Source organism: Providencia sp. JUb39, from assembly GCF_012272845.1.
In the GTDB taxonomy this organism is placed as follows: Bacteria; Pseudomonadota; Gammaproteobacteria; order Enterobacterales; family Enterobacteriaceae; genus Providencia; species Providencia lanzhouensis.
The window spans coordinates 3,340,399-3,571,084 of sequence record NZ_JAAWXD020000001.1; the positions used below are offsets into that span (position 1 = coordinate 3,340,399).

At 43.6% G+C, this 230,686-nt stretch carries 205 protein-coding genes, 4 tRNA genes, 1 other RNA gene, 2 pseudogenes and 2 riboswitches (1 of these 214 cut by a window edge); of the genes and pseudogenes, 91 read left to right on the forward strand and 121 right to left on the reverse strand.

The window, feature by feature from the left end:
- Both truC and HFU86_RS15545 read right to left on the reverse strand, forming a co-directional pair.
- Positions 1 to 600, reverse strand: partial view of a tRNA pseudouridine(65) synthase TruC gene (gene truC, locus HFU86_RS15540; RefSeq protein WP_187129618.1) — the 5' portion only. Its footprint begins 159 nt before the window's first position; 600 of the gene's 759 nt are visible here — the first part of the coding sequence; its start codon is at positions 598 to 600; the stop codon falls past the left edge of the window.
- Between the two features lie 3 nt (positions 601 to 603).
- Positions 604 to 942, reverse strand: a complete 339-nt coding sequence (locus HFU86_RS15545) for a YqcC family protein (RefSeq protein ID WP_108478496.1) — start codon at positions 940 to 942, stop codon at positions 604 to 606.
- Positions 943 to 1,190: 248 nt separating this feature from the next.
- Here HFU86_RS15545 and HFU86_RS15550 point away from each other — a divergent pair, with 248 nt between their 5' ends.
- A complete protein-coding gene (locus HFU86_RS15550; RefSeq protein WP_187129619.1) occupies positions 1,191 to 2,087 on the forward strand; it encodes a VirK/YbjX family protein in 897 nt (298 codons plus the stop codon).
- A 384-nt stretch (positions 2,088 to 2,471) separates the two neighbouring features.
- On the opposite strand, the gene syd is transcribed toward HFU86_RS15550, so the two are convergent.
- Complete coding sequence (syd, locus tag HFU86_RS15555; RefSeq protein WP_187129620.1) at positions 2,472 to 3,032, reverse strand: SecY-interacting protein; 561 nt, start codon at positions 3,030 to 3,032, stop codon at positions 2,472 to 2,474.
- Positions 3,033 to 3,190: 158 nt separating this feature from the next.
- Between syd and queF the strand changes: the two genes are divergently transcribed.
- The 3 genes from queF (at position 3,191) to xni (ending at position 6,307) form a co-directional block, all read left to right on the forward strand.
- Positions 3,191 to 4,036 carry an NADPH-dependent 7-cyano-7-deazaguanine reductase QueF gene (gene queF / locus HFU86_RS15560; RefSeq protein ID WP_132496510.1) on the forward strand — a complete coding sequence of 282 codons (846 nt, stop codon included), beginning with the start codon at positions 3,191 to 3,193 and terminating at the stop codon, positions 4,034 to 4,036.
- A gap of 103 nt (positions 4,037 to 4,139) precedes the next feature.
- On the forward strand, positions 4,140 to 5,507 hold the full coding sequence (ppnN, locus tag HFU86_RS15565; RefSeq protein ID WP_036956334.1) for a nucleotide 5'-monophosphate nucleosidase PpnN: 1,368 nt from the start codon (positions 4,140 to 4,142) through the stop codon (positions 5,505 to 5,507).
- A gap of 44 nt (positions 5,508 to 5,551) precedes the next feature.
- The gene (gene xni / locus HFU86_RS15570) at positions 5,552 to 6,307 is read left to right on the forward strand and encodes a flap endonuclease Xni (RefSeq protein WP_187129621.1); all 756 of its coding nucleotides are present in this window, start codon (positions 5,552 to 5,554) and stop codon (positions 6,305 to 6,307) included.
- A gap of 61 nt (positions 6,308 to 6,368) precedes the next feature.
- On the opposite strand, the gene rlmM is transcribed toward xni, so the two are convergent.
- From rlmM to HFU86_RS15585, 3 genes are read right to left on the reverse strand one after another with little or no spacing between them, the layout of a single operon-like run.
- Positions 6,369 to 7,472 carry a 23S rRNA (cytidine(2498)-2'-O)-methyltransferase RlmM gene (gene rlmM / locus HFU86_RS15575; RefSeq protein WP_132496512.1) on the reverse strand — a complete coding sequence of 368 codons (1,104 nt, stop codon included), beginning with the start codon at positions 7,470 to 7,472 and terminating at the stop codon, positions 6,369 to 6,371.
- Positions 7,465 to 7,860 (reverse strand): DUF423 domain-containing protein, encoded by a 396-nt coding sequence (locus HFU86_RS15580; protein ID WP_036956331.1) that lies wholly within the window; start codon positions 7,858 to 7,860, stop codon positions 7,465 to 7,467. Before HFU86_RS15580 ends, rlmM begins: the two co-directional genes overlap by 8 nt.
- A gap of 27 nt (positions 7,861 to 7,887) precedes the next feature.
- The gene (locus HFU86_RS15585; RefSeq protein WP_187129622.1) at positions 7,888 to 8,829 is read right to left on the reverse strand and encodes a transcriptional regulator GcvA; all 942 of its coding nucleotides are present in this window, start codon (positions 8,827 to 8,829) and stop codon (positions 7,888 to 7,890) included.
- 173 nt (positions 8,830 to 9,002) lie between these two features.
- On the opposite strand from HFU86_RS15585, the gene HFU86_RS15590 reads away from it, so the two are divergent.
- The 3 genes from HFU86_RS15590 to csdE all read left to right on the forward strand — a co-directional run bounded on the left by HFU86_RS15590 (position 9,003) and on the right by csdE (position 11,166).
- Entirely contained in the window at positions 9,003 to 9,275 is a 273-nt protein-coding gene (locus HFU86_RS15590) for a hypothetical protein (RefSeq protein ID WP_187129623.1), read from the forward strand.
- A gap of 212 nt (positions 9,276 to 9,487) precedes the next feature.
- The gene (gene csdA, locus HFU86_RS15595) at positions 9,488 to 10,693 is read left to right on the forward strand and encodes a cysteine desulfurase CsdA (RefSeq protein WP_187129624.1); all 1,206 of its coding nucleotides are present in this window, start codon (positions 9,488 to 9,490) and stop codon (positions 10,691 to 10,693) included.
- Positions 10,694 to 10,704: 11 nt separating this feature from the next.
- A complete protein-coding gene (csdE, locus tag HFU86_RS15600; protein ID WP_036956328.1) occupies positions 10,705 to 11,166 on the forward strand; it encodes a cysteine desulfurase sulfur acceptor subunit CsdE in 462 nt (153 codons plus the stop codon).
- A 33-nt stretch (positions 11,167 to 11,199) separates the two neighbouring features.
- On the opposite strand, the gene tcdA is transcribed toward csdE, so the two are convergent.
- Entirely contained in the window at positions 11,200 to 12,012 is an 813-nt protein-coding gene (gene tcdA, locus HFU86_RS15605; protein WP_132496514.1) for a tRNA cyclic N6-threonylcarbamoyladenosine(37) synthase TcdA, read from the reverse strand.
- Positions 12,013 to 12,064: 52 nt separating this feature from the next.
- Positions 12,065 to 13,156 (reverse strand): murein transglycosylase A, encoded by a 1,092-nt coding sequence (mltA, locus tag HFU86_RS15610; RefSeq protein WP_036956326.1) that lies wholly within the window; start codon positions 13,154 to 13,156, stop codon positions 12,065 to 12,067.
- Between the two features lie 227 nt (positions 13,157 to 13,383).
- Here mltA and HFU86_RS15615 point away from each other — a divergent pair.
- The 3 genes from HFU86_RS15615 (at position 13,384) to HFU86_RS15625 (ending at position 13,728) form a co-directional block, all read left to right on the forward strand.
- Positions 13,384 to 13,460: transfer RNA gene (locus HFU86_RS15615), tRNA-Met, on the forward strand.
- An 87-nt stretch (positions 13,461 to 13,547) separates the two neighbouring features.
- Positions 13,548 to 13,624 (forward strand) — tRNA-Met (locus HFU86_RS15620).
- A 27-nt stretch (positions 13,625 to 13,651) separates the two neighbouring features.
- A tRNA-Met gene (locus HFU86_RS15625) sits at positions 13,652 to 13,728 on the forward strand.
- A gap of 157 nt (positions 13,729 to 13,885) precedes the next feature.
- Here HFU86_RS15625 and amiC read toward each other — a convergent pair.
- Positions 13,886 to 15,136 (reverse strand): N-acetylmuramoyl-L-alanine amidase AmiC, encoded by a 1,251-nt coding sequence (amiC, locus tag HFU86_RS15630; protein ID WP_132496515.1) that lies wholly within the window; start codon positions 15,134 to 15,136, stop codon positions 13,886 to 13,888.
- Between the two features lie 393 nt (positions 15,137 to 15,529).
- On the opposite strand from amiC, the gene argA reads away from it, so the two are divergent.
- Entirely contained in the window at positions 15,530 to 16,870 is a 1,341-nt protein-coding gene (gene argA, locus HFU86_RS15635) for an amino-acid N-acetyltransferase (protein WP_187129625.1), read from the forward strand.
- A gap of 115 nt (positions 16,871 to 16,985) precedes the next feature.
- On the opposite strand, the gene HFU86_RS15640 is transcribed toward argA, so the two are convergent.
- From HFU86_RS15640 to rppH, 13 genes are all read right to left on the reverse strand, one after another.
- On the reverse strand, positions 16,986 to 17,561 hold the full coding sequence (locus HFU86_RS15640) for a hypothetical protein (RefSeq protein WP_036956323.1): 576 nt from the start codon (positions 17,559 to 17,561) through the stop codon (positions 16,986 to 16,988).
- Between the two features lie 24 nt (positions 17,562 to 17,585).
- Positions 17,586 to 19,496 carry an exodeoxyribonuclease V subunit alpha gene (gene recD, locus HFU86_RS15645; protein WP_187129874.1) on the reverse strand — a complete coding sequence of 637 codons (1,911 nt, stop codon included), beginning with the start codon at positions 19,494 to 19,496 and terminating at the stop codon, positions 17,586 to 17,588.
- The gene (recB, locus tag HFU86_RS15650; protein ID WP_187129626.1) at positions 19,496 to 23,107 is read right to left on the reverse strand and encodes an exodeoxyribonuclease V subunit beta; all 3,612 of its coding nucleotides are present in this window, start codon (positions 23,105 to 23,107) and stop codon (positions 19,496 to 19,498) included. The genes recD and recB overlap by 1 nt, the downstream gene beginning before the upstream one ends.
- Positions 23,104 to 25,998 (reverse strand): pitrilysin, encoded by a 2,895-nt coding sequence (ptrA, locus tag HFU86_RS15655; RefSeq protein WP_187129627.1) that lies wholly within the window; start codon positions 25,996 to 25,998, stop codon positions 23,104 to 23,106. Before ptrA ends, recB begins: the two co-directional genes overlap by 4 nt.
- A 16-nt stretch (positions 25,999 to 26,014) precedes the next feature.
- Positions 26,015 to 29,389: an exodeoxyribonuclease V subunit gamma gene (recC, locus tag HFU86_RS15660; protein ID WP_187129628.1), complete on the reverse strand. Its 3,375-nt coding sequence runs from the start codon at positions 29,387 to 29,389 to the stop codon at positions 26,015 to 26,017.
- The gene (locus HFU86_RS15665) at positions 29,367 to 29,765 is read right to left on the reverse strand and encodes a type IV pilus modification PilV family protein (RefSeq protein ID WP_187129629.1); all 399 of its coding nucleotides are present in this window, start codon (positions 29,763 to 29,765) and stop codon (positions 29,367 to 29,369) included. The genes recC and HFU86_RS15665 overlap by 23 nt, the downstream gene beginning before the upstream one ends.
- Positions 29,762 to 30,205, reverse strand: a complete 444-nt coding sequence (locus HFU86_RS15670) for a DUF2509 family protein (protein WP_187129630.1) — start codon at positions 30,203 to 30,205, stop codon at positions 29,762 to 29,764. Before HFU86_RS15670 ends, HFU86_RS15665 begins: the two co-directional genes overlap by 4 nt.
- The gene (locus HFU86_RS15675) at positions 30,202 to 30,816 is read right to left on the reverse strand and encodes a prepilin peptidase-dependent protein (protein WP_187129631.1); all 615 of its coding nucleotides are present in this window, start codon (positions 30,814 to 30,816) and stop codon (positions 30,202 to 30,204) included. Before HFU86_RS15675 ends, HFU86_RS15670 begins: the two co-directional genes overlap by 4 nt.
- The gene (locus HFU86_RS15680) at positions 30,810 to 31,331 is read right to left on the reverse strand and encodes a GspH/FimT family pseudopilin (RefSeq protein WP_132496524.1); all 522 of its coding nucleotides are present in this window, start codon (positions 31,329 to 31,331) and stop codon (positions 30,810 to 30,812) included. Before HFU86_RS15680 ends, HFU86_RS15675 begins: the two co-directional genes overlap by 7 nt.
- Before the next feature lie 400 nt (positions 31,332 to 31,731).
- Complete coding sequence (locus tag HFU86_RS15685) at positions 31,732 to 32,583, reverse strand: thymidylate synthase (RefSeq protein ID WP_132496525.1); 852 nt, start codon at positions 32,581 to 32,583, stop codon at positions 31,732 to 31,734.
- A 191-nt stretch (positions 32,584 to 32,774) separates the two neighbouring features.
- Positions 32,775 to 33,671: a prolipoprotein diacylglyceryl transferase gene (lgt, locus tag HFU86_RS15690; RefSeq protein WP_132496526.1), complete on the reverse strand. Its 897-nt coding sequence runs from the start codon at positions 33,669 to 33,671 to the stop codon at positions 32,775 to 32,777.
- Between the two features lie 100 nt (positions 33,672 to 33,771).
- Positions 33,772 to 36,018, reverse strand: a complete 2,247-nt coding sequence (gene ptsP, locus HFU86_RS15695; protein WP_187129632.1) for a phosphoenolpyruvate--protein phosphotransferase — start codon at positions 36,016 to 36,018, stop codon at positions 33,772 to 33,774.
- A gap of 4 nt (positions 36,019 to 36,022) precedes the next feature.
- Positions 36,023 to 36,556 carry an RNA pyrophosphohydrolase gene (gene rppH, locus HFU86_RS15700; protein ID WP_006659219.1) on the reverse strand — a complete coding sequence of 178 codons (534 nt, stop codon included), beginning with the start codon at positions 36,554 to 36,556 and terminating at the stop codon, positions 36,023 to 36,025.
- Positions 36,557 to 36,669: 113 nt separating this feature from the next.
- A riboswitch (TPP riboswitch) is annotated at positions 36,670 to 36,762 on the forward strand.
- 60 nt (positions 36,763 to 36,822) lie between these two features.
- Between rppH and thiB the strand changes: the two genes are divergently transcribed.
- The 6 genes from thiB to rluA all read left to right on the forward strand — a co-directional run bounded on the left by thiB (position 36,823) and on the right by rluA (position 46,686).
- Positions 36,823 to 37,827, forward strand: a complete 1,005-nt coding sequence (gene thiB / locus HFU86_RS15705; RefSeq protein WP_187129633.1) for a thiamine ABC transporter substrate binding subunit — start codon at positions 36,823 to 36,825, stop codon at positions 37,825 to 37,827.
- Entirely contained in the window at positions 37,803 to 39,407 is a 1,605-nt protein-coding gene (thiP, locus tag HFU86_RS15710; protein ID WP_187129634.1) for a thiamine/thiamine pyrophosphate ABC transporter permease ThiP, read from the forward strand. Before thiB ends, thiP begins: the two co-directional genes overlap by 25 nt.
- Positions 39,400 to 40,098 (forward strand): thiamine ABC transporter ATP-binding protein ThiQ, encoded by a 699-nt coding sequence (gene thiQ, locus HFU86_RS15715; RefSeq protein ID WP_187129635.1) that lies wholly within the window; start codon positions 39,400 to 39,402, stop codon positions 40,096 to 40,098. The genes thiP and thiQ overlap by 8 nt, the downstream gene beginning before the upstream one ends.
- A gap of 75 nt (positions 40,099 to 40,173) precedes the next feature.
- Entirely contained in the window at positions 40,174 to 42,525 is a 2,352-nt protein-coding gene (locus HFU86_RS15720) for a DNA polymerase II (protein WP_187129636.1), read from the forward strand.
- 333 nt (positions 42,526 to 42,858) lie between these two features.
- A complete protein-coding gene (gene rapA, locus HFU86_RS15725; RefSeq protein ID WP_187129637.1) occupies positions 42,859 to 45,765 on the forward strand; it encodes an RNA polymerase-associated protein RapA in 2,907 nt (968 codons plus the stop codon).
- Between the two features lie 270 nt (positions 45,766 to 46,035).
- Positions 46,036 to 46,686 carry a bifunctional tRNA pseudouridine(32) synthase/23S rRNA pseudouridine(746) synthase RluA gene (rluA, locus tag HFU86_RS15730; protein WP_132496533.1) on the forward strand — a complete coding sequence of 217 codons (651 nt, stop codon included), beginning with the start codon at positions 46,036 to 46,038 and terminating at the stop codon, positions 46,684 to 46,686.
- Between the two features lie 86 nt (positions 46,687 to 46,772).
- On the opposite strand, the gene djlA is transcribed toward rluA, so the two are convergent.
- Positions 46,773 to 47,588, reverse strand: a complete 816-nt coding sequence (gene djlA, locus HFU86_RS15735; RefSeq protein ID WP_132496534.1) for a co-chaperone DjlA — start codon at positions 47,586 to 47,588, stop codon at positions 46,773 to 46,775.
- Between the two features lie 204 nt (positions 47,589 to 47,792).
- On the opposite strand from djlA, the gene lptD reads away from it, so the two are divergent.
- The 6 genes from lptD (at position 47,793) to apaH (ending at position 54,549) form a co-directional block, all read left to right on the forward strand.
- Entirely contained in the window at positions 47,793 to 50,153 is a 2,361-nt protein-coding gene (gene lptD, locus HFU86_RS15740; protein WP_187129875.1) for an LPS assembly protein LptD, read from the forward strand.
- Between the two features lie 68 nt (positions 50,154 to 50,221).
- A complete protein-coding gene (surA, locus tag HFU86_RS15745) occupies positions 50,222 to 51,544 on the forward strand; it encodes a peptidylprolyl isomerase SurA (protein WP_036956295.1) in 1,323 nt (440 codons plus the stop codon).
- The gene (gene pdxA, locus HFU86_RS15750) at positions 51,525 to 52,517 is read left to right on the forward strand and encodes a 4-hydroxythreonine-4-phosphate dehydrogenase PdxA (RefSeq protein WP_132496536.1); all 993 of its coding nucleotides are present in this window, start codon (positions 51,525 to 51,527) and stop codon (positions 52,515 to 52,517) included. Before surA ends, pdxA begins: the two co-directional genes overlap by 20 nt.
- The gene (gene rsmA, locus HFU86_RS15755; RefSeq protein WP_036956293.1) at positions 52,514 to 53,323 is read left to right on the forward strand and encodes a 16S rRNA (adenine(1518)-N(6)/adenine(1519)-N(6))-dimethyltransferase RsmA; all 810 of its coding nucleotides are present in this window, start codon (positions 52,514 to 52,516) and stop codon (positions 53,321 to 53,323) included. The genes pdxA and rsmA overlap by 4 nt, the downstream gene beginning before the upstream one ends.
- A gap of 18 nt (positions 53,324 to 53,341) precedes the next feature.
- The gene (apaG, locus tag HFU86_RS15760; RefSeq protein ID WP_036956291.1) at positions 53,342 to 53,719 is read left to right on the forward strand and encodes a Co2+/Mg2+ efflux protein ApaG; all 378 of its coding nucleotides are present in this window, start codon (positions 53,342 to 53,344) and stop codon (positions 53,717 to 53,719) included.
- A gap of 2 nt (positions 53,720 to 53,721) precedes the next feature.
- A complete protein-coding gene (gene apaH / locus HFU86_RS15765; protein WP_036956289.1) occupies positions 53,722 to 54,549 on the forward strand; it encodes a bis(5'-nucleosyl)-tetraphosphatase (symmetrical) ApaH in 828 nt (275 codons plus the stop codon).
- 79 nt (positions 54,550 to 54,628) lie between these two features.
- On the opposite strand, the gene folA is transcribed toward apaH, so the two are convergent.
- Positions 54,629 to 55,123: a type 3 dihydrofolate reductase gene (gene folA / locus HFU86_RS15770; protein WP_036956287.1), complete on the reverse strand. Its 495-nt coding sequence runs from the start codon at positions 55,121 to 55,123 to the stop codon at positions 54,629 to 54,631.
- A gap of 202 nt (positions 55,124 to 55,325) precedes the next feature.
- On the opposite strand from folA, the gene HFU86_RS15775 reads away from it, so the two are divergent.
- On the forward strand, positions 55,326 to 55,940 hold the full coding sequence (locus HFU86_RS15775) for a LysE family translocator (protein ID WP_187129638.1): 615 nt from the start codon (positions 55,326 to 55,328) through the stop codon (positions 55,938 to 55,940).
- A gap of 50 nt (positions 55,941 to 55,990) precedes the next feature.
- On the opposite strand, the gene ftsP is transcribed toward HFU86_RS15775, so the two are convergent.
- From ftsP to nudF, 7 genes are all read right to left on the reverse strand, one after another.
- Positions 55,991 to 57,406: a cell division protein FtsP gene (gene ftsP / locus HFU86_RS15780; protein WP_187129639.1), complete on the reverse strand. Its 1,416-nt coding sequence runs from the start codon at positions 57,404 to 57,406 to the stop codon at positions 55,991 to 55,993.
- Between the two features lie 378 nt (positions 57,407 to 57,784).
- On the reverse strand, positions 57,785 to 58,513 hold the full coding sequence (locus HFU86_RS15785; RefSeq protein WP_036956280.1) for a 1-acylglycerol-3-phosphate O-acyltransferase: 729 nt from the start codon (positions 58,511 to 58,513) through the stop codon (positions 57,785 to 57,787).
- A gap of 56 nt (positions 58,514 to 58,569) precedes the next feature.
- A complete protein-coding gene (parC, locus tag HFU86_RS15790) occupies positions 58,570 to 60,825 on the reverse strand; it encodes a DNA topoisomerase IV subunit A (RefSeq protein ID WP_108478476.1) in 2,256 nt (751 codons plus the stop codon).
- A gap of 36 nt (positions 60,826 to 60,861) precedes the next feature.
- Positions 60,862 to 62,757, reverse strand: coding sequence for a DNA topoisomerase IV subunit B (parE, locus tag HFU86_RS15795; RefSeq protein WP_036956276.1), 1,896 nt, complete (start codon positions 62,755 to 62,757; stop codon positions 60,862 to 60,864).
- A gap of 118 nt (positions 62,758 to 62,875) precedes the next feature.
- Positions 62,876 to 63,466, reverse strand: coding sequence for an esterase YqiA (gene yqiA, locus HFU86_RS15800; protein WP_132496539.1), 591 nt, complete (start codon positions 63,464 to 63,466; stop codon positions 62,876 to 62,878).
- Positions 63,466 to 64,305 carry a 3',5'-cyclic-AMP phosphodiesterase gene (cpdA, locus tag HFU86_RS15805; protein WP_132496540.1) on the reverse strand — a complete coding sequence of 280 codons (840 nt, stop codon included), beginning with the start codon at positions 64,303 to 64,305 and terminating at the stop codon, positions 63,466 to 63,468. Before cpdA ends, yqiA begins: the two co-directional genes overlap by 1 nt.
- A gap of 133 nt (positions 64,306 to 64,438) precedes the next feature.
- Positions 64,439 to 65,077, reverse strand: a complete 639-nt coding sequence (gene nudF / locus HFU86_RS15810; protein ID WP_132496541.1) for an ADP-ribose diphosphatase — start codon at positions 65,075 to 65,077, stop codon at positions 64,439 to 64,441.
- Positions 65,078 to 65,385: 308 nt separating this feature from the next.
- Here nudF and tolC point away from each other — a divergent pair, with 308 nt between their 5' ends.
- From tolC to HFU86_RS15825, 3 genes are all read left to right on the forward strand, one after another.
- A complete protein-coding gene (gene tolC, locus HFU86_RS15815; protein ID WP_132496542.1) occupies positions 65,386 to 66,768 on the forward strand; it encodes an outer membrane channel protein TolC in 1,383 nt (460 codons plus the stop codon).
- A gap of 408 nt (positions 66,769 to 67,176) precedes the next feature.
- Entirely contained in the window at positions 67,177 to 67,884 is a 708-nt protein-coding gene (locus HFU86_RS15820) for a DUF1190 family protein (protein WP_108478472.1), read from the forward strand.
- A gap of 6 nt (positions 67,885 to 67,890) precedes the next feature.
- The gene (locus HFU86_RS15825) at positions 67,891 to 69,051 is read left to right on the forward strand and encodes a glutathionylspermidine synthase family protein (RefSeq protein WP_036956269.1); all 1,161 of its coding nucleotides are present in this window, start codon (positions 67,891 to 67,893) and stop codon (positions 69,049 to 69,051) included.
- Positions 69,052 to 69,178: 127 nt separating this feature from the next.
- Here HFU86_RS15825 and ygiD read toward each other — a convergent pair whose 3' ends face one another.
- Together ygiD and ribB are read right to left on the reverse strand one after the other, a co-directional pair.
- On the reverse strand, positions 69,179 to 69,982 hold the full coding sequence (gene ygiD, locus HFU86_RS15830) for a 4,5-DOPA dioxygenase extradiol (RefSeq protein WP_108478471.1): 804 nt from the start codon (positions 69,980 to 69,982) through the stop codon (positions 69,179 to 69,181).
- Between the two features lie 170 nt (positions 69,983 to 70,152).
- Positions 70,153 to 70,806: a 3,4-dihydroxy-2-butanone-4-phosphate synthase gene (ribB, locus tag HFU86_RS15835; RefSeq protein ID WP_036956267.1), complete on the reverse strand. Its 654-nt coding sequence runs from the start codon at positions 70,804 to 70,806 to the stop codon at positions 70,153 to 70,155.
- Between the two features lie 154 nt (positions 70,807 to 70,960).
- A riboswitch (FMN riboswitch) is annotated at positions 70,961 to 71,128 on the reverse strand.
- A gap of 225 nt (positions 71,129 to 71,353) precedes the next feature.
- Here ribB and ubiK point away from each other — a divergent pair.
- Complete coding sequence (gene ubiK / locus HFU86_RS15840; protein ID WP_006662951.1) at positions 71,354 to 71,632, forward strand: ubiquinone biosynthesis accessory factor UbiK; 279 nt, start codon at positions 71,354 to 71,356, stop codon at positions 71,630 to 71,632.
- A gap of 68 nt (positions 71,633 to 71,700) precedes the next feature.
- On the opposite strand, the gene HFU86_RS15845 is transcribed toward ubiK, so the two are convergent.
- The 5 genes from HFU86_RS15845 to HFU86_RS15865 form a co-directional block, all read right to left on the reverse strand.
- On the reverse strand, positions 71,701 to 72,054 hold the full coding sequence (locus tag HFU86_RS15845) for a type II toxin-antitoxin system HicB family antitoxin (RefSeq protein WP_132496544.1): 354 nt from the start codon (positions 72,052 to 72,054) through the stop codon (positions 71,701 to 71,703).
- A complete protein-coding gene (locus tag HFU86_RS15850; RefSeq protein ID WP_132496545.1) occupies positions 72,047 to 72,325 on the reverse strand; it encodes a type II toxin-antitoxin system HicA family toxin in 279 nt (92 codons plus the stop codon). The genes HFU86_RS15845 and HFU86_RS15850 overlap by 8 nt, the downstream gene beginning before the upstream one ends.
- Positions 72,326 to 72,508: 183 nt before the next feature.
- Positions 72,509 to 73,936: a bifunctional D-glycero-beta-D-manno-heptose-7-phosphate kinase/D-glycero-beta-D-manno-heptose 1-phosphate adenylyltransferase HldE gene (gene hldE, locus HFU86_RS15855; RefSeq protein ID WP_036956264.1), complete on the reverse strand. Its 1,428-nt coding sequence runs from the start codon at positions 73,934 to 73,936 to the stop codon at positions 72,509 to 72,511.
- A 95-nt stretch (positions 73,937 to 74,031) separates the two neighbouring features.
- Positions 74,032 to 76,875, reverse strand: a complete 2,844-nt coding sequence (glnE, locus tag HFU86_RS15860) for a bifunctional [glutamate--ammonia ligase]-adenylyl-L-tyrosine phosphorylase/[glutamate--ammonia-ligase] adenylyltransferase (protein WP_187129640.1) — start codon at positions 76,873 to 76,875, stop codon at positions 74,032 to 74,034.
- A gap of 11 nt (positions 76,876 to 76,886) precedes the next feature.
- Entirely contained in the window at positions 76,887 to 77,849 is a 963-nt protein-coding gene (locus tag HFU86_RS15865; protein ID WP_036956262.1) for a CYTH domain-containing protein, read from the reverse strand.
- 280 nt (positions 77,850 to 78,129) lie between these two features.
- Between HFU86_RS15865 and HFU86_RS15870 the strand changes: the two genes are divergently transcribed.
- Both HFU86_RS15870 and HFU86_RS15875 read left to right on the forward strand, forming a co-directional pair.
- Positions 78,130 to 78,741 carry a TIGR04211 family SH3 domain-containing protein gene (locus HFU86_RS15870; RefSeq protein WP_036956260.1) on the forward strand — a complete coding sequence of 204 codons (612 nt, stop codon included), beginning with the start codon at positions 78,130 to 78,132 and terminating at the stop codon, positions 78,739 to 78,741.
- Between the two features lie 10 nt (positions 78,742 to 78,751).
- On the forward strand, positions 78,752 to 79,987 hold the full coding sequence (locus HFU86_RS15875; RefSeq protein WP_132496547.1) for a multifunctional CCA addition/repair protein: 1,236 nt from the start codon (positions 78,752 to 78,754) through the stop codon (positions 79,985 to 79,987).
- 56 nt (positions 79,988 to 80,043) lie between these two features.
- Here HFU86_RS15875 and folB read toward each other — a convergent pair whose 3' ends face one another.
- Complete coding sequence (gene folB / locus HFU86_RS15880; protein ID WP_132496656.1) at positions 80,044 to 80,403, reverse strand: bifunctional dihydroneopterin aldolase/7,8-dihydroneopterin epimerase; 360 nt, start codon at positions 80,401 to 80,403, stop codon at positions 80,044 to 80,046.
- 115 nt (positions 80,404 to 80,518) lie between these two features.
- Between folB and plsY the strand changes: the two genes are divergently transcribed.
- Positions 80,519 to 81,172, forward strand: a complete 654-nt coding sequence (plsY, locus tag HFU86_RS15885; protein WP_187129641.1) for a glycerol-3-phosphate 1-O-acyltransferase PlsY — start codon at positions 80,519 to 80,521, stop codon at positions 81,170 to 81,172.
- 300 nt (positions 81,173 to 81,472) lie between these two features.
- Entirely contained in the window at positions 81,473 to 83,005 is a 1,533-nt protein-coding gene (locus HFU86_RS15890; RefSeq protein ID WP_036956255.1) for a methyl-accepting chemotaxis protein, read from the forward strand.
- 92 nt (positions 83,006 to 83,097) lie between these two features.
- On the opposite strand, the gene tsaD is transcribed toward HFU86_RS15890, so the two are convergent.
- On the reverse strand, positions 83,098 to 84,129 hold the full coding sequence (gene tsaD, locus HFU86_RS15895) for a tRNA (adenosine(37)-N6)-threonylcarbamoyltransferase complex transferase subunit TsaD (RefSeq protein ID WP_132496550.1): 1,032 nt from the start codon (positions 84,127 to 84,129) through the stop codon (positions 83,098 to 83,100).
- Between the two features lie 373 nt (positions 84,130 to 84,502).
- Between tsaD and rpsU the strand changes: the two genes are divergently transcribed.
- The 3 genes and pseudogenes from rpsU to rpoD form a co-directional block, all read left to right on the forward strand.
- A complete protein-coding gene (gene rpsU, locus HFU86_RS15900; protein WP_001144069.1) occupies positions 84,503 to 84,718 on the forward strand; it encodes a 30S ribosomal protein S21 in 216 nt (71 codons plus the stop codon).
- A gap of 118 nt (positions 84,719 to 84,836) precedes the next feature.
- Entirely contained in the window at positions 84,837 to 86,582 is a 1,746-nt protein-coding gene (dnaG, locus tag HFU86_RS15905; protein ID WP_036956253.1) for a DNA primase, read from the forward strand.
- A gap of 164 nt (positions 86,583 to 86,746) precedes the next feature.
- Positions 86,747 to 88,615: pseudogene (gene rpoD / locus HFU86_RS15910) on the forward strand (RNA polymerase sigma factor RpoD); the annotation flags it as partial.
- A gap of 221 nt (positions 88,616 to 88,836) precedes the next feature.
- Here rpoD and HFU86_RS15915 read toward each other — a convergent pair.
- The 3 genes and pseudogenes from HFU86_RS15915 to HFU86_RS15925 form a co-directional block, all read right to left on the reverse strand.
- Positions 88,837 to 90,306 carry an MFS transporter gene (locus HFU86_RS15915; RefSeq protein WP_187129642.1) on the reverse strand — a complete coding sequence of 490 codons (1,470 nt, stop codon included), beginning with the start codon at positions 90,304 to 90,306 and terminating at the stop codon, positions 88,837 to 88,839.
- Positions 90,307 to 90,487: 181 nt separating this feature from the next.
- Positions 90,488 to 90,880 (reverse strand): hypothetical protein, encoded by a 393-nt coding sequence (locus HFU86_RS15920; protein WP_132496554.1) that lies wholly within the window; start codon positions 90,878 to 90,880, stop codon positions 90,488 to 90,490.
- Positions 90,881 to 92,212: pseudogene (locus HFU86_RS15925) on the reverse strand (MFS transporter). It lies immediately after the preceding gene.
- Between the two features lie 98 nt (positions 92,213 to 92,310).
- Here HFU86_RS15925 and HFU86_RS15930 point away from each other — a divergent pair.
- Positions 92,311 to 93,204 (forward strand): LysR family transcriptional regulator, encoded by an 894-nt coding sequence (locus HFU86_RS15930; protein WP_132496556.1) that lies wholly within the window; start codon positions 92,311 to 92,313, stop codon positions 93,202 to 93,204.
- Here HFU86_RS15930 and HFU86_RS15935 read toward each other — a convergent pair whose 3' ends face one another.
- The 17 genes from HFU86_RS15935 to hypF all read right to left on the reverse strand — a co-directional run bounded on the left by HFU86_RS15935 (position 93,205) and on the right by hypF (position 110,892).
- The gene (locus tag HFU86_RS15935; protein ID WP_187129643.1) at positions 93,205 to 93,801 is read right to left on the reverse strand and encodes an ATP-binding cassette domain-containing protein; all 597 of its coding nucleotides are present in this window, start codon (positions 93,799 to 93,801) and stop codon (positions 93,205 to 93,207) included.
- Between the two features lie 4 nt (positions 93,802 to 93,805).
- The gene (locus HFU86_RS15940) at positions 93,806 to 94,591 is read right to left on the reverse strand and encodes an ATP-binding cassette domain-containing protein (RefSeq protein WP_187129644.1); all 786 of its coding nucleotides are present in this window, start codon (positions 94,589 to 94,591) and stop codon (positions 93,806 to 93,808) included.
- Positions 94,585 to 95,397, reverse strand: coding sequence for an ABC transporter permease (locus HFU86_RS15945; RefSeq protein ID WP_108478459.1), 813 nt, complete (start codon positions 95,395 to 95,397; stop codon positions 94,585 to 94,587). Before HFU86_RS15945 ends, HFU86_RS15940 begins: the two co-directional genes overlap by 7 nt.
- Positions 95,394 to 96,362 (reverse strand): ABC transporter permease, encoded by a 969-nt coding sequence (locus HFU86_RS15950; protein WP_132496559.1) that lies wholly within the window; start codon positions 96,360 to 96,362, stop codon positions 95,394 to 95,396. Before HFU86_RS15950 ends, HFU86_RS15945 begins: the two co-directional genes overlap by 4 nt.
- On the reverse strand, positions 96,362 to 97,942 hold the full coding sequence (locus HFU86_RS15955; RefSeq protein WP_132496560.1) for an ABC transporter substrate-binding protein: 1,581 nt from the start codon (positions 97,940 to 97,942) through the stop codon (positions 96,362 to 96,364). Before HFU86_RS15955 ends, HFU86_RS15950 begins: the two co-directional genes overlap by 1 nt.
- A 69-nt stretch (positions 97,943 to 98,011) precedes the next feature.
- Complete coding sequence (gene hypE, locus HFU86_RS15960; RefSeq protein WP_187129645.1) at positions 98,012 to 99,037, reverse strand: hydrogenase expression/formation protein HypE; 1,026 nt, start codon at positions 99,035 to 99,037, stop codon at positions 98,012 to 98,014.
- 1 nt (position 99,038) lies between these two features.
- Positions 99,039 to 100,151, reverse strand: coding sequence for a hydrogenase formation protein HypD (hypD, locus tag HFU86_RS15965; RefSeq protein WP_108478456.1), 1,113 nt, complete (start codon positions 100,149 to 100,151; stop codon positions 99,039 to 99,041).
- Entirely contained in the window at positions 100,135 to 100,431 is a 297-nt protein-coding gene (hybG, locus tag HFU86_RS15970; protein WP_036956233.1) for a hydrogenase maturation factor HybG, read from the reverse strand. The genes hypD and hybG overlap by 17 nt, the downstream gene beginning before the upstream one ends.
- Positions 100,422 to 101,501 (reverse strand): hydrogenase nickel incorporation protein HypB, encoded by a 1,080-nt coding sequence (hypB, locus tag HFU86_RS15975; protein WP_187129646.1) that lies wholly within the window; start codon positions 101,499 to 101,501, stop codon positions 100,422 to 100,424. The genes hybG and hypB overlap by 10 nt, the downstream gene beginning before the upstream one ends.
- A 126-nt stretch (positions 101,502 to 101,627) precedes the next feature.
- A complete protein-coding gene (gene hypA, locus HFU86_RS15980) occupies positions 101,628 to 101,969 on the reverse strand; it encodes a hydrogenase maturation nickel metallochaperone HypA (RefSeq protein WP_006659165.1) in 342 nt (113 codons plus the stop codon).
- Positions 101,969 to 102,454: a hydrogenase-2 assembly chaperone gene (gene hybE / locus HFU86_RS15985; RefSeq protein ID WP_108478511.1), complete on the reverse strand. Its 486-nt coding sequence runs from the start codon at positions 102,452 to 102,454 to the stop codon at positions 101,969 to 101,971. The genes hypA and hybE overlap by 1 nt, the downstream gene beginning before the upstream one ends.
- Positions 102,455 to 102,461: 7 nt before the next feature.
- Positions 102,462 to 102,956 (reverse strand): HyaD/HybD family hydrogenase maturation endopeptidase, encoded by a 495-nt coding sequence (locus HFU86_RS15990; protein WP_132496563.1) that lies wholly within the window; start codon positions 102,954 to 102,956, stop codon positions 102,462 to 102,464.
- Positions 102,956 to 104,659 carry a hydrogenase 2 large subunit gene (hybC, locus tag HFU86_RS15995; protein ID WP_108478454.1) on the reverse strand — a complete coding sequence of 568 codons (1,704 nt, stop codon included), beginning with the start codon at positions 104,657 to 104,659 and terminating at the stop codon, positions 102,956 to 102,958. Before hybC ends, HFU86_RS15990 begins: the two co-directional genes overlap by 1 nt.
- Positions 104,656 to 105,843, reverse strand: a complete 1,188-nt coding sequence (hybB, locus tag HFU86_RS16000; RefSeq protein ID WP_187129647.1) for a Ni/Fe-hydrogenase cytochrome b subunit — start codon at positions 105,841 to 105,843, stop codon at positions 104,656 to 104,658. Before hybB ends, hybC begins: the two co-directional genes overlap by 4 nt.
- Positions 105,830 to 106,870: a hydrogenase 2 operon protein HybA gene (gene hybA, locus HFU86_RS16005; RefSeq protein WP_132496564.1), complete on the reverse strand. Its 1,041-nt coding sequence runs from the start codon at positions 106,868 to 106,870 to the stop codon at positions 105,830 to 105,832. Before hybA ends, hybB begins: the two co-directional genes overlap by 14 nt.
- A gap of 2 nt (positions 106,871 to 106,872) precedes the next feature.
- Positions 106,873 to 107,991 (reverse strand): hydrogenase 2 small subunit, encoded by a 1,119-nt coding sequence (gene hybO / locus HFU86_RS16010; protein WP_036956217.1) that lies wholly within the window; start codon positions 107,989 to 107,991, stop codon positions 106,873 to 106,875.
- Positions 107,992 to 108,609: 618 nt separating this feature from the next.
- Complete coding sequence (gene hypF / locus HFU86_RS16015; protein WP_187129648.1) at positions 108,610 to 110,892, reverse strand: carbamoyltransferase HypF; 2,283 nt, start codon at positions 110,890 to 110,892, stop codon at positions 108,610 to 108,612.
- Positions 110,893 to 111,416: 524 nt separating this feature from the next.
- Here hypF and HFU86_RS16020 point away from each other — a divergent pair.
- Positions 111,417 to 115,094, forward strand: coding sequence for an Ig-like domain-containing protein (locus tag HFU86_RS16020; RefSeq protein WP_336431777.1), 3,678 nt, complete (start codon positions 111,417 to 111,419; stop codon positions 115,092 to 115,094).
- A 64-nt stretch (positions 115,095 to 115,158) separates the two neighbouring features.
- On the opposite strand, the gene HFU86_RS16025 is transcribed toward HFU86_RS16020, so the two are convergent.
- The 7 genes from HFU86_RS16025 to HFU86_RS16055 form a co-directional block, all read right to left on the reverse strand.
- Positions 115,159 to 116,013: an MrpH family fimbial adhesin gene (locus HFU86_RS16025; protein ID WP_132496567.1), complete on the reverse strand. Its 855-nt coding sequence runs from the start codon at positions 116,011 to 116,013 to the stop codon at positions 115,159 to 115,161.
- 19 nt (positions 116,014 to 116,032) lie between these two features.
- Positions 116,033 to 116,545 carry a fimbrial protein gene (locus HFU86_RS16030; protein ID WP_132496568.1) on the reverse strand — a complete coding sequence of 171 codons (513 nt, stop codon included), beginning with the start codon at positions 116,543 to 116,545 and terminating at the stop codon, positions 116,033 to 116,035.
- Positions 116,542 to 117,045 (reverse strand): fimbrial protein, encoded by a 504-nt coding sequence (locus HFU86_RS16035; RefSeq protein ID WP_187129650.1) that lies wholly within the window; start codon positions 117,043 to 117,045, stop codon positions 116,542 to 116,544. The genes HFU86_RS16030 and HFU86_RS16035 overlap by 4 nt, the downstream gene beginning before the upstream one ends.
- Before the next feature lie 11 nt (positions 117,046 to 117,056).
- Positions 117,057 to 117,539, reverse strand: a complete 483-nt coding sequence (locus tag HFU86_RS16040) for a fimbrial protein (RefSeq protein WP_036956202.1) — start codon at positions 117,537 to 117,539, stop codon at positions 117,057 to 117,059.
- Positions 117,540 to 117,573: 34 nt separating this feature from the next.
- The gene (locus HFU86_RS16045) at positions 117,574 to 118,314 is read right to left on the reverse strand and encodes a fimbria/pilus periplasmic chaperone (RefSeq protein ID WP_132496570.1); all 741 of its coding nucleotides are present in this window, start codon (positions 118,312 to 118,314) and stop codon (positions 117,574 to 117,576) included.
- A gap of 22 nt (positions 118,315 to 118,336) precedes the next feature.
- Positions 118,337 to 120,808, reverse strand: coding sequence for a fimbria/pilus outer membrane usher protein (locus tag HFU86_RS16050; protein WP_132496571.1), 2,472 nt, complete (start codon positions 120,806 to 120,808; stop codon positions 118,337 to 118,339).
- Positions 120,809 to 120,963: 155 nt separating this feature from the next.
- On the reverse strand, positions 120,964 to 121,530 hold the full coding sequence (locus HFU86_RS16055) for a fimbrial protein (RefSeq protein WP_036956196.1): 567 nt from the start codon (positions 121,528 to 121,530) through the stop codon (positions 120,964 to 120,966).
- A gap of 1,167 nt (positions 121,531 to 122,697) precedes the next feature.
- Here HFU86_RS16055 and HFU86_RS16060 point away from each other — a divergent pair.
- A complete protein-coding gene (locus HFU86_RS16060; RefSeq protein ID WP_187129651.1) occupies positions 122,698 to 123,246 on the forward strand; it encodes an RBBP9/YdeN family alpha/beta hydrolase in 549 nt (182 codons plus the stop codon).
- Positions 123,247 to 123,323: 77 nt separating this feature from the next.
- On the opposite strand, the gene HFU86_RS16065 is transcribed toward HFU86_RS16060, so the two are convergent.
- Positions 123,324 to 123,400 (reverse strand) — tRNA-Ile (locus HFU86_RS16065).
- Between the two features lie 355 nt (positions 123,401 to 123,755).
- On the opposite strand from HFU86_RS16065, the gene HFU86_RS16070 reads away from it, so the two are divergent.
- The gene (locus HFU86_RS16070; RefSeq protein ID WP_187129652.1) at positions 123,756 to 124,829 is read left to right on the forward strand and encodes an NAD(P)H-dependent amine dehydrogenase family protein; all 1,074 of its coding nucleotides are present in this window, start codon (positions 123,756 to 123,758) and stop codon (positions 124,827 to 124,829) included.
- 60 nt (positions 124,830 to 124,889) lie between these two features.
- On the opposite strand, the gene HFU86_RS16075 is transcribed toward HFU86_RS16070, so the two are convergent.
- A complete protein-coding gene (locus tag HFU86_RS16075; protein WP_187129653.1) occupies positions 124,890 to 125,486 on the reverse strand; it encodes a GNAT family N-acetyltransferase in 597 nt (198 codons plus the stop codon).
- A gap of 257 nt (positions 125,487 to 125,743) precedes the next feature.
- Here HFU86_RS16075 and HFU86_RS16080 point away from each other — a divergent pair, with 257 nt between their 5' ends.
- Positions 125,744 to 127,765, forward strand: a complete 2,022-nt coding sequence (locus HFU86_RS16080; RefSeq protein WP_187129654.1) for an NADPH-dependent 2,4-dienoyl-CoA reductase — start codon at positions 125,744 to 125,746, stop codon at positions 127,763 to 127,765.
- Between the two features lie 65 nt (positions 127,766 to 127,830).
- On the opposite strand, the gene sstT is transcribed toward HFU86_RS16080, so the two are convergent.
- The 3 genes from sstT to HFU86_RS16095 all read right to left on the reverse strand — a co-directional run bounded on the left by sstT (position 127,831) and on the right by HFU86_RS16095 (position 131,306).
- On the reverse strand, positions 127,831 to 129,087 hold the full coding sequence (sstT, locus tag HFU86_RS16085; protein ID WP_036956183.1) for a serine/threonine transporter SstT: 1,257 nt from the start codon (positions 129,085 to 129,087) through the stop codon (positions 127,831 to 127,833).
- A 281-nt stretch (positions 129,088 to 129,368) separates the two neighbouring features.
- Complete coding sequence (locus tag HFU86_RS16090; protein ID WP_234413545.1) at positions 129,369 to 130,238, reverse strand: hypothetical protein; 870 nt, start codon at positions 130,236 to 130,238, stop codon at positions 129,369 to 129,371.
- Between the two features lie 96 nt (positions 130,239 to 130,334).
- Entirely contained in the window at positions 130,335 to 131,306 is a 972-nt protein-coding gene (locus tag HFU86_RS16095; protein ID WP_036956180.1) for a TerC family protein, read from the reverse strand.
- A 610-nt stretch (positions 131,307 to 131,916) separates the two neighbouring features.
- On the opposite strand from HFU86_RS16095, the gene HFU86_RS16100 reads away from it, so the two are divergent.
- The 5 genes from HFU86_RS16100 (at position 131,917) to HFU86_RS16120 (ending at position 134,427) form a co-directional block, all read left to right on the forward strand.
- A complete protein-coding gene (locus HFU86_RS16100; RefSeq protein WP_108478444.1) occupies positions 131,917 to 132,576 on the forward strand; it encodes a DedA family protein in 660 nt (219 codons plus the stop codon).
- Positions 132,577 to 132,759: 183 nt separating this feature from the next.
- The gene (locus tag HFU86_RS16105) at positions 132,760 to 133,065 is read left to right on the forward strand and encodes a DUF883 family protein (RefSeq protein WP_036956175.1); all 306 of its coding nucleotides are present in this window, start codon (positions 132,760 to 132,762) and stop codon (positions 133,063 to 133,065) included.
- Between the two features lie 9 nt (positions 133,066 to 133,074).
- The gene (locus HFU86_RS16110) at positions 133,075 to 133,479 is read left to right on the forward strand and encodes a phage holin family protein (protein ID WP_187129655.1); all 405 of its coding nucleotides are present in this window, start codon (positions 133,075 to 133,077) and stop codon (positions 133,477 to 133,479) included.
- The gene (locus tag HFU86_RS16115) at positions 133,466 to 133,768 is read left to right on the forward strand and encodes a YqjK-like family protein (protein WP_255425996.1); all 303 of its coding nucleotides are present in this window, start codon (positions 133,466 to 133,468) and stop codon (positions 133,766 to 133,768) included. Before HFU86_RS16110 ends, HFU86_RS16115 begins: the two co-directional genes overlap by 14 nt.
- Before the next feature lie 263 nt (positions 133,769 to 134,031).
- Positions 134,032 to 134,427, forward strand: a complete 396-nt coding sequence (locus HFU86_RS16120; RefSeq protein ID WP_132496578.1) for a DoxX family protein — start codon at positions 134,032 to 134,034, stop codon at positions 134,425 to 134,427.
- 304 nt (positions 134,428 to 134,731) lie between these two features.
- On the opposite strand, the gene HFU86_RS16125 is transcribed toward HFU86_RS16120, so the two are convergent.
- Positions 134,732 to 135,625, reverse strand: a complete 894-nt coding sequence (locus HFU86_RS16125) for a LysR family transcriptional regulator (RefSeq protein ID WP_036956167.1) — start codon at positions 135,623 to 135,625, stop codon at positions 134,732 to 134,734.
- A 122-nt stretch (positions 135,626 to 135,747) separates the two neighbouring features.
- Here HFU86_RS16125 and HFU86_RS16130 point away from each other — a divergent pair, with 122 nt between their 5' ends.
- From HFU86_RS16130 to dagF, 10 genes are all read left to right on the forward strand, one after another.
- The gene (locus HFU86_RS16130) at positions 135,748 to 136,455 is read left to right on the forward strand and encodes a pirin family protein (protein WP_132496579.1); all 708 of its coding nucleotides are present in this window, start codon (positions 135,748 to 135,750) and stop codon (positions 136,453 to 136,455) included.
- Between the two features lie 189 nt (positions 136,456 to 136,644).
- Positions 136,645 to 138,582 (forward strand): BglG family transcription antiterminator, encoded by a 1,938-nt coding sequence (locus HFU86_RS16135; protein ID WP_132496580.1) that lies wholly within the window; start codon positions 136,645 to 136,647, stop codon positions 138,580 to 138,582.
- Between the two features lie 512 nt (positions 138,583 to 139,094).
- Complete coding sequence (locus tag HFU86_RS16140; RefSeq protein WP_036956160.1) at positions 139,095 to 139,433, forward strand: transcriptional antiterminator; 339 nt, start codon at positions 139,095 to 139,097, stop codon at positions 139,431 to 139,433.
- Positions 139,434 to 139,477: 44 nt separating this feature from the next.
- Entirely contained in the window at positions 139,478 to 139,843 is a 366-nt protein-coding gene (locus tag HFU86_RS16145) for an SFCGS family glycine-rich protein (protein ID WP_006659133.1), read from the forward strand.
- Positions 139,843 to 140,139, forward strand: coding sequence for a DUF4312 family protein (locus tag HFU86_RS16150; protein ID WP_006659132.1), 297 nt, complete (start codon positions 139,843 to 139,845; stop codon positions 140,137 to 140,139). Before HFU86_RS16145 ends, HFU86_RS16150 begins: the two co-directional genes overlap by 1 nt.
- Positions 140,140 to 140,165: 26 nt before the next feature.
- On the forward strand, positions 140,166 to 140,957 hold the full coding sequence (locus tag HFU86_RS16155) for a DUF4311 domain-containing protein (protein ID WP_036956155.1): 792 nt from the start codon (positions 140,166 to 140,168) through the stop codon (positions 140,955 to 140,957).
- A gap of 56 nt (positions 140,958 to 141,013) precedes the next feature.
- Positions 141,014 to 141,610 carry a DUF4310 family protein gene (locus HFU86_RS16160; RefSeq protein WP_336431778.1) on the forward strand — a complete coding sequence of 199 codons (597 nt, stop codon included), beginning with the start codon at positions 141,014 to 141,016 and terminating at the stop codon, positions 141,608 to 141,610.
- 90 nt (positions 141,611 to 141,700) lie between these two features.
- Entirely contained in the window at positions 141,701 to 142,840 is a 1,140-nt protein-coding gene (locus HFU86_RS16165) for an amidohydrolase/deacetylase family metallohydrolase (protein WP_187129657.1), read from the forward strand.
- Complete coding sequence (locus HFU86_RS16170) at positions 142,824 to 143,936, forward strand: DgaE family pyridoxal phosphate-dependent ammonia lyase (RefSeq protein ID WP_187129658.1); 1,113 nt, start codon at positions 142,824 to 142,826, stop codon at positions 143,934 to 143,936. Before HFU86_RS16165 ends, HFU86_RS16170 begins: the two co-directional genes overlap by 17 nt.
- A gap of 1 nt (position 143,937) precedes the next feature.
- The gene (gene dagF, locus HFU86_RS16175; RefSeq protein WP_132496583.1) at positions 143,938 to 144,678 is read left to right on the forward strand and encodes a 2-dehydro-3-deoxy-phosphogluconate aldolase; all 741 of its coding nucleotides are present in this window, start codon (positions 143,938 to 143,940) and stop codon (positions 144,676 to 144,678) included.
- Positions 144,679 to 144,819: 141 nt separating this feature from the next.
- On the opposite strand, the gene HFU86_RS16180 is transcribed toward dagF, so the two are convergent.
- The 3 genes from HFU86_RS16180 to rsmI form a co-directional block, all read right to left on the reverse strand.
- On the reverse strand, positions 144,820 to 145,890 hold the full coding sequence (locus HFU86_RS16180; protein WP_132496584.1) for a 4Fe-4S binding protein: 1,071 nt from the start codon (positions 145,888 to 145,890) through the stop codon (positions 144,820 to 144,822).
- 329 nt (positions 145,891 to 146,219) lie between these two features.
- Positions 146,220 to 146,593, reverse strand: an RNA gene (gene rnpB / locus HFU86_RS16185) — RNase P RNA component class A.
- Between the two features lie 83 nt (positions 146,594 to 146,676).
- A complete protein-coding gene (rsmI, locus tag HFU86_RS16190) occupies positions 146,677 to 147,549 on the reverse strand; it encodes a 16S rRNA (cytidine(1402)-2'-O)-methyltransferase (RefSeq protein WP_187129659.1) in 873 nt (290 codons plus the stop codon).
- Between the two features lie 61 nt (positions 147,550 to 147,610).
- Here rsmI and HFU86_RS16195 point away from each other — a divergent pair, with 61 nt between their 5' ends.
- From HFU86_RS16195 to dolP, 4 genes are read left to right on the forward strand one after another with little or no spacing between them, the layout of a single operon-like run.
- On the forward strand, positions 147,611 to 149,290 hold the full coding sequence (locus HFU86_RS16195) for a penicillin-binding protein activator (RefSeq protein WP_187129660.1): 1,680 nt from the start codon (positions 147,611 to 147,613) through the stop codon (positions 149,288 to 149,290).
- Between the two features lie 48 nt (positions 149,291 to 149,338).
- The gene (locus HFU86_RS16200) at positions 149,339 to 149,725 is read left to right on the forward strand and encodes a YraN family protein (protein WP_036956136.1); all 387 of its coding nucleotides are present in this window, start codon (positions 149,339 to 149,341) and stop codon (positions 149,723 to 149,725) included.
- Positions 149,726 to 150,316: a DnaA initiator-associating protein DiaA gene (diaA, locus tag HFU86_RS16205; protein WP_006659121.1), complete on the forward strand. Its 591-nt coding sequence runs from the start codon at positions 149,726 to 149,728 to the stop codon at positions 150,314 to 150,316. It abuts the gene before it with no gap.
- A 9-nt stretch (positions 150,317 to 150,325) separates the two neighbouring features.
- Entirely contained in the window at positions 150,326 to 150,901 is a 576-nt protein-coding gene (gene dolP, locus HFU86_RS16210; RefSeq protein ID WP_036956134.1) for a division/outer membrane stress-associated lipid-binding lipoprotein, read from the forward strand.
- A 63-nt stretch (positions 150,902 to 150,964) separates the two neighbouring features.
- Here the strand turns inward: dolP and mtgA are convergent, their stop codons facing one another.
- From mtgA to arcB, 3 genes are all read right to left on the reverse strand, one after another.
- The gene (gene mtgA, locus HFU86_RS16215; protein WP_187129661.1) at positions 150,965 to 151,687 is read right to left on the reverse strand and encodes a monofunctional biosynthetic peptidoglycan transglycosylase; all 723 of its coding nucleotides are present in this window, start codon (positions 151,685 to 151,687) and stop codon (positions 150,965 to 150,967) included.
- A gap of 8 nt (positions 151,688 to 151,695) precedes the next feature.
- Positions 151,696 to 152,346: an isoprenoid biosynthesis glyoxalase ElbB gene (gene elbB / locus HFU86_RS16220; protein ID WP_132496587.1), complete on the reverse strand. Its 651-nt coding sequence runs from the start codon at positions 152,344 to 152,346 to the stop codon at positions 151,696 to 151,698.
- A 230-nt stretch (positions 152,347 to 152,576) separates the two neighbouring features.
- Entirely contained in the window at positions 152,577 to 154,922 is a 2,346-nt protein-coding gene (gene arcB, locus HFU86_RS16225) for an aerobic respiration two-component sensor histidine kinase ArcB (protein WP_036956128.1), read from the reverse strand.
- Positions 154,923 to 155,147: 225 nt separating this feature from the next.
- Between arcB and HFU86_RS16230 the strand changes: the two genes are divergently transcribed.
- Positions 155,148 to 156,524: an FAD-dependent oxidoreductase gene (locus HFU86_RS16230; protein ID WP_187129662.1), complete on the forward strand. Its 1,377-nt coding sequence runs from the start codon at positions 155,148 to 155,150 to the stop codon at positions 156,522 to 156,524.
- A gap of 65 nt (positions 156,525 to 156,589) precedes the next feature.
- On the opposite strand, the gene sspB is transcribed toward HFU86_RS16230, so the two are convergent.
- From sspB to zapE, 5 genes are all read right to left on the reverse strand, one after another.
- Positions 156,590 to 157,084: a ClpXP protease specificity-enhancing factor gene (gene sspB, locus HFU86_RS16235; protein ID WP_132496590.1), complete on the reverse strand. Its 495-nt coding sequence runs from the start codon at positions 157,082 to 157,084 to the stop codon at positions 156,590 to 156,592.
- 5 nt (positions 157,085 to 157,089) lie between these two features.
- Positions 157,090 to 157,731 (reverse strand): stringent starvation protein SspA, encoded by a 642-nt coding sequence (gene sspA, locus HFU86_RS16240; protein WP_036956125.1) that lies wholly within the window; start codon positions 157,729 to 157,731, stop codon positions 157,090 to 157,092.
- Positions 157,732 to 158,232: 501 nt separating this feature from the next.
- Positions 158,233 to 158,625: a 30S ribosomal protein S9 gene (gene rpsI / locus HFU86_RS16245; protein ID WP_004258235.1), complete on the reverse strand. Its 393-nt coding sequence runs from the start codon at positions 158,623 to 158,625 to the stop codon at positions 158,233 to 158,235.
- A 14-nt stretch (positions 158,626 to 158,639) separates the two neighbouring features.
- On the reverse strand, positions 158,640 to 159,068 hold the full coding sequence (gene rplM, locus HFU86_RS16250; protein WP_006659112.1) for a 50S ribosomal protein L13: 429 nt from the start codon (positions 159,066 to 159,068) through the stop codon (positions 158,640 to 158,642).
- Positions 159,069 to 159,383: 315 nt separating this feature from the next.
- The gene (gene zapE, locus HFU86_RS16255; protein ID WP_132496591.1) at positions 159,384 to 160,514 is read right to left on the reverse strand and encodes a cell division protein ZapE; all 1,131 of its coding nucleotides are present in this window, start codon (positions 160,512 to 160,514) and stop codon (positions 159,384 to 159,386) included.
- A 249-nt stretch (positions 160,515 to 160,763) separates the two neighbouring features.
- Between zapE and zapG the strand changes: the two genes are divergently transcribed.
- The 3 genes from zapG to degS all read left to right on the forward strand — a co-directional run bounded on the left by zapG (position 160,764) and on the right by degS (position 164,074).
- Entirely contained in the window at positions 160,764 to 161,162 is a 399-nt protein-coding gene (gene zapG / locus HFU86_RS16260) for a Z-ring associated protein ZapG (RefSeq protein ID WP_036956122.1), read from the forward strand.
- A 321-nt stretch (positions 161,163 to 161,483) separates the two neighbouring features.
- Complete coding sequence (locus HFU86_RS16265) at positions 161,484 to 162,878, forward strand: Do family serine endopeptidase (RefSeq protein ID WP_036956406.1); 1,395 nt, start codon at positions 161,484 to 161,486, stop codon at positions 162,876 to 162,878.
- Between the two features lie 131 nt (positions 162,879 to 163,009).
- The gene (degS, locus tag HFU86_RS16270; protein ID WP_187129663.1) at positions 163,010 to 164,074 is read left to right on the forward strand and encodes an outer membrane-stress sensor serine endopeptidase DegS; all 1,065 of its coding nucleotides are present in this window, start codon (positions 163,010 to 163,012) and stop codon (positions 164,072 to 164,074) included.
- Positions 164,075 to 164,200: 126 nt separating this feature from the next.
- On the opposite strand, the gene murA is transcribed toward degS, so the two are convergent.
- The 7 genes from murA to mlaF form a co-directional block, all read right to left on the reverse strand.
- On the reverse strand, positions 164,201 to 165,463 hold the full coding sequence (gene murA, locus HFU86_RS16275; RefSeq protein WP_036956120.1) for a UDP-N-acetylglucosamine 1-carboxyvinyltransferase: 1,263 nt from the start codon (positions 165,461 to 165,463) through the stop codon (positions 164,201 to 164,203).
- Positions 165,464 to 165,517: 54 nt separating this feature from the next.
- Positions 165,518 to 165,772, reverse strand: a complete 255-nt coding sequence (gene ibaG, locus HFU86_RS16280; protein WP_036956119.1) for a BolA family iron metabolism protein IbaG — start codon at positions 165,770 to 165,772, stop codon at positions 165,518 to 165,520.
- Positions 165,773 to 165,909: 137 nt separating this feature from the next.
- Positions 165,910 to 166,200 carry a lipid asymmetry maintenance protein MlaB gene (gene mlaB, locus HFU86_RS16285; RefSeq protein ID WP_132496592.1) on the reverse strand — a complete coding sequence of 97 codons (291 nt, stop codon included), beginning with the start codon at positions 166,198 to 166,200 and terminating at the stop codon, positions 165,910 to 165,912.
- A 1-nt stretch (position 166,201) separates the two neighbouring features.
- Positions 166,202 to 166,831: a phospholipid-binding protein MlaC gene (gene mlaC / locus HFU86_RS16290; RefSeq protein ID WP_036956117.1), complete on the reverse strand. Its 630-nt coding sequence runs from the start codon at positions 166,829 to 166,831 to the stop codon at positions 166,202 to 166,204.
- A gap of 35 nt (positions 166,832 to 166,866) precedes the next feature.
- Positions 166,867 to 167,400, reverse strand: coding sequence for an outer membrane lipid asymmetry maintenance protein MlaD (mlaD, locus tag HFU86_RS16295; RefSeq protein ID WP_108478434.1), 534 nt, complete (start codon positions 167,398 to 167,400; stop codon positions 166,867 to 166,869).
- Positions 167,401 to 167,403: 3 nt separating this feature from the next.
- Positions 167,404 to 168,186: a lipid asymmetry maintenance ABC transporter permease subunit MlaE gene (mlaE, locus tag HFU86_RS16300; RefSeq protein WP_036956115.1), complete on the reverse strand. Its 783-nt coding sequence runs from the start codon at positions 168,184 to 168,186 to the stop codon at positions 167,404 to 167,406.
- A gap of 6 nt (positions 168,187 to 168,192) precedes the next feature.
- A complete protein-coding gene (mlaF, locus tag HFU86_RS16305; RefSeq protein ID WP_006659099.1) occupies positions 168,193 to 168,996 on the reverse strand; it encodes a phospholipid ABC transporter ATP-binding protein MlaF in 804 nt (267 codons plus the stop codon).
- A 383-nt stretch (positions 168,997 to 169,379) separates the two neighbouring features.
- On the opposite strand from mlaF, the gene kdsD reads away from it, so the two are divergent.
- The 11 genes from kdsD to rnk all read left to right on the forward strand — a co-directional run bounded on the left by kdsD (position 169,380) and on the right by rnk (position 177,129).
- Positions 169,380 to 170,348 carry an arabinose-5-phosphate isomerase KdsD gene (gene kdsD / locus HFU86_RS16310; RefSeq protein WP_036956114.1) on the forward strand — a complete coding sequence of 323 codons (969 nt, stop codon included), beginning with the start codon at positions 169,380 to 169,382 and terminating at the stop codon, positions 170,346 to 170,348.
- Positions 170,349 to 170,375: 27 nt separating this feature from the next.
- Entirely contained in the window at positions 170,376 to 170,936 is a 561-nt protein-coding gene (gene kdsC / locus HFU86_RS16315) for a 3-deoxy-manno-octulosonate-8-phosphatase KdsC (protein WP_036956113.1), read from the forward strand.
- Between the two features lie 16 nt (positions 170,937 to 170,952).
- Positions 170,953 to 171,546 (forward strand): LPS export ABC transporter periplasmic protein LptC, encoded by a 594-nt coding sequence (gene lptC / locus HFU86_RS16320; protein ID WP_036956112.1) that lies wholly within the window; start codon positions 170,953 to 170,955, stop codon positions 171,544 to 171,546.
- Complete coding sequence (gene lptA, locus HFU86_RS16325) at positions 171,530 to 172,087, forward strand: lipopolysaccharide ABC transporter substrate-binding protein LptA (protein WP_036956111.1); 558 nt, start codon at positions 171,530 to 171,532, stop codon at positions 172,085 to 172,087. Before lptC ends, lptA begins: the two co-directional genes overlap by 17 nt.
- 5 nt (positions 172,088 to 172,092) lie before the next feature.
- On the forward strand, positions 172,093 to 172,818 hold the full coding sequence (lptB, locus tag HFU86_RS16330) for an LPS export ABC transporter ATP-binding protein (RefSeq protein ID WP_036956110.1): 726 nt from the start codon (positions 172,093 to 172,095) through the stop codon (positions 172,816 to 172,818).
- A gap of 83 nt (positions 172,819 to 172,901) precedes the next feature.
- Complete coding sequence (gene rpoN / locus HFU86_RS16335; RefSeq protein WP_187129664.1) at positions 172,902 to 174,347, forward strand: RNA polymerase factor sigma-54; 1,446 nt, start codon at positions 172,902 to 172,904, stop codon at positions 174,345 to 174,347.
- A 23-nt stretch (positions 174,348 to 174,370) separates the two neighbouring features.
- The gene (gene hpf / locus HFU86_RS16340) at positions 174,371 to 174,658 is read left to right on the forward strand and encodes a ribosome hibernation promoting factor (RefSeq protein ID WP_036956108.1); all 288 of its coding nucleotides are present in this window, start codon (positions 174,371 to 174,373) and stop codon (positions 174,656 to 174,658) included.
- Between the two features lie 88 nt (positions 174,659 to 174,746).
- Positions 174,747 to 175,214, forward strand: a complete 468-nt coding sequence (gene ptsN / locus HFU86_RS16345; protein ID WP_132496594.1) for a PTS IIA-like nitrogen regulatory protein PtsN — start codon at positions 174,747 to 174,749, stop codon at positions 175,212 to 175,214.
- A 180-nt stretch (positions 175,215 to 175,394) separates the two neighbouring features.
- Positions 175,395 to 176,249: an RNase adapter RapZ gene (gene rapZ, locus HFU86_RS16350; protein ID WP_036956106.1), complete on the forward strand. Its 855-nt coding sequence runs from the start codon at positions 175,395 to 175,397 to the stop codon at positions 176,247 to 176,249.
- Positions 176,246 to 176,518 (forward strand): PTS phosphocarrier protein NPr, encoded by a 273-nt coding sequence (gene npr, locus HFU86_RS16355; RefSeq protein WP_036956105.1) that lies wholly within the window; start codon positions 176,246 to 176,248, stop codon positions 176,516 to 176,518. The genes rapZ and npr overlap by 4 nt, the downstream gene beginning before the upstream one ends.
- A 200-nt stretch (positions 176,519 to 176,718) precedes the next feature.
- A complete protein-coding gene (rnk, locus tag HFU86_RS16360; protein WP_036956104.1) occupies positions 176,719 to 177,129 on the forward strand; it encodes a nucleoside diphosphate kinase regulator in 411 nt (136 codons plus the stop codon).
- A 134-nt stretch (positions 177,130 to 177,263) separates the two neighbouring features.
- Here rnk and pmbA read toward each other — a convergent pair whose 3' ends face one another.
- Positions 177,264 to 178,604: a metalloprotease PmbA gene (pmbA, locus tag HFU86_RS16365; protein ID WP_187129665.1), complete on the reverse strand. Its 1,341-nt coding sequence runs from the start codon at positions 178,602 to 178,604 to the stop codon at positions 177,264 to 177,266.
- A gap of 183 nt (positions 178,605 to 178,787) precedes the next feature.
- Between pmbA and yjgA the strand changes: the two genes are divergently transcribed.
- On the forward strand, positions 178,788 to 179,333 hold the full coding sequence (yjgA, locus tag HFU86_RS16370; protein ID WP_036956102.1) for a ribosome biogenesis factor YjgA: 546 nt from the start codon (positions 178,788 to 178,790) through the stop codon (positions 179,331 to 179,333).
- Positions 179,334 to 179,390: 57 nt separating this feature from the next.
- Here the strand turns inward: yjgA and HFU86_RS16375 are convergent, their stop codons facing one another.
- From HFU86_RS16375 to HFU86_RS16425, 11 genes are all read right to left on the reverse strand, one after another.
- A complete protein-coding gene (locus HFU86_RS16375) occupies positions 179,391 to 179,954 on the reverse strand; it encodes an RBBP9/YdeN family alpha/beta hydrolase (protein WP_132496596.1) in 564 nt (187 codons plus the stop codon).
- A 61-nt stretch (positions 179,955 to 180,015) separates the two neighbouring features.
- Entirely contained in the window at positions 180,016 to 180,324 is a 309-nt protein-coding gene (locus tag HFU86_RS16380; RefSeq protein WP_187129666.1) for a barstar family protein, read from the reverse strand.
- Between the two features lie 13 nt (positions 180,325 to 180,337).
- Entirely contained in the window at positions 180,338 to 180,859 is a 522-nt protein-coding gene (locus HFU86_RS16385; protein ID WP_187129667.1) for a ribonuclease domain-containing protein, read from the reverse strand.
- A 92-nt stretch (positions 180,860 to 180,951) separates the two neighbouring features.
- Positions 180,952 to 182,397: a metalloprotease TldD gene (gene tldD, locus HFU86_RS16390; RefSeq protein ID WP_132496599.1), complete on the reverse strand. Its 1,446-nt coding sequence runs from the start codon at positions 182,395 to 182,397 to the stop codon at positions 180,952 to 180,954.
- Positions 182,398 to 182,417: 20 nt separating this feature from the next.
- Positions 182,418 to 183,257 carry a deaminated glutathione amidase gene (gene nit1 / locus HFU86_RS16395; RefSeq protein ID WP_108478432.1) on the reverse strand — a complete coding sequence of 280 codons (840 nt, stop codon included), beginning with the start codon at positions 183,255 to 183,257 and terminating at the stop codon, positions 182,418 to 182,420.
- Positions 183,257 to 187,054 carry an AsmA2 domain-containing protein YhdP gene (yhdP, locus tag HFU86_RS16400; RefSeq protein WP_132496600.1) on the reverse strand — a complete coding sequence of 1,266 codons (3,798 nt, stop codon included), beginning with the start codon at positions 187,052 to 187,054 and terminating at the stop codon, positions 183,257 to 183,259. Before yhdP ends, nit1 begins: the two co-directional genes overlap by 1 nt.
- Positions 187,055 to 187,077: 23 nt before the next feature.
- Positions 187,078 to 188,547: a ribonuclease G gene (rng, locus tag HFU86_RS16405; RefSeq protein ID WP_036956090.1), complete on the reverse strand. Its 1,470-nt coding sequence runs from the start codon at positions 188,545 to 188,547 to the stop codon at positions 187,078 to 187,080.
- On the reverse strand, positions 188,544 to 189,131 hold the full coding sequence (locus HFU86_RS16410) for a Maf family protein (RefSeq protein WP_132496601.1): 588 nt from the start codon (positions 189,129 to 189,131) through the stop codon (positions 188,544 to 188,546). The genes rng and HFU86_RS16410 overlap by 4 nt, the downstream gene beginning before the upstream one ends.
- Before the next feature lie 36 nt (positions 189,132 to 189,167).
- Complete coding sequence (gene mreD / locus HFU86_RS16415; protein WP_036956087.1) at positions 189,168 to 189,656, reverse strand: rod shape-determining protein MreD; 489 nt, start codon at positions 189,654 to 189,656, stop codon at positions 189,168 to 189,170.
- Positions 189,657 to 189,704: 48 nt separating this feature from the next.
- Positions 189,705 to 190,682 carry a rod shape-determining protein MreC gene (mreC, locus tag HFU86_RS16420; protein ID WP_132496602.1) on the reverse strand — a complete coding sequence of 326 codons (978 nt, stop codon included), beginning with the start codon at positions 190,680 to 190,682 and terminating at the stop codon, positions 189,705 to 189,707.
- Positions 190,683 to 190,769: 87 nt separating this feature from the next.
- Complete coding sequence (locus HFU86_RS16425) at positions 190,770 to 191,813, reverse strand: rod shape-determining protein (protein ID WP_006662897.1); 1,044 nt, start codon at positions 191,811 to 191,813, stop codon at positions 190,770 to 190,772.
- A 615-nt stretch (positions 191,814 to 192,428) separates the two neighbouring features.
- Between HFU86_RS16425 and acuI the strand changes: the two genes are divergently transcribed.
- From acuI to HFU86_RS16485, 13 genes are all read left to right on the forward strand, one after another.
- Positions 192,429 to 193,409 (forward strand): acrylyl-CoA reductase (NADPH), encoded by a 981-nt coding sequence (gene acuI / locus HFU86_RS16430; RefSeq protein ID WP_132496603.1) that lies wholly within the window; start codon positions 192,429 to 192,431, stop codon positions 193,407 to 193,409.
- A 234-nt stretch (positions 193,410 to 193,643) separates the two neighbouring features.
- Positions 193,644 to 194,108, forward strand: coding sequence for a type II 3-dehydroquinate dehydratase (aroQ, locus tag HFU86_RS16435; protein WP_036956081.1), 465 nt, complete (start codon positions 193,644 to 193,646; stop codon positions 194,106 to 194,108).
- 18 nt (positions 194,109 to 194,126) lie between these two features.
- Positions 194,127 to 194,597 (forward strand): acetyl-CoA carboxylase biotin carboxyl carrier protein, encoded by a 471-nt coding sequence (gene accB / locus HFU86_RS16440; RefSeq protein ID WP_006659070.1) that lies wholly within the window; start codon positions 194,127 to 194,129, stop codon positions 194,595 to 194,597.
- Between the two features lie 12 nt (positions 194,598 to 194,609).
- Positions 194,610 to 195,956 (forward strand): acetyl-CoA carboxylase biotin carboxylase subunit, encoded by a 1,347-nt coding sequence (accC, locus tag HFU86_RS16445; protein WP_036956076.1) that lies wholly within the window; start codon positions 194,610 to 194,612, stop codon positions 195,954 to 195,956.
- Between the two features lie 176 nt (positions 195,957 to 196,132).
- On the forward strand, positions 196,133 to 196,375 hold the full coding sequence (locus HFU86_RS16450) for a DUF997 family protein (RefSeq protein ID WP_108478429.1): 243 nt from the start codon (positions 196,133 to 196,135) through the stop codon (positions 196,373 to 196,375).
- Positions 196,365 to 197,825, forward strand: coding sequence for a sodium/pantothenate symporter (gene panF, locus HFU86_RS16455; protein ID WP_132496604.1), 1,461 nt, complete (start codon positions 196,365 to 196,367; stop codon positions 197,823 to 197,825). Before HFU86_RS16450 ends, panF begins: the two co-directional genes overlap by 11 nt.
- Positions 197,826 to 198,054: 229 nt before the next feature.
- Complete coding sequence (gene prmA / locus HFU86_RS16460; RefSeq protein WP_187129668.1) at positions 198,055 to 198,939, forward strand: 50S ribosomal protein L11 methyltransferase; 885 nt, start codon at positions 198,055 to 198,057, stop codon at positions 198,937 to 198,939.
- Between the two features lie 329 nt (positions 198,940 to 199,268).
- Positions 199,269 to 200,246, forward strand: a complete 978-nt coding sequence (gene dusB / locus HFU86_RS16465) for a tRNA dihydrouridine synthase DusB (protein WP_036956067.1) — start codon at positions 199,269 to 199,271, stop codon at positions 200,244 to 200,246.
- Positions 200,247 to 200,260: 14 nt separating this feature from the next.
- A complete protein-coding gene (fis, locus tag HFU86_RS16470; RefSeq protein ID WP_004258438.1) occupies positions 200,261 to 200,557 on the forward strand; it encodes a DNA-binding transcriptional regulator Fis in 297 nt (98 codons plus the stop codon).
- Positions 200,558 to 200,848: 291 nt separating this feature from the next.
- On the forward strand, positions 200,849 to 201,883 hold the full coding sequence (locus HFU86_RS16475) for a threonine aldolase family protein (RefSeq protein ID WP_187129669.1): 1,035 nt from the start codon (positions 200,849 to 200,851) through the stop codon (positions 201,881 to 201,883).
- On the forward strand, positions 201,873 to 202,631 hold the full coding sequence (locus tag HFU86_RS19810) for an MFS transporter (protein ID WP_255425997.1): 759 nt from the start codon (positions 201,873 to 201,875) through the stop codon (positions 202,629 to 202,631). Before HFU86_RS16475 ends, HFU86_RS19810 begins: the two co-directional genes overlap by 11 nt.
- On the forward strand, positions 202,628 to 203,038 hold the full coding sequence (locus HFU86_RS20210) for a hypothetical protein (RefSeq protein WP_255425998.1): 411 nt from the start codon (positions 202,628 to 202,630) through the stop codon (positions 203,036 to 203,038). Before HFU86_RS19810 ends, HFU86_RS20210 begins: the two co-directional genes overlap by 4 nt.
- Complete coding sequence (locus tag HFU86_RS16485; RefSeq protein WP_132496609.1) at positions 203,010 to 204,218, forward strand: ATP-grasp domain-containing protein; 1,209 nt, start codon at positions 203,010 to 203,012, stop codon at positions 204,216 to 204,218. The genes HFU86_RS20210 and HFU86_RS16485 overlap by 29 nt, the downstream gene beginning before the upstream one ends.
- Positions 204,219 to 204,287: 69 nt before the next feature.
- Here the strand turns inward: HFU86_RS16485 and HFU86_RS16490 are convergent, their stop codons facing one another.
- A complete protein-coding gene (locus HFU86_RS16490) occupies positions 204,288 to 205,868 on the reverse strand; it encodes a methyl-accepting chemotaxis protein (protein ID WP_132496610.1) in 1,581 nt (526 codons plus the stop codon).
- A gap of 448 nt (positions 205,869 to 206,316) precedes the next feature.
- Here HFU86_RS16490 and HFU86_RS16495 point away from each other — a divergent pair, with 448 nt between their 5' ends.
- Positions 206,317 to 206,754, forward strand: coding sequence for a DUF411 domain-containing protein (locus HFU86_RS16495; protein WP_132496611.1), 438 nt, complete (start codon positions 206,317 to 206,319; stop codon positions 206,752 to 206,754).
- 72 nt (positions 206,755 to 206,826) lie between these two features.
- On the opposite strand, the gene HFU86_RS16500 is transcribed toward HFU86_RS16495, so the two are convergent.
- From HFU86_RS16500 to HFU86_RS16510, 3 genes are all read right to left on the reverse strand, one after another.
- Complete coding sequence (locus HFU86_RS16500; protein WP_036956056.1) at positions 206,827 to 208,074, reverse strand: aromatic amino acid transporter; 1,248 nt, start codon at positions 208,072 to 208,074, stop codon at positions 206,827 to 206,829.
- A gap of 79 nt (positions 208,075 to 208,153) precedes the next feature.
- A complete protein-coding gene (locus HFU86_RS16505) occupies positions 208,154 to 209,557 on the reverse strand; it encodes a tryptophanase (protein ID WP_036956054.1) in 1,404 nt (467 codons plus the stop codon).
- A 534-nt stretch (positions 209,558 to 210,091) separates the two neighbouring features.
- Positions 210,092 to 210,451, reverse strand: a complete 360-nt coding sequence (locus HFU86_RS16510) for a YcgJ family protein (protein WP_187129670.1) — start codon at positions 210,449 to 210,451, stop codon at positions 210,092 to 210,094.
- Positions 210,452 to 210,709: 258 nt separating this feature from the next.
- On the opposite strand from HFU86_RS16510, the gene HFU86_RS16515 reads away from it, so the two are divergent.
- The gene (locus tag HFU86_RS16515) at positions 210,710 to 212,002 is read left to right on the forward strand and encodes an MFS transporter (RefSeq protein WP_187129671.1); all 1,293 of its coding nucleotides are present in this window, start codon (positions 210,710 to 210,712) and stop codon (positions 212,000 to 212,002) included.
- A 104-nt stretch (positions 212,003 to 212,106) separates the two neighbouring features.
- On the opposite strand, the gene HFU86_RS16520 is transcribed toward HFU86_RS16515, so the two are convergent.
- Both HFU86_RS16520 and HFU86_RS16525 read right to left on the reverse strand, forming a co-directional pair.
- Positions 212,107 to 213,237 (reverse strand): hypothetical protein, encoded by a 1,131-nt coding sequence (locus tag HFU86_RS16520; RefSeq protein WP_187129672.1) that lies wholly within the window; start codon positions 213,235 to 213,237, stop codon positions 212,107 to 212,109.
- The gene (locus tag HFU86_RS16525; protein ID WP_243699002.1) at positions 213,237 to 214,340 is read right to left on the reverse strand and encodes a hypothetical protein; all 1,104 of its coding nucleotides are present in this window, start codon (positions 214,338 to 214,340) and stop codon (positions 213,237 to 213,239) included. Before HFU86_RS16525 ends, HFU86_RS16520 begins: the two co-directional genes overlap by 1 nt.
- 433 nt (positions 214,341 to 214,773) lie before the next feature.
- Here HFU86_RS16525 and HFU86_RS16530 point away from each other — a divergent pair, with 433 nt between their 5' ends.
- Entirely contained in the window at positions 214,774 to 215,487 is a 714-nt protein-coding gene (locus HFU86_RS16530; RefSeq protein ID WP_132496616.1) for a UTRA domain-containing protein, read from the forward strand.
- Positions 215,488 to 215,673: 186 nt separating this feature from the next.
- Here the strand turns inward: HFU86_RS16530 and HFU86_RS16535 are convergent, their stop codons facing one another.
- The 12 genes from HFU86_RS16535 to HFU86_RS16590 all read right to left on the reverse strand — a co-directional run bounded on the left by HFU86_RS16535 (position 215,674) and on the right by HFU86_RS16590 (position 230,451).
- Complete coding sequence (locus HFU86_RS16535; RefSeq protein WP_187129673.1) at positions 215,674 to 217,356, reverse strand: electron transfer flavoprotein-ubiquinone oxidoreductase; 1,683 nt, start codon at positions 217,354 to 217,356, stop codon at positions 215,674 to 215,676.
- A gap of 11 nt (positions 217,357 to 217,367) precedes the next feature.
- Complete coding sequence (locus HFU86_RS16540; RefSeq protein WP_187129674.1) at positions 217,368 to 218,318, reverse strand: electron transfer flavoprotein subunit alpha/FixB family protein; 951 nt, start codon at positions 218,316 to 218,318, stop codon at positions 217,368 to 217,370.
- 14 nt (positions 218,319 to 218,332) lie between these two features.
- Positions 218,333 to 219,088 carry an electron transfer flavoprotein subunit beta/FixA family protein gene (locus HFU86_RS16545; protein ID WP_132496619.1) on the reverse strand — a complete coding sequence of 252 codons (756 nt, stop codon included), beginning with the start codon at positions 219,086 to 219,088 and terminating at the stop codon, positions 218,333 to 218,335.
- 138 nt (positions 219,089 to 219,226) lie between these two features.
- Positions 219,227 to 220,666, reverse strand: coding sequence for a purine-cytosine permease family protein (locus tag HFU86_RS16550; RefSeq protein ID WP_132496620.1), 1,440 nt, complete (start codon positions 220,664 to 220,666; stop codon positions 219,227 to 219,229).
- Between the two features lie 283 nt (positions 220,667 to 220,949).
- Positions 220,950 to 222,086: an acyl-CoA dehydrogenase family protein gene (locus HFU86_RS16555; RefSeq protein WP_187129675.1), complete on the reverse strand. Its 1,137-nt coding sequence runs from the start codon at positions 222,084 to 222,086 to the stop codon at positions 220,950 to 220,952.
- Positions 222,083 to 223,279 carry a CaiB/BaiF CoA transferase family protein gene (locus tag HFU86_RS16560; protein WP_132496622.1) on the reverse strand — a complete coding sequence of 399 codons (1,197 nt, stop codon included), beginning with the start codon at positions 223,277 to 223,279 and terminating at the stop codon, positions 222,083 to 222,085. The genes HFU86_RS16555 and HFU86_RS16560 overlap by 4 nt, the downstream gene beginning before the upstream one ends.
- Before the next feature lie 57 nt (positions 223,280 to 223,336).
- Positions 223,337 to 225,004 carry a urocanate hydratase gene (gene hutU / locus HFU86_RS16565; protein WP_154599763.1) on the reverse strand — a complete coding sequence of 556 codons (1,668 nt, stop codon included), beginning with the start codon at positions 225,002 to 225,004 and terminating at the stop codon, positions 223,337 to 223,339.
- A gap of 549 nt (positions 225,005 to 225,553) precedes the next feature.
- Entirely contained in the window at positions 225,554 to 226,255 is a 702-nt protein-coding gene (gene livF, locus HFU86_RS16570; RefSeq protein WP_187129676.1) for a high-affinity branched-chain amino acid ABC transporter ATP-binding protein LivF, read from the reverse strand.
- Complete coding sequence (livG, locus tag HFU86_RS16575; protein ID WP_187129677.1) at positions 226,255 to 227,046, reverse strand: high-affinity branched-chain amino acid ABC transporter ATP-binding protein LivG; 792 nt, start codon at positions 227,044 to 227,046, stop codon at positions 226,255 to 226,257. The genes livF and livG overlap by 1 nt, the downstream gene beginning before the upstream one ends.
- Positions 227,043 to 228,311 carry a high-affinity branched-chain amino acid ABC transporter permease LivM gene (locus HFU86_RS16580; RefSeq protein WP_187129678.1) on the reverse strand — a complete coding sequence of 423 codons (1,269 nt, stop codon included), beginning with the start codon at positions 228,309 to 228,311 and terminating at the stop codon, positions 227,043 to 227,045. The genes livG and HFU86_RS16580 overlap by 4 nt, the downstream gene beginning before the upstream one ends.
- Complete coding sequence (gene livH, locus HFU86_RS16585; protein WP_036956017.1) at positions 228,308 to 229,234, reverse strand: high-affinity branched-chain amino acid ABC transporter permease LivH; 927 nt, start codon at positions 229,232 to 229,234, stop codon at positions 228,308 to 228,310. Before livH ends, HFU86_RS16580 begins: the two co-directional genes overlap by 4 nt.
- A gap of 107 nt (positions 229,235 to 229,341) precedes the next feature.
- Complete coding sequence (locus tag HFU86_RS16590) at positions 229,342 to 230,451, reverse strand: branched-chain amino acid ABC transporter substrate-binding protein (protein ID WP_132496626.1); 1,110 nt, start codon at positions 230,449 to 230,451, stop codon at positions 229,342 to 229,344.
- Positions 230,452 to 230,686 lie beyond the last annotated feature (235 nt).

Sequence of the window (230,686 nt, forward strand, 5' to 3'; positions counted from 1 at the left end):
CATCAAGCGAGAGACTGAAAAATGCTCACTCACACCGCGGTTTTGACGTAAATCTCCATGTTTACTATCCCCAATAATGGGATGACGTAAATGGGACATATGACGTCTTAATTGGTGTTTGCGTCCAGTTTCAGGCTTAAGCTCAACAAGGCTAAAACGCGCTGTATCATAACGCCCAATTGCCACTGGACACTCGACTGTCGCCAAGGGTTTATAATGGGTGACACACTCTTGTAACCGAGGCTCTTTAGTGGCGTGTTTATCCGCAATTTTGTCGAGTTCCTCAAGTAACGGATAATCTAATCTATCCCCTTCTGTAACGTAGCCCCGCACAATCGCATGGTACACTTTTTCCATGGTATGCTGCTCAAACTGCTCGGCGAGTGACCTTGCTACTTCACTGGATAATGCAAACAACAACGCACCCGATGTTGGTCTATCAAGACGGTGGATTGGGAAAACATGCTGCCCAATTTGGTCACGCAGTGTTTGCATCACAAACACCGTCTCTTTGCTGTCGAGCCAACTGCGATGCACCAACATGCCTGCTGGTTTATTAACAGCAACCACATACTCATCTTGATAGATAATATCCAGCATCCGTTATTCGCCTATCACGGTGAATTGAAAGTAGCTATCTAACTCACGCAAATGATCGAGGAATGCAATAAAGCGCCCTTCTTCGTCGTCTTTGTAGATCTCTTCAAAATACGGTGCGATAGCAAAATTGCTCGGCAACATGGCACCTTGATCAATCATTGCTGTCAGTCGAGGGATTAAAATCCACTGCAGCCATTGGGCGGCTTCCATCGTATCGATGGCAAAAGGTTCCACACTCTCAAACGCGTCTGGACTTGGCGGAACCTCTTCCCATAAGGATTTGGCTCTCATCTCTATTTCAAGATGACTGAGTTTCTCAAGGATGCGCTGCTCAATATTCATACTAAAACCTATTCAAAGATAATAATTCAAAATATACCGTATTTTTGGACACAGTGTTGTCGCAAACATGGGGATGAGACAAGCAAAAAACAATCATGCGTCGCCAAATTATGTATCTACGTCCATTTATTCACACTGACTAAAACAATTAATAATTGTTTATCATTCGTTGTATATTCTGCCTTTATTATTGAATGTTTTTCTACACAGTTTGCTTTTTTCATTATTAACATAAAGATGGTTTATCTATGGGACTATTAAAACAGTGGCGTCAACAAAACAAGACATGGAAATCTTTCACGAACAAATACGTACAGCTAAAAAGAAAGATCCGCATTGCTAAGTTGCCTTCACAACAATATCAGCAATATCAATCGATGTGCGATACATACCAAAGCGCCCTGCTATCAGCGACCATCGATGGCGTACCTCAATTTATTGAGCGACCGATTAACAAATACCTGCATAAAACGTGGAGTGGTAAACAGAAATTATCCACTGCAAGCTATACGTTAGATTTAATTGAAAAAACCTTTACGCCTGAAGCTATCACCGCCATGTTTTCGGATAAACGAGACGGCTTAACGGTCGCGAATATTGAGCTAAAATCCGGTGATTTTGCCCAATTAAAAATGATCTATTCTCAATATCCACGTGAAGGAGATCTCTCCATCCATTTACTCAATGAAACGGGTGATGAAATCTATTTGATGAGCTTTTCATTTGGTGAACAAGGTCAGCTTTATGTCTGTTCCCTACAAGGGCCATCGACAGAGCAGAGCGTAGAGCAAGTGAAATCCATCACGAAACAGATGCATGCAATGAGACCTAAAAACCTTTTAATGTCTGCTATTTATGCAGTGGCCGCTTATTTCCAAATCAAATCTATTCTCGGGATTTCAAATAACAGCCATATCAAAAGCCAGCATTTAAAATCCAGCTACGATACCTTTTGGGAAGAGTGTGGTGGCGTGTTAAATGCCGAAGGTTGGTATCAATTACCACTTCAAGAGCCAATGCGTGATATCGAATCAGTGAAAAGCCAGAGACGTTCCGAGTTCCGTAAGCGCGAAGCACTGAGAGAAGCCATGTCGCAAAGTATTATTGAGTCCCTCACCCAATACTCAAACTCAGCGCAGAAATAAAAAAAGTAGCCAGTTAAAACTAACTGGCTACTTATCTATCAATTGACTTGCATCCTGCAATGCGACTTCCTGCCGCCTAACATCCTGTTAGATAAAAATTTAGCAGACCAACCGCTCTGCTAGGTTATCCATTTCCTTGTTTTTTATATGTAAAAAGCTAAACAACTACCCTGTCCAGCCCGATAAGAATGTATTAAATCCATTAAGCAAACAACCTAGTGTTCTACATTCAGGTTATTCAAAAAATAATAAAAAACTTAAAATGGATAGTAACGCTATGAAATTAAAAGTTAAATAGTTCTCATTTCGATAATGTGAAAAATTATTAAGATATGGCTTAACCAAATTGTAGGCGATAGCCTACAGCACCATGCTATAAATCACTTACCCCTGAGATGATATAACGGGCTTCAGTTGTTGAATAAAGCTCGCAAGATTTTCTGCAATAACTTGTCGTTGCTTGCTTCCAAACGTTTCAACAATAATTTCCCCTGTTAAATTACACATAGAAATCATTTCTAATTCAGAGTCTAACGTGGCAATAAACAGCGTTGGTGGTAACTTTAAGCGCTTTTGAGTCACTAAATGCCCAATCAAGTTTTCCTGTAAGCGGATAAAATCCTCTTCGCTCCACACTTGCACCAAATTCAATGATAAGTCACCAAACGTCGCGCTCATATCTCCTGCTAACTGAGAGGTATAAAAAGCGTGAATATCGCCCTGTAATTGGAGATCTAGCGCATTAGCGACATTATTTAAACTTTTCTCTTCTAATGGAAACGGTTGAGGCTCCCAATAAACCACATCATCACCAGTACGAACGATGCAAGGAGAAGGCACTCCATACAGCTCAGCAGACACTGGTGGAAGCCCCGTTGCTTCTTGCCACTTCGCCACATACTGGCTGGTAAAATTTTTAATTAAATCAGAGATTATTGTATTCATCGTTTTTCAATTGTGAGAACTAACATTATTAAAACCAATTTAAATTGGCAGGCTCAATATTACGGATAAGTGGTATTATGACAGAAGTTAACAAACGAATAAAATGCACTCAGTTTGCCAATGTTCAGCACTGACACGCCGAAAAGATAAGGATCACTATGCCTCACTATCAAAATAACCCCGCTCTCGATAATTTAACTCTCGGGAAAAAGACGGCTTATCATGACCAATATGATGCCGCTTTATTGCAAGCGGTGCCGCGTAGCCTTAATCGCGATCCTTTGGATATTCATGCTAATACACTGCCATTCCACGGCGCTGATATTTGGACACTGTATGAACTCTCTTGGCTAAATGCCCGTGGCGTTCCTCAAGTCGCGATAGGCTCCGTTAGTGTAAATGCCACAAGTGAAAACTTGGTGGAATCAAAAAGCTTCAAGCTTTATCTCAATAGTTTCAATCAGACTCGCTTCGAAACGTGGGAAAATGTGCGAAGCGTTTTGCAAAATGACCTAAGCCGCTGTGCTAATGGCGAGGTTAAGGTTACACTTTATAAACTTGATGACTTTACTCAGCAAGCCATTCACCAATTCCAAGGTGTCTGTATTGATGAGCAAGAGATTGACATCGATAACTATGAATTTAATCGCGACTATTTGGTCAATTGCACCCAACCAGAGGTTGTCGAAGAAACCCTCGTCAGCCACCTGTTGAAATCAAATTGTTTGATAACCAACCAACCTGATTGGGGCTCAGTACAAATTCATTATCGTGGTCCGAAAATTGACCGTGAAGCGTTATTACGTTACCTCGTCTCATTTCGTCATCATAATGAATTCCACGAACAGTGTGTGGAACGCATTTTCAACGACATAACAATACTGTGCAAACCAGAGAAATTATCGGTGTATGCACGCTATACTCGCCGAGGTGGGCTTGATATCAACCCATGGCGCAGTAATGAACAATTCGAGCCTGACACGGGCCGTTTGGCACGGCAATAAGTACCTACTAAATTGAAAATCAGTGTAATTTAAGAGAATGCTATTTAAATCATTTTCAATGTAATTCACGCGTCAAGAGCCCAATTGGGCAAAGGAGTGTTACTTGATTACTCATATCAGTCCATTAGGATCTATGGATCTATTGTCTCAGCTTGAAGTCGATATGCTGAAACGTACGGCGAGCAGCCATTTGTATCAGCTATATCGAAACTGCTCCTTAGCGGTATTACATTCAGGAAGCTTAACTGACAGCAGTAAAGAGCTTTTAGAAAAAAGTGCAGGTTTTGATATCAACATTTTACGTCGTGAACGTGGTATCAAATTAGAGCTTATTAACCCGCCAGAAAAAGCGTTCGTTGACGGTAAAATCATTCGCTCATTACAAGCGAACTTGTTTGCCGTACTGCGCGATATTCTGTTTGTTCACGCTCAAATCACCAACGCCAAACAGCAGTTTCATCTCGATTTAGAAAACAGCACTCACCTCACTAATATGATCTTTTCCATCTTACGTAACGCCCGTGCGCTACATATTGGTGAAGATCCGAATATGATCGTGTGCTGGGGTGGTCACTCCATTAATGAAAATGAATACCTGTATGGTCGTAAAGTCGGTAATGAACTAGGCTTGCGTGAATTAAACATCTGTACGGGCTGCGGACCGGGAGCCATGGAGGCGCCAATGAAAGGTGCCGCGGTAGGCCATGCTCAACAGCGTTATAAAGACAGCCGTTTTATCGGGTTAACTGAGCCGTCCATCATCGCGGCTGAGCCACCTAACCCATTAGTTAATGAACTGATCATCATGCCAGACATTGAAAAACGTCTTGAGGCATTTGTCCGTTTAGCCCACGGGATCATTATTTTCCCTGGTGGTGTGGGAACCGCAGAAGAGCTGCTGTATCTGCTGGGTATTATGATGGATCCTGAAAATACAGAACAAGTGCTGCCATTAGTCCTGACTGGACCAAAAGAAAGCGCTGAATACTTCTCTGTTCTGGATGATTTCATTCGCCATACTCTGGGAGATGAAGCGAGCAAACATTACCAAATCATTATCGACAACCCGCAAGAAGTGGCGCGCGTGATGAAAAAAGGCATGTCTGCAGTGAAAGAGAGCCGTCGTAATACGGGTGACGCATACAGCTTCAACTGGTCGATTAAAATCGCCCCTGAGCTACAGCATCCGTTTGAGCCGACTCACGAAAATATGGCGTCACTGAATCTGCATCCGGGTCAATCCCCAGAAAAACTGGCTTCTGATTTACGCCGTGCTTTCTCTGGAATTGTCGCGGGTAACGTCAAAGAAGTTGGTATGAAAGCGATTGAAAAACATGGTCCTTTCAAAATTCATGGGGATAGCGATATCATGAAACGCATGGACATTTTACTCCAAGGTTTCGTGAAACAGCATCGTATGAAGTTACCGGGTGGCACCGCTTACGAACCTTGCTATGAAATTGTGAAATAATCACCTACGCGCCAAGGACGGCGCGTTTAACCACCAAACGGCTTATGATCCATTTATTAATTATTGATGCTTTAAATTTAATTCGACGTATCCACGCGGTTCAGGGTAGCCCATGTGGAGAGACCTGTTTGTCCGCTATTTCTCAATTGATTAACCATACTAACGCCACCCATATCGTGGCAGTATTTGATGAAGAAGGTCGCCACCATAGTTGGCGTCATGAGAAACTACCTGACTATAAAGCAGGGCGTCAGCCTATGCCTGAAAACTTACAAGCTGAGTTACCCCAGCTCGTTGCTCAGTTTGAAGAAAATGGTATTCATTGCTGGCAATCTGAAGGTGATGAAGCCGATGATTTAGCCGCCACTCTCGCTAAACGCATTGCCGATTCTGGGCATACCGTCACCATCGTCTCTACCGATAAAGGATACTGCCAGCTACTCTCTCCAAACCTGCGTATCCGTGACTATTTTCAAAAACGTTGGTTGGACGTACCTTTCATCGAGAATGAATTTGGAGTCAAGCCTGAACAACTACCTGATTACTGGGGTTTAGCGGGGATCAGTAGCAGTAAAGTTCCGGGAGTTGCAGGGATTGGCGCCAAAAGTGCCACTGAGTTACTTCAGCGATTCCAAACTATTGAAAATTTGTACGCCAACTTTGACGCTCTTGAAGAGAAATGGCAGAAAAAACTAATTAACCGACAAGAAATTGCGCTTATCTGCCGCGATATTGCCATATTAAAAACAGACATTGCCTTGAAAGGTAATTTGAATCAGTTGCGCTATCAAGCTAAATAGCAGACACAAAAAAGGTCACTTCACAGTGACCTTTTGCTATTCAAACCAATCTAGCTTTAACTTAATAATATTCACGCGCCATTGGGTTTGCAGACCAAACACGTTGTACATGCACAGTAACTTCTTCACGGTCATGGTAAAGCTGTTTCGCTTGGATCAGAACATTGATACCATTCTCTTTCAGCTGAGCTTTCATTTTTTCCAGAATATGCGCCACTTCTTCATAGCGTTTTTTCATCGGCAGCTTCAAGTTAAAAATGGTCTCGCGGCACCAGCCTTCTTGCAGCCACTGAGTCATTAATGCGGCAACCTTGGCTGGTTTTTCCACCATATCACACACTAGCCACGTGATATTTTGAGAGGTTGGCTTAAATTTAAAACCATCTTCACGGTGATGGCGAACTTGCCCTGTATTCATCAGGCTTTCCGCCATTGGACCATTATCTACCGCTTCCACCATCATGCTGCGTTTGACGAGCTGGTAAGTCCATCCTCCCGGGCATGCACCTAAATCCACTGCTTTCATACCACTCGCTAAACGCTCATCCCACTCTTCATAAGGAATAAACACATGGAAAGCCTCTTCCAGCTTTAACGTCGAACGGCTTGGTGCATCCGATGGGAACTTCAAGCGCGGAATACCCATATAGAAATTCGAACTATTATTCGAATATGAATAACCGGTATAGCAGCATCCCGGTGCAATAAAGAACACATGGACGACTGGGCGCTTAAAGTTCTCCTGCGCCAATAAAACTTTCTCTTGGCGTAACGCATTACGCAGAGGTACCGTAAATTTACGGCAGAATTTCATTAATTCTTTTGATTCATTGGTATCCGCAACTTCAACACGCAGATCCCCCGCTCTCTCAACCTGCTGGCTAAGCGCGTTCACAATCGGTGTGACTCTATCTTCTGGCGGTAAATCTTTTAATAAGTCACCCACCACAAACATTTGGCGAGCAAAAATCAATTCACGAAATGGAAGTGTACGCGCAAGGATGTCTGCATCCTCAGATTGATAACATTCGAAAATAACATAACCGCTATTTTCTTTAACGCGGGCAAAACCGTAAATTTCGCGTTGCCCTGCTTTATCTGTAATTTCTGCTGCGCACTCTTTTTCAAAGCCCGGGCGGCAATATAATGCAATTTTATTACTCATTGCGTGACGCCGATTTCCTTAGACGCATAGCGCCAATAACAACTAAAAGCCAGCCAACGAGGAAGCAAACGCCACCTATTGGCGTAAAATAAGAGAAGTATTTTACCTGCAATAAGGCCATACAATAAAGGCTACCGCTAAAAAGAAGTATGCCTACGGAGAAAAACACGCCCGCCCAATAGAACCACAAAATGACTTTACGCAGTAATACCGCACCCAGCACCATTAATGCAACGGTATGAAACATTTGATAACGTAGCCCTGTTTCAATCCAAGCCATTTGATGAGCGCTCATAATTGGAGAAAGTGCATGAGAGCCAATGGCGCCAAATGCAACAATAAAAAATCCACTAATCCCTGCAAAAATTAACATCAAACGACTATTCACAATAGCACCTTCGTTTTAACTGTTTGATTATTGTATATGCGTCAAATCTTGGTCATTGGTAATAAAGCCAAGCTTTTCTTGCTCACTGGCTGCTTGAGCAAGGATCCATTGACGAAATGCCGCTATTTTCCCTAAATCGGCCTGACTCTCTTGGCAGACCAGATAGAATGCATTTTTACTGACTAATACTTCGCTAAACGGACACACCAATCTGCCAGCATCAATCTCATTCTTTGCCATCACATTATTGGTTAATGCCACCCCTTGCCCATGAACTGCTGCTTGGATCACCATAGCGCTATGGCTAAAAATAGGCCCTTGCTGCACATTCACAATATTTTGCAAATCTAATTGCTTAACATAAGCTTGCCAATCACGGCGAGAAGAGTCATGAAGCAACGTATGCTTCGCTAAATCTTCAGGGTTCTTCAGTTGATTCGCCCCGGTCATCAACGAAGGTGAACACACTGGCATTAAATATTCGGCATAAAGCCTGTCTGTTCTCAAGCCCGTCCAGTTCCCTCTGCCATAAAAAATGGCAACATCAACATCATCCGCTAGCTTATCTTCTTCCCGATCAACGGCTTGAATACGCACATCAATGCCAGGGAAAGCTTGGTTAAATCCAGAAAGCCGAGGAACCAACCATTGTATCGCGAAACTTGGCGATAAGCTTACAGTTAGTGCGCCTTTTGCACTTCTGGCTTGAAGCTTTCTCGTCGCTTCATTTAAAGACGAGAAAATTTCTTTAATATCAAGGTAATAACTTTGCCCCTCTTCCGTCAGCAGCAATGAACGATTTCGACGGCGAAATAGCTTTAATCCGAGGAAATCTTCTAAGCTTTTTATTTGATGACTGACAGCTGCCTGTGTCACAAATAATTCATCTGCCGCTTTAGTAAAACTTAAATGACGGGCGGCGGCATCAAACACTCTCAGAGCATTTAAAGGCGGTAATCTTTTAGACATAATCTCTTCGACTCAGCTTCGTTATACGCATTAGTTTTTCTCATCCGAAGCATTATAAATTGTCCCTTGAGGATACGCCAGTAAATACCTATAGTATGCGCACTTCCTAAGCCGGAACGAAAAGTTGCAGAGTTTAGTTACTTTGAAACTTTTGGCTTTGTGGTTGTGATGTTGTGTTTGCAAGTTGTCTGGTTAATCCAGGCTTTGTAGCGATTGCTACTGTTTTTTTCACTTCCTGTACATTTACCCTGTCTGTCCATAGTGATTTTTATAGTGCACCGCCTAAGCGCGGTGCTTTTTTTATTTTGGGCGCCATAAAATCCATTATGAAAGATAAAAAAACATTATCCCATCGGATTTCGAGTAAAAAAGCAAAAAAAACACATCTTAAATTAAATTTAACCATTAGATTAAAAAGCAAACCCTTCATCGATTTAGTACGTTAACTTTTTTCAGGCGCGCAATTATTCAAAAATTTGCGCAAAAATCTTCCTGTTAAGTGTAACAAATTATTTCTAATAATCGATAACTGAATAACATTTTTTATCTCCATCTACTTATTCGCTGTTTTCCGTTATTATCATAATCAACGCATATTCATAACCACAACTACAGCCACATTCACCCGTTGGATAGCTAACATCAAAGAATCAGCATAATGGATAACTTTAACGCCCCTAACTTTCGTCAGCAATTTCCAGCCATCGGCTCTGATATTGTTTTCCTTGATAGCGCCGCCACCGCCCTAAAACCGTTGGATATGATCAACGCCTCTGATGATTACTATCGCTTTTCTGGCAGTTCGGTCTATCGAGGGCAATCTCCTGAAGCATTAAAAATTACTCGCTTGTACGAACAAGGTCGCGTATTCACGGCAAAATTGATCCAAACACCGGACGAAAAATCCATTATCTGGACACGTGGCACTACTGAATCTATTAACTTGATTGCACAGAGTTATTTCCGTGAAAAACTCCAAGCAGGTGATGAAATTATTGTCAGTGAGACTGAGCATCACTCAAACTTGCTACCTTGGCTGATGTTGGCACAACAGACAGGCGCAAAGATTGTTAAATGGGAGGTGACTCCTGACTTAACCTTAGATCTCAATATGCTGCAATCACTCTTGAACACCAAAAGCAAAATTGTTGCAGTAACACAAATGTCTAACGTAACGGGCTACCAACCAGACATTAACGCGATAACCACACTTGCCCATCAATTTGGTGCAAAAGTCGTTGTTGATGGCGCTCAGGGCGTTGTACACCATCCCCTTAACGTCATGGAAACCAATGTAGATTTCTACGCTTTTTCAGCGCACAAATTATATGGGCCTACAGGTTTAGGTATCTGCTATGGAAAACCCGAGCATTTAGCCAATATGAGCCCATGGCATGGCGGCGGTAAAATGTTAAATCACGTTGATTTTTCAGGTTTCACCCTCGCCCCAATCCCTCAGCGATTTGAAGCTGGAACCCCGAATATCGCGGGTGTAATAGCCTTTTCAGCTGTGCTTGAGTGGCTTTCAACGCAAAACTTAACGCAAGCAGAAGCCTATACTTGTGCGCTGATAGACTATGCTTATGAGCAGCTTTCTCAGCTCGAAGGCGCGATTTTCTATCGAACTCAAAATTCACCGCTTTTATCTTTCAATTTCCACAATATTCACCATAGTGATTTAGGGCTTTTCTTGACCGAACAGAAAATTGCATTACGCTATGGACAACATTGTGCTCAACCATTGATGGATTCACTCAATATTAGCGGCTGTTTACGCATCTCAGCCATGCCATATAACAACAAGCAAGATATTGATAAATTTATTGATTCAGTGAAATTTGCACTTTCGATTTTAAATGATTAAAAGGTAATCTAATGACTTTGTCTCGACATGAACTGGCTTCTCATCCATTTGGCACAGAAATTGTCATTCACGAAATCGTTGAACAGTTTTCCAAACAAAAAGCGTGGGAAGATAAATATCGCTTACTCATTCAGTTCGCGAAAAAACTGCCCTCTCTTACAGAAGAAGAAAAGCAGCAGACTCAGGAAGTTCAAGGGTGTGAAAACCGTGTATGGATTGGCGCTATTCTCAATGATGATGATACATTCCATTTTTATGGGGATAGCGAAGGTCGTGTAGTGAAAGGGTTATTTGCTATTTTGCTCGCCTGCGTTGAACAGAAAAATGCACAGCAAATTTTAGAGACTGATTTTGAAGATATTTTTAGTCAAACTGGTCTAACAGGGCAACTCAGTGAATCCCGCCAAAATGGGATCCACGCATTAATTACAGCAATCAAAAATATTGCGGGTGAAATGACCCCAGCAGAATGATTACCCCGTTGAGGCTACATCGTAGCCTCAATTCTACTGTTTAGCTTCTCTTTGTGCTTTTGCGACCATCTTTTTCAACACATGGGACACCGCAATAAAGCCAAAACTGGCTGTTACCATAGTGACCGCACCAAATCCTGATGCACAATCCATACGTTTTGAACCATCGGCCGTGCTTTTTGCCGCGCATACCGTTCCATCACTTTGTGGATAGACCAACTGCTCCGTCGAAAACACACAATCGATTCCCAATTTACCTTTGCCATTTTTCACGACATTAAAGTCTGATTTCAAACGTTCGCGTAATTTCGCTGCCAAAGGATCTTGAACTGTCTTTGCTAAATCCGCGACTTGAATTTGGGTCGGATCGATTTGACCACCTGCGCCCCCCGTCGTCACGACAGGAATTTTAAAACGTCGGCAATACGCCAGCAACGCCGCTTTTGGCCTCACACTATCAATGGCATCAATAACGTAATCAAATCCCAAAGAGAGGTATTCAGCTACATTATCCACCGTAATGAAATCATCGATAACATTCACGGTACACTCAGGGTTGATTGCCAAAATACGCTCTTTCATCACATCAACTTTAGGTAGCCCCACCGTTGATTTCAATGCATGAAGTTGGCGATTCGTATTTGTCACGCAGATATCATCCATATCTATCAAGGTGATAGCGCCAATACCTGAACGCGCTAATGCTTCAGCAGCCCACACGCCAACACCACCAACGCCAATAACACACACATGTGAACGTGCAAAAAGATGAAGGGCTTGTTGCCCATATAAACGCCCGATTCCAGCGAATCGCTGCATCCACGCATCAGAAAGCTGAGCTTGCATAATCACAAACAACCTTAGTTAAAACGAAAACTTAATAAACAGTAAATAGGGGCTACATCGCACTAAAAACAGGTTGGCTTTTTTTCAGAACCCACACTCGACCATAGTGGTTATAAAAACCGGCCATTTTCCCTGCATCGTGCCCTGTTCCATGATAAATATCGAAATGGTGCCCTTTAATTGCGCCGCCCACATCGAGGGCTACCATCATACGCATTTCGTATCTACCCGTAAATTTCCCATTTCCATCTAACACAGGAACTTCGGCTAGCAATGCGGTTCCCGGTGGGATCAAGGTTTTATCCGATGCTACTGATGCTTTTGCCACTAATGGCACTGCACTTGCACCCCTTACAGGGACGAAAGATTGCGGTTTAAAGAAAACAAACGATGGATTACTTTCAAGTAATTCACGCACTTCTTGTTCACTGTGCGTGTTTGTCCAGTCGTGAATAGCCTGTAGGGACATTTTCTCTAAAGGCACTTCGCCTCTATCAACCAGCACCTTACCAATACTTTTATATGCATGACCATTTTTGCCTGCATAAGCGAAGAAATTCAGTGGGCTACCATCGCCAAAGTCCACGTAACCACTGCCTTGCACTTCCATCATAAAATTGTCGACAGGAGAATCGCTGTAAGCCAGGATCAGATTGTTACTGAGCGCGCCATTATATATTTGCGCACGGCTAGGTAAGCGCCCCTTGCTTTTTGATGGCATACCATACAATGGATGGCGGTAATTACCTTGCGGCGAGCGTCGAGCCTCAATCACAGGCGTGTAGTACCCCGTGAATTGGACGTTTCCGTAATTATCCATCCCTTCCATTTGGAAAGCCGACAAATTGAAACGCGATAATTGAGCAGGATCGCCCCCTGCCATTAACCAGTTTTCTATTGCGTGGTAAGTTTCATTATTGTTGTTGAATAAGCGTGGTGATGCATTTTGAATTTCCGTCACTTGGCGATTAAAATCCGGCGCATTTATTGGTCGTCCTTGCACATTAACTTGATTAACTTGTTGCAAGTCACTGTGCAATTTACCGTCTTTATATTGTTGCCCTTTATCTGTTGGATGAGATTGACACCCTGCCAATAAAGAAAAGAAGACGCCCGCAATTAACCCTTTCTGCCATGAATTCATCTTTATACCACCTAACACATATCCAATATGAAGCGCACAATAGCAAACCCAAATTGAGAATGAAACGGGTATAAATATTTAGTGGAGTTATTTTTGGGTTAGAAACCTTTAAAGAACAAAAAAACTACATTTTGTGCGATTTTTAAACGCCACTTGATGAAAAATGAAAAAAAAACACGAAAAAACTTGCATCAGATCTCATCCCGAGTATAGTGCCCGCTATCGGACGCGGGGTGGAGCAGCATGGTAGCTCGTCGGGCTCATAACCCGAAGGTCGTTGGTTCAAATCCAGCCCCCGCAACCAATTTCTTGATTTAGTCAAACTTGATTCAGTCAAAGTAAATTCAGAAGTAAAATCAAAGTAGTATCCCAAAGTAGTGAAATATTCAGGCGCGGGATGGAGCAGCATGGTAGCTCGTCGGGCTCATAACCCGAAGGTCGTTGGTTCAAATCCAGCTCCCGCAACCAATTCCTGATATATTTAATCTCTTCAGTCGCGGGGTGGAGCAGCTTGGTAGCTCGTCGGGCTCATAACCCGAAGGTCGTTGGTTCAAATCCAGCCCCCGCAACCAATTCTTTTTTCTCTTCTGATTTATTCTTTTCTTTGTCTTTCTTAGTCATATCAAAACCCAAACAGATTTTTAATCACTTAATTTCTCTTTTTCAGCCAATAAAAAAGGCGACTCACATTACTGTTTGCCACCTTCTTCGACACGAAAAATATCACGATTAATTACGGATAGCTAACTCGCCGCCATTACGGAAATAAGCCTTGATTCCTTCAAAAATCGACTCAGCCATCTGCTGCTGAAATTTAGCGGTTTTGAGTTTACGCTCTTCTTCTAAGTTACTGATAAAGGCTGTTTCCACCAAAATAGATGGAATTTCAGGGGCTTTTAATACCGCGAAGCCAGCTTGGTCCACTTTGTTTTTGTGTAGCCGGTTAACGCGACCCATGCGTTTTAAAACTTCATCCCCAAACTTCAAACTGTCATTGATCGTTGCAGTTTGCACCAGATCTAACATGGTATGGTCGAGATACACATCGCCGCTTTTACTCACCCCACCAATTAAGTCAGCTTCGTTCTGCGTTTGAGCGAGGTAACGCGCCGTGTTACTGGTTGCCCCTTTCGTGGAGAGTGCGAAGACCGATGAACCATTCGCTGAACGGTTGGTAAAGGCATCCGCATGAATAGAAACAAACAAATCAGCCTGCATTTTTCTCGCTTTCGCCACGCGGACTTTTAATGGAATAAAGACATCCTCATTACGCGTCATATATGCCCGCATTTTCGGATCTTTATCAATCAGCGTTTTCAAGCGACGGGCGATTTGTAAAACCACATCTTTTTCACGGGTCTTATACTTACCAATCGCACCGGGGTCTTCCCCACCGTGCCCTGGGTCAATCATAATAACAATCGGCCTATCGGTACCCGCTTTCCCTGGTTTTTTCGCCTGTACCGGCATGCTCTCTTCTAAATCACCTTTGTTGTAATCTTCAAGGAGCGCCAATAATGGGTCGTCGTTGGTTTCAACACCTTTACCCGGATAGAAATCCATAACTAAACGGTGTTTAAATTCAGCGACTGGCGGTAGGGTAAAGAATCGAGGAGATACTTTGTTTTTAACTTCAAAAACCAAACGTACCGTTTTAGGATCAAACTGCCCGACTCTCACTAATTTTAAGTAAGGGTCTCGAGACTGAATTTGGCTTCCCATATTCTTAAGAACGTTATTTAATTGAACGCCCTCTAAATCAACAACAATACGCTCAGGATTGTTTAAAACAAACTGGCGATACTTTAAAGGAATGCTGGATTCTAGAGTAATACGGGTATAACTCGAGGCTGGCCAAATACGAACAGCAACAACGCTACTACTGGCAGCAAAACCGAATGGGCTGACACTTAATAGCATAACTGCCGCCGCACCTTGCAATAGGCGACGTTTTGATGGGCTGTGATCTTGATGACTCATCAATAATTCCGAATCTATATCCTGAAAAGTTTAATAATATCTAAGACAAGAGATAATATATTAGCGACTAATTCGCACTCTATCTAGTTCTTCATCCTTTGTCATTACCAATCTATTCTATTTATATCCCAGCACGCATCTATTCAATGCAATATAAACGCCATACTTGCGTAATTAAAGTAGTTAATGATGCTCAATTGCCGAATAACATTTATTGGCAATAATCTGATATGCAGATTGCATTGTTGTGATTATATCCATTTATATTTAGAGATATGTAAACCTTAAAAATAAATTTGTTACTTTTATTGTCCTAACTTTTACTTGATATTTCTCGCCAAAAAGAATAAAAATACAGTTATTGCGAATAAAAATTCAGTTAAGAGGGTAATTATGAAAGAGCGCAGCACCGAGTTGGTTGATGAATTTCGCCATTCGGTACCTTATATAAATGCCCACCGTGGCAAGACATTTATCATCATGCTTGGCGGTGAAGCAATTGCGCATGAAAATTTTCCTAGTATTGTCAATGATATAGGGCTACTTCATAGCCTTGGCATTCGTATTGTCGTTGTTTATGGCGCTCGACCTCAAATCGAAGAGATCCTTACTGAGCATAATTATGACGCCATTTATCATAAACATACCCGTGTCACTGATGCGAATACCCTTGAATATGTTAAGCAAGCTTCTGGTGCATTGCAGCTCGATATTACGGCTCGTTTATCAATGAGTTTAGGCAATACGCCATTACAAGGAGCACACATTAACGTTGTGAGTGGTAATTTTGTGATTGCACAGCCTTTAGGTGTCGATGATGGGATTGATTATTGCCATAGCGGTCGTATTCGTCGCATCAACGAAGATGCTATCAATGCTCAACTTGATAATGGATCTATTGTGTTAATTGGCCCAGTGGCAGTTTCTGTAACCGGTGAAAGCTTTAACCTCACTTCGGAAGAGATTGCAACTCAGCTTGCCGTTAAAATCAAAGCCGAAAAACTGATTGGTTTCTGCTCATCTCAAGGGGTGGCTGATAAGGACGGTAATATTCTGTCTGAGCTATTCCCAAATGAGGCAGAAACACGGATCCAAGAATTAGAATCTGAAGGAGATTATTACTCTGGAACAGTTCGCTTCTTGCGTGGCGCAGCTTCTGCCTGCCGCCGAGGTGTACGCCGTAGCCACCTACTTAGCTATCAAGAAAATGGTTCGTTGATCCAAGAACTCTTCTCCCGTGATGGTATCGGTACGCAGATAGTCATGGAAAGCTCAGAAAAGACTCGCCGTGCGAATATCAATGACATTGGTGGGATTTTAGAGCTAATCAGACCTCTTGAGCAGCAAGGTATTCTGGTTAGACGCTCACGGGAACAACTCGAAATGGAAATCGATAAGTTCACGATTATTGAGCGCGATAATTTGGTGATCGCCTGCGCTGCACTTTACCCATATCCCGAAGAAAAACTTGGGGAGATGGCTTGCGTGGCAGTACACCCTGATTATCGTAGCTCTTCTCGGGGCGAAGAGCTGCTACAACGCGTTATGACGCAAGCTAAGCAACTAGAGCTGGATAAACTGTTTGTCTTAACCACAAGGAGCATTCATTGGTTCCAAGAACGTGGTTTTATTCCTGCAGAAATTGAGATGCTTCCAGTCAAAAAGCAGGCACTTTATAACTATCAGCGTAAATCAAAAATTTTAATGCTGGATATTAAAAGCCAAGCCGCTTGAAATCTCACAGAAAGTTGGCAAACAAAGTAGTTCGCCATACTCTCTAACTCGCGTCCATAAACCCAGATATTCAAGTAATACTCTGGGTTTTTCTTTAATGTGACCTAATATTAAGTTAAGCGATTTGCACGACTCGGCATTTTTCGCACAATGGATTTTGCTCTAACAGTGGACGTAAAATCGCCTCCATCTCAGCAAAAGAGGTACCGTAAAAATAGAATGCGGTTTCTGTTGGACCATCCCAAACACCATGGATCCCACCGATATCTTCGACCGCTTCATCAAGCTGATCAAAAAGATCGTTAATATCATTATTTTCATAGACTTCATCAGCTAAATCTGTGCCATTGAAATAAATCGCCAGCCCTTCATCCGCACCAAAGTCGATTTGAACGTCTTCACCATGAATAGTTAAGCGAGAGCCTTTAGGGGCTAACATCGCCGAAAACATTTGAATAATCAGGCTGATGTTTTCATCACTTGCATCACTTAGTGCCAATTCAATATCACACTCAGCAACTTCGCCATTTTCACCTAATTGGGTGCCACCACCACTGACTTGGATTTGCCCCTCTTTGCCTAATTTCTCCATGGCTTGATCAAATGCATCTTCCAAATCTGCACGGCGAGCAGGATCAATTTTGGCATTCAATGTTACTGTCACGGCGGTCATTTGTTGCTGATTTTCCATATTGGTACCTTAAATGTCTGGGAATTAATTTAACTGCTCAAACTGTAGCGCTAAGCCACTACGGCGTTTAGTGGGAGTTTCTATCGCACGACGTAACACTTTTTTACTGCCATACAATGAAAGTTCGTTCTTAGCTCGTGTCATCGCGGTATAGACGAGCTCTCGGGTAATCACCGGCGAATATACATAAGGTAATACCAAGGCGGTATGAGCAAACTCCGAACCTTGAGATTTATGTACTGTCATCACGTAAGCCGTTTCATGTGCTGGCAGTCGATTTGGTTGGATCCCACGAATAGTGCCATCAGGAAATTGGAAGTAGGCTCTCATCTGGCGCTCTTCATCTAACAGGATAATACCAATATCACCATTAAAGAGACCTAGTGCACTATCATTGCGGCTGATCATAATCGGTCTTCCAACATAGTGCTTATGCTTCAAGTTATATGGTTTTGTAATTAACCCTTGGCGATGAAGTAACTTTTCAAGTTTGTCATTTAGACCTGAAACCCCGTAAGCACCTTCCCTTAATGCGGTAAGTAGACGGTATTGATTAAATTTATGTAAGACATCGGCAGGTTTTTCCCTCGCTTTAACAGCTAATAAATAGTGCTGATAAAACCTGATCGCATCTAGTAACATATTGGCGTAACCTTCGCTCATTTTGGCTTCGGCATCGCTTTCATTATCTGGCATTGCACTAGGGATATAGTTATGAATATCCGTGAAATTCTGCGCAAGAATATCATCCACCCGCTTCACATTTCCGGTATTGACGGCGAAAGCTAGCTGACCAATTCCTGAATCGGCAGAGAAACGATAACTGTGTCTTAATAGACATAAGCTATCACGGATAGCAGGCCCTTTATTTGAGGTGAATTCACTTAATGAGCATCCAGCCAATCGCTCCAGCTGAGCAGCTCGTTCAGGGCTATAGCCTTTATTCGCGAAACGGCAGATATCCCCTAAAACAGCCCCCGCTTCAACAGAAGCGAGCTGATCTTTATCGCCTAAAAATATCAGTTTGGCAGAGTCAGGCAGTGCTTCAATAAGCTTGCCCATCATCGGCAAATCCACCATTGAAGCTTCATCAACAATTAAGATATCAAGTGCAAGCGGGTTATCTCGATGATAACGAAATTGCTGGCTTTCAGGTTGAGCACCCAATAGTCGATGTAATGTTTTGGCTTGAGAGGGGAGTAATTCACGCTCATCGTCATTTAACGGTAGCTGTTTCATCGCATACCCTAATGACTCGGTTAAACGGGCGGCGGCTTTACCTGTTGGAGCGGCTAATTCAATACGTAAGCGATGTTGCTGCTGATGACCTAACTTAATCAGCGCCGCTAAAATTTTCGCTACCGTTGTTGTTTTACCTGTTCCTGGTCCCCCTGAAATGACTGAAACTCGACTCGTTAACGCAACGGCGGCGGCAATTTTCTGCCAATCTATCTGCGTTGATTCAGGGAATAGTGCCGTTAAAATTGGCTGAATTTTAGCATTATTAACAATATTATCATTACTAACATTGGCTAATTCAGTCTCTGAAAAGAAGTGAGCTACGCACTGCTCGTATTGCCACATACGCTGGAAATAAAGAAAATCACCTGATAGCAGCAATGGAGCAACAGACTCTTCCCCGACTTCACTCACGGATTCGCTCGATAATAACGCCGCTCTGATAGTGGCTTGATTTGGTTCCCCAATCATGTGCCACAATTGAGTTGTAAATTCAGGATGTCTGCCCATAAATAACACGCCAGGACGAATATCATCCAGCACTAGACAGACATGCCCAGACATGGTTTCTGCACTAAGCAGCGCAGCCACTAACAATAAAATCGGGTTATCTTCATTTGCAACGTTATAAGCGAATTGCACATCAAGAGGCGTGAATATACGCGCTTCAATAGCTTGATTAAACAACGCTTTCATCATTGTAGCTCCTTAGATTGAGCATCATGAAATAGCGCATCAAACTCACTGATAAATTCAATTGTTGGTCGATAGAAAAAGATGCCATTTTGAGAATCTATGCGTTCTGTACCCCGTAAAAAGAGATAATAAACACCACCAAAATGAGTTTCATAATCGTAATTTGGCATCCTCTGTTGTAAAAAACGGTGTAATGCTAGTGAATAGAGCTGATATTGCAGATCATATCGATGGTCAATCATCGCTTCTGCCATCGCCTCTTGAGTGTAATAAGAGGCATCTTTGCCTAAATAGTTAGACTTATAATCCAATAAGTAAAACTTCCCTTTCCAACAAAAGGTTAAGTCAATAAAGCCTTTTAAAATACCTTGTACATGCTCAAAATTAAGCGGCGGACAATGTTTTGATAGAGGATCATACATGTGAGTAACGCGATCAACATCTTTTGCATTGAGCAAACTATCAATCGGTAAATAGAACTGCATTTCATCCAGTCTATCTTGAGCTGGAATAGCCGACAAACAGAGCCCATCATCGGCTAACGGTACATTAAGAATGGTATTCAGCCAGCCTTGTAACATAGGAACCCATTGAGTATCAAAGCCCGCTACTTGCAGTTTTTCTTCTAGCCATTCAGATGAAATGTCACCTGAAAAATCAATTTCTTCCATTAAGCTATGTAAAAATGTACCGGGTGCAGCGCCTTTAGGAAACTGGTGGGGGGTCAGCTGATTTTCTTGTATTTCTTGTGCCTCAACATCATGACTGACTTCAATATCCATCTTAGGGGCTAATGAGTTAGCAAATTGCTCAGCCGATAAGATCTGATCTTCTTCTCCATGGGATACGTTATAACTCAGACCCGAATAGCTTGTTACACGCCAGCTATCATCAAAGTGTCGAGAAACCACTCTCGCAGATAACTCATCGCTGGTCTCTTTGGTTAAATTCAGCCTTACCATTTCAGGGGAGTTTATCAGTTGCACATCAATCACATCATTACTGAGTGCATCGAGCATGCTGCTGAGTAAAACACTGTCACCTTCTTGCCCTTTTTGCAGTAAATATCCCAACGCGGATAGGTGCAAATCCGTATTACCTGCTTTTTTACGGTTACCTTTGATAAGCGGCGCGACTCCGACACTACAGTGATAAATTGCGCGAGTGAGTGCCACATACAATAAACGTAGATCCTCGGCTAAGCGCTCTTCGTCCGCTAATTCAACATACTCTTCGGTATCATCAAGGTCGAGTTTCGCTATGTAATCATCACGGTCATGAAACAGACCTTTTGATTGAGGCAAAAAGTTACTCGCAAACGGTAACCAAACAATTTTATATTCCAACCCTTTGGACTTATGTATGGTGCTGATTTGTACTAAATGCCTATCACTTTCAAGACGCATCTGTTGTGCATCTGATTGATGGTCAGGGTGAGCAATTTGCTGCGCTAACCAACGGGTTAGTGTGTGCTCACCTTCAAGCTGGAGAGACATCTCTTGCAGTAGTTCCCCAATATGCATGAGATCCATCAAACGGCGTTCACCTTCAGAACCCGATAGCAAGGTTTCAGCAATATGTCTTTGAGACATAATCCCACGTAACATGGGCAGAATACCGCGTTTACGCCAAATTACAGCATAGTGAGCAAACTCATCAACGACGTTTTCCCAGGCTTTTTCATCGTAATTTAGGTTATCAATATCTTCTGCCGTTAAGCCCAATAACCCCGTAGCTAAAGCACTGCGCAACATCCGTTCTTTTTCTGGTGTTAATACTGCCAATAATAACCAGAGAATTTCTTTGGCTTCTTGAGTCGCGAATACACTTTCTCGATTTGATTGGAACACCGATGGGATATTAAGTTGATTTAGTGCATCACGGATCAATATCGCCTCACGACGACTCCGAACTAATACGGTGATGTCCGAGGCCTCTACAGGCGTTTGCTGCTGCTTGTTTTCAAAGTAGGTCGTACCTTGCAGACCACCAGCAAGATATTGTCCTATTTGCGCCGCACATTGCTGTGCTAGGGCTTGTTCATATTCAGAAACGGAAACAGCCTCAGCTTGCTGCTGCCAGAAAGTAAGCGCTTTCACTTCTTTCCCATCATGGATCAGTTTTTTGTGGCTATTATGAGCTGCAAAATTAACGCTTTGAAATGGAATTTGTTCAAAAATAAATGGGTTTTCAGCATGATGGAAAACCTGATTTACAGCTTCAACCATACGCTGGGATGAGCGATAGTTTGTTTCCAACGTATAGTGAGCACTAACTTGCTTTTTCGCCGCAATATACGTGAAGATATCCGCACCACGGAATGCGTAAATGGCTTGTTTCGGGTCTCCGATGAACAGCAATGCTGTATCGTCAGTTTCCCGATAAATACGCTGAAAAATACGATATTGCTGCGGGTCAGTATCTTGAAACTCATCAATCATCGCAACTGGGAAACGCCTAGCAATTGCTTCGGCAAGTAATGCCCCGCCATCTTGATGCAGCGCTCTATCTAGACGAGTCAGTAGATCATCAAAACCTAACTCACCGCGTGTTTGCTTCTCATGAGCAATAGTCTGGCGTACTTCACTAATCGCTTGAGGAATAATCAAATCTTTAATCGTCAGCGCTTGGGCAAGCAACTCATCAACTAACCTAAAGACTACATGAGAAGGCCCTGAACCGCTTTTGGATTTTTCATCTAATCGAGATTGCGCAAAACGCTCTAAGATATCTTTTGGCAGCTGATAATCATCAGTGCTTTGCTCTGCCCATTCGGTTATTTTTTCTAACCATGTAGGTAAATAACGTATGCTGTAGCTGCGTTTGTCTACATCAGAATCAGAAATTAGCTTTTCAAAATCAGCAGAATTTTTTGTCCATAAATCTTTTAAATTCTGAATTAAACCAATCAAACGTTGATGACGTTCTTCAAGAGTTTCAGGTAATTCCGGCTGATTGATAATAACGGGAATATCCCCTTGCAAGAACGGCTTAATCTCGTTCAAAAGTGCTTCAGGTCCATTCCACTCGGCATGAACCACTTTGGTCATCGAATAATCCAGAGGATAAAAATGACGACGCCAAAAATCCGCACATGCTTGTTTCTGGATAGGAAATTCATCTTGGATCATGGTTTGTTCAAACAAAATGCCTGATTCAAACGCATTATGCGCTAACATTCGTTGGCAAAAACCATGAATGGTGTAAATAGCAGCTTCATCCATTTGGCGCTCAGCGGCTAATAGCCAATTCGCCGCAAAAGCGCGTTGTTCTTCACTCGGTAATTCCGTTAATAGTGTGAGATATTCTGGTTCCGATTCGAATCCCAAACCATTACGTAAACACGCCAAACGCATCTTATGGATACGCTCACGAATACGCCCACGTAATTCATTGGTCGCCGCCTCAGTAAAGGTTACAACCAGAATCTCTTCAACACTTAAAGGTCGAGGGAATGCATTTTCATTCCCTAAGCCTAATAATAGACGCAGATAGAGGATCCCTATCGTATAGGTTTTACCTGTACCAGCCGATGCCTCAATTAACCGCTGTCCACGTAACGGGAGTTTATAAGCATCTAACAATTGGGAACTCATCTGCACCTTATTCACTCAACATTTTCCTTGATAGGTAACATTTTCTGAAGATCTGACGCTTGTGGGTACAATACCCAGTTTTTCAGTTTTGCATACCCTGATTTCTCATCAACACCCTGACCAATCACTTGAGATGCCATCGCTAAACCTTGGTGTTTTAAAACCGCATTTTCATAATATGCAATCACTTCAGCTTGAGTGGCAGTCTCTAATCTCGATAACACTTTATCTCGGGAGTCAAAACTGAAAATATTACGAGAAAAATCGGAACCATAGCGCCCAACCTCTTCATAGAATGTTTGTGGCGGCTGTTTCATTTCCGTAATAATCGATTGTTTATATTGTTCAAATTCAGCAGAAGGTAGCTTTTTCAGCTTATCCAGAGTGACTTTATAGAAATCTTGATAGCGAGTATTGAGATAATCTGGTGTTTTGGCATTACTTTGCAGCAAGAAGCCAATACCCCACTGATCACCAAGCCCCACCTTGAAAGCAAATACGACATAACCTAGTTGTTCATTGGTTCGTAATTGGTCGTAAAACCACGGCTGAACAATTTTAGATAAAATACCAGACAGAACCGCACCATCGATACGGTCATAACCATCAGGAATAAATAACTCGGCCAATGCGTTATCGCTGCTATTACCTTGCTTATGGAAATCGGCTAGATAGGTTTTATTCACCACAACGATGTCACCACTCCACCAATTTTTACCTTTGCTCTTTAACAGCTTACTGACATCTTGGATAGTTTGAATACTTTGCTGCTGAGTAATGTTACCCACAACTAATGCTTGTAAGGCGGCACCTTCAACGACGGAACTACGGTAGTCCGTAATATCTTTCAAAGTGATCGTGTCTAAAGCGGCTAACCGTTGCTCCTGTTCAAAATACGGAACACTGTTAAGGCGCTGCAATGGCTGCATGGCTAGCTCATATGCTTTCGCATTGTTTGCCACTTCAATTTGTTCTTTGTACCAAGATTTTGCCTGAATCAACTCTCTTTCTGTTGGCTCAAAACTTAAATACTCCTTGGTCATGGATAAAAACAGCTCCGATAAATGCTGAGTATAACCGCTCGCATTTAACTGTAACCCAACCCCTTGAGAAACAGAGACGGACATCCCAGCCACGGAAGCTTGATATTGTAATTCATCCATTTTTAACGATGAAATATATTGCAGTAAAGAACCTACCACTTGAGATTTTGCTGTTTCATCTTGATCGTTATAGCGCAGATCTAACGTAATACTCGCCTTCGGTTCATCAGCAAAATACTGACTTGGCATATACAGCACACGTGTATTCCCTTCCTGATAAACCATTTCAGGATGTTTATACGCTTTATCCGTTTTAATCAGGGATAAGTTATCGGGAATATAAGGGTTTAATTTTGGCAATTTAAAGGTCATTTTTGACTCTAAATCAGCCCATTCAGTGAACTGCTTTTCACTGATTTTATCGACTTGGTAAGGCGCATCGACAAAGTAAGCTTTTTTATTACTCGGTTCATTCGGGCTAATAAACCAAATACGTGCATTTTTCGCTGTCAGTTCAGAAAGTCTCTGTTTTATCGCCGTAGGATTATATTTGTCCGCAACATAATCAGAATCTAGAACGTGATTAACAGGCATAGTGATCATTTGGTCAGAAAGCCATTCGATATAGTTCATGTCTCTGACAATGGAGCCATAACGAAACGATAAATTAAGCACTTTCGCTATTTCATCAAAATAATCTTGGCTAACCCCTTGGTTTTTAATCAAATCAATATAAGCAAAAATAGCCGCGATAACTTGATCTCGTTCCGCTAACCCTTTATCCGTTAATGTGACATAGATAGAGAATGAACCATAATTACGATCTGCATTTGGCGAGGCAGATGCGCTGATGCCTTCTGCTAATCCTTGGGAAAGAAGCCAATCAGATAACGTTCCCGGACTACGATTTCCAATTAAGTAGCCGATGTATTCATCACTCTTGCTACGAAAATCGGCCATATTGTTTTTGATACTAAATTCGATTTGCAATGCTTTTTGTGGCTGAGAGGGAACATAGTGGATCACAATCCCCTTTTCTTTATCCGTCACTGCGGGGATCGTAACCTCTGGTACTGAAGCATTAAAATTAGGAATACGGCCAAAGGTTTCATTGGCAATTTTCGCTAATTGTTCAATAGATTGGTCGCCATACAACACGCCATTCATCAAGTTTGCTGAGTAATAACGCTTGTAGAAGCTCACTAACTCATCTTGAAGTTTGCTATTGGGTTTGTCTTTCAGCGTTTCCAGATTTCCACCTGCAAAGCGAGAGTTTGGATGCGCAGGATTTAGCGTTTCGGAACGAATTTGCCAAATACGCATACCATCACGCGCACGAGCCATGGTGAGTTCAGCATTGACAGCATTACGTTCTTTATCTGCATTCACGGGGTCAAGTAACGGCTCAGCGAGTGCATCCGCTAGTCTATCCGTAGCAGCCTCAAGAGCTCCATTTTCAACTTCAAAATAGTAGGCGGTACGATGTGGTGCAGTGCTAGCATTATGGCTTCCGCCGTGTTTTTGTAAAAACTCAGAGAAGCTACTTGGCTCAGGGTATTTTTTAGAACCCATTAACACCATGTGCTCTAAGTAGTGAGCGAGCCCTAACTGACTGTTCGGGTTTTCAATACTCCCGACGGGTAATGAAACTGCCGCTAACGATTTAGTCGCTTTAGGGTCTGAAACCAGTAAAACCGTCATATCGTTGTTGAGTTTGATTGCTTTATATTCTCGCGGATCACTGACGCTTTTATTGATAGTCTCTGGCATAACTTGCCAAAGCGGCTGCGCGGCAATAGCACTACCTATAAATAGTAGTGATAACAAGAATAAATGAGCGATATGTTTCGATAATCGTAACATTCTTAGATGCTCTCCCTTATTTTAAGTACTCTGCCATCGGCAGTAAGAAGCGCCGAGTATTACTCAGCAGCGATTCAATCAACGAACTATTTATGCTTCTGCAAGCTCTCAATACATAATCATCTTCCATTTCACCCACTTTCATTTGGCTTCCTTGTAGGCTTTGCAGTAGCGCCGATAACGCCTTTTGCTGCACATCTTCTGACGTAAAGTCATATTCCTTTGTTTTTTTATCAAAACACGCCGAAATCCAATTCCAACCACTCTGATTTAACAAAATTAGCGGCGTATTCATTCCTTCACAATATCCTTCAATAAGCGTCTTCAAGTGTACTTTTGCGCGCTCTGAGGATATGGCAGAAAAATGCCAAACACTGTTTTCTCGCCCTAATGAGATGCTTTCTCCTTCACGAATAAAAGCATTAAAAAACAAATGTTCTATCCATAATTGCACACCATCGTTAGCGGTAAGATAAGCGGGTCGATAGCGCAATATTCCTGACTCGTGAACATTTCGCAATAAACCTGTAATTTTGATCTCATGTATTTCACACTCAATCGGGTAGTCAACACGCCGATCACCATACTCTTTCACTTTTTCAGCTAATGGAGCAATATCATTTAATTGCTTCTCCCAAAATAGCTGACCAAATTGTTTTGCAGGTAATTGCCCCGAGGCTCTTAGTGCATGATAAAGAGGATTTGGATCTTCATCTTTGACTAACAAATCTAACACTTGGTCATTAATTTTGTAGCGTTGCAATCCACCTAATACAAAAGGCTCTTCTTCTGGAAGTTCAGTCTCTTCAATCGAGAAATGAACTTTCAAACGCTGCTGGAAAAATCCACGGATAGGGTGGCGGTAAAAACGTAAAATTTGTTCTAACGATAACTCTGTAATAGGTTCACGTTGTTTTAATACTGACGTAAACGACTTAGCCGCTTGCTCCGCGCTTTTTGCTGCGGGTAACCATTCTTGAGCGAAGCTTTGATAAAGGGAGCCAGAGGCAAAGTTCTCTTTTGCAAATGGCACTCGATTATGCTCAATGACCAAATACTGTTTTAGCCGCTGTGCACTTTCATCGATATTCAACGATTGGTCGCCATCTAGGCAGAAACTCTGACAGATATACTCCAATAATTCAGTGACTAATACCGATGGATTGCACTCTTGGTTATCTCGAATAGAACGTCCGATATAGCTAATATAAAGCCTTTTTGTTGCTGAATTTAATGCTTCTAAGAATAGGTATCGGTCATCATCACGACGCTTTCTATCGCCTCGCTGGACTTTTTCTGCCATTAAATCGAAACCGAGTGGTGGCACATTACGTGGGTATGCACCATCGTTCATACCCAGTAAACAAACCACTTTAAACGATACAGAACGCATTGGCATTAACGTACAAAAATTGACTGCACCGGCGAGGAAACGCTGGCTAATTTTTTCATCATCAAAACAAACCGATAACTCGTCGCGAATTAAACGTAATGGGATAGTTTCTTGGTAGTTGGCGGTCAACGCATTTTCAATAATTTTATGCCACTGTGTCGTGAGTAATGCTAAGACAACTTCAGTTTCACTATCGACTTTGAAGCAGCTATCGATTAACTGCTGGCAGATATCTTTCCATTCATCGAGCGTGCGTTCTTGCTCTAAGCGTGTTCGCCATTCTCTAAGTGTATCGACGAGTAATGCTAATTTCCCAGCCAGCTGAGCTGCGAGACCACTACATTCATCGTATGGCAGCACACCATTCCATGGGCCATTACGGCTATCCATCGCATAGCCAAGCAACATTCGGCTTAAACCAAATTGCCATGTATTTTGCCCAATAACCGGTAGCGATAGCGCTCTGACATTATCATCATCCAGCCCCCAGCGAATTCCGGATTCATTGACCCATCGCCTTAACAAACTCAGTTCACTCTCATCAATATCGAAACGAGCAGCAAACGCTGAAACCTCTAATAGCGTCAGTACTTGCTCCGTTGAAAATCGGCTTTGAGGTAAATCCAATAACATAATAAATGCTTGTAAGATTGGGTGTGCTTGTAGCGCTTTTCTGTCCGAAATGGAGAATGGAATATAGTGTGATGAGCCGGTGTTACCGAACACAGCCTGAATATATGGCGCATAACTGTCGATGTCAGCAACCATGACAATCACATCGCGGGGGGTTAATGTAGGCTCTTCTTCAAATAGCGCTAATAAACGATCCTGTAAAACTTCAACTTCACGCTGAGCACTATGACATGAATGAAATGTCACGGATTGATCGCTCGGATGAAGTGAGCGCTTCTGTGAGCTACTTTCATACTCATCTAAAGTCACGCCTAACTGAGCATGATTTTCAAGGTCGAGAATATCTTGCTGCAAATTTTCCAGAAGGTTATTTCGCCCATTATCAACAAAGGCAGACACTTCATTGGCGGCTTCAATTTGAGAAATAAAATATAAGTTATCCCGACCAAGCTTGCCCCACGATGCTAACAGTGGGTTTGCTAAATTTTGTTCACCTTCAGCGTTAAACAAGTTGGCAGCATGCTCATTAATTTTAAAGCGAGAAATTTCATGCTTATCCAAATAGTGGCGCAATTTTCGTTGCTGTAATCGCGCTAAAAAGGCACTGCTTTGAATGTCTCCCCAGTAATAGCGACACGGGTTGGTAAACATTAAATGGATATCTGAGTGTTCGGCAATTGCATTAAGCGCTTGTAAATACACAGGCGGCAAGGAGGAAATACCACAAATAAATAAGCGTGATGGTAAATTTTTAGCTAACTCTGGTGATGCTTTTAGCTTATCAATAAAGCTCTGATACAAGTTTGCTCGATGCCAAGGCGATTGACCAAGCTGCTCTGTATATTCCACCAAACATAACCATAATCTTTTTTGCCACAATTGATTTTCACTGAGCCCGTCAATCAATTCATTACGTTGCCACAGCGCAATCCATTCAGGTCTATAGACCAAATATTGGTCAAATAAATCGGCAATACGTCCTGATAGTTGATGTAATTTACGCTTGTCTGAATCATCTTGTAGATAGTGACGTAGAGGCTCAAATTCAGTTTCATTAATAACATTTGGCAAAATCGTCATTAACTTCCACGTCATCGCCTGTTTAGTATAGGCGCTCTCTTTGGGGATATCGGGAAGCACTCGACGGAACATATCCCAGATAAACGTAGCGGGTAATGGGTAGTTAATATTGGCGGCTATTCCGAAACGCTTAGCAAGCTCTATCTGTAGCCATTGGGACATACCAGGGCTTTGTACTAATACAATTTCTTGCTCAAAAGGATGAGTGAGAGGGTCATTCTCCATTAAGTGTGCAATTAGCTCTTTGAGCAGATCTAATTGGTTAGAATGATAAACCTGAAACATGACTCTCTCCTTTTGCGCACTGCCAGCGACTTATCGAATACAGTTTCCCGCCCACGAACAAGGACACCTTAGATTCACTACAGCCCCCAAGGCTTACATAATGCACGATTTTCATCTGCTTTCTTTGAGGATGGCCTTCTTGATACTGTTCTTCTTGAGACTGTGACTCCAGTTTCCATGGAAACTTATCATCAAAAGAGCGTTTGCCTTCTAGTGTTCCATGTAGAGCTCGAATTGCCTGTGAACCTTGATATATTTGATTAAAATTCAAAGCGATATATTGGCTGTAGTTTAGCAGAGCTATCAGCAAGATAGCAAAAATAACCACCGCAATCATCGACTCTACCAGTGCAAATCCTTGCTGTGAATTCCTCATTGGCAAAATCCTTTAATTGCCACTGGGCAGTAATCTATCCAGCCATTTTCACGGGCTTGTAGACGCCCTTCATTCCATATTGGTACAACCCATCGATATATCGTTAGCGATTGATTTTTCGAAAATTCTCCCCTACCCGATAAAATGAATTGATTATTTTTATAATGCTTAAGACAGCTAACCCACCCATGATTTGTTTCTCTCTGACACACCCAAGGACTCACCTTTTCAGCATTCAATTTCCAATGTTGAGCGAGCCCCCATGACAATGCTGATTCTGCTAAATTAAATGATTGGTAATATTTTTCTTCGCGGATTAATTCATGGCTAGCTCGAGCTTGGTAGTAATGTAATGCTTTTAAGAGTATGAGCCCGACACTCATTAAAACCATTACCATGATTAAGGCAATGTTGCCTTGCTGCGCATTTTTTGCCCTCATGGAATATTCCTTAGCAGTACAGAGGAATGATAATCAAACGTTTTATTAGGCAATAACATGCTTTCCACCGTCATAGATATCCCTAAAATTTTTGTGCTTGGCTGCCAATCAAAAGTCAGCTGATTCACTTTTACCATATTAGGATCAAACAACGACTGCCAGCGGGTACCATCGCAGTTTGTCACATTACGGTTAGACTCGAGCTTATTGTTGTTGAGTCTAAATCCAAAAAAATCGGAATGTAATGAACGGCCTTGTCCTATAATCCATTGCCCAGATAAATCCTGATCATAGGCAAAAATAATGCAAGAATTGGCCTGACGACTTAAGAACTTAGTGCTGATGGTTATTGCCTTTCCTTCACAATGAGGCTTGGAAGGTGACTGGCTGCAATGACCTATTCGACGAAAATCTTTTTCCATATTAATCAACACCTGCCGGATCTCCCTATCCAGTTGATATTGAAAAAAAGCCTGAAATAGTTGCTTAAATAACACAGGGATCGTATTCATCGCTGCAATGCAGACCAAACAGCCAATTAGCATTGCAATTAGTGTTTCTAGCAGAGAAAACCCCTTTTCTGCTTTATGCTCTTTAATGTCATTCAACATTTAGGAACACCTGCCAACGTTTGCTGGCTGCAACTGCGTACCCGACCCGCAGATGAAATAATCACGGATATTTGGTCACTTTCGTTACTGAGTTCAATTCGAAAAGGGCTACTGGTTCCTTGCCTACCGTAAAAGTGAATTGATTGTCTAGACGCGTGTTTGAGCTCAATTCGCTCAAATTTGTCACCCTTAAATTGGCTAATTTGTTGCGCTGCATCTGCATCCGTAACCACTAATTGCCACTCTTTTGATGTGGAACTTACTGTCATAATACGGTGCTGATTTAAATAGATGCCTTCCATTAGGTTACTGTAGATAAATTCGGCAGTTTGCCTCGCAGCATCAATAAGCTGTAGCCGCTTCACTTGCTGTTGCCATTGATAAAATGCCGGTAAAGCCACTATTGAACAAAGAAACAGAACAACCATAATTTCAATTAAAGTGAATCCCAGCTCATCAACATTGCTTTTTAGCCACTTTACTTTTCCCTGTATCAAACTCGCCTGCTCTGCCATTTCTTTATCCCTGTCACTCGCTCTTTATAAATAAGTTTGGAAGAAAATTTCACATGGCTACAGCCTACATTTTCTCTTCTTCAAAACGCTTCCCAAAAAAATGTCACTTTTGCATTTTTCTTAAATGCTTTTGGAAACGGCTTCGCAAAGTTAAGTGCCAAGATAAAAAAGTGTTCCCGAAAAATAAGGGAGACAGGTCAGAATAGTTTTCGGGGATAAGGCAAAAATTGGAAATAGCGGAAGTAATAAGGGTGAAAGAGAGTAAGCGTTAATCGAGGTGTAAAGGTATGGAGCAGCTTAAAAAATCGAATGAGCCGTAAAGATAATAAAAAATAAAGGCATAAACCGTATTATTTACAGGGTCTATGCGTGTCTATGCCTTTATATCAATCTACCCGCATTAGACCGTAAATGGATATTTTATTGCTTCGTGGCACTGATAACCTTCTAAGGTGAAATCATCAGTTGTTACCCACGTTTCAAGATCTTCCAAGGTTTTAATTTCAGGGTTAATCATCAAGCTTGGAGATGGATATGGTTCACGTTTTAATTGAACATCACGCATTAAAGGCAATTGGTTTTCATAAATATGTGCGTTCACAATTTTATGATAAGCCTTACCGGCTTTGTGGCCCGTAATACGCGCCATTAGCGCCAGCAGTACAAAACATTGAACCTGATTAAAATTAAGCCCAAGAGGCACGTCGCAGCTACGTTGGTATGACGTCAAATGCAGCGTATCGCCAAGTAGTGAAAACGTGTGTGTGTGCATGCAAGGACGTAAGCAGCCCATTTCGAACTCACCAGGATTATAGAAAGTCACGATTTCCGCGCGGTCATCAATACCGTTTTTCAGGTTATTAACCACTTTCTTTAATTGGTCAAGATGAGAGCCATCAGGGCGCTGCCATGAGCGACCTTGGACGCCATAAACGCGCCCCATATCATCTTCACCTTTACGATGCGGGTTATCTAACCATGCTTGGTTTTCATTAGCATTGGCATTCCAAGTGTTACAACCAATTTCACGGAACTGCGCTGCATTATCATAGCCACGCAAGTACCCTAATAACTCGGCAATAGCGGCTTTATAAAAGCTTTTACGCGTCGTAATTAAAGGGAATTGATTGTTGCCCACATCATATTCGAGGTCGGCATTAATCACGGTTAAACAGCGAACACCAGTACGCTTGTTTTCAACCCATTGACCTTCATCGATAATACGTTGGCATAACTCAAGATACGGCTTCATAGTGGCTCTCTTACTCCGAAATACAGGCGGTTTGTGTTATCGAATATCCCTCAATAACACAAACCGAAAATGACTTAATTTACTGCTTATTAGCGCGATTTGCTGTCTACGTTATTTATTGCCTACGCGACTCGCTATCTGCACCACTTGCTATCGACACTACTGGTTATCGACGCTACTTGTTATCTACGCTACTTACTATCAACGTTTTTAGCGGGCTTATGGGCAGGGATATTTTTACCGTATTTGTAAGCCCAGATAATCATCAATACACCGATAATAATCATCGGAATCGAGAGAATTTGCCCCATACTGATGCCACCGAATAAACCTAATTGTGCATCTGGTTGTCTGAAGAATTCAACGATGATACGGAATGCACCATAACCGATAAGGAACAGACCCGATACGCTCCCCATTGGGCGAGGTTTACGTACAAATAAATTCAATATCAGGAATAAAACGATGCCTTCTAAAACCATTTCATACAGCTGGGATGGGTGTCTTGGCAATACACCGTATTGCTCAAGGATAGGCAATAGAGACGGGTCTTGTGCCGCAAGCTGGATATCTTCACTTCTTGAGTGAGGGAATAAAAACGCCCATGGTGTATCTAGGGTAACCCGTCCCCATAGCTCGCCATTAATAAAGTTACCGATACGCCCCATTCCAAGACCAAAAGGAATCAACGGTGCAACAAAATCAGAAACTTGTAAGAAACGGCGTTTCGTACGATAGGCAAACCACATCATGGCACAGATAACCCCAATCAAACCGCCGTGGAAGGACATGCCTCCATCCCACACTTTGAACAGATACAGAGGGTCATCTAAGAAAACAGGCAAATTATAGAAGAAAACATAGCCAAGTCGTCCACCTACAAATACACCGACAAAGCCAATATACAATAAGTTCTCGACTTCATTTTTTGTCCAGCCGCTGTTTGGCTTAGAAGCGCGACGTCCCGCTAACCATAGCGCAAAAACGAATCCGACAAGGTACATAAAACCATACCAGTGCAAAGAGACTGGGCCAATCGAGAACATTACGGGATCAATTTCCGGAAATGCTAAGTAGCTGTTACTCATCGTTCCCCACTTTAAAATAATTGAGTCAAAAATTATGCCGCATAATAACACGAGGTTATTGCCAGCATATAATTACATATTAATAACATAGAAGATCAAACTAGATCCCGCCACGCACAAAACCACCAAGTCCATTTCTTTCCATAAACTCGCTGATCTTATGGCGGACATTTTCGCTGGTTTCTGCGCCGAGCAAATCAGGCACTAACTCAGCCATCAATTGAGGATCAAGCTGACGAATTAAATATTTCATGCGAGGAACACTGCGCCCACTCATACTCAAACTACGATAACCTAATGCAATCAGCACCATAGCACTTAATGGCTGTCCTGCCATTTCGCCGCATACACTAATCGGCAGGCCTATACGCTGACATTCCATATGTACCATGGATAGAAAACGCACCACCGCAGGGTGCAGGTTATCATAGAGCGCCGCCACATGAGTGTTATTACGGTCGACGGCGAGTAAATATTGTGTAAAGTCGTTGGTACCGATCGAAATAAAATCAACTCGCTGCTTTAACTCTGGCAGCAAAAACAGGAGCGAAGGTACTTCCAACATCACGCCAATTGGAGGTAAATCAATCGATTTTCCGAGTTGTTGGCTCACTTCATTTCTGGCGCGATTAATCAGCCCGATCGCCTCATCCACCTCATTAATGCTAGTGATCATCGGCAATAAAATATGTAAATTGCCCGTATCTTGGTTAGCTCTCAGCATAGAACGCAGCTGAATCAAAAAGATTTCAGGCTGATCCAGCATAATTCGGATCCCGCGCCACCCCAAGCAAGGATTTTCCTCGCTGATCGGCATGTAAGGCAGTTGTTTGTCTGCACCGATATCTAAGGTTCTTAATACCACCGGTTTCGTTGCAAAAAGTTGCAGTACATCCCGATATAACTGCTTCTGTTCATCCTCAGATGGAAAGCCATTGTGCAGCATAAATGGCAGTTCGGTTCGATATAATCCAACACCATCCACCCCATCATGAATTTGCTGTTCATAGCGAGGGCTCAATCCGGCGTTGAGGCAAATATCCACATGCTCACCGTTTTTGAGTACTGCATCTTGAGAAAGTGTGCCTTCCGCTAATCGGCTAAGCACATTTTCTTCTTCAATAATTTGCTGGTATTCCTGAGCAATAAAATTTTCAGGCTCAATAAACACTTCGCCACGATAGCCATCCAAAATCAGATGGCGATTATGTAATAAGGAAGGCTCAATATCCGCCCCCATAATCGCGGGGATCCCCATCGCTCGGATCAAAATCGCAGAGTGGGAGTGCGTTGCACCATCGCGCACAATCACCCCCGCTAATTGTTCAAGTGGTAATTCTGCAAGAACGCTCGCACTTAGCTCATCAGCCACCAAAATAAAACGGTCTGGCCATTGGCTAGTTTGTGTCAGTGAATCATCGAGATGAAATAATAAGCGCTGCCCTAAGGTGCGAAGGTCGGAGCCGCGCTCTCTTAAATAGAGGTCACGTAAACGTGAGAACTGCAAAGCGTAATCTTCGATGACGGTTTTCACTGCCCATTCAGCCACCGCCCCTTGATTAATCGCCATAAATAACCGTTTTTTCAGTTGGGGGTCATTAAGCAAGTGATTATACAGGTCGAAAATAGCTGCGCTTTCTTTCGATGAGCTCGCCATAAATCGCTTACTAATACGACGAAATTCTGCCGCCGCACTTTCCAGCGCTATCACCAAGCGTTGACGCTCTTCATCAATATTCAATGTGGTCGCTTGATACACATTGTCTAAAGAAGGTTGGGAGGTATCTTGCCAGCCATAAGCCATCGAAATTCCTTGAGAAACCGGGATAGCTTTGAGGCGATTTTGTCGATATTGCCCGAAAATACCTTTTGTTTGCGCTTGGGATAAAATCACCGCTAACTGCATCGATAGCGTGACCATAAAGGACTCTTCCGTCTCGCTGAATAACCGTTTTTCTCGCTGCTGAACCACCAGCACGCCCAGTAATTGGCGTCGATAAACAACAGGCACACCTAGAAAGGCTTTGAGCTGTTCTTCTTTGAGTTGAGGGAGGTATTTGAATTGCGGGTGTTCGCGAATATCGGCGAGGTTCAGCATTTCCGATTGTCGACCGACTGCACCAACAACCCCTTCGTCGAATCCTAAACGAATAGCAATCCCGCTAGGCTTTTTCAGCCCACGGGTTGCCATTAGGTAATAACATTGGCGAGGATGATCGGCTAAGTAAATCGAGCACACATCGGTGCGCATCGCTTTGCACGTCTCATTGACCAAAACTTCAAGAGCTTGAGTCAGGCTGGTCGCCATCGCGACCTTTTCGACAATGTCACGTAAACGCGTCAACATAGGCTTACTTAACTCCGCGCCTACGATTATTAAAAACAGGTCGTTGTGGTAATTTCTGTTCCTGCAAAGGCATAACTACGGGAGCGAATTCCTTCATCACGCGGCGATAAACTTCGCGCTTAAAAGAGACCACTTGCCTAACAGGATACCAATAACTGACCCACCGCCAGCCGTCAAATTCTGGCGATTTACTGCGCTGCACGTTTATATCGGCGTCATTACATTGGAGTTGAAGTAAAAACCAACGTTGTTTCTGTCCAATACAAACAGGTTTTGTATCCCAACGCACCAAACGCTTAGGTAATTTGTAGCGTAACCAATTACGGGTAGATGCAAGTAACCTTACATCTTTACGCTGTAGTCCGACTTCCTCGTATAACTCACGATACATCGCTTGTTCTGGCGATTCCCCCGGGTTAATTCCACCTTGAGGAAATTGCCAAGAATGCTGACCATAACGGCGAGCCCATAAGACTTGACCTTGCCGATTACAAATTACAATTCCTACATTCGGGCGGTAGCCATCATCATCGATCACTAGACTACCTCAATAACCAAATTTGAAAGATGCCTAATTGTTTCACACATACCCAAACTGGTAAACCTATATCAATACAGTTTGCAGATATGTCTGAAGTAATTACAATAGTCTGCGTCTCAACGGGGTGCCAATTTGGGCTGAGAAATAACCCGTAGAACCTGATCCGGCTAATACCGGCGTAGGGATTTGAGCTACCGCCTACAAATTATTGTATCGGTCCCTCCTCAAATCCTGTGTTTTTTATGATTTACGCAGGAATTACAATGACTAAAAATAAACTCTTTACCTCACTCATTGCCTTAACCACCTTAAGTTTTGCTGCATTCGCCTCTGCCGAAAAACCAACGTTGACGGTATATACCTATGATTCCTTTGCTGCAGAATGGGGACCAGGTCCTCAAATCAAAAAGAATTTCGAAGCTCAATGTGAATGCGAGTTAAAACTGGTTTCTCTAGGGGATGGTGTTGCGCTACTGAATCGTCTACGTATGGAAGGAGCTAAAAGCAAAGCCGACATTATCTTAGGGTTAGATAACAACTTGCTCGATTCCGCAGAAAAAACTGGCTTATTTGCCCCAGCAGATATCAAAACGGATGCGCTTAAATTACCTATCGAATGGACAAGCAAAACATTCATTCCTTATGATTATGGTTATTTCGCCTTTATCTATGACACCAATAAAATCAAGCAACCGCCAAAAAGCATGGATGAACTGCTTGATAGCAAAAATAAGTGGAAAATCATTTACCAAGATCCACGTACCAGCACCCCAGGATTAGGATTAATGCTGTGGATTGAGAAAATCTACGGTGATAAATCGGCTAATGCATGGAAGAAAATGGCAGCGAAAACACTGACCGTGACCAAAGGTTGGAGTGAGTCTTATGGCTTGTTCTTAAAAGGTGAAGGAGATTTTGTCCTGAGCTACACCTCTTCGCCGGGTTATCAAATTTTAAATGATAAGAAAGACAACTACGCGGCAGCATTGTTCGATGAAGGGCATTATATGCAAGTCGAAGTGGCGGCAAGATTAAAACACAGCCCGCAGCCTGAACTGGCAAAACAGTTCTTACAGTTTATGTTAACCCCTGAATTCCAAGGCACATTACCAACCACTAACTGGATGTATCCGGTTATCGATATGCCGTTGCCTGAAGTGTATAACGTGCTACCACTGCCTGCTAAATCCCTGCAATTTAGCGCGGAAGAAGTGGCTAAAGAACGTCAAACGTGGACACGTTTATGGCAAACCGCCGTCAGTCGTTAATCAATTTAACCTTATTACCGGGGGCAATAGCCTCCGGTCTTTTAATCGTCGTTGCCCTGCTCGCTTTTGGGGCGCTGTGGTTTTTCGCACCTGAAGTTTCCCTCCGCGAGATAATCGACGACGATTATTTATGGCATGTCATCGGTTTTACGTTTTGGCAGGCATTGCTTTCCGCTATTTTTTCCATTATTCCCGCTATTTTTCTTGCAAGAGCCCTGTATCGCCGGCGATTTTGGGGAAGAATACTCTTGCTCCGCTTGTGTGCAATGACCCTTGTTTTACCCGTTTTAGTCGCCGTTTTCGGTATTTTGTCGGTATATGGACAAACCGGATGGCTAGCAAAACTGTGCCTATGGCTTGGTGTTGACTATCAGTTTTCCCCTTATGGTCTGCGTGGCATTTTATTGGCGCATATCTTTTTCAATATGCCACTCGCCACCCGGATGTTGCTGCAATCCCTTGAAAATATTGCCATTGAGCAGCGTCAAAGTGCCGCTCAACTTGGGTTTAATGAGTGGCAGCAATTTACCATTCTAGAGTGGCCTTATTTACGCCGTCAGATATTGCCAACAGGCGCGCTGATTTTCATGCTCTGCTTTGCCAGCTTTGCGACGGTACTGGCTCTGGGTGGTGGTCCTGCGGCGACCACTATCGAACTCGCGATTTACCAAGCACTGAGCTATGACTTTGATTTAGGCCGAGCCACACTGCTTGCGTTAATTCAGTTGGGATGTTGCGTAGGGTTAATGCTTATTTGCCAACGTATTAACCATGCCTTTTCCGTTGGATTTAGCCACCAAACATCATGGTTTGATCCTGCCGATAACCTATTTCGCCGTTTACGTGACTGGCTGGTGATCGCAGCAGCTATTTTGCTATTAATTCCGCCGTTATTAGCGGTCATTGTTGATGGGCTCAATGGTCAATTACTGGATGTTTTACAGCAATCTGCGTTATGGCAAGCCACATTGACCTCACTGTTTATTGCTCTCTGTGCTGGAATTTTGTGCGTGATCCTCACGCTAATGCTGCTATGGAGTAGCCGTGAACTGCGTTTAAGAAATGCATTAAAACTTGGACAAGCTATTGAGCTAAGCGGGCTGATTATTCTGGCGATGCCGGGTATTGTGCTGGCGACTGGCTTTTTTATCTTTTTCAATGAAACCATTGGAATACCCGAAACTCCTTATCCGTTGGTGATCATGACTAACGCCTTACTCGCTATCCCTTACGCGCTAAAGGTACTGGATAACCCAATGCGAGATCTGGCTCAACGCTATAATCCGTTATGCCAATCACTCGAAATTACTGGTTTTAATCGATTTAAAATCATTGAATTACGAGCATTACGCAAACCTATCGCACAAGCATTGGCATTCGCTTGCGTGATTTCGATTGGGGATTTTGGCGTGGTCGCCTTGTTTGGTAATGAAGAGTTCCGCACCTTGCCTTACTATCTTTATCAACAGATTGGCGCGTATCGAACCAATGATGGAGCGGTTACCGCGATGTTATTGTTGTTACTCTGTTTCTGCCTGTTTAGCCTACTCGAACGCCTATCGGGGAAAACTCATGATTGAATTACAAAATCTAGATTATCAATACGATAACCTAAATATGCATTTTGATATTGCGGTAGCTTCGGGGGAACGAGTTGCCGTAATGGGTCCTAGTGGCGCAGGCAAAAGCACGCTGCTCAGCCTAATTAGTGGGTTTCAATTTCCTCGCAGTGGCACTATCACCTTAAATGGTGAAAATCATACATTTACGCCCCCAGCTAAACGCCCTGTTTCCATGTTATTTCAAGAAAATAACCTGTTTGCTCACCTAACTGTGAGGCAAAATATTGGGCTAGGTTTACAACCGAGCTTACGTTTGAGTGCATCGCAAATGGCTGAAGTTGAACAAATGGCGCAGCAGGTCAGTTTAACCGACTGTTTAGATCGAACACCAGCGCAGTTATCCGGTGGGCAGCGTCAACGAGCCGCACTCGCCCGCTGTTTAATTCGCAATCAACCGATTTTATTGCTGGATGAGCCGTTTTCCGCCCTTGACCCTGCGCTGCGCAGTGAAATGCTGCAACTACTCAATGACGTTTGCGTGAATAAATCCATCACATTATTAATGGTATCTCACAGTATTGAAGACTCGCTACAAATCGCCCCTCGTAGCTTAGTGGTCGCCGATGGTGCAATTGTGTATGACGGCGATACCGAAACACTGTTACAAGGCAAAACTAACGCTTCTGCATTATTGGGCATTTCTAATTAGCTCGATAAATAACACTGTATAAATTCCCACTACTCGCGTATATTAATTTGCAGATTATTTACGCGAGTTTCCTTTATGCCTCAGTCAAATACCCCCGCGGAAAAAGGCTTTATTCTTAGCCGCCATTGGCGAGATACCCGCTACGGTGTCGAGGTAAGCTATTGGTTACTCACGGATAATAAACCACAAAAAGTCATTGTTCCCTATCAACAAGCCGTGGGTTTTTTACCTGAATCCAAGTTTTCCCTAGTACGTCATTTAATTGAAGGACAAGCTGATATCAGCTATCGCTCCGTGGAACTGCGAGATTTTAAACGCGAAAAAGTCTATGCCATCTATTGCCAGCAATATCGTCAATTACAAAACCTAGATAAAAACTGCCAAGCATTAGGCGTTGAACTGCTGGAAACCGATATTCGCCCTTGTGAGCGTTATTTAATGGAGCGCTTTATTACCGCTCCCGTGTGGTTTTCTCGCAATCGTCAGGGGAAATATCAACTCAAACCCTGTGAAGGTTATCGCCCGACACTGCACGCCGTTTCCCTCGATATTGAAACTAGCCAACATGGGGAGCTTTATTCGATTGGATTATCTGGCTGCGGTGACAATGTGGTGTTTATGTTGGGACCCGATCAAGGCCCTGCTCTGAATGACCAACATCGACTCGTGTATACCACCAGCCGCCCTCAATTACTTGAAAAATTGAACGAATGGCTGCAACAGTACGATCCCGATGCCATCATCGGCTGGAATCTGATCCAGTTTGATTTGCAAGTTTTACAAAAGCATGCAGAGCGCTATGGCATCTCTCTGTTGCTCGGTCGGCAAGGGAAAAAACTCGAATGGCGAGAACACGGTTTTAAGCAAGGTGTCTTTTTTGCCTCTGCTGAAGGTCGCCTAATTATCGATGGTATTGATGCGTTAAAATCGGCGACATGGAGTTTTAGCTCATTCAGTTTGGAATCCGTTGCCCAGCAGCTCCTTGGGGAAGGGAAAGCGATTGATACTCCCTATGATCGTATGGATGAAATTAACCGCCGCTTCGCTCACGATAAACCCGCCCTCGCCCATTACAATATTCAAGACTGTATATTGGTGCATCGCATCTTTGAGAAAACCGATTTAATGGCGTTCTTGCAAGAGCGCTCGACGGTCACGGGGTTAGCAGCCGATCGCATGGGGGGCTCGGTAGCCGCCTTTTCCCATTTATATATTCCTCGGCTACACCGCTTAGGGTTTGTTGCCCCAACGCTCTGTGAGCAGAAGTTTCAGCTCAATCCCGGTGGATTTGTCATGGATTCTCAGCCGGGTTTGTATGACTCCGTTTTAGTGCTTGATTATAAAAGCCTGTATCCCTCTATTATTCGTACCTTTTTAATTGACCCAGCAGGCATGATTGAAGGGCTTGCACACCCAGACCCTGAACACTCTGTTGAAGGGTTTCGCGGTGCTTGGTTTTCCCGTACAACCCATTGCTTGCCAGATATTGTCAGCCATATTTGGCAAGGTCGTGATAAAGCCAAACAGCAAAAAAATGCCCCGCTTTCTCAAGCCCTCAAAATTATTATGAATGCTTTTGCTGGGGTTTTGGGTGCCGATGGATGCCGCTTTTTTGATCCGCGATTAACCGCGTCAATCACCATGCGTGGTCATGAAATCATGCGAATTACCAAACAATTGATTGAATCCCAAGGATATCAGGTAATTTATGGGGACACCGATTCCACCTTTGTTTGGCTACGAGATCCCCATACTGATGAACAAGCTCAAAAAGTGGGCTATCAACTGCGTGACCATGTAAATAATTGGTGGAAACAGCATCTTAAAGAAGAGTGGCAACTTGATGGTGTGCTCGAGCTTGAGTATGAAACCCATTATCGGCGCTTTTTGATGCCAACAATTAGAAGCACAGACCAAGGCAGTAAAAAACGCTATGCGGGTTTAAGCCAAGATACGATGGTTTTTAAAGGCTTAGAAACCATTCGTTCAGACTGGACACCTCTCGCTCAAAATTTCCAAAAAGAGCTGTATACGCGCATTTTTTATCGCCAGCCTTATCGGGAATTTATTCGCGACTATATTCATGCCATTCGTTCAGGAGAATATGACGATCGCTTGATTTACCGCAAGCGCCTACGGCGTAAATTGTCAGATTATCAACGTAATGTGCCACCTCATGTACGAGCCGCACGCCAAGCCGATGAGTACAATTTGCAATTACAGCGCCCATTGCAATATCAAAATGGGGGGTGGATTAGTTATATCATCACTCAAGCGGGTCCTGAGCCATTAGAGACCGTGACTGCGAAGCCTGACTATGAGCATTATATTCTTAAGCAAATCAAACCTATCGCCGATGGAATTCTGCCATTTCTGCAAGATGATTTTGACGCCATTTTGACAGGGCAAATTAATCTTTTGTTTTAAAGCCTAACGAACAGCGAGAATTGTACAATTCTTATTACAATTGCCGCATTTTTAACAGGTGACGATAAGCGAATGTTGAATTAATATAACGCCCCTTTGATATCTCGACCTGTTATACGCACAGCTTGGCGAGAAAATCGGCTATACTCATCATAATTCGAGCAACGCGACTCGAAAGAGAAAAGAGCTATAATTGCCAAACGGCAAAACGATTAAAAAATTTCGCATCACCCTTGGTATATAACCGTTATATCAACACTGGGCAAAGACACCGGTTAGTTGTCTTAAACATCTAAAAATAAACAATCAAAATTATGGAATTAAATTAAACCTATGCCATTTACTCTTGGTCAACGCTGGATCAGCGACACAGAAAGCGAACTTGGGTTAGGCGCCGTCGTGGCTATTGATGCCCGTATGGTGACGTTGCTTTTCCCTGCCACTGGGGAAAACCGACTGTACTCACGTAGTGATGCCCCAATTACCCGAGTGATGTTCAACGAAGGTGATACCATCACTAGTCACGAAGGTTGGCAGCTACAAGTTGAAAGTATTCAAGAAGATAAAGGGTTATTGACCTACACAGGAACGCGTTTAGACACCCAAGAAGTGGATGTCAGCCTGAGAGAAGTGTTCCTTGATAGCAAGCTAACGTTTAATAAGCCACAAGATAGACTGTTCGCCGGTCAAATCGATCGTATGGATCGTTTTGCTCTGCGTTTTCGCGCACGTAAATTTCAAAGCGAACAAGTTAAACACCAATCTACGGGCCTGCGTGGGATCCGCGCGAGTTTGATCCCGCATCAGTTGCATATTGCTAACGAAGTCGGTAAGCGCCACAATCCACGAGTTTTACTGGCGGATGAAGTGGGCTTAGGGAAAACCATCGAAGCGGGTATGATAATCCATCAACAATTGATGGCAGGTCGTGCTGAGCGTGTATTGATCATTGTCCCAGATAGCTTACAGCATCAATGGCTGGTGGAAATGCTACGCCGTTTTAACCTGCGTTTTTCCCTGTTTGATGATAGCCGCTACAGCGAAGCCCAACACGACAGCGATAACCCATTTGAAACTGAGCAATTAGTCCTGTGTTCTCTGGATTTTGTTCGTCGTAATAAACAGCGTTTTGACCAACTCGTCGAAGCGGGCTGGGACATGATGGTCGTCGATGAAGCTCACCATCTGCAATGGAGCGAAACTGCCCCAAGCCGTGAATATCAAGTGATTGAAACCTTAGCAGAACATGTTCCTTCTGTTTTACTGCTAACGGCAACACCGGAGCAATTAGGCCAAGAGAGCCACTTTGCGCGTTTGCGCCTCCTCGACCCTAACCGCTTCCATGACTATCAAGAGTTCTTAGCCGAGCAAGAAAATTATCGCCCTGTCGCCGATGCGGTTTCACTGCTACTTTCAGGCGATAAACTGACGAATGACCAGCAAAACCTGCTCAACGAGCTTATCAAAGAACAAGATATTGAGCCGTTATTAAAAGCCGCTAATCTTGAAGGCGATGACAGCCAAGTCGCTCGCCAAGAACTGATCCATATGCTGATGGACAGACACGGTACTAGCCGCCTGTTATTTAGAAACACCCGTAATGGTGTCAAAGGCTTTCCACGCCGTGAATTGCATTCTTTAAAAATGCCACTGCCAACTCAATACCAAACGGCAATCAAAGTCGCTGGCATTATGGGCACGAAAAAGGATGTGGAAACTCGCGCAAAAGAGATGCTGTATCCGGAACAAATCTACCAAGAATTTGAAGGTGAAAACGCCACTTGGTGGAACTTCGACCCGCGTGTTGAATGGCTGATGGGCTTCTTAACCGCAAATCGCCATGAAAAAGTACTGGTTATCTGTGCCAAAGCCGCTACAGCACTGCAACTTGAGCAAGTTCTGCGTGAGCGTGAAGGGATCCGTGCGGCGGTATTCCACGAAGGTTTATCCCTGTTAGAGCGTGACCGTGCTGCTGCATACTTTGCTTCACAAGAAGAAGGCGCGCAGGTATTGCTGTGTTCTGAAATTGGTTCAGAAGGTCGTAACTTCCAGTTTGCTAACCAATTAGTGATGTTTGACCTGCCATTCAACCCTGACTTGCTTGAGCAGCGTATTGGTCGTTTGGATCGTATTGGTCAAAGCCGCGATATCGTAATCAACGTGCCTTACTTGGAAAATACCGCACAAGCCGTATTAATTCGTTGGTACCATGAAGGTTTAGATGCTTTTGAGCATACTTGCCCTACCGGTCGTACTATTTACGATAAATATTACCAACAATTGCTGCAATTTATGGCTGAGCCAACCATCACTGACGGGTTTGATGAATTTATTAAAACCAGCCGTGAAGAGCACGATGCACTCAAAGCACAGTTAGAGCAAGGTCGTGACCGTTTGCTGGAAATGCACTCAAATGGCGGTGAAGCCGGTAATAAATTAGCCGAAGAGATTGGTGAAGGCGATAACGAGACTGAGCTGGTTAACTTTGCACTGAACCTGTTTGATATTGTTGGGATCAACCAAGAAGATAAGAGTGATAACTTAATTATCCTCACACCGTCCGACCATATGTTAGTGCCTGATTTTCCAGGATTACCGCAAGATGGCTGCACGATCACTTTTGACCGCGAACAAGCACTTTCCCGCGAAGATACGCAGTTTATTAGCTGGGAACATCCGATTATTCGCAACGGTTTGGATTTAGTATTATCCAGCGATACGGGTAGCTGTGCAGTTTCCGTGTTGAAAAACAAAGCGTTGCCAGTAGGCACCTTGCTGACCGAACTGATTTATGTGGTAGAAGCTCAAGCGCCGAAACAGCTGCAAATCAGCCGTTTTTTACCGGCGACTCCAGTTCGTTTATTGATTGATTTAAAAGGTAATAATCTATCTTCACAAGTGGAGTTTGAGAGCTTTAACCGCCAATTAAATGCCATCAACCGTCATATGGCGAGCAAGTTGGTTAATGCGGTTCAAAACGAAGTGCATTCTGTATTACGCCTCTCTGAACCGATGGTCGAGAAAGAAGCAAAATCCATTATTGAGAATGCCAAAGAAGCTGCTGATAAAGCCCTGACTCTGGAACTGTCTCGCTTGGAAGCGCTGAAAGCGGTTAACCCAAATATCCGTGATGAAGAACTCGATATTATCGAGGAAGAGCGTCGCCAATTGATGATCAACATCGACCAAGCTTCATGGCGCCTCGACGCTATCCGCTTAGTAGTTGTCACGCATCAGTAGAGAATATAGCACGACACTCCCCGAGATTATGCGAGTTACAGCGGTGCTGGCTGATAGCAGCCAGCACCGCTACAGCATGAAGAATGAAGGATAAAAAGTAGATATTTATAGTTTGGCTTTTGACTTTATATCTCTATTATTAGCCAAAATTATTCGCGTTGTAGCTAGGCGGCAAACGAAGATATCCTTGGGAGCATACACAAGTATGTGACTAGGGTAGCTAAGAGCAGCCAACACCGCTACAGCGTGAAGAATGAAGGATAAAAGAAAATGTTACCCTACAACCCGCCAACTGAACCCTGGCTACATATACTCTACCAAGACGAGCATATTATTGTAGTCAATAAACCTAGCGGCTTGCTTTCTGTACCAGGGAAAGCCCCTGAGCACCATGACAGCATCATGAGCCGTATTCAGCGGGATTATCCTGCGGCAGAGTCCGTTCACCGTTTAGATATGGCAACCAGTGGCGTTATGGTCGTCGCTCTGCATAAAGCGGCTGAGCGTGAACTCAAGCGTCAGTTTAGGGAGCGGGAGCCGAAAAAGCACTATGTGGCTCGCGTGTGGGGGCATTTGGAAAAACCTGAGGGTTTGGTGGATTTGCCGCTGATTTGTGACTGGCCAAATCGCCCTAAGCAAAAAGTCTGTTTTGAAACAGGGAAATCGGCCCAAACCGAATACCAAGTTTTAGAATATGAAGAGCAGGCAACGCGAGTCAAACTTTCGCCAATTACGGGACGCTCTCATCAGCTACGTGTGCATATGCTTGCGTTAGGGCACCCTATTCTTGGTGACAGATTTTATGCCCATGAAGAAGCATTGGCATTAGCACCACGTTTGCAGTTACATGCTCAGGAGCTGTATATCACTCATCCTGAGTATGGCACACCAATGCATTTTACTTGCCCGCCAGATTTCTAATCTAATTGAAGCGCTTAGGCTACCCAAGCGCTTCAATTATTTAAAAGCTTAAGTTATTTAAAACTGAAGTTATTTAAAAACTGAAGTTATTTGAAACCCTTCTCTTTTTTAACAAGATCATAAGCTGCCTGAATTGACTGCGCTTTTTGCTTAGCAATTTCCATCATCTCTGGCGGTAACCCTTTTGCAACGAGCTTATCAGGGTGATGCTCACTCATCAGCTTACGGTACGCTCGCTTAATTTTCGTTGGATCATCATCGACGGAAACTCCAAGTACCTTACAGGCATCTTCCAGCGTAGGACCATTATTTTGTTGATAATAGCCTCCAGACTGCTGCTGAGAATAACCATGACCAAACTGGCGACCGCTTTGGATCATATCTAAGAATTGCTCAAACTGAATTTTGGAGATACCCAGCTCTTCCGCGATGATAAATAGCACTTTTCTTTCGTTAGGATGTAGGGTTCCATCCGCGAAAGCAGCTTGCAATTGAATTTCCAGAAACATCTGAACAAGGTCAAAACGACCATAGCAAGCCATACGTAATTGTTTAAGAACATCACGCAGTGGAAAGTCTGGGGATTTTCCCTCTCTAAAGGCTTGTTGAGCGGCTTTGCGAGTTTCTCCATGCAGTTGCATTCTGTCCATCAGGTTCGATGCTAACTGGATATCAGTCTCGGTGACACGCCCTTTTGACTTGGTTAAATGCCCTAATATTTGAAAGGTACTTGCGAAGAAAATAATTTGTCTGTCGCGCTTATTGAAGGCGCCAGCGAACTTACGTTGAGCCGAAGCCTTATCAAAACCGTGCCCAATCAGTAAGCCAGCTAATGCTCCCCAAAACCCTAAACCGGAGACAATAGCGAGTATCACCCCAATAATTTTACCCCAATAGTGCATATATCCCTCAATTCTTCAATGCTCAGAATGCAATTTTGCATTATCATACTATCCATTCTGCTTTTGTGCATAACGATAAAGAGCCTAACAAGTTGCTAACTACGTTTATTCCAGTTTTGATATTATACTGGCGAAAACGGGTTGGCTAAGATAGTCTTTGAGCGTTTGCCGACTGTGCCCATTTGACGGACTCCCTATTTAATGATGAAGAAAAGTTATCCCACAATAATCGCCACCATGGTATGGGCGGCTATTTATAGCCAGCAAGCACATGCTGATCTTGCAGCACAATGTATGCTTGGGGTGCCTGTTTATGACAAACCTATTATCTCTGGTGATCAAAATAGCTTACCGATTGAGATTCAAGCTGACGACGTCACAGGGGAATACCCTAATTTTGTCGAATATACTGGTAACGTTGATATTCAGCAGGGCAACCAGACTCTCACAGCAGATAACGTTAAACTGACACAAACCCAAAAAGAGGGTGAAGAACCGGTTCGTGAAGTGACGGCGACAGGGAATGTCCATTACGATGACCCTCAAATTATCCTGAAGGGTCCTTCAGCGTGGTCAAACTTAGATAATAAAAACACTGACGTTGATGACGGTAACTACATGATGGTAGGTCGTCAAGGTCGCGGTGATGCGAAAAAAATGAAAATGCGAGGTGAAAACCGCTATTCCATTATGGAAAACGGGACTTTCACCAGTTGCTTACCGGGCAGTAATACATGGAGCGTTGCAGGCTCTGAAGTGATTATTGACCGCGAGGAGGAAGTCGCAGAAATTTGGCATGCTCGTTTCCGTATCGCAGATGTGCCTGTGTTCTATAGCCCATATATGCAGTTACCGATTGGTAGCAAACGCCGTTCTGGTTTCTTAATCCCAATGGGAAGCTATTCAAACAACGACGGGTTAGAGTTCACGCTGCCGTATTATTGGAACATCGCACCAAATTACGATGCGACGATTACGCCACAATTTATGACCCACCGAGGCGTTAAATTAAATAACGAATTCCGTTATTTAATCACACCAGGTACGGGTACGATAGCATTTGACTTCATTAACCACGACCGCGCTTATATTAAAGATAAAGAGAATAAGAAACGTGATGCCCGTGACAGCGATGACCGTTGGTTATTCTACTGGCGCCACTCAGGGACCTTTGCTCAGCACTGGAGCTTTGGTGCCGACTACACTAAAGTAAGTGATCCCCAATACTTTACTGATTTTAGCTCTCAGTACGGTAGCACCACTGATGGTTATGCCACACAGAAATTTAACGTCGGCTATTCTGATACCAACTGGAACATGAAAGTGTCTCACAAACAGTTCCAAATCTTTGTGGATAACCCAAATAAGCGTGCTTATAAAGCTGAACCGCAAATCGATTTTAACTATTACCAAAATGACGTCGGTATGTTGGATTTCCATACTTACGCACAAGCTGCTCGTTTTACTAGTGTGGGTGAAAATAACCCAGACGCAACCCGTTTGCATATCGAACCTGAAGTCAGCATGCCGCTGTCTAACGGTTGGGCGCAAATGAATAACAGCGTAAGACTATTCGCAACTCACTATGATCAAGATATCCCTAAAGCCCAAGAAAATAGTAGCCTAGAAAAAAATGTCACCCGTGTGCTGCCAATGTTTAAGAGTGATGCGAAGGTGGTATTTGAGCGCGACTTATTCCAAGGCAGTGATTTTGTTCAAACTTTAGAACCACGAGTTCAGTATTTATATATTCCGTATAAAGATCAGGACAATATCAATAACTACGACTCATCATTATTACAATCTGATTATTCGGGCTTATTCCGTGACCGTATATACAGTGGTTTAGACCGTATCGCTTCAGCAAACCAGTTCACAACCGGTTTAACCACCCGTATTTATGATGAAAATTTAGCTGAGCGCTTCAATTTCTCCGTTGGACAAATTTACTATTTAGAGCGCCCTCGCGCGGGGAATTCAACGCGAAAAATTGATGATAAGAGTGATACGGGATCATTGCTGTGGGCAACCGATGCCATGTGGCACATTGATGAAAACTGGGGCATTAGAGGGAACTTACAGTATGACCGCCGCCTTGGTAACATCACCATGGGGAACGCAGTTACTGAATATCGCTTTGATGCAGATAGACTAATTCAGCTGAATTACCGCTTTGTTGACCGTGACTATATTCAAGCGACATACCAAAAAGATAATGAGAATGTATATAAACTACCTGAATACCAACAAGGTATTTCCCAGATTGGTACTGTTGTCAGCTGGCCATTAAGTGAAAATTGGGGCTTTGTTGGTTCTTACTATTACGATACTAAGCAGCAACAATCGGCGAGCCAGCTTGTCGGATTACAGTACAATGCCTGCTGTTGGGCGGTGAATTTAGGATACGAACGTAAGATTGTGGGTTGGCAAAATGAGAAGTTCAGCAGTGAATATGACAATAAATGGTCTATCAACGTGGAACTTAGAGGCCTAAATAACAATCATAGTTTAGGTAGTCAGGAGATGTTGAAACAAGGTATTATTCCTTATCAACGTGCTTTCTGATAACAAACAACATAACGATCACGATTAGCCCGCATATGCGGAATAAAAGTCAATTTTATAGGACCATTATGAAGAATTGGAGAACACTTATTCTGGGACTGATGTTCGCAAGCTCTGCAAGTTTAGCTGCGCCACAGCAAATGGATAAAGTGGCTGCGGTTGTCAACAACGGAGTTGTACTTGAAAGCGACGTCCAGAATATGATCAATACAGTGAAGTTGAATGCACGTAATGCAAATCAACAAGTTCCTGATGATCAAACCCTGCGCCAACAAATCATCGACCGTTTGGTTATGGATAACATCATGTTGCAGATGGCTAACCAAATGCAGATTAATATCCCTGAAGAAGCTGTGAATGCGACTATCGCGGATATTGCTCGCCAAAACAATTTAACCTTACCGCAGATGGAAAAACGCCTGACCGCGGATGGTATCAATATGGGCAAATACCGCAGCGAAATCCGTAAGGAAATGCTGTTAGCGGAAGTGCGTAATAACGAAGTTCGCCGCCGTATCACCATTTTGCCTCAAGAAGTTGATGCATTAGCTGAGCAAATGGATTCTCAAATGAATGCTCAGAAAGGCGTAAATTTAAGCCACATTCTGATCCCACTGCCAGAGAACCCAACGCCAGAACAGTTATCAAAAGCAGAATCGTTAGTTGATAAAATCTTAACTGACCTGAAAAAAGGCTCTGATTTCGGTAAATTAGCAATTGCTTACTCTGCTGACCCTCAAGCACTGAAAGGTGGAAACATGGGTTGGTCACGTCTGCAAGAGCTGCCAGTGGTCTTTTCTGATCAACTGAAAAACTCGAAGAAAGGCGACATCGTTGGTCCAATTCGTTCAGGTGTAGGCTTCCATATTTTACGTGTCAATGACGTTACTGGTGATACTCACCAGCCAATTTCTGTCACCGAAGTGAAAGCGCGTCATATCTTACTGAAATCATCACCAATTATGGATGATGCAACAGCAAGACAAAAACTGACTCAACTGGCTCAAGAGATCCGTAACGGCAGAATTTCATTTGAAGAAGCGGCTAAAGAGAACTCCGAAGACCCAGGTAGTGCATTAAAAGGTGGGGAATTAGGTTGGAATATGCCTGATGTTTACGACCCTGCATTCCGTGACGCACTGATGAAACTGAAAAAAGGTGAAATCAGCCAACCTGTACCTTCAAGTTTCGGCTGGCACTTAATTCAGTTAGAAGATACTCGCAGTGTCGATAAAACTGATGCCGCGAAGAAAGATCAAGCGTACCGTTTACTGTTCAATCGTAAGTTTAACGAAGAAGCGCAGACTTGGATGCAAGAACAACGCGCTGCGGCTTATGTGAATATCGTGGATGGTCGCCAAAGCCAATCTAATGATGAACAAGCAAAATAAGCCAATCGTCATCACCCCCGGTGAACCTGCCGGGGTAGGTCCAGATCTTCTGATCCAATTAGCTCAGCAGGCATGGCCTGTCGAGCTTGTGGCTTGCGCAGATCCAGACCTGCTTCTTCAACGCGCTAAAACTCTCAATTTACCGCTAACATTACGCGAATATGATGCAAAACAGCCACAGACTTCTGTCGCTGGACAATTGTCGATTGTTCCCGTTTCACTGAATGCACCGGCAGAAGCTGGAAAACTCGATGTTCGTAATGGTGAATATGTTACTGAAACTTTAGCGCGTGCTTGTGATGGCTGTTTGAGTGATGAATTTTCTGCCATTGTGACGGGGCCTGTTCACAAAGGCATTATTAATGACGCTGGTATTCCATTTAGTGGACATACCGAATTTTTCGCAGATAGAAGTCACTGCGACCGCGTTGTGATGATGCTCGCAACACAAGAATTACGTGTCGCTTTAGCGACCACGCACCTGCCGCTAAAAGATGTCTCCGACGCAATTACCCAACAAAGCTTGCATGAAGTGATCACCATTTTGCATCATGACCTGCAAACCAAGTTTGGTATTGAAAACCCGCACATCTATGTTTGTGGGCTTAACCCTCATGCCGGAGAAGGCGGACATATGGGAATGGAAGAGATTGAAACCATCATTCCAGCCCTAGAAACCTTGCGTAAACAAGGCATTACCTTAATCGGTCCTTTACCCGCAGACACGCTTTTCCAACCGAAGTATTTAACCGATGCAGATGCAGTATTAGCGATGTATCACGATCAGGGACTACCTGTGTTAAAATACCAAGGTTTCGGCAGAGCGGTAAATATTACCCTTGGTCTGCCATTTATCCGTACTTCCGTCGATCACGGCACAGCGCTTGAATTAGCAGGTACGGGTCAAGCCGATGCGGGCAGTTTCATCACCGCATTGAAATTAGCTATCCAAATGACACAAAAGAATTCATGAATAATCGAGTCCATCAGGGGCACCTTGCCCGCAAACGTTTCGGGCAGAACTTTTTAACTGACCAATTTATTATCGACAGTATTGTAGATGCAATGCACCCACAACCAGGACAAGCCATTGTAGAAATTGGTCCGGGTCTTGGTGCATTAACTGAACCTGTTGGTAGCCGCATGGATAAAATGACGGTTGTCGAACTTGACCGCGACCTTGCCGCTCGTCTGCATGTCCATCCACAGCTGAAAGACAAGCTAACCATCATCCAGCAAGATGCGATGACTGTCGATTTTGGTGAACTGGCGAAACAAGCTGGACAGCCAATACGCGTATTTGGTAATTTGCCTTATAACATCTCAACACCGTTGATGTTCCACCTGTTTACATTCACCAACCAAATTTCCGACATGAATTTCATGTTGCAAAAAGAAGTGGTTAATCGATTAGTAGCAGGACCTGGAAGCAAAGCTTTCGGTCGTTTAAGCGTAATGGCGCAATATTACTGCAATGTTGTTCCTGTGCTTGAAGTTCCGCCTACTGCCTTTGCACCACCACCAAAAGTGGACTCTGCGGTAGTAAGATTGATCCCTCACAAGGAAAATCCATACCCAGTGAAGGATATTAAAGTATTGAGCCGTATTACGACTCAAGCATTTAACCAACGTCGTAAAACTATCCGCAATAGTCTTGGGGATTTATTCAGCGTTGAGCAGTTAACCGAACTGGGCATCGACCCAGGAACGCGCGCTGAAAATATCTCCGTTGAGCACTATTGTAAGATGGCAAACTATCTGTGTAATTTATCGGAATAGAGAATCTGAGGAGGCACTATGCTGAATGATCCCAATGTGAGCATCCAAGTTCAAAGTGTCTACATAGAAAGCCAATCCCAGCCCGACATTGCCCGTTTTGTCTTTGCGTATACTATTTGTATCCGCAATTTAGGGCGAATTCCTATACAGCTAATGAGCCGTTACTGGCTCATTACCAATAGTGATGGTCGTAAAACTGAAGTGCAAGGTGAAGGCGTGGTGGGTGAACAACCCGTTATCCTACCGGGCAAAGAATATCGCTATACCAGCGGTGCTATCTTAGAAACACCAATGGGTACGATGGAAGGCTATTACGTTATGCTGAGCGATCAAGGAAATCACTTTCATGTTGATATTCCTGCATTTCGCCTCGCTATCCCAACACTGATTAATTAATTATGTCCACATACATTGTAGGTGATATACACGGTTGTTATCGTGAGCTGCGGGAACTTCTCGATAGCGTGAATTTCGATCCACAGCAAGATACATTATGGCTAACGGGTGACCTTGTTGCTCGTGGACCCGAGTCATTGCAAGTCTTACGCTATGTGAAAAGTTTAGGCTCATCAGCACGATTAGTGTTAGGCAACCATGACCTACATTTGATTGGCATCTACTGCAAAATCAGTCGCAATAAGCCTAAAGACCATCTTGATGAGTTACTCAATGCACCCGATATCGATGAGCTCATCAATTGGTTACGCCGTCAGCCACTTTTACAAGTCGATGAAGAGCAAAAAATGGTCATGACCCACGCCGGTATTACGCCACAGTGGGATCTCGAAACCGCAAAAATGTGCGCTCGCGAAGTGGAAGCTGTGCTTTCAAGCGATGCATATCCGCTATTTATTGACTCTATGTATGGCGACATGCCAAACAATTGGTCTGAAAGTTTGATGGGGCTAGCGCGTTTACGCTACAGCACCAATGCCCTCACCCGCCTGCGTTATTGTTTTCCAAATGGGCAACTGGATATGATCTGCAAAGAGAGCCCAGCTAAAGCTCCTGCTCCACTGAAGCCATGGTTTTCTCTACCAAGTCAATTCCCTGAAGATTACGCCATTTTCTTTGGTCATTGGGCATCATTGGAAGGTAAGTTTACACCGGAACATGTGTATGCGATGGATACTGGCTGTTGCTGGGGAGGGGATTTAACGCTGCTTCACTGGGAAACTAAAACATTCCATAGACAGAAATCTCACCAGAAACGTCGCAAAGAGTGAGTGTTTACTCTAGATACCAAATGATAGATAGCAAAATGGCACCTAACAGTGCCATTTTTGTTGACTAGAGCAGCGACGGTTAAACGCGACGAGTCAGAACTTCAATGCAGAAACCGTGGCTATTCGCTTCGTCTGCCTCATGATATTCAGTGAAAATAGAGTCCCATTCATCAGGCTCGTAAGCAGGGAAATGTGTATCCCCAATCACTTCAGCATCCACGTGAGTCAAATAGAGTTTATTCGCCATTGGAAGGAATTGTTGATAAACCTTACCACCACCAATCACCATAATCTCATCAGCACCTTCAACTGCCTTCGCGGCTTCTAATGCTTCTTCAACTGATTTAACCCAGATAACACCAGTTTCTGTGCCTGCTTGGCTACTTAAAACAATATTGACACGCTGCGGTAAAGGACGACCTAGGGCTTCATAAGTCACGCGTCCCATAATCACAGGTTTATTCAATGTTTGACGCTTAAACCACGCCAAATCACCTGGTAAATTCCAAGGCATCGCATTTTCCATGCCGATAACCTGATCGAACGCCATTGCTGCGATTAAGCTAATATTCATCTAACCACCTTAGAAACGAAATATAAAAATTGTGCACACTATACGGAAACAGACATACTTCGTCGACTAAATTTAATCTTCCTTAAATACCACTCAATCCCTTATACTCGAACGACTCAAGTCAATGCACTAAACGATGTTTACAACGCTTTTAGTCCCTTATTACTCAGTTTAGTTCAACCTAAAATAAAGAGATTACATTATGTATCAGACCAGTATCATGGTCGCGACGATTGCCGCCCTTGGCATGATCTCACCAGGTCCAGATTTCTTTTTAATTATCAAGAATGCAGCGCGTTACCAACGTTCAGCAGCCATGATGACTGCCCTCGGTATTATCGTTGCTATTGCACTTCATATGTCTTATTGCGTGGCAGGGCTCGCCGTGTTGATCACCACCACGCCATGGTTATTTAATATTCTTAAATATGCTGGCGCGGCGTATTTAATCTGGATTGGGATTAAAAGCCTGATGCCACAGAAGGCTCAGAGTGTTGATTTAATGAGCAATCAACATGAGCATGTCACATTCAAAAAAGCGTTCATGCAAGGTTTCTTATGTAACGTCTTAAATCCTAAGGCAACTTTATTCTTCTTAGCGATTTTTACTCAAGTGCTTAGTGTGGATTCGACATTCTCAGAAAAGCTCTGGTTCGCCTTTATTATTTGGGGTCTTGCTGTGATTTACTGGCCAATTTTGGTGTGCTTAATTCAAAGTGCCCCCGTTAGAAAAGGGCTAGCGAAAGTACAAAAATATGTGGATAAAGTCCTTGGCGTGGTGCTAGTAGCATTTGGTATACGCGTAGCATTAAGCTAATCTTTAACGTAAAAAAGCCCGCTAATTGCGGGCTTTTTCTAATGTTTCAATTAGTTACTACCATCTTCAGGTGTAATAACCAGTTGTCCCACTGAGCCTAAATCTGCTTTTTCGAGGTTTTGGCTATAAAACAGGAATGGGAAATGGTTGTAAGACGGTTGCAGCATCTGCACCAGTAGCTCACAGCGCCCATCAATCCAAACGGTATCTTTCCATCCAAAGTTATCTGGCTTAGCTGGCTGCCCATTACAGTTGATCACTTTAAAGCGAACACCTTCAATGTGGAAAGATTGAGGCTGTTGACTGCTGACATTCCAACGCTCCCAACTGCCTTGGCGAGAAGTAATATCCACACGCCCCGTATCCAATTTTACGCCATTGATGCCTACTGGATCATTTAGTTGGATATCACGGTTAGTAATCGAGGAGGTAATCTGTGTCGTATCCAAAACTAATTGTTTTGGAACATCATCCGTCACCAATGACATTAATCCCGTCGCTTTGATGGTTAGCACATTGGTGGAAATTAAATTATTCGACGGTTCAAATAGCCCTTTTACGCGATCCATCAACGAGGCAGATTCCCCTGCTGTAATCGTCAGTTCAGCAGTTTTCGCCATATCAATCAGCACTTCACGACGTTCTCCCGGTGCAAGTGAAAGTTCTTGTACGCTGGCAGGCACCGTTAGCAATCCTTGATCTGACGCTATCATCACGAAAGGACGGCCATCGCTGATTTTCATCACATAGCGTCTGGAGTTAGACGCGTTTAATAATCTTAAACGTACCCAACCACGAGAAACTTCGACATAGGGATCTTGCACACCGTTAACCACTAATGTATCCCCGAGGAATCCATTCTCATCAGTGTAATATTCAGGAACGCCAAAGTTATCCAAACGTTTGTCTTGAATAATAATCGGGAAATCATCTACGCCGTAATGTTTTGGTAAACGTAACTCTTTTGTGGAATCATCATCAATGATCCACATTCCCAGTAAACCATTGTAGATTTGCTGTCCCATTTTACCTTGGGTATTCGCGTGATACCAAAGCGTTGCCGCATTTTGGCGAATAGGGATCACCGGCGACCAATCTGCATTTGGCGAAATTTGTCTCGCTGCACCGCCAATTTGCGTGCCGGGGATCTGCAACCCGCTAATCGTCATTGAAACGGCATCCGGTAGTCTATTGCTATAGATTAGTTTGAGGTCATCGCCGTTTTTTACGCGAATAGTGGGTCCTGGATAAGAACCATTAATCCCTAAAACTTCCGCTGAATATTTACCATCGAAAGACCAATGGATTTTTTGTAATGTTAAAAAGAGTGGCTGTCCCGAACGGGATTCTAGCAAGGGTGGAACAGGGAGTGCGGTCGTTCCTTCTGCACTCGCATAAGTTGATACCTGCAATAAGCACACAGCCAACCCGCTAATCAGCAATGATCGGCAACGACTGAATAACATAGATTCTCCGCTAAATAAAAAACCAGCAAATTATTTTAATAAATCATTATAAATTAGTGATTTATACGAGTATTTTTAGGTATGTGCTGGTGATACCACTATTTGGAATTCAATAATTTATCTTGCGACAAATTTGCGAGCCATCATATCGCGAAAGGGCATGGAATTCTAAAAATATATGTATCAATAATTAAAATATAATAAATTTGAGTGGTAATAATTACGAGTGGGATTATATGACGGAGAAAATAGTGGAGCAAAAGTCTCGCAGTGAAAATAACATCGCCAGAATAACATAGTGGGAAGTTCTGAATGACCTTCCCACTATCGATATCAATTAACTTAGTAAAATCATAGAACTTAGTAAAAGTATGGAGATTAGCGTTTATTCAGCTCTTCAACTTCTTTATCTAACTCTTTAATTTTAGCTTCCATCAAGTCATGACAATATTCCGATAGCTCACGAACCTGATCTTTAGAGTATTTCGAGGTATCTATCGGATCCAACATTTCAATAATCACATGACCATTATTCCAACGGTTCAAGCTAATTTTGTTTTGTGTTGTAGACACACACACAGGCACAATTGGCACACCAGCAGCAATCGCAGCATGGAATGCGCCCGTTTTAAATGGCAGTAAACCACGACCACGGCTACGAGTTCCTTCAGGGAACATCCAGACTGAAATCTTACGAGATTTAATCTGCTCGGCAACTTGGGAAATAGTGTTATGGGCTTTCGAACGGTTACCACGGTCAATCAAAATATTTCCCGTGATCCAGTACAAGAAGCCAAAGAATGGGATCAGAACAAGGCTCTTTTTACCCACAGTAACGGTTCTTGGTTGAACACCATTCGACATAGTGACCATGTCATAGTTATTTTGGTGGTTACCGATATAAATACTTGGACCGTAATCCTTTGCCTTAGCCGGAACACGGTCAATCATTTTAATACCGAACACATGGGACAAACGCCCAAACATACGACCAAACGTCATCACATGTCTTGGATTTCGTGGGCTAAATAGGCAGTAGATACTGCCACCTACACACACACAAATCGTAAATATGATCACAATGATAGCTCTAATTAGCGCTAGCATAATATTCCTTAACTTATGAAAAGGGCTTTAACCAAGCCCTTGAATTATTGTTATTTTTACTCTGTATCCACAGAATCAACATCAATACGTTCAATGTTATGTAAACCACGCGGTAACGATGTTCCTTTACGTCCACGCTCTGCACGGTATTTCTGTAAGTCTTCTGATTTAAATTTCAGTTTACGCTTACCAAAATAGAGTGTGATCGAGGCTTGAGGTGGGATCACCATTAACCAAACCAGTAAGTCTTCACCACTTGCGGCTTGCGCCCCTGTGATGTTAATAATTTTATTCCCCTTCCCTTTGGATAATTGTGGGAGGTCAGACACAGGGAATAATAACATGCGACCGGCTTTCGTGATGGCTAATAACAAATCTTCTTTTTCGTTATTTAGCTCAATCGGCGCCATGACTTTTGCATTTTCAGGTAATGACATCAACGCTTTACCGGTTTTATTCTTCGTCACCAAATCATTAAAGGTGCAAATAAAACCATAACCCGCATCAGACGCCATTAAGTATTTCTGCTCTTCAGGCGCCATCAGGACATGCTCAATCGTTGCGCCCGGTGGAAGTGTTAATTTCCCTGTTAACGGCTCGCCTTGGCTACGTGCAGAAGGTAATTCCAGCGGGTCGACAGAATAACTACGCCCTGTGGTATCAAGGAATACCGCCGCTTGATTAGACTTACCACGGGCGGCGCCTTTAAAGCTATCCCCCGCTTTGTAGCTCAGATTACTTGGCTCGATATCATGCCCTTTCGCACTACGCACCCAGCCCATGTCAGACAAGACGACAGTAATCGGCTCCGAAGGCAGAATTTCATGCTCACTAAGTGCTTTGGCTTCTTCGCGCTCTTGCAGCGGCGAACGACGATCATCACCATAGGCTTTAGCATCTGCCTGAATCTCTTTCTTAATCAAGGTATTCAAACGAGCTTCTGAGCCTAAAATAGCTTGTAACTCATCGCGCTCTTTGGCTAATTCATCCTGTTCACCGCGAATTTTCATCTCTTCAAGTTTCGCTAAGTGACGCAGTTTTAATTCTAAAATCGCTTCGGCTTGGGTATCGCTAATATTAAAGCGCGACATTAAGACGGCTTTTGGCTCATCTTCATTACGAATGATTTCAATGACTTCATCGATATTCAAATAAGCGATGAGTAAACCATCCAAAATATGTAGGCGTCTTAATACTTTTTCTAAACGGTGGTTTAAGCGATTGCGTACTGTTTGACGACGATACGTGATCCACTCGGTGAGGATCTCAACCAATCCTTTCACTGCCGGACGGTTATCTAAGCCAATCATGTTTAAGTTAACACGGTAGCTTCTTTCAAGATCTGTCGTTGCAAACAAGTGGGTCATCACTTGATCAAGATCCACGCGGTTGCTGCGCGGAACGATCACTAAACGCGTTGGGTTTTCATGATCTGATTCATCACGCAGATCTTCGACCATTGGCAGCTTTTTCGCGCGCATCTGGTTTGCAATCTGCTCAAGGATTTTAGCGCCGGAAACTTGATGAGGCAGCGCTGTGATTACCGCATTACCATCTTCTTTTTCCCATACCGCACGCATACGCACTGAGCCACGACCGTTTTGGTAAACCTTACGGATATCTTCCGGTGAAGAGATAATTTCAGCTTCCGTTGGGTAATCAGGACCCGGAATAAACTGCATAATCTCATCAAGATTTAACTTTGGTTTTTCCAGTAGTGCCACCAGCGCACTTGCCACTTCGCGCGCATTGTGTGGTGGAATATCGGTCGCCATACCCACGGCGATCCCCGTGGTACCATTTAATAAAATATTTGGCAGACGGGCAGGCAACATTTTCGGCTCATTTAATGTACCGTCAAAGTTAGGTACCCAATCAACGGTACCGTGACCTAATTCGCTGAGCAGAACTTCTGCATATTTTGATAAGCGAGACTCGGTATAACGCATCGCAGCGAAGGATTTCGGATCATCTGGAGCCCCCCAGTTTCCTTGACCGTCAACCAAAGGATAACGGTAGGAGAATGGCTGCGCCATCAACACCATCGCTTCATAACAGGCGCTATCACCGTGCGGATGATATTTACCTAATACATCACCGACGGTTCTGGCTGATTTCTTATATTTTGCCGTGTTGCTCAGCCCCAATTCGGACATGGCATACACAATTCGGCGCTGAACAGGTTTAAGTCCATCGCCGATAAATGGCAACGCTCTATCCATGATGACGTACATCGAGTAGTTCAGATAGGCGTTTTCAGTAAAGGCATGAAGCGGTAAACGCTCCACACCGTCATGAGTAATTTCACTCATTCAATACGTTCCTTACTCTTATTCATCCGATTATGATCAGACCTCAATTTCTGCCGTATCGCCTTTTTCTTGCAGCCAGTTACGACGATCTTCCGAGCGTTTTTTAGCCAGAAGCATGTCCATCTTCGACATAGTTTCTGTGTAATTATCATCATCGATAGTTAACTGAACGAGGCGGCGAGTATTTGGATCTAACGTCGTTTCACGCAATTGTGGCGGGTTCATTTCACCCAGTCCTTTAAAGCGCTGGACGTTTGGTTTGCCTTTTTTACGGCTTAATCTTTCCAATACCGCATTTTTTTCACTTTCGTCTAATGCGTAGTAAGTCTCTTTGCCTAAATCGATACGATACAGTGGCGGCATTGCCATATAGACATGCCCCTCTTTGACCAATTTAGGGAAATGGCGCACAAACAAGGCGCACAGCAATGTGGCAATGTGCAGTCCATCGGAGTCCGCATCCGCGAGGATACAGACTTTCCCATATCGTAGCTGAGAAATATCTTCGCTATCAGGATCCATACCAATCGCGACAGAAATATCGTGAACTTCTTGAGAGGCTAAAACCTCATCAGAAGAGACTTCCCACGTATTGAGGATCTTACCGCGCAGCGGCATGATGGCTTGATATTCACGATCACGAGCTTGTTTCGCCGATCCACCTGCCGAGTCCCCTTCCACTAAGAACAGTTCTGTCATGGAGAGATCTTGAGAGCTACAATCCGCTAATTTACCCGGCAATGCTGGGCCACTCGTGAGTTTCTTACGCACCACTTTTTTCGCCGCACGTAGGCGACGCTGGGCGCTAGAAATCGCCATTTCAGCCAATTGCTCAGCAACTTGAACATTCTGGTTTAGCCATAAGCTAAAGGCATCTTTCACCACACCAGAAACAAAAGCTGCACATTGACGGGAAGAAAGACGCTCTTTCGTCTGCCCTGCAAATTGCGGATCTTGCATTTTCACAGATAAAACATAGGCGCAGCGATCCCAAATATCATCCGCAGATAGCTTCACTCCGCGCGGCAAAATATTACGAAATTCACAGAATTCACGCATCGCATCGAGTAAGCCTTGGCGTAACCCATTAACGTGAGTACCGCCCTGCGCTGTTGGGATCAAGTTAACGTAGCTTTCCGTCAGTAGCTCACCACCTTCGGGCAACCATAATAGCGCCCATTGAGCGGCTTCAACTTCAGCAGAGAATTCACCCGTAAATGGCTTGGCAGGCAGCGCTTCAAAACCATCTACCGATTCCATTAAGTAGTCGGTTAACCCATCGCTATAGCACCAGCTTTGCTCAGTTTCATTGAGCAGATCCTTAAACGTAATTTGTACGCCAGGGCATAAAACAGCTTTTGCTTTTAAGTTATGAGTTAAGCGCGAAACGGAGAAACGCGGGCTATCAAAATAGCTTTCATCTGGCCAAAAATGGACACTGGTTCCTGTGTTGCGTTTGCCACAAGTACCAATGACTTGTAAATCTTCGACTTTTTCGCCATTTTCAAACGCAATTTGATAAACCTGGCCATCACGGCGCACGGTGACTTCAATACGCTTTGATAACGCATTGACCACGGAGATACCAACACCGTGCAAACCACCCGAAAATTGATAGTTTTTATTGGAGAATTTTCCCCCAGCATGCAGTTGCCCTAAAATCAGCTCAACCGCGGAGACTTTCATTTCTGGGTGGATATCAACAGGCATACCACGCCCATCATCAATCACTTCAAGGGATTGATCGGGGTATAAAATCACTTGGATGTGTCCGGCATGTCCAGCTAAGGCTTCATCGACACTGTTATCAATTACTTCTTGAGCCAAATGGTTCGGTCGGCTGGTGTCGGTATACATGCCAGGACGACGGCGAACAGGCTCCAAACCACTGAGAACTTCAATGTCCTCTGCGTTATAACTAGATTGAGTCATGTTGTCATTCTGCGGTAATAGATGATTAATTGAACTATACCCTAAATAATTCAAGAAGATTGGGTATATTCAATCAGTGAATTACTGTTGATAATAACAGTGTATTGGCGTTTTCGCACTATTTCTCTGCGTTATCAACCAGAGACAAAAAGCGAATGATCTGCGGGAAATAGCGTTCAAACCCAACAAATGCATGATCCCCATCCGGTTCCACCGTTTGCTTACACTCTGAAAGATAGGCAACGGCTTGACGATAATCAAGTACCTCATCCCCCATTTGCTGCAATAACCAAAGTAAGTTTGGTGAACGTATCTTTTCGAGATGCAAAGCCTTCAATTCATGCATATGTTTGGGTTCTAACACATACGTTTCATGGGTATATGGATTGGTATTTTCCCCAAGATAATCGCTGAGCAAATCAAACGGACGTACCGCTGGGTTCACTAATACTGCGGGAATTTGGTAGCGCTCAGAAAAATAAATGGAAAAATAACCACCCAATGAAGAACCCACTAAACCGATTTTTTCATGCTGATGTTCAGCAAGAATATCATCGAGTAATTTTGTCGCTTGCTGCGGAAAATTAGGCAATTGCGGAACAATCATATTGATCTGAGGATAATGCACTGCCAACCACTGTTTAAGATTATTTGCTTTCTCAGACAGTGGAGAGCTATTGAATCCATGAATATACAGTAATGTTGCCATTAGTAACCATCTGAATCAAAATCAGGACTAAATTCCTGAGTATTTAAACGATAAACTTGGGTTTCAATTACTTTTTCCCCTTGCTCATTCACCGTTAATTCTAGATAGCGCCAGCCTGGAGCAACCGTATCTAAAGCAAAGTTGGTACAGTGTGGCTTGAACTGTACACAGGTCGATGGCGTTGCTAACAGGCGGATGCCGTGCCAGTTTTCATCCATCTCTTGGTGAATATGCCCGCATAGCATCGCTTTCACATTGGGGTAGCTTTTAAGATAGTCCGCCAAAATATGTGAATTTCGTAAACTGTGCTGATCTAGCCAAGTACAGCCAGAAGGTAATGGATGATGATGCAGCATAATCAGTGTCGTGCGTGTCGGCTGCTCGTCTAAACACTGCTTCATCCATTCCAGTTGCTGCTCAGAAAGCTCGCCATGAGCAACATCTTGTAATTGGCTATCTAGCATTAAAATTTGCCAGTCATCACCAATAAAGACCTGCTTCGCACTCGAAATACCGGCAATTTTTAAGGTACCTACCATCGCAGGAGGATAATCGTGATTTCCAGGTAGCCAAACACAAGGTGCAGGAATGCGTTCAATCCCAGCCGCAAAATGTTGATAGGCTTTAGGTGATTGGTCTTGAACGAGATCCCCTGTGGCGACGATTAAATCGACAGGTAAGTTTTGTTCTGCAATCGCATCAAGTACCGCCTGATAGCTTCGGTAAGTATTGATCCCTAAAAGGGTGTTTTCCGTATCAGCAAAAAGATGCGTATCAGTAACTTGTAAGATTCTAATAACTTTAGGGTTATTAGCAGTCACTTTAAGCTGGCTGTCCAAAGTATTCCTTTATCCTTAAAAATAGCGCTAAGTATTATCACCTAAACCATCAAGTACATAGGTCACTGATTTTAACCTAACTATCCATTCAATATCTGCTAATCAGCACACACTTCACTAGATTAATGGTTATTTAAATCAGTTTCACCCATTTTTCTTGCAGCTTTTGGTGATTCAGTTGTAGCCATTGAATGGCTATCACGGTTGCCGCATTATCAATTTTGCCCTCTTCAACCCATTGATAAGCTTGCTCTCGGCTCACGACATGCACTCGGATATCTTCATTTTCTGAGGCTAAGCCATGAATGCCTTTTGCCAACGAGCTATCGACCTCTCCAACAAAAACATGAATCCGCTCGCTGGTGCCACCAGGGCTTGATAAATAGCTAATCGATTTTTCTATGCGTCCAATAGTGAGACCCGCTTCTTCCGTTGATTCGCGACGAACCACCTCTTCAGGGGATTCGTTGTCTTCAATCATTCCCGCCACTATCTCTAACAACCATGGCGTTTCGCTTGATTCAAAAGCAGGGAATCGAATTTGCTCGATTAATACGACATTATCGGTTTGTGGATCATAAGGCAGTATTGCCCCCGCATGCCCCCTTTCAAACACTTCGCGAACAATTTCTTTGCTCCAGCCCCCCTCAAATAATCGATGTTTAAATCGATATTCAATCATTTGAAAAAAACCGTTAAATAATTTACGCTTAGATATAATTTCAATATCATTTTTACTGTATTTAATCGGATTTTCGATTTTATTATTCATTGATAGTCTCCTAATCCTTTCATTTTTATACTAACAAAGATGAAAGGATTAAATCAGTTTTTAAGGTTTTTTAACCTTAGATGAGGTAATGTTTAAACAAATTGAGACTAAATGGCACAAAAGGCTACCGTTTTCCGTGCCACACCTCTGTTACAATGTGCGCCATTATTCAAATTTATGAGCAACAATAGGGTCTGTTTTGAGAACGGTCTCTCTTTTCAGAGTTCCAACAGCCTATCATCGTCCTTAACATGATAAGTTTTAGACAACAGGCTCCATATAATTTGCTGTTTAATCAAGGAATCAAAATGAAGAAACTGCTTCCCCTTTTTATTGCGATGAGTTTTGTGGGTCTCAGTGCTAATAGTTACGCAGAAGATTTACTTCAGGTTTACCAAAAATCCAAAGAGAGTAACCCGGAACTCAGAAAATCATTTGCTGAGCGTAATCAAGCTTTTGAGAAAATCAATGAAGCACGTAGCCCGCTGTTACCGCAATTAGGCTTAGGCGCTGGAGCAACCTATGGCAGCGGTTACCGTGATGCTAGCAACACAGAAAGCACAGGTCTTAATGCATCATTGAAATTGACCCAGATTGTATTTGATATGTCAAAATGGCGTCAGTTGGATCTTCAAGAAAAAACCGCAGGAATTTCTGATGTTACCTATCAGACAAGCCAGCAACAGCTTATTTTAGATACCGCAACGGCTTATTTTAACGTATTGAAAGCCATTGATGCGTTATCTTACATCCAAGCCAACAAAGAAGCGGTTTACCGCCAGTTAGACCAAACAACGCAACGTTTTAACGTCGGTTTAGTCGCAATCACTGACGTGCAAAACGCCCGTGCAAATTACGATAGCGTGATTGCACAAGAAGTCGCGGGTCGCAATGATTTAGTTAACGCGGTTGAAAAACTTCGCCAAGTCAGCGGTGTATACTACAGCCAGTTAGCGTCTTTAAATATCGACCGCTTCAAAACTGCTAATCCAGACGATGTTGAATCTATCTTAAAAGAAGCCGAACAACGTAACCTGAGCTTACTGAGCGCCCGCTTAGCGCAAGACGTTTCTCGTGAAAACATCCGTTTAGCAGAAACTGGTCATATGCCAACTGTAGGCTTAGATGCATCAACTAGCGTAGCAAATACTTATAACCACGGTAGCGGTTACGATCGTACCGGTGGCGCAAATAACAGCTACAATGGTCAAAACAGTATTGGTTTAACATTAAGCCTGCCACTATATTCAGGTGGAATGGTTAGTTCACAAGTTGAACAAGCACAATATGGTTTCCAAAGTGCGAGTGAACAGCTGGAAAGCGTTTACCGTAACGTCATCCAATTGGTCCGTTCATCGTATAACAACGTGACATCATCAATCAGTAGCATCAACGCTTATAAACAAGTTGTTGTTTCAGCACAGAGCTCATTAGATGCAATGGAAGCTGGCTACCAAGTGGGAACTCGTACTATCGTTGACGTGTTAACAGCAACAACTGCGCTGTATCAAGCGAAGCAAAACCTGTCTAACGCCCGTTACGATTATATGATCAACCAACTGAATATCGAATTTGCGCGTGGTACGTTAAACGAAGATGATATTGCTCGTTTAAATGCTAGCTTAGGTAAAGAGATCCAAACTTCACCTGACAGCATTATTCGCAACTCAACTGCACCAAAAATTAAATAATCATTTAATTTAGTCGATGAAAATAGCTCGTCCAAATGGCGGGCTATTTTTTTAGCTCTATCATCTAAGTGCTTATTTTAAAATAACGCGAATTTGTCTGTTTCCTAAATAATGAATAACTTACCGTATTATTTATTCATCTAACTCTTAAAATTCAGTCAATTCTGACTGAGGTTAATTGCAACCATAGTCAAAAAATAGTCATAATTAATTTATTGATATCAAAGAAAAATAGGAATTACTTGGCATTAGATTTCACCAACAATATGCAAAAATGGAATCAATTTCGCTAAATCCATCATTTCCCATTATTTGTGCAGCATTTGTACTTTAATTTTTATCCTATATCCCCTATTCTAAGAGCAACATCTCGAACCTCTTACTTATTATTTATTCAAGGTAATTACCATGACCATGAAGCGTACCAAAAATATTAATCAGAACGCCTTCCGTAAGTCTTGGCGCTCATATCGTTTAGCTCCTGTCGCTGTAGCGGTCAGTGCTGTATTTATGCTGTCTGCGTGTGAAGAGAGCGATGAAACTGTGTCTCTGTACACTAACGCGCAAGACTGTAGCCAAGCCAACCCATCTCAAGCAGACCAATGCACCCTTGCGTATAACAACGCATTGAATGAAGCTGCTAAAACAGCGCCAAAATACGCAACTCAAGAAGATTGCGTAGCGGAATTTGGTGAAGCAATGTGTACTCAGGCTCCAGCTCAAGCAGGTATCGCAGGTACAAGCACACCAGCAGCCGGCGAGCCAGCTGCTCAATCACAAAGCAGTGGCAGCATGTGGATGCCATTAATGATGGGCTACATGATGGGTCGTATGATGGGCGGTAGCGCACCATCTCAACCGCTATTTAGCTCTAAAAACCCAGCAAGCCCAGCAAATGGTAAATTTGTTGATGCAACGGGTAAAAGTTATGGTCCAGCCGTTGCTGGCGGTCGTTCAATGAGCGTACCAAAAACTGCGATGGCACCAAAACCTGCCACCACCTCCACCATTACTCGTGGCGGCTTCGGTGACACAGTCAACAAACAAGCGACTGCGCAGCGTTCATCTTCGTCCGCGAAATCCAGCTCATCCTCTTCCCGTTCAATGGGTGGTTGATAAGTAATGAAACGTGTTCCTATTGTAGAGCGTCCTAACTGGCGCGAAAAAGCGGATGAGTTTGGTTTTCACTTTCACACCATGTACGGCGAGCCATACTGGTCTGAAGATGCCTATTACCAATTCACGCTAGCGCAAGTTGAAGAAATTGAAGAAGCCACCGCTGAAATTCACCAAATGTGTTTAAAAGTGGTTGAGCGCGTTGTTGAAAGCGATGAATTACTCGCTCGCTTCCAAATTCCTAAACACTGTTGGGAATTTGTCCGTAGTTCGTGGAAAAGTGAGCAACCTTCATTATATTCCCGCCTAGACTTAGCTTACGATGGCGTAAATCCACCTAAGCTACTGGAAAATAATGCGGATACACCAACATCACTGTATGAGTCAGCGTTCTTCCAATGGATTTGGTTAGAAGACCAAATCGAAGCTGGAAAACTGCCAGAAAATGCTGACCAGTTTAACAGCATCCAAGAACAGCTGATTGAGCGTTTTGGTGAGCTGAAAGATCAATATGGTTTCCGCTTGCTACATATGGCTTGCTGCCAAGATACCGAAGAAGATCGTGGCACAGTCCAATATCTGCAAGACTGTGCGAATGAAGCTGGCGTAGCGACCGAATTCCTGTATATAGATGAAATCGGGCTGGGTGAAAAAGGTGAATTCACCGATACACAAGATCAGGTCATTAGTAACCTGTTCAAACTGTATCCATGGGAATTTATGCTCAGAGAAATCTTCTCAACCAAGCTGCAAGATGCGGGTGTACGTTGGTTAGAGCCAGCATGGAAAAGTATTATTTCCAACAAAGCGTTGCTGCCAATGTTATGGGAAATGTTCCCTGATCATCCAAACTTGTTACCAGCCTACTTTGCGGATGGTAACAAACCAGAGCTTGAAAGCTATGTGATTAAACCGCTATTTTCTCGTGAAGGTGCGAATATTCGCGTCATCGAAAATGGTAAAGAAATCGCTTCTGCAGATGGTCCTTATGGTGAAGAAGGGATGATTATCCAGCAATTCCACTCACTGCCAAAATTTGAAGGCAGCTATACATTAGTGGGCAGCTGGTTAGTTAACGACCAACCTGCGGGTATCTGTATTCGTGAAGATAAAGAACTGATTACTCAGGATTTATCTCGTTTCTACCCACATATTATTATCGACTAATATTTCGTAGTTTGATAAAAATAGGGTATCTGATAAAAAGAAAGCGGCAACGAGCTATTTCGTGCCGCTTTCTTATTTTTTATACTCAGTATTAACCAACTTTAAAGCATTAATCGATTCGAAAATATTAGCCAATTTGCACTGACAACATACTCAGCGATGCAGAAACAATGCCTTCCACAGGCGTAGTTATCCCTTCTTCACCATCCCAAGTTCCTAAAATAGGTAAAATAGGTAAAAAGTGTTCCGGAGATGGATTCGATAATTTACCATCTTCACGATCTAACCCTTTTGTAAGTGGATGCGGCTGCTCGTGACTGCGTAAATTGTCATACACGAACTGCTCAAAAGAGGTTGCCCAAGGATAAGGTGCTGCATTAGCATTTTGCCAATCCATCGCTCTTAAATTATGAACCACGTTACCGCTGCCCATAATCAATACCCCTTCATTTCGTAATGTCGCCAGCTTTTTCCCCAGCTCATAATGCCAAGCCGCCGGTTTCGACCCATCAATACTGAGCTGAATAACAGGGATATCCGCTTGAGGATACATACGGACTAAAATTTCCCATGTACCGTGATCAAGCCCCCACTCCTCTTTATCTTGATAAATTGGTTCTGGAGACAGTAATTCAGCCACCTGTTTAGCCAGTTCTGGAGAGCCCGGTGCTGGATACTCTATTTGGTATAAAGCTTCAGGGAAACCACCAAAATCATGGATAGTTTTCGGTTTAACCATCGCGGTGATCGCCGTTCCACGGGTATACCAGTGTGCTGAGATCACCAAAATCGCACGCGGTCTAGGCAAGGTTTTGCCCAGTTTTTCCCATGCTTCAGTGTATGAATTATGGTTAATCGCGTTCATCGGACTACCATGACCGATAAATACCGCAGGCATTCGATGGGTTAAGTGTTGGTTATTTGTCGACATGATGACCTCAATTCCACAAAAAGGATAATGAGTATCAGCATACCCTTTTTTAGAAAAAACACAGTGGGGGAATTATGAGAATGATCATCAAAAAATTTGAAGAGGCCACAAAGGTGTGCAACTTTGTGGCCGATGACTCTATAAGCAAAACGTTTTAAAAACCTAGCAAATTAGCTGGCTTTTTTTTCCAACTGAAGGCGGTAGTTCACTAAGTCTTCGATAGTCACAACGGTCATGTTGTGCTCACGAGCAAACTTCACCACATCTGGCGCACGCGCCATGCTGCCATCATCGTTGGTTAACTCACACAGTACTCCAGCGGGTTTGAAACCTGCCAGTACAGCTAAGTCGATTGTCGCTTCCGTATGACCACGGCGAGTTAATACCCCACCCTCACGAGCGCGCAGAGGGAATACGTGACCTGGACGGTTAATGTCCGCAGGTACCGCGTTATCCGCAATTGCGGTTTTAATCGTTGTGATACGGTCAGCCGCAGAAACGCCTGTTGTTACGCCTTTTGCCGCTTCGATAGTGACAGTAAAACCAGTTTGGTTTTGGCTGGTATTTTTCTCCACCATCATCGGAATATCAAGCTGCTTACGGCGTTCTTCCGTAATACACAGGCACACAATGCCGCTGCTATAGCGAATGGTCATTGCCATTTGCTCGGTGGTCATGGTTTCTGCTGCAAACACTAAGTCACCTTCATTCTCACGATCTTCATCATCGAGAACTAAGATACCTTTGCCTTGGCGCAGGGCTTCAATTGCATTTTCAACACGCTCGGTTGGATTACCGAATTCGGAAAGTAGCGTCTGATTCATGGTAAAAACCTTCTTAAATTAACAATATTTGAGTTACCAGAACCAGGGCAGTCTTAGGAGTACGAGAAATGAATAAACACAACGACTTAACAGCCGTTTTGCCATTCAATATGTAGAACAATGTTGCACCCAATAGGTACAAACATGCAGATACAGTGATTCTCTCCCATCCGGACTATAACCGTCGGCTCCAGATTCACACTGGATCTGCTGACCTTTCCTATCCATGACAATAATGCCAAAGATAACAAAGCGCTCGCGGGCTTCATGCGCGATGCATGTTACCGCCGGTGGGGACTTTCACCCCGCCCTGAGATTACGCAATCAATATAACTCCAATAATTCAATGGTGCAACGAACAAACGATAAACTGGAAACTTACTCACACTTTTCGCCAATAAAAACAAGATGAAGCAGTGTGTTTCCATAATAATAGAAGAAGGTGGTTTATTCATAACGCCGCAGGTATTACACTACCCCACATTATTTATTGTGAAACTGACGCTATCTTAAAGCTGACGTTATATTGAAACTGAAGGACCCGCGAATGCTCGATCCGAAAAAAATTGAACAAGTTGCCCGCCAAATTCAAGGTGCATTACCAAAAGGCGTGCGTGACTTAGGTGAAGACTTTGATAAAAAGCTTCGTTCACTGCTGCAATCTCAGCTTGGTAAATTAGATTTAGTCAGCCGTGAAGAGTTTGATATTCAAACACAAGTTTTGCTGCGCACTCGCGAAAAACTGATGAAAATGGAGCAGCGTGTCAGCGCACTTGAAGCTCGTTTTTCAGATGAAAAAGTGATTGAAGAAAAACAAGAAGATTGATTCAAAAATTACAGTGCTCTGAATGTTTTAATTAAATTTCAGGGCACGTTTACCTTGCAAATATCTTTTTACTTCAAAATAAGCTCACGTTCTAATAATTGAACAATATATTGATTTTTAGATAAATTATTAGCGGTTGCTATTGCATCTAGACGTGGCTCCAAATGGCTGGGATAGCGCAAAGTAAAAGACCTAATCGTCTCTTGGTCTTTAAAGGGTTTAATTCCCTCTTCCTGACAAGTCAATACATATTCCCCCAGTGAAATTTTCGCTTCTTGTATTAGTCCCTCGATACTATCTGAGACAAAATCACAATAGCCCGTTACATCTAAAAACTTACCTCTAAATGCTTTAATTTCAGATTCATAAGCGACAGACGCAGGATGCCCGTCGATTATCATGACATTGCTTCCTTTAATCATATTTCACTCCAATTACATTCTCAAACCACTCACGTAAGCCACTAATAGCACCTTTATCCATTACATTACCTGGATGGGGTTCATGCGTCTGAAACAAAGAGTAGAACAAAATAAATTTTCGCCGTGAACCATTACCATTTTTAACTTTTCCACCTAAATTACAAATTAGGCTTAAGACATCATCCCATTTAATTCCAGATTTGGGCGGTATAGTGAGTATATCCACCATTGTCTTACGGTGCTTAGAAGACAGTTCCATCATTTTTATCATCATCTATCCTATGACATCCAATCTAGTGGTTATAGAATAAATGATGATAGAGTGACGTCAATCATTGACGTCACAATAAGCTAACATTTAAGACAAACTATCACAAACAAAAAAGCCTAACTTCTGTACGCATTTAAATGCAGACAAAAAGCTAGGCTTTTACTGAAACCAAATAATGTTTAATTATTTGGTTTTCATAATATTTTTGATGATATTAGTGGTTGAAATGCCATCTTCGAAATTCAGAACCATCACTTGCCCACCAGCAGCCCACACTTCCTTACTACCGGCAATCTCATCTGGCTGATAATCACCACCTTTTACTAAAATGTCAGGCAGAATTTCGGAGATCAAACGCTGAGGTGTATCTTCCTCGAATGGCACAACCCAATCCACGGCACCTAATGCGCCCAACACAATCATACGCTGGTCTAATGGATTAACTGGGCGAGTTTCGCCTTTCAAGCGACGAGTCGATGCATCACTGTTTACCGCAACAATCAGGCGATCACCCAATTTACGTGCATTTGCCAAATAGGAAACATGTCCTGCATGCAGAATATCGAAACAGCCATTGGTCATCACCACACGCTCACCGCGAGCACGCGCATCGGCGACAGCTTGCTTAAGCTGGCTTTCGGTCATTACGCCGAAACCATTTTCTGCGCGACCACGGATCGCATTTTCTAATTCAATAGGGGAAACCGTTGAAGTCCCTAATTTACCAACTACAACACCCGCCGCTGCATTCGCTAATGCACAAGCTTCATGCAATGGACGACCTGATGCAATTGATGCCGCCAATACGCCAATGACCGTATCGCCAGCCCCTGTCACATCAAAGACTTCCTGTGCTTCAGTCGGTAAATGTAGAGGTGCCTCATTGCGGCGGATCAAGCTCATCCCTTGCTCTGAGCGAGTAATCAACAGTGCTGATAACTCTAAAGACTCAAGAAGCTGCATCCCTTTTTCTTCAACATCTTTATTATCTTTGCAGCGACCCACTATCGCTTCAAATTCAGACATATTTGGCGTTAACAGGGTCGCTCCGCGATAACGTTCGAAGTTGTTGCCTTTCGGGTCGATAAGAACAGGTACGCCTGCTTTATTCGCCAGCGCAATCATCTTCTCAACTTCGGTTAATGCACCTTTCGCATAGTCAGACAGCACTAACGCGCCAATGTGTGGCAGAGCTTGCTCGATGCGCTCTAACATTGGCTGTGCATCCACATTCTCGAACCCTTCTTCGAAATCGAGGCGGATCAACTGCTGATTACGGGATAAAACACGTAACTTAGTAATGGTTGGGTGGGTTGGAATGGCCACAAAATCACAGCGGACATTTACGCCATTCAGGTTCTCAGTCAGCGCTTTTGCTGCATCATCAATCCCTGTTAAACCCACTAAGCGAGAATTTGCACCGAGTGACGCAATGTTCATTGCCACGTTTGCAGCGCCACCTGGGCGCTCTTCCACCATGGTCACTTTAACAACCGGAACCGGCGCTTCAGGTGAAATACGATTCGTAGGTCCATGCCAGTAGCGATCTAACATGACATCACCAACAACCAATACACCTGCTTGCTTATAATCAGGAAGGGTTACTTTCATCCCGCACTCCAGTTATGAAAAGAAAATCTGAAATTAATTGCCGCTAATACTAGCATACTGCGCGATATCGCCTAAATAATTTGCTAGCTAATCAATTACTCAAGCCATTTTTTCCAGCTAGATAGCACCAAGGCTCGTTGAGTCGCAAATTGCTGGCTATCCACCCGGCTTGGTAAAGATTGTAGCGCTAAATGATGTAGCTCGTTACGCATCGTGACATACGCTTGTGTTAAGCCATACGCCTCTTCTTCTGGCATAAAATCATACTGTGCCATTAACTCAAAAATACGCACATTATCAGACCAGCGAGTCAGCACTGGGTTATCAATAGCAAAACGCAGCACTAAGTATTGAGCAATAAATTCAATGTCAGTGATCCCGCCCGGATCAGCTTTTAAATCAAACTCGTTTTCCTGATGGCTTCCCAAATGCCGATGCATTTTCAGACGCATATCTCGTACCTGCTCACGCAGCACATCTGGCTCTCTCGGCAAACATAAGGTTTCATGACGAATTTGCGTGAATTTTTGTTGCAACGAACTGTCACCAAACACCATGCGAGCACGGATCAGAGCTTGATGCTCCCATGTCCACGCATCATTTTTTTGGTAGTCATCGAAAGATTGAATTGTGCTGACCAACATGCCCGATTCACCAGAAGGTCTTAGGCGCGCATCCACTTCGTACAATACCCCTGAAGCCGTGCGGGTGCTAAAAAGATGAATAATACGCTGCGCAACACGCAGGTAAAATTGGCGAGCCTCGATGGAACGCTCCCCTGTTGTCACCGCATTCATCGGGCAGTCAAACAGAAAAACCAAATCCAAATCTGAGCTATAACCCAACTCCCAGCCGCCTAATTTTCCATAACCCAGTACCGCAAATCCGTACTGTTTTTCATCAAACGGCGCTAAGTGATCCGGCTCACCATAGCGCTTGACCATCATTTGCCATGCTTGGCGTACCACCGCATCAATAATCGCTTCAGCCAAATACGTTAAGTGGTCACTCACTTTCATCACAGGGAGTACCCCAGAGATATCCTCCGCGGCAATGCGTAATAATTGTGCCTGTTTAAATTGGCGGAGTGCTTCTAATAGCTGCTCTTCGTCATCTTCAGGTACACGCATTAAATATTGGCGTAATTCATCACGGTAAGCGGTGAGCGGTAATGGCTGATACAAGGATTGCGGGTCGAGTAATTCATCCAACAAAAGTGGATGGCGGGCTAACTGCTCGGCAATCATTGGTGAAGCCGCACACAAACGAATAACGTGGGTCAGCACTTCATCAAATTCGAGCATAAGCTCTAAATAAGTTGTTCGGCTAACAATGCTCAGCAGTAATGGCGTGATGCGCTCAATCACTCGCCCTGCATCTTCGCGCTCACCCACTTTTGCCAACAATTTTGGCATTAATTCATCAAGAACATCACGACCACGCGGGCCAATAGTGCGCTTATTAAGATCATGGCGGAACAGGTTAATTCCGTGGATCATTTTTTCTGCGACGAGTTCATCTTTTGACGGTAAATAACTTGCCAGCTCCTCTTTGGAAAGCTCGCTTTGCCAGAGCGTAATATACGCTTCATGGCACTCTTCTACTTGGTCTTCCTCGTCATCGCTACCAATTTGTTCTGCGAAGATTTGGTGTACCGTTGCCATTTTCGTACTCAGTTGCTGATAAAAATCAGCCCAGTTTGCAAACCCCATCCCCCACGCTAAACGCGCCTGGTTTAAAGCATCATCGGGTAATGTTTGGGTTTGTTGGTCATCGATACTTTGCAGTAAATTCTCTAACCGACGCAGGAAGATATAGCTGTCTTGCAGTTGAGTGACTTGCTGCGCAGGCAATAATGCAAGTTCTTCAATGCCTTGTAATGCGGTAAATAAAGATTGTGACTGTAACGCAGGTTCTCGCCCACCTCGGATCAGCTGAAAAACTTGGGAGATAAACTCAATTTCACGAATGCCTCCCGCGCCTAATTTGATGTTGTTGACCAATCCACGACGGCGAACTTCCCGCTCAATCATGTTTTTCATATTACGTAGGGATTGGATGACGCTGAAATCAATATATCGACGGTAGACAAACGGGCGCAATAATTTACGCAACGTATCCGCATAATGAACGCTGTCAGGTCCCATGATACGGGCTTTGACCATAGCATAGCGTTCCCAGTCACGCCCCTGTTCTTGGTAGTAATCTTCCAAAGCAGAAAAACTGAAGACCAATGGACCGCTATCGCCAAATGGACGTAAACGCATATCAACGCGATACACGAAACCGTGAATGGTGACTTGGTCAAGAACGCGGATAAGCTTCTGCCCTAAGCGCGTAAAAAACTGCGCGTTATCCAGCTCTTTACGCCCACCTTGAGTAATCCCATTTTCGGGATAAGCAAAAATCAGGTCGATATCAGAAGAAAAATTTAATTCCCTGCCTCCCAGTTTCCCCATCCCAAGTACTAATAGTGGCTGCGGATTTCCCGCACGATCACACGGCGTTCCCCACAAGAGGCAATAGGTTTTGTATAGCCAGTCTCGCGCTGCAACAATCAATACCTCAGCCAGTTCGCTCAGTTGCACAATGGTATCGCGCTGAGTACATAATTCTAAGGTTTGCATCCAAGCGATACGCACTAACATATGATGACGAAAAGTGCGTAAAACTTGCATCAAATGGTCTTCATCCGTCACCGATGCTAGCGCTTCTTCCAGCCATTCCCCATAGCGAGTCCATTCATCGCCTACCGGCGGTAGTGTTCGAATATGCTGTAAAAATCGGGAATGGGCGAGAACCTGTTTCAACGCAAAATCACTGAATGCGAGAAAATTCAGTTCAGATTCATTTAACGGAAGCAACTCAGAAGATTGCTCCGTAAACTGCTGAATAATACGCTGGTGTTGGTTCTGCAAAAGCTTGGAAGAAAGCGGCATAGATTCAGTACCTATTCGACATCGGTATATGTTAAGGCGGTTAACCACTGAATAAAGGCTAATTTGCATTTTAGCCATTGGCTACTGTAACAAAAACCTTCTGCGCTGACCGTCTCGTCAGTCACATCCAAACGTAATTGTTCCAGAGGGAGATCATGAACAAAATGCGGTGCAGAGTTTTGGTAATGCACTAAGAAAGCCTGAACAAAGCGTAAGAATTCACTGAGCCCATGACGCGCGTGTTCACCATCCGCTAGCCAATACTGTTCATGCTGCTGGCAAAGTTGCTGCATGTGCAATAGTGATTTTTCAATCGGTTGTTCTTCATAATCAAACACAGACTCAGGACGGACTAAAGGTACTGGCTCATTCGCCAGTAATGAGTAGCCTCGCGCCGCTTTACTCAGGGAGGATAGATTCAAGCCATCGATATCTGCGAATTTCTTCGCTAAATTCAGTACATCCGCCACAAAGCCTTGTTTTAGTTCCAGTTCAAATTCTTGAATCGGTAAATCTTTCGCACCTGCAGAGACTTCCCCTTGATCGAAAACAATTTCAATTTCACTATCTTCGAATTTCACCAACCATGTTTCACGAGTGAAATTGGTGCTAAACAAAACTTCCAACTCATCCTCGAGTTGCGCAATATCCGTTCCTTCTGGCCAGATTTCTGCTGGAAATGCCGCGAGATTGATTTCAGGGGAATCAATTTCCACGTTGAACTCTGGACGCTGGTGTAATCCGCTAATCACTTGCCCAGCCGTTTTCATCGTCATCTCATAACGACCATCACAGCCCCGAATGCGCAATCCCATATCCCATTGACGTAGCTGTCTTTGTGCCGTATCAAAATAGATATTAGTCAGCTTGCGAGGAGCAGAATGTTGCGGCGAAAGCGTCGAAATACACTGGCGAACAGCATCAATAGCAGAACTCTGAGCCGCTAACTTGAGTTCAACTTCTATGTGGTTCATACATTTCCTTATTTAATAATTTTACTGCATCCATATTACCCCAATCCCTGAGAGCAGAGAAAAGAAACCGCACGGAAACCAAAAATTCTACAAACATAAATTCTCTTAGAGGGTTGTTTCAATAAAATGCTTAAAAATTGTATTATCCAGTGACTTAGGAAGGTTCTCATTCTCATTCAACATTTACACAACTCTATGCTTTAACGTTTGCACCAATAGGCTTTACTTATTAGTATTTAATTAATAAGACACTCATTCACCGTGAAAAGATAAAAACACTATGCGAAAAATTCCACTTTTACTTGTTTCAATCATGGGGTTAGGCCTTTCAATCACAGCAAACGCTGAAACGCGCTACGTTTCTGAAGATTTATCGACTTATGTCCGTAGTGGTCCGGGCACCAACTACCGCATTGTTGGCTCGCTAAACGCAGGTGAATCCGTTGAACTAATTTCAGTGGATAATAAATTTGCTCAGATTAAAGATGGCAAAGGTCGCACCGTTTGGTTACCAACGGATCAGCTCAGCGACATCCCAAGTATGAAAAGCCGAATTCCACAGTTAGAAGCTGAAAATCAAAAGCTTCGTCAACAGTTAGATAACATTGATAATACTTGGAATACCCGCACCGCGGACATGCAGCAAAAAGTGGCTGATAATGATAGCGAAGTGCGTCAACTTAAAGCAGAAAATGAAAAACTGAAAAACGAGCTTATCAAAGCGGGTAAAAAGTTAGACATTGCTGAAGTGAATCTGGATGATCGCCGTCGTGAGTTAATTTTACAGTGGTTTATGTATGGTGGTGGTGTGGCGGGTGCTGGATTAATTTTAGGGTTACTTCTACCTCACATTATTCCACGCCGTAAAAAACGTAATGATGGTTGGATGTAAGAGAGCCTAAATGAAAGTTTATCTCGTCGGTGGAGCGGTACGTGACAAATTACTTGGATTACCCATCTCGGATAGAGATTATGTGGTGGTGGGTACCACGCCAGAGGCGATGCTAGCCCAAGGCTTTCAACAGGTAGGCAAAGATTTTCCTGTCTTTTTACATCCGAAGACTCACGAAGAGTACGCCCTTGCCAGAACTGAACGAAAAATCGGTTCTGGCTATACCGGATTTAGCTGTTATAGTGCGCCAGACGTCACCATCGAGGATGACTTACTGCGCCGAGATTTGACCATCAACGCCATCGCGCAAAGCGATACAGGAGAGCTGGTCGACCCTCATCATGGTGTGCGTGATCTCAAAAATCGCGTTCTGCGCCATGTCTCTGATGCTTTTTTGGAAGACCCATTGCGCGTATTGCGTGTGGCACGTTTTGCCGCTCGCTATTATGAACAAGGCTTTCGAATTGCCCCAGAAACTATGGCGTTGATGCAATCCATGTCGGAATCGGGAGAGCTATCCCATCTCACCCCTGAGCGTGTCTGGACAGAAACGCACAAAGCATTGATGTCCAATTCACCGCAAGTTTACTTTGAGGCTTTACGCGAATGCGGCGCACTTGCCGTCCTATTCCCTGAAATTGATAATCTATTCGGCGTACCAGCCCCGGAGAAATGGCATCCAGAAGTGGACACTGGGATCCATATTTTGATGGTAATGCGCGTGGTGGCAACATTATCGAAAGATATTGATGTGCGTTTTGCTGCGTTATGTCATGACTTAGGTAAAGGTCTTACGCCAAAAGCGGTCTGGCCGAGTCATCCTCAACATGGGGAAGCAGGGATCCCCCTGATCATCGATTTATGCGAGCGATACAGGATCCCAACCAGCACCAAAGATCTCGCCTGCCTTGCTGCAAAATATCACGATATGATTCATGTGATTAACAAGCTCAGCGCTGCCGATATTGTTGGGATCTTTGATGGATTAGATAGCTGGCGTAAACCTGAGCGTATTTTTCAGCTTAGTTTAGTGAGTGAAGCTGATGCCAGAGGTCGCGGCGGGTTAGAAAACCAAGCCTATCCTCAAGGAATATTTTTACGCCAATCCTATGAGATAGCCAAAGCGGTTGCCGTAAAATCGATTATTGAACAAGGCTTCCAAGGCGCACGAATCCGAGAAGAGCTGACTAAGCAGCGTGTTCAAGCTGTTGAAGAGTGGCTAAAAATACAAAAAGTGATGATTTAAAATAGCTGAAAATATTGGCGGCACATAGACCGCCAACATTCACGAGACAATCCCCATTAGCTGGTTTTTGTACCGCGTTCAATCAACACGCCCATATTGGTCGCTCGGGCTACTGCCCCCGGCTTAGATACTCGGATACGCACCCAAGGCGTTAAAAATTCATTCAGTAGAAGTTGAGCAACCTCTTCCGCAACTCGCTCAACTAATCCAAACTTGTTCTGTTCTAAATAGCTAACAACGCGTTCGCTGACATCGGCATAATTCAAACATAATTCAACATTATCGCTCATCGCGGCCTGTTTATTGTCCCATCCCATTTCGATATCGAGCAAAAGTTTTTGTTCAATACCTTGTTCCCAGTCATATACACCAATGGTGGTGATGACTGATAATTGTTCAATAAATACGATATCCATCACGTCATTTTCTCGTTTATGTGCTGAATTGATACCACTTCAGGAAAAATGTGCGTATTATCCAAGACTGAAGTGAATTACATATAAATAGCCTAAACCGTTTTTGGAGTTAGTTATGAGTGCTATCGCGCTTGGCATGATAATCTTCGCCTATCTTTGCGGATCAATATCGAGTGCTATTTTGATCTGCCGTCTGGCAAGATTACCCGACCCACGTCAACACGGCTCTGGTAACCCCGGTGCAACTAACGTCTTACGCGTCGGTGGTAAAGCCGCCGCTGCCTCAGTACTGATCTGTGACGTACTGAAAGGGATGATCCCTGTATGGCTTGCTTATTATTTAAATGTGCAACCATTCTATCTTGGCTTGGTCGCGATTGCAGCCTGCCTTGGGCATATTTATCCGGTTTTCTTCCACTTTAAAGGTGGAAAAGGCGTTGCTACCGCATTTGGATCCATCGCAGCAATCGGCTGGGATCTTTCAGGACTCGTGGCAGGCACTTGGCTGCTCACCGTATTGCTCAGTGGCTATTCGTCCCTTGGGGCGATTGTCAGCGCACTAATGGCACCATTTTATGTGTGGTGGTTTAAGCCTGAATTCACCTTCCCGGTTGCTATGCTGTCGTGCTTAGTGCTTGTTCGCCATCATGGCAATATTCAGCGTCTATGGCGCGGGCAAGAAAGCCGAATTTGGCAAAAATTGAAGAATAAAAAGAAAAAAACCACTAAAGAAATAGCTCAAGAGCAACGTGACGATAACGACGATTAACGCTCTTCACGAAATAAGTTATTACTTTGATAAGCAATAAGGGCTGAATTTCAGCCTTTTTTTATGTCTATAATCTTCAATTTTTCTTCAATCGCATCCTTCTATACCATCAAAAACTTTCCCTATTTTTTACTGCATTGACTCACACTCATCTCACTCATTTTGGTACGTATTTACACTTATTCGCAACACAGTGCACACTTTTAAAAAATAGTTAAAATATTGCAAATTTATTACTAATGAATAATTAAAAGCTGTCGACTATATAAAGGAAAACTTAACTATAAAAGTGAATATAAAATGAGCAGAACTCCATATGTAACTCAAAATGAACATATCTTAGATGAAGATATCACCTTGATGACCACAAGCGACCTTCAAGGGAATATTATTCACGCTAATGATTTCTTTGTGCAGGTCAGTGGGTATGATCTCGATGAATTAATGGGACAGCCTCACAGTATTATTCGTCATCCTGATATGCCAAAAGCCGCCTTTGCGGATATGTGGCGTACCTTAAAAATGGGAGAGCCGTGGACTGGGATCGTCAAGAACCGTCGTAAAAATGGTGACCATTACTGGGTTCGTGCCAATATCATCCCTATGCAGCGAAAAGGTGTCATCACCGGTTATATGTCCATTCGCCTACGCGCCACCCGAGAAGAAATCGCCGCAGTTGAGCCGCTGTATAAAGCCCTAGTCGAAAATCGCAGTAATCGCCGAATTTATAAGGGGATCGTACTGCCAAAACGCCGTCGATTCTCACTTTCAACACTGTCTGTTCGCTGGCGTTGCCGTTTAATTTCCAGCAGCTTATTTGTTTTGTGGATGGCGATGGCAGGTTTATCGGGTCTCTCCGGTAATGCACTACTACTAACCAGCTTATTCACTTTAATAACCCTGCTACTCGGCAATGTAATGCTAGAGCGTAGTTTTGCGAAGCCGCTCGAAAATATTATGTCTCAGGCATTAAGCGTAGCGCGAGGTAACCGTAATAGCATTGACCACATGAGCCGCGTTGATGAAATTGGGCAGATCCTGCGCTCTATTGGTCAGCTAGGCTTAGTGTGTCGTTGGCTGATTAACGATGTCTCTGAACAAGTGGATAACGTCCGTAAAGGCAGCCAATCGTTAGTGAGTGATTGTGGTGAGCTAGATAGCCATACACAGCGTACTGTAGGCTATATGCAGCAAACCGCCGCTACCATGAATCAAATGGCAGTCTCCGTTAAGATGAATGCAGACAACACCCATAAAGCCGATGTGCTATCGAACGAAACCAGTGAAACAGCGGTAAATGGTGGTGCGATGATGGATGCAGTGGTCATCACTATGGACGAAATCGTACATAGCACCAGTAAAATCAATTCGATCACCGATGTGATTAAAGACATCGCATTCCAAACCAATATTTTGGCGCTAAATGCCGCCGTGGAAGCCGCTAGAGCCGGTGAACAAGGCAAGGGTTTTGCCGTCGTTGCCAATGAAGTTCGTAGCTTAGCCAGCCGCAGTGCCAGTGCAGTGAACGATATTCGCGAACTTATCAATAACTGTGAGAAGAAAGTCAGCTCCGGTAAAGACCAAGTCTACGCGGCGGGGAACACGATGAAAGAAATCGTGGATCAAGTGCAAAACGTAACGCAGCTGATTACCCATATTAGCCATGCTACAACGGAGCAAGCTTCTGGGATCTCGGATATCACACAAGCCGTCAGTGAATTGGAGTCCATCACTCAGCAAAGCAGCTTACTCGTTGAGCAGAGTACCGAGACTGCGAATCACGTTAAAGATCGTTCCATTCGCTTAGAAGATGCTGTGACTATCTTGCACTAAAAACGTCTTACACTAAGCGTGTTTTACCATAAAACAGGGGGCTAACGTAATACGCTAGCCCCCTGTTTTCATTATGTTTTGAACATAATAATTTATTTAACAGTACCTTCATCTAACGGTGGCAACTCTGCAAGCGGCCAGCGAGGACGAACGGTCACACCTAAATCTGCATTTGCTCCGCCTTTTAAGCGGATTAAGCCCGCGAGAGCAATCATTGCGCCATTGTCTGTACAAAATTCAGGACGTGCATAAAATGCTTCACCGCCACGCTGCTTCAAAACTTCTTCCATTTTGGCACGTAAAGTACGGTTGGCACTCACGCCACCGGCCATCACTAAACGTTTAAAGCCAGTTAGCTCAAGCGCGCGCTTACATTTTATGGCGAGTGTATCCACAACCGCATCTTCGAAAGCACGGGCGATATCAGCGCGGGTTTGAGGATCATCTGGGTTATCACGAATCGTATTTGCCGCAAAAGTTTTCAAGCCAGAAAAACTAAAATCTAACCCCGGACGGTCAGTCATCGGGCGAGGGAAAACAAAACGCCCTGCTACACCTTGCTGCGCCATACGAGACAAGACGGGACCACCCGGATAATCTAAACCAAGTAACTTCGCCGTTTTATCAAATGCTTCGCCTGCCGCATCATCGATGGATTCGCCAAGAAGTTCGTATTCACCAATACCCGTCACGCTAATTAGCTGAGTATGACCACCAGACACTAACAGCGCCACAAATGGGAATTCAGGGCTTTTTTCTTCCAGCATTGGGGCGAGCAAATGCCCTTCCATATGATGCACAGCAACCGCAGGTACATCCCACGCAAATGCCAGTGCACGACCCACTGTCGCTCCCACCATCAATGCACCCACTAAACCGGGGCCTGCGGTGTACGCAACAGCATCGATGTCTTCACGGGTTAAATTGGCTTCTTTGAGCGCCGCTTGAATTAGCGGTACTGTTTTGCGGATATGATCACGAGAGGCTAATTCGGGTACGACGCCGCCGTAATCAGCATGAACTTTAATTTGGCTGTATAACTGGTTCGCGAGTAAACCCAGTTTATCATCATAGATTGCGATTCCGGTTTCATCGCAAGATGTTTCGATACCTAAAACACGCATTGCACTACCCTTGTTTGTTGCATGGGGGAAAGTCTACCACTAAATTTGCGTGATCGCGCCTAAATTTACGTCATTGCGCAATAAAATGTCATGAAACCCCACAATTAATCCCAGCAAAAGGCTGACTTTCCAAGTTGTATAGTCTATAATCAGACCCCTGTAATAAAAATTTCGTGTGGCAAATTCTCATTATTATCTGGTTTTTCTCACTTTATTGAATAAAGTTGAGGTGAAACAGGTGATCTTGCGTGATTCAATTTTATACGGCACTTTACAAACCCGTACTCATTGAAGTAAAATTCCGCACCATTTTAAATGACGGCTGGTGAACAAAAACCAGCAACAAACCGATTTCTATTGAGGTGAGAGGCACATGCCGGTAATTAAAGTACGTGAAAACGAGCCATTCGACGTAGCACTGCGTCGTTTCAAACGTTCTTGTGAAAAAGCAGGAGTTTTAGCAGAAGTTCGTCGTCGTGAATTCTATGAAAAACCAACGACTGAACGTAAACGCGCTAAAGCATCAGCTGTAAAGCGTCACGCTAAAAAACTGGCTCGCGAAAACGCACGCCGTACTCGTCTGTACTAATTGATTGCGATTTTAATCGCAGCCAATACAGACAAGTAAGTAGTTAGCAGTTAAAGGCCGTGCTTTCCTAACGGAAGCGCGGCTTATTATCGTTCATCAACAGGCGAAAAAGAGGCTTATGGCTGGACGAATTCCGCGTTCATTTATCAATGACTTACTCGCTCGTACCGATATCATTGATTTAGTCGATGCAAAAGTCCCGTTAAAAAAACAGGGTAAGAACCACCACGCTTGCTGTCCTTTTCATAACGAAAAAACACCATCATTTACTGTCAATGGTGAGAGACAGTTTTACTATTGTTTTGGTTGTGGTGCCCATGGTAACGCCATCGATTTTCTGATGAATTACGACAAATTAGATTTTGTCGAAGCAATAGAAGAGTTATCAGCATTACATGGTCTGGATGTTCCTTACGAAAAAGGAACCGGAACCAGCCAAATTGAACTCCATCAGCGTCAAAATTTGTACCAATTGATGGAAAAAATAAATCAGTTTTACTGCGCTGCCTTAAATCATCCATCGGCCAATAAAGCCAAAGATTATTTAAGCCAACGTGGTTTAAGTGCAGATATTATCTCGCATTTTTCGATTGGTTTTGCGCCCGCAGGCTGGGACAACCTTCTCAAGAAATTTGCCGTGAATCCAGAAAGCCGTCAGCAACTTGATGAAGCGGGCATGCTGGTCACTAATGATAATGGTCGCGTTTATGATCGCTTTAGAGAGCGAGTCATGTTCCCGATTCGGGATCGTCGCGGTCGCGTAATTGCATTTGGTGGACGGGTGTTAGGCGATGCATTGCCGAAATATTTAAACTCTCCAGAAACCGATATATTCCATAAAGGTCGCCAACTTTTCGGTCTTTATGAAGCCACACAAAATAGTAGTGAGCTTGCAAAATTACTTGTTGTTGAAGGCTATATGGACGTTGTAGCACTCGCACAGTATGACATCCGCTATGCGGTTGCATCACTTGGCACCTCTACAACCTCTGAGCATATTCAATTGCTCTATCGCTCAACAGACACGGTAATTTGCTGTTATGACGGAGATAGAGCAGGAAGAGAAGCCGCTTGGCGCGCACTTGAAAACGCCCTTCCCTATCTGACCGATGGTCGCCAACTCCGTTTTATGTTTTTGCCTGATGGCGAAGACCCAGATTCATTGGTACGCAAAGAAGGAAAAGACGCCTTTGAGCAACGTATGGAAAATGCGCAAAGTCTTTCCACCTTTTTGTTTGACTCTTTAGTTCCCCAAGTGGATTTAAAAACCCAAGAGGGTCGAGCAAAAATTAGTAAACTTGCTATCCCATTGATAAAACAGATTCCGGGTGAAACTCTACGTCTTTATATGGCACAAGAGCTAGGAAATTTCATTGGTATACCGGATATTTCCCAAGTTCTTGCTATGATTGATAGAGAGAGTACTGAGCCAGTTAACTATCAGGCACCCAAACTGAAACCAACAACAATGCGCATACTTATCGCGTTGTTGGTACAAAATCCGAACTTTTCGGAGCTTGTTCCCTCGCTAGAGGGAATTGCCCATATCCAAATGCCGGGGCTTTCTCTATTTCAGGAATTGGTTGAAGTTTGCCGTTCCACCCCCGGAATGACCACTGGGCAGTTGCTAGAACGTTATCGCGATAATAATTTCGCGAAACAACTTGAAAAACTCGCAACATGGAACGATATAGAAATAGAGGAAATAGCGGAAAATACCTTTATAGATGCTCTAAATCATCTATTTAATAGCGCCCTCGATGAGCGTTTCGACTATCTGATAGCGAAAGAACGAACACAAAGGCTGACACCTGAAGAGCGCGAAGAAGTCCGTCTAATCACTCTTTCACGAGTGAAAACTTAAAGCATCCAAAAAATAGTATACAAAACGGCTTAAGTGCCGCAAATAACAAGGCAAATGCCTGTAAATGCTACGAAATATAAAGGGCGTAGCGCGTAGTCAAATGTCCCTTTAAATGTTCTTGTTGGCCGTTAGTTTCGCCGACCGACACCAATTTAAATACTCAGAAGTGTGGATACCGTCTTATGGAGCAAAACCCGCAGTCACAGCTTAAGCTACTCGTCACCAAGGGTAAAGAGCAAGGTTATTTAACCTATGCTGAGGTAAACGACCATCTGCCGGAAGATATCGTCGATTCGGATCAGATTGAAGATATCATCCAGATGATTAATGACATGGGCATCCAAGTCATGGAAGAAGCACCTGATGCCGATGATTTAATTTTGGCTGAAAATACTTCCGACACGGATGAAGATGCGGCTGAAGCTGCAGCTCAAGTATTGTCCAGTGTTGAAAGTGAAATCGGCCGTACCACTGACCCAGTGCGCATGTATATGCGTGAAATGGGAACTGTCGAACTTCTTACCCGTGAAGGTGAGATCGACATCGCAAAACGTATCGAAGATGGTATCAATCAGGTTCAGTGCTCTGTTGCTGAATACCCTGAGGCTATCACCTACTTACTTGAACAGTATGACCGCGTCGAAGCTGGCGAAAGCCGCTTATCTGACCTCATCACTGGGTTCGTTGACCCAAATGCGGAAGAAGATTTAGCCCCTACAGCAACCCACGTAGGTTCTGAACTTCCACAAGAAGAGTTAGATAAAGACGACGAAGACGAAGAAGATGAAGACGGCGATGACAGCGATAGCGATGACGATAACAGCATCGATCCTGAGTTAGCACGTCAGAAATTCGCTGATCTTCGCGAACAATATGAAAAAACTCGCACCCATATTAAACAATATGGTCGTAGCGATGCGAAAACTGCGGCTGCTATCGAGCAATTGTCCGAAGTTTTCAAAGAGTTCCGTTTAGTACCTAAGCAGTTTGACTATCTGGTCAACAACATGCGTGAAATGATGGACCGCGTTCGTATGCAAGAACGTACCATCATGAAACTGTGTGTTGAACAGTGCAAAATGCCTAAGAAGAACTTCATCACCTTATTCAGTGGCAATGAAACCAGCGAAACTTGGTTAACCGCAGCAAAAGCGATGAACAAGCCGTGGTCTGAAAAACTGCTGGAAGTGGAAGAAGAAGTTCTGCGTTGTCTGCAAAGACTGCGTCAAATCGAAGAAGAAACTGGTCTGACAATCGAACAGGTTAAAGACATCAACCGTCGCATGTCTATCGGTGAAGCTAAGGCTCGTCGTGCGAAGAAAGAGATGGTTGAAGCAAACTTACGTCTGGTTATTTCTATCGCGAAGAAATACACCAACCGTGGGCTGCAGTTCCTTGATTTGATTCAAGAAGGTAACATCGGTCTGATGAAAGCGGTTGATAAGTTTGAATACCGCCGTGGTTATAAGTTCTCAACTTATGCAACATGGTGGATCCGTCAGGCTATTACCCGTTCTATCGCTGACCAAGCACGTACAATCCGTATTCCGGTTCACATGATTGAGACCATCAACAAACTGAACCGTATCTCTCGTCAAATGCTGCAAGAGATGGGCCGTGAGCCATCGCCAGAAGAACTGGCAGAACGCATGCTAATGCCGGAAGATAAAATCCGTAAAGTACTGAAGATTGCGAAAGAGCCAATCTCCATGGAAACGCCAATCGGTGATGATGAAGATTCACATTTAGGCGATTTCATTGAAGATACCACATTAGAGTTACCGTTAGATTCTGCAACGTCAGAAAGCTTACGTTCGGCAACTCATGAGGTTCTGGCTGGCTTAACTGCACGTGAAGCGAAAGTACTGCGCATGCGTTTCGGTATCGACATGAACACTGACCACACCTTAGAGGAAGTGGGCAAACAGTTCGATGTTACCCGTGAGCGTATCCGTCAGATTGAAGCGAAAGCGCTGCGTAAATTACGTCACCCTAGCCGCTCAGAAGTTCTGCGCAGCTTCTTAGACGAATAAGCTACAACGTCTTCAAGTCTACAAAACCAAACACCTGCTTCGGCAGGTGTTTGGTTGATGACAAAGAGGGATAAAAGCGTGGTTTTTCCCTCTTTGTGTTATCAGGCGAAAATCAATAAATTGATTTTCCTTGTTAGTTTTACAACCTAAAAGAGCCATTTCCAAACCTGATGGGTTTGTCAATGGTCTGACACCTGCTTCGGCAGGTGTTTTTTTATCTGTCACTCACACTTAATTTTTTGCTGACATTTAAACATTAACGCTAATGAAAGCAAAATGGCCAACGCTCCACCAAACATCGCTAAATTAAATCCCGAAACAAAGGCTGAGCGCGTTGCTTGCTCAATCATCGTCGATGAAATATTTCCATATTGGTTAACGAGCTCGATAATCTGCTCAGTAGAAAGCTGATTATTGACCTGGGGGTTACTCAACAGCACATCGACCGCTCGATGAGTCATTAACGTTCCCAACAGGGCAATACCCAGGGTCATGCCCGTTTGTCTCAAGGTATTCATCACAGCAGATGCTATCCCTGAATAAGCTTTTTCAACACTCGACATCACCAATGCACCTATTGCCGGCGTCGCCATTCCCATGCCCGCCCCCAAAATAAATAACGTCACTGCAATAGGGAAATAGTCTGTATCCGTATTCACTCGCGTCAATAATATGGATGACAGAGCTATCAGCAAGAAGCCAATAATCATAATGTTACGGACACTGTATCGCCCGGAAAGCCGACCAAAACTGAATGAAAACAGTGCCATCGCGATAAATTCTGGCGCCATCCGTAAACCCGCTTCAAATGCTCCCCAACCTTGCCCTTTCTGTAAGAACAGCGCGATAAAAAATACATTACTGTAGGTGGCAAACCCGAGAGCAAATGACGCCATATTATATTGAAAAAAATCAGAATTTTTCTTGAATAGATACAACGGCAATAAAGGGCGTGGCACTTTCATTTCCACAGCAACAAAACCTAATAATGCCACTGTACCAAGCGCTAAGCTTCCCAAAGTCGATGGGTTATTCCAACCGAGGTCCCCTGCTTCAATTAACCCATAAGTGATCCCCCCAAGAGCAACAATACTCAGCAACTGACCTACAGGATCTAAAGCCGCTTTATCAGGATCAGCACTTTCCGTAATCCCTAATACCCCCAACACCAAAGTCAGCAAACCAATCGGAATATTAATGATAAAGATGGTTGTCCAATCAAAGGTATCTACCAGAAAACCCCCTAAGATAGGACCAATAATCAGTGATAACGCGCTAACTGCCGACCAGATACCAATGACTTTAATTCGCTCAATATCATTACTAAATGCCTGCGTAATAATAGATAGCGCCCCAGGGATCAGCGCTGCGGCGGCAATGCCTTGGATTGCTCGTCCAAATAGCAGCCATTGGATATTTGACGCCAAAGCACAAATTAACGACCCCAGCGTAAATATTGCGATCCCCACCAACCATACACTCTTACGCCCATAACGATCGCTTAAAGGCCCAACGGAGAGAATCAATGCCGATAAGCACAATGCATAGGAATCTATAACCCATTGTAACATCGATAAATTTGTGGAGAGTTCTTGCCCTATTGCAGGGAGTGCGACATTCACAATGCTGATATCGAGCGTCGCCATAAACGTTCCCAAGCACACCGCGATAATCAAAAAAATTCGTTTCATTCTCTTATTCCCATTCTCGATCTTTTCCGCATGTTAGATCGCAACTGACCGACGGTCAATCAATATTGAGAATAAAAATCATTTGTAATTAAAATGAAAAATTCTTTGTTAGCTAAATATAAAAAAACGGTCTATTGACCGTTTCATATTCCACTAAGTAACTATTTTTTCAAAATTTAGGTTATTTTACTGGTGTTTCATGCAGGTATTTCCAAGTGCACATTTCATTTTCAACATGGATACACGCAGTTGAAATTCGTAACGACGAAACGCCTTCATTGGTCTGCAATTCTTGGTACTGTATCCAGCAATCACTTCCTAACTGCTGTATTGGCACTATATTCTGAATTGTGATGGTCAAATGAGGCTTTTTGCCAGCAAGTTGACTAAACAACGCAATGACATCTTTGTGGGCGATCCCCTGCCCTTGGATCGTGACCATTTTAAAATCAGGAGCAAAGCTATTCAGTAAAAGCGGTAAACTCTCACCCTGATTGCGCCCTGTAAATACATCCTCAATGACCACATGTAAATCAATTACACTTTGTACTGCCAGCGACATTTTAGCGTCCATCTATTTCCCCTTAATGACTGAAATTAACGATAGCAGCCCCAGAATAGCTGCAATGAAAAACGTATATTGATAACGAACTAACTCTGATGAAAATGAAATAAGGTTAAAGAAGGAAATTAATACCACCGTCCCCACACTAAAAGCCACCTGACGGTTAATATTCCACAACACACTACCTTGCAATAAATCCTTATCTTTAAAGTCTATTAATGCACTAATTTGCGCCGTATTCGCACTGATCCCACCGCCTGTTCCCATTAATAAATAAGCCATAATGAGCAACAGTAATTAGCTTTGGTTATCGACCCAAAACAGAGTCAAGATCCCAATGCTATGCACAACGATACCCGCAATAAATAGGCTTCGCTTACCTAGACGATGATAAAAATAGCCGCCAGTTACCATAGAAATCAGTGCACCTACCGCATACACCAGCATAAATAGGCCCGTTTGTTGTGCATTAAATCCGATATTGTTTTGTAGATTAAAAATATTCAGTAAATTAACGCCCGTAAAAATTCCCGGCACCGCGTAATAAACAATAAAACCATTACGTAAATTATAATTCTTGAGTAATTTCAGGTTTAGAACCGGTGCTCGGCATTTTTTTGCGTACTGTAAATATACAATCAGCAAAGCGGCAGAAAGCGAAAAACTCAACAATGCGAGGGCTAAACTTTGGTTATCATTATAAAGGGAGAATGACATTAATAAGCCCAGTAAACTAAAACTGACTAACAGCAAGCCAATAATATCGGGCTTTTCTCGCACCTGCTTTTCACTGGATTTTACCCAGCACCAAGCCAACAATGCCGCCAGCAATGAGAACGGAAGATTAGCAAAGAATACCCACCGCCAAGAAAGAAAATCGATAATCATGCCACCAATTGCCGGAGAAAATGCTGGGGCAATTAAAGCAACCGTCATGATCATCGTGGATATCTTTTGGCGTTCTTGATTAGGAAATAGAGCAAATACTAAAGCCTGCCCAACTGGAATTAATAACCCCCCAGCAATTCCTTGAATAAAGCGCCAGAAAATCAAACTATAAATAGAATCACTAAATCCACATAACCCAACGGAAAGGGAAAATAGCAGCATCGAGTAAGTAAGTAGCTTACGCTCCCCCAAACGACCCGCTAACCACAGGCTAACAGGCATAATGAGCACTAGCCCTAAAATATAGGCATTCGCCACCCAAGAGACCATCGACTGGCTCGCCGAAAATGCCGAAGCGATATCTGGCAATGCAATGGCAGACATAAAAATATTAATACAATCAATGAAAAAGCCGAGAAGAAATACTGTAGTGATTTGATAACGGTATGACATAGCTACCTCCAGTCGCCAAGAGTAGAGTGCAGCCCTTCTCCTGTCGATGCAAAGGAAGTAAAATCATTGTTTAACACAATCAAACAATCGAATGGATTATGCAAAAAAATCTCAAGCAAATTACCAGCTTTCTTCAAGTTGTAGACTCGGGTTCATTTACCAAAGCCGCAGAGATCTTAGAGCTAAGCCGTTCGATGGTCAGTATTGATGTTAAACAGCTTGAAAAGAGCTTAAATGTCAGCTTATTGGTGCGAAATACCCGCAATATTGCACTCACTGAGGTGGGGAAATATTTTTATGATGATTTTAAACGGATTCAATTACAGATAGAGGAAGCCTTTGAGAGAAGCCAAAATTTAGCAACCAGCATAACTGGCACATTACGTTTCTCTTCAACCAATGAATTTGGGCAACGCTATATTTTGCCTTTACTCCCAGCATTTTGCCGGCAATATCCTCAACTACGCCTACAATACAGTTTTAACTCTTCCTTTGATGACCTATTAGCTGAAAAGCTCGATATTGCGATTCGATTAGGGAATTTAAAAAACTCCTCATTAAAATCCCGTAAGCTCGGAGAATATGCAATTTATTTGGTCGCCACCCCCCAGTTTGCCAATCAATACTCCATTATAAATATCGAGGACTTAGCGCATATTCCTTGGGTCACACATTCGTTACTGAATTTGCAAGATAGCCAATATATTCTGCAGAATCGTCACGGCGAAAAGTTTGGGTTACCCCTATTAAACAGCCGATATGAATCCAATTCAGCAGAAACCATCCGACAGTTGGCATTAGCCTCATTAGGTGCGGCTATTTGCCCAGCGTGGCTGGTTGAAGAAGATTTAAAAGCACAGCGATTAGTGCGGTTGTTGCCTGAATTCGAGCTACCGAAACAAAACATTCAATTGCTTTATCCCAATACCCAGACTCTACCCGCCAAGACACGGGCATTTATTGAGTTTTTAGTCGATAAAATACAGCAGTGACTATACACCCGCCACTGTCCACACCTTGGTACACACTTTCTCTAGCAGCGCTTTATTGTGGCTAAAAATAATCATCGCTAGGGGGCGTTGCTGTGAAATACGGATCAAATGCTGCCACACTTCCTTTTGAAGATGGGCATCTAATTGGGCTGTGATTTCATCGGCGATCAACACTTTGGTACGAGGATCGAGAGCGCGAAGTAAAGCTACCCGCGCCAGTTCTCCACCAGATAACTCGCTGGGGCGTCGCTCTAACCATTGCGGTTTGATGGAAAAATAATCTAACCATTGGGCATCCGGTTCCCACGCATCACGAACACTAGAACCCACGGTACGATAGGGATTAAAGCTTTTTTCTGGGTGCTGGGGGACTAGCTGGATTGGGCAATAACCTCGATGGGGAACTGGCGCACCATTCAATAAAATTTGTCCGTGTGTTGGTTGTTGCCACTGACCCAGCACACGTCCTAGCGTCGTTTTCCCAAATCCACTGGGAGCGGAAATACCCAGCCGTTCATTGTCTGCTAATGACAAATTCAGGTTATCCCACAATGTCCTACCCGCTTGCTCAATACGCAGATTTTGAATCTCTAGCATCCCGCTACCTCCACTCATCCAACATCATAAATTGATGTTCAGGCAGGGCATTCCATAAAGATTGGATCCATTGTCCGCCACCACCTTGTTTGAGCTTTTGACTACTCAGTACTTCTTCAAGCGCACCATTACGCAGTAGTGCCACACGATCGGCGAAACGCACCGCCATAGAAAGATCATGAGTCACCCATAACACACCGCGACCATCTCGACACAGGGATTTAATATTATCGAGTAATTGCACCGCATGTTCATCATCCAGCCATGAAGAGATCTCATCGGCGAGAATATATTCCGCACGTGAAAGTGTGGCGCTGCTCGCCAATACCCTTTTTGCCATTCCTCCTGATAGCTGGCTTGGGTAGTGATTCACTAGGCTCGATTGCAAACTGTATTCTTGTAGGTGTCGTGCCACATCGTGCTTTTTTATATGCTGCCCACTGAGTACCGCGGCGCGTTCGAGCTGAGGACCAATCTGAATTAATGGATTTAACGCACTCACCCCTTGGGGCACATAGCACAACGAATTCCCGCGATACTGAGATTTGGTTTTCTCCGTCAGGGCTTGACCATTCAGTTCGATATTCCCTTTGCAGCGCATATTCTCTGGCAATAATCCTAATGCGCTTTGTAGTAATAAGCTTTTACCTTCACCGCTACCGCCAATTAGCGCCACCATTTCACCAGGTTGAATATCTAGCGAAATATCTTGCAGTAGTGGAGACCATTGCTTTTTGCCCAACCAACGATATTGCGCCACATCAATGGTCAGATTTTCAAATTTCAGCATGTTGCTCCCCTTAACCACAATTGTTGAGCCGATTTCGCAAATTGGTCAAATAGTAGAACTAACCCCATCAATGCCGCACCGGGGAAAACGACCATCCACCATGCACCAGTACTCAAATAACGTAACGCTTCAGAAAGCAAAATACCCAGCGATGGCTCATGAGGAGCTAGCCCGAACCCGAGGAAACTTAATGCGGCACTATGTAACACAGAATGCGGAAACATTAATAATGTCCCGACCATCCATTGAGGAAGCAACATCGGTAAATAATGGTAGCGTAAACGCTCAAACGCGCTGTTACCTATACGATGGGATAGCATGATGTAATCGGTTTGCTGAACTCGCAACAGTTCTGAACGCAAGATTAATGTCAGTTTAGGCCAGTGGGTTAATGCCACCGCCCAAATCACCCCCATCTTTCCGCCACCCAGCGTAAAGCAGATCAGCACCAATAGCAGTAAATGTGGTAGAGCAAGGAGCGCATCAATAATACCGCGTACTACATAATCCATGCTTTTATTGAGCGAAGATAACCCTGCCATCACCAAGGCGATAATGCCGCTGGTTATCGACGCGGTTAAACCAATTTGTAAACTGGTAGCAAGCCCTTGAAATGTACGCTCAAATAAATCGCGCCCTAAATTATCTGTCCCAAATAAGTGCAGTAATGACGGCGCCTGTCGCCTATCGAGCAAGCTCATTTCAATATCAGACGAAAGCAGCCAAAAGGCGTAGCCACCTAATAAAATCAGGCAACTTAATGAAAGAATTAGTTTGATCAGAGCGCGATTAGGATTATAGGTCATGATTCTCTTATCACTCCCTTATTCACCCGTTTCAATAGCAAATCCGCCATTGTATTACTGAAGAAAATCAGCACGGCGCACAGCATCACAATCCCCATTAACAATGGCACATCTCCGCGTAATCCAGCATCAATGGTAGCTTGTCCTAACCCTGGGTACGCAAACACTTTCTCCGCCAACAATGCGCCACTAAAAAGCTCGCCGACAGAGGCAAACTGCAAGCAAATCGCAGGCGTGATAGCGTGTTTAACCACATGAAAGCCCATCATTGACCAGCCTTTATCCCCTTGCGCTTGTGCGTAATGAATAAATTCGCTATTCATCACTTCAGCCACTTTGGCGCGGGTGTGTAAGGCAATGGTACCCACGCCCAACATGCCAAGGGCAATGACGGGTAAAATTAAATGCTGAACTTTTTGTGAGAATGTGGCGGTCTGCTCATCGAGACCTATTGGCCATGCACAGCAAATTGGCGCCCATTTTAAAGAAACCGCAAACAAGGAAAGCAGCAATAAACCTATCCAAAAGACGGGAATTGAAGCGAGTAAATAACAAAATGCCGAAATGATTTTGTCAGGCCAGCGGTTTAAATAGCGCCCTGCAACTAACCCAAGTCCGAACCCGACCACGCCGGAAAATACCCACGCACTGCCGAGCAAAGCCAGTGACGGAACAATACGGTCAGAAATCACTTGTAAAACAGGGGTATTGTACAACATCGAATACCCCAAATCCCCTTGAAGCATTTGTGAAAACCAACGCCAGAACTGCATCCAGAGCGGTTGGTCAAGCCCCCAGCGCGCCGCAATCAGCGGGTATTGTTCTGGGGGTACATGCATCAAATCGTTACCTATATAGGCTTTGATCGGATCAATCGGCGAGTAACTTAACAGGATAAAAATCCCCAGCGCGGTTACCGTTAATAAGCAGATAAATCGCAATAAAAGCCCAAAGGTTGTTCGCATTACTTACAAGTCCACTTCCATTCATCGACGTTATTCAACACAGACCAAGAGCCGTGAATTTCAGGAGCACTTTTACCTAAATCAACACATTGATTTGATAAGTAAATATGCTGAACATTCATCAACCAAGCCCATGCTGCATCCCCTTGGATGCCAACGCCCACTTTGCCATTCCAGTCCACTTGCTGCCATAACGGGATGGCGGCATCCTGGTCTGGCTGACGCAATGCTTCTTCGATAATTTCATCCACCGCAGGGTTTTTATAGTAACCGGCGTTATAGAAACCGACACCCGCAGCTTTGCTGCTGTAGTTATGGACCAACTCCATTGGGTCGAGGCTGCCCCAACCAAACAATGTCGGGTTAGCATGCATATGCAATTCAACCGTTTCCCAACTACCTGATTTCAACTCCATTTCAATACCGAGCGGTTTTAAGCTTGAACGAATGGCTTGCGCTAAATCGCGGCGAGTTGTGTCACCACTGGCATACCACAGAGTTAATTTCGCTACTTTGCCATTTTTCTCTCTCAAGCCGTCTTTATTCAGCTTCCAGCCAGCCTCTTCCAAAATGGCCTTCGCTTTATCTAAATCCCCATCTTTGAATGACGATTTAGGGTTATTCCAAGGTAACCCGGCAACACCGGTATAAGCCGGAACAGCAAAGCCTTCAAGAACAGATTCCGCCAGCAGCTTGCGGTCTAATGCGTAGTTAATGGCTTTACGAATAGCGACATCAGAGGTGATATCGTTACCGATTGGGTTGCCCTGAGCATCTTTTTCGCCAGCAGGTGGAATTGGGAATGAGATCCCGCGGTTTTCCACGCTATAACGCTCAATTAGCTTCATGTTAGGGACATTATTGGCATTGCTTGCCACGGCAGGTGGAATACGCACAACCTCAAGCTGAGCGCTCTGAGCAGCAGCAAATGCGGCATCTTCATCAAGGAACACAAACACCATTTTGCCGTAATCATTTTTAGGACCGGCATAGTATGGGTTTTGCTCAACAATCAGTTGTTGACCTGGTTGGAAAGCCACTAAACGGTATGGACCTGCCCCAATCGGCTTATGCGCGTAAGTTTTTGCATCGTACTTATCCGCAGAGACGATCCCTAACGATCCCAACACGTTGATAAAGGTACTTTGTGGGGAGGATAACGTGATTTTCACGGTCAGCGGGTCGATTTCTTCGGCTTTCGCGAAGTTGCCCATATCCACTTTACCGCCACTCGCCGCCGCATTGTTGTAGCTGAAGACCACATCCTTTGCCGTTAACGGTGAACCATCCGAGAATTTCAGATCCTTTTTCAAGGTCAGTATCCACTCTTTACCATCCGCATTGTGCGTGTAGCTTTCGAGCATATAACTGTGCCAAGAAAGATCCGCTTTTTGCTTTAAGAGCGGGCTATGCAGGAGCAAGTAACTACCGTGGCTCCAACCCAACATTGGGTCAAAACCTTCTGTGGGTTCTGCGCCAATGGCAAGTCGTAAAGTGTGTGTCGATGATGCGGGCTCAGCCGCTTGTGCTTGCAGGGTTAATCCCATTAAACACATGGCAACCGCTAATTTTTTAATCATATATCCCTCTAATCGGTGATTTTTTCATTTCAGTACCGTTTTTAGGTACCGTTTTTAGGGTCCAAATAACTAACAAATTCGAGGTAATGGCTCGCTATGCGGCAAGTCTAACAGTCGGGAAGCACCAAAAATGCCCACCAGCTTCACCTGTTTATTCTCTGTCACACAACCAATGGTTTTGGCATTAACGCCTAATGGATGTTGATGTAATGCGGCTAAAACTTGCTGTTCAGCATCGGGTTTCACCACAATCACTAATTTGCCTTCGTTAGCAAAATTAAGGGGTTCTAAACCTAATAACTCGCACACTCCACGAACGGCGGAAGAAACGGGCAAATCCCCTTCATTGATGGAAATACCGCAGCCGCTGGCTTGTGCAAATTCATGCAAAATGGCATTTACACCACCACGAGTGGCATCACGCAGAGCGCGTACACCATCAATATCACGTAAAGGCTCAATAATCGGGGTTAAAACCGCGCAATCACTACTAAGCTGACCTTCCAGACCTAGCTGTTCACGCAAGTTTAAAATGGTCGCACCATGATCGCCCAGTGTTCCACTGACAATCACTTTATCCCCCGCTTGAATTTGCTGAGCGCCCCAATGAATTTCGGTTGGGATCACGCCAATACCCGCAGTATTGATAAACACTTTATCCGCCGCGCCACGCTGTACAACCTTGGTATCTCCCGTCACGATCTGCACTCCCGCCGCTTTAGCGGTTGCCGCCATGGATTCCACAATGGTTTGCAAATCTGACAGTGGCAGACCTTCTTCAAGGATAAAACCACAGGAGAGGTATTTAGGAATAGCACCGCTAACCGCTACATCATTCACCGTACCGCAAACTGCCAGTTTCCCAATATTGCCGCCGGGGAAAAAAATAGGGTCAATCACATAGCTGTCGGTACTGAATGCTAAACGGTCACCTAATGCGGTCATTTCTGCGAGAGAAAGCCGCGCTTGGTCTTCACGTTCATCGAGAGCTTGGTTAGCGAAAGCCTGTAAAAACAGCTGTTCAATCAGCTGCTGCATGGCTAAGCCACCACTACCATGAGCCATAGTGACCACGTTTTTAGAATCCGAGCTCATTTTACGCCTCCCGACGATATTGGTAATACGCAGCGCAGGCTCCTTCAGAAGAGACCATCAACGCGCCAAATGCCGTTTGTGGTGTACAACGTTGCCCAAACAGCGGGCATTCATTTGGTTTACAGCGCCCCGTGAGCACATCACCACAACGCGCTTGAGGGTCATCTGATACTTGATGAGGCTGGATATTAAAACGCAGCTCTGCATCAAAGGTTTGGTAATCAAGAGTTAACTGCACACCTGAACCTGCAATTTCCCCCAATCCGCGCCACTCACTGGTGGCTTTCAATTCAAACACATCGTCCAAGGCTTTTAACGCCAACAGATTGCCTTCATCCGCCACGATACGCTTGTATTGGTTTTCCACCTCACAGCGACCATCCGCAATTTGATCCACCAACATGGCGAGGGATTGCAAAATATCGAGAGGTTCAAACCCTGTAACTACCAGCGGTTTATGGAATTCTTGGGTAATAAATTGATAAGGATGAGCCCCAATCACCATACTGACGTGACCTGGCGCAAGGAAGCCATCAATGCGCACATCAGGCTGTTCAAGTAGGCTGCGAAGGGTTGGGATAATGGTGATATGTTGGCAAAATACCGAAAAGTTTTTCACTTGACGCAGACGCGCTTGTTGTAGCGTCAGCGCGGTACTCGGCATGGTGGTTTCAAATCCCAAACCGAAAAACACCACTTCACGTTCAGGGTTTTGCTGAGCAAGATTTAACGCGTCTAAAGGTGAATAAACGATCCGCACATCTGCCCCGCGGCGTTTCGCGTCCAGCAAAGAACCATTTTTACCCGGCACACGCATCGCATCGCCATAGGTGCAGAAAATCACTTCAGGACGTTCAGCAATTTCAATGCAGCCATCAATTCGCCCCATCGGTAGTACACAGACTGGGCAACCCGGTCCGTGCACAAATTCAATTTCAGGAGGAAGAAGTTGGTCAATACCAAACTTGAAGATAGCGTGGGTATGACCACCACACACTTCCATTAACTGTAATGGGCGCTGCTTGGCTCTTGGGATATCCGCAATACGCTTGCGGATATGCGCCAATAAAGCTTTTGCCAAGGCAGGGTCGCGAAACTCATCGACGTACTGCATCTGTTGCTCCCGAATTTAGCCCTGTAAAGTCCCCCACTTCATGGTCTAACTGACTCATCGCCGTTAACGCATCAAGGGTGGCTTGAGCCTCTTCTTCGTTAATCACACTCATTGCAAAGCCAACGTGTACCAAGACCCATTGACCTAGCAGATCCGCGGTGTCACCTTCACAAATTAGCCCAATGTTCACGTCGCGTTTCACGCCACAGACGTCAACTTGCGCCAATTGGTGGACATCTTCACCTACCGCGACAATTTTACCCGGTATTCCTAAGCACATAGCTGAGTCTCCAGCCATGCTAACCAAGCATCCATCCCTTCACCGCTAGTGGCAGAGACTTTGATCACTTGAATGTTCGGATTCACCCGTTTTGCATTGGCAATACAGGCTTCTACATCAAAATGCAGGTACGGCAGTAAGTCGATTTTATTAAGGATCATAATGTCAGATGCCGCAAACATATGCGGGTATTTTAAGGGTTTGTCTTCACCTTCAGTGACAGACAGCACCGCGACTTTATGACGTTCACCCAAATCAAAACTTGCTGGGCAGACTAAGTTCCCAACGTTTTCAATAAATAGCAGGCTGTTCTCATCTAAACCTAAACGGTCAACCGCATCATGCACCATTTGTGCATCTAAGTGGCAGCCTTTGCCTGTATTCACTTGAATCGCTGGCACGCCAGTTTCACGAATACGCTGAGCATCATTGGTAGTCTGCTGATCCCCTTCAATCACCGCGCAGTTCAATTTATCACGCAGACGTAACAGAGTTTCAGTCAGTAAGGTAGTTTTACCGGAGCCAGGGCTTGAAACGAGATTCAATGCCAAAATATTTTTTGCCGCAAAATCTTCGCGATTGTGCTCGGCTAGATGGTTATTTTTATCCAGAACATCCATCTCAATTTGTAACATGCGTTTTTGGCTAATGCCCGGCGCATGAGTTCCCGCTTCACCTTGTCCATAATCTAGGTCATGGTGGTCACCTGCGGGGGCAAAAGTGGATTCCGCTTCATGGCTATGATCATGAGCATGGGAATGCGGATGCTCGTGCTTATGTTTATGCTTATGTTTTTCAATCTTCACACCACAGGTTTCGGGCTCAGATTGATAGTAGTGGTTCACATCACCTTGATGATAATAATGGTGATGAATAATCACCGTTTTACCACTATGTTCTGCTGCATGACTGTGGTCATGGTGATGATGGTCGTGGTCATGATGATCATGGGCATGCCCATGAGAATGATGGTGATCATGTCCATGGTGGTGGTCATGATCATGGTGATGTTGATGCTCATCACCTTCAATTCTGCGCTCTCCCGAAGCACAGCCACAAGTACTACACATAATGATTACTCCATAAGTGAGTGATGAAGTTAGCTTAGTGCAACATCAGAAAAATAGGTTGATTCACCGCAAGGTCAATTCACAATTTTCGCTCTAAATCACACAAAAGGTTCTTAGATCAAAAATCTATTCGATTTCTAATTCTTTGATTCGCAGGCTGTCACCGTTCTCAACTTTGAGGTTAAAACCGTGACATTTAGGGCAAGCGGCGTCGTGAGTGTGGACATCAACACTTTCACTACAATCCCAACACCATGCTTGAGCAGGACGATACAGGATATGCAATTGACTACCGTGTGCCACGGTTCCGCGGCACGCGATATCAAAACAAAAACGAAGGGCACTCTCTTCAATACAAGAGAGCGCGCCAATTTCCAACCAAACGCCGGTCACCTTTTTCACCTGATGCTGTCTAGCTTGCTGTTCAATGATCTCAACAGCACTTTGGCATAAAGAGACTTCATGCATTATTGGTCTCCCAGATAACGAGCGAACACAGCGCGACGTTCCGGCGATTTAGGGACATTAGGATCCGTCACAGGTAAAGAGAGCAACATCCGCGCGCAGTCATCAGCCAGATGTTCACCCTGCGTTGCAGTTAGCTTTCTGTCTAATGGCGACATTAATGAACACGCCAAATATTGAGTTAGCCCTTCCAGTTCCCCAACGGTGTAAGTCATTTCGCCGTAAGGAAGAATCAAACCAAGTTTCTCCCCAACAACACGATGCTCCCAATATTGGTCAGGACCCGGCAGGATGATCGCACTCAACATCCAAGGGGTGATAACCGCCCCTACCCATTGATTTTCAAATAACGAAAATGCACTGGCATAGATGCCCATCGTCGGATGCAAGAAGGACAAATCATGCATCGATTGCTGAGCAACTCGTTCAAAAGCAGCCTGAACTAAAGGCTGCGGGTTTTGAGAGTAACCTTGGATTTCTTTTGGCATGGATTCATTAGGCATGGAGACACTCTTCTTTTGCGATAATCTCTAACCCTTCACTGCGTAGCACTTCAATCACTTTTTGCAGTGCAGGTTCTAATGCGGCTTGCCCCGTTTCTGTTAAACCAATTGCTGGCTCTAAAGACTCAGGCACAATCCCCACCAGTGTCAGACGCTTTGGAAACTCATCGGTTAGGTGCAGCGCCGATAACACATCGGAAAGCCCTAACTGATGGGGTGAGATTTTACGGGTAAACAGCGCGGGTACTTCAGCATCGCGCAGTACCAAAATGCTACCGGGCTGCTGACTCGACAGCACCACATCCGCAATAATCAGATGGTCACGATCCGCCATAGCGCCAATCAGCTCCATGCCTGCCGTTCCACCATCCAATACCTCAACACATTCTGGTAAGTGATAACGCTCTTCGAGTGCTTCAACAATACGCACACCGATACCTTCATCACTCAGCAAAATATTGCCAACACCTAAGACTAATATACGCATTACAGCACCTTCACCTTGGTCACTTCGGAGCCTTCTGTATCGACGATATGCACCGCACAAGACATGCATGGGTCGAAGGAGTGGATCGTTCTGACGACTTCCAATGGTTTAGATGGGTCTGCCACCGTAGTTCCGACTAGCGCTTGCTCATAAGGACCTGGTTCATCATTGAAATTACGTGGACCCGAGTTCCATGTAGATGGAACAACCGCTTGATAGTTTTCAATTTTACCGTCTTTTACCACCACCCAGTGGGATAACAGACCACGAGGCACTTCACCAAAACCAACCCCTTTAATCACCGTATCTTGTGGGAAGTTTGGTTTGATAAAGGTGGTGTGATCGCCTTTACCAATGTTATCCACCAGCGCTTGCCATTGAATAGACAAAGTTTCGTTTAATACGCAGCAACGAACTGTACGACCAATAATGCGACCTAATGTTGATTCGAGCTGGTCTTTAGTGATCGTGTTGCCTGTTAAGGTTTGGTATAAACCGACGACGTCATTAAAGTGTTTTTCAGTTGGCTCATGTTTCGCTGCCAGTTTGCACAGCAAGTCAGCTAATGGACCCACTTCCACGGTTTTGTCGTAGAAGGTTGGTGCTTTAACCCAAGAGTATTTACCGTCATCTTCCCAGCCAGTGTAGTCAGGAATAGTGGTACCTTCCCAAGGGGCTTGCGGCTCGTTATCTTTGTACCATGCGTGCTTGCTGCTCTCTTTAATACCGTTAATCAGGTATTCATCAGTGTGGCTAGTGATTGGGCGATAAGTACTGAAATCCCCATTTTCCAGATAACCACCCGGTAACAAGAAGCTGCCATTTTTGTTGTCCATTGGCATTTCAGGCACACACATATAGTGTTTGGCCCCTTTACCCATTTCTAACCATTCTGGGTAACCCGATGCGATTACTGCCGCGTCGATTTTGTACACTTGCTCGATAAAATCCCCTAAACGGTCAATAAAGGATTTCACATACATTAAGCGCTCAAGGTTAAGCACCCCAAGACCATCAAGGTTGATTGGGTTAGCCACACCGCCCACCGCTAAGTTTTGAATATGCGGTGTTTTACCGCCCAGCAGTGCCACGATACGGTTAGCATCACGCTGGCATTCCAGCGCTTGCAGGTAGTGAGCCACCGCAATTAAGTTCACTTCTGGCGACAATTTCATCGCAGGGTGACCCCAATAGCCGTTAGCAAAAATACCTAACTGACCGCTGGCGACTAAATCTTTGATTTTGTTTTGAACACGGGTGAACTCTTCAGGGCTGTTTAACGACCATGTAGAGACCCCTTTAAGCATGTTCGCCGCTTTGGTTGGGTCAGCTTTTAATGCAGAAGTAATGTCTACCCAGTCCAGCGCAGATAACTGATAGAAATGCACAATATGGTCTTGGATAGTATGCGCCGCCAAAATCATATTACGGATATATTGCGCGTTAACAGGTACTTCAAGATTCAGTGCGCTTTCAATGGTACGCACAGAAATAATCCCGTGAACCGTGGTACAAACCCCACAAATACGCTGCATGATCATCCATGCATCGCGGGCATCTTTCCCTTTTACAATCTCTTCCATACCACGCCACATGGTGCCGGATGCCCATGCTTTAGTGACTTTTCCATCTTCGATTTCGCAATCAATGCGTAAGTGACCTTCGATACGAGTTACCGGGTCGATAGTTATACGTTGGCTCATGCTTTACCTCGGGCCTGAGAAGGACTTGAATTAGATTTTTTTATTGCTGGAATAATCGGTAATAGGCGAACTAACAAGATGTATGCGCACACCTCGATGGCCACAAAACCGATGGAAATTAATATCTCTTCTGCGGTTGGGAAATAGTCATATCCACCGCCAGGATTGAATGCGATCAGTGAGTAGCTCATACGCCATAGCGCAGAACCCAGTAACATGCTTAATCCACTGATATATAACCATCTTGAGTCAGTACGCAGGGATGGAATACGGAAGATAATCAGCGGGATCACCATTAATGCAGTCTCAATCCAGAACATCATGGCGTAGAAATCCATCGCCATCACATAGTGCATCTTGCCGCGGTAAATCAGTTCACCGAAACGGCAAACCAAAAACAGCACTAAGAACACTTGAAGGATATTGGTTAACTTAACAAACAGAGGTCGTTCATCAGCCCCTTGCCCTTTTAACGCTGACTGCAATAAAGAACCTTCAAAAATCACAATGGAGAAACCCATAATAAAGGCGGTCAGTAGCGATAATAACGGCAACATTTCATAGCTTTGCCAAATCGGATGAACCTTGTGCCCTGCGGCAATCATCAGTGAACCCATAGAAGATTGGTGCATCATTGGCAGTAACGCGCCCAATGCGATGATGAAAAACATCACTTTATTCAGGCGTTTTAATGACACTTTCCAATTAAAGCGTTCACAAATTGCAGGGGCAAACTCCAGCGCCATGACACCGATGTAGATAGTCATACACACTGCGGTTTCAAACAGCACAGAGTTGGTATTAAAGTACCCTGGAATATAGAAATAAGGCAGGTTCCAGTAGCGACCCACGTCGATGGTGATAGATAAACCACCGAGAGAGTAACCAAATAGACTCGCCAGCAGTGCAGGACGTACTAACGGGTGATATTCACCGCGGTTAAAGACATACACTGCCCACGCCAACGCCCATCCACCACAGGCAAAACCGGTACCAATCAGTAAGTCGAAGGCAATCCAGATCCCCCATGGGTATCCGCCGTTCAGGTCAGAGACTGAACCCAGACCAAACACTAAACGTTTTACAATCAAAATCAGGCACAGGATGACAAACGGTCCGAATACAATCACTGGCCAACTGACTAAACGCCCACCTAGCGGCTGTTCTTTATCATGCGTTGCCATTAGAGTCGTCCCCCTTGTCCTTAGGATTTTGGTCGTCATGCGTTTTATTGCCATGAGACTTGTCGTCATGAGAATCATGATTCTTGGTATTGCGATACACTAAGAAACTCAGTCCCGCTAATGCCGCGAGAGGGAGAACCATGCCTTTATACAAGGTGTGCTGAACATTTTCAGAGCGTGCGCCAGTTGCCAGCTCATCTAACTCTGGTAGTCCCAGGTTTTGATATGGCACACCAGAAAGCACCATGACCTGAGTACCACCACCTTCCAATTCACCGTAAATATGCTGCTGGTATTTCGGTGCTGGCATCACGTTCGGGTCATTGTGATGGACAGTTTGGCGAGGGAAGCCATACTCTTCACCCGCTTTCAGCGATAAACGTTTTTTCGCTTCGGCGAGAAGCTCTTCACGGGTACCAAAAATCACCGCACCTGTTGGGCACACTTCAACACAACCCGGTAAACCGCCTTTATCTAAGCGTTCTACGCCTTTTTGGTTACACAATTCACATTTATGAATTGCACCAAATTTGTCGTCATAAGCATATTTAGGAATGTTGAATGGACAACCCACCATACAATACCGACAACCCGTACAGATATCTGGGTCGTAATGCACGATGCCTGTTTTCGGATCTTTGGTGAGCGCAGAAACAGGGCAAACAGAGACGCAGTTAGGATCAACGCAGTGCATACACTGTTTTTTAATGTAGGCGTAGCCATCTTTTTCCTGATCTTTATGCAAGCCTGAGCCATCGCTCCAAACTTGGATCACGTTGTTGGTGTATGGCGTCAGTTTGTCATTGTTTGACCATGTTTGAGGACCAACAGGGTTGCGCTCAGGATGGTTAATATCCTGACACTTGGTGACGCACGCCTGGCACCCAACACAGAGTGTCGAGTCATACAACATGCCCAACGCATTTGGAATTGGCGGCCTATTTTCCGCTCCCGCCAAGCTCGGCGAAGTGGTGCTTGCAAGCAGCGCTCCCCCAGCTGAGAGCTTAAGGAAATTTCGTCTATCCACGGTTATTCTCCCCGTGAGTTGGTATCATTTTGACGTTTTTGACGCCCTAACTCACGCACAGCCATCACACTGACACCCGCCACCAGACCGACTACACCACCGATCAAGCCCACGGCAGTTGCAGAAACTTGTCCACCTTCTTTGTTATTCAAATCCGGTTTTTCGGAACGTGGTGTTTGGTTTTCCACATTCGCTAATTGGTGGATACCTTTGTGGAAGCCCACATTTTCTTCGTTACAGCCGTAGCATGGATGCCCGATTGCCACTGGCCACACGCCGCCAACGTCACAAAATTGTAGGGTTGAACAGTTGCCGTAAGTTTCTGGCCCTTTACAGCCTAAATGGTATAAACACCAACCTTCACGGTGACCAGCATCACCGAACTCTTTTGCGAAGCGCCCCGCATCAAAGTGTGGACGGCGTTCACAGTGTTCATGAATTAATCGACCATACGCGAACATTGGACGATTTTTGCTATCCAACGCTGGTGGACGGTTATAGGTGATCAGGTGGGCAACTGTTGCTAAGAAGTTATGTGGGTTTGGCGGGCAACCCGGAATGTTGATAACGGTCTTATCTTTGATAACTTCATTTAAGCCAACCGCGCCTGTTGGGTTATCCCCTGCCGCAGCAACCCCGCCCCAAGAAGCGCAAGAGCCGATAGCAATAATCGCAGCCGCACCTTCAGCTGCCATGCGGATATGCTCAACGATAGGTTTTCCTGCCACCATGCAGTAAATGCCATCATCTTTCAGTGGAATCGAACCATCGACCACTAAAACATACTTACCTTTATATTTTTCAATAGCATTGTGCTTGTTCTCTTCAACCTGCTCACCAAAAGCCGCAGAGAGAACTTCGTGATATTCGAGAGAAATGGTATCGAGAATTAAATTTTCGAGGGTTGGGTGAGTCGCACACAGCAACGATTCTGTGCATCCTGTACACTCTTGAGCACCAATCCAAATGACGGGTGGACGTTCTGGATCACTCACCGCATCAGCCATTTGAGCGGCGGCTTTTCCACTTAACCCCATTGTCGCAGCAAGCGCTGTACACAACTTCATAAAGTCACGGCGATTAATGCCATGGGGAGAAAGAATAGAGTTATCTCCTGCCATTTCTATTTCCTATTATGAGTGGCTTAGAGCCTATTTATTAGGCTATTTTTCTTTACGATTTTGCATTCAAAAAATAAATAAAATCCGCCACATATTAGAAATATGCATAGGAATTTAGGTATTATTTGTATTCAAAATCGCTTCACCAATTACACCTAATAAGCTGAGGCCTTATTAGAATTACCTGATGTGTAAATATAAATGAGATCCTAGTCCTACCGCTTTTTAATCACTTGATCTTCATCAAGAGCCAATAAGAAATTTGGTCTTTTTTAAATTTATGATAGAAAAATCGATTCAGCGACGAGTTAAAAGATTATTTAACTTTTCATACTGATTTCAATTTGTTTAAAAAAATGGGAGTTAAAATGTTAAAAAAGATAACAAAACGTTGTTATATCATGATGTTAAAATAAAAGCTCATCCATTAGATCTTATAGACAAGTATAATTAACCGAATTTCGAGTAACGTCTTATTTCAATAATGACTATTTTGGTAAAAACAAATAAGAATTGATATCAATTATATTAAATAAGAATTAATATCAAAAATAAATAAAGCTAAATTTATTTATTAATATATGTCTAATAAAAACAAATAAAGCCTGACTATTATTCTCAGTTATTTTTTTTCAATATTGCGGTAGCGATCGCAACTTGCCCTAATGCAAGCCCACCATCTCCCATCGGTAATTGACGAGCATGTAATACCTCAAGAGGCTGAAGTTTCTCTATTAGCAAATGGCGCAATAATTGGTTATGCAGAACGCCACCAGACAGCACCACTTGTTGAATGCCATACCGTTTCGCTTGTTGCAGCGCTAAATCCGCAAATCCTTTCGCCAAGGCTTGATGAAAAGCATGTGCTCGTTCCGCTCTCGGCGCATCATAAGCCAACCATTCATGCCAAAAGGTGGTTAAATCCAATTGATTATCCACCACCGGCATTGTGACGGGATGCTGCTGAACTGAGCTTTGCAATGCTAACGCTTCTAACTGACAAGCCCCCTCGCCTTCCCAACTGGTTTGCTGAGGGCAAATCCCTAATGCCGCTGCGATAGCATCAAATAATCGTCCTGCCGACGAAGCGGTTGGGCAGTTAAGCTTTCTAGCAATTGCTTTTTGTAATAGTGGATAAGCAAAAGGGGCAAGCTCCAATGAGATCGGCTGAGCTTGCCAATCAGGCACAAATTTTTCTAGATGAGCCAATAAATTACGCCATGGCTGGCGAGACGCTAAATCCCCACCCGGCATAGCAACTGGTGGTAATCCACCAAGGTGTTGGCTAGAGGTATAATCGACAAGTAAGCACTCACCACCCCACAGCCGGTTATCATCACCGAAACCGAGACCATCCAGCGCCAAACCAATTACTTTTTCATTACCTAACGGAATGCCATATTCCGCCATCACCGCCGCAATATGAGCATGATGATGCTGAACGTGCATCATCGGGATATTCAGTTGGTCACTTAAGGTATTACCGTAACGATGACTAACATAATTGGGGTGCATATCCCCCACTAGGTATTCAGGTTTAAATCGATAAATCGACTCAAATAGTGCAATAGATTGCTGATATTGTTGGTAAATATCAATATCGTCTAAATCACCTAAATGCTGGCTCATCACCGCACTTTTATCTCTAAGCAAACAAAAGGTATTTTTTAAATCCGCACCTAGCGCCAAAATAGACGGTGAGTTTTCAAAGCCCGCTGGAAGGTCAATAGCATCCGGTACATAACCTCGGGCTCGGCGTAACATTTCCGCTTTTCCGGCATGGTAACGTACTAAAGAGTCATCCGCCCGTTGCACAATATCGCGATTATGCATCAGCCAAATGTCTGCAATATTTGCTAAATCCGTGAAAGCCGCTTGCTCCGTGAGTACCGGAGGTTTGCCCGATGCATTTCCTGAGGTCATCACTAATGGCCTATTCACCTGCGCCATCAGCAAATGTTGCAGCGGGTTGGAAGGTAGCATTACCCCCACTTCCCGCAAATGTGGTGCGATATTTTCGCTTAATACGCTATTTTTCCATCCGTGAATAAGGACAATCGGTGCCGCCGCACTTTCAAGTAACGCACGTAAACCTTCAGTGACATCAACCCCTTGGTCTTTTAGCCAGTTGAGGGATGGGATCATTACCGCCAGAGGTTTGCTGGGACGGTGTTTACGTTGACGCAATTGTTCAACTGCATGGAAATTAGTGGCATCACACGCAAGGTGAAAACCGCCAAGCCCTTTAATCGCTGCAATTTTGCCATTCAATAAGTCAGCCGCCGTTTGTTCTAAGGCTTGATGGTGAATGGCTAGAACCTTGCCATTCTTATCACACAGCTGGATTTCAGGACCACAGGTCGCACAAGCATTTGGCTGAGCATGAAAACGTCTGTCTGCTGGGTTTTCATATTCTTGCTGACATTCAGGGCATAAAGGAAATGCCGCCATTGAGGTATTTGGTCGGTCATAGGGCATTTGACGAATAATAGTAAAACGAGGACCGCAATGGGTGCAGTTTGCAAACGGGTAATGATAGCGACGATTCGCAGGGTCAAACAGTTCGTCACGGCAGGCTTTGCAAGTTGCAGCATCGGGGATAACTTGAGTATCCATGCGCCCTGCTCCGCTATGGCGGATCGTGAATTTTTCTGGCAACTCATCCCATTGAAAAGGCTGAGGTTGAATAGATTCAATATGCGCAAGCGGCGGGCAATGTTGGTATAGCAGCTTGGTAAACAAAGGGATATCCGCAGTCTCTAGTAGGCGCACCAGTACACCTTCGCCATCATTACAGACGTCGCCATTCAAGGCGCATTGATGGGCAAGCTGCCAGACATAAGGCCGGAATCCAACCCCTTGAACCTTTCCTTTGATACGTAACTGTATGCCGTTTTTCACTCGAATGCCCTCTGGTGACTGAGATGCTATTCTCGCGCTTCTACGTATAAATAACCTGAGTTCAGATCAAAAAATAAAGCGTTTTTAAGTTTTCTTATGGCATATGAGTTCGAAACTTTATTTTAAAAATAAAATTTTATTCATTTTCAAATAATCAATTAAAAGACGAAAATAAATTAATCATTATTCCACCAATAAAAACAAATGTACCCTATAATTAAAAATCAAAAATAAATTTCAAAAAAAACGAAATCAAACCAGACAGATAAATAATATCAATATTTGATTGTCATTAATGTAAGCATAGACAATGAAAATGAGTGCAATGAATAAGAAATTCACATCATTAATTTTACTTCAAATCTCTTTTTTTTATTTTTTGGAGTTTTTTTCCTATTGGTAATGCTAATGAAAATAAACAAGAGCACTGGCTTATATTAGAAAACACATCAGAGCAATCTATTAATGACCTTCCTGAACTGCCAACAGAGCCAATAAATAAACAAGATAACAATCAGAAATTTATTGCTGAAAAAGGAAGCCAGTTAGGTACAATCCTGAATAGTGAAAATAGCACCAATACTGCTAGAAATATGTTAGAAAACACATTAATGCAGAAAATTAACCGTGATATTAATAATTGGTTTAATCAGGTTGCTTATGCCCGCATTCAATTTAACACGGATAAAAGCGGTAATGCCGCTATCCTATATCCCTTATATGATAAAGATAGCCATATTGTCTTCACCCAATTGGGATTACAAATTAATGAAGATCGTACAACAACGAATATGGGATTCGGTTATCGTCAGCTTAATAATGATTGGATGTGGGGAGTTAACTCGTTTTATGATTCAACATCTTCAAATAGACGCTTAGGTTTAGGCGCTGAAGCATCCGCTGATTTTATTAAACTATCAAGCAATGGTTATTTTCGCTTGAGTGATTGGCATGGTTCTAAATTAGATAATTGGCGTGATTTTGATGAGCGTCCAGCTAATGGTTTTGATGTTCGATTCGAAGGGTTTCTTCCAGACTATCCTCAATTTGGGGCAAATTTAAAATACGAGCATTATTATGGAAAGAATGTAAATATTAACAATGGTTCATATTTAAGAGACTTAAAAAATAACCCAAGCCTTTATAGTGTTGGCGTTTCTTATACACCAATACCGCTTGTAACGATGAGATTAAACCAGTCCGTAGGCAGCTCTAGTGATACATCTGCGATGCTCCAGATTAATTATCGGTTTGATCTCCCACTCAATCGCCAATTATCTGCTGACTCAGTCAAAAATATGCGTTCTCTTACAGGATTACGTTACGACTTTGTCGATCGAAACTACGACATCGTCATGCAATATAAGAAACAAGAATTGCTCACCATTTCATTACCTAATGAATTAGAGGTGCAATCAAAACAACAGGTCAATCTAACCGCAACAATTATAAAGTCTAAATATGGCGTCAAAGACATTCAATGGTCAGCCCCTGAACTGATTGCTGATGGAGGAAGCTTTATTAAAACCTCCGTAAACAGTATTGAAATTATTTTACCTCCCATTCAAAACAACCCTAAAACCTACACGGTAACGGCTATTGCAATCGATAATAATGGGAATAAATCGAATACGGCGACAACCCGTTTAAATGTAAAACCGATGTCAGGAATGATTTCTACTTTTACCGTCGTTCCTCAAGGCTCTGTGACAGCCAATGATTCAGATAACTATGAAGCCACCGTGACAGTCACCGATGCTACCGGAAAAACACTCACAAATACCAATGTCGAATTTACGTTATCAGGTTTCTCGCCATTATCCGCATTTACTTTATCTGGCAATAATATTTCCAGTGCTTCTCCATTCACATTGCCAACGGATAGTAACGGGCAAATTATTATCAATATTCGGGGACAAAAAGCCCAACAAGGATTATTGATTGCTAAATTAGAAGATGGTTATCAATCCAGCAAGCCTCTCCAATTTATCGCTGATAGTTCCACCCCCCAGATCACGCCATCTGATATTGTCGTTATTGAAGATAATGCCATCGCCAATAACAAAGCCACTAACCGAATTTCTGTACACATCACGGATAAATTTGGAAATTCACTAGAAAATCAATTAATTAGTGTATCCGCAAATAATGACACTACAGTGGGTAACATTGCCCCTACCGATGCAAATGGCGATATGATTTTCTCTTTAACCAGTTTTAAAGCGGGCAAGAGTGAAGTCACAATAACATTTAATGGCAGTAGTCATACCGTCAATGTGATGTTTACGCCCGATAAGAGCACGGCGCAGATTGATAGTGCCAATATAATTTTGGTGAAGGATAACGCGACGGCTAATGGTGTTGATACGAATAGAATTAAAGTTATCGTTACGGATGCCCATAACAACCCGCTTCCAAATCAAGTAATTACAGTGACAGCAGAAAATGGTGCAATTGTCAGCGCAATCTCGCCAACCAATAGTCAGGGAGAAACAGAATTTACACTCACAAGTCTCAAAGCGGCCCAATATCGAGTAACCGCTGAAATTAATGGCAGTACCCAATCCCTAAACGTGACATTTGTTGGGGATAACAACTCCGCAAAAATTGATAAAAATGACATGGTAATCACCAAAAATAATGCTAAAGCCGATGGTGTTGATACCGATCGCGTCAAGGTTATCGTGACAGATAAAAATGGTAATCCACTTGCAGGTCAAATAATCACAGTGAGTACCGATACTGGCGTAATTTTAGGGGCTATTTCGCCAACGAATACTGCGGGGGAAACTGAATTCTCCATCACAAGCACTGAAGCTAAGCAATACAAAATAACGGCAGAGCTAAATGGCAGCTCACAATCTGTTTCAGTTGATTTTATTGCAGATACCAGTACAGCCCAATTAGATAAAAGCGCGATGACTGTCGTCAAAAATGATGCTAAAGCCGATAAAATCGAAATTAATCAAATAAAAGTCAAAATCATCGATGCCAATAATAACCCTGTAAAAGGTCAAAAAGTCACTGTGACTGCGGATCCCCATATTGGCATTAGTCCAATTCCAGAAACCGATATTAATGGTGAAGCCATTATTTCCTTGACCAGTAGTCTGCCGGGACCCAGCGTCATTACCCTGTCGATTAATAATAGTACCCAAGATGTCACGGTCACATTTACCAGTGCTATTGACCCTAGCAAATCAACTCTCACGTTAGATAAAACACGTATCGTCAATTCATCGGGTGCAACAGAGGATGGAAAAGCCACGATCACGCTCACTATGATCGATAAGAATAATCAGCCAATTACAGGGGTTAAAAATGATGTGAAATTTACCGCCAATAATAACGAACTTAAGATAGGCAATGTGACAGAAACCCTTCCTGGTCAATATACGGCGGTTGTCACCACTTCCACCGTTGGTGATTACCAGATCACCGCAACAGTGCTGTATTCAACCTATACAGCCCAGTCACCAACAATTAGCGTGTATACCTATATATTCAGGCTCAGCAATTTAGATCATAAAATAGGTGTGACCGCCCTATATGATTATCAATTATTCGTTAAATCCAGCGATGGTGTAGAAAGTGAAATTCAATTAAATGCTAACCAAGTCAATTGGATATCCAGTAATACCAATGTGGCGAGACCAATATCTCCGGGGGAAATTCAAGGTCTACAGAAAGGGATCGTCGATATTAGCGTTAGCAGTACTGGTACAGGTTATAAAGGTGTTCCAGTCACCGTCATACCTGCAAAATTGACCGTCAGTGAATTGAACATGTCACCAATATATGGTGATTCCACCAGCAAACCTAATTCAGCCTCTGAATATTTGATAGAGCCACCTGGGTATACGTTAACGGGTCAAGGAGATTGGGTCGTGGACTCTATCGGAAATTCCGGGGGAACGGGAGGAACTGCCACGACCATAACTAACACAGATTCGGTGACAAAAATTGATGTTATTGTGTGCCGCTTCCAAGGCGTACTGGTCATCGGTCAATTAACCTTCTACAAGCCCACAAGTAACCAGGTGATCGGAGAAGCACATAATACCTGCACTAATCCACAAACTTATGTCTACCAAATCCCATCGGGAGAACAATTTATCGGGTTTACAGGATGGAATAGTCAAACTTCATCAATCAATCGTGTTTTCTTGGGCGCAATTCGTTTTATTACCATTGATAGATAAAATGGCAGGGTTTTAGTCTCGATGTATTGACCAAAACCCTGCCATTGTCTTTTATGCTTGAATACTAAGGGAGCTCAACTGATAACAGGAAAATACCTGAATATTCATCCGGAACGAGATCTTTGGTTTTTCTTAATGTGCTGGAAACATCAAAAGTTTGTTTCACAAACGAATCTACCGAAAGTACGGTTGATGGCGCACCATTGACTTTAATTTCAGACTCTAGCCCATCCGCCATAAAAATAAAGTTATCGTTATCTAACCCGGCGACAGCAGAAATTTTAACATCCGTTGGATTTGTGCAGCTGATCGTAAAGTTTTCCCTTACGGTATGACCGTTCATCGAGCTATTGGATAATGTGCCATGGTCGATATAATCTGGTCCTTCAATATCACAGTTAGTAATAGCAGGGTCTAACGGTGAACAGAGAATTATTGGGTTATCTGCTGTCTGCTCTCTTTGCATTACTCCGGTATAGTTAATACCAAGATTGAAACAATAACCAACACCAGGACGTCTTGGATAGAACTGCCAACGACCTTGAACATTTCTATTTAAAACACCACCTTTTTGTAAGGCTCTTGCAACTTCGCTGAAGGTTACGGGTTTTTCATCCCAAGAATTTCGTTCTGTTAATTTCACGGTGTCAGTATCAAAACTGACGATGTGTTTATCTCCAGCACCGTATTTTCCATCAGCCCATGTTCCCCATGATCCGAGAAAAATATTACATGGACAAGAACCCGATGCTTGTATCATTAGAGGGCGGTTATCATGCTCTAAATCACCACGTAATATATAAGTGGTATCCATCCAAGCGCCATAGTCTGTACGTAGCTCACCTTGAGCCGCAAATTCAGCCCGTGCAAATTGAAAAGACGATATCGCTAACAAACAGATAAGAATAAGTTTTTTCATAATATCCTTAACAACCGAGTTATTCGTAATAGATATTAAAAGTGGTGGTAGCGCTAAAATCCCCGAGTTTAATACTTTCATTTTTGATTGCGTCTTCTTCCCCCAAAATGGAAGCTTTAAGCGGGATCACGCTAGGGAATTTACTGCCGTTCATTCCAACAATAGGGTATTGGCTATTAATATCCACATTGCCATTATCGCTACTCAACACGATTGCATAGCCCAGATCACCGGGGTCACCATCAATTCGCAGCGAACCTTTAATTTTCGGGTTACTGATTCCCGTAAATGACATCGAAAATGAAAAATCAGGTAAAAACTCGCACTCAGAGAGTGTAATTTCAAAGACTTCAGAGATATCTCTTTGACGATAAAGGTCTTTATCATTGACCTCATGAAATGGCACCACAAGCTCCTCGCCGCCATTGACGATACAAGGAATGGCGTGTCTCAATACTCCAGAAAAATTCACTTCATCCGCGAACGCATTCCCAGAGAAATAAAGTAATAGAGTAAAGAAGATTATCTTCATGGATAAGCAACCGTTAGTGTCGCGCTAGCGGTAAACTCGCCCGGCTCGACACGAGCAGAACTTGAGCTACTTTTTACTAATGCCGCCTTCAGATCAGGTTTTTTATAGTCAGATTCATAGGTGTATACAAACGTATCGTTCACTCTCAATGTGTCTGAGTCATAATAAATTTGCAGTGCAATGTCTCTTTGCTCATTAATTGCTAATAAATCATTATCAAAATAAGAGCGTTTACCTTCAAAACTAAAAACCACATCCGTTCCTGAAGAGATGTTGTCACATTCCCACTCAAAGTCGATATCTTCTATATATTTTGTACCATCTTTGGTCGGCACTAACGAAACCACCAAGTCATCACCAAAATCCACCTCAATCGGGCGATTATTATTGATGACACATGGCGTTCCTTCTATCAAATTTCCTCTAAAGCTCACTTTGACAGCCTGTGCCGCACTTGTGTATGCCAGAAATAAAACGAATGATAACAAGAGCTTTTTCATAAGATAATACCTTAATGATATCCTACAGTTAGTGTTGCAGCAGTAGAAAACTCACCTCCAACAGGTCTTATCCCATTAGCCAGTGCCAGTTCTGCGGTTAAAGAAGGTAAAGATTGGATATTATCAATCTCATATTGAGAACCGATATCCATAGGCTTGTTATCAATATACAGTTTGATATTCAAACCCGGTGTATCCGCGACTTTCAGGCTGTTTGAGGTTTCCCCTTTAACGCCTTCAAAAGCAATATACAGCTCATCAAATCGCGAATCACAACTTAAACTATAAGGAATTTCCTCTGTGTATTTACCTGACTCAATTTGCCCAATAACGATGTCATCGCCAAAATCCACATAGATATCTTCGTTATCATTCAATACACATCCGCCAGATAAAACATTCACTCTGACTGTCACAAACTTCCCATCCGCAAATGCAGTCACAGATAAAAAAAACAGTAAACTAAGACAAAACAGGTTCTTAAATTTAAACATTCGATTTATCCATTTCTCTCATTTGCTTATGGGATTAGTTAGCCGCTTGAGCGTGACACTCTGTTGCAGAACAGACAAACGGAACATCAACCTGACCGCCGTAGTCATTGATGTAGTTAATCACTGGCGATGAACCTAATTGATCTGCGGTAATTGACAGTTTTTGCTCAGCAAATGGCGCAACGTCTACAGCAACAAAGTTTTTTGCTTTCTCTGCGTTGGCACTTTTTCTAATGTTGTTTAATACCACGTAGTAAGCCGTTGGGTTTTTGGCATAAATAGCACCGCCTTTTTTGACTAGCACTAATTTATTCTGCCACGGCGCATTTTTCATTTGCGTGGAATCAACCGCTAAAGAAGCTGGACGATAGAACAACTTCACACGTGTTTGTAATGCAATTTGCAGTACGTTAGATTTTTTACTTGTAGGTGGAATTTCTCTTAAATTAAAGAAAAACAGGCTTTCTCTATCTTGAGGTAATTTCACTATGTCTGGTAAAGCTTCAATACGCAATTGGCTTGTTTGCCCCGCATTAATTCTTTGGATTGGTGGTAAAATCGTAAAATAAGAGGTTAGCTTTTCGCCTTTTTCATCTTGAAACCAGCCTTGCGCCAAATAAGGCAGTTGGTTATTTTTATTACTTACCGTTAATGAGACTGAATTGCTATCGCCATTATAAATAATACGCGTTCTGTCCATTGAAATTGCAGAATAAGCATTCGCAGTCACGAAGCAGCTAAGTAATAATACGGATAATTTTTTCATCATAAACATTAGCCTTCTTTTAAGATTATTATTAATTACATGGTAAGAGCAGTTTGTCGTAAACATTATGCTCTTCGATATTTTGTGGGAATGTAATCGTACATTCAGAACCTTGCCATAATACTTTCATTGCCTCACCCGGTCTTATTCCACCGATGTAAGCTTCACCTTGGTCACCCACAATACCTGTTGTCTTGCCAGCATTATTTTTAATATCCGCAGCAAATGGTGGGTAACTTCCATCTTGTAATCTCAACGTCACCATCATTTTGATCCCAGAAATAACATCAAAACTACGATAACCTATTGCACCTTCAGTGAGTGTGGTTCGTGTTACGGAATCCGCAACCTCAACATTCTTAGGTAATTTATTAATATCAACAACGACGTCTGTCTTATAGTAGCTATTAATATCTGGTACAACGACTTTTCCAGAACCATTAGAGCGTAAATGTGTGCCGTTATATTTTACAGGGACATCTTTAACGCCATTTGTATCAACAAAAACTCGTGTTCCACCCGTTGATGTGACTGGGTGCATTCCTATTCCGTACCCCGTCAATGTCATACCACCTTGGACATTCGCGGATAATGACATTGAGTTATTACTTATATAGTTATAGCTGGTATTAAAGTCATTCATATTGCCTTTATGGCTATAATAGCTACTAAATATTCCGCTATGTCGATTATTACCGACAGAAAGTGAAAGGTTATCTTTATTTTCAAGACGCTCATTCACTGTCACTTTATTCGTATTATCGTTCTTACCATTATACGTTGAATAATTGACATAAGTTCCTGATGCTAATGGAACTGAAAGGCTGACATAAACTCCGTTATCTTGATAACCCTGCATTTTGCTATTAAACATGTTGATAGACAGACCGATATTATGAAACTTGCTGGTATCAAAATATTTCGAAAAGGTCATGTTATAGCGATAACTATTTGGGCGATTCCAATAGGTTTGGTGCGTGTAGTTTAAATTTATGGATGAACGCCAATCAGTAAAGTTTTTACTTAGTGATGCAGAATAAGAGCCTTTATTGTGTCCTGCATACATAATATCTTTTTGGTCATTATAAGTAAGGAAGTCACTCATCGTCATAAATTCACGATCCATAAAACGGTATGCGGACAATTGAATTTGACTATTACTTCCTTCAAAGCTTTTATAATAATCGACTTTAAATGCTTTGCCTTTTAAGGTCGGTCCATCTGTCAATGCTGCTATTGAATGATTAAATGAAAATGAGATTGCACCAAATTGAAACAAATCACGTCCAACACCAGCAGCAAAAGAGTTAAATCGACTACTATTTAGCGCGCCACCAAAAACTGACCAACCATTGCTAACGCCCCATGAAACCTCGCTTTGTGCGAATGCATCCCCCATAACATGGCGATCCATATCCGTTGGTCTACCTGCGCTCACTTTATAACGCACAGAACCTGGACGAGATAAAAAAGGAATGTTTCCAGCTTCTACTTCAAATTCTGAAACACGCCCATCACTTTCTTCAACTCTGACTTGTAACGTCCCTGAAATACCGCTATTTAAATTTTGGATTCTAAATGGGCCCGCAGGAACTAAGCTTTCATAAATAACGCGTCCATCTTGGCTAATTTTGACTACCGCGTTTGTTTCTGCAAAACCCGTCACCTCTGGTGCATATGAACGTAAGCTCGGCGGTAACATATTGTCGTCAGAACGTAATGAAATCCCAATAAACTTGAAGCTATCAAACAAATCTGTTTGCAGAAAATCTTCACCTAGAGTTAATTTCGATTTTAAGCTGCGAATAGCTCGATAAGCATAAATATTCGTCCATTTAATATCGTGAGTATCATCAACCCGACTATTTTGTGCATGGTTATATGAACCTTGCCAAAAACCCCGTAAACGCCAGCTATCAAAATTAGCGCCGACCGCACCTAATCCTGAAAGGAAAAAAGTATTGTTCGATTTGTTATCACCTAAACTATGGTTATATTGTGAGGTCAGATTATAGTCAAAAATAATACCTTTAATGCCATCTTCCCAACGAGATGCTGATTCCCAGTCGTTGGCTGAATATTCCTGGTAACTTTTAGGAATATTAATAATTAATGTTCCGGTCGATAAATTAGGTGTTACTGACATTCCTTCTAAGCTAGCAATATCTAAACACTCTAAGCCATCAATAGTATTCCACTGTAATACACTTTCAGCTTCCGAATTTAAGTCAAATTTTTCGACAATTTCATCCGTTAAACACGCTTGTGATTTTTCTTCATAACTCACAACGGTTATTTTCTGCTCAGGTATATACGCGTTATTTATACTTAGTTTAAAGGGGTAAATGCCAGGAACAATATAAAGATCTTGTGAAAAAACTGCCAAATTAATATTTTCTCTATCTTCTGCGTTCAATATATTAATATTGAAGTCCACAGCCTCTTCAGAGAGAGCAATTAATGGATTCAGCAGCAATAAAGATACCGTGATGAGTTTTTTCATGACTTTATTTTTTATTAACATTTAAAAACACAGAACACATAATTTTATTATTAACTTTTTTCATTACGATGTCCTTAAATTTTAATAAATTTTCTAAGCTGAAGTAATGATTGGTCTCATTACTTCAGCTTACCGTTAATAACTAATGCATTAAATTAGTTATACGACAATACGAAATCAGTTACCGCTTGGAATTCACCTGCAACAATATCAACCGGAGCTTCTGGTTTACCTTGGCTACCTAAACCTTTCACATATGCAGCAAATTGCAGGGTGTTAGTTGTTCCTTGCAGTTTGTGCTCAGATTTAGTGACTTCATTTAATACGATTGGGTCATTGTTGCTATCTACGATCTGGATACCTGCACCTGCAGCAGTACCTGTAATAGCTAATAGTGATTTAGGATCATTTGTAGCGGCCGCGCCTGAAAATGTAATATTCACGGAATCACCTGTTTCTACAGTACAGTCAATTAATTTAATATCGAACATAACTGGTGAAGATTGACCGTCTGAAGTACCACCATTTTTTAACACCACATCAGCGATTTGACCTAAATCTACAGTTTGGTCAATAGAAGATGGGTCAATAGAACAAGGTGCAGTGATGATGCTACCAGTGAAAGTGACTTTACCATTACCGTGGTTAACTGGCGCTGCGTTTGCACCAAAACCAATTAATGTCGTTGCTGCGATAGCCATAAGAGTTTTATTTAATTTCATTTGGTAAATCCTCAATTAAGTCGTAATTTAAAGAAAAAAGATAATAAGAAGTCCTGTAATTAATTATTAATTACAATAGAAGCTTAAATTTCAGATACGAGACATAGTTAAATATACTTAGGTAAAACCACGATATATTTATGAATACGTTAATTAAATCTTTTTGCCTTTTGAGCTTTGGTTCACACAAATACTATAATTACACTTAAAAGCTGTAAAGTCGCCATCACCTATCGAAAATAAGAAGTTCAATAGGCAGTTATTTTTTGATACATTTACTCATATTACGATTATTTTGATACCATATAAATCAATCAGTTACAGATAATGTGTCATTGATTCATACTTAACAACATTTCTTTCACATACATCGGACATTACTTTTTTGCAATTGGTTACATCTTTGACGTGTATTATTATCTTCAATTATCCAATTACCACAATTTAGCGTAATAGTTTTTTGCGGTTTTAATCCAAATTTATATGTATCAAAAAGAAAATGGTTAATTCTAATTTATCTCCATCCGCTATTTTTTCTAATAAATAAGAACTCCGTCTCATTTATTATACCTAATGAGAATTATTCAATGTGAATAAAATATATTCTGGTCTAATCAGTATCTCATTAAGGTACTATTTCACACTCAAATATGATGACCATAGTGATTATTTCAGGGATGTATTGACGGGTATATAAGAATAGCTAGGTAGGAAATTAGAATGGCAAATGCTCTTTAGGTAAAAAGAAACACAAAGGCTCAAATGCATTCATTGAGCCTTTATCAAATCAGATGAAATGCATTAAATCCTGAAAATTCATTATCTAGTGAAGCATTATCCTTCATATGAGTAACCTTTCCATAAGTTAAATTGGAACTCATCCTACCTTAGATAATTTGACTTTAATAGCCATTACAAGGTGATAATCATAATGTGTAATGAAAATAGGATTAACTGCAATACATTGATTTTGTTTTTAATTATTCATTCAAAACTCATAAATAACGCACTAAATGCGTTAAAAGCAAAACTATCGGAAGCTATTTCGTATTATTCCGAATGGCTCATTTAAATAATATTTTGATTTAACGCTAGCCGATAAATTGCTAGCTAACTTTAGTTCACACCGATTAAGATTGAATTCTCCCAGACAACCTGAGAAACAAGATGACTACCACTTTTATAATTGTTCCTGGCTATACCAATTCCGGTTCTCAACATTGGCAATCCTATATAGAAAGAAAATACCATAATACTGTGCGCGTCATTCAGGATGACTGGAACGCCCCTAACCATAAATGGATAGAGCGCCTAAACGAGGTAGTTCAAAATACAGAGGGTGAATTGGTACTGATTGGACACAGTTGCGGAGCTGTTTGTGTGGCGCAGTGGGCCAGCCAATTTCCCAACCATCGAGTAAAGGCGATGATCCTAGCCACCCCTGCGGATGTTGATTCCTCTTCTGCCCTACGCGATATTCAACAACAGCGACCGCTACCCAATAACAAGCTTCCAAGCCCTTCTTTGCTTATTTATACCGATAATGACCCGCATCTTGGCACTGAAAAAGCCCATCAGCTTGCAGAAATATGGAGTAGCCAACTTATATTGGTTAAAGGCGGTGAGCATTTAAATACTGATGCAGGATATGGCGAATGGCATGAAGGCGAGCGGTTGATTGAAGAGTTTACGGGGAGAGAGTTTATTGGGCGGTAGTTTGTTTCCAGTGCTCCAGACACAAAAAAGCCACTTCTTTCGAAGTGGCTTAATGCGCTGATTTAACAGCTAAAATTTGGTGGCCCCTACTGGACTTGAACCAGTGACCAAGCGATTATGAGTCGCCTGCTCTAACCAACTGAGCTAAGGGGCCAAAGTGGTGCCGATTATACGTGCTGTTTTGGTGAAGGTCTAGTATTTCAATACTGTATGGTGAATTTGTATCCAAGCTATAGCATCAACCTATAATTCAATAGCATGGCATCATCAAAAACCATCATTCCCATCTTAATTATCGGATTTTAATCTAGGATTCCATTCTTTATTAGAACGCCATTTATGAACAAACCTGCGTTAACGACTACCCTATAGTAAATAATCGGGCGTAAAGATTGAGTTTTCCTGTTCTAATTTATTAAGCATTCTTTATTCAATTGATTGATATAAAACAATAATTTTATACTTCATATAGAACATGATGATATTAGACAAACAGCTATAGGACGATAATGATGAAAAAAGTACGTGCAGTTCAATATGGTTGTGGAAAGATGGGCAAATTTCTCATCCGTTACCTACAAGAACACGGTGCTGAAGTTGTGGCGGCTTTTGATATCAACCCTGCCGTGATTGGCAAAGACATTGGTGAAATCGCAGGCACGGCGCCAACTGGCGTAAAAATCCAGCCACTGAATGAAGCCGATAAAGCTCTAGAAACCTTAAAACCTGACGTGGGGATTATTGCGACCCTCAGCACCATGGCCGATTTAGAAGATGCATTCTCCCTCTTCGCTCGCCATGGCGTTAATGCAATATCAACAGGTGAAGAAGCTCTCTATCCGTGGAACTCTTCCCCTGAAATCACTGAAAAATTAGATGCGTTAGCGAAAGCGAATAACTGCACTTTAGCGGGTAGCGGCTACCCCGATATGTTCTGGGGCGTGCTTATCGATACCTTGGCAGGTTCTATGCACAAACTGATCAAAATCAAAGGCTCTAGCTGTTACAACGTGGAAGATTACGGCATCGCACTGGCGAAAGGTCACGGTGCAGGCTTGACTGTTGACGAATTCAATCAGCAAATTGGTAACTATAACGACCTGCCATATGCGGTTATCGCTGAGAAAATCGAGAGCGGTGAATATGCGCCACCGTACATGTGGACACAAAATGGTTGGCTGTGCAGCCGCTTAGGTCTGACCATTACCAATCAAACTCAGCGCTGCGTGCCGCAAATTGCCAAAGAAGATATCTATTCAGATACTTTAAAAATGACGGTGAAAAAAGGCGATGTTTTAGGGTTGTCTGCAGTGGTGATCACTGAAACAGCAGAAGGCGTCACCTTAGAAACGGAATGTATCGGTAAAATTTTAACGGCGGATGAGTGCGACAAGAACAGTTGGCAGCTAATTGGTGAGCCAGATACGGCGATTGAAGTGAATAATCCAGCAACCGTGGAACTCACCTGCGCAAACTTAGTTAACCGTATCCCTGCGCTGATCAATAGCCCTGCGGGCTACACTACCACAGAAAAAATGCCAAATAACGTGTATATGACCAAACCGATGCACGAATATTTATAATCAACTGACTTGATTGAATATTAATCACATAGCCCACATCCCGTGGGCTATTTTTTTGACTTAGCGAGGCTTTGTCATCTGCCATTCTAAGTGGCGACGCACTGCCGGCCACTCATTACTTAAGATGCTATAAACGCAGGTATCTCGTAGCTCACCCGTACGAGTTAGCATATGGTTACGTAAAATCCCATCGAGTTTTGCCCCTAAACGCTCAATCGCTTTACGGCTTTGATGATTTAAAAAATGTGTTCTTAGCTCCACGGCAACACACTCTAATTCTTCAAATGCATGTTTTAATAACAAGTACTTAGCTTCCGTATTGATCGGTGTGCGCTGGGCTTCAGCCCCATACCATGTTGCCCCAATTTCAACACGGCGAACCCCTTGGTCGATCCGCATATACGAGGTCATGCCAACGGCTTTGCCTGTACGTTTATCAATAATCGCGAATGGCACCATCTCTTTCTGGGCAAAACGCGCAAGGCGCATATCGACATCTTTCGCGACATTTTCCGGTTCAGGTACCGAGGTATACCACAGGTGATGCAACTTATCTCGTTCAATAATCTCAGCATAAACAGCATCATGGTGATGGGTCAGTGGCTCTAATCGAACATGGTTGCCTTCTAAGGTGACAGCTTGGCAAATCTCTTTCATCGGCGTGTTTCCTGAATAACTCGGTTGTGTGAAGTGAAAACCCATCAAATTATGATGCGAATAACCATTTTTCTTTGTTGTAACCATTTTTTATGACAGAAAAATAAAACAAAAGAAATAGTCCTGTAAGTTTAATTATTCCTCGTAAAACATATGATAAAAATCACAATTTTTTAACATTATTCTTAATTCAATTGTCCATTAGGCTACAGTTAACTCATCTGACCTGTTATTAATAGTCCCAAATGGGAGTCAATATGAGCAATTTTCCACATCTTTTTACCCCACTTGATTTGGGGTATACCGTTCTTAAAAACCGTATTTTGATGGGTTCAATGCACACCGGCTTAGAAGAGCATCCTCAAGGAAGCCAGCGCCTTGCCCACTTTTACCGACTTCGTGCAGAGAATGGAGTCAGTCTGATTATTACCGGGGGAATAGCCCCGAACCCCGAAGGAGCTTTAGCACCTCATGGCGCTGTATTGAATCATCAAGACCAATTGTCATTTCATCAACAAATCACCGATGCTGTGCACCAAGCAGATGGCAAAATTGCATTACAAATCTTGCATGCAGGTCGTTACGCCCTACATCCGGCGTTAGTGGCACCTAGCCCGATTAAATCCGAGATCACCCCATTTCCCCCCCGTGAATTAACTGCCGATGAAGTTCAGAAAACCATCGATGACTTCGTAAATACCGCTAAACTTGCCCAGCAAGCGGGCTACGATGGCGTCGAAGTGATGGGCTCGGAAGGTTATTTAATCAACCAATTTATTACATCGCGCACCAATCATCGAACTGATGAATGGGGCGGCAGCTACCAAAACCGTATCCGTTTTCCGATAGAAATCGTTAAACGCATTCGCCAAACGGTTGGGAAAAATTTCATTATTATCTATCGGTTATCCATGCTTGACCTTGTTGAAGGGGGCTCAACGTGGGATGAAATTGAGCTATTGGCTAAAGAGATTGAAAGTGCGGGCGCCACCATGATCAATACGGGAATAGGCTGGCATGAAGCCCGTGTACCGACCATTGCGACGCTGGTTCCCCGCAAAGCCTTCAGCTGGGTGACGGAAAAATTAATGGGCAAGGTGAATATTCCTCTGATTACCACCAATCGCATCAATGACCCGTTTGTGGCAGAACAAATCATTGCTAGTGGTCAAGCTGATATGGTGTCCATGGCGCGCCCTTTCCTTGCCGATGAAGCATTTGTGTCAAAAGCCCAAGACGGTCGCTTTGATGAAATAAACACCTGTATTGGCTGCAATCAAGCCTGCCTTGACCAGATTTTTAATGGCAAGCTGGCTGGCTGCTTAGTGAATCCACAAGCTGTACGCGAAATGGACTATCCTAATGAATTAGCAGATAAACCCAAAAAAGTGGCAATTGTCGGGGCGGGTCCTGCGGGGCTTTCTTGTGCAATCTATGCCGCCAAACGAGGGCATCAAGTCACGCTATTTGAACGCAGCAACCAAATTGGTGGGCAATTCAATCTCGCTAAACGGATCCCCGGCAAAGAAGAATTTTATGAAACTTTGCGTTATTTTTCCCGACAACTGCAACTACTCAATGTGGATGTTCGACTCGAACAGATTGCACAAGCGAATGATTTAACTCAATTTGATGAGGTCATTATCGCCACAGGCGTTATCCCCCGCGCTATCAACCTAGCTGGCGCTGATCATCGCAAAGTCATGTCCTATATTGAGGCTTTAAAACAGCCCGATAATGTCGGTAAAAACGTAGCTATTATTGGCGCCGGAGGGATTGGGTTCGATGTTGCTGAGCTCCTTACCCAACAAGGGATCAGCAGCAGTTTAGATGATAATAAATTTAACCATGAATGGAATATCGATACCGCCATCACCACTCGCGGTGGGCTTTTCCCGACGAAAAAACAGTTAGAACCAACGCCTCGCCACCTCTATTTATTGCAACGTAAAAACAGCAAAGTCGGCGCAGGTCTTGGAAAAACCACAGGATGGGTACACCGTTTGTCGTTAATGAAACGTGGCGTTCAGATGTTTAATGGCGTGGAATATATGAATGTGGATGATGATGGGCTGCATATTCGCTATCAAGATGAATATATCTGCCTTGCCGTTGATAATGTCATCCTTTGTGCTGGGCAAGAACCTTATCGCCCATTGAAAGAGCAATTAGAAGATATTGGCATTCACCCTCATGTGATTGGAGGGGCGGATGTGGCGTCCGAGTTAGATGCCCGCCGAGCCATTGAACAAGGTATGAAAGTGGCTTATCAGTTGTAAGTTTTCTTGACCCATAAAAAAACCCGCTAATTCAGCGGGTTTTCTTTTTTGAACAACGTGAAAGCTTAGTCTTGAGTTTGAGATAACTCAGAATCCGCTTGCGCCAGTTTATCGTCTTCCGATAAACATACCGCCGCAGTGAAAAGCACGTCCGTTGAAGAGTTCAGTGCAGTTTCAGCTGAATCTTGCAGCACGCCGATCATCACGCCCACAGCAACCACTTGCATCGCTACTTCATTCGAAATACCGAACATATTACACGCCAGTGGGATCAATAATAACGAACCGCCAGCAACCCCAGATGCACCACACGCACACACCGCAGCTACCACGCTCAATAACAGCGCCGTTGGGATATCAACAGGAATGCCCAGAGTATGCACCGCAGCCAGTGTTAACACTGTAATGGTGACAGCCGCGCCGCCCATGTTAATGGTTGCACCTAGCGGGATAGAAACGGAATACGTATCTTCGTGCAGATTCATACGGCGGCACATCCCCATGTTCACCGGAATGTTAGCAGCTGAGCTACGGGTAAAGAAGGCGGTTACACCACTTTCACGTAAGCAAGCGAAGACTAGTGGGTATGGGTTACGTTTGATTTTCCAGTAAACAATCAGCGGGTTAACCACTAATGCCACGATAATCATACAGCCCAGTAATACCGCCAATACGTGGAAGTAACCTTTTAAAGTTTCAAAACCGGTTGTTGCAATAGTTGACGAAACTAACCCGAAAATACCTAATGGCGCTAAACGAATAACCACACGAACCAGCTGAGTCACGCTTAAAGAGAAATCGTGGATCATCGTTTTGGTGGATTCATTGGCATGACGCAATGCAATACCTAAACCAATCGCCCATGCCAAGATACCAATATAGTTCCCTTTAATCAGCGCATCGACTGGGTTAGCGAAAATATTAATCAACAAACCTTTGAGCACTTCAGCAATGTTACCCGGAGGCGTCAGTTGCGTATCACCTACGGCTAAAATCAAGCTTGATGGGAACATAAATGAGCCAATCACCGCTACAACAGCCGCGAAGAATGTCCCTAAAATATACAGCACTAAAATTGGACGAATGCTGGTTTTTTGCCCTTGGCGATGGTTAGCTATGGACGCCATAACCAACACCCAAACAAGAATTGGAGCAACCGCTTTTAACGCACTGACGAACAGGTCACCCAGTAAGCCAACGTTTTTTGCTGCCGATGGCCATAACCACGCCAATAAGATACCTGCAATCAAGCCTGCTAGGATTTGTTTGACCAAACTACCTTGACTAATTACTCGCCATAACCCTGCTTTATTTGTATCCATAATAGACCTTTATAATTTATCTTTTTTAGGAATTAAATGTGTTTGCCGAGCCAGTATAAGGAATATTAATCTCCTGAAAAGGCTATTATTCAAAATATACACAATGATTGATTACAGTTAACATTAATTTTACATATCTGTGATCGCAATAGAGTTTTGTTTCTTATAGGAAACAGAGGGCATAGAAAATGAGTGAGGATTTTCAGATAGTTAAAATAAAAAAACACCTAAGATGACTCCAAGATGTTTTTTAAAATTGTATTGATTATTGCGAGTAAGATTTAACGATTGATTAAATATCCACCAAAATAATCTGCTATTTTTGCCTCATCTACTTTTAAATTTCCTTTCCAGCCAGCCCAAGGCATTTCCATATCAGAACGCCCTTTCGTATTGTTAAGTTGGTTTTCTGCACTAGTTATATCACCAAAATCGCGCCAACTATCAAGAGACAAAGCGATAAAAGTATTCGGAATAACACCAATCAATGCGAGTGAATGCAATATTCCGCGTAATGTATATCTGTCTCCTTTAACCAATTTTGCCTGCGATAACCGCTTTTCAAACTGCCCTGGCGTCTCATTTTCGGGGGCATGGCGTAATAAATCTAATAGTTGATTAAAGACTTTTTTGTCTTCATCGGTAGGTTCTACAGCAGCAACCGTCAGTAAATGTCGGAGATTCAAATAAGTGTAACTTACATTCCCAGTATAGGAATTTCCGTAATATAAGCAGTATTGGAAGTAACTATCATTAATATAAATATGCTTATTATGATCGCTACAAACCCAACAACATGCATATTGCGGTTTTTCAAGATATTGATGAGCCGGCAGAGAAAGTAGCTTGTGATAAGCTCCCAAGACTGATCGACCTCGCAAATAACTTCCTCCAACTCCCGCCACGAAAGCATCCAAACAACGCTGGCGAGTAAGCGCTGTTTCCTGTTTTAAACTGTGTAGTTTATTAATGATATCTTCATGATCAGTAAAAAATGCAATCTCATTTGGCAACCAATGAGAATCACTCAATATTTTTCGTTCTTTATCAGATAAAGAGTCCAATGGATAAGTCGATACCGCACGACCTCCATCATATTGGCTATTTTCATACTTATAGAGTTTTCGTAAGACCCGCATGACTTGTTGCACAGAACCACCTCATCTTTACGCCTATAAATCATTAGATATAAAAAAACTCCCAAAGTCATGATGAAATTATGGGAGTTTTTCTAATTAGGAAAAAGATTATCCGTTAATCAATTTTTTCGCTTCGTTGCGCTTATTCACGATCGTGTTAACCACCAATGTCAGAACTAAGATTGCAGCCACAGTCCCTAACGAAACCGCAGTAGGAATATGGAAAATATCCATCAACAACATCTTCACGCCGATAAAGCTTAAAATAATAGCTAAACCGTACTTAAGCATTGAGAATTTCTCAGCAACACCCGCTAATAAGAAGTACATTGCACGTAAGCCTAAAATCGCAAACAGGTTAGACGTTAATACGATAAACGGGTCGGTGGTCACAGCAAAGATAGCGGGAATACTGTCTACCGCAAAGATAACATCACTGATTTCCACTAAGATCAGAACCAAAATTAATGGGGTAGCAAACAGCAATCCATTCTTTTTAATAAAGAATTTTTCACCGTGTAACTCATCCGTCATCCGTAAGTGTGAACGAACCCATTTGACCAATGGCTTTTCATTTATCGGTGAATCGTCCTCTTTAGCGAACGCCATTTTGATCCCCGTAAACAGTAAAAACGCACCGAAAACATAGAGGATCCAGCTAAATTGTGTAACTAACCAGCTACCTGCGAAAATCATAATCGTACGCAGGACGATAGCTCCAAGCACCCCGTAAACAAGTACGCGACGCTGTAGATTTGCCGGAATAGCAAAGTAACCAAATAGCATTAACCAAACAAACACGTTATCCACAGCAAGGGCTTTTTCTAACAGATAACCGGTTAAGAACGCCATAGTTTGCGTGTTCGCAACTTCAGGTCCAACGGTATCATTGAAGTACCACCACAGACCGCCCGCAAAAATCAGCGACAGAGTCACCCACAAGATGCTCCAACCCGCTGCTTGCTTCATCGACATCGCCTGACCTTTATGTTTTCCTTGCCAAAACATATCGATGAGTAGCATCACAAGGATCATGACAGCAAAGCTGCCCCATAAAACAGGATTTCCAACAGAGTTCATTTTGATTCCTTAAAAAACAAAAAACGGCTGATATCCAGAAGACATCAGCCGCTTAAACTGTTTTCACCCTAAGTTATCACTATACGGTTGTAAACGATGAGCAAACCTCGCCTTCTGGCAAGGTCTCACTTACAACACAGATAACCTAAGATAAGGAAATTGTGGTGCTCGGTTACCGGGTACAATTGTGTGTACCGTAATGACGATAATCCGACAGAAGAAGTTACTCCCCTTTGCTATGCGCACACAATAAGGTAATTAGTCTTAAAAAGCAATGATTAGCTACCAATATGTTCATGCTATTTTTCGTTATCTAAACACAAATATACTGATAAATAGTCAGATTAAATCCTCTTATTCAGCACCATTCCCGTTTTTTGCCATTTTAGAAAGCCAGTAGTTAAGAACCTAAAATGTAAAAATCAGCCGCAATTTAAATGAATTCTCAAAATAAGCTTAAAATTTACTGTTTAGTTATTTTCTGTTTTGTTAAAGTGATCGGGTTTTACACTAACAGCCGGAAGAAACAGCCGTTTTCTTCCGGCATTTACTTAATCCATTTCTGCCCAACAACATGTTTGTTGCTGTGATTGCCGTTTAGGAAACATTAATGGAATTAGTTAGAGAACTTTTTTTCGCCCTTTGGCACCAAGATTACGAAACCTTATCTAACCCATCGTTGATATGGTCGATTTATTTCATGCTGTTTATGATCCTATTATTGGAGAACGGCGTGCTCCCAGCTGCATTCTTACCCGGTGATAGTTTACTGATCCTTGTTGGCGTACTCATCGCAAAAGGTGCTCTTAGCTACCCATTAACTTTAGTGATTTTAACTGCGGGCGCCAGTATTGGTTGCTGGGTGGGTTATATCCAAGGTCGCTGGCTAGGTAATACAAAAATTGTCAAAGGCTGGTTATCGCACCTCCCCGAACACTATCATCAGCGTGCTCATGGGCTATTCCATCGTCACGGCTTAGCCGCATTACTGATTGGTCGATTCCTTGCATTTGTCAGAACATTACTACCAACTATCGCAGGGCTTGCGGGCTTGCAAAATGGGCGTTTCCAAGTGTTTAACTGGTTAAGCGGGCTCCTTTGGGTGCTAATTTTGACCGCTATAGGCTACGGATTCGGTAAAAGCCCTATTTTCCAACAATATGAGCATCAAATTATGAATGTCTTGATGCTTATTCCAGTTGGGTTATTAATTTTGGGTCTGATCGGCAGCATTGGTGTTGTCATCAAGAAAAAATTCGCCCGCAAATAAATAGCCGTCACTGAATCAAATCGAACAGCGGGAATTTTTAGCAATTCCCGCTTTCCTCTATCTCAATTCGAAATCTATACCAATTAGTGATTGCACTTAAGCTAAAAAAAGCTATTGTAATGTTATTAAGGCCATACTTTATTAAGGCATTGCGTTATTTTTCTATTGATAGGAGGTTCTACTATGTCATCCAATCATTCTTCTGAAGATCTACGTGCTGAACTTAAATCACTCGCAGACTCTCTCGAATCCATTCTGAATAGTACTCAAGATAAATCAAAAGAAGAGATCGAAAACTTAAAGGCGAAAGCCCGTGAAGCCCTCTCCTCTTCAAAAGCTAAACTCGGTCAAGCCAGTGATAAAATCACCGAGCAAACCAAAGAAATTGCAGGTCAAGCTGATTGCTATGTGCGTGAAAATCCATGGAAAAGCGTGGGTATCGGTGCAGCGGTCGGTGTGGTCTTAGGCATGCTGCTCACCAAGCGCTAATCACCGCTTATGGAACAGTCGCCACGTCAAGGACCCGCTAAGCGGGTTCTAGATTCTCTGCAAAGAATTGCGGGTATCGCCGTTAATATGGTTGAAACCCGCATTCAACTTATTGCGGTAGAATTAGAAGAAGAGAAACTCAACCTTGTTCAGTTATTATTACTCGCAGGGCTAACTCTTCTATTTTCTGCATTTGGTCTGATGTGCCTTATTGGGCTAATTTTTTGGTCTGTAGATCCCGTCTATCGTTATCAAGCTTTCGCTATCACGACCGGAACACTGATTTTACTCGCTATTATCTTTGCTATTTGGACGTTAAAAAAAGCGAAACAGTCCACGCTGCTAAGCGCAACCCGTGAACAGCTTCGCAATGATGCTAAAGCACTGTCAGGAACCGATGATGAGCAAAAGTAAACGTCAGTTACTTGCAGAAAGAAAGTCACGCTTAGTCTCTGATATTGAGCTACAACGCATCCAGTTATCGGCCAGTAAGAAAGAGTGGCTACAAGCCACTGCCCCTTATGACCGAGCATGGCAAACCCTGATGACCTTTCGCCCAATTGTTATCGCTGCGACGGGTCTTATCTCTATTTTTACCTTAAAGCACCCCAATCGATTTATTTCACTGAGCAAGAAAGCCATTGCGACTTGGGGGCTTATTCGTACCCTAAGAAGCAGCTTAAACAGTTCAAATCAGAAATAACCCATCCCCTTAAGATAAAAATAATCATTATTTGTCAATATGATAGATAAAAGTGCCCTTTAGCACTTTTTTTCGCACTCAATTATACACATTCAATTTTTTTGTCTATCTTTGTTAATAAGCTTAGCTTTTTATTGAATGAGCTAAGTAATAAGATACGCACATCCAAGATTTCTAGCCTTTTCGTGCTGAAACTTAGCTTATAACGCGATATATATCGCACTTTATTTATATTTAATGACCGTATTATCTGGAGAGACTCAATGAAAAATTTAGAAAGTGGAGCTATTTTATTAGCACGTATTATGATGCCAATTCTGTTCATCGTTGCAGGTTACGGCAAATTAGGCGGGGCATATGAAGGCACTCAGCAATATATGCAAGCAATGGGCGTCCCAGGCTTTTTACTGCCACTGACAATTTTACTTGAGTTAGGTGGTGGTCTGGCAGTGTTATTCGGTCTGTTAACACGTACAACCGCAATTTTCACTGCTGTGTTCACATTCTTAACTGCGATGCTGTTCCATACGAATTTCAGCGTTGAGCCAAACAGCTTGATGTTTATGAAAAATATGACTATTGCAGGCGGCTATATTCTATTAGCAGTGACTGGCCCAGGCAAATTCAGTATCGACCATTTATTAAATAAGAAATGGTAATGAGCTCCAACCTCCTCGCCTATAGCGACCTATAGGCAGGGAGTCAACAGTACCCTCAAGTCAACATCCTTTTCCATAAGTTAAATGCCTTTGCACCTCCCATCCGAGGTGCTTTTTTTTGCGTTTATCTTTACTTTTATTTTCTATTTTCTTTTTTACTTTTCCGAGTCGCCTCACTAGTGATCTCTAAATAATTCGAGTTGTAGCAAGGCGGCAAGTGAAGTTATCCCTGGGAGCATACACAAGTATGTGACTAGGGTAACTTTATGAAGCCAACACAGCTACAGCTTGAAGTATGACGAGATCAAGATCTAAACAGCTTAGGGATTTCTCGCAAACACCACGACTTCGCCTCCCCCATGCTGTCCCGTCGCCACGCCATAATCATATTCGACTCATGGCTAAACTCCGCTCCCACCACTTGCAGGCGTCCTTCTTTAATATCTTGCTCCACCAGCGGGTATGGCATTGTTGCCACCCCGAGCCCTGCAATCAGCGCCTTGCGCTTATCTTCGATGCTCGATACCGTCAATCTTTGTTGTTTATCCAGCAGTTGCACGGTGATCACTGGACGTTCGCGGGCGGTATCTGCTACCGCAATACCTCGGTATTTCACTCGAGTGGTCTCAGAAAGCGGTTCTGGCTCTTGGTGGATAGGATGGTTCGGGCTTGCCACATAAATATGGTTCAAGGTATACAGCACTTTGGAGTTAATTTCAGAGGATGAACGGAAATGCATATCTGGTGCGATAACAATATCCGCACGCCCGGATTCCAGTCGCTCCCATGCCCCCGCCAGCACCTCAGTAATTAAAGAGAGCTGGGTGTCGGATTTTTCAGCCAGTTTATCCACCAGCGGGAATAAAGACTCTGCGGGAACCAGCGCTTCACACACAATCGTCAGATGAGTTTCCCAACCTTTAGCTAGCGCCTCCGCATCCGATGTGAGTTTATCTGCGGCTTCAAGCAACACACGCCCACGCTCTAACAGCATGCGCCCTACATTAGTAAACTTGGTTCGATGTCCTGAACGGTCAAACAAAATAACATCAAGTTCTTCTTCTAACTTCTGCATGGTATAGCTCAATGCCGAAGGAACGCGACCTAGCTCTTCCGCCGCTGCCGCAAAGCTGCCACGCCTATCGATTGCATCCATCACCCTTAACGACTCAAGTGTTAATGCTCTCTCTTTGCTCATGATGTATCTCTTTCAGGAAATTTGAATGATGGAAACAGATTAACTGGCTAACAATTCAACGTCCAGATATTTATTATAACAATATATTACTAGCTATATATTTTGAGTGAGGGTTAACCATTATGATGAAATTAAGATCAGTTAACCATTGTGGGAAAGCAGACTACGGTTGGTTACAAGCACGCTATACTTTTTCGTTTGGTCACTATTTCGATCCAGACCTCATGGGCTTTAAAACCCTAAAAGTGCTAAATCAAGAAGTGCTTGCGCCAAATAATGCTTTTCAACCAAGAGTTTATCCTCATGTTGATATTGTGAACATCATCCTGCAAGGTCAAGCTGAATACCGCGATAATTTAGGTAATACCGTCAGTGCAAAAGCAGGGGAATGCGTCAGCTTTTCGCCTCGCCCTGACCTGAGTTACAGTGAACACAATACCAGTGAGACAACGCCATTAACACGGCTCCAGCTGTGGCTGAATGCGTGCCCACAACAGGAATCTATGCCGCCCCAAAAGTTGGCATTAGCGGAGAAAGATAACAAGCTTATCGCCTCACCCGATGGGGACGATGATAGCCTACAACTTCGCCAAAAAATTTGGATAAGCCAGATTTATCTTGAGCCTAATGAATCGAAAACCCTCGCATTACGAGGTAAAAATGCCTATCTGCAATCCATTCACGGTGGATTACAGGTTAGCGGGAAAGAATCGCAATCTTTATCAATGAGCTGTAACGACGGCTTATTTATCCAAGATGAAAATTCCCTAACGCTTACCAGTGACCGAGCATTTAGAGGCTTATTAGTTGATTTAGGCGAATCGTTGTAATCCTATTCAGGAGGCGGAAAAAGTGAATTTACTCCATAAATTGCGCAAAATTTGCGAATAGATTCGCAAATTTCATCATTTATATTTCCGCTATCCTGATATCACTGTGATAGAGTCCAGCCATAAGACAGTTAAAAAACCATCAGTTTTTAACTCCGAACTTTATTTTTTGATTTTAAAGGGGTTCTTGTGGCTTTATTCATTTTGCAGCGACACAATCAAATTTTCTCTCGGATCCTCAATGAGGTTGTCCCTCAAGATGAATTAGCGAAACAGTTTTCCGTTTCCACCCGCACCATTCGTTCAGATATCAATGAAATCAACGAATTAATTAAAGATCATAGCGCTCATATTGTGTATGAGCGCGGGCGTGGATATCGATTAAAAATCGAAAATGATGAAGTTTTTTCTGCATTTACTAAGCTTAATGACAAAAATAACCAGATCCCGCGCACCAGTAAAGAGCGTATTGATGCCCTATTGCTCAAACTCTTGATGTTATCCCTGCCCGTCAAGCTCGATGATATTGCCGAAGAGTGGTTTGTTAGCCGCAGTACCATTCAGCAAGATATGGGAGCCGTTCGGGAGCATCTTCATCGCTATCAAGTTCAACTGGAGAGCATTCCTCATCAAGGGATCCGCTTAAATGGCAGTGAGTGGGCTATTCGTGCTTGTATGACCGAAGCACTCTGGCGGCAATTTAGTGAGCAAATCACCCCCGATCTCGCCACATTTACCCCGGAAAGTCTGGATAATCTCGATTTAACCTACATCGATAAAGTGGTTCATAATAGCTTGAATCGCTTTGATATTCGTATCAGCAATGAAGGTCATCTTTATCTTGTATTTAACTGCGCCGTCACCATTTTGCGTATTACTCGCGGTCATGAACTCACTGCCAGCGTCAATAACGAAGAGTTAGAAGAAGTCATTACTCAAGCTTGCGATGAAATTTCTAAAGGGCTAATTTACTTCCTTGGCAATGATTTATCCCCAGCTGAATTGAGCTTTTTGCACGACCAGATCATCGCGCAGCGTATCAGTAACCAGCATGCATCAACACAAAAGCATAATCATCACAATGAGTTATCTGAATATATCTTAAATTATATCAACGAGTTGTATAACTATGATTTGCGGAATGATGAAAAGCTAAAGAAAGATCTGAATACCCATCTTTCTGCTTTAATGACTCGTCTTCAATACCATATTTCTACCCCAAACCCGCTGCTTTCAGACATCAAACAGTATTATCCATTTGCTTATGATGTCACATTAAGTGCCTTAACCAGCGCCAGTAAGCAGCTACTTCCACATCCCATTAATGAAGATGAACTGGGTTACTTAGCAGTGCACATTGGGGTTAGCCTTGAACGAAATTATGGGGCAGGCTCCGCACGCCAAACTGAAGTGTTAGTAGTCACGGATGCAGGAAACTCCACCTTTCGTGTGGTGGAATCCAAAATTATGCGTGAATTTCCACAGCTCAAATTTAGCCGCGGGTTAACACTGCAAGAGTATGAATCGTTGAATGAAGTCGCAGAAGACTTTGTGATCACCACCGTACGGATCTCTGAGAAAAATAAGCCAGTTATTAAAATTGCGCCCTTCCCAACTCCCTACCAACTCGAACAAGTGGGTCGCTTAGCGATGGTGGATCAGACCCGTCCCTATATTATTGAGCGCTTCTTCGATGAGCGTTTCTTTATGGTTATCAATGAAAAGATTAGCCAAGAGACGCTGTTCAAAACTGTCTGCCAGAAACTGCAATTAGAAGGCTATGTCACCGCAGATTTTTACCCGTCACTGCAAGAGCGGGAATCGATTGTCTCGACTTTGCTGGGCGAAGGGATCGCCCTTCCTCACTCCTTGGGGTTACTTGCCAATAAAACTATCGTGACGACTATCCTTGCCCCGCAAGGCATCGAATGGAACAAAGAAACCAAAGAGAACGCCTATGTGATTTTCTTATTGGCAATCAGCAAAACTGACTATGAAGAAGCCATGGCGATTTATGATTTGTTTGTCACCTTCGTCAAAGAGAAAACTACCCGCCGCTTGGTGAATGTTAAAAATTTCAATGAGTTCCAAGCAATCGCTAAAGACAGCCTCGCACGAATTTTATAATTTTCAATGATTACCCGCGCTATCCCACACACACCTCCCTTTTTCCACTTCTCAGTGGAAAAAGGGAGGTGGCCACTATTTACGTGATCCTAACCACAACTCCACCAAATGATTTTTAATCTAAATTGTCCACTTCATGCGTAAACCAACGTAAGTGGAAGTGAAGATTTCCACTCTATGTAGATTTCCATTCATCCGTTTCCACTTGCATTTATTAGCCAACATTCCATTTCCACCCACAAAAATCAACCTTAACCATTTGAATTTAAATAATTTTAATTACCCACTCGTTATTTGACACGCCAAAACCACCCTCGTAATGTGTTAGTTTTTCCAGTTAGCTTCCTCTTAGATCGAAAATTAATCGCCATCCTTCCAATTACACTTCCAAAATATTTCCACTTTGAACTGGAAATTCCCTGCCTGCAAAATTATTCAAGAAGCGATTAAGGTATTAGTCATGAAGAAAAAAGTGATTTGATTTGAAATATTACCTTGGATTTTAAACAGTTATGAATGAATCAGTTGTGGTTTTCAAAATGTTAGAAGACGACCTTGATATCCATCAGGTCACACAAGAACTGCTAGCAGTGATTACTGACTGGCTCAAACTGGAGGGTTGCTACACCACGGATGTACAGCAACAAATGCTGGAGTCTCATCTACGTGCCATGGTCGCTCGAGCCAAAACCGGAGAAGCCTTACCGGAAGTGGATATCAGCTTGTTCGATGAAATTTCGAGCCATTCCATTGCATTAGCGCAGCGCGTCGTCGATACCTTGCCGGGGCTTGCGCCAGAAGAGACTTATTTGCTCTCAGTTCACTTTGAAGTTGCCCGTTCTAATGATTAATTTTTAGCATCTTATTTTTAGCATTCGGTCTTGGAGAATATTTTATGAAACAGATAGTTATTGTTATCGGCGATCGTTTAGGTAAAGGACAAAAAGTGGCTGCGGGCGTTGAAACTGCCGGCGGAAAAGCCATCGTTGTTCCCGGTGTCGCTGCTGACATGAAACTGGGGGATGTGATGAACCAAGAACAAGCTGATCTTGGCATTTCATTCTGTGGTAGCGGTGGTGCAGGCGCCATTACAGCTCAAACCAAATATGGCTACAAAGCGCGTTATGGGATGCGTTCGATTGAAGAGGGAGAAACCGCCATTGCTGAAGGTTGCAATGTTTTAGGTTTCGGATTTATGGACAAGGAAGAGTTAGGCGAGCGCTTAGTTAAAGCTTTTAATAAAAAATACGGCAACGCTTAATGAAAAAATCTATCGAAACGACCGTACGGGTGACAGGGCAAGGCGACACAAAGCAAAAAGCGATTGCTGACGCCTTAAATTCGATTCAAAAAACCGTACTTAAGAACAGCACCGACATCATTCTGCGGATAGAACCCAAGGATGTTGAGGTTGTTAGTGCTCACTCTCATTCGCGGACAGAAAAGTTTCTCTTTCTCTTTTTGCCACGCAAACGTGAACATTTCCGAGTTGTTCTCGACGTTTCGCTGGATGTTACCTTACTTTCTGTCAACGAAATTCCATTTACAGAACAATAAAAGCAATCAGGTCTGGAGTAAATTCCATGAGTGAAACTGCATCTTTCTTAGAAATATTGGGCATGTCCCTCATTATCGGCGGTCTCTGCGGCTTTGGTTTAGGCGCAGGGGCAGCACGTATGTTCCACGCGCCAACCGTTCAAGGGATGGGAGCATTCCGTACCCTTGGTGAGTTAAACGCATGTGAGGGCGACCCCGCATCACACTTCTCATTCGGCTTAGGATTCTTCTTCAACGCATGGGCATCATCAGTCGCTGCGGGGGCCTTCACCCAAGACGTTGACCACCGCATCATCCCTAACTGGGGTGCTGCTGCTCTATTAACTAAAAACCGCAGTGTGGCAGATACCCTGCATAACCCGAAAAAAATGGCGATTGCCTGTGCCATTATCGGAGCATTGGTGGTCGCCTTCTTAAATACCACGGCGTCCGCAGTCCCAGCCGCGCTGCAAACCACCGCTATTAACGTGCTGGTTCCGGCAGCTAACTTACTGGTTAACACCGTGATGCCCGTCATTTTCTGGCTAGCCGCGATGGATGCGGGTCGTCGTTCCGGTTTCTGGGCAACCTTATTTGGTGGTTGCGCCCAATTAATCATGGGTAACGCTATCCCAGGTTTAGTGTTAGGGATCTTGATTGGTAAAGGCGTGGATGACAATGGCTGGAACCGTATCACTCGTACCATGATGATCACCGTTATTCTGCTGTTCGTTCTCAGTGGCTTCTTCCGCGAGTTTGACCTGAAGATGATCACCTCTTTCAACTTAGATAAACCACTGTGGCTTGAATATGTCCACGGACTGCTGAGCGGGAAATAATCATGACAACTGAAATCAATAAACAAGACTTTTGGTACGCGGAATAGTCTTTCCCTATCTTTGTTGGGCTGCTATCAGCGGGGATCTTCGCGGGTACCCATATGTACGTCGTGTACGGGTTCGGCGCATTTAACGAAGTGGCTTTCGTCGCCATGTTACGCGCTGGGCTAGATACGGGGGTTTACGGTGCTGTCGCCGCCTTCGGTGCAAGCTTCCTGTTTGCGCGAATTATCGAAGGGTCTCTCGTGGGGATTTTGGATATCGGTGGTGCACTGCAAACCGGTATTGGCTTAGGGGTTCCCGCCCTATTTTTAGCCGCAGGCTGGGATATTTTAGTCACCAACTTCTGGATTTCCCTGATCACTGGTTTATTCCTTGGTGTGCTTATCGGCTTAATTATCGTGTTCGCCCGTAAGTTTACCATTGCGCAAGCTAACTCAACGTTTGGTGCGGACGTAATGATGGGCGCAGGTAACACCTCCGGCCGTTTCTTAGGTCCATTGATTATCCTTGCCGCAATGGCCGCGTCTATTCCGATTGGTATCGGCGCACTGATTGGCTCACTGATTTTCTATGTATGGCAAAAACCAGTCGCCGGTGGCGCTATCTTAGGTGCAATGTTGTTTGGGTATTTCTTCCCACTCGCCGCTTAATAAATATCTAAGCCCCTACTTTGGGGGCGAAGAGCAGCCAACAACGCTGCGGTTTGAAGTATGACGAGTATGACTATAAAGAAGGTAATCATGTATTCTCTAATCATCAAACAAGGAAAGCGTATCGATGGCTCAATTATCGATATCCTAATCAAAGACGGAAAAATCGAAGCTGCGGGTCCTGAGCTTTCCCACAATCAGCAAGCTGAAAAAATCATTGATCTTGAAGGAAAGCTGTATGTTAGCGCTGGATGGATTGATTCTCACGCCCACTGTTTTGTCGAGTCGCCAATTTACTTCGATGAGCCTGATCTCGCTGGTGCTGCTGGTGGTGTCACTTCACTGGTTGATGCGGGCAGTGTGGGCGCTGATGATATCGATAGATTTTATCGGCTCACCACTCAGTCCAAAACTAATGTCTTCTCTCTGCTGAATATTTCACGCATTGGCATTATTGCTCAGAATGAGCTGTCCAACATGGACAATATCGACGATGCGAGTTTCCAAGCTGCACTTGAGCGCCACCCTGGCTTTGTGGTGGGCATGAAAGCGCGCATGAGCAAAAGTGTGGTGGGCGAAAATGGTATTGCGCCTTTGGTTAAAGCCAAAGAAATGCAGAAAAAACATCATATTCCATTAATGGTGCACATTGGAAATAACCCGCCCAATATTGATGAAGTCGCCGACTTACTCACCCGTGGGGACATCATTACCCACTGTTTTAATGGCAAACCAAATAAAATTTTAGGGGATGATGGATACCTAAAACCATCTATTGCCCGCGCCCTCGCCCGTGGCGTGATCCTTGATGTGGGTCACGGCGGTGAAAGCTTTAGCTTCAAAGTCGCAGAGCAAGCCATGCGAATTGGCACCTATCCAGACATTATCAGTTCAGATATCTATCACCGTAACCGCGTGAACGGTCCCGTCTATAGCCTCGCCTTTGTAATGACGAAATTTCTGTGTATGGGCTTTAGCGCCGAACAAATTTTACGCTGTGTCACTGAGAAAGCCGCAGATTTACTGTCTCTTCCTGCTAAAGGTTATTTAAGACCAGGCTTTGATGCAGACATCACCCTATTTGACCTAAAAGAAGAACCGACTGAGCTGACGGATGCCGACGGCGAGCATCGCATCGGTACCCATCGTTTTGTTCCTGTTGCTGCCATCGTTGGTGGAAAGCACATTATTCCTGCACAAGGCGAATCTGAACATGCAATCAATCTATGAAAAATATCAGTTAAAACACGTTATTAATGCCTCCGGTCGTATGACTATTTTAGGCGTTTCGACCCCAACACCTGAAGTCATCGAGCGCGTAGCGTATGGGCTGAACCATTATTTTGAAATTAAAGACTTAGTGAATAAAACCGGGGAGTACATCGCTCAACTGCTCAATGTTGAAGCTGCTGTTGTGGTTTCCTGCGCCTCTGCGGGTATTGCTCAAGCGGTGGCGGCGGTGATTGTGCAAGATGATGAGGATTTGCTGCTTAATTTGCACTCCTCCAGCAAATCCGTTCCTCGCGAAATTATTTTGCCAAAAGGGCATAACGTGAACTTTGGCGCCCCCGTGGACACCATGGTCACGTTAGGTGGCGGTAAAGTGATTGAAGCGGGTTTTGCGAATGAATGTAGCGCTGCGCAGTTAGCGGCAAAAATCACCCCGCAAACCGCTGCCATTTTATATATCAAATCCCACCATACCGTACAAAAGAGCATGTTAACCGTGGCGGAAGCCGCCAAAGTCGCTCATGCCCATCAGCTTCCCTTGATCGTGGATGCGGCCGCGGAAGAAGATTTAACTGCCTATTACCAAGCGGGTGGCGACATTGTGATTTACAGTGGCGCCAAAGCAATTGAAGGACCAACCAGTGGCTTAGTTGTCGGTAAAAAACAGTATGTTGAATGGGTAAAACGCCAATCTCAAGGTATTGGCCGTGCGATGAAAGTTGGTAAAGAAGGCATTTTAGGCTTAACACTGGCTATCGAGCAGTACCTCACCGCCACCAAAGAAACTGGGGCGGAAATGGTCAGCCGTATGGATAAATTCCTTAAAGATTTAAATACGATAGCCGGTATTTCAGCCCGCATTGTTTGGGATGCCGCTGGGCGTGATATCGCCAGAGCCGAGATCAGTTTCGATGAAAAAGCGATTGGCAAAACCACCTACCAAATCATGGATGAGCTGAAGCAAGGCAATACTGCGATTTATTTTCGTGAGTACAAAGCCAATGAAGGAAAGGTTGAAGCCGATATTCGCAGCGTCAGCACCGAGCAACTTGACGTCATTTCGCAGCAAATTCGTACGTTAGTAGAAGGAATTTAACATGAAGTTGTCACCAAATTTTTACCATGATCGTGTGTGTCTGAACGTTCTAGCAGGGAGCCATCAAAACGCAAAAGATATTTATGCCGCGGCGGAGAGTTTTGTGGTGGTTGGAGTGTTATCTAAAAATTATCCTGACCTTGAAAGTGCCATTGCGGATATGAAGGTGTACGCCAAGGAAGTTGATAATGCGCTGTCTGTCGGTTTAGGTGCCGGAGACCCTAAACAGTCCACCATGGTGTCTCTGATTTCGAAAGAAGTTCAACCTCAGCATGTGAATCAAGTGTTTACGGGCGCACCGATTAGCCGCGCACTACTGGGTCAGAATGAAACGTTTGTGAATGCGCTAATTTCCCCAACGGGTACGGTGGGCATGGTGAAAATTTCAACAGGCCCATTAAGCGCTCAAGCCCCTGATGGTATCGTGCCGATTGAAACCGCCATTATGATGCTCAAAGATATGGGCGCAGATTCTGTGAAGTTCTTTAATATGCAGGGCTTGAAGTACATTGAGGAATATAAAGCTATCGCAGAAGCTTGCGCTAAGTTTGATTTTTCTTTAGAGCCAACGGGCGGTATTGATTTAGAGAATTTCGCCGAGATTTTGCAAATCGCCCTCGACGCTGGCGTGAAGAAAATCATCCCACATATTTATAGTTCTATTATCGATAAAACCACTGGAGATACCCGCCCAGAGGATGTCCGCCAATTGCTAAACATGGTTAAAAAAGCGGTAAATTGATGTAGCAATAAGCTACACATAAGAAAATAAATATTAGCGAGACGTTAAAGTACTTACTACCATAACCATGACAAAGCACCCAATGCCCCACTCACTTTTTGTGCCGCGGGGCATTTTTTATTCTTGATTCTTCATTTTGAATCAATGACCTATTCCTCTGGCATTCGGTATGATATGAAACCAATAGTTATCAGGAACCGGGCTATCCCAAACGCCTAGGTAAGCCGCAACCGCAATAGTGACGAATAAAATACCTAGGGTCAAAATGGCCATCACCATTCCTGATAAAGGGATTTGGCGTTTTTTAGTCGGCGCTTGTAATGAGAAAGCCAATGTTGACGCCACTGGGCAAGATTCAACGCACGTCATGCATCCCGTGCATTCAACCGTTCTGACGTTGATTAATTGGTCAACAGGAATGCGTGATGGGCAATTTTTGGCACATTTTCCGCAATCAATGCAGCTTTCTACATTTCGGCGAATTTTAACTGGTGAGAATAGAGAAAATATCCCTAGTAATGCACCATAAGGGCAAAGATAACGACACCATGCATTACGAATAAACAGGCTAGCGACGACAAGAACAGAAACTGTGATGAGTGAGGCGCTACTAATATAACGAAAGAAATCCAGCATTTTCACATCAATGATGATCCCATAAGGCGACATCATAAAGTATTGGATCATCTGTGCTGGCATGGAGAGCGAGATATAGAGGAAGAAAGCTAAGAGTAGGTATTTTAATCCTCTTAAGGGGATATCGAGCCATTTAGGTACTTTGATTTGAAAACGAAACAGTTTCTGACCTATTTTCCCGATATATTCCGATATTGTGCCTATCGGGCACAGCCATGAGCAAAAGGATTTTTTCAGTAATAAACTGATGATAATAAAGGAAACCAAGAGAAACATTGCTGCTGCATGTATGGGAGGTAATCCCCCTGTTTCAATGGTGTATTTTAAGTTCATTAACCCCGCAATAGGCAGCCAGCCTTCGATGCCTCCCGGACGCGGAAGATACAACGTCGCACCGCCCGTTTCGTAATAGCGCACCCAGTAATAGAAGGTAATGCCAATATAAATGTTGATCGCCAAAAGCGTGATTTGCACGACTTTCCGCCATGTCGAGGCGTTACGCCAATCATTCCAAGGGAGTTTTCCGCCAATTGTTCCTGGACGACGTGGGTATCGTACTGAGGGTTTCTTTGCCATGTCCGCCTATCTCTTTAACATGCATTTTAAATACCATTATTGTATTTAAGTCCCCATCACCCGTATTGATTTGCATCACTGCCTTGCGATGTTGACGATAGATATGGCGTGTTGATAGGAAAATGTGCAAATGAAAGATAATAAACTCAGATTTTTTCTAAATAATTTGGATTGTCGTTTTCTTTATATAATTCAAGCCGAGATTTTTTCTAAATAATTCGAGGTGTGCCAAGGCGGCAAAATGAGGAAATCCCTAGGAGCATACACAAGTATGTGACTAGGGTTGACGAATGAAGCCAACGCAGTCACAACTTGAAGTATGACGAAAAAATTGGAGTTGGTCGGTAAGCCGGGTTCTGTCGTGGACAACCATTCATCTAGGCCAGCACTTGCGCACTGGCTCCAGCAACCTACCCGAGTTCAATGCGGGCCGCACCATATGAACCCCTATTTGGTCTTGCTCCGGGTGGAGTTTACCATGCCACGAACTGTTGCCAGTCGCGCGGTGCGCTCTTACCGCACCCTTTCACCCTTACCTGATCCTGTAAACAGGCCATCGGCGGTTTGCTCTCTGTTGCACTTGTCGTAGGCTCGCGCCTCCCAGACGTTATCTGGCACCCTGCCCTATGGAGCCCGGACTTTCCTCCCCTCTACCCGTCTCCCGAAGGGACTACGATAAAGCAGCGGTTGTCTGACCAACTCCGCGGCGAATTATAGGCACTTTACACTAGCTTGTACAGACTCAATGGCAGGCAAATTACGTCAAAACCTGCACTTGGACAAAAATCACTCGCTGTCTTGTTGGTCTAGCATCAATTTGTAGAGCTGGTTTTTCTTCAGGCCATAAATTTCTGCGGTGATCGCAGCCGCTTTTTTCGGTGGTAACTCTTTTTGCAGTAAACCCAACGTACGAATAACATCTGGCGTAATCGCCGATTCATCCGTTTGTGGCTTATACCCTTCCACAATGAGTACCATTTCACCGCGATGACGATTTTCGTCTTCTTTTACCCATTCGAGTAATTCACCAACTGGGCGCCCTTCAATCGACTCCCAGGTTTTGGTCAATTCACGGGCTAAAACCACACGGCGCTCAGGTCCCCACACTTCCACCATGTCTGCTAAACTGTCTAACAAGCGATGAGTGGATTCATAAAAAATCAGTGTTCGAGTCTCTTGTTCTAAAGATTGCAAAACATCTTTGCGTCCCTTAGTTTTTGCGGGTAAAAATCCTTCATAACAGAAACGGTCTGAAGGTAAACCCGCTGCTGACAAGGCAGTGATGGCCGCACAAGCGCCCGGTAATGGGACAACGCGGATCCCTGCTTCACGGCAGCGATTGACTAAGTGATAGCCAGGATCATTAATTAAAGGTGTACCTGCATCCGAGACTAATGCGATACTATCCCCTTGTTGAAGCTTGCTAATTAATTGATCTGCTTTTTGCTGCTCGTTATGATCATGTAGCGCAAACATGCGCGCATTGATGGCAAAATTCTGTAAGAGAATGCCTGAGTGCCTTGTGTCTTCCGCAGCAATTAGGTCAACATGTTTAAGCACATCTAACGCGCGTTGCGTGATATCTCCCATGTTACCAATTGGGGTTGGCACGATGTACAGCGTAGATGCCATAACCACTGCTTGATTAGGTTGATTCATTGTTTCATCCGAATAGCCGGTTTAAAATTAAGCAATTGAAAAATACACCATTGGATACAGTATGCGTCCTTCAATTTTTTTGCATTTGAAAAAAAGATTAATCTGCACTGCGATGTTGTCCACGTTGGCATTAACAGGGTGCCAAATCGAATCATCGACAACCTCGACAACAACCCAGCAGCCTAGCGTTTCTGATGCCAGCCATTACCAGTCCGTTATCGATGCCGCTCAAGGCAAACCATCAATGGATGTCCTGCGTGCTTTTATCAGCCAAGAACCTCTGCTAACCGATCCTGCACAACATCAAGCGAATATTGATTCTCTGTGGCAGATGTTAACACAGATGAAGCCAGAACAGATTCAAGGAATCGAAGCTGACGAAAATATTCTACTGGGCTGGGTCGACCTTCTGGATATCTACCAAAATAATAAAGATGACCCAGAAGCACTCCGTACTGGCATCGAAGACTGGAAAACTCGCTACCCACATAATCCAGGCGCCAAAAATCTGCCTAGCGCATTAGTTCAAGGAACCATCACCAAAGTCGGTGCTAACCCACGTATTGCGCTATTTTTACCGATGAGCGGGCAAGGTCAAGTCTTTGGTCAAGCCATCATGCAAGGTTTCCTCGATGCACAAAAAGGCTTACCTTCCGGCCCTGCATCTCAAGCTGCCGCGGCACCAACTGCGCCACAAAGCTCCGGTAATGATGTGCTAGACCAGATTTACCAAGAAGTGGCTGCGACGGTTAATGAAAATGCCAATTCCGAAGTGGCTTCATCCAGCGTGCGCATTGATGCAGCGCCAACCAATACCCAAAGCGTTAAAGTCTTTGATACCCAAGGCAAAGCGATCCCTCAGTTAGTCGCTCAAGCCACTTCTGAAGGGTATAACTTAATTGTTGGACCTCTACTGAAATCAGAGGTGCAAGCTATTGCTCAAATGAATGCTCCTGTCAATGTACTGGCACTAAATGAATTAGACGCGAACCAGCTACAACCGCGTGCAAATTTATGTTATTTCTCTTTATCCCCTGAAGATGAAGCGAAAAATGCCGCTAACCAAATGAGATTAGATGGTAAGCAGATGCCGTTAGTATTAGTGCCTGCATCCCCATTTGGTGATCGCATCGCAAAAGCATTTGCCGAAGAGTGGCAAGCAAAAGGCGGTGGCACTGCACTGATGCAAACATTTGGTTCTACTACATCCTTAAAAGAGTCGATCAACCGTGGTCAAGGGATCCGTATGACGGGTACCCCAATCAGTATCGATACCCAAGGAATGGCACCAACCAGTGGCGGTGTTGATGCGGTTTATATCGTGGCAACACGCGATGAATTAACCCTCGTCAAACCGATGATCGATATGGCAATCAGTTCCCGTCAGCGCCCTGCTTTATATGCGAGTTCGCGCAGTAACCAAGGGAACTCAAATGCGGATTATCGTTTCGAAATGGAAGGCGTGAAATTCAGTGAAGTTCCATTACTTGCTGGTGCAAACAACAACCTACGTAAACAAGCTCAAGGCAAAGTGAATAATGATTATTCGCTGTTCCGCCTGTATGCGATGGGTATTGATGCATGGTCGCTGGCGAATAACTACGATAACTTGCAGCAGCACAGTGATCAGTTCCGTGTTAACGGTGCATCCGGTACATTAAGCGTGCATGATAACTGTGTCATTTATCGTGAATTGCCATGGCTGCAATTTAAGCAAGGGCAAGTAGCGTCTGCGCAATAAATTAAACGAGGTCGCTTTATTGCTGCCTATTTTTCAGACAAGGATGTCATGAAAACCGTTAAAAAATCATTAAAATGGTTGACTGGTCGATATTACGAAAACCAAGCGCTATCCTATTTAAAGCAGCAAGGGCTCGCTTTTGTTGCACGCAATGTTCGAAATCGTGCGGGAGAAATCGATTTGATCATGCGAGATACATCAGGCTGGGTATTCGTAGAGGTTCGTTTTCGCAAGAATAGTGATTACGGAGACGCACTTTTATCAGTAAACTGGCACAAACGCAGAAAAATATTGTCCACCGCACAATATTGGCTTGCTCAACGACAAGAAAGTTTTGAAACAACACCCTGCCGCTTTGATATCTGTGCAATCACCGGCAAGCAATTTCAGTGGATTCAAAACGCATTTAATCTTAGTGAACAGGAATATAAGTAAGTGCTAGATAGAATAAAAGTTTGCTTTACTGAAAGCATCCAAACTCAAATTGCCGCAGCTGAAGCCCTGCCCGATGCAATTTCTCGTGCTGCAATGATGATGGTACAGTCACTGCTTAATGGTAATAAAATTTTGTGTTGTGGTAATGGCGCATCCGCAGCAACAGCACAGCGTTTTGCAGCAAGCATGATCCACCGTTTTGAAACTGAGCGCCCAAGTTTACCTGCTCTTGCGCTAAATACGGATAATACCGTGCTCACCGCGATTTCAGGAAGCAAGCAGCCAACTGAAATCTATGCAAAACAAGTTCGAGCGCTAGGCCAGCACGGCGATGTATTAATGGCTATCTCAACCCATGGTAACAGTGCCGACATTATTAAAGCCGTAGAAGCTGCGGTAACGCGCGATATGACCATTGTCGCACTCACTGGCTATGATGGTGGCGAGTTAGCAGGTCTTTTAGGACCACAAGATGTTGAAATTCGTATTCCATCCCAGCATAGTGTCAGAATTCAAGAGGTACACTTACTCACCGTGAATTGTTTGTGTGACCTTATCGATAACACGCTCTTTCCTCACCAGAACGACTAAGGAGACAAAATGCGATTACTTCCGATTTTTGCCATAGTGTTTAGCGCGGTTCTTTTACAAGGTTGTATTGGTGCTGCCGTTGTGGGTACTGCCGCAGTAGCTACTAAAAGCGCTACAGACCCTCGTTCTGTTGGTCAGCAAGTTGATGATGGCACATTAGAAGCCCGAGTCAGTGGTCAACTTAATAAAGATAAAGATATCACCAGCAAAGCCCGTATTATTGCAACGGCGTATAAAGGTAATGTCTTGTTAACTGGACAATCTCCCGACATGTCATGGGCAGATAAAGCCAAACAAATCGCCAGTAACGTTGATGGTACAGAAAAAGTGTATAACGAGGTTCGACAAGGTCAGCCCGTTGATTTAGGTACCGCGTCAAAAGACACTTGGTTAACCACCAAAGTAAAATCTAAGATTTTAGCCAGTGACGAAGTGAAATCAGGCAGCGTTAAAGTCATCACTGAGAATGGTGAAGTCTTCTTATTAGGTGTACTCACTCAGCAAGAAGGTGCTGCAGCGGCAAAAATTGCGAGTGAAACGGATGGCGTTCGTCGTGTAACGACGGCATTTACTTATCTCAATTGATTATAATTAGTAACCTATTGTTACAAAGAGCCAAGCCATGAAGTCAAATTCATGGCTTTTTTCTTATTCCTCACCTATATCGTTATTTTTCAGATAATTCCTATCTCCTAATAAGCTCATCTGATTAAGTATCCACGCTTGCCTTTTTAAAACATATGAAGATGGATTTTTCACATGAAATCGATGAGGATTAGGTAAAACAGCGGCTAAAAGTGCAGCTTCCTGCCTAGAAAGCTTGCTAGCAGGCTTATTGAAGTATTTATTTGCAGCCTCTTCAACACCAAAAATCCCTTCTCCAAACTCCGCAATATTAAGATAAACAGTAATGATCCGAGTTTTTGACCACATCAACTCCATAACTGGCGTCATTGCTGTTTCAAGGCCTTTTCTTATCCAGCTTCGCCCATCCCATAACCATAAGTTTTTCACTGTTTGTTGAGAGATTGTTGAAGCCCCCCTAACTGTCTGTTTATTACTCGAATTATGTTTATATGCTCTCTCAATTGCATCAAGATCAAATCCCCAATGATGAGGAAAATTTTGATCTTCAGAAGCAATGACAGCGAGATAAAGATAGGGAGAAATCTGTTTTTCACTCACCCAAGTCGAATGAGAAACATAAGAAAAATTAAAGTTTATCCATGCGGAAAGCTGTCTTTCGACCATCACCGCAGAAAAGGGAACGGGGATAAATTTGAAGATCACAACAGACACTAGCCAGAGGGCAAGTAATGAAAGTGTGATCTTCTTTAACCAATACCACAAGCGAGAAACAAACTTTTGCATTGAGTTAATTACGCCATTTCTAATACTTTCTCAACCAGCTTATTGATACCTATATTTGCCTCAGCAATGGATTGAGCCAGCATATAAGCAGGTGTTGTAACAACTTTGTTATATTCATCAACCACAATGTTATCAACCGTGCAAACAACATGCTGTCCACCCATCTTTTCAATTTGGGCAATCGTTTCAGTATCATTACCAATCGTCAATTTCACTGATGTATTTAACATCTTTGGTAGCATGACAGGAGCAATACACATCAGCCCTAGCGGCTTTTTCTGTTGGTGCATTGCCTGTACTAAACTTAATAGTTGTTTATTAATTTCACATTCGCTTCCCTTCACCGCAAAATCACATAAATTTTTTGCCACACCAAAACCACCAGGAATTATAAGGGCATCCAGCTTAGAGGCATCTGCTGATGACAAAGGCGCTATTTTCCCACGAGAAATACGTGCAGATTCTTCCATTTGATTACGTTTTTCTGTTTTTAACTCACCATTAATATGATTAATTACAGTAGCTTGATACTCATCTGGCGCATAAAAGTGAACTTCTGCATTGTTTTTACTTAAAGCAAGCATAGTTAATACTGATTCATGGATCTCACTTCCATCAAAAACACCACAGCCACTTAAAATTACCGCAATTGATTTCATATCTTCGTCCTTTTGTAGTAAATTACTCCCCAGAGCGAAAGCAGACAAACATCAATCTTCATCACAGATTTTAATGAATCTTGTAACAGGTTCGATAAATTTTGGTATCTTGATAACGTCTGAGTCGTGACAAATGTATTTTAATGATTCGCCTAAGATAAAAATTATAAGCGAATCAATGATTTCCCTGGTGTTGGCGCAGTATTCGCGCACCCCAACTTAGGTTGGGGTTATTTTTTTGTACGACCATCCACCCAGTTTCTTAATGTTTCTATATCTGATTTCCAATCCTGTTTTAACTCATCAACCCACTCTTGCACATTGTCCCACCATGCTGGTAATTCAGGGGATTGGATTTGCTGAGCGAGTTTCTGTAAATTTTTCAGACCAACTGAACCCGCGGCACCTTTAATTTTGTGAGCTTCCTCAACAATTCCCTTCTGATCTTTAGCCACCATATTGGAATCGAGAATCGCTAAATAGCCCGGTAGCATTTTTTCAAATACCTCTAAGCCGTCATAAATCAGTTTTGGCCCAACTAATTCAATGTATTGCTCTAACATTTCACAATCTAAAATTGACTCATCAACTTCTGCCATATCCACTTGCTCCTCATGCTTGTCATTTGAAGATGCATTCTCGCCCCAGAATTGCTCAATCACTTGAGTGAGCGCAGGAACCGATAATGGTTTGCTCAGAACACCGTCCATTCCCGCATCGAAGTACTCTTTCTTATCTTTGAGGACATTCGCGGTAAGGGCGATTAATGGTGGTAAATCATCCTTATCATACTGTTGTTTAAGCTGTTTAGAGATATCTAACCCCGTCATGTCAGGAAGTTGAATATCCAGTAGAACTAAGTCATATTCCCCAGGTGCAAACATCTCTAGCGCGTCTTTACCTGTCATTGCAACATCAACTGTGTTGCCAAGGTTTTCCAGCACAGAACACGCCACAACCACGTTTAGTTCAATATCTTCCACTAATAAGATATGGAGCGCTGGTAATGGGTAATCATCGTCGTGCTGTTGCTGCTCTTCGATTTCAGCCTCAACCTCAGGGGCTATAATCGACAAAGTAAATGTTGAACCATGTCCAATATCGCTTTCCACACGAATATCGCCCCCCATACTTTGTGCTAACCTACGGGATACAGAAAGCCCAATCCCCGTTCCCGTTGCAGGACGTCCACCAGCGGAGTCACGGACCTGATAATACATAGCAAAGATTTTATCTAATTCATCTTTCGGAATACCGATGCCACTATCTTTGACTTGGAAAAACAGCTTGTCATCCGCTTCACGCCAAATACTTAATTTAACTTCACCTTTCTGAGTAAATTTCACCGCATTACCGATTAAGTTCCACAGAATTTGTCGTAAACGCGTGCCATCCGTCAGAATGGTTTTAGGTAAGCCGTGTGCGACATCCATAACAAACTTCAAGCCTTTCGGCTGAACCAGTAGCCCGCTTAAGTTTTCTAAATCGTTCACAAATTCAGGTAATGTCACAGGTTGGTTATCCAATTGGACTTTGCGACGCTCAATTTTGTCCATTTCAATCACATCATTAAAAATATTGCCTAAAGTGACGGCACTGACGTGAATGGTTTTTAAATAGCTTGATTGTTCTTTGGTAAGCTTGGTATCCAGTAAAATGCGGCTAAGCCCTACAATGCCATTAAGCGGCGTACGAAGCTCGTGGCTGATAGTAGAGATAAAGGTGGTCTTCTCTCTACTAGCGTTCTCTAACGCCTCCTGATAACGCTTACGCTCGGTAATATCACGTCCAAACCCCATTAGCCCGTGACGTTTCCCTACGCGGTCATAAAATGGCACTTTTCGCAGCTCAAAACAGGCTTTTCGCCCATCAGGGTAAACTAACCACTGTTCATAGGTTAATGCCACATTGTGTCTGAAAACTTTTTCATCCGTTTCCATCACTTTGGCAGCAATTTCTTCATCATAAATGTCCAGTGGCGTTAAACCGACTAGCTGTTTTTCACTCTTACCGGTGAGTAGCTCCATTGCACGGTTACAGCCAGAAAATTCATTATTTTCGTTACGATAATAGACAAGATCAGGGGAAGCATCGAGGAACGAACGCAGTAAAACAGATTGCTGTTCGAACTCAATTTGAGTCTGTTCGCGGTATTTCATTTCTTGTTTGAGTTGCTCTAACAACTCAAGATGAGCGCTTTCGGCTTTTTCACGCTCTAAAATTTCTAAGTTAAGTTGCTCAATATTGCCTTGAAGCTGAGTATTCAGTTCCGCATCACGCTTTCGCATCACTTCGAGCTTATCAACCATGCGCGTTAAACGCTGGCGAGACTCTTCTAATTGCTCTACCACCACCGAAAGAAAATAAACTGCTAATGGCGTAATAATTAAGCCAAAGAAAATGGAGCCGACCATATCGAGGCTATCGACTTGTCCCCGAAGAAAAATCGCTACCGCCATTTGCATTATCATGGCGAGCACAACTAACGCTGACGCGAGAAGCAAAGAGAAACGCACTAAGCCTAGCTTCATCATCAGGTCAACATAGTATTGTGCAAGACCGCGAAGTACTTTCATAACCACCCCTTAGTTAAATTCTCACTGAATCATATATCAAACAGGGCTGTTTCGGATGGGGTTTCATACGAAATATCGATCCTGCTCATTAAATCGTCGGTCACAATGGGATATTCACCCGTGTATTAGTAACTTTATTACGATAATCACTATTTATATCAATGCTATCAAAGTAAACTTTAATTTATATCATTCCCGTAAAAGAATTTGGCTGGAAAGGTGCCTATGTCCTCTTCAAATATGGGTTCGCCCCGTCTTGAACCTCGTAAAAAAGCGCTGACAATCCGCAAAATTGAGTTTGTGGAAATTTACCAGCCAATCAACGGCATTGAAGCTCAGCACCAAGCCCAGCGTTGCTTGTCTTGCGGCAGCCCCTATTGTGAGTGGAAATGCCCGCTCCATAACCCTATCCCGAATTGGTTAAAACTGGCTGGAGAAGGTCGAATTCTTGAGGCGGCAGAGCTTTGTCATCACACCAATAGCTTGCCTGAAATTTGCGGTCGAATTTGCCCACAGGAACGATTATGTGAAGCCGCTTGTGTCCTGAATGAAACCTTTGGTTCCGTCACGATTGGGCATTTGGAGCGCTATATTACCGATAGTGCGTTTGAGCAAGGTTGGCGCCCTGACCTCTCTCATGTTAGGGATACAGGTAAACGAGTCGCGATTATCGGCGCGGGCCCTTCGGGTCTTTCCTGTGCCGATGTGTTGGCTCGTCACGGCGTTCAAGCAATAGTGTTTGATAAACATCCTGAAATCGGTGGGTTACTCACTTTTGGTATACCCGCATTTAAGTTAGAAAAGCAGATAATGCAGCACCGACGACGGATTTTTGAAGAAATGGGGATTATCTTTGAACTTAATACTGAGATTGGACAACATATCCCGTTAGAAACGTTACTCAATGAGTTTGATGCGATTTTTATTGGAACCGGCACCCATCATCCAGTTTCAGGCAATCTCTCCAACGAAGACGCCATAGGCGTTTATCAAGCGCTTCCTTATTTAGTGGGTAATGCACGTCACTTATTAGGTTACGCCGACGATCCCCAATATCCTTACGTATCACTAGCAAATAAGAATGTAATCGTATTAGGCGCAGGAGATACCGCAATGGATTGTGTCCGCAGCGCTATCCGCCAAGGCGCAAGCAAAGTCAGTTGTATCTACCGCCGAGGCGCTTCGGAAATACCTGCAACACCGCGAGAAGTCCTACACGCCCAAGAAGAAGGCGTACAGTTCCATTTTCACTTACAACCCATTGGGATTAACACCGATGCTGAGGGGCAAGTTATTGGTGTCCATTTCGCCAGCACATTATCGAATTCCACAAAATCGGAAGATATTACACACCCTGCTGATGTGGTCATTATTGCATTTGGTTTTGAATCTGATGATATGCCGTGGATTAGCGCACAAGCCATACAGTGCGATATGAGCGGTAGAATAGTGGCACCTCGTCATCATCATTATGCTTACCAGACTTCGCACCCTAAAATTTTTGCAGGGGGAGATGTGGTACACGGTTCTGATTTGGTGGTAACAGCGATTGCCGAAGGGCGTGGAGCCGCAGAAGGGATCATGAGTTTTCTTCAGGTATAAAAAAAGAGGAATTTCTTCCTCTTTTTAGCATTTGCTGTATCAATCTTAGCTGCCACGATTTGTGCTTATTTCACAACCCGTAACGCTGGACGACCTTTCGGTGGTCTTGGTGGCTCATCGTCTGGGAATGAAGGCTCTTCAGTTTGAGTTGCTTCATCATGAACCAATACGATGTTGTCAGACAGTGCTTCATCAGTCGTATTGTCTTCCCCATCAAAGTGCTCATCATAAGCTGCTTCAGGTTCAAACATCATACCAGCGCCATTTTCACGGGCATATACCGCCATGATAGCCGCCATTGGAACATATACCTGACGAGGTACACCGCCGAATCGCGCATTAAACCGCACTTCTTCGTTGGTAATTTCAAAGTTACCCACTGCACGCGGGGCAACATTTAAAACAATTTGCCCATCACGCGCAAATTCCATTGGAACATTCACCATGGGAAGAGTGACATCAACCACCAAATGCGGAGTCATATCGTTATCCAGCAACCACTCATAGTGGGCGCGCAGCAGATAAGGGCGACGTGGTGTCATTGGTGCCATTTCCATCATCCGACTTAGCCTCGTGCTGACAGGCGCATTTCACGCTCTAATTCAGTTAATGATGCTAAAAATGCATCGCGCTCAAATACACGCTGCATGTACATCTGTAAATGTTTGCTGATTGCAGGCTTTAATTCGATACCTAAAACAGGTAAGCGCCATAATAGCGGTGCTAAATAGCAATCAACTAAGCTGAATTCATCACTCATAAAGAATGGCATTTCAGCCAGCACAGGTGAAACTGCAATCAGTTCTTCCGCTAATTGGCGACGAGCTGCATCTGCTTCTTGTGCTGTGCCCTTCTCGATTTTAGCCATCAATGAGTACCAGTCTCTGCGAATGCGATGCATCAGCTGACGGCTAGTACCACGAGCCACTGGGTAAACAGGCATTAACGGTGGATGAGGAAAGCGCTCATCGAGGTATTCCATAATGATATCTGGATCATACAAAGTCAGGTCACGATCCACTAGCGTTGGAACACTTTGATATGGGTTAAGATCAATAAGGTCTTGAGGCATATGACCAGGTTCGACATGTTCAATCTCAACGCTAACACCTTTTTCAGCAAGCACAATACGTACTTGATGGCTAAAAATATCAGTTGGGCCTGAAAACAGTGTCATTACCGAACGTTTATTAGGAGCAACAGCCATTAAAACCTCCAAATGATAAAAATAATGATCCTTAAATAAGGATTAATTCATTATTTTCATTTTTAAAATCCCATGTACTTAACCTTCAAGATCCAGTTTGAAAGTCAGCACAACCCTCTCGCTTCATGAAAGCGAGAAATAATCAAATAAAAAACTGGGACATAGTCTAACAGATTTTGTACAGCTTAGGGGGCTAACCTAGAGAAAATCATCGGTTAATTTTATTAGAGAGGAATAAATTCATCAAAATCAGTGCCATTAACCTTAAATTTTAAATAATTAAACATTAAAACCTTAAAGTTAACTCCATTGTTGATGAGTTATATTTTTACTGCATTTGAGATATGACACGATAATAGAGTGGAATAATAAAATAATGTCTTCTGTCTGTCTTTATTTTAATTAAATAAGACTGGCTCAATATTTGATTTATTTTAGGCAATAAAAAACCCGCCATAAAGACGGGCTTTTTCATCAATTTTATGCCCAGAAGGCAATAAATTAACGTTTGGAGAACTGTGGACGACGACGTGCTTTACGCAGACCCACTTTCTTACGTTCAACAGAACGCGCATCACGGGTAACGAAACCAGCTTTACGCAGATCAGAACGAAGAGTCTCGTCATAAGCCATCAGTGCACGTGTAATACCGTGACGGATTGCGCCTGCCTGACCAGAGATACCACCACCTTTAACAGTGATGTACAGGTCCAGTTTTTCTAACATTTCAACCAGTTCTAACGGCTGACGAACTACCATGCGCGCAGTTTCGCGACCAAAGTATTGTTCCAGTGTACGTTGATTGATTGTGATGTTACCGCTACCCGGCTTAATAAAGACACGAGCAGATGAGCTTTTGCGGCGACCAGTGCCGTAGTATTGATTTTCAGCCATTGCTATAATCCCGATTAAATGTCAAGAACTTGCGGTTGTTGTGCCGCGTGGTTGTGCTCATTACCTGCGTAAACTTTCAGTTTACGGTACATTGCACGACCCAGAGGTCCTTTTGGCAACATGCCTTTAACCGCGATTTCAAGCACACGCTCAGGACTACGAGCAATCATCTCTTCGAAAGTTGCTTGCTTGATTCCACCAATATGGCCAGTGTGGCGATAGTAGATTTTGTCTTCGCGTTTTTTGCCGGTAACAGCAATTTTTTCTGCATTCAGAACGATGATGTAATCACCAGTATCCACGTGCGGAGTATATTCCGCTTTATGCTTACCGCGCAGACGGCTAGCAATTTCAGTTGCAAGACGGCCTAAAGTTTTGCCATCTGCATCAACAACATACCAGTCGCGTTTTACGGTCTCTGGTTTAGCTGTAAAAGTTTTCATTAAAACTTACCCAATATTGAAGTTACACGTTGTGTGAACACTCATGTTCGTAAAATATAGCGAGGTTCACGCGACTCATTGTCCAGCAAACCCACCCCTTCGAGCAGCCTAGCTGGCATTAATGCGTTATTTTTTGGGAAATAAAAAACAACGCCGTAACGTGGGGTCGCAAGATTATAGAGAAGTCAGCAACAAAAATCGACCCCAAATGCATTTTTTTTACGTTCAAATAAATAATTAGTGTCGCCTGTTCAAAAAGCACGCATAAATCCAAAGAGAAAACGACGTCCTTGGGGCCCATTTCCTCTTTGGCTTCTATGATAAATGCGGGATTTTCAAATATTCTTCACTTTGCATTTCTTGCAAGCGAGAAAGGCAGCGCTGATATTCAAACGCCAAAAGTTGCCCTTGATAAAGTGAATCCATCGGCACCTGTGCATTGATCATCAATTTTACCTTACGTTCATAGAACTCATCAATAAGCGCGAGAAAACGTCTGGCAGGATTTTCATCTTTAAGCCCCATCACAGGGACGTCATAGAGCAATACCGTATGATAACAATTTGAGAGGTAGATATAGTCGTTTTGGCTGCGAGGCTCTTCACATAAAACCTTAAAGCTGATTGCCAATACTCCTTCCGCGGAGCGAATTGCCTGCATTTTCCGATGGTTAACTTCTAATACCGGGTTTTGTTGCCCTTCTTTACCTGCCAGTTTTACAAACACTTCATCTAAATGATGGCGATTTTGTTCGTTTATTGGCGATAAAAATAGATGCGCTTGAGTCAGCGTACGCAAGCGATAGTCAATCCCCGCATCCACATTCATTACATCGCAATATTTTTTTATTTGTTCGATGGCTGGCAAAAAGCGAGCGCGTTGCAAACCGTTGCGATAAAGGTTGTCAGGGATGATGTTGGATGTCGCGACTAACGTGATGCCTCGCGCAAAGAGCCCTTCTAATAAGGTTCCTAGAATCATCGCATCGGTAATGTCCGAGACAAAAAACTCATCAAAACACAAAATATCCGTCTGTTTTTTAAATTCATCAGCGATAATGTCGAGTGGATTTTCCTGTCCTTGCAGCGCCATTAAGTCTTCCTGCACTTTCTTCATAAAGCGATGAAAGTGTAAACGCAATTTGCGTTCTCCCGGTAGACTGTCGTAGAACATATCCATCAACCATGTTTTACCGCGACCTACGCCCCCCCACATATATAACCCCTGAACTGGCTCACAGGTTTTTGTGGATGATTTCCCTAACAATCGCCCAAAGCGCTGTTTTAGACCGTTTGGTTTTTCATTTGGGAAGCAAGGCGTAGCGCTGCAAATTTGCTGATAAATCTTGTCTAATCGCTCTACGGCTTGTTTTTGTACGTCATCCGGCTGGTAATTGCCTTGCTCAAGAGCTTGTTGGTAACGCATGGTAGGGGTCATCGGTGACATCAACTCAGTGATCCTTAAAATTTTCGGTTTTTTTTACCGTTATATGATATACACTGCCTTTATTATAACCAGATTCTGTTAGCATTTAACTTTCGATTAACTATTCGGCATAGAGTAAGGAATTTCGCTTTATTATTCCACTCTTTAGCATTAACAGATTTGCTATTAGCAGGTATAGTTAGGGTAATCGAGCTAAATTTTGGCGACCATTTTCTGTGAATTTTGATTGAAGTAAACGAAGGAGTTAGCATGACTTGGGAGTATGCACTAATAGGATTAGTTGTTGGCTTTATCATCGGCGCATTGGTTGTGCGTTATGGCAATCCAAAACTTCGTCAACAAAAAACAGCACAGGCTGAATTAGACAAAAAAAGCACTGAGCTGGAAGAGTATCGTAAAGAACTCGTTAGCCATTTTGCTCGCAGCGCAGAGTTATTGGATAAAATGGCACGCGACTATCGCCAACTGTATCAACACATGGCGCAAAGCTCTTCCGAGTTAATGCCGGATATGCAAGATAACCCATTCCATTATCGTTTAACTGAATCTGAAGCCGATAATGACCAAGCACCGGTTAAAATGCCACCGAGAGATTACTCTGAAGGTGCTTCAGGGCTGTTCCGCCCTCTCGATGAAAAAGAGAAGTAATTTTTGATTATGCCACCAGTAGCGCCCGTTACTGGTGGTGTTATTCCCCTCGCTGTATCATTCCAATTCCGAATAAAATCTTATAGTTAGTTTAGCTACTGTATAGAAGTTAGCGTTTCACCTAAACATCATGTAAATGGATGTAAAATTGTGGATAAGTACTATCCGCATAGGGAACTTTTCCGCATAATCCGTGGTCATAGTCATCAGTAAAATATTATTTGAGACCCCAAAATACCTCCGCCCATATGACCTTAGTGTACCGTTTATAGGTACCATTCATATGAGCTGATATTTTCTATTGAGAGAATCTACGGAATGATGAAAAGAAAAAATTTCTTTCTGACAGCAGTCGCAATGAGTTTAGGTTTAACCCTGTCCACGATCCCAGCAATCAGCAGCGCCGCCTTACCGGCCACATTACCTGCAACCGCACAAAGCCAAAACATGCCAAGCTTAGCGCCAATGCTGGAAAAAGTGCTGCCTGCCGTCGTGAATATCCATGTTTCAGGCACCCGCGTACAAAATCAACAGATTCCTGAAGAACTGAAATTCTTCTTTGGTCCAAATGCACCTTCACAACAACAAAGCGTGCGCCCATTTGAAGGTTTAGGTTCTGGTGTCATCATCGATGCGACACAAGGTTATGTTTTAACCAATAATCACGTTATTGATGGTGCCGACAAAATCCAAATTCAGCTCAATGACGGTCGTGAAATTGACGTTAAACTGATTGGTAAAGATCCACAAACTGACATTGCCCTGTTAAAAATCAGCAATGCAAAAGATATTAAAAACCTCACCGCGGTTTCTATTGCGGACTCCGATAAACTGCGTGTTGGTGATTTTGCTGTCGCTGTTGGTAACCCATTCGGTTTAGGACAAACTGCCACATCTGGGATTATCTCTGCGTTAGGTCGTAGTGGATTAAATCTGGAAGGCTTAGAAAACTTTATCCAGACCGATGCCTCAATCAACCGAGGTAACTCTGGTGGCGCACTGGTTAACTTAAACGGTGAGCTGATTGGGATTAACACCGCAATTTTAGCACCGGGTGGCGGAAATATTGGCATCGGCTTTGCTATCCCAAGCAACATGGCGAAAAGCCTGAGTGAGCAGCTGATTAAACACGGTGAAGTTAAACGCGGAATTTTAGGTATTAAAGGTACAGAGATGAACTCTGATATCGCTAAAGCCTTCAATATCGATGCTCAGCGTGGCGCTTTTGTCAGTGAAGTGATTCCAAAATCATCAGCCGCAAAAGCAGGCATCAAATCGGGTGACGTTTTAGTCTCTGTTGATGGTAAACGCATTAATAGCTTCGCTGAATTAAGAGCTAAAATTGGTACCAGCCAATTAGGCAAAGAAATCACCCTTGGTCTGATCCGTTCAGGCAAACCAATGGAAGTGAAAGTGGTACTAGAAAGCGATGAAGGCTCTGCAACCAACGCGGAAAAACTGAGTGAATCCTTATTAGGCGCCACCATTTCCAATGCGGTTGTCAGCAATACCAAAGGGGTACAAGTGGACAGCGTAGCACCTAAGTCTCCGGCTGCTGCGGTTGGTTTAGCGAAAGGCGACCTGATCTTTGGCGTAAATGACACTCGCGTAGAAAGTATCGACCAATTCCGCAAAATCATCGATAGCAAACCACCAGTATTAGCGATGAAAGTGCTGCGCGGCGGTGAAACGCTCTACTTATTAATGAAAAACTAATTCATTAAGTTACCGCACATAAATCAATAAAACGGGTACAGTATCACTCTGCTGTACCCGTTTTTTTATGTTATGCTCAATGCATCTCTCTGCCTGTCATTTCCACCATAGCGAACTTGGTAACCTTTAACATGGTCAAAAAGCTACTTGTGTCTGTCCTGCTTGGATTGGTCACCGCCTCAATCATTATTGTGGCAGTCCCCTCATTGCGCCCACAGGGGCTGGCTGATTTACTGTATGGGAAAACCAATAGCGAGCCCGTAAGCTACAACAAAGCCGTACGCCGTGCTGCTCCTGCAGTGGTGTATGTCTATAGCAGTTCTAAGGGGAGTTTTTCCCAATCTGGTCGGGAATTACAATCTCTTGGCTCAGGGGTGATACTAAGCGCTAATGGCTACATAGTGACTAACAAACATGTGGTGGATAACCCTGACCAAATCCTTGTTGCCCTACAAGATGGTGCGATTTTCGATGCGCTTTTAGTTGGCTCTGATCCCCTCACCGACCTCGCAGTTTTGAAGATAGAGGCTGAAAATCTCCCCGTTATCCCAATTAATACTAAGCGTATCACCCATGTTGGAGATGTGGTTTTAGCCATTGGAAACCCTTATAACCTTGGACAAACAGTTACCCAAGGGATTATAAGCGCGACGGGACGTGTCGGTTTAAGCTCCACACGTCGCCAAAATTTCCTGCAAACCGATGCCTCGATTAACTCGGGTAACTCCGGTGGCGCCCTTATTAACACGGAAGGGGAATTGGTTGGCATAAACACCCTTTCATTCAGCGCAGGTCAAGGAGTCAGTTCCGAAGGATTGAGTTTTGCTATTCCAACCGCCCTAGCTACCAAAATCATGGAAAAACTGATCCGTGATGGTCGTGTCGTGCGAGGCTACATCGGCATTACGGCTCGTGAATTACCGCAAATTCGCACAAATACAAATAATATCAATCAAATTCAAGGGTTAAGGATTTTCCAAGTTTCAGCCAATGGGCCTGCTGCAAAATCAGGCATTGAGCAAGGGGATGTTATTTTATCCTTAGATGGAAAACCTGCCGTTTCTGCCGCAGAAACGATGGATTATGTCGCCGAAATTCGCCCCGGAACAAAAATTCCCGTTCAGATTTTACGTGATGGTAATGTACAAAACATCGATATCGTGATTGAAGAACTTCCTGAAGGGCAAGCGAACTAAATCCTCAATTCCACCCAGTCAAATCTTCCACTCAAAATAAGCCCGAAAAAAAAGGTTGTTCCGATAAAGAACAACCTTTTTTGTTTCTGCAATCTTGTTTTGCAATGATATCAACGCAATCTGGAATTAGTCTTCAGATTTAACGCGTTGAATATTAGCGCCTAACGCATTTAATTTCGCTTCAATATTTTCATATCCACGATCGATATGATAAATACGGTCAACTGTCGTTGTTCCACCCGCGATACAACCTGCAATCACTAAACTTGCTGACGCACGTAAATCTGTTGCCATGACTTGCGCACCTGTGAGCTTTTCAACGCCATGACACACAACGGTATTACTTTCGATATCCGCGTGCGCACCCATACGAATTAACTCAGGAATATGCATAAAACGGTTTTCGAAAATGGTTTCCGTGATAACACCGGTGCCTTCAGCCACCAAGTTTAATAGGCTAAATTGCGCTTGCATATCAGTAGGGAAACCAGGATGTGGAGCTGTACGCAATGTAACCGCTTTTGGACGTTTACCATGCATATCTAGGCTAATCCAATCTTCCCCCGTTTGAACATCAGCCCCAGCCTCACGTAATTTCGCTAGCACCGCATCCAATGTGTCTGGGCGTGCATTACGGCAAACCACTTTACCGCGAGAAACCGCAGCAGCGATTAAGAATGTGCCTGTTTCAATACGGTCTGGCAGAACGCGATACACACCGCCACCTAAACGAGCCACACCTTCAATGACAATACGGTCAGTTCCTGCACCAGTGATTTTCGCACCTAACGCATTTAAGAAATTGGCAGTATCTTCAATTTCAGGTTCACGAGCAGCGTTCTCGATAGAAGTGGTTCCTTCAGCAAGCGCTGCGGCTGTCATGATACTGATAGTGGCACCAACGCTTACTTTGTCCATCACGATGTCAGCGCCTTTCAGGCGACCATTCACCGTTGCCTTAACATAACCATCTTCAAGGACAATATTGGCACCTAACTTCTCTAACCCGCTGATATGTAAATCCACTGGACGAGCACCAATGGCACAACCGCCCGGTAGAGAAACTTCACCATGACCAAAGCGTGCAACCAGCGGCGCTAATGCCCAAATAGAGGCACGCATGGTTTTTACTAGATCATACGGCGCACAATATTCAGTCACATTGCTAGCATCAACAAAAATCGAACCATTACGCTCGATTTTGACGCCAAGTTGGCTGAGTAACTTAATTGTGGTGTCGATGTCTTTCAATTTAGGGACATTCTGTAATTCAACTGGCTCTTCAGCCAGTAAAGCAGCGAACAGGATTGGCAGTGCGGCGTTTTTAGCGCCTGAAATAGAGACTTCGCCCTCTAAGCGGGTTGGCCCTTTAACTAAAAATTTATCCATTCTGGTATTCTCGTGTGTCAGATTTTTACAAACTGTTCGCTTACATTTTCAAACTTATAGGCCGCTCAGCTTACGATCACGCTCCCACTGCGCTGGGGTATAAGCTTTAATTGAAAGCGCATGAATTCGATTGTCCGCAATATATTCCATTAACGGCGCATAGACTGCTTGCTGCTGTTTAACACGGCTCATGCCGTCAAAAAGGCTGCCAACAGCGATAACTTGAAAATGACTGCCATCGCCATTCACTATCACTTCATCCAGTGACAGCTTTTCCATTAAGACTTGTTTAATTTCGTTGGTATCCATAATGACTCAATTTTGTAATTAATTATGATAATAAATATAGCCATCTATCCTAAAGGATTCAGCTTAACACTTAAACTAAAGAAAACGCTTCTGGCGTATAAAAACACTCAGAAGCGCTATTTTTTACATAACTTGACTTAATCCATCAGCAGGGATTTTACCCCGTACAATTCCATCAAGGTATTCAAATTATCACTCACACCAACAATACCAAAATGGCTTTGTTGGGACTGATACTCACCTTTTAAGCGTACTAGCATTGCCAGTCCGGTAGAATCCACATGAGTTAAAGCAGAAACATCAACTTGCTCAACTTGGGTCAATAGTGTTTGGCGCTTGTCCCAAAATTCAACCAGAGAATCGCGATTTAAAATACCGGAAAAAGCCAATGTTTTGTTATTTTTCGTCCAAGATAACAGACTACTCATCTTAATTGTTCTCTTCTAACGTAATCGGCACCTGAGCACTACGTTGTAATTGAGCAGTCAATCCATCAATACCTTGCTTACGCAGAATATCACCCCACTCATTTTGCTTGGTGGTAATCATACTCACGCCTTCTGCAATCATGTCATACGCCTGCCAGTAACCTGTTTTACTGTTTTTACGCCATTGGAAATCCAAACGTACTGGAGGGCGACCATTAGTATCATTGATGGTCACACGGATAGCGACAATATTTTTGTCGCCAATCGGCTGCTCAGGAGCGATGGTGTACGTTTGACCGTGATACATTGCCAGTGCTTGACCGTAAACTTGCTCAAGATAAGACTCAAATGCTTTAAAATACGCATCGCGCTGCGCTGGGGTAGCATCTTTATAATAAGTCCCTAATACCAACGCGCCCGCATATTTAATTTGCACATATGGCAGTAACTCTTCACGCACGATGGTACGTAAGTAATCTGGGTTTTGTTTGATTTGAGGCTGCTGTGCTTTTAAGCGATCGAAAGTTTTCGCTGCGGCTTCTTCCATAAGCTTATAAGGATTAGTTTGGTCAATCGCCATCGCAAATGGCGCAACCACTAACATAGCTATCATTATTAAACGTTTAAACATAATTCATTCCTTTTAAGTTCACAGGGAATTACAACTTAGTGAGCAACAGGCTCTGACGGTGCCGCAACATGAGCCTCTGGCGCAGCTGCAGAACCTTGGCTATCACCACTCTTATACAAGAATTGACCAATTAAATCTTCCAGTACCATTGCCGGTTTGGTGTCTTCTAAACGACTGCCATCTTTTAACATCGCAATCCCCATATCTTCATCATAAGGACCGATATTCATGGCGATATACTGTTCACCAAGCAGGCCTGAAGTACGAATTGATAGCGAGCTGGAATCAGGAATATTGTCATATTCGCTGAGTAAATCGATTTGAACGTCAGGAATATAGTTCTTTTTATCTAAAGAAATATTCGCAACCCGTCCCACGACAACGCCACCGACTTTGATTGGAGAGCCAACTTTTAAGCCACCCACGTTTTCAAAAGAGGCGGAAACTCGGTAAGTTGACTGACTACCAATCGATTGTAAATCCGCCACTTTTAAGCAGAGGAACACAATTGCGGCGATCGCCAGCAACATAAAACAACCCACCCATATTTCACTTTTTTTACTTTGCATGACTTAGTTCCCAAACATCAGTGCTGTCAGTACGAAATCTAACCCTAGAACCGATAATGATGCATGCACAACAGTTTTAGTCGTTGCACGGCTAATTCCTTCCGAGGTTGGAATCGCATCATAACCATTAAATAGTGCAATCCACGTTACCGTGATTGCAAAGACTAAACTCTTGATAAAACAGTTCACTAAATCGAGTCGCCACTCGACGGAGGACTGCATGGACGACCAGAAGAAACCGGGGTCAATCCCTTTCCAATCCACACCAACAATGGCCCCGCCAATAATACCTACGGCGACAAAAATCAGTGATAACAACGGCATGCTAATGAACCCAGCCCAAAATCTTGGGGCGACAACACGACGCAGAGGATCCACCGCCATCATTTCTAAACTCGAAATCTGCTCAGTAGCTTTCATCAAACCAATTTCTGCGGTTAATGCCGAGCCAGCTCGTCCCGCAAACAACAGCGCAGTGACCACAGGTCCTAGCTCGCGTAATAACGAAAGCGCTACCATCATGCCAAGGCTGGCTTCTGCACTGAACGTCGTCAGTACCAAATAACCTTGTAAGCCAAGCACCATCCCGATAAACAGACCAGACACAGCCACAATGAGTAGAGACTGAACCCCTACCGAATAAAGCTGTTTAACTAACAGCGGCCACTGCTTGCCAAACTCAGGTTTGCCAAATAGTGCACCAAATAATAAATAGCCTGCTCGACCAAAAGCCGCAAATGTTTCAATCCATCGACGTCCGAAGGCAGCAATCGCCTTAATTATCATGTTCATTTACCCTAATAAATCAGCCGAATAGTCATTGGCAGGAAAGCGGAATGGCACAGGACCATCAGCAATTCCATCCATAAACTGTCTGACGCGCGGATCTTGGTTCTCGCGTAACTCTTCCCCAGTTCCTTTCGCAATAACATGTTGCTGTGCCACAATATACGCTTTATCGGCAATACTTAGCACTTCAGGAACGTCATGGGAAACCACCACGCAGGTTACCCCTAACGCTTGGTTGAGTTCGTCAATCAGTTTGACCAAAACTCCCATCGTAATCGGGTCTTGCCCCACAAACGGCTCATCAAACATAATCAGGTCAGGATCCAGAGCGATAGCTCTTGCCAGCGCCGCACGGCGAGCCATTCCCCCTGAAAGTTCTGATGGCATTAATTTTGCGGCTCCGCGTAACCCCACCGCCTCTAACTTCATCATCACCGTCGTATGAATCAATGACTCCGGTAAATTCGTGTGCTCACGCAAAGGGAAAGCCACATTATTGAAAACGTCCATATCGGTAAACAAGGCACCGGATTGGAATAACATGCTCATTTTTTTACGCGATTGGTATAACTTAGAACGAGACAGCGCAGGAATATTATCCCCATCAAACCAGATTTCCCCTTCCTCTGGGCGCAGTTGCCCGCCAATCAGTCTGAGCAATGTGGTTTTACCAATCCCTGAAGGCCCCATAATCGCAGTAATTTTACCACGAGGCACAGTTAGGTTAATATTTTCGAATATTTTCCTATTGCCCCGCGTAAATGACATGTTTTTGACTTCGATTAAGTTCTCTGTCTGTGCTTGCATCGTTTAATAGCTCGTTATAGGTCAAACTATGATTCTACCTAAATAAATTCAGGGTTTTACAGAAACATAAACCAAATAGTATTAACTAATATTTTACCTAATTAATAGAAGATAGCTCTTAGAAATTTATATATCCAACCATAAGGGTAAGAGAATTAAAAAAATTTTTTTTGGGCATCGGTGCGGTTAATCCCTAAAAGGCTCTTTTGAGCTCAAATCGCTAATAAAGACTCATAACCATGACATTCATAAAAGCTTAGAGACAAAATACTTACTGATACTAAGTATTCGTTATACAATCCGATTTCTCTTTTTTGATCTAACCGAAACTTTGGATCCAACCGACACTTTTGATTCACCCGAAAACACACATGGAATTAGACATGTCAAATATCGATTTTCAGAAAGTAGGTAAAGAAGTTCTCCATATCGAACGCGAAGGTCTGAAAAACCTAGAACAATATATTAATCATGACTTTGATCTTGCTTGTCAGCAAATCTTTGCTTGTCAGGGAAAAGTGGTCGTTATGGGGATGGGGAAATCAGGGCATATTGGACGGAAAATTGCGGCGACGCTTGCCAGCACAGGAACGCCTTCATTTTTCGTGCATCCTGGGGAAGCTAGCCATGGCGATTTAGGGATGATCTCCAATAAAGACGTTGTATTAGCGATTTCGAACTCTGGTGAATCAGGAGAGATCTTAGCCCTACTGCCAGTGTTAAAGCGTATCAAAGTCCCACTGATCTGCATGACCAATAATCCAGACAGTAACATGGGCAAATATGCAGATATCCACTTATGCATAAAAGTACCACAAGAAGCCTGCCCGCTAGGTTTGGCACCAACAACAAGTACCACGGCAACATTAGTGATGGGTGATGCGTTAGCCATTGCATTATTAACCGCCCGCGGCTTTACAGCAGATGATTTTGCACTATCTCATCCAGGGGGCGCACTTGGGCGCAAACTTTTACTCTTAGTTCGTGATTTAATGAGTACCGGTGACGATGTCCCTCATATTCCGAAAAGTGCCACATTACGCGAAGCCCTTGTGGAAATTACCCGTAAAAAGCTGGGTATGACCGTCATTTGTGATGACGATATGAATATTCAAGGGATATTCACGGATGGGGATTTACGCCGCATTTTTGATATGGGCATCGACCTTAATAATGCCAAAATTGCCGATTTAATGACGCCGGGCGGTATTCGAGTCGCGCCAGGTATGCTAGCTGTTGAAGCGCTGAACCTGATGCAATCTCGCCATGTCACGTCGTTATTAGTGGCAGATGGCGACCAATTAGTGGGTGTTCTCCATATGCACGACCTACTGCAAGCGGGTGTGGTATAAGTCGAAAGTATACATAAAGGAAATAGAATGAACCCTAATTATCAGAATACTTGCTATGGGTCTGTAGCAAATTCTGTGATAGAAAAAGCGACCAAAATTAAACTGCTTATCTGTGATGTCGATGGCGTGATGTCCGACGGTTTAATTTATATGGGGAATAATGGCGAAGAATTAAAAGCCTTTAATGTCCGCGATGGGTATGGCATTCGCTGCCTATTAACCTCAGGTATCGAAGTCGCTATTATCACCGGACGCAAAGCTAAATTGCTGGAAGACAGAGCCCAAACGTTAGGTATTACATATCTTTACCAAGGACAAAGCGATAAGCTTTTGGCGTATCGCGAACTGTTAGATAAACTACAACTAACAGAAGAGCAAACAGCTTACATTGGTGATGACCTCATTGACTGGCCCGTGATGGCAAAAGTTGGGTTATCCGTTGCGGTTGCTGATGCACACCCTTTGTTATTACCTAAAGCAGACTATGTAACACATATTGGTGGCGGAAAAGGGGCAGTACGTGAACTCTGCGACCTTATTCTGTTATCCCAAAATAAACTGGAAGAAGCTAAAGGCTTGTCGATTTAAAGAACAGATATCATTCATGAGCAACGCAAAAAAGTGGTTAATCACTGTTTTATCCCTCATTGTATTGGGGCTAATTGGTTGGAACTTTTCGGTTTACGATGACTCCAAACCATTAACAACCGAAATCAATGACGGGAAACCCAATTATCAAACTGATGATTCAGTAACTTTCGTCTATAATCCAGCGGGTGATTTAGCCTATAAACTCGCCGCGAGCAAAGTTGATAATTATACCGATGGGAAAATCACGTGGTTTACCAATCCGGTATTAACCACTTATAACGATGCGGGTACGCCGACTTGGACGGTGAAATCCATTAAGGCAAGATTAACCAAAGAGCGTGTGCTCTACCTGTATAGCGATGTTCAAGTTGACAGTTTGACTCCTGAGCCTCAAATCCAGCGCATTACCACAGATAATGCGGTGGTCAATCTAGTCACACAAGATGTTTCATCTGACGATAAAGTTACCATTATCGGACACGGGCTAAATTCAACGGGCTTAAAAATGAAGGGGAACCTTCGTACAAGAACCGCTGAATTAATTGAAGATGTTAAAACTCACTATGAGTTACAACCAAAAGAGCAACACAATGAATCAAGTAACTAAGAAAAGTTTTATTCAAGGGGCTATTGCAAGTGCAATTTTGGCTCTTAGCCTACCGGCAATGGCACTGAAAACAGATACCCAACAACCGATGACCATTAATTCGGTTAAGCAATCTCTTGATTTAGAAAAAAATATCACCACATTTACTGATGACGTTGTTATCAAGCAAGGTTCCATTGATATTCGTGCCAACAAAGTTGTTGTGACTCGCCCAAGCAGCGATTCCGATAAAATCGTCATTGAAGCATTTGGTACGCCAGTGACTTTCTTCCAGTTACAAGACGATGGCAAACCAATTAAAGGTCACGCATCCAAAGCACGTTATGAAGTTGATCAGCAGCTGGTGACATTAACGGGTGATGCCTACCTTGAGCAGCTCGATAGTAATATCAAAGGCGATAAGATCACTTACGTCGTTCCAACGCAAAAAATGGAAGCGTTCAGCGATAAAGGCAAGCGCGTGACGACTGTCTTATTACCAGCCCAGTTACAAGAGAAAGGCCCAGCAGCACAGGGTTCATCAACAAGTAAGAGTAAATAATTGTTATGGCAACACTAACCGCAGAGAATCTGGCGAAATCCTATAAAAAACGCAGCGTAGTCACTGATGTCAGCCTGGAAGTGAAATCAGGGGAAATCGTCGGTCTCTTAGGTCCTAACGGTGCGGGTAAAACGACCACTTTTTATATGGTAGTCGGCATTGTTCAGCGGGATGCTGGTAAAATTTTAATTGATGGGGAAGATATTAGCTTACTTCCTCTGCATGAGCGCGCTCGTCGTGGCATTGGCTATCTTCCTCAAGAAGCATCTATTTTCCGCCGCCTCAGTGTGTATGATAACCTGATGGCCGTGTTAGAAATTCGCCCTGACTTAACCTCAGAACAGCGCAAAGAGCGCGCTGAAGAGCTGATGGAGGAGTTCAGTATTACTCACCTGCGTGATAGCGTAGGTCAGTCACTGTCCGGTGGTGAGCGTCGTCGAGTGGAAATTGCACGCGCCCTTGCTGCTAATCCAAAATTTATCCTGTTAGATGAGCCGTTTGCAGGGGTTGACCCGATTTCCGTTTTGGATATCAAAAAAATCATCCAACACTTGCGTGACTATGGACTTGGTGTGTTAATCACCGACCATAACGTCCGCGAAACTCTCGATGTTTGCGAGCGTGCTTACATTGTCAGCCAAGGGCACTTGATTGCTCACGGCTCACCAGAGATGATCCTTGAAAACGAGCAAGTGAAACGTGTTTATTTGGGTGAAGGCTTTAGACTGTAGCCAAGGTCTTAGTCTGTAATGAAAGTCTTGTTGGTTGTCATGACATTGGTTGTGTAAGTGGTAATGGAGAATAAAGCACATTCATGAAGCAAAGTTTGCAGCTCAGAATCAGTCAACAACTTGCAATGACACCTCAATTGCAACAGGCCATCCGCCTGTTGCAGTTATCCACACTTGAGCTTCAACAAGAAATTCAACTCGCACTTGAAACCAACCCTCTGCTTGAACAAGAAGAGTCATCCTCTGAGCAAGAAAACTTAGATAACCTAAGCAACGACACTGACAGCAGCGAAATCGATACCAAAGATGCCCTTGAAAACGCGGATATGCCCGATGAGCTTCCACTAGATGCTGATTGGGATGAAATCTATACAGCAGGTACCCCGTCGGGCACTAGCAACGACTACAGCTTCGATGAACTTCCTGTTTACCAAGGGGAAACTACCCAAACACTGCAAGATTATCTAATCTGGCAAGCGGATCTCACCCCGTTTACCGATACCGATCGCGCGATTGCGACTTCGATTATCGATTCAATTGATGATTCAGGCTATCTCACAAGCTCAATCAGTGAGATCCACGAAGGGATTGATGACCCCGATATCACCTTAGAAGAAGTCGTTGCCGTTTTAAAACGTATCCAGCATTTTGACCCATTAGGCGTGGCAGCTCAGGATCTCAAAGAGTGTTTGTTGATCCAGCTCTCTTTATACCCAAAAGAGACAATTGGTCTGCAAGAAGCTAGACTGATTATTAGCAATCATATTGATTTACTGGCAAATCGTGATTTTCGGCAACTGAGCAAACTGACCCGCTTAAAAGAAGATGCGCTGAAAACAGCAATTGACCTGATCCTCACACTGAATCCCAAACCAGGGCAGTCAATCAATACAGGTGAATCGGAATATGTTATTCCCGATGTACTGGTGAAAAAAGTCGGTGGGCACTGGCAAGTTGAGTTAAATACAGATAGCATCCCTAAGTTAAGCATCAATAATCATTATGCTTCAATGGCAAATGATTCAGCCAGCGAAAGTGACACGCAATATATTCGCAGTCACTTGCAGGATGCGAAATGGCTGATTAAAAGCTTAGAGAGCCGCCATGAAACATTACTGAAAGTGGCGACCTGTATTGTTGAGCAACAACAAGAATTTTTTGAGTTAGGCGAAGAGTATATGAAACCAATGATTTTGGCAGATATTGCCTATCAAGTGGACATGCATGAATCGACTATCTCCCGTGTGACAACCCAAAAATTCCTGCATAGTCCACGAGGCATTTTTGAGTTGAAGTATTTTTTCTCCAGTCACGTCAGCACGGACACCGGAGGAGAAGCCTCCTCCACTGCGATTCGTGCGCTGGTGAAGAAGCTGGTTGCTGCGGAAAACCCAGCAAAACCATTGAGTGACAGTAAATTGACGAGTATGCTGGCAGAGCAAGGTATACAAGTTGCTCGTCGAACTGTTGCTAAGTATCGTGAGTCATTATCTATTCCGCCATCAAATCAACGTAAACAGTTGGTTTAACCCAATAATATAAGGAAGATTGTATGGAATTTCAGATTACTGGACACAATATTGAAGTTACACCGGCATTGCGCGAAACGGTTGAGAAAAAACTCAAGAAATTAGAGCAATTGTTTGATCGTATTAACAGTATCCAAGTTGTTCTGAAAGTGGAAAAAGTTCAGCAAATTGCTGAAGCCACCCTGCAACTCAACGGCGCAGAAATTCACGCATCAGCGGAAGACGACGATATGTACGCGGCACTTGATTTACTCCTTGATAAGCTGTCACGCCAATTAACCAAACATAAAGAAAAACTGAGACAACACTAATACATTTATCCAGTCATTGACTGATTAATGTTCTGAACCAGATGGTGGCATACATCATCTGGTTTTGTAGTCCTAAGTGAATAATAAAATGAATAGTGATATAGAAATCCAATTAAGCGATGTTTTATCCGCCAGTTGCACACGTAATAATTTAGTTTGCACCAGTAAGAAGAGAGCATTAGAAATTATTAGTGAGTTAGCGGCCGCCGAGTTGGGATTACCGGAAAATACGGTATTTGAAGCGTTACTAACCAGAGAAAAAGTTGGCACCACGGGTATTGGTGGTGGAATTGCAATCCCTCATGGCAAACTCAATGAAGGCGAAAGTGCACGCGCCGCTGGCGTATTTTTGCATTTAGAAGAGCCCATTGCGTTTGATGCGATTGATAACCAACCTGTTGATCTGCTTTTTGCGTTACTTGTTCCATCGGATCAATGTAAAACTCACTTACATACGTTGTCTCTTATCGCTAAAAAATTAGCGGATAAAGCGTTCTGTAAGCGTCTGCGTAGTGCGCAAAGTGACGAAGAGTTATACCAGATCATCATTGAGTAAGTAATAACTGATATGTGTTGATGCCAACCTAGTGATATTGTTATGATTTCTTTCATTCGGCATCGTAAAACACCGCAAAATGCAAAATAGTCAGACGTGTTTGATCAATTAGAAATGTGTGATCAGTGAGAAATCGATCATTAAGATATAAATCCTTAAGAGACAGAAGGGAGTTAGCTCATGGTGCTGATGATTGTCAGCGGCCGTTCCGGTTCGGGAAAATCCGTTGCCCTACGCGCGCTGGAAGATATGGGTTTCTATTGTGTGGATAACCTGCCGGTAGTCTTACTGCCGGAATTGGCTAATTCACTTGCCGATCGCAATATTTCTGCGGCCGTGAGCATTGACGTGCGTAATATGCCCGACAATCCAGAAGTGTTCGAAGAAGCGATTGATAAACTGCCATCAACCTTCTCGCCACAACTGCTATTTCTGGATGCAGATCGCAACACATTAATTCGTCGTTACAGTGATACTCGTCGATTACACCCACTTTCAAGTAAAAATTTATCCTTAGAAAGTGCCATCGACGAAGAAAACGAGCTATTAGAACCGCTACGCTCCCGCGCTGACTTGGTCATTGATACCTCAGAAATGTCAGTGCACGAATTAGCGGAAATGCTCAGAACCCGCTTAATGGGCAAACGCGAGCGTGAGCTGACCATGGTGTTTGAGTCCTTCGGTTTCAAACACGGTATTCCAATTGATGCTGACTACGTTTTCGATGTGCGCTTTTTACCAAACCCACACTGGGATCCTAAACTGCGCCCAATGACCGGTTTAGATCGTCCCGTTGCGGCCTTCTTGGACAGACACACCGAGGTTCATAACTTTATTTACCAGACTCGTAGTTACTTAGAGTTATGGTTACCGATGTTAGAAACCAATAACCGCAGCTATCTCACCGTCGCCATCGGCTGTACGGGAGGGAAACACCGTTCGGTGTATGTGGCAGAACAGCTGGCTGATTATTTCCGTTCCCGAGGGAAAAACGTCCAGTCACGCCACAGAACGTTGGAAAAACGCAAGCAATGACCGTCAAAGCAACGATTACGCTAAAAAACCGTCTTGGTATGCATGCCAGACCAGCAATGCTTCTCTATGATTTAGTTAAACAATTTAACTCTAGAGTCATTTTAAAAAATGACAGCCAAATTGAGGCCGAGGCGGATAGCGTTATTGCGATGTTGATGTTAGACTCGGAACAAGGTAGTAAAATTGATATCGAGGTTAGCGGACCCGATGAAGATTTGGCGTTATCCGCAATCATTAAACTGTTTGAAAGTGGATTTGACGAAGAGTAGTCCAACTCATTGCGTCATTACATCTTAGCGAACAGAGCGATATACATGGTTTTACACGCATAGGCACCGAGTTCGTGATCCCGATCTCTTCCCTTTAACGCCTATAGCGCCTAATATTTTATATAATCTATTTTCTAGCAAACACCCCCTGCCTTCTGGGTGGGGGGTGTTTGCTTTGTACGTCCCTATTGGAGTGTGGTATGACAAAGCCAACAATTATTATCAATGATTTAGATGCAGAACGCTTAGATGCCCTGATGGAGCAAGCCGCTTATGCGGGTACGCCTGTTGCTGAAGCACTAAACGACGAATTAGACCGCGCAGATATCGTATCTCCACAAGAGATCCCTGCGGATGTAGTCACAATGAACAGCACTATTCGTTTCTTAGATTTAATCAGTAACGAAGAGCGCACACGCACATTGGTTTACCCTGCCTCTCTCAAAGATAGTGCAGAGCAACTGTCCGTGATGGCGCCAATCGGTGCAGCTTTATTAGGTTTACATGTTAACGACGAAATTAGCTGGGCGCTGCCAAACGGCGTAGAAACCCGTGTTCGTGTGTTAGAGATTGTTTATCAACCTGAAGCGGCTGGCGAGTTCCATCGCTAGTTGCGATGCTCAACAAGAGAAAGAAGACTAGCCGAAAAAAGTTTCCATCAAGAAACTGTCGTTAGTCTTCAGGCGGTATTCAGGCACTCATTGAGTGCCTTTTTGCTATTTAGCGCTTATTGTTCAACTAGAACTTACTGCCCTGCAATACTCATTTCAGGGATCAACACAGAACCACACTGAATATTGCTGCGCGTTTCGATATCATCGGCGATAGTCACCATGTTCATCCACATATCCTTCAAATTACCTGCAATGGTAATTTCGCTCACAGGATACTGAATTTCGCCATTTTCTACCCAAAAACCGGATGCCCCACGGGAATAGTCCCCCGTAATTCCACTCACACCCTGTCCCATCAGCTCAGTGACCACTAAGCCGGTCCCCATTTGCTTCAATAAAGCATCAAATGATATGCCTTGCCCTTCAATACGCCAGTTATGGATCCCACCCGCATGCCCCGTGCTTTGCAGCCCCAGTTTACGCGCAGAATAACTGGTCATCAGCCAGGTTTGCAGAACGCCATTTTCCACAATATTGCGTTCAGTAGTACGTACACCTTCACTGTCAAATGGGGATGAGGCTAAACCACCCATCAAATGCGGCTGCTCATTAATAGTTAACCAGCTTGGTAAAATTTGTTTGCCAAGGCTATCCATTAAGAATGATGATTTACGATAAATGCTGCTGCCACTGATAGCACCGACTAAATGACCAAATAACCCCGTCGCCACTTCTGAGGCAAAAATAACGGGAGCTTTCATGGTTGGCAATTTACGTGGCGATAAGCGAGATAATGTACGACGAGCACACTCTTGACCTACCCACTCAGGGGATTTTAATGCCTGCATGCTGCGTGCGATGGTATACGCATAATCGCGCTCCATTTCACCATTTTGCTCGGCGATTACGCAGCTCGACATCGAATAACGGCTAGAACTGTAGCTCTTTAATAGACCTAGAGAGTTACCAAAGACACGGATACCATAGTGTCCATTGAAGCTACCGCCTTCCGTATTCACAATGCGTGAATCTGCATTTAATGCGGTCATTTCCGCAATTGATGCCAGCTTGATGGCTTCCTCAGGGGAAAGCTCTGTAGCTTGGAATAGGTTTAAATCCGGCGCTTCAAATGCCAGTAATGATTTGTCAGCAGGGCCTGCACACGGGTCTTCAGAAGTATAAGACGCAATATCAATCGCGGCTTGAACTGTACGCTCAATGGCTTCGTCGCTTAAATCTGTTGAAGATGCACTACCTTTGCGTTGTTTATGGTAAACCGTGATCCCGAGCGCCCCATCACTGTTAAATTCCACATTCTCCACATCACCTTGGCGCGTGCTCACGCTAATGCCGGTACTTTTATTGACTGCAACTTCAGCGCCATCACAACGGCTTTTGGCGAATTCCAATGCGTGGGCGACGGCTTGTTCTAATTGTTTACGTTGTTCGGCAACTTGTTCAGTAACACTCATGCATTTTGTCCAATAAAGAGGGGAAAAGTGATTTTCTACCTCGACATATCAATGTCAGGTAGTCATAAGGGGGTTTTCCCAGTTACAATAGAGTTAATCTATAAATGTTAACACTCACAACGCCGTAAATCATGCTAATTACTCGTAATTACACGGCGGCGTTTAGTAAAAAGGAAAATCCCTATGGCCAAACAGCCTGAAGATTGGCTGGATGATATCCCAGCGCCCCAAGATGATGAGGACGATGAGATTATTTGGGTCAGCAAAAGCGAAATTAAACGCGATGCCGAGATCCTCAAAAAACTGGGGGCGGAACTTGTTGATTTAAGTAAAAGCGAGCTTGAGCGCATCCCATTAGACACTCAATTACTTGAGGCTATTGAATTAGCGCAAAAAATTAAACGTGAAGGTCGTCGTCGTCAATTACAACTTATCGGTAAACTGCTACGTTCCCGTGAAGTTGAGCCGATCACTGAAGCCCTCGATAAGCTGAAAAACCGCCATAACCAGCAAGTTGTCATTTTGCACAAGCTGGAAGATCTGCGTAACCGTTTATTAGCCGATGGCGATGAAGTCATTGAAGAAGTCGTTGCGCTGTTCCCACAAACTGATCGCCAGCAACTGCGTGCATTAGTCCGTAATGCGAAGAAAGAGCGTGATGGAAATAAGCCACCAAAAGCATTCCGCCAGATTTTCCAATATCTGAAAGAGCTTTCTGATAGCAACTGATTTCCTTGTTTTATTCAATAAAAATCCCCCTATGCGGTAAAAACATAGGGGGATTTTTTAATACCAAAATCGTAGAAGATTGAGTAATGCAGGAAGTCGAGTATAGCCTTCTCTATCAAGAAAATGCCCAGCACTTTCCACCATCGTGACAGAGGTTTTTAATGCTTTTGCTAACTCAATTGAAGCGTCAGGATCCACGACCCAATCATTGGAAGAGATAATCGAAGCTCGCTTATCCGTTATGCCAATCAGCTTATTATAATCCAATGAAAACTGAGTATGATCAGCCAACTCAGACAACGAATCCAGCGAACGATCAAACCCAGAAACTAGCACATAGCCACCAATTTTAGCCCCTTCTGGTACATTATTTTCCAGAAAGCGTAATACCGTAATGCACCCTAAACTGTGCCCAACTAAAATAGTATTTTCATCAAACTGAATATTGGCATCAAGTAAACATTGCTGCCATTTTTGCGGATCAGGAGAATTTGATTCTGGTAATGCAGGTACATCAACCGTCGCCCCTACCGCTTCTAATTCATCTTTTAACCAGTTAAACCAATTATCATTCGGTGATGCTGTATAACCATGAACAATGATAACTTTTTTACCGTCCACTTAATCGTCCTCAATATTAATCGCCACAAAAAATGGCTAAACGCAGAATCATTGCGCAAATCTAGCATGGGGTTTGTGAAGCATCATTCTCATTATTCGTGATATCTATGAGAAAAATAAACGCTTCATCCAGCTCTTCTTCTGCTTCATTCATCAATTCAATCACCGATGAAAATTGCGTACGCTGAGCCGCCTTTAAATGGCTAAAAATCAGCGTAACGGGTAACTCTATTTCCCCAGTAATCACATCCCATAACCCATCGAGATTATGGCCAAACCATTTAGGAAGCGAGAACTGTTGCTGAAATTGCCGATAAAATTCCTCAAGGCTATCTATTTCACGAAAATCAAAAACGACGGTCTTGCTCATCGCTATCCCCCAATCATTTAACTTGTTGGAACGTTTTATAATGGTCTGTACTAACGAAGATCATTCCATCAGAGGAATAGAGTAGACGGTCTGCACCACGATGCCCGCAACGATAATTTATATCAGCTTCAAACCACTGTCGCCCATCGGCAATAGGCAGGCCTTTTTCACGGTTAGAAAAGCGGTCGCCACCGATGGCTCTACCGGGCAAAACTTCACATAAATTCCCTTTTTTAGCATCCCAACCCGCTTCTCTTGCCTGTTTTTTTGTCATGTAAAATGCGGGGAGTTTTTGATATTTTTCCATAAAACTGACCACATTGTTCTGAGCGGTCAGCTGATCAATCGTTTTTGGCGTTTCACGCCGAGTTATCGCTTCGCGGGAAGGCGGTGTGCTTTGTGTACTTGATATAGTTTGTGTGGTTGATGGTGTACCAGAAGATGGTTCTGGTACGCCCTGCTCGCCACCTTTAAAGTACAGGCTAATCGCAATCAAAATTGCCATTAACACTAAAGAAATAATACGCTTATTCATAACGCCTCAATTATTTTTGCTGTGCGGATAAATAATCGCCCCAGTCACATTCGTAACTAGGGCGAAAAATAAAAGACCATCTTAACGTGTGATTACGCGGTGCCACCCACGGTCATTTTATCGAGTTTCAGTGTCGGTTGCCCCACACCCACTGGCACGCTTTGTCCTTCTTTACCACAAACGCCCACGCCTTTATCCAGCGCAAGGTCATTACCTACCATGGAGATCTGCTGCATAGCTTCAACGCCAGAACCAATTAAGGTCGCCCCCTTCACTGGTGAAGTAATTTTACCATTTTCAATTAAGTAAGCTTCAGAGGTTGAAAACACAAATTTACCCGATGTGATATCTACCTGACCACCACCAAAATTTGGTGCATACAACCCTTTTTCAACACTGGCAATAATCTCTTCCGGTGTTGATTCACCCGCTAACATGTAAGTATTTGTCATGCGAGGCATTGGTAAATGAGCGTAAGATTCACGACGCGCATTCCCAGTTGGCGCCACACCCATTAAACGCGCGTTATGCTTATCTTGAATATAGTTACGTAGAATTCCGTTCTCAATCAATACATTGTATTGACCAGGAACCCCCTCATCATCAATCGCTAATGAACCGCGACGCCCTGCGATGGTTCCATCATCCACCACGGTACACAGGGAAGATGCGACTTGCTCCCCCATTTTTCCTGAGAAAACAGAGGTGCCACGACGGTTAAAGTCACCTTCTAGACCATGCCCCACTGCTTCATGAAGTAGAACGCCTGGCCAGCCTGCACCTAAGACTACAGGCATCATGCCAGCAGGTGCGGCAACTGCCGATAAATTCACTAACGCCATGCGTACCGCTTCACGGGCATACTGCTCCGCGAGTACTTGCCCTTGATGGATTTCGAGGAAATATTCATAACCATAACGACCGCCGCCGCCGCTTGCTCCGCGTTCACGTTTGCCATCATGTTCCACCAGCACACTCACCGATAAACGCACCAGAGGGCGAATATCCGTTGCTAATGTGCCATCGGTGGCAGCGACTAACACTTGCTCATACACGCCAGTTAAGCTGGCATTCACTTCAATCACGCGAGGATCTTCAGCGCGCGCTACTTGGTCAACGCGATGCAGCAATTCAATTTTCTGCTCACGCGGTAAGCTACGCAAAGGATCCGCTTCAGAATAGAGTTTTTTGTAGTCTACATTGGTTAAAATCTGTGACTTTCCAGAGCCTTGTTCAGTCACGATACTACGGGCTGCAGTGGCGCTTTGGGTTAGTGCCAGCAATGAAATTTGGTCTGCATAGGCAAAACCCGTTTTTTCACCCGTAATCGCTCGAACCCCAACACCTTGGTCAATATTGTAGGAGCCATCTTTAATGATTCGATCTTCTAAAACCCATGATTCATGGTAGCTAGACTGAAAAAAGAGATCCCCATAATCAACACGGCGCTCAGATAGCAGCCCTAAAATATCATACAGATTATCTTGACCAAGACCGTTGGCAGCCAGCAAATGTTCGCTGACAGAAGCTAAACTCATATTCGTTACTCTTATTTAGTTTATTTTTTAATCAATGATGTTAATTGTGGTCTAAAGCGGTTATGTTTCACCACTCGGATCTGTTCACGCATCACTTTTAAGCTGTCAGGCTGGACATTCACGACCAACGCGGAAACAGCATCCACATTCTTTTTCATCACCTTACCCCAGCCATCTACGGCGAGAGTATGTCCCCATGTACGACGCGTACCATGCACCCCAACTTGCGCTGGCGCTAAAACATAGCACTGGTTTTCAATCGCACGGGCTCTTAACAGTGGCTCCCAGTGAGCTTGTCCAGTATAACGAGTAAACGCCGCAGGGACGGAAATAATCTCTGCACCTTGTTCACGTAATGCTTGGAATAAGCCAGGGAAACGTAAATCATAACAAATGGTCAAACCTAAGCGACCTACTGGCGTATCAACCACAGTCAGGTGCTCACCACGTTGATAAATAACCGATTCGTTATATTCGCCTTGCTCATCTTCGATGTTCACATCAAACATATGAATTTTATCGTAACGCGCAGTGATATTCCCTTTCGCATCAAACAGTAAGCTACTACTGGTAATACGTTCAGGATCTTCACGGCTAATCAATGGCATTGACCCAATCAGGATCCACACATTGTAACGGATAGCCATCCCACGGATAGCGTCTTGTAATGGGCCATTACCTTCTGTTTCAGCCTGTTTACGATAGGTTGCAGCATCAGCAAATAGTAATGCATTTTCAGGAGTAAGAACTAACTGCACGGTATCAGGCAACTGTTTAATTTGCTGCTCTATCTGTGCCAAGTTGTGTTTTGTATTCTTACCACTACATAACTGCAAAAGTGCAACATTACCCGTTTTCATTACTCTTGAGTCTCCTTAAGCTGACGTAGTACTTCATCAATTTTAGGTTCATCCAGACTACCACTTACACGATAGCGAATAACCGAAATTTTACTCCACAACGGACCAAGGACTTTCGATGCCGCGAATACTGCCGCGCCCGCAAACGGGTTAATCACGAATGCGGTGGCTACACCTACTGTAGCAGAAATTTCAGGGGTAATGACCGCTTCCGCATTAATTTGGCGCTTAACAAGGTCAATATCCCCATTCAAGGCAATATCCGCGACTAATCCATCAATATAAAGATCCTTTGAGGTTAGAATACCTTGATTAATGACCGCATTGCCTTTAATCGAATCAAAGTTAAAGTCATTACTGAACGTATCCCGGAAATCTAATTGAAGTTTGCGCAATAATGCATCAAAACTGACTAGACGTAGTAACTGCCCAGCACGCCCGCCCCCCATATGGGCAATCGCACCTTTCCCTAATTTTGCTGACATTTTCCCATTCAGTGTGGCAACCTCAGGCTCCCAAGGAACCTGCGCCCAGTTCAGGTCAAATTCAATCGAATACGGAGAGTCGATAATCGGTACCAAGACACCAAAATAAGCAGCAGTTTCATCGAAAGCCTCGCCAGTTAGCGAGCCTGCAATCTCAGTTTTATTGCCATCATTACTGCGCCATAAGGCATCAAGCTTTAACTCACTGGCACTGTTTCTCAGTGAACCTGCGGTTAATTTTAAAGTGTGCTGCCCCACTGGCGTGACTTGCGCCGAGATTTCTCCCAGTTTTTGCCCACTCACCCAACACTCCGCACAATGGATGTTCACTTTAGGCCACTGACTAAAGTCGAATACTTCCGATGAAGGGGTCTTTTCGTTTGACGCTAGCGAACCTTCAGGATTGTAATACAGGTATTCAATATCCAGCGCCCATGGCTGCTGTTGCCAAATCTGTAGCTGCCCTTTTAGGTTTGCACTTTCTACATTAATTTGCTGTTCATCACGGTATAAATCATAAGAGAAGCTCAAATCTTTCCAACGCTGACCTGCCAAATAAACGGATGGCGCTTTAACCTCAAGGGTATCCGGGTAGCCAATTTGCCCCACATGTTCGCTGGCAGAAGAAGATAAAAAGCCACTCGCTAATTTCTCCCAATTGACATCTTCTACCGCAGGTAAATCCACTAAAATGGTCGAGCCGTTTGGTAATGCAGGAACCTGATTATTCCATGGGGCAATGTGAGCTTTTTGTAGTTTCAATGGCGAGCTGGTGAGCGACCACTGAGAATTAAAACCAAGGCGCTGACCAATATCACCACCTACCGTTAATTGCTCCGTCGTGCCTTTTGCTTGAATATTCATCTTACCAAGCTGTTGCAGTAGTTCAGTATTCAGTGCAGGTAACTGGCTTTTTAGCTTATTTAATCCTGCGGCTACCTCAATCTGTAAACCTGTCGCTTGCTTGGATGATTCTGGTAACGTGATATGAATTTGGCTTTTCCAATCACTCACGCCAGAGACTTTCCCTTTGATATCACTTGGCAGCATGGGAACTTTATTTAGCTCCCAATTTCCGCCAAGGTTAATATCCACCAAATAATCTTTCGGGCGCGTTAATGTCGTGAAATCCAAAGAAACTGGCTGTTCTAACCATTGCCCCGTGATGTTATCACTGACTAAATCCCCATTGGTAAATTTGAAGCTGCCAGTCAATCCATGCAATGTGCTATCGATTGGGCGTACAAACACATTATTTTTATTAAGATTGACTTGCCCTTTCGCGACAACATCTTTTCCCGCCGATAATGGAATAGCGAGATTAAGCTTACCGGTTACGATACCATCAATTTGTAGCTCATCCAGCGTGTCGCCAAGGGAATGTTTGAGTGGTGTATGGGTAAAATATTGTTGGATCTGTTTGCCTGTTCCACTCACTCCCGCATCGATATATAACATTTCATCGAAGTAATCATGAATTACTGCATCGAGATTTTCTGCCGTTGCATCCCCTAATTTCACCGAGTCCGTATGCATCGCTAAACTTGCGCGGCTAAAGTCTAAATCGAGGTTTAAATCCAGTAATGCAGGCCATTGGTCATCGTATTCGAATGTGCCATCACGCAGCGGCACATACACTTGGAACTGCCCGTCATTTTTATAGTAAGGATAATGCGCTGGGTCGCCTTTATACACCAGCGTCGCATTGTCTACATGTCCGGCAATAATCGCTTTAGTCAGATAATCCGCTAGCTCCTGCCCCATCAGCTTTTGTGGGAAATAGCGCCAAGCTTCCCCAGCATCATCGGTGCTGATCCCCGCTAAAATAGCCAAATCGGCAATATCATGCTGCTTCGCTTTCGCATAGCTAAAGTCGCCATTGGCTTTGACGGCCTTAGCTTGCAAATTCACACCGGAACTCCACAATTTGAATTCGCTGCTGTTATTGATCCAATTTAATTTACCGCTGGCGTTACTAATCTCAAAAGGCGCTTTAAATTCATCGCGATAATCCACGATACTATCTTTCAGCGAAAATGAGAGAATGCCTTGTTGAGCACCGCCAATAAGTACCCCGGAGAAATGGTTTACAGAAGGAAGCTCTTTCCATTTTTTCCAGCTAACATCCTGCCAGTCCATACTTATTTGTGTATGGTCTTCAGTGCCTTGCGTTAGGTCGAGGGCAAATTCCGAGACTAATCCCGTCGGCTGACGATGCTGCCAATCTTGCACTAATTCTGGCGTAACAAACGAGAATGTCGGTAAGACTTCACTTAGACGTTCTAGCTCAATATTTTTTGCGCGAATGCGCCAGTGATCTTTGTTTTGATATTTTGCCGATGAAGGCAAATACAGAACGGAGACACTCCCTTGCGGCCAGATGTATTCATTGGTTTTCAGGGTATCTAGCTCAGGAATATTAAACAGCCAACCGTTGCCTTGGCGCTTCATGCGCACCAGTAAATCATTCACTTGAAGATTTTGCGTCAGAGGCTCTTCCCCCCAGTTCGCTTCACCTTGACGTAGCTGGATTAGTCCATTATCTATACGATTATTCTTGAGGGTAATCCACGATGATAAACTGAAGTTGGCGTCTCGCAGACCCGTATTATCCCGTAACCACTTGCTGAGCCAAGGCTGCATATCAATGTTATCAGCCTGCAAATAGAACATGCCGTCACTGAGTACGCCGTTTTTATCCGACACATCCAGCTTCACTTGCAGATAACTATTTTGCTTATTTAGTGTTTCAAGGCTAACGAAACCTTGGGCGCGGTGACGGGTATCTTGGTTTAGCCATGAAAGTTCAGGCAATAGTAACGTCATCTTTTGGTCTGATGGCGTCAAAAATGTCAATTGGCTATCTTTTAAAATAAAATGGTCAAACTGCCGTAAAAACAGGTCATCCACTCCATCATAGTTCGTGGTTTCATCTTCCGGTCCATCAAAACTAAGCGGGACTTTATAATCCACATTCAGTTGATAAAACGTCAAATCACGAAAACGCCAACGCAAAGATAATAGCGAATTCCAAATATCTAATTCGATGGTGATTTTGTTGACTTGTATATCGGTTATTGGGTTTTTGATAGCAACATCGGAGATGATAAGCTCGGGACCATAATAGCGCCAAGCTCCTTCAATCTGACCAATATCCAGTGAGATATCGCTGTGATTTTCAACGTAGGTGATAATTTCTTGGCGATAATTATCGATATTGGGTAATAGAAAACGCAAACTGGTGAGTACCAACGCACACAGCAACAATACAGCAGCGGTTGTCACGAGTACGATACGTGGCAGTCGTTTCACCAGTTTCTCCTTCAAGCAGAATGCTACATCATGACGACATCAAAGCGTTCTTGGCTATATAACGGCTCAATCTGCACTTTAACTTGTTTCCCTACAAAGATTTCAACTTCCGCTAATGCGTGAGATTCATCTCCAGTCAACACATCCACCACCGCTTTTGATGCGTAAACTAAGAATCTATCAGCATCGATTGTGCGGTGAACTCTCACGATTTCACGCAAAATTTCATAACATACGGTTTCAACCGATTTTACCGTACCACGACCTTGGCAAGTTGGGCAGGTATCGCACAGCACATGCTCCAAGCTTTCACGGGTTCTTTTACGTGTCATCTCAACTAATCCTAGCTGAGAGAATCCATTAATGGTGGTTTTTACCTTATCTTTACTTAAAGCTTGTTCAAGTGAGGCTAACACACGGCGGCGATGTTCTACATCAGACATATCGATAAAATCGATGATAATAATACCACCGAGATTTCTTAATCGTAATTGGCGTGCAATGGCTTGAGTCGCTTCAACGTTGGTATTAAAGATAGTTTCTTCTAAATTGCGGTGACCAACAAATGCGCCCGTATTGATATCGATGGTGGTCATCGCTTCAGTTTGGTCAATGATCAGATACCCGCCCGATTTCAATTCAACCTTTCTGTCCATCGCGCGTTGAATTTCATTTTCCACATCGAACAAGTCAAAGATAGGTTGATTGCCTTGGTATAGCTCAAGCTTCGCCGTCATTTCCGGCACATATTCCGCAATAAACTCTTCCAACTGCGTGTAGGTTAAACGAGAATCCACACGAATACGGTCGAGGGATGCGCCAGCAAAGTCGCGAATGATACGGTATGCCAGTGAAAGCTCACCGTAAATTTTAGTACGCGTGACATTACGTTTTTTGCGTTCAATCACTTTCGCCCATAAGCGTTTTAAAAATGCAGCATCCTGTTTAACATCCTCTTCAGCCACACCTTCTGCGGCAGTACGAATGATAAACCCGCCGTTTTCATCGCAATATTGTGCGACACACTCTTTTAAACGCTCTCTTTCTTCTTCACTATCAATACGCTGAGATACACCAACATGGGAAGCTCCCGGCATGAAAACCAAGTAACGAGAAGGCAACGTAATGTCTGTGGTGAGTCTTGCGCCTTTGGTGCCAAGTGGGTCTTTAACCACTTGAACAATTAAATCTTGCCCTTGCTTCACCAGCTCAGCGATATCTCTAACATGAAAGTTTTTCTGCTCGTCACCCGCAATGCATTCGGTGTGAGGCATAATGTCCGAGGCGTGTAAAAAGGCTGCTTTATCCAGACCAATATCAACAAAGGCCGCCTGCATACCAGGTAAAACTCGGCTCACACGACCTTTGTAGATATTCCCTACTAGCCCTCTTTTCGCCTCTCTTTCAACATGTATTTCTTGTAAGATCCCACCATCAATATAAGCTACGCGCGTTTCAGATGGTGTTACGTTTACTAATAGTTCCGTAGTCATGAATTCCCCTTCCCATCACCTAACGCTAAAAATCGTTGTATTAATTCTTCTGTTTCGACCAATGGTAAGCCCACCACTGCATGATAGCTGCCATTAATGCATCGAATAAAACGTCCACCGAGACCTTGGATACCGTAAGCGCCTGCTTTATCCATTGGCTCGCCAGATTGTATATAATCCTGTATTTCCAGCAAAGATAACTCGCGGAATGTCACATCTGTCGTAATCAATGAGGTTAGAGTCTCATACTTGTTCGACACAGCAATGGCAGTCATTACCTGATGTGTTTTACCAGAAAGGTCACTGAGGATTTGCTGAGCATGGGCCGCGTCTCGCGGTTTTTCTAATATTTTACCGTCAAGAACTACAATAGTGTCCGCCCCCAAAACTGGATGATCCGCAGGGGCAATTGCTACACCCGCTCGGGATTTATCTCGCGCTAAGCGCTGGACATACGCCTGAGGCGATTCCCCTTCTTGCCATTTTTCTTCCACTTCGGGACGCAAGATTTCAAAGGAATAACCTAGCAGTTGGACTAATTCACGTCGTCTCGGTGAACCTGATGCAAGATAAATTAAGCTCATAAATTGTCATTCCAGTTATCATCAACGGCCACAATCTTAACATACTGAAAATTGGCGGCGAATTTTTCGTAACAGTAAAAATAACCATGGCCACAGAATACCATTCACCAAACTATTCCAGAATACTTGTGGGTGGAATAAGACTTGTGAGGAAAGGAATTCTGCCCAGAAAACAGCAAGGTCTTGCACCACCGTTAATGCAACAATAATCAAAGCTTGCTGCCACAGTGCCATGTTACGTAAAAGCTGATGCTTGTATGCCACGAGATAACAAATGATGCTGAAGGAGAGCGCATGTACGCCCAGAGCTGATCCTTGAATAGAATCGACAATAATTCCTAAGATAAAGCTGGTGCCCACACTGACGCGATGCGGTAATGCCATTACCCAGTATATTAAAATCAGCAGTAACCATGATGGTCGGTAAAATGCCAATTGTTCAGGCCACGGCATTACCTGCAAAATCAGTGCAATAAAGAAAGATAGCCAGATAATGATGCGCCCATTACCGCGATACTCATCCATTATGATTTCCTCTCCACCCTTTCATCATACCGTTTCCCTCACTCTATCTTATTGCTGAGGTTGAGGCTGTGTAGGTTGCATGGACGGTGGTAATGGTGGTCCTTGAATCTCGCTTGGTGTTGGTAACACCTGCGGCAACACTTTCATTAAACGCTCATTTGCAGCCCGGTAAACATCGGATGGTTGTAATGGGGTTTTCGGATCACTTTCATTGCCCCACAGCAGGAGTAAATAACGTAGACGTTGTAACTCAGCACTTGGTCTTGCAGAGATGATAGTATAGGCACGTTGAGTATCATGCTTCACCGCTGAAACAACAGCAACAGGATACCCTTCAGGGAATCGTCCACCTAAGCCCGAAGTCACTAACACATCACCAACACGAATATCTGTATTTCCAGGAAGTGGCTCTAATTGCAGGTCATCCGCACATCCTGAGCCCGCAGCAATAACACGGATATCATTACGTAAGACTTGCACAGGCAATGCATGGGCAGTATCGCAAATTAATAAAACGCGGCTATTAAAATTACTGGTACCAACAACCTGACCTACCACGCCTTTATCGCTGATAACCGGTTGACCTTCATAAACGCCGTCATTACTGCCTTTATCTATCACGACTTGGTCGCGATAAGGCGTGTTCGCACCTGAAATGACTTGCGTCACCATCATATGTTCATCTTGGCGTAATGGGGAACCTAACAGTTCGCGTAAGCGGGCATTTTCTTGTTTGAGTTGCTCAAGCAGCAAGTTATCCGCTTTTTTTAATAATAGCTCTTGGCGCAGGGCTTTATTCTCAAACTGGAGCTGATCCCGCGTTGAAAGGGTGTCAGAGATATTATCAAGGAATTGACGTGGTCCGTTAGCTAAAAAATAGAATGGGCTAACCGCCGTGTCTAAATAATTACGGATTTTATTGAAAGGCTCAAATCGATGGTCAATCACCACCAGCACCAATGCAATTATCACTGCAATAAAAATGCGTAACTGTAGGGAAGGACCTCGCCTAAAAATTGGCTTCATGTATGGCTAAGTTTCGCTAATGGTCGGAGAATAAAAAAATAGTCAAAGCGACTGGAGCTAAAAAACTCCAGTCGCTTATGGCGTGATTTAGTCTTCGCTAAACAGGTCACCGCCGTGCATGTCAATCATCTCTAACGCTTTACCGCCGCCACGAGCAACGCAGGTTAAAGGATCTTCAGCAACGATAACCGGAATGCCAGTCTCTTCCATTAATAAACGATCTAAATTACGCAGAAGAGCACCCCCCCCCGTTAATACCATACCGCGCTCTGAAATATCAGATGCTAATTCTGGTGGGCACTGCTCTAACGCTAACATTACCGCACTCACGATACCGGTCAGTGGCTCTTGTAATGCTTCTAAAATTTCGTTGGAGTTCATTTTGAATCCGCGTGGCACACCTTCAGCCAAGTTACGACCGCGAACCTCAATTTCATAAACTTCATCAGTTGGGAAAGCAGAACCGATACCATGCTTGATACGCTCAGCCGTTGCTTCACCAATTAAGGAACCATAATTACGACGCACATAGTTGATGATTGACTCGTCAAAACGGTCACCACCAATGCGAACAGAAGAAGAGTAAACTACACCGTTCAGAGAGATAACAGCGACTTCAGTGGTACCACCACCGATATCGACAACCATGGAACCTGTCGCTTCAGAAACAGGTAAACCAGCACCGATTGCCGCTGCCATTGGCTCTTCAATTAAGAAAACTTCGCGGGCACCTGCACTTAATGCAGATTCACGGATAGCTTTACGCTCAACTTGAGTTGCACCAACAGGCACACAGACTAAAACACGAGGGCTTGGACGCAGGAAGCTGTTGCTATGAACTTGCTTGATAAAGTGTTGTAACATTTTTTCAGTTAAGAAAAAGTCAGCAATCACACCATCTTTCATTGGTCGAATTGCGGAAATGTTACCCGGTGTACGCCCCAGCATCTGTTTCGCTTCACCACCAACCGCAGCAACGCTTTTTGGCGAGCCCGCGCGATCCTGACGAATTGCAACTACAGAGGGTTCATTTAATTTGACGCCTTGTCCTTTGACATAAATGAGGGTATTGGCCGTACCCAAGTCAATCGACAGGTCATTAGAAAACATGCCACGAAATTTTTTAAACATAACGAAAGGATTATCCTGCAAGCTGGGGACGAATAAAAACCCGTCTACTCTACCAACCACTTGAAGCTGCCTCAAGGCGTAAATCAATCACTTCATAAATATGGTTAATTCATCTATTTTCACATACTAAAATCGTACATGCTTCTATAACAAAACGAAGCAGATAAAAACCCCGAAAATCACCCTTAATTCAAACGCCTTTGAAATTTTTCATCATTCGCGCACGAAAAATGGACAGCCCTCTGGTTGTTATATACTCCATCTTTGCGTTCTTCCCAGTGTGACAAGCGATTACGTCTACAAGTTCAAATAAATTTTTTATATTTTAATTATTGCTATACATCTAGCTTTTTAACAACAAAATAAGTGAACTTAAATTTCGCTGATTCTATTATCAACTTTAAATTAAGCCATAACCATGTCGACACGCTGATGTATTAGTCAGAGTAGGACATTTTGCATGATAAAAGCCTAGTTATGCCAGAAAAAAATGCATTTTTACAAATTAATTACATAAGTAATAGCTTGAATACCATTCTGGCGTCAATGAAAACGATTTTACCTGTGTGTAAATTAAAAAAAACACTTATTTAATCATAAAATTAGGGGTGGATCATGAAAGCGCTCGTTTTACAGCAACAAGGCGATAAAATCGTCCCAGAAATCCTCAATGTACCTACTGAGTCATTATCCGCTGGCGATGTCATCGTCGATATTCACTGGTCGACAATTAACTATAAAGATGCGCTAGCTATTAATGGAAAAGCAGGCGTTGTCCGTCAATATCCAATGGTACCCGGAATTGACTTCTCAGGCATCGTTCATCACAGTGAAGATCCCCGTTTTCATATTGGCCAACACGTACTATTAACAGGATGGGGAGTTGGCGAAACACACTGGGGTGGGCTCGCCACACAAGCAAAAGTTCCCGCCGATTATTTAACGCCTCTTCCTGAAGCATTATCACTGAAACATGCCATGATCATCGGCACCGCTGGATTTACCGCCATGTTGTGCGTGAATGCCCTTGAAGATGCAGGGATCACCCCTGAAAGTGGAGAAATTGTAGTGAGCGGCGCCAGTGGTGGTGTTGGGAGTGTTGCAATCCAATTACTTTCTTTATTGGGTTATCAAGTTGTGGCGATTTCAGGTCGCGAAGAAAATCACGACTATTTACTGAAAATTGGTGCGAAAAGCGTACTACCTCGCAGTGAATTTACTCATCCCGCCAAACCGCTTGATAAACAGCGTTGGGCAGGCGCTATCGACACGGTTGGTGGTGACGTGCTGGCCAATATCTTGGCGCAAGTGAACTATAATGGAGCTGTGGCTGCATGCGGGCTGGCTGGCGGGTTCTCACTGCCAACAACTGTTATGCCATTTATTTTGCGTAATATCCGTCTGCAAGGGGTCGATTCCGTTTACTACCCTGCGACAAAACGCCAAAAAGTGTGGGAACGCTTAGCGCAACTCTTACCTGATGCGTTTTATGATCAAGTTAGCTGCGAGATTTCATTAGAAGAGTGTGTCGAACACGCAAAAAAACTCTTAAAAAATGAAGTCACTGGGCGTACCCTAGTAAACCTTCAAAATTAAATCATCAACACGCGTGATTGTGTCGCCACAATGTGGATTACGGCACAATTTATAAAATAAATTCGGGTAATTTCTCTGATAAGACCAGTATTTTGCTGCTATATGCAACGAAATAATTATAATGCTCTTCCTTGTCAGTGGAAAATCTATTTATTTTTATGATAAAAGATGACAAACCGTCGACATCGCGTTATGTTGTCGGATTATTGACATATCGTCGGAGTTAGCAACACAATGACAGAAGATACTCATATTTTGCTCCTTAACGGCCCGAACTTAAATATGCTGGGTTCCAGAGAACCTGAGAAATATGGGGCTCGACCGCTTTCTGAAATTGTATCGAACCTGATGCAAGAAGCAGAAAAATTAGGGGTGAAACTGAGCCATTTTCAGTCAAATGCAGAGCATGAACTTATCGATAGAATTCATGCAGCACAAGGTAATGTTGATTATATCCTAATCAACCCGGCCGCATTCACGCATACAAGTGTTGCTCTGCGTGATGCGCTATTAGCAGTTTGTATCCCATTTATCGAGATCCATCTGTCTAATATTTATGCTAGAGAACCCTTTCGTCATCACTCCTATTTCTCCGATATGTCCAATGGAGTTATTTGTGGTCTTGGCGCAGATGGTTACAGTTTTGCATTACAAGCCGCGGTTAATCGTGTGCGACTAATTAATTCAATTCAAATATAAGAGTACGGAATCATATCCATGGATATTCGTAAAATTAAAAAGCTGATCGAACTTGTTGAAGAATCTGGCATTTCTGAACTGGAAATTTCTGAAGGTGAAGAGTCAGTACGTATCAGTCGTGTATCACCAGCATCTCAAATGATGGCTGCACCTCAACAGTTCTACTCAGCACCAGTTGCTCAACAACCTGCATTAGCTAACGCGGTTGCTCCAGCACAAGAAGCAGCGGCTCCAGCAGCACCTGCGGCAGTTTCTGGTCACCAAGTTCGCTCACCAATGGTTGGTACTTTCTACCGCTCACCAAGCCCAGAAGCAAAACCATTCGTTGAAGTTGGTCAAACTGTCAAAGTTGGCGATCCTCTTTGCATCGTTGAAGCGATGAAAATGATGAACCAAATCGAAGCAGATAAAGCTGGTGTTGTTAAAGCTATTTTGTTGCAAAACGGTGATGCAATAGAATTTGACGAGCCATTAGTTGTCATCGAATAACGAGGCGTTTCCATGCTGGAAAAAATTGTTATCGCTAACCGTGGGGAAATTGCACTGCGTATTCTGCGTGCATGTAAAGAACTCGGCATCAAAACTGTTGCGGTTCACTCCACGGCAGATAGAGATTTAAAACACGTATTGCTGGCAGACGAAACTATTTGTATTGGTCCGGCTGCCTCAGCAAAAAGCTACTTGAATATCCCTGCAATCATTGCTGCGGCTGAAATTTCAGGCGCGCAAGCGATTCACCCAGGATACGGTTTCCTGTCTGAAAATGCTGACTTTGCAGAACAAGTAGAACAATCAGGTTTCATTTTTATCGGCCCAAAAGCTGAAACCATCCGCCTAATGGGCGACAAAGTTTCTGCGATTAGCGCGATGAAAAAAGCAGGCGTTCCATGTGTACCAGGTTCTGATGGTCCACTGGGTAACGACACTGAAAAGAACAAAGCAATTGCTAAACGCATCGGCTTCCCAGTTATCATCAAAGCATCTGGTGGTGGTGGTGGTCGTGGTATGCGTGTGGTTCGTAATGAGAAAGATCTCGAATCTTCCATTAACCTGACCCGTGCAGAAGCAAAAGCCGCATTCAACAACGACATGGTTTACATGGAAAAATTCCTTGAAAACCCACGTCACGTTGAAATCCAAGTGATGGCAGATGGTCAAGGTCATGCTGTTTATTTAGCTGAACGTGACTGTTCAATGCAGCGCCGCCACCAAAAAGTGGTTGAAGAAGCACCAGCACCGGGGATCACCCCAGAAATTCGCCGTAATATCGGTGAACGCTGTGCAAAAGCCTGTATCGAAATCGGCTATCGTGGCGCAGGTACTTTTGAGTTCTTATTTGAAAACGGCGAATTCTATTTCATCGAAATGAACACCCGTATTCAGGTTGAGCACCCAGTGACCGAAATGATCACCGGCGTTGACTTAATCAAAGAACAGCTGCGTGTAGCATCCGGTTTACCATTATCTGTAACTCAGGATCAGATCAATGTTCACGGTCATGCGATTGAATGTCGTATCAACGCAGAAGACCCGCACACATTCCTGCCTAGCCCAGGTAAAATCACCCGTTTCCACTCTCCGGGTGGCTTCGGTGTTCGTTGGGAATCTCATATTTACGCAGGCTACTCTGTTCCTCCGTTCTATGACTCAATGATCGGTAAATTAATCACTTACGGTGAAACTCGTGAAATCGCGATTGCTCGTATGAAAAACGCGTTAAACGAACTGATCATCGATGGGATTAAAACCAACATCGAATTACAACAGATGATCATGAATGATGAAAACTTTGCCAAAGGTGGAACCAACATCCACTATTTGGAGAAAAAACTCGGTATTCAAGAATAATTCCCTGAATAATCGACATTTTCGTCATTAAAAATAAATACCGGAAAGTCAATTTCCGGTATTTTTTTGCTTATAAATGGCAGGATTATCGGTTTTATTACGCTATTTTTCACACTCCCCCTTCAGATTGTCGTACAATCCCCGATTATTTTTGTCAACATGAGGAGGAAAAGCGGATGGACAAACGTTTTCTTCAATCAAACAGGGAAGCTCGTTGGGCGCTATATCTGACTATTGCCTACATGATAGGTTGGGTACTTTGTGCTTATCTACCCAGTAACACACTTGGTGTTACCGGATTACCGTTATGGTTTGAATGGTCATGTCTGATTCTCCCTATCATCTTTATTTTGCTATGCATCATGATGGTTAAACTCGTATTCAAAGATATCTCGCTGGAGGAGAAAGATGCAGACTGAAGTTCTCCTGCCCTTAATCGGTTATCTGCTCCTTGTTTTTTTCCTTTCGCTCTACGCTTATAAAAAACGCACGAAAGGCGAATTTCTTAACGAGTATTTTCTAGGTAATCGCTCGATGGGCGGCTTTGTCTTAGCCATGACCATCACCGCAACCTACATCAGCGCTAGCTCCTTCATCGGTGGTCCCGGTGCCGCCTACAAATACGGGTTAGGTTGGGTTCTCCTCGCCATGATCCAACTACCTGCGATCTGGCTCTCTTTGGGCGTACTGGGCAAAAAATTTGCCATCTTAGCTCGCCGCTACAATGCAGTTACTCTTAACGACATGCTCTACGCCCGTTACCAAAGTCGTTTTCTCGTTTGGTTTGCTAGCGTAAGTTTATTAGTCGCGTTCTTTGGGGCAATGACGGTGCAGTTTATCGGTGGCGCACGACTACTCGAAACCGCAGCCGGCATTCCTTATACCTATGGATTGATGATTTTTGGTATCTCTATCGCGCTGTATACCGCTATTGGTGGTTTCCGAGCCAGTGTCCTCAACGATGCGTTGCAAGGGCTGGTCATGTTGCTTGGCACCGTTATTTTGCTGGTTGCCATTATCTACCATGCAGGAGGTTTACCTGCTGCTGTGGAAAAAATGCATGCAATCGACCCGAAACTGGTCTCCCCTGAAGGAGCCAATGACATCCTTAGTGGACCATTTATGGCCTCATTCTGGGTGCTAGTCTGTTTTGGGGTTATCGGATTACCGCACACTGCGGTACGCTGTATCTCCTACAAAGACAGCAAAGCCGTTCATAAAGGTATTATTCTGGGCACCATCGTGATGGCCATCTTGATGTTTGGTATGCACTTCGCGGGCGCCTTGGGGCGTGCCATACTGCCGGATTTAACCATCCCAGACCAAGTGATCCCGACTTTGATGGTTCAGGTTCTTCCGCCATTTGCCGCGGGAATTTTTCTAGCAGCACCAATGGCTGCAATTATGTCCACCATTAACGCCCAGTTACTGCAATCTTCGGCGACGATCGTGAAAGATATCTACCTTAACGCCGCACCTGAGCAAATTAAAAATGAGAAAAAACTGGCGCGCATTTCCAGCTTCTCAACGTTAATTTTAGGGGCGCTATTATTGATTGCTGCGTGGAATCCACCACAAATGATTATCTGGCTGAATTTATTAGCTTTTGGTGGATTAGAAGCAGTATTCCTGTGGCCATTGGTTCTCGGATTATATTGGGAAAAAGCCAACGGCACTGGTGCCCTGAGCGGCATGATCGTGGGTGGCGTTTGCTACGCCATTTTCGCCTCATTCAAGATTGAAATTATGGGCTTTCACGCCATTGTGCCATCACTGTTCCTGAGCCTGATTGCCTTTTTGATTGGTAATCTTTTTGGCAAAAATCCAGTACAATCGGCACCAAATGAACAGGTAACCAGCACTCACTGATTCCTGCTACGGATAGATAAACTCCGTCGCTTAAAATCGATTAAATTTTGCATTAGTTTTAGCCTAATGTAAGTGAACAAGAGTAATGCTCTAAATAATTCGCGTTATAGCTAGGCGGCAAACGAGCTAATCCCTAGGAGCATACATAAGTATGTGACTAGGGTTAGCGAGCGCAGCCAACAACGCTATAACGTGAAGTATAACGAGCATTTTAAAAGAGAAAAAAACGATGCCTTGGATACAAATAAGACTAAACTCAAACGCAAAAGACGCAGAAGCCCTTGGCGATGAACTCATGGAAACAGGCTCCGTGTCCGTCACCTTCCAAGACAGCCACGACACACCTGTTTTCGAGCCACTTCCTGGAGAAACTCGCCTGTGGGGCGATACCGATGTTATCGGTCTGTATGACGCTGAAACTGATATGAAATGGGTAGTCACTCAGTTAGAAAACAGCCCATTACTCGGTGCTGGCTTCGTTCATAAAATCGAACAAATTGAAGATAAAGATTGGGAGCGCGAATGGATGGATAACTTCCACCCAATGCGTTTCGGTCAACGTTTATGGATCTGCCCTAGCTGGCGCGATGTGCCAGATCCAAGTGCAGTTAACGTGATGTTAGATCCTGGCTTAGCATTTGGCACGGGAACCCACCCGACGACTTCATTGTGCCTTGAGTGGCTGGATGGATTGGATCTTGAAGGCAAAACCGTTATCGATTTCGGTTGCGGATCAGGGATCTTAGCTATCGCAGCATTAAAGCTCGGTGCAGCGCGTGCGATCGGGATCGATATCGATCCACAAGCTATCCTCGCGAGCCGCGATAATGCACAGCGTAACGGCGTCTCAGAGCGTCTGTCGCTCTATTTACCCAAAGACCAACCTCAAGACCTTCAAGCCGATGTTGTGGTCGCAAACATCCTTGCAGGCCCTTTACGTGAGCTTGCACCGATGATCAGTGTGCTTCCGCGTGTCGGTGGTCATTTAGGCTTATCTGGCGTATTAGCCAGCCAAGCTGAAAGTGTTGCTGATGCTTATCGTGCCGACTTCAATATTGACCCTGTTGCAGAGAAAGATGAGTGGTGCCGTATCACTGGTGTCAAGCATTTTTAATGGGTTTGCGGTAAAAATCAAAGAATAATTTCTTTGAAATTAATTGCAGAATGGATTATCTTACAGCTCAAATATTGCTCAATAGCTGATGATAATCTGTTCTGCTCGAGAAGTGAGTCTTGGATATTCAAAGTAATCGTTATTTTTAGTGCTTGTTGTTAAAAAACACCTAACAACTTGTTAAATAACACTAATTTTATTATTTTCGAAAAAGCAAGATAAAAAAGTTAGTGATAAATAACCGTTTGCTCAAAGTTTGTCCTTTCATATCTCGTAAAAAATGCGTAATATACGCGCCCTTGCAGTCACAGTATGGCCCCCATTTAGTTATGCGAATCGGACAATATCAGTTGAGAAACTGTCTTATTGCTGCCCCCATGGCAGGCATCACAGATAAACCGTTTAGGTCCCTGTGTTATGCGATGGGTGCTGGAATGACGGTATCGGAGATGCTTTCTTCTAACCCACAAGTTTGGAAGACAGATAAATCGAGACTCAGGATGGTTCACCGCGATGAACTCGGGGTACGTTCCGTTCAAATAGCTGGCAATGATCCCGATGAAATGGCTGCTGCAGCTCAAATTAACGTTGAGAGCGGCGCTCAAATCATTGATATCAATATGGGCTGCCCAGCTAAGAAAGTGAATCGTAAGCTAGCAGGCTCAGCCTTACTGCGTTATCCGGAGATTGTAAAATCAATCCTAGAGACCGTTGTAAACGCTGTGGATGTGCCAGTCACACTGAAAATCCGCACAGGCTGGTCACCTGAAGAGCGTAACTGCATAGAGATTGCCCAATTGGCCGAAGATTGTGGTATTCAAGCCCTGACCATTCATGGCAGAACCAGAGCCTGTCTGTTCAACGGCGAAGCTGAATATGACAACATTCGGGCAGTTAAGCAGACTGTTTCCATTCCGGTTATTGCCAATGGCGACATTACTGACCCGCTAAAAGCCAGGGCTGTTTTAGACTACACAGGGGCGGATGCCTTGATGGTAGGACGAGCAGCTCAGGGAAGACCTTGGATCTTTCGGGAAATCCAACATTATCTGGACACAGGTGAAATATTGCCACCGATGCCAATGGCTGACGTGAAAAGCATTATGTTAGGGCATGTACGGGAACTGCACGACTTTTATGGTCAAGGCAAGGGAGCCCGTATAGCGCGCAAACATGTTTCTTGGTACTTACAAGAACATGCACCTGATGACCAGTTTCGGCGCTCCTTCAACGCCATTGAGGATGCCAGCGAACAGCTGGAGGTGTTGGAAGCATTTTTTGAAAATTTTTGCGTAAATAAAAGATAAGAGCTGACAGAACTATGTTCGAACAACGCGTAAATTCTGACGTACTAACCGTTGCTACTGTAAATTCACAAGATCAAGTAACTCAAAAACCGTTACGTGACTCAGTTAAGCAAGCACTGAAGAACTATTTTGCTCAATTAAATAATCAAGATGTTAACGATTTATATGAGCTGGTATTGGCTGAGGTAGAACAGCCTTTGTTGGACATGGTTATGCAATATACCCGTGGAAACCAGACCCGTGCAGCCCTGATGATGGGTATCAACCGCGGAACTCTGCGTAAGAAACTGAAAAAATACGGCATGAACTAATCCTAGTCGGTTAATGCAGTGTTTTTAGAAGCCCTTTCTGATTTTAGAAAGGGCTTTTTTTGTCCCTGTCGATCTGAACACGATCCCCCCCTCTTTTTAATAATCACCCTTCTTCCTAATTCGCAAATCATATATTTTATAAATAAATTCATCTTGTTTTAATCCTAACCTTTATTCATGAGCATTATCACAATTAATAAAATCCTCATTTTTATATCTTGCCATTTTCTATCTAGATTTATAAATTCAAAAATCTTCTTGTTCTCATCAATGAAAATTAAAAGGACTTAAATGGTAACTATCGATTTAAGAAGTGATACGCTAACAAGGATAAATAAAGAGGACCTAAATAATATCAATTTTAATTATATTAGCGATGATTGTTATAGTGAAGATATTTATGTCAAAAAACTAGAATCCTATATCTCAAAATTATTTAATAAAGAAAATGCTCTATTTATTCCATCAGGCACAATGAGCAATCAGATTGGTTTAAAAGTTTTATCTACTATAGGTGATGAAGTCATTACTGAAGTCGGCTACCACATTTGTTTTTTTGAATCATCCCAAACCTCAGCATTAAACGGCTTAATTATTAATAATGTTAAAACACAAAGTGGTATTTTAACTGAACAAGATGTTATTCAAGCAATTAATCATAAAGCTCGTTGGTCAAATTTATACTCTACTCCCAAAATCATTGCGATAGAAAGTAGCATCAGTACCTACGGTGGAATCGTATTCCCATTAGCAGAAATCAAGAAACTCAAGCAGCTATGTATTGAAAAAAACATGTCTCTGTTTTTAGATGGTGCCCGAGTATTAAATAGCTGCATCTCCCTTAATATTCCTCCGCAAGAATATACCAAAGATATCGATCTTCTCAATATCTGCCTATCAAAAGGCATTGGAGCGCCATTTGGTTCAGTGTTAGTAGGAAGTCAGCATCATATAGAAAACGCTAAACGATACCGAAAATGGTATGGTGGAGCGCTACATCAATCAGGATTACTGGCAGCTATTGCCTTAAATAAGCTGGAACATTATGACTCTCGGTTACACACCGATCACCAAAATGCAGTTCATCTCGCGTCTATTCTTTCACGTTATTTTCAACTCGCTTATCCAGTCGAAACTAATATCGTTATGATAAAAGTGCCAGATTCTGAGCACGTTGTTCAAAAGTTAAAAAGCCATGGGGTGTTAGCCACCGCTTGGACAGCTGATATTGTGCGCTTTGTCACTAGCAGCAATATTTCAGAGACAATGCTCTACCAACTTGAGCTATTATTAAAAAAAATAGAAAGCATACAATATGATAAATAAAATTATGACCACTCGATTTTTATCGGGTACCTCTTTTTACAGTTTTCTACCTTTTTTCTCCCTCTATCTTATTCACTATAAAAATATCAGTGAGAGTGAAACCGCAATTATTATTTTTGTCTTTCTTTTCATTAGCCGTGCTTTTTCTCTCTTCACTCACTTTATTATTGATTTTCTTCATTATAAAAAAACGCTATTTTTAAGCTATTTAATTTCCTCGACATCTATTATTTCACTCTATTTCATTTCAAATTTTTACCTAATTCTGTTATTTTCCACATTGATTGGTGCGGGGTTTTCTATTGCGAATGTCAGTACCAGTTTATTTATTGCTGAAAATAATAATCACTCAGAAAGAGTGAAGCATTTTTCAATCTTAAATGTCATTGTAAATATTTCGTCGGCAATCGGTGGAGCTGCGGGCGAATGGTTTTATCATAGTTTTTATTCCGGAGTGATCTTTCTTCCTGCCGCCATTATGTCCGTTGCAGCCCTGTACTCATTAACCTTAACGAATACAAAACATACTCAACCAATACAAAGCCAACAAACGAAAGCTTCTTCCAGCTTTTTAGAATGGGGGATTTTTCTCTGTTATAGCGCCATCCCTTTCTTTATGCTGGGGCTTGTATTCCGCAATTTGGCTTACTTATTTGAGCTAAATTATCAAAATGCTAGAGACTATATTACGGTTTCTTATCTATTCGCTTTGAATGCCTTTATGATCATTTTTTGCAAATCAAAGTGACCCAATATATTGATAAACAGAAAAAATCCCATCAATCTATTATCTACAAATTCAGCCTTCTTCTGATTGCGAGCCTGCTTTTATTTTTAAACTTCAGCGCATTAATCCCACTTTATTTGCTGATAATCCTATTTACCTTTAGCGAATTAATTTGGAGCCCCTATAACAACAGTTTAGCGATTGAAAAATGCCCATTCACCCGTAAAAAGCTCTCATTATCTATTTGTATATTCTGTTGGGGATTAGCGGAATCCCTTGGCGCTTATGTTGGCATTATTGCTAACCACACTCAAATGCACACTTATATTCCTACTAGCCTACTTTTAATCCTCGTAGTTCTATTCACCGCTGAATACGTTATCCATTTAAGGAGCACTGATGAAAACCATCCTATTTCTCGAATGTAATATCTCCGGTACTGGCGTCAGCGCCATCAAATTGGCAAAAGAGAGAGGTTATCACACGGTTTTATTCACCAAAGAACGTCATTATTATGCTCAACTGGCTGATAACCCAATGCTCTATATTGATGAAGTTGTGGAACTAAATACAGACTCCATGGCAACGATTTTAAGCCATGCCCTGGACTATAACCTATACGGTATCGTCGCTTTCGATGACTATCGATTAATCAATGCTGCCGCAGCATCCCACACCTTCAATTTACCTTCGCCAAGTTTAATTGCCCTAACAGCCTGTCGTTACAAGCATCTGACTCGGCAGTATTTACACCAACATAATGCCAATTGTCGCTATAAAGTTGGCAATATCCATGACAAGTTTGACCTGAACAATATGCAGTTCCCTGTAGTGATAAAACCCTGCGATGACAGTGGTAGCAGCCAAGTAACAATATGTTATTCAGAGGAAGATGCACTCACTGCTGTGCAGGCGTTATCTGAATTTCGGGTTAACCGTCGAGGATATCAGCTCTCCCCTCATTATCTTGTTGAAGAGTTCATTGAAGGGGATGAATACAGTGCAGAAGCTTACTGGGACTCTAAAGATAACGAGTGGAAAATACTCGGTGTCACCAAAAAATACACCACATCAGGGCAATATGCTGTCGAAATTGGTCATGACTTTCCCGATGACACTCTTGATATCGAAAACATCACGAAAACGATCATAGCGTGGCTCACTCAAATCGGCTTATCCCACACCGTTGCTCACGTTGAATTCAAGCTTAGTCACAATGAAATAAAACTCATTGAAATTAATCCTCGCGTTGCCGGCGGGATGATTGATACCCTTTGCTATCAATCAACAGGGTTTGATTTAGTTGAGTGCTACCTTTCTTTGCACGTCAAAGACATGGTGTACACCCCGAAACTCTGCGCCAATAAACAGTATACGTCGATTCGTTTTCTAACCTCAGAGAAACCAGGAACAATTATCGGGTTTCATGCCAATCCTCAATTAAGTGCCCCTCTGCTGTTTAATTTTGTTCCCACACCAATACATGTAACGACCTTGAAAGACAGCTACAGCCGACTGGGTTACGTGATAACAACCGCTTCTGAGCGGTATTTAGCAGGGAAGAAAGCTGAGAGTTGGCTTAACCATGTAAAACCCCTCTATAAATAAAAAAACCCAGTACAAACGCAAATTCATACTGAGTTTTGGCTTTTCAAACCGATGCAATGGTTGCCAATATTAGGCAACCGTCACTTCGGTAAAATTGCGCTCATTATTTGTTAACTGAAATTTACTGACTGATTCCTGCAGCTCTTCAGTTTGATGTTCTAATGAACTTGCTGCTGTTGCCACTTGCTCAACTAAAGACGCATTTTGCTGTGTCACACTGTCCATTTGAGTAATGGCAACCCCCACCTGTGCGATACCTTTACTCTGCTCCTCCGAAGCTGTCGTGATTTGTTTCATAATCGCCGTCACCTCGTTGATCCCTTGCAGAATATTGCTCATTGTCGAGCCCATTTCATGAACCAAATGCGTGCCTTTTTCCACACACGAACTTGATTCCGCAATCAGCTTTTCAATTTCCATTGCCGCATCGGCACTGTGGCTAGCAAGCTTACGAACTTCGGCAGCAACCACCATAAATCCACGACCATGAACCCCTGCTCGCGCCGCTTCAATGGAGGCATTCAGTGCCAAAATATTGGTCTGGAAGCTGATGTCATTCATCATGCTGATGATGTCAGATATTTTTTTGGCACTCTGGGAGATTTCATCCATTGTGCTCACCACGGACTCAACAATCGCATCCCCTTGATTAGCCACTACAAAGGCCTCAGCGGCTAATTGGTTGGCTTGATGGGTATTTTCCACATTCAGCTGCACTGCTGCTGTGATTTGTTCCATACTCGCCGCGGTTTCTTCCAAGGCTGCGGCTTGCTCTTCCGTTCGTGAGGAAAGATCACTATTGCCGTTAGATATTTCTGTCGCACCGCGATAAATACTTTCGCTGCCATTGCGGATCGTCAACACCGCATCACGTAAACTGTTCTGCATCTCTTCTAATAATGGAAAAAGTTTACCGACACAGTTACGACCAAATGGCTCGATTGGCTGGCTTAAATCCCCTTTCGCAATCTTATCGAAGTATTGACGGATCAGCTCCAGCGGTCGTTGCATCATCTTAGCGAGATAGCGGTCAGTGAAGATCAAAATCAGCAAACCAAAAATGGTCGCTATGATAATCACGACTCGCGTCATATTCATGTGCTCATCAACCGCTTCCCGCGTGTGTTCAATCATCACATCCGCAGTTTGGTTAAACTGGGTGATAGCCGCGCCGAATGTGCGGCTCAATGCTGGCGTGACATTATGGGCATGCGTCAAATAAGCCGCCTTATCATCCCCCATGGAAATAGCTAATTGTGGTTTCACGCCCTCATCGAGCAGCGCTTGCCAGCTATTAATCACTTGGTCGGAAATGGCTTTATCCATCGGGCCCGGGGAAATTGATTTCATCTCCTCAAGATAACGCTCCATGTTCACGAGTGCGTCTTTGACCAAGGCGTAATCCCCTTCTTTGCCCTCATTTTTGGTTTCCATCACGCGGGTTAAGCGAGTGACAAAACGAAAATATTGGTCATTGCCCTGACTGAGTACCGTCATCTGTTTCACCAGTTGTCGGTCAACATGGATACCGTCAGAAATGCGCGATAAGGACCAACCGCTATACAGGCTTATGCCCCCAAGGTTTAGGCATAAAATGCCAAGTAGTACGAGCATCACAGCACGTATTGAATAATTTCGAAGTTTCTGCATGGAATTTCTCTTTTGATAAAATAAAATGATCTTTGTTTAATTTATCGGCGGTAAAAGAGAAAAATTTAATTATTTTCAATTGCTTTCTGACTTTTAGACATCAAAAAAAGCGCAAAATAATCCGATTAAAAATTGGCTTAATGATTGATTTTAGAGACATAATGCCTGTTTTTTATCCATTGAAGTTCTATTTTCATACAATTACCCTATCTTCCAGTTTGTGATTGACCTCCCAAAGTATTGCTCTGTTTCTGTAAGAAAACGCCATCATCAGGTTCTGTAAATATAAGCAAAAATCTGTTTTAGCTCTTGAGCTTCCCCCTACGGGAAGCTTTATGGTTCAGGGGTTCCATAAGAACTCGAATAAGAGAAATACAAACCTGCTTAAATTTCGCACCCTTATTTTTTTATTTAAATAACAATGTCTTATTTTTGGAGTAATACTGATATGAAAAAATTGTTATTCACTGCACTATTGGCAGCGTCATTTTCCTCTGTTGCAGCAAGCCAAGTTGTTGACCTGTACAAAGAAGAAAGTTGCGGTTGCTGCCATCTTTGGGGTGAAGCAGTAAAAGCCGCAGGTTATGACGTAAAAATTCACGATGTCACCTATCAAGAGATCGATAAAATCAATCAAGAAGCCAATTTACCTAACTCATTACGCAGCTGCCATACCGCCAAAATTAATGGCAAACTGGTTGTTGGTCACGTTCCTCTCGATAGCTTAGCGAAAATCAATACACTACCCGATGATGTTGCGGGTATTGCTGTCGGAGGTATGCCAGCGGGCAGTTTAGGTATGGAGCAACCAAGCGGATTTAAACAAGCCTATTCAGTGATGAGTTTTAAAAAGGATGGTAGCCAATCCGTATTTGCTCGTTATTAGTTTTCCATAAAAAAGGTACAGCAAACCCTCGCTGTACCTTTGGCAGTGATTACTACATCTTAATTTGAAAAATTAACGGTATATCGGTAATACATTAAACTGCGCTAACAACTGACAAATAATACCAACAACACCAAAGGCTATAACTGCATAGATTAGCCCTTTGCCTCCCCACACTTTGAAGGTCGAGTTAGGGAAACGCTCTCTCACTTTTAATGCCATGACTGCTGGGCAAATAATTGCCCAGATACACGCCGCCATCCCCGCATAAGCAATCGCAATTAAGAAGCCATTTGGAAATAACATGCATAAAACTAGAGGAGGTATAAAACATAACAGTGCCGCTTTCATTCTGCCTGAAGAGTTATCATTAAAGTTTAGTGACGCCAGAATGTAGTCGAATAAACCAATCGCAACCCCTAAGAATGAACAAAATACAGCACTAATCGAGAACCATAATAAGAATGTCGCAATATGTGGGCTACTTAATACCGCATACAATGATTCAATAAACGCGTCGAGGTTTCCGCCTTTATTAATTATGGTGAGGAATTCTGTTCGAGGTAAATTTCCCATGGTGCCTAATATCCAAAGGAAATAGAGTATTAAAGCCAGTACACAACCAATCACACAACTTTTAACCACTTTACGTTCATTTTCATGATACAGCTTATACAAACTACAGACGTTACCGTGATAACCAAACGAAGTAATGGCATAAGGAATAATAATAAAGACAAATGGTAGTAAAGATAACTGACTATCTCCCACTGGAGATGTTAATAATAAATCAGTTTTTACAATTAAGAATAACCCTGAAAAAGCGAGAATAAATAAAACAATTTTAATAAATAAAAATAATGATGTTAATCGACTTGCAGCAATACCACTCCACCAAATACTTGCGCCCAACAGTAAAGTGAAGACAACAAATATCACTCTTAAGTTAACATCAAATCCATATATTGCCGACGCTTCTTTGATAACGGATCCGGCCGCAGAAATATAAGCATATATCAATATATATAAAACAAATATTAATGCTGCATTGGCAATATAGCAGGCCCATTTAGGTAATAATTCTTTAGAGATATAAAAATAGTTAGTGCCGGCTCCATATTTGGATATACATTCTAAAATATAGATCCCTGAGTGAAACATAAAAAAACAAACAATCAGTAATATTACTATCGAGTTAATAAACCAAGCTCCAGCCATAATTGTTGGCAAGCTAAACATACCTGCCCCGATCATGGCTCCACCTAGCACAAAACCCCCTACCATTATGGAGGGTTCTTTCTTGGCTGCCGAATTGTTCATGTTGGTCACCTTAAAAATAAGGGATAAGGTTCCCGCATTGCACGGGAACCCGCAGAGCTGCCTATTACAGAACTACCTATTATTTGATAGGTTTTAATCTTGCAGTGAAGTGTCTTAATACTGGTGGCTCATATTCGAAATCTAAACCTTTCAGAGTTGCGAATTTATCTTTCAAGCCAATCAGAGCATCTGCAATGTAATCCATATGGTCGTTGGTATAAACACGTCGTGCGATAGTTAACCGCATGAATTCCATATCAGCATGTTTTTGTTTGCCCGTTTCAGGGTCACGACCTAATAGGAATGAACCAATTTCAACAGCACGAACACCTGACTCTAAATACAGCGCGTTAATCACAGCTTGCGCAGGGAATTGGTCACCTGGGATCTGTGGAACCAGTTTTTTACAGTCCACGAATACAGCGTGTCCACCGGTAGGATACTGAATTGGAATACCGCCTTCACGTAAACGGTCACCCAGATATTTCACCTGACCGATACGATAATGCAGGTAATCTTCCCCAGCCCCTTCTTCTAAACCTTGTACCATTGCCGCCATATCACGACCCGCTAAACCACCGTAGGTCACGAAGCCTTCCATTGGTACGCAGCGCTGTCTTGCCAACGTAAAGATTTTCTCGTCATTCTTAATACAGACCAGACCACCAATGTTTAACAGTGGGTCTTTTTTCGCTGACATAGTGAGCGCATCAGCGTATTTGTACATATCCAGAATGATTTCTTTAATTGTGGAATTTTTATATTTTGGATCACGCTCTTTGATGAAATATGCGTTTTCACAGAAACGTGCAGAGTCCATTACCACAAAGATATTATGCTGTTTTGCGATTTCATAAACTTCTTTCAAGTTATCCATCGCAACTGGCTGACCACCCGCACTGTTACAGGTAATGGTAGAAACAATCGCTACCACGTTTTCAGCACCATGTTTTGCAATATTATCTTTTAATTTTTGAATATCGAAATTGCCTTTCCAATCATCATAAGTTTCTGAGTCATAGGCTTTTTCGGTAACAATGTTAATCGCTTTACAGCCATTTAATTCAACGTGGGCAGCGGTAGTATCAAAGTGGAAGTTAGAAATAAATACCGGCTTTTTCGCGCCGCCTTGTTCTTGTTTCACTTTCAATAAAACAGGGAATAACATATTCTCAGCACCACGACCTTGGTGAGCAGGGATCACATAGTCGTAGTCAAACATCTCTTTAACTTTATCTTTTAAATCATAATAGTTACGAGAACCCGCGTACGCTTCATCACCCGTGATCATCGCTGCCCATTGATGGTCGCTCATTGCGTTAGTACCAGAGTCCGTTAACAGGTCAATATATACAGCACTACTCGGTAACAAGAATGGGTTATAACCCGCCTCTTTTAATGCCGCTTCGCGTTCTTCTCTTGATGGAATACGGATATTTTCTACCATTTTAATACGGAACGGTTCAACGATTCTTTTAGCCATGATAATACCTTTAATTTTTCATTAAATAATAAAAATAGAAATTCTAACTTATAAAAATAAGCGAATAGATCTTGAGAGAGAGAAAAAAGAAAGGTTATTTGTGCGGGAAGAAAAAGGCCAAAGAAATATCAATATTGAACCATTTCTTCAAATAGAAGAAGCGCCTCGACATTAACAACTCACTTAAAAGAAACATACTATGACTCCCATTAGCAAGGAATTAGTACAACCTTGAGTATGGTATATAACAATTCTTAGATAAATATAATAGCAATTGTCTATTATTTGTATCTGCATCACAAAAAGCTTTAAATCCCACTCCGCACTATGATTAGGGTCACAATATTATTTATCTTAATAGCTATTAAATAAACGTTAATAAATTGGGGTTATTTTATAATTAAATAATAGATAGTAATCTTAAACTTAATTTTTTAACGTTAAAAAGCCATTTAAAGTTGAATTTATTTTAATTAAGTAAAGCCTTATACAAAGACTTTACTTTTAGGAAGGATTTTAACAATCTAAATATAACTATTGTTTTCCAAATAGTTTTTGAGTGTACTCTTTGGACTCTGCGCTTCGCTTACCATCCGCCTCAAAGTAACGGTTCACATGGCATTTTTGCTCGTTAATATCGCAGAAAATTCCATTGGCAAACGTCATGGCTGTTTTATCAAAATCGCCACCTTGCTCAATCGCTTTCGCTCGTTTATCACCTAGGTATTTTTTCGTTAGTGCAACAGAAACGCCCTCTTTGGCGCTAACGCACACATATTTATCGCATAACACATTCTTTTCTGGGGATTTTAATGCTGAAGTTGATTTTGCTGACGCCAACATTGGCAATGCTACGATCGCAAACCCTACGAGACACACTGCTTTTAAGTTCATATAACGCCTTTTTTTTGAGTAATAACACAACTGCAATATCACATTAGAGTTTTATTTTGTGGATAAATTCCCAGGCGTCATCACTATTTCATGTTTACTGCTAACTCTATCCACTTAGTGCATGATTTTAACTTTTCATTAACACTTTCAATTGTTATTTATTGCAGAAAAGATGAGTGTATAAGCGGCAATTTAAATAATAAAAATACCTGCAACTCTGCATTCAACCCAACAAAGCACCCCATAAGAGAGTGATGTATGACAACAGAGACAGTCGCGATTAAATCTTTTGGCACCACAAAAACCACCTCGAAAGTGTTATTTATCTGCTGGATGAGCATTCTATTTGAAGGCTATGATGTTGGCGTGATGGGCGCTGTTCTTCCCACTCTCGCAGAATATAAACAGTGGAACCTCACCCCTTTAGAACTTGGCGCTCTCAGTAGCTACGCTTTAGTCGGAATGTTTTTTGGGGCATTTATTATCGGTACGCTGAGTGAACTTTACGGACGCCGCCGTATGCTTTTAGCCTGCGTCACACTCTTTTCATTGACGATGCTTGCCGCTGCCCTTGCCCCAACACCTTGGATGTTTGGGTTAATGCGTTTTATTGGTGGAATTGGACTTGGGGGTGTTATTCCCGTCGCAGCCGCGTTAACCATCGAATATTCTCCTGCTGAAAAACGTTCTTTTAACTACGGCATTATGTATTCCGGTTACTCATTGGGGATCCTCAGCGCAGCACTGGTCGCCATGTGGTTGCTAGAACAATTTGGATGGCGCAGTGTGATTGGCTTTGGTGCATTACCGCTTTTGTTAATTTGGCCGATGGCACGTATCTTGCCTGAATCCCTTGAATTTCTGACCCACAAAGGGCGCCACACCGAAGCACAATCTTTGGCGCAGAAATTAGATGTTGAATATCAAGCACCACCCGCACAGCAAAAACAGCAACCTCAGCGTTTGAAAGAGATAGTCTCCGTGGTTTTTGCGTGGACACATTTGCGTGCAACCGCATGTTTCTGGATAGCGTTATTCTGCGGCATGTTGCTGGTGTATGGCTTAAATACTTGGCTGCCGTCGATTATGCGCAAAGAGGGCTATAACTTGGGCTCTAGCCTAACCTTCCTTGTGGTATTTAGCTTAGCATCCGCATTAGGGGGCTTATTCTTAGGAAAAATCGCGGATAAACGCGGCGTTCGCGGCTCCGTTGCCTTTTTCTTCTTGCTCGGCGCGATTGGCATTGGCTGCATGGTTTTCAAACAAAATATCTATATTAACTACTTACTTGTAGCATTTGCTGGGATCGGCAGCATTTCCGCCGCGCTGATTTTAACGGGCTACATCGCCAATTATTATCCATCAAAAGCCCGCGCTTCAGCGACCGGCTGGGCATTAAGCTTCTCTCGAATTGGTGCGATGACAGGCCCTATGTTTGGGGCATATATCGCCAGTTTGGGGATAGCGACCAGCTGGAACTTTATCGCCTTTTCGGTGGTGGCGGTGATAGCGGCAACCGCCGTGATTTTACTACCACGAAAACGCTCATAGATAGCGGGTTAGCCAGTAAAAAGAGATAAATTGGCAAATAGGGGCATATCGCCCCTATTTAATTTTGAAACTAACACTTTGAAATTAATACGTCTATTTTGAAACTAATACGCAAGACGGTAATGCACCTTCTCGCCTGCGGTTAACTCTGGTGAATCACTGTAATTACCTGATAATTCAATAAACCCACGTAATTCAGGAATATATAATTTTTGATACCACTCTAACTCTGAACGGCGGTGCAATTGATTGCTGGTAAAATCAAGGATCAAACATTTCTGTCCGCTTCTCGCGGATTCCATCACCAGCAAACCATCGCCCCAGATAACCATATCTTGCAGATGGTTATAACCCGCTTCTTTGATCAGCTTAAAATTGCCACCTTGATACTGATAAAGGGAAAACAATCGGCGGGAAGGTTCCTGAGCCGCCAAATAAATATCCCCATTTTGATTCTGAACCGCCTCATTAATACGAATAGGCAACCATCGATGGCTCACTACGTTTTTCTGTGCGATGTTCACCACCACTTCAAGAGAGCCCATTTCGTTACCGTAGCTGTACCATACAATCACATTGCCATCATGAACCGCGTAAGAAAATGTTGAATTATCTGCGATTTCTTCAGGATAAAAACGCTTCACAAGTTCGCGAGGATCCATCAAATATTGCCATGTAAGCCCTTTATCCGCGCTGGTGAAGATCTTTTGGCTATCGATCAGGACATAAGGTTCCCCCTGACCACTTTGGTACATTTTCCCGGTAATTGCCGCATAAATGTATTCACCATACCCATCTTTCCAAGGCGTTAGAGGCGTAATCGAATTGTCCGCTAAGTTCACAATTCGATACCCATCGCGCACCATTAAAAGGCACTGAGATTCTTCACACACCGCGTTATAAAAACTGTCGCTAAATTGCGTGATAAAACGCACGCCATCTTTATTGGCAAATAACACCTGATAACTATCTTCCTGTGCAGGCGAGAACAAATCTGACCGATTGTAATAGTAGGATGAACGACCGTTTTTCTGCGCAATAATCAACGTGCCGTCTTTCGCAGGGTACGTTTTGGCATAATCATAATCCGCAATATAAGCATTGCTCTCTTGGCTGTTCTCTTTCCACTGCCATGACGTATCATTTCCACCAAATATCAGGATCAGTGTTGATCCTAAACACACCAAGAAAACGGCCCCCGTCACCAGAAAACGCCAACTTAGAAATGGATTCATTAGCGTACCTCCATGACATAAGTATCTTTACCTTGTTGGCATCGTAATGCGCTCAAGACAGCTTGGGTTTGGTAATAGCCATTACCCCGTTTCGAAAACCGATAATACGCAGCCATACCAAAGGCAATTAAGAAACAGATACCTAGGGTCATCGAACTGGCAAAACCAATGAATATCAGGTCATTATCGAGCAAATACAGCCAATCCCAATAATCCCAGTGATTCCCTCTGTCGACAACATCGCTAATTGCTGTCGCGCCAAAAATCGCTAAGAATAGCGCCAAAATAATGCCAGTGATCCCCCACAACGCCAGATACAGACCACGTTCTTGCGCCATGCCTCGAGCAGACAACGTGTAAGCTAAATTATCTTGGTGGTTATACAGGCCAAATACGACGCTCTCGGGAAAACCATCTTCAACTTTGGAGTGATAGACTTCAACCTCATCCCCTTGAGCGAGAAAAAAGCAGTGGTTATTAAAGAAAGGTTTTGAGCCATCTAACTTGAGGTTCAAATGGCTCTTATTCACTTGAAGCTCTATCTCATTGCGGGTGTATGTACCCCCACGATAATAATATTCAATCGTCTTGATACTCTTAATATTCACTTTGCCTTTTGTCACCTGCAACGAGGTTTCAGGGATAGGCTTTTGCGCTCGAGGATCTATTTTGAGCGGTTTGGTTTTCGGGTTTTTAATTCCCTCAATCTGAATCAGATTTTCGCCAGAAATTACCTGAAACTTGCCCGCTATCACTAAATCTAATGCGCGTATGATGGTTTTTCGTTTTCGGCTAAAAATAGTGAAGGTTTGTGAAATACACATCGACAGCAGAACAGCACCCACAAAAGCTGCCATTCCTAATAATGACCCTAAAACAATTAACCATGTACTCTCTTCATCATTAAACACGCAAAAAAATGCGGGAATAAAGAGTGCCGCAAGCCCAAATGATAGCAGGTACTGTTTTACTAAGCCTTTGTCGAATTTAAGGTTTCTATCGGGTTCCAAACGTCCATGTTCTGGGTGATACACCCAATTGAGCCAATAGCTCCCATCATTCAGTTGTTCAGCAGAAATAATCAACGTATCGTCTTTATTCAATCGTTCCAAAAATATTTGGCTGTTTTCAAAATCTTCAGCATTGAAAAAAAACACTTTATCCGAAGTTATTAGCCTCACCATGCCCTCAGGTGAAACCTGTTTATAATCGCACTGAATTAGCTTAACGTGAAAATATTGAACACCCATCAATGATGCCTATTTGTTATAGTTAATTTAACATTATGATAATAAATAAAGGTATATTGCCCTAGTTAAACTTACCCTATAATAGAACAATTCAGATAATTACAGGCTCAAGGGCATAATTAGTTAAAAGCTGGCAAATGCCTGTTTTACTCTTAAAATGCAACCAGGCTCTAGTAAAGGAAATAATTACTGCTAGACTGGCGCAGATGAGTTATTTTGAATACATTACATTCCCAAGAAACAGTTATTTTATCCCTACCGTTAACCACAAATTTGAATAAACGCGATGACATCAAAACCGGCCTACAAGCAAATTCAATCTTACATTCTGCGGAGTATTGATTTAGGGATTTTCAAACCTGAAACTCAGATCCCCACTGAACTTGAGTTATGTGCCCAGTTTAATGTTAGCCGTATGACGGTGAATAAAGCGATTTCTGAACTCAGCCAGAAAGGCATCTTAAATCGGATTGCAGGAAAAGGGACTTTTGTCGCCACTCAAAAACATGAACTTCCTGTCACTAAAGCCTTTGATATTTTTGATGAAATTTCAGTTAGTGGGAATAAATATGCAGGCCACCAGCTACAGCTAAAAATCATCCCTGCCACCGCAGAAATTGCCCTACAACTTGGTGTCACAGAAGGCAGTAATATTGGCTACTGCAAAATGCTGCATTTTGAAAATGACATTCCGCTGATGCTAGAAGAACGCTATGTAAATCATAGTATTGCCCCTGAGTTTGTTCAGCAGCACTTTGGCAATAGTGAAACCCCAAGCGGCTATTTGCAGCGCCATTTCCCTGTTAGTGAAATGGAGCACACCATTGAAGCAATTTTAGCCAATAAGTCTATCGCTCAGGCTTTATCCATCAAAGAACATGCCCCTTGTTTGCAACTAAGTCGCCGCACATGGACAGGCAACACATTGATCAGCTACGTCAATATGATCAGCGCAGGCTCGCGCTATAAATTGAAATTACATTCCCGCATTGAGAATTAATCTTCAGCGCTAAGCCGTCATAAAATATAACAAGCATAAAAAATGGGGCACTCTGGCCCCAAAACGACTGATAAACAACTAAAATACCGTTCGATAATCTCCACATCACAGACATTACTTCAGGTATCAACACATCAACATCACAACAAACTGTATAAACACAACAAACGATATCCTCATAATAAACTACATACCTTGATAAATAGGTCCTTCTCCCCCTTGAGGTGCTGTCCACGTAATATTTTGCAGAGGATCTTTAATATCACACGCTTTGCAGTGCAGGCAGTTCTGCGCATTTATTTGCAGTTTTTCCTGCTCCTGATCACCCACTATTTCGTACACACCCGCAGGGCAATATCGCGTTTCCGGTGAAGCATAAGTGGATAAATTCACGCGAATAGGAATTTCATTATCTTTTAAACGTAAGTGACAAGGCTGCTCTTCCGCGTGATTTGTATTGGATAAAAATACCGATGAAGGTTTATCAAATGACAGTTTGCCATCCGGTTTTGGGTAATGGATCGGCTGAAATTCACTGGCAGGCCTAAGCCCTTGGTGATCATCCCGTTTGAGCTTCAGCGTCCAAGGGCTACGCCCCTTTAATAACCATTGCTCAGCACCGAACATCAACGACCCCATCACTAACCCTTTTTTCATATACGGCTTGAAATTACGGGTCTGATAAAGTTCGTCATACAACCAGCTTTGTTCGAACTTTTGCTGGAATTGGCTGGTAAATTCCGCGTAATCGACGCTATCTTCGACGAACGATTCAAATAAAGCCTCCGCCGCTAACATGCCGCTTTTCACCGCGCAGTGACTACCTTTAATGCGCGCAGCATTTAAAAAGCCTGCATCATCTCCAATTAAGGCACCGCCGGGGAAGCTTAACTCTGGTAATGCGGATAACCCCCCAGCCACCATGGTACGCGCCCCATAACTCACCCGCTCACCCCCTTGCAAAAAAGCACTGAAGGCAGGATGGGTTTTCAAACGCTGGAATTCATCGAATGGGGATAAATAGGGATTTTCATAATTTAGCCCTACCACCAGCCCCACCGCGACCAAGTTTTCTCCATAATGGTAAGCAAATCCGCCCCCATAGGTTTGGTTATCCAACGGCCAGCCGATTGAATGCACCACGAGCCCCGCTTGATGCTGCTCTTTAGGAATTTGCCAAATTTCTTTGAGACCCAGTCCATAAGTCTGTTTACCGCGGTTTGCCGCTAAATCAAAATGAGAAATTAACTGTTTACCCAGTTGCCCTCTGCACCCTTCAGCGAAAAAAGTCATTTTGGCTAACAGGTTCATACCGGCTTGATACATAGCCGTTGGGTTGCCCTGTTTGTCTAGCCCCATGTCGCCAGTGGTGACGCCAATAACCTGTCCTGCATCATCAAAAAGGATTTCGGTAGCCGCAAACCCTGGGAAAATATCGACACCGAGTTGCTCCGCTTCCGCTGCAAGTGCTGCGCTGACTTGCCCAAGGCTGCCAATCACATTACCGTGGTTTTTCAGGCAAGCAGGTAACAAAGATAATGGTAACTTGCTGGTTTTATTTTCTTTGAGCCATAAAAAACGATCTTCACTGACGGAGGTGAGCGAAGCAGAAACGGTTTGCTGCCAGTCCGGTAATAACTCATTCAGTCCTCGGGGGTCGATCACTGCCCCCGATAAAATATGCGCCCCGACTTCGGCGCCTTTATCAATTAAGCAAACGCTGAGCTCCCGGTCTGTTTGTAACGAGAGTTGTTTAATGCGAATTGCCGCCGATAATCCTGCGGGCCCACCACCGACAATCAGGACATCAAACTCCATGGATTCTCGCGCACAAGACGTCGAAACATTCGCACTATTGTCGATAGTCATTTTGCTCTCTCCTACGCCAGCGCTTTATCAAATTCAGGTAAGATCTCAAACAGATCCCCCACAATGCCGTAGTCTGCCACTTGGAAAATCGGCGCTTCTGGATCGCTATTAATCGCCACGATCACTTTGCTCTCTTTCATGCCCGCAATATGTTGAATAGCGCCGGAGATCCCAACCGCAATATACAGATCTGGCGCGACGATCTTGCCCGTTTGTCCTACTTGGTAATCATTTGGCACATACCCCGCATCCACTGCCGCACGGGAAGCTCCCACCGCAGCCCCTAATTTGTCGGCAATGGTTTCCAATAAAGCAAAATTCTCACCGGAACTTAAACCGCGTCCCCCCGAAATCACCACTTTGGCAGAGCTTAATTCCGCACGGCTCATCTGGGTTAATGACTGGCTAGTCAGCTCCGAAAGTTGAGTTAACTGCGTAACAGAAACGGGTTCTATCACCACCGGTGATTGGGTCGCAGTCGTCCCTGAAAATGCCGAGCTACGTACGGTGATCACCACTTGATTGCCATTGTTTTGCACCGTTGCCAATGCATTTCCAGCATAAATTGGGCGAACAAATGTTTGTGCATCTACCACTTGGGTAATATCCGATATCTGAGAAACACCCAGCATGGCAGCGACGCGAGGGGCAATATTTTTACCAAATGTGGTCGCAGGGAAGATAATGTGGCTATAGCCCTGCGCCACGGCAACCACCGCGCTTGTCATTGATTCTGCCAGCGCATTTTTGAGCGGTTCTGCATCGATGGTTATGACCTTTTCGACGCCGAGAATGGATGCCGCGGATTGTGCTACCGCAGCCACTTGGCTTCCCGCCACCAGCACATGCAGGCTTCCGCCCTGTGCAATGATTTCGCGTGCCGCCGTTATGCTGTTATAGGTTGAAGATTTAATGGTTTGGTTATCGTGCTCAACAACGACTAAAACGGATAATTGGCTCATGTTCAGGCTCCCTGTTAAATCACTTCTTTAGCTTGCAGTTCAGTCACTAACGTGGCGGCATCATTCAACATGGTGCACTGCCCAGAACGCTTTTTCGGCTCAGTCACGTTGACGATTTTTACTTGCCCTAATGGGCTAAAATTCAGTGTAGAAATATCGATGATGTCTAATGGTTTTTTCTTTGCCTTCATGATGTTAGGTAATGTGGCATAGCGAGGCTCATTTAAGCGCAAGTCTGTGGTCACAATCGCAGGCAATCCCATAGATAAGGTTTCTAAGCCACCATCGATTTCGCGAGTGACTTGCAGCTTCTCCCCCTCGACTATAATGTGCGAAGCAAAGGTGGCTTGCGCACAACCCAATAGTGCCGCAAGCATCTGCCCAGTTTGGTTGCAATCATCATCAATGGCTTGCTTGCCGAGTAAAATTAAATCCGGTTGCTCCTGACTCACCACCTGCTGTAAAAGGCGGGCAATATCCAGCGGCTCTAGTGCCATCTCGGTGGGTTTTTGAATCAAAATGGCTCGGTCAGCCCCAATTGCCATCGCACTACGCAGCGTATCTTGCGCCGTGGCTTCACCGATGGAGACCGCCACCACTTCAGTGGCTTTGCCTACTTCTTTTAAACGTACCGCCTCTTCTACCGCAATCTCATCAAAGGGGTTCATCGCCATTTTGACATTCGTCAGCTCCACTCCTGAGCCATCGGCTTTAACCCGCACTTTAACGTTATGGTCAATCACCCGTTTTACTGCGACTAAAATTTTCATAACTACTCCTCTCGCGCACTTTGTTACCGCTATTTTTGAGTTGAGGGAGCCCATAGCAGTGAATATTTTCACTGCTAGGACGCCATCACTGACTATTTTTATCGTTGGAAAATTAAGATGTTACCTAAGAAATAAACCTTATTTGGTTTCTGGCAATATCAGGCTTGGCGCCACTGACATTGGCCAAATTTTTACCGCGACATAGTAGATGATACTGGTGGCAACTAAACCGACGATCCACGAAATATCCACGCCGCCTAGGCTATCAACCAGAGGTCCAGTGTAGAAACCGGTGGCAATAAATGGCATTTGGATCAATACGCCAACCACATAGGTGATGATCCCCACTTTGTTCCAGCGACCATAACGACCATTTGGGTTGGATAATTGAGGGACATCGTAGCGACCTTTCGTCACCCAGTAATAATCCACTAAGTTAATCGCACTCCATGGCGTAAAGAACGCTAATAAAAATAGCAAGAAAGCTGAGAATAGTTTTAAGAATGAATGTTGCCCAGCAAGACCTAACGCCGTCGAAAAGCTCACCATGAGGATAATAAAGAACAGACGCTGACCACGGGAAATCTGGTGTTTACCGCGGAAACCACACCAAATCGCCGCCATCGACATAAAACTGCCGTAAGCATTCAGAGCCGTAATCGTCACTTTGCCAAAGAAAATACTGATATACAGCAGCGCTGCAATTAAGCCCGTGCTGCCTAAGCCAACAATGTAGGAAACTTCATGACCCGCAAATTGATTGCCAGCAAGCGCTGCCGCAAACACCCCTAGGATCATCGAGGCTTGAGTCCCAATCACTGTCCCTGAACCTACGGCTAAAAATGCTTTGATGGTTGGGGTTTTGGTCGGTAAATAACGGGAGTAATCCGCCACATAAGGGCCAAATGCAATCTGCCAAGAAGCCGACAGCGACATGGCTAATAGGAAATTCGTCCAGTCGAAATGACGATTCTCTAATAACACCGAAACATCATTCATATAGAACAGACGGAAGAATAGGTAGAAGAAGGCAATAACGCCGACGACACTCGCCACTTTACCGAGAATGTGAATGATGCGGTAACCGCAGATAGTGATACCGATGATCACAATCCCGAAAATCACGATCCCCATCCAATCACTGACGTTCAATAATTGCCCCACCGCCTGCCCAGCTAATACTGTCCCACTGGCCGAGAATCCGACGTACATCATGCAGACTAATAAAATCGGGATGACCGCACCATAAACCCCAAACTGCACGCGGCTGGAGATCATTTGAGGTAGACCCAGCTTCGGCCCTTGTACCGCATGGAGCGCCATAACCGCGCCCCCCAATAATTGACCGATAAACAAGCCAATCAACGACCAAAATACATCGCCCCCCAACACAACCGCTAGGGCACCGGTGACGATTGCGGTGATTTGTAAGTTAGCCCCAAACCACAGCGTGAATTGGCTCGATAAAGTCCCGTGTCGCTCAGATTCAGGAATATAGTCAATGGAACGTGCTTCAATAAGCGGAACATTATCTTGGCGAGACTGCTTTTGCCCGATGATATCGTTGGAAACTGTCATGGTAATTCCTCTTTAAGCAAGGCCGGCTTAAAGAATGAGCCAATTAGTCGTCAGCAATGAATTCTCTATGTTGTGAACACAGACATTTGACGTGATGCAGGTATGTTATTGTTTTATCTACCCGTCATTAATAATTGAAATACATTCTTAAACCTGATTGTTGTTGTGTTTTTAAGTCCATGATCCTGTTGTCAGGGGTAGTGCTCCTGTTATTGCTTAGATACTCATAGCTGGAAAAACCCCGATAAGTCCTGTCTTACCTATCGGGTCGAACACATCAAAATTAAGCGTCGAGAACGGCGCGTGAAATAATGATTTTTTGAATTTCTGACGTCCCTTCAAAGATACGCAAAATACGGGCATCTCGTACATAGCGCTCTAGGGGTAGATCGCGAATATAACCATACCCCCCATGCAATTGCAGCGCGGCATCAGTCACAAAACCGGCGCATTCTGCCGCAAACAGTTTTGCAGTGGCTGATTGCAAACTAAAACGCTGTCCAGAATCACGCAGTTCCGCTGCGTTCCATGTCAGCATACGCGCGGCTTCCAGCTGCGTATGCATATCGGCGATTTTCCATTGCGTTCCTTGATAGGCTGCTAGCGGCTTCTTACCAATTTGACGCTCTTTCACCCAGCCTAAAGTGCTTTCCATGGCTGCACGAGCGATCCCCAATGACGTTGCCGCCACTTCCACACGACCTTTATCCAGCACTTCCATCGCCGTATGGAACCCTTTGCCCTCTTCTCCCAGCAATGCCGATTCAGGTAACCAGCAGTTGAGTGCTAACTCATAGATAGTGCTACCACGCAGCCCCATGGTTTTTTCTGGGTGAGAAAATGCCACACCTTCTGTTCCTTTCGGGATCATAAACGCGCTAATGCCACGAGCTCCGGCTTCAACATCCGTTTTGGCATACAGCACAATAAAATCCGCTTCTTTGGCGTTGGTAATATAGTGTTTGTTTCCACGAATGCGCCAACCGCCATTTTCACGGGTTGCTGTGGTACGCATATCCGCGGGGTTTGAACCTGCGGCGGGCTCTGTTAATCCAAACGCACCCAGTAATTCACCACTTGCGGCTTTTGGTAACCAATAATTTTTTTGCTCTTCGGTTCCGCCAATCAGGATAGAATCAGTCGCTAAGAAATGGGCGGTCAATGCGGATGATGTCGAGGCACAAGCTGCTGCTACCGCTTCAACAATCATGCTCATAGCAATACTGCCAATGCCAAAACCACCGTATTGCTCCGGTAAGTTAATTCCCCAACAGCCCATTTCACCCAGCACGGTTAAGCTTTCCGCACAGAAAATTTCTTCTTCGTCATAGCGTTGAGCGTTCGCTTGCAGAATATCGCGACACACTTTTTCAACGGCCTCTACAATGGCGTATTCGGTTTCATTAATATCAAAACTCATTGCATCGTCTCCGCGCTTTTTATTGTTGTGGTTATGGTAGTAGCTGCCGATTTATAGCGTTCATTGCCTTCCCCAAGAACAGGGGCTCTTTGGGTGACTTTCGGTTTCACACCATTAAAGAAAACCGGCTGAGAAATCAGAGGGGTACCGCCATCATTTAAGTGGGTTAATACCTGACGAACTTCGGCATGCTCGCTTTGCGTTGCTTGCTGTAAATTGTGAATCGGTGAGGCTGGAACCCCAGCATTCAGAAGTAAGTCACACACTTCCTCAACACGCTTTGTTCCTGTCCAGCTTTCAATTTCTTGGCGTAGCGCCGCTTGGTTGATCGTACGAACTGGGTCGCTCAAGTAACGCGGGTCTTGGGATAGCTCCGGTTTTCCCATACATTCACAGAAACGTTGGAACAGTTTTTCACTGGCAATCGCAATCACCACCAAGCCATCTTTTGCTTGGTAGGTATCAAATGGCGTTGAAACAGGGTGACGATTACCCACTAAACTTGGTGCTTTACCATTGGCAAATAAATTAGATAGCCCGGTAAGCTGCATACTGAGCAGCACATCCACCATGGCAACATCCAAATATTGCGCACCTTCACCGTGACGTTCGCGAGCAAACAGTGCGCTGCTAATCGCCCATGAAGCAAACACGCCCGCACAGACATCCCCGATGGATTCACCACTGCGCGTAGGACCCGACTCAGGGGAACCTGTCACGCTCATCAACCCAGACATAGCCTGTGCCACAATGTCATAAGCTGGGTAGCTCGCAAGGGGGCTGTTTTGCCCAAATCCTGAAATGCTGGCGTAGATAATGTTGGGATTAAGCTGTTTAACGCTGTCGAAATCGATCCCAAGACGCTTGGTGACGCCGGGGCGGAAGTTTTCCACCACCACATCACTCTCTTTGATCAATTGAAATAAAATCTGACGATCGCCATCGTCTTTAAGATCTAACTCAATGCTGCGTTTTCCGCGATTGATCAGCCCGTAATAAACACTTTCACCGTCAATAAAAGGACCAAGATGACGGCTATCATCACCATGATCAGGCACTTCGATTTTGATCACTTCTGCGCCCAAGTCTGCCATCATGCCCGTGCAGTAAGGCCCTGCGAGCACACGGCTTAAATCAATTACTTTGATCCCAGCTAGCGGTCCGTGTGGTTTTTGAGTCATTGCCGCATTCATCGTGAATTCCTTATGTGAGGCTAAAAGGTGCCGACTCCATAGAGCCGGCATTCGACATTACTTAACCATTGGCAAGTTAAGACCTTGCTGCTTCGCACAGTTAATGGCGATGTCATAACCGGCATCCGCATGGCGCATGACGCCAGTTGCAGGGTCGTTGTGCAGCACACGAGCAAGACGTTTGTCTGCGGCATCGGTACCATCACACACAATCACCACGCCAGCGTGTTGCGAGAAGCCCATTCCAACGCCGCCGCCGTGATGCAAGCTCACCCACGTCGCCCCGCCTGCGGTGTTCAGCAGCGCATTGAGTAATGGCCAGTCAGAGACGGCATCAGAACCATCTTTCATGGATTCTGTTTCACGATGCGGGCTGGCAACTGAGCCAGAATCAAGATGGTCACGCCCAATCACGATAGGGCCTTTTAGCTCCCCATTTTTCACCATCTCATTAAACGCGCGCCCCAATCTTTCCCTGTCTTTCAGTCCCACCCAGCAAATACGCGCCGGTAAACCTTGGAATGCAATACGCTCGCGCGCCATATCCAGCCAGTTATGAAGGTGTTTATCATCAGGGATCAGCTCTTTGACTTTTTGGTCGGTTTTGTAGATATCTTCAGGGTCACCCGACAGTGCCACCCAACGGAATGGACCAATCCCTTCGCAGAACAGCGGACGAATATATGCAGGCACAAATCCAGGGAAATCAAAGGCATTATTCACACCTTCATCTTTGGCCATCTGGCGAATGTTGTTGCCGTAGTCGAACGCGGCCGAGCCACGTTTTTGCATTTGCAGCATGGCATCCACCTGCACTGCCATACTTTTCTTCGCGGCTTTCGTCACTTCAGCTGGCGCAGTTTGTTGCTTGTCACGCCACTGGGCTAATGTCCAACCTTGTGGCAAATAACCGTGTACAGGGTCATGGGCGCTAGTTTGGTCGGTAACTGAATCCGGCGTGATATTGCGTTTGACTAACTCGCTATACACATCCGCCGCATTGCCTAATAAGCCCACGGAGACTGGCTTACCGCTGGCTTTGGCTTCTTCGATATAACCCAACGCTTCATCTAGCGAAGTGGCTTTTTTGTCTACGTAACGGGTTCTTAAACGGAAATCGATACGGCTTTCATCGCACTCAACCGCAATCATGCTAAAGCCAGCCATGGTCGCCGCTAAAGGCTGCGCTCCCCCCATACCGCCTAATCCGCCAGTTAGGATCCAACGCCCTGCTGGGTTGCCGTTAAAATGCTGTTTTGCCAGAGAAACGAAGGTTTCATAGGTTCCCTGTACAATCCCTTGTGAACCGATGTAGATCCATGAGCCAGCGGTCATTTGCCCGTACATCATCAAGCCTTTACGATCTAATTCGTTGAAATGATCCCAATTCGCCCAATGAGGAACAATGTTTGAGTTAGCAATTAAAACGCGTGGCGCGTCTACATGAGTTGGGAAAACCCCGACGGGTTTACCGGATTGCACCAGTAATGTTTGGTCGTCTTCGAGGGTTTTTAAGACGTCTAAAATCTTGTCGTAACATTCCCAGTCACGGGCTGCACGTCCAATACCGCCATACACCACCAAGCTTTGCGGATGCTCAGCGACATCTGGATCTAAGTTATTTTGGATCATGCGGTAGACGGCTTCAGTCAGCCAGCTTTTGCAGCTCTTTTGGCTACCGTGCGGGGCACGGATTACGCGCGTTGAATCTGTACGGTTTAACATTCTTTTATCCCCTATCCATCCACTTGGTTTAACGCAAAATTAACAATTTCGGTTATTTATCATTGTTGAGTTAGTGGCTGCCAGATCATTCTCACACCGTGGGAATATTTAAATTTAACATTAAAATCAATTTGTTAAATAAAATCGAAGAACGATTGAGAACAAATCTTTTTGCCCTGTTTGCTTAGTTGATAATTAAATATATATACATTTAATTCACAAAGTATATACATTGAAATTTGAATTTTTGTCGCTACAGTGGAGAAGGGAGATGGAGAAAAGTTAGACAACAATATCTAGGGTGCTGTTTCTACACAAAAACTTGTATATACATTTGATTTTCTATGCAGAAACAAGCAAATAACAAAAATGGGAGAAGCCTCACATTAAGCTGATAGCCGTTACAGGCGATACACGCGTTTCATACTTAACCTTGTGCATTAATCGCCACCAAATAAAACACCCCATAAATATTCGATATATTTTATGGGGTGTTTTTGCTCGATGCTTGTTAACTGACGATACGGTTAAGTTATTCGCCTAGCTAAGTTATCCACCTAAATAAGCGCTGCGCACCGCTTCATTCGCCAGTAAGGCTTTTCCGGTATCTTCCAAAACAATATGCCCATTTTCTAACACATACCCGCGATCAGCGAGTTTCAATGCTTGGTTGGCATTTTGCTCCACCAAAAAGATGGTCATTCCCTCTTCCCGTAGCTGCAAAATGGTGTCAAAAATTTGCATAATGATAATTGGCGCCAGCCCCAATGAAGGTTCATCCAAGAGCAATAACTCAGGTTGGCTCATCAGCGCCCGCCCAATGGCAAGCATCTGCTGCTCACCACCGGACATGGTTCCTGAACGCTGGCTACGACGTTCATGTAACCTTGGAAATAACGAATAAACCCGTTCAATACGCTCGTGATATTGATGGCGATCCGCAAAAAAACCGCCCATTGCCAGGTTTTCTTCAACGGTCATACGAGAAAATACCCGCCGACCTTCCGGCACTAGTGCAATGTCTTTACGCATAATTTGCGGTGTCGGTAGCTGAGTAATATCCGCACCGTGATAAAGCACCTGACCAGAGGATGCGCGAGGATCACCACATAACGTACTGAGTAACGTGGTTTTTCCTGCACCATTGGCGCCAATCAGCGTGACAATCTCACCTTTTTGAATATTTAAGCTGACATCATGCAGCGCCTGAATTTTCCCGTAATGGGTGGAAACTTGTTTAAATTCCAGCATCAGTAAGCTTCTCCCAAGTAGGCTTTGATCACATCAGGATGCTGGCGAATTTCGTTTGGTGTTCCGTTCGCCAGAGGTGTTCCTTGGTTCACCACATAAATTCGGTCAGAAATCCCCATCACCAATTTCATATCATGTTCTATCAATAGGATAGAGACATTATGATGGGTTCTCAGCTCCGCTATTAACTCATCCAGATCGTTAGTTTCCTTCGGGTTTAACCCTGCCGCTGGCTCATCCAGCATCAAAATTTCAGGTCGCGTCACCATGCAACGGGCAATTTCTAGGCGACGCTGTTGACCATACGCCAGATTCCCCGCTTGGCGGTTAGCAAATTCAGAAAGATTGACCCGCTCTAGCCATTTCACCGCATTATCCACCGCTTCGGCTTCTGCACGGCGAAATGCAGGCGTTTTCAGTAAGCCTGAAAAAATACCGCTTTTCAGATGTTGGTGCTGAGCCACTAATAAGTTTTCAATCACCGTCATCTCTTTGAATAAGCGAACATGCTGGAACGTACGGATCACTCCAAGACGAGCAATGGCTTGACCTGGAAGCCCTTCAAGATGCTTATCTCGATAGAGAATCGACCCGCTCGTTGGCTTATAAAACCCAGTCAAACAGTTAAATATGGTGGTTTTCCCTGCACCATTGGGGCCAATCAGTGAAACAATTTCCCCTTGGTTTAACGTCAACTCCACATTGTTGACTGCAAGCAAACCACCAAAGCGCATGGTTAGGCCACTGACTTGCAATAGCGGTACAGCCGAAGGCTGAATAGACGTCGTCATGCTCCGCCTCCCTGCACATTTTTCAGCTTCATTTGACGGCGCTGCATCGGTAATAAGCCTTGTGGACGCCAGATCATCATCAGCACCATCAATGCCCCCAGCAGCAACATGCTGTATTCATTCAGATCACGCATCATCTCCCTTGATACTACCAAGATGATCGCGGCTAAAATTACCGACATTTGCGATCCCATTCCACCAAGTACCACAATCGCCAGTACAAAGGCTGATTCAGCAAAAGTGAAGGATTCAGGGCTGATAAACCCTTGTCGTGCAGCAAATAATGCTCCGGCAAACCCTGCAAATGTTGCACTGATCGTAAAGGCGGTTAATTTAATGCGCGTCGGGCTTAAGCCTAATGATCGACACGCAATTTCATCTTCACGTAGCGCTTCCCACGCTCGCCCTAATGGCATCCGTAGCAAGCGACTGATCACGATCAAAGTGATCACCACCAGCAACAGCGCCACAAAATAGAGGAAAATGATCCGGTCGCCAGGGTTGTAATCTAACCCAAAGAAGTTATGGAATGTGTCCCAACCATCTTTAGCTGTACGGCTAAATTCTAAGCCAAAGAAAGTTGGTTTTGGCAGTTGGCTGATCCCGTTAGGGCCGCCAGTGATCTCCGTATTATTTAATAATAAAATACGTACGATCTCCCCAAACCCAAGAGTGACGATAGCCAAATAGTCACCCCGTAGCCTCAGCACTGGGAAACCTAATAAGAACCCTGCTAATGCCGCCGTTAAGCCGGCAATCGGTAAACTTTCCCAGAAACCAAAATCATAATAGTGATTGAGTAAACCAAAGGTGTAAGCGCCAATAGCGTAGAAGCCCGCATAGCCGAGTACCAATAAACCTGATAACCCAACCACGACGTTTAAGCCCAGCCCCAGCATCACGTAGATCAGGGTTAATGTGGCAATATCGACGCTGCCGCGAGATACCAAAAATGGCCAGATGATCGCCCCAATAATAATCGCGATCCCGATAATTTTTTGTCTAAGCGAGCCGCCGTCAAAATCCGGTAATGCCCACGATTTTTTGGGCACGCCTTGCCACACTTTGCTTAATGCAGGGCGAATTAATTGATACACAAAGATAATGGCGATGCCGACGCAGATCCAATTCCAACGAACGTCTCCCCCTGATTCCACTATCAGCTTAGTCCCATCGAGGCCTAATTTTAGCCCCATCATAAACACGGCTAAAATAAAGAAAGTGACGGAGGCAATAATGGCACTGATCCAATTTTCTTTTCTCATACTTTTTCGACCTCCGGGCGACCCAGAATGCCAGTTGGCATGATCAACAGAACACCAATCAATAAACCAAATGAGACGACATCTTTATATTCCGTACTTAAATACGCCGAGGTCATGGCTTCCGCTACGCCAAGGATCAAGCCGCCCAGCATCGCGCCTGGAATACTGCCGATTCCACCTAACACGGCTGCGGTGAAAGCTTTCATTCCCGCCATAAAGCCAATATACGGGTTAATTACGCCGTAGAATTGCCCTAGTAATACGCCTGCAACCGCCGCCATCGTTGCGCCGATCACGAATGTCAAAGAGATCACACGGTCAGTGTTGATACCCAGCAGACTTGCCATTTTTAAATCTTCCGCACACGCACGGCAAGCGCGCCCCATACGGGAATAGCGGATAAACAGCGTTAATGCCAGCATCGCAAGGAAGGTCACAATCCAGATGGTCAGCTGCATTTTGGTGACAATGGCAGAGAAGCCATCACTTTCACCTAATACCCACTGCCCAGTAATCAGGCTTGGTAATGCCAGATCGCGAGATCCTTGAGATAAACTGACGTAGTTTTGTAAGAAGATGGACATCCCGATCGCTGAGATCAGCGCTATCAGGCGCTTAGAGTGACGAACGGGACGGTAAGCAACGCGCTCGATACTCCAACCATAGGAGCTTGATACCACAATTGCCGCCACAAATGCCGCTGCAATGAGGATCCACCCCACATCGATACCGAGCATCATTAAGCCCGCAATGACAATAAACGAAACGTAGCTACCAATCATGTACACTTCACCGTGGGCGAAGTTGATCATCCCGATGATGCCGTACACCATGGTATAGCCAATAGCGATCAGCGCGTAAGTGCTTCCTAACGTTAAGCCATTGAGGAATTGCTGAATAAAATACAGAATTTGGTCTGACATAAGATTATCCTTTCAAACTACTGTCCCTCTATGGAGAACAGAAGCTGGAAGCCCGTTACCAAGCTCCCAGCTCATCACTGAATATCATTTCTCAATACAGATGAGAGTTACTCTTGTGCAGTAGAGGTTCCATCTTTGTGCCATTCAAACACACCGAATTCGAAACCTTTCAGGTCACCATTTGGCTTCCAGCTTAATTGCCCCATGACGGTATCCACTGGATTAGCTTTCAGATCTTTCGCCAGCACATCGGGTTCCGTGCTGCCTGTACGCTGCATCGCCGTGGTTAAGCCTTGGATTGCAGCATAAGTTGTCCATACAAATGGTCCTGTTGGATCTTCTTTTTTCTTTTTAATCGCATCGACGATGGATTGGTTAGCAGGGAGTTGATCATAACGTTTCGGTAATGTCACCAACATGCCTTCAGAGGCGTCGCCTGCAATATTCGACAGGGAGGAGTTACCCACACCTTCAGGCCCCATAAAGCGAATGTTCAGACCCGATTGTTTCGCTTGGCGTAAAATTTGCCCCATTTCTGGGTAGTATCCACCAAAATAAACAAAATCGACGTTCTCTTTTTTCAGCTTAGCGACCAGTGCAGAGAAATCTTTATCACCCGCAGTGACCCCTTCAAACATCACTTCTTTCACGCCCGCTTTGTTCAAGCTTTCACGTACTGAGCGAGCCAAGCCTTCACCGTATTGCTGTTTATCATGTACCACTGCGATACGTTTAGGTTTGATTTTTTCGATAATGTATTTCGCTGCGGTTGGACCTTGGTCAGAATCCAAACCTGTTGTACGCATGATCAACTGGTAGCCACGTGTGGTTAAATCCGCATTAGTCGCCGCAGGGGTAATCATCAGAACGCCTTCGTCTTCATAAATATCTGAAGCCGGCTGGGTGGAGGAGGAGCAGAGGTGACCAATAACGTGCTTGATACCATCGTTAATCACTTTGTTGGCGACCGCAACCGCTTGTTTTGGGTCACAAGCATCATCGTATTCCACGGCAACCAATGTATCGCCGTTAATTCCACCCTTCGCATTAATATCCGCAATAGCTTGGCGAGCTCCCGTAAATTCCATATCTCCATACTGAGCAACGGGACCTGACATAGCGCCAACGACTGCAATTTTAATCTCTTTCGCCCATCCTGCTGGGCTTAATGCCATTGCGATACAACCCGCTAATAATGCTTTATTAATATTCTTCATTCGTGCGTCCCCGCCATCAATATTGTGTATGATTGTGAGTGTTTGTGATTGATTTATAATCAATTATTATAGGTGACAGGTTCAATGCCTGATATTTCAAAACATAGCCAATAAGGCTATATATTTCAGACCATTAAACAAGAGAATTATGCTAAATAGCAAATGAATGAGGCAGCTATTTACATCAATTGCAGAATAAAAATCTAATGATAAAACGTGTATTTTTTGTAAATGC

Excerpts from the sequence above, each read along its gene's own strand:
- HFU86_RS15545 (WP_108478496.1), bottom strand. The coding sequence starts at position 942 with ATGAATATTGAGCAGCGCATCCTTGAGAAACTCAGTCATCTTGAAATA.
- HFU86_RS15550 (WP_187129619.1), top strand. The coding sequence starts at position 1,191 with ATGGGACTATTAAAACAGTGGCGTCAACAAAACAAGACATGGAAATCT.
- syd (WP_187129620.1), bottom strand. The coding sequence starts at position 3,032 with ATGAATACAATAATCTCTGATTTAATTAAAAATTTTACCAGCCAGTAT.
- queF (WP_132496510.1), top strand. The coding sequence starts at position 3,191 with ATGCCTCACTATCAAAATAACCCCGCTCTCGATAATTTAACTCTCGGG.
- xni (WP_187129621.1), top strand. The coding sequence starts at position 5,552 with ATGATCCATTTATTAATTATTGATGCTTTAAATTTAATTCGACGTATC.
- rlmM (WP_132496512.1), bottom strand. The coding sequence starts at position 7,472 with ATGAGTAATAAAATTGCATTATATTGCCGCCCGGGCTTTGAAAAAGAG.
- HFU86_RS15585 (WP_187129622.1), bottom strand. The coding sequence starts at position 8,829 with ATGTCTAAAAGATTACCGCCTTTAAATGCTCTGAGAGTGTTTGATGCC.
- csdA (WP_187129624.1), top strand. The coding sequence starts at position 9,488 with ATGGATAACTTTAACGCCCCTAACTTTCGTCAGCAATTTCCAGCCATC.
- csdE (WP_036956328.1), top strand. The coding sequence starts at position 10,705 with ATGACTTTGTCTCGACATGAACTGGCTTCTCATCCATTTGGCACAGAA.
- tcdA (WP_132496514.1), bottom strand. The coding sequence starts at position 12,012 with ATGCAAGCTCAGCTTTCTGATGCGTGGATGCAGCGATTCGCTGGAATC.
- mltA (WP_036956326.1), bottom strand. The coding sequence starts at position 13,156 with ATGAATTCATGGCAGAAAGGGTTAATTGCGGGCGTCTTCTTTTCTTTA.
- amiC (WP_132496515.1), bottom strand. The coding sequence starts at position 15,136 with ATGAGTCATCAAGATCACAGCCCATCAAAACGTCGCCTATTGCAAGGT.
- argA (WP_187129625.1), top strand. The coding sequence starts at position 15,530 with ATGAAAGAGCGCAGCACCGAGTTGGTTGATGAATTTCGCCATTCGGTA.
- HFU86_RS15640 (WP_036956323.1), bottom strand. The coding sequence starts at position 17,561 with ATGGAAAATCAGCAACAAATGACCGCCGTGACAGTAACATTGAATGCC.
- recD (WP_187129874.1), bottom strand. The coding sequence starts at position 19,496 with ATGAAAGCGTTGTTTAATCAAGCTATTGAAGCGCGTATATTCACGCCT.
- ptrA (WP_187129627.1), bottom strand. The coding sequence starts at position 25,998 with ATGTTACGATTATCGAAACATATCGCTCATTTATTCTTGTTATCACTA.
- recC (WP_187129628.1), bottom strand. The coding sequence starts at position 29,389 with ATGTTTCAGGTTTATCATTCTAACCAATTAGATCTGCTCAAAGAGCTA.
- HFU86_RS15665 (WP_187129629.1), bottom strand. The coding sequence starts at position 29,765 with ATGAGGAATTCACAGCAAGGATTTGCACTGGTAGAGTCGATGATTGCG.
- HFU86_RS15670 (WP_187129630.1), bottom strand. The coding sequence starts at position 30,205 with ATGAGGGCAAAAAATGCGCAGCAAGGCAACATTGCCTTAATCATGGTA.
- HFU86_RS15675 (WP_187129631.1), bottom strand. The coding sequence starts at position 30,816 with ATGTTGAATGACATTAAAGAGCATAAAGCAGAAAAGGGGTTTTCTCTG.
- HFU86_RS15680 (WP_132496524.1), bottom strand. The coding sequence starts at position 31,331 with ATGGCAGAGCAGGCGAGTTTGATACAGGGAAAAGTAAAGTGGCTAAAA.
- HFU86_RS15685 (WP_132496525.1), bottom strand. The coding sequence starts at position 32,583 with ATGAAGCCGTATCTTGAGTTATGCCAACGTATTATCGATGAAGGTCAA.
- lgt (WP_132496526.1), bottom strand. The coding sequence starts at position 33,671 with ATGAGTAACAGCTACTTAGCATTTCCGGAAATTGATCCCGTAATGTTC.
- ptsP (WP_187129632.1), bottom strand. The coding sequence starts at position 36,018 with ATGTTGACGCGTTTACGTGACATTGTCGAAAAGGTCGCGATGGCGACC.
- thiB (WP_187129633.1), top strand. The coding sequence starts at position 36,823 with ATGACTAAAAATAAACTCTTTACCTCACTCATTGCCTTAACCACCTTA.
- thiP (WP_187129634.1), top strand. The coding sequence starts at position 37,803 with ATGGCAAACCGCCGTCAGTCGTTAATCAATTTAACCTTATTACCGGGG.
- thiQ (WP_187129635.1), top strand. The coding sequence starts at position 39,400 with ATGATTGAATTACAAAATCTAGATTATCAATACGATAACCTAAATATG.
- HFU86_RS15720 (WP_187129636.1), top strand. The coding sequence starts at position 40,174 with ATGCCTCAGTCAAATACCCCCGCGGAAAAAGGCTTTATTCTTAGCCGC.
- rapA (WP_187129637.1), top strand. The coding sequence starts at position 42,859 with ATGCCATTTACTCTTGGTCAACGCTGGATCAGCGACACAGAAAGCGAA.
- rluA (WP_132496533.1), top strand. The coding sequence starts at position 46,036 with ATGTTACCCTACAACCCGCCAACTGAACCCTGGCTACATATACTCTAC.
- djlA (WP_132496534.1), bottom strand. The coding sequence starts at position 47,588 with ATGCACTATTGGGGTAAAATTATTGGGGTGATACTCGCTATTGTCTCC.
- lptD (WP_187129875.1), top strand. The coding sequence starts at position 47,793 with ATGAAGAAAAGTTATCCCACAATAATCGCCACCATGGTATGGGCGGCT.
- surA (WP_036956295.1), top strand. The coding sequence starts at position 50,222 with ATGAAGAATTGGAGAACACTTATTCTGGGACTGATGTTCGCAAGCTCT.
- pdxA (WP_132496536.1), top strand. The coding sequence starts at position 51,525 with ATGATGAACAAGCAAAATAAGCCAATCGTCATCACCCCCGGTGAACCT.
- rsmA (WP_036956293.1), top strand. The coding sequence starts at position 52,514 with ATGAATAATCGAGTCCATCAGGGGCACCTTGCCCGCAAACGTTTCGGG.
- apaG (WP_036956291.1), top strand. The coding sequence starts at position 53,342 with ATGCTGAATGATCCCAATGTGAGCATCCAAGTTCAAAGTGTCTACATA.
- apaH (WP_036956289.1), top strand. The coding sequence starts at position 53,722 with ATGTCCACATACATTGTAGGTGATATACACGGTTGTTATCGTGAGCTG.
- folA (WP_036956287.1), bottom strand. The coding sequence starts at position 55,123 with ATGAATATTAGCTTAATCGCAGCAATGGCGTTCGATCAGGTTATCGGC.
- HFU86_RS15775 (WP_187129638.1), top strand. The coding sequence starts at position 55,326 with ATGTATCAGACCAGTATCATGGTCGCGACGATTGCCGCCCTTGGCATG.
- ftsP (WP_187129639.1), bottom strand. The coding sequence starts at position 57,406 with ATGTTATTCAGTCGTTGCCGATCATTGCTGATTAGCGGGTTGGCTGTG.
- HFU86_RS15785 (WP_036956280.1), bottom strand. The coding sequence starts at position 58,513 with ATGCTAGCGCTAATTAGAGCTATCATTGTGATCATATTTACGATTTGT.
- parC (WP_108478476.1), bottom strand. The coding sequence starts at position 60,825 with ATGAGTGAAATTACTCATGACGGTGTGGAGCGTTTACCGCTTCATGCC.
- parE (WP_036956276.1), bottom strand. The coding sequence starts at position 62,757 with ATGACTCAATCTAGTTATAACGCAGAGGACATTGAAGTTCTCAGTGGT.
- yqiA (WP_132496539.1), bottom strand. The coding sequence starts at position 63,466 with ATGGCAACATTACTGTATATTCATGGATTCAATAGCTCTCCACTGTCT.
- nudF (WP_132496541.1), bottom strand. The coding sequence starts at position 65,077 with ATGAATAATAAAATCGAAAATCCGATTAAATACAGTAAAAATGATATT.
- tolC (WP_132496542.1), top strand. The coding sequence starts at position 65,386 with ATGAAGAAACTGCTTCCCCTTTTTATTGCGATGAGTTTTGTGGGTCTC.
- HFU86_RS15820 (WP_108478472.1), top strand. The coding sequence starts at position 67,177 with ATGACCATGAAGCGTACCAAAAATATTAATCAGAACGCCTTCCGTAAG.
- HFU86_RS15825 (WP_036956269.1), top strand. The coding sequence starts at position 67,891 with ATGAAACGTGTTCCTATTGTAGAGCGTCCTAACTGGCGCGAAAAAGCG.
- ygiD (WP_108478471.1), bottom strand. The coding sequence starts at position 69,982 with ATGTCGACAAATAACCAACACTTAACCCATCGAATGCCTGCGGTATTT.
- ribB (WP_036956267.1), bottom strand. The coding sequence starts at position 70,806 with ATGAATCAGACGCTACTTTCCGAATTCGGTAATCCAACCGAGCGTGTT.
- ubiK (WP_006662951.1), top strand. The coding sequence starts at position 71,354 with ATGCTCGATCCGAAAAAAATTGAACAAGTTGCCCGCCAAATTCAAGGT.
- HFU86_RS15845 (WP_132496544.1), bottom strand. The coding sequence starts at position 72,054 with ATGATTAAAGGAAGCAATGTCATGATAATCGACGGGCATCCTGCGTCT.
- HFU86_RS15850 (WP_132496545.1), bottom strand. The coding sequence starts at position 72,325 with ATGATAAAAATGATGGAACTGTCTTCTAAGCACCGTAAGACAATGGTG.
- hldE (WP_036956264.1), bottom strand. The coding sequence starts at position 73,936 with ATGAAAGTAACCCTTCCTGATTATAAGCAAGCAGGTGTATTGGTTGTT.
- glnE (WP_187129640.1), bottom strand. The coding sequence starts at position 76,875 with ATGCCGCTTTCTTCCAAGCTTTTGCAGAACCAACACCAGCGTATTATT.
- HFU86_RS15865 (WP_036956262.1), bottom strand. The coding sequence starts at position 77,849 with ATGAACCACATAGAAGTTGAACTCAAGTTAGCGGCTCAGAGTTCTGCT.
- HFU86_RS15870 (WP_036956260.1), top strand. The coding sequence starts at position 78,130 with ATGCGAAAAATTCCACTTTTACTTGTTTCAATCATGGGGTTAGGCCTT.
- HFU86_RS15875 (WP_132496547.1), top strand. The coding sequence starts at position 78,752 with ATGAAAGTTTATCTCGTCGGTGGAGCGGTACGTGACAAATTACTTGGA.
- folB (WP_132496656.1), bottom strand. The coding sequence starts at position 80,403 with ATGGATATCGTATTTATTGAACAATTATCAGTCATCACCACCATTGGT.
- plsY (WP_187129641.1), top strand. The coding sequence starts at position 80,519 with ATGAGTGCTATCGCGCTTGGCATGATAATCTTCGCCTATCTTTGCGGA.
- HFU86_RS15890 (WP_036956255.1), top strand. The coding sequence starts at position 81,473 with ATGAGCAGAACTCCATATGTAACTCAAAATGAACATATCTTAGATGAA.
- tsaD (WP_132496550.1), bottom strand. The coding sequence starts at position 84,129 with ATGCGTGTTTTAGGTATCGAAACATCTTGCGATGAAACCGGAATCGCA.
- rpsU (WP_001144069.1), top strand. The coding sequence starts at position 84,503 with ATGCCGGTAATTAAAGTACGTGAAAACGAGCCATTCGACGTAGCACTG.
- dnaG (WP_036956253.1), top strand. The coding sequence starts at position 84,837 with ATGGCTGGACGAATTCCGCGTTCATTTATCAATGACTTACTCGCTCGT.
- HFU86_RS15915 (WP_187129642.1), bottom strand. The coding sequence starts at position 90,306 with ATGAAACGAATTTTTTTGATTATCGCGGTGTGCTTGGGAACGTTTATG.
- HFU86_RS15920 (WP_132496554.1), bottom strand. The coding sequence starts at position 90,880 with ATGGACGCTAAAATGTCGCTGGCAGTACAAAGTGTAATTGATTTACAT.
- HFU86_RS15930 (WP_132496556.1), top strand. The coding sequence starts at position 92,311 with ATGCAAAAAAATCTCAAGCAAATTACCAGCTTTCTTCAAGTTGTAGAC.
- HFU86_RS15935 (WP_187129643.1), bottom strand. The coding sequence starts at position 93,801 with ATGCTAGAGATTCAAAATCTGCGTATTGAGCAAGCGGGTAGGACATTG.
- HFU86_RS15940 (WP_187129644.1), bottom strand. The coding sequence starts at position 94,591 with ATGCTGAAATTTGAAAATCTGACCATTGATGTGGCGCAATATCGTTGG.
- HFU86_RS15945 (WP_108478459.1), bottom strand. The coding sequence starts at position 95,397 with ATGACCTATAATCCTAATCGCGCTCTGATCAAACTAATTCTTTCATTA.
- HFU86_RS15950 (WP_132496559.1), bottom strand. The coding sequence starts at position 96,362 with ATGCGAACAACCTTTGGGCTTTTATTGCGATTTATCTGCTTATTAACG.
- HFU86_RS15955 (WP_132496560.1), bottom strand. The coding sequence starts at position 97,942 with ATGATTAAAAAATTAGCGGTTGCCATGTGTTTAATGGGATTAACCCTG.
- hypE (WP_187129645.1), bottom strand. The coding sequence starts at position 99,037 with ATGAGCTCGGATTCTAAAAACGTGGTCACTATGGCTCATGGTAGTGGT.
- hypD (WP_108478456.1), bottom strand. The coding sequence starts at position 100,151 with ATGCAGTACGTCGATGAGTTTCGCGACCCTGCCTTGGCAAAAGCTTTA.
- hybG (WP_036956233.1), bottom strand. The coding sequence starts at position 100,431 with ATGTGCTTAGGAATACCGGGTAAAATTGTCGCGGTAGGTGAAGATGTC.
- hypB (WP_187129646.1), bottom strand. The coding sequence starts at position 101,501 with ATGTGTAGTACTTGTGGCTGTGCTTCGGGAGAGCGCAGAATTGAAGGT.
- hypA (WP_006659165.1), bottom strand. The coding sequence starts at position 101,969 with ATGCATGAAGTCTCTTTATGCCAAAGTGCTGTTGAGATCATTGAACAG.
- hybE (WP_108478511.1), bottom strand. The coding sequence starts at position 102,454 with ATGCCAAAAGAAATCCAAGGTTACTCTCAAAACCCGCAGCCTTTAGTT.
- HFU86_RS15990 (WP_132496563.1), bottom strand. The coding sequence starts at position 102,956 with ATGCGTATATTAGTCTTAGGTGTTGGCAATATTTTGCTGAGTGATGAA.
- hybC (WP_108478454.1), bottom strand. The coding sequence starts at position 104,659 with ATGAGCCAACGTATAACTATCGACCCGGTAACTCGTATCGAAGGTCAC.
- hybB (WP_187129647.1), bottom strand. The coding sequence starts at position 105,843 with ATGGCAACGCATGATAAAGAACAGCCGCTAGGTGGGCGTTTAGTCAGT.
- hybO (WP_036956217.1), bottom strand. The coding sequence starts at position 107,991 with ATGGCAGGAGATAACTCTATTCTTTCTCCCCATGGCATTAATCGCCGT.
- HFU86_RS16025 (WP_132496567.1), bottom strand. The coding sequence starts at position 116,013 with ATGAAAAAACTTATTCTTATCTGTTTGTTAGCGATATCGTCTTTTCAA.
- HFU86_RS16030 (WP_132496568.1), bottom strand. The coding sequence starts at position 116,545 with ATGAAGATAATCTTCTTTACTCTATTACTTTATTTCTCTGGGAATGCG.
- HFU86_RS16035 (WP_187129650.1), bottom strand. The coding sequence starts at position 117,045 with ATGAAAAAGCTCTTGTTATCATTCGTTTTATTTCTGGCATACACAAGT.
- HFU86_RS16040 (WP_036956202.1), bottom strand. The coding sequence starts at position 117,539 with ATGTTTAAATTTAAGAACCTGTTTTGTCTTAGTTTACTGTTTTTTTTA.
- HFU86_RS16045 (WP_132496570.1), bottom strand. The coding sequence starts at position 118,314 with ATGTTTATGATGAAAAAATTATCCGTATTATTACTTAGCTGCTTCGTG.
- HFU86_RS16050 (WP_132496571.1), bottom strand. The coding sequence starts at position 120,808 with ATGAAAAAACTCATCACGGTATCTTTATTGCTGCTGAATCCATTAATT.
- HFU86_RS16055 (WP_036956196.1), bottom strand. The coding sequence starts at position 121,530 with ATGAAATTAAATAAAACTCTTATGGCTATCGCAGCAACGACATTAATT.
- HFU86_RS16060 (WP_187129651.1), top strand. The coding sequence starts at position 122,698 with ATGACTACCACTTTTATAATTGTTCCTGGCTATACCAATTCCGGTTCT.
- HFU86_RS16070 (WP_187129652.1), top strand. The coding sequence starts at position 123,756 with ATGATGAAAAAAGTACGTGCAGTTCAATATGGTTGTGGAAAGATGGGC.
- HFU86_RS16075 (WP_187129653.1), bottom strand. The coding sequence starts at position 125,486 with ATGAAAGAGATTTGCCAAGCTGTCACCTTAGAAGGCAACCATGTTCGA.
- HFU86_RS16080 (WP_187129654.1), top strand. The coding sequence starts at position 125,744 with ATGAGCAATTTTCCACATCTTTTTACCCCACTTGATTTGGGGTATACC.
- sstT (WP_036956183.1), bottom strand. The coding sequence starts at position 129,087 with ATGGATACAAATAAAGCAGGGTTATGGCGAGTAATTAGTCAAGGTAGT.
- HFU86_RS16095 (WP_036956180.1), bottom strand. The coding sequence starts at position 131,306 with ATGAACTCTGTTGGAAATCCTGTTTTATGGGGCAGCTTTGCTGTCATG.
- HFU86_RS16100 (WP_108478444.1), top strand. The coding sequence starts at position 131,917 with ATGGAATTAGTTAGAGAACTTTTTTTCGCCCTTTGGCACCAAGATTAC.
- HFU86_RS16105 (WP_036956175.1), top strand. The coding sequence starts at position 132,760 with ATGTCATCCAATCATTCTTCTGAAGATCTACGTGCTGAACTTAAATCA.
- HFU86_RS16110 (WP_187129655.1), top strand. The coding sequence starts at position 133,075 with ATGGAACAGTCGCCACGTCAAGGACCCGCTAAGCGGGTTCTAGATTCT.
- HFU86_RS16115 (WP_255425996.1), top strand. The coding sequence starts at position 133,466 with ATGAGCAAAAGTAAACGTCAGTTACTTGCAGAAAGAAAGTCACGCTTA.
- HFU86_RS16120 (WP_132496578.1), top strand. The coding sequence starts at position 134,032 with ATGAAAAATTTAGAAAGTGGAGCTATTTTATTAGCACGTATTATGATG.
- HFU86_RS16125 (WP_036956167.1), bottom strand. The coding sequence starts at position 135,625 with ATGAGCAAAGAGAGAGCATTAACACTTGAGTCGTTAAGGGTGATGGAT.
- HFU86_RS16130 (WP_132496579.1), top strand. The coding sequence starts at position 135,748 with ATGATGAAATTAAGATCAGTTAACCATTGTGGGAAAGCAGACTACGGT.
- HFU86_RS16140 (WP_036956160.1), top strand. The coding sequence starts at position 139,095 with ATGAATGAATCAGTTGTGGTTTTCAAAATGTTAGAAGACGACCTTGAT.
- HFU86_RS16145 (WP_006659133.1), top strand. The coding sequence starts at position 139,478 with ATGAAACAGATAGTTATTGTTATCGGCGATCGTTTAGGTAAAGGACAA.
- HFU86_RS16150 (WP_006659132.1), top strand. The coding sequence starts at position 139,843 with ATGAAAAAATCTATCGAAACGACCGTACGGGTGACAGGGCAAGGCGAC.
- HFU86_RS16155 (WP_036956155.1), top strand. The coding sequence starts at position 140,166 with ATGAGTGAAACTGCATCTTTCTTAGAAATATTGGGCATGTCCCTCATT.
- HFU86_RS16165 (WP_187129657.1), top strand. The coding sequence starts at position 141,701 with ATGTATTCTCTAATCATCAAACAAGGAAAGCGTATCGATGGCTCAATT.
- HFU86_RS16170 (WP_187129658.1), top strand. The coding sequence starts at position 142,824 with ATGCAATCAATCTATGAAAAATATCAGTTAAAACACGTTATTAATGCC.
- dagF (WP_132496583.1), top strand. The coding sequence starts at position 143,938 with ATGAAGTTGTCACCAAATTTTTACCATGATCGTGTGTGTCTGAACGTT.
- HFU86_RS16180 (WP_132496584.1), bottom strand. The coding sequence starts at position 145,890 with ATGGCAAAGAAACCCTCAGTACGATACCCACGTCGTCCAGGAACAATT.
- rsmI (WP_187129659.1), bottom strand. The coding sequence starts at position 147,549 with ATGAATCAACCTAATCAAGCAGTGGTTATGGCATCTACGCTGTACATC.
- HFU86_RS16195 (WP_187129660.1), top strand. The coding sequence starts at position 147,611 with ATGCGTCCTTCAATTTTTTTGCATTTGAAAAAAAGATTAATCTGCACT.
- HFU86_RS16200 (WP_036956136.1), top strand. The coding sequence starts at position 149,339 with ATGAAAACCGTTAAAAAATCATTAAAATGGTTGACTGGTCGATATTAC.
- dolP (WP_036956134.1), top strand. The coding sequence starts at position 150,326 with ATGCGATTACTTCCGATTTTTGCCATAGTGTTTAGCGCGGTTCTTTTA.
- mtgA (WP_187129661.1), bottom strand. The coding sequence starts at position 151,687 with ATGCAAAAGTTTGTTTCTCGCTTGTGGTATTGGTTAAAGAAGATCACA.
- elbB (WP_132496587.1), bottom strand. The coding sequence starts at position 152,346 with ATGAAATCAATTGCGGTAATTTTAAGTGGCTGTGGTGTTTTTGATGGA.
- arcB (WP_036956128.1), bottom strand. The coding sequence starts at position 154,922 with ATGAAAGTACTTCGCGGTCTTGCACAATACTATGTTGACCTGATGATG.
- HFU86_RS16230 (WP_187129662.1), top strand. The coding sequence starts at position 155,148 with ATGTCCTCTTCAAATATGGGTTCGCCCCGTCTTGAACCTCGTAAAAAA.
- sspB (WP_132496590.1), bottom strand. The coding sequence starts at position 157,084 with ATGATGGAAATGGCACCAATGACACCACGTCGCCCTTATCTGCTGCGC.
- sspA (WP_036956125.1), bottom strand. The coding sequence starts at position 157,731 with ATGGCTGTTGCTCCTAATAAACGTTCGGTAATGACACTGTTTTCAGGC.
- rpsI (WP_004258235.1), bottom strand. The coding sequence starts at position 158,625 with ATGGCTGAAAATCAATACTACGGCACTGGTCGCCGCAAAAGCTCATCT.
- rplM (WP_006659112.1), bottom strand. The coding sequence starts at position 159,068 with ATGAAAACTTTTACAGCTAAACCAGAGACCGTAAAACGCGACTGGTAT.
- zapE (WP_132496591.1), bottom strand. The coding sequence starts at position 160,514 with ATGTCACCGATGACCCCTACCATGCGTTACCAACAAGCTCTTGAGCAA.
- zapG (WP_036956122.1), top strand. The coding sequence starts at position 160,764 with ATGACTTGGGAGTATGCACTAATAGGATTAGTTGTTGGCTTTATCATC.
- HFU86_RS16265 (WP_036956406.1), top strand. The coding sequence starts at position 161,484 with ATGAAAAGAAAAAATTTCTTTCTGACAGCAGTCGCAATGAGTTTAGGT.
- degS (WP_187129663.1), top strand. The coding sequence starts at position 163,010 with ATGGTCAAAAAGCTACTTGTGTCTGTCCTGCTTGGATTGGTCACCGCC.
- murA (WP_036956120.1), bottom strand. The coding sequence starts at position 165,463 with ATGGATAAATTTTTAGTTAAAGGGCCAACCCGCTTAGAGGGCGAAGTC.
- ibaG (WP_036956119.1), bottom strand. The coding sequence starts at position 165,772 with ATGGATACCAACGAAATTAAACAAGTCTTAATGGAAAAGCTGTCACTG.
- mlaB (WP_132496592.1), bottom strand. The coding sequence starts at position 166,200 with ATGAGTAGTCTGTTATCTTGGACGAAAAATAACAAAACATTGGCTTTT.
- mlaC (WP_036956117.1), bottom strand. The coding sequence starts at position 166,831 with ATGTTTAAACGTTTAATAATGATAGCTATGTTAGTGGTTGCGCCATTT.
- mlaD (WP_108478434.1), bottom strand. The coding sequence starts at position 167,400 with ATGCAAAGTAAAAAAAGTGAAATATGGGTGGGTTGTTTTATGTTGCTG.
- mlaE (WP_036956115.1), bottom strand. The coding sequence starts at position 168,186 with ATGATAATTAAGGCGATTGCTGCCTTCGGACGTCGATGGATTGAAACA.
- mlaF (WP_006659099.1), bottom strand. The coding sequence starts at position 168,996 with ATGCAAGCACAGACAGAGAACTTAATCGAAGTCAAAAACATGTCATTT.
- kdsD (WP_036956114.1), top strand. The coding sequence starts at position 169,380 with ATGTCAAATATCGATTTTCAGAAAGTAGGTAAAGAAGTTCTCCATATC.
- kdsC (WP_036956113.1), top strand. The coding sequence starts at position 170,376 with ATGAACCCTAATTATCAGAATACTTGCTATGGGTCTGTAGCAAATTCT.
- lptC (WP_036956112.1), top strand. The coding sequence starts at position 170,953 with ATGAGCAACGCAAAAAAGTGGTTAATCACTGTTTTATCCCTCATTGTA.
- lptA (WP_036956111.1), top strand. The coding sequence starts at position 171,530 with ATGAATCAAGTAACTAAGAAAAGTTTTATTCAAGGGGCTATTGCAAGT.
- lptB (WP_036956110.1), top strand. The coding sequence starts at position 172,093 with ATGGCAACACTAACCGCAGAGAATCTGGCGAAATCCTATAAAAAACGC.
- rpoN (WP_187129664.1), top strand. The coding sequence starts at position 172,902 with ATGAAGCAAAGTTTGCAGCTCAGAATCAGTCAACAACTTGCAATGACA.
- hpf (WP_036956108.1), top strand. The coding sequence starts at position 174,371 with ATGGAATTTCAGATTACTGGACACAATATTGAAGTTACACCGGCATTG.
- ptsN (WP_132496594.1), top strand. The coding sequence starts at position 174,747 with ATGAATAGTGATATAGAAATCCAATTAAGCGATGTTTTATCCGCCAGT.
- rapZ (WP_036956106.1), top strand. The coding sequence starts at position 175,395 with ATGGTGCTGATGATTGTCAGCGGCCGTTCCGGTTCGGGAAAATCCGTT.
- npr (WP_036956105.1), top strand. The coding sequence starts at position 176,246 with ATGACCGTCAAAGCAACGATTACGCTAAAAAACCGTCTTGGTATGCAT.
- rnk (WP_036956104.1), top strand. The coding sequence starts at position 176,719 with ATGACAAAGCCAACAATTATTATCAATGATTTAGATGCAGAACGCTTA.
- pmbA (WP_187129665.1), bottom strand. The coding sequence starts at position 178,604 with ATGAGTGTTACTGAACAAGTTGCCGAACAACGTAAACAATTAGAACAA.
- yjgA (WP_036956102.1), top strand. The coding sequence starts at position 178,788 with ATGGCCAAACAGCCTGAAGATTGGCTGGATGATATCCCAGCGCCCCAA.
- HFU86_RS16380 (WP_187129666.1), bottom strand. The coding sequence starts at position 180,324 with ATGAGCAAGACCGTCGTTTTTGATTTTCGTGAAATAGATAGCCTTGAG.
- HFU86_RS16385 (WP_187129667.1), bottom strand. The coding sequence starts at position 180,859 with ATGAATAAGCGTATTATTTCTTTAGTGTTAATGGCAATTTTGATTGCG.
- tldD (WP_132496599.1), bottom strand. The coding sequence starts at position 182,397 with ATGAGTTTAGCTTCTGTCAGCGAACATTTGCTGGCTGCCAACGGTCTT.
- nit1 (WP_108478432.1), bottom strand. The coding sequence starts at position 183,257 with ATGAAAACGGGTAATGTTGCACTTTTGCAGTTATGTAGTGGTAAGAAT.
- rng (WP_036956090.1), bottom strand. The coding sequence starts at position 188,547 with ATGACTACGGAACTATTAGTAAACGTAACACCATCTGAAACGCGCGTA.
- HFU86_RS16410 (WP_132496601.1), bottom strand. The coding sequence starts at position 189,131 with ATGAGCTTAATTTATCTTGCATCAGGTTCACCGAGACGACGTGAATTA.
- mreD (WP_036956087.1), bottom strand. The coding sequence starts at position 189,656 with ATGGATGAGTATCGCGGTAATGGGCGCATCATTATCTGGCTATCTTTC.
- mreC (WP_132496602.1), bottom strand. The coding sequence starts at position 190,682 with ATGAAGCCAATTTTTAGGCGAGGTCCTTCCCTACAGTTACGCATTTTT.
- HFU86_RS16425 (WP_006662897.1), bottom strand. The coding sequence starts at position 191,813 with ATGTTTAAAAAATTTCGTGGCATGTTTTCTAATGACCTGTCGATTGAC.
- acuI (WP_132496603.1), top strand. The coding sequence starts at position 192,429 with ATGAAAGCGCTCGTTTTACAGCAACAAGGCGATAAAATCGTCCCAGAA.
- aroQ (WP_036956081.1), top strand. The coding sequence starts at position 193,644 with ATGACAGAAGATACTCATATTTTGCTCCTTAACGGCCCGAACTTAAAT.
- accB (WP_006659070.1), top strand. The coding sequence starts at position 194,127 with ATGGATATTCGTAAAATTAAAAAGCTGATCGAACTTGTTGAAGAATCT.
- accC (WP_036956076.1), top strand. The coding sequence starts at position 194,610 with ATGCTGGAAAAAATTGTTATCGCTAACCGTGGGGAAATTGCACTGCGT.
- HFU86_RS16450 (WP_108478429.1), top strand. The coding sequence starts at position 196,133 with ATGGACAAACGTTTTCTTCAATCAAACAGGGAAGCTCGTTGGGCGCTA.
- panF (WP_132496604.1), top strand. The coding sequence starts at position 196,365 with ATGCAGACTGAAGTTCTCCTGCCCTTAATCGGTTATCTGCTCCTTGTT.
- prmA (WP_187129668.1), top strand. The coding sequence starts at position 198,055 with ATGCCTTGGATACAAATAAGACTAAACTCAAACGCAAAAGACGCAGAA.
- dusB (WP_036956067.1), top strand. The coding sequence starts at position 199,269 with ATGCGAATCGGACAATATCAGTTGAGAAACTGTCTTATTGCTGCCCCC.
- fis (WP_004258438.1), top strand. The coding sequence starts at position 200,261 with ATGTTCGAACAACGCGTAAATTCTGACGTACTAACCGTTGCTACTGTA.
- HFU86_RS16475 (WP_187129669.1), top strand. The coding sequence starts at position 200,849 with ATGGTAACTATCGATTTAAGAAGTGATACGCTAACAAGGATAAATAAA.
- HFU86_RS19810 (WP_255425997.1), top strand. The coding sequence starts at position 201,873 with ATGATAAATAAAATTATGACCACTCGATTTTTATCGGGTACCTCTTTT.
- HFU86_RS16485 (WP_132496609.1), top strand. The coding sequence starts at position 203,010 with ATGAAAACCATCCTATTTCTCGAATGTAATATCTCCGGTACTGGCGTC.
- HFU86_RS16490 (WP_132496610.1), bottom strand. The coding sequence starts at position 205,868 with ATGCAGAAACTTCGAAATTATTCAATACGTGCTGTGATGCTCGTACTA.
- HFU86_RS16495 (WP_132496611.1), top strand. The coding sequence starts at position 206,317 with ATGAAAAAATTGTTATTCACTGCACTATTGGCAGCGTCATTTTCCTCT.
- HFU86_RS16500 (WP_036956056.1), bottom strand. The coding sequence starts at position 208,074 with ATGAACAATTCGGCAGCCAAGAAAGAACCCTCCATAATGGTAGGGGGT.
- HFU86_RS16505 (WP_036956054.1), bottom strand. The coding sequence starts at position 209,557 with ATGGCTAAAAGAATCGTTGAACCGTTCCGTATTAAAATGGTAGAAAAT.
- HFU86_RS16510 (WP_187129670.1), bottom strand. The coding sequence starts at position 210,451 with ATGAACTTAAAAGCAGTGTGTCTCGTAGGGTTTGCGATCGTAGCATTG.
- HFU86_RS16515 (WP_187129671.1), top strand. The coding sequence starts at position 210,710 with ATGACAACAGAGACAGTCGCGATTAAATCTTTTGGCACCACAAAAACC.
- HFU86_RS16520 (WP_187129672.1), bottom strand. The coding sequence starts at position 213,237 with ATGAATCCATTTCTAAGTTGGCGTTTTCTGGTGACGGGGGCCGTTTTC.
- HFU86_RS16530 (WP_132496616.1), top strand. The coding sequence starts at position 214,774 with ATGACATCAAAACCGGCCTACAAGCAAATTCAATCTTACATTCTGCGG.
- HFU86_RS16535 (WP_187129673.1), bottom strand. The coding sequence starts at position 217,356 with ATGACTATCGACAATAGTGCGAATGTTTCGACGTCTTGTGCGCGAGAA.
- HFU86_RS16540 (WP_187129674.1), bottom strand. The coding sequence starts at position 218,318 with ATGAGCCAATTATCCGTTTTAGTCGTTGTTGAGCACGATAACCAAACC.
- HFU86_RS16545 (WP_132496619.1), bottom strand. The coding sequence starts at position 219,088 with ATGAAAATTTTAGTCGCAGTAAAACGGGTGATTGACCATAACGTTAAA.
- HFU86_RS16550 (WP_132496620.1), bottom strand. The coding sequence starts at position 220,666 with ATGACAGTTTCCAACGATATCATCGGGCAAAAGCAGTCTCGCCAAGAT.
- HFU86_RS16555 (WP_187129675.1), bottom strand. The coding sequence starts at position 222,086 with ATGAGTTTTGATATTAATGAAACCGAATACGCCATTGTAGAGGCCGTT.
- HFU86_RS16560 (WP_132496622.1), bottom strand. The coding sequence starts at position 223,279 with ATGAATGCGGCAATGACTCAAAAACCACACGGACCGCTAGCTGGGATC.
- hutU (WP_154599763.1), bottom strand. The coding sequence starts at position 225,004 with ATGTTAAACCGTACAGATTCAACGCGCGTAATCCGTGCCCCGCACGGT.
- livF (WP_187129676.1), bottom strand. The coding sequence starts at position 226,255 with ATGCTGGAATTTAAACAAGTTTCCACCCATTACGGGAAAATTCAGGCG.
- livG (WP_187129677.1), bottom strand. The coding sequence starts at position 227,046 with ATGACGACGTCTATTCAGCCTTCGGCTGTACCGCTATTGCAAGTCAGT.
- HFU86_RS16580 (WP_187129678.1), bottom strand. The coding sequence starts at position 228,311 with ATGAGAAAAGAAAATTGGATCAGTGCCATTATTGCCTCCGTCACTTTC.
- livH (WP_036956017.1), bottom strand. The coding sequence starts at position 229,234 with ATGTCAGACCAAATTCTGTATTTTATTCAGCAATTCCTCAATGGCTTA.
- HFU86_RS16590 (WP_132496626.1), bottom strand. The coding sequence starts at position 230,451 with ATGAAGAATATTAATAAAGCATTATTAGCGGGTTGTATCGCAATGGCA.